General features: G+C 73.2%; 147 protein-coding genes and 3 pseudogenes. 90 read left to right on the forward strand and 60 right to left on the reverse strand.

The genetic code is table 11. From position 1 onward, the window contains the following. Positions 1 to 293: 293 nt before the first annotated feature. The gene (locus IE332_RS24360; protein ID WP_189920150.1) at positions 294 to 1103 is read right to left on the reverse strand and encodes an exodeoxyribonuclease III; all 810 of its coding nucleotides are present in this window, start codon (positions 1101 to 1103) and stop codon (positions 294 to 296) included. Positions 1104 to 1417: 314 nt separating this feature from the next. Here IE332_RS24360 and IE332_RS24365 point away from each other — a divergent pair, with 314 nt between their 5' ends. Further along, the gene (locus tag IE332_RS24365; protein WP_189920152.1) at positions 1418 to 2191 is read left to right on the forward strand and encodes a GntR family transcriptional regulator; all 774 of its coding nucleotides are present in this window, start codon (positions 1418 to 1420) and stop codon (positions 2189 to 2191) included. Positions 2192 to 2448: 257 nt separating this feature from the next. Here IE332_RS24365 and IE332_RS24370 read toward each other — a convergent pair whose 3' ends face one another. Together IE332_RS24370 and IE332_RS41955 are read right to left on the reverse strand one after the other, a co-directional pair. Then, complete coding sequence (locus IE332_RS24370; RefSeq protein WP_229928875.1) at positions 2449 to 3612, reverse strand: ROK family protein; 1164 nt, start codon at positions 3610 to 3612, stop codon at positions 2449 to 2451. Between the two features lie 482 nt (positions 3613 to 4094). Continuing rightward, a complete protein-coding gene (locus IE332_RS41955) occupies positions 4095 to 5642 on the reverse strand; it encodes a hypothetical protein (protein ID WP_189920156.1) in 1548 nt (515 codons plus the stop codon). 342 nt (positions 5643 to 5984) lie between these two features. On the opposite strand from IE332_RS41955, the gene paaK reads away from it, so the two are divergent. The 8 genes from paaK to IE332_RS24415 all read left to right on the forward strand — a co-directional run bounded on the left by paaK (position 5985) and on the right by IE332_RS24415 (position 14232). After that, on the forward strand, positions 5985 to 7319 hold the full coding sequence (paaK, locus tag IE332_RS24380) for a phenylacetate--CoA ligase PaaK (RefSeq protein WP_189920158.1): 1335 nt from the start codon (positions 5985 to 5987) through the stop codon (positions 7317 to 7319). Positions 7320 to 7584: 265 nt separating this feature from the next. Next, positions 7585 to 8712, forward strand: coding sequence for a sugar ABC transporter substrate-binding protein (locus IE332_RS24385; RefSeq protein WP_189920161.1), 1128 nt, complete (start codon positions 7585 to 7587; stop codon positions 8710 to 8712). A gap of 88 nt (positions 8713 to 8800) precedes the next feature. Further along, the gene (locus tag IE332_RS24390) at positions 8801 to 9580 is read left to right on the forward strand and encodes an ATP-binding cassette domain-containing protein (protein ID WP_373313820.1); all 780 of its coding nucleotides are present in this window, start codon (positions 8801 to 8803) and stop codon (positions 9578 to 9580) included. A gap of 83 nt (positions 9581 to 9663) precedes the next feature. Further along, on the forward strand, positions 9664 to 10932 hold the full coding sequence (locus IE332_RS24395; protein ID WP_189920439.1) for a sugar ABC transporter permease: 1269 nt from the start codon (positions 9664 to 9666) through the stop codon (positions 10930 to 10932). Positions 10933 to 10962: 30 nt separating this feature from the next. Beyond that, the gene (locus IE332_RS24400) at positions 10963 to 11634 is read left to right on the forward strand and encodes a class I SAM-dependent methyltransferase (protein ID WP_189920165.1); all 672 of its coding nucleotides are present in this window, start codon (positions 10963 to 10965) and stop codon (positions 11632 to 11634) included. Positions 11635 to 11763: 129 nt separating this feature from the next. Then, positions 11764 to 12048 (forward strand): hypothetical protein, encoded by a 285-nt coding sequence (locus tag IE332_RS24405; RefSeq protein WP_189920167.1) that lies wholly within the window; start codon positions 11764 to 11766, stop codon positions 12046 to 12048. Between the two features lie 159 nt (positions 12049 to 12207). Further along, a complete protein-coding gene (locus tag IE332_RS24410) occupies positions 12208 to 12660 on the forward strand; it encodes a GNAT family N-acetyltransferase (RefSeq protein ID WP_189920168.1) in 453 nt (150 codons plus the stop codon). Between the two features lie 168 nt (positions 12661 to 12828). Further along, positions 12829 to 14232: a pyridoxal phosphate-dependent aminotransferase gene (locus tag IE332_RS24415; RefSeq protein ID WP_189920170.1), complete on the forward strand. Its 1404-nt coding sequence runs from the start codon at positions 12829 to 12831 to the stop codon at positions 14230 to 14232. A 57-nt stretch (positions 14233 to 14289) separates the two neighbouring features. Here IE332_RS24415 and IE332_RS24420 read toward each other — a convergent pair whose 3' ends face one another. Further along, positions 14290 to 15726: an aminopeptidase P family protein gene (locus tag IE332_RS24420; RefSeq protein WP_189920172.1), complete on the reverse strand. Its 1437-nt coding sequence runs from the start codon at positions 15724 to 15726 to the stop codon at positions 14290 to 14292. 157 nt (positions 15727 to 15883) lie between these two features. On the opposite strand from IE332_RS24420, the gene IE332_RS24425 reads away from it, so the two are divergent. The 5 genes from IE332_RS24425 (at position 15884) to IE332_RS24445 (ending at position 23326) form a co-directional block, all read left to right on the forward strand. Continuing rightward, positions 15884 to 17137 carry an RNA-guided endonuclease InsQ/TnpB family protein gene (locus IE332_RS24425; protein WP_189920174.1) on the forward strand — a complete coding sequence of 418 codons (1254 nt, stop codon included), beginning with the start codon at positions 15884 to 15886 and terminating at the stop codon, positions 17135 to 17137. A 129-nt stretch (positions 17138 to 17266) separates the two neighbouring features. Beyond that, on the forward strand, positions 17267 to 18007 hold the full coding sequence (locus tag IE332_RS24430) for a helix-turn-helix domain-containing protein (protein ID WP_189920176.1): 741 nt from the start codon (positions 17267 to 17269) through the stop codon (positions 18005 to 18007). A 229-nt stretch (positions 18008 to 18236) separates the two neighbouring features. Then, positions 18237 to 19253, forward strand: coding sequence for an ArsR/SmtB family transcription factor (locus IE332_RS24435; protein ID WP_189920178.1), 1017 nt, complete (start codon positions 18237 to 18239; stop codon positions 19251 to 19253). Positions 19254 to 19417: 164 nt separating this feature from the next. Beyond that, positions 19418 to 22465: an NACHT domain-containing protein gene (locus tag IE332_RS24440; protein ID WP_189920180.1), complete on the forward strand. Its 3048-nt coding sequence runs from the start codon at positions 19418 to 19420 to the stop codon at positions 22463 to 22465. A 462-nt stretch (positions 22466 to 22927) separates the two neighbouring features. Continuing rightward, entirely contained in the window at positions 22928 to 23326 is a 399-nt protein-coding gene (locus tag IE332_RS24445) for a hypothetical protein (RefSeq protein ID WP_229928876.1), read from the forward strand. Positions 23327 to 23652: 326 nt separating this feature from the next. Here IE332_RS24445 and IE332_RS24450 read toward each other — a convergent pair whose 3' ends face one another. Both IE332_RS24450 and IE332_RS24455 read right to left on the reverse strand, forming a co-directional pair. After that, a complete protein-coding gene (locus IE332_RS24450; RefSeq protein WP_229928888.1) occupies positions 23653 to 26544 on the reverse strand; it encodes an AfsR/SARP family transcriptional regulator in 2892 nt (963 codons plus the stop codon). Between the two features lie 161 nt (positions 26545 to 26705). Further along, positions 26706 to 27527 (reverse strand): helix-turn-helix domain-containing protein, encoded by an 822-nt coding sequence (locus IE332_RS24455; protein ID WP_189920184.1) that lies wholly within the window; start codon positions 27525 to 27527, stop codon positions 26706 to 26708. A gap of 239 nt (positions 27528 to 27766) precedes the next feature. On the opposite strand from IE332_RS24455, the gene IE332_RS24460 reads away from it, so the two are divergent. The 3 genes from IE332_RS24460 to IE332_RS24470 are packed head-to-tail and all read left to right on the forward strand — an operon-like array spanning position 27767 to position 28400. After that, on the forward strand, positions 27767 to 27991 hold the full coding sequence (locus tag IE332_RS24460; RefSeq protein ID WP_189920186.1) for a hypothetical protein: 225 nt from the start codon (positions 27767 to 27769) through the stop codon (positions 27989 to 27991). An 8-nt stretch (positions 27992 to 27999) separates the two neighbouring features. Further along, on the forward strand, positions 28000 to 28227 hold the full coding sequence (locus IE332_RS24465; protein WP_189920188.1) for a hypothetical protein: 228 nt from the start codon (positions 28000 to 28002) through the stop codon (positions 28225 to 28227). Then, positions 28227 to 28400 carry a hypothetical protein gene (locus IE332_RS24470; protein WP_189920190.1) on the forward strand — a complete coding sequence of 58 codons (174 nt, stop codon included), beginning with the start codon at positions 28227 to 28229 and terminating at the stop codon, positions 28398 to 28400. Before IE332_RS24465 ends, IE332_RS24470 begins: the two co-directional genes overlap by 1 nt. 40 nt (positions 28401 to 28440) lie before the next feature. Here IE332_RS24470 and IE332_RS24475 read toward each other — a convergent pair whose 3' ends face one another. From IE332_RS24475 to IE332_RS24485, 3 genes are all read right to left on the reverse strand, one after another. Further along, entirely contained in the window at positions 28441 to 29055 is a 615-nt protein-coding gene (locus tag IE332_RS24475; RefSeq protein WP_189920192.1) for a DUF1707 SHOCT-like domain-containing protein, read from the reverse strand. A 154-nt stretch (positions 29056 to 29209) separates the two neighbouring features. After that, positions 29210 to 30514, reverse strand: a complete 1305-nt coding sequence (locus tag IE332_RS42430) for a serine/threonine-protein kinase (protein ID WP_373313821.1) — start codon at positions 30512 to 30514, stop codon at positions 29210 to 29212. A gap of 126 nt (positions 30515 to 30640) precedes the next feature. Further along, positions 30641 to 31192, reverse strand: coding sequence for a helix-turn-helix domain-containing protein (locus tag IE332_RS24485; RefSeq protein WP_189920194.1), 552 nt, complete (start codon positions 31190 to 31192; stop codon positions 30641 to 30643). Positions 31193 to 31263: 71 nt separating this feature from the next. On the opposite strand from IE332_RS24485, the gene IE332_RS24490 reads away from it, so the two are divergent. Continuing rightward, entirely contained in the window at positions 31264 to 32130 is an 867-nt protein-coding gene (locus tag IE332_RS24490; protein WP_189920197.1) for an alpha/beta fold hydrolase, read from the forward strand. Positions 32131 to 32555: 425 nt separating this feature from the next. Here IE332_RS24490 and IE332_RS24495 read toward each other — a convergent pair whose 3' ends face one another. The 4 genes from IE332_RS24495 to bioB form a co-directional block, all read right to left on the reverse strand. Then, the gene (locus IE332_RS24495) at positions 32556 to 33002 is read right to left on the reverse strand and encodes a hypothetical protein (RefSeq protein WP_189920199.1); all 447 of its coding nucleotides are present in this window, start codon (positions 33000 to 33002) and stop codon (positions 32556 to 32558) included. 78 nt (positions 33003 to 33080) lie between these two features. After that, on the reverse strand, positions 33081 to 33839 hold the full coding sequence (bioD, locus tag IE332_RS24500) for a dethiobiotin synthase (RefSeq protein WP_229928877.1): 759 nt from the start codon (positions 33837 to 33839) through the stop codon (positions 33081 to 33083). A 29-nt stretch (positions 33840 to 33868) separates the two neighbouring features. Continuing rightward, entirely contained in the window at positions 33869 to 35173 is a 1305-nt protein-coding gene (locus tag IE332_RS24505) for an adenosylmethionine--8-amino-7-oxononanoate transaminase (protein ID WP_189920203.1), read from the reverse strand. A 30-nt stretch (positions 35174 to 35203) separates the two neighbouring features. After that, on the reverse strand, positions 35204 to 36433 hold the full coding sequence (gene bioB / locus IE332_RS24510) for a biotin synthase BioB (protein WP_189920205.1): 1230 nt from the start codon (positions 36431 to 36433) through the stop codon (positions 35204 to 35206). A 259-nt stretch (positions 36434 to 36692) separates the two neighbouring features. Here bioB and IE332_RS24515 point away from each other — a divergent pair, with 259 nt between their 5' ends. Beyond that, complete coding sequence (locus IE332_RS24515; protein WP_189920207.1) at positions 36693 to 37610, forward strand: hypothetical protein; 918 nt, start codon at positions 36693 to 36695, stop codon at positions 37608 to 37610. Between the two features lie 84 nt (positions 37611 to 37694). Here the strand turns inward: IE332_RS24515 and IE332_RS24520 are convergent, their stop codons facing one another. Next, positions 37695 to 40187 carry a DEAD/DEAH box helicase gene (locus IE332_RS24520; RefSeq protein WP_373313827.1) on the reverse strand — a complete coding sequence of 831 codons (2493 nt, stop codon included), beginning with the start codon at positions 40185 to 40187 and terminating at the stop codon, positions 37695 to 37697. 171 nt (positions 40188 to 40358) lie between these two features. Here IE332_RS24520 and IE332_RS24525 point away from each other — a divergent pair, with 171 nt between their 5' ends. Continuing rightward, complete coding sequence (locus IE332_RS24525; protein WP_189920211.1) at positions 40359 to 41579, forward strand: 8-amino-7-oxononanoate synthase; 1221 nt, start codon at positions 40359 to 40361, stop codon at positions 41577 to 41579. A 116-nt stretch (positions 41580 to 41695) separates the two neighbouring features. Continuing rightward, positions 41696 to 42223, forward strand: a complete 528-nt coding sequence (locus tag IE332_RS24530; RefSeq protein ID WP_189920213.1) for an RICIN domain-containing protein — start codon at positions 41696 to 41698, stop codon at positions 42221 to 42223. A 25-nt stretch (positions 42224 to 42248) separates the two neighbouring features. On the opposite strand, the gene IE332_RS24535 is transcribed toward IE332_RS24530, so the two are convergent. Continuing rightward, the gene (locus tag IE332_RS24535; RefSeq protein WP_189920216.1) at positions 42249 to 42899 is read right to left on the reverse strand and encodes a GNAT family N-acetyltransferase; all 651 of its coding nucleotides are present in this window, start codon (positions 42897 to 42899) and stop codon (positions 42249 to 42251) included. Positions 42900 to 42963: 64 nt separating this feature from the next. Beyond that, positions 42964 to 43971 (reverse strand): non-homologous end-joining DNA ligase, encoded by a 1008-nt coding sequence (gene ligD, locus IE332_RS24540; protein ID WP_189920218.1) that lies wholly within the window; start codon positions 43969 to 43971, stop codon positions 42964 to 42966. 66 nt (positions 43972 to 44037) lie between these two features. Here ligD and IE332_RS24545 point away from each other — a divergent pair, with 66 nt between their 5' ends. Next, positions 44038 to 45099, forward strand: a complete 1062-nt coding sequence (locus IE332_RS24545) for an ATP-dependent DNA ligase (RefSeq protein ID WP_189920220.1) — start codon at positions 44038 to 44040, stop codon at positions 45097 to 45099. A 79-nt stretch (positions 45100 to 45178) separates the two neighbouring features. Here the strand turns inward: IE332_RS24545 and IE332_RS24550 are convergent, their stop codons facing one another. Beyond that, positions 45179 to 46558, reverse strand: coding sequence for a serine hydrolase domain-containing protein (locus IE332_RS24550; RefSeq protein ID WP_189920222.1), 1380 nt, complete (start codon positions 46556 to 46558; stop codon positions 45179 to 45181). Between the two features lie 523 nt (positions 46559 to 47081). On the opposite strand from IE332_RS24550, the gene tdh reads away from it, so the two are divergent. Further along, positions 47082 to 48110, forward strand: a complete 1029-nt coding sequence (gene tdh / locus IE332_RS24555; protein WP_189920224.1) for an L-threonine 3-dehydrogenase — start codon at positions 47082 to 47084, stop codon at positions 48108 to 48110. Between the two features lie 30 nt (positions 48111 to 48140). Continuing rightward, positions 48141 to 49334, forward strand: coding sequence for a glycine C-acetyltransferase (locus IE332_RS24560; protein WP_189920226.1), 1194 nt, complete (start codon positions 48141 to 48143; stop codon positions 49332 to 49334). Between the two features lie 301 nt (positions 49335 to 49635). On the opposite strand, the gene IE332_RS24565 is transcribed toward IE332_RS24560, so the two are convergent. Next, a complete protein-coding gene (locus IE332_RS24565) occupies positions 49636 to 51297 on the reverse strand; it encodes a TolB family protein (protein WP_189920228.1) in 1662 nt (553 codons plus the stop codon). Between the two features lie 171 nt (positions 51298 to 51468). Then, the gene (locus tag IE332_RS24570) at positions 51469 to 52854 is read right to left on the reverse strand and encodes a TolB-like translocation protein (protein WP_189920230.1); all 1386 of its coding nucleotides are present in this window, start codon (positions 52852 to 52854) and stop codon (positions 51469 to 51471) included. A gap of 241 nt (positions 52855 to 53095) precedes the next feature. Between IE332_RS24570 and IE332_RS24575 the strand changes: the two genes are divergently transcribed. Continuing rightward, entirely contained in the window at positions 53096 to 54007 is a 912-nt protein-coding gene (locus IE332_RS24575; protein WP_189920232.1) for a LysR family transcriptional regulator, read from the forward strand. A gap of 175 nt (positions 54008 to 54182) precedes the next feature. Here IE332_RS24575 and IE332_RS24580 read toward each other — a convergent pair whose 3' ends face one another. Next, positions 54183 to 54386 carry a hypothetical protein gene (locus IE332_RS24580; RefSeq protein ID WP_189920235.1) on the reverse strand — a complete coding sequence of 68 codons (204 nt, stop codon included), beginning with the start codon at positions 54384 to 54386 and terminating at the stop codon, positions 54183 to 54185. Between the two features lie 115 nt (positions 54387 to 54501). On the opposite strand from IE332_RS24580, the gene IE332_RS24585 reads away from it, so the two are divergent. Together IE332_RS24585 and IE332_RS24590 are read left to right on the forward strand one after the other, a co-directional pair. Further along, positions 54502 to 55044 carry a TetR/AcrR family transcriptional regulator gene (locus tag IE332_RS24585; protein WP_189920237.1) on the forward strand — a complete coding sequence of 181 codons (543 nt, stop codon included), beginning with the start codon at positions 54502 to 54504 and terminating at the stop codon, positions 55042 to 55044. Positions 55045 to 55093: 49 nt separating this feature from the next. Further along, positions 55094 to 55621: pseudogene (locus IE332_RS24590) on the forward strand (Gfo/Idh/MocA family protein); the annotation flags it as partial. A gap of 1312 nt (positions 55622 to 56933) precedes the next feature. On the opposite strand, the gene IE332_RS42435 reads toward IE332_RS24590, so the two are convergent. From IE332_RS42435 to IE332_RS24615, 4 genes are all read right to left on the reverse strand, one after another. Continuing rightward, a protein-coding gene (locus IE332_RS42435; RefSeq protein ID WP_373313823.1) for an IS5 family transposase occupies positions 56934 to 57739 on the reverse strand; the annotation gives its coding sequence in 2 pieces (ribosomal slippage) (positions 56934 to 57403 and positions 57403 to 57739; 807 coding nt in all). An 822-nt stretch (positions 57740 to 58561) separates the two neighbouring features. After that, positions 58562 to 59293 (reverse strand): hypothetical protein, encoded by a 732-nt coding sequence (locus IE332_RS24605; RefSeq protein WP_189920239.1) that lies wholly within the window; start codon positions 59291 to 59293, stop codon positions 58562 to 58564. Between the two features lie 237 nt (positions 59294 to 59530). Beyond that, on the reverse strand, positions 59531 to 60142 hold the full coding sequence (locus IE332_RS24610; RefSeq protein ID WP_189920241.1) for a hypothetical protein: 612 nt from the start codon (positions 60140 to 60142) through the stop codon (positions 59531 to 59533). 35 nt (positions 60143 to 60177) lie between these two features. Next, positions 60178 to 71712, reverse strand: a complete 11535-nt coding sequence (locus IE332_RS24615; protein WP_189920243.1) for a LamG-like jellyroll fold domain-containing protein — start codon at positions 71710 to 71712, stop codon at positions 60178 to 60180. Positions 71713 to 72123: 411 nt separating this feature from the next. Between IE332_RS24615 and IE332_RS24620 the strand changes: the two genes are divergently transcribed. Beyond that, entirely contained in the window at positions 72124 to 72663 is a 540-nt protein-coding gene (locus IE332_RS24620; protein ID WP_189920251.1) for a BMP family ABC transporter substrate-binding protein, read from the forward strand. Positions 72664 to 72780: 117 nt separating this feature from the next. On the opposite strand, the gene IE332_RS24625 is transcribed toward IE332_RS24620, so the two are convergent. Then, a complete protein-coding gene (locus IE332_RS24625; RefSeq protein WP_189920253.1) occupies positions 72781 to 73032 on the reverse strand; it encodes a hypothetical protein in 252 nt (83 codons plus the stop codon). A 183-nt stretch (positions 73033 to 73215) separates the two neighbouring features. Next, positions 73216 to 74934 (reverse strand): IS1634 family transposase, encoded by a 1719-nt coding sequence (locus tag IE332_RS24630; protein ID WP_189920255.1) that lies wholly within the window; start codon positions 74932 to 74934, stop codon positions 73216 to 73218. 502 nt (positions 74935 to 75436) lie between these two features. Here IE332_RS24630 and IE332_RS24635 point away from each other — a divergent pair. The 4 genes and pseudogenes from IE332_RS24635 (at position 75437) to IE332_RS24650 (ending at position 79578) form a co-directional block, all read left to right on the forward strand. Further along, positions 75437 to 76366, forward strand: coding sequence for a Gfo/Idh/MocA family protein (locus tag IE332_RS24635; RefSeq protein ID WP_189920257.1), 930 nt, complete (start codon positions 75437 to 75439; stop codon positions 76364 to 76366). Between the two features lie 93 nt (positions 76367 to 76459). Continuing rightward, positions 76460 to 76897: pseudogene (locus IE332_RS24640) on the forward strand (gfo/Idh/MocA family oxidoreductase); the annotation flags it as partial. 223 nt (positions 76898 to 77120) lie between these two features. Continuing rightward, positions 77121 to 78989 carry a DUF8508 domain-containing protein gene (locus tag IE332_RS24645; RefSeq protein WP_229928879.1) on the forward strand — a complete coding sequence of 623 codons (1869 nt, stop codon included), beginning with the start codon at positions 77121 to 77123 and terminating at the stop codon, positions 78987 to 78989. A gap of 76 nt (positions 78990 to 79065) precedes the next feature. Beyond that, positions 79066 to 79578: a GNAT family N-acetyltransferase gene (locus IE332_RS24650; protein WP_189920259.1), complete on the forward strand. Its 513-nt coding sequence runs from the start codon at positions 79066 to 79068 to the stop codon at positions 79576 to 79578. A 31-nt stretch (positions 79579 to 79609) separates the two neighbouring features. On the opposite strand, the gene IE332_RS24655 is transcribed toward IE332_RS24650, so the two are convergent. The 4 genes from IE332_RS24655 to IE332_RS24670 form a co-directional block, all read right to left on the reverse strand. Then, entirely contained in the window at positions 79610 to 82006 is a 2397-nt protein-coding gene (locus IE332_RS24655; protein WP_189920261.1) for an ATP-binding cassette domain-containing protein, read from the reverse strand. Positions 82007 to 82209: 203 nt separating this feature from the next. Further along, the gene (locus IE332_RS24660) at positions 82210 to 82623 is read right to left on the reverse strand and encodes a VOC family protein (RefSeq protein WP_189920263.1); all 414 of its coding nucleotides are present in this window, start codon (positions 82621 to 82623) and stop codon (positions 82210 to 82212) included. 84 nt (positions 82624 to 82707) lie between these two features. Further along, positions 82708 to 83931 (reverse strand): C40 family peptidase, encoded by a 1224-nt coding sequence (locus IE332_RS24665; RefSeq protein ID WP_189920265.1) that lies wholly within the window; start codon positions 83929 to 83931, stop codon positions 82708 to 82710. Between the two features lie 383 nt (positions 83932 to 84314). Beyond that, a complete protein-coding gene (locus IE332_RS24670) occupies positions 84315 to 85187 on the reverse strand; it encodes a helix-turn-helix transcriptional regulator (protein WP_189920267.1) in 873 nt (290 codons plus the stop codon). A 160-nt stretch (positions 85188 to 85347) separates the two neighbouring features. On the opposite strand from IE332_RS24670, the gene IE332_RS24675 reads away from it, so the two are divergent. The 6 genes from IE332_RS24675 to IE332_RS24700 all read left to right on the forward strand — a co-directional run bounded on the left by IE332_RS24675 (position 85348) and on the right by IE332_RS24700 (position 93187). After that, entirely contained in the window at positions 85348 to 86130 is a 783-nt protein-coding gene (locus tag IE332_RS24675; protein WP_189920269.1) for an SDR family oxidoreductase, read from the forward strand. A 97-nt stretch (positions 86131 to 86227) separates the two neighbouring features. Then, positions 86228 to 86464, forward strand: a complete 237-nt coding sequence (locus IE332_RS24680) for a tautomerase family protein (RefSeq protein ID WP_189920271.1) — start codon at positions 86228 to 86230, stop codon at positions 86462 to 86464. A 205-nt stretch (positions 86465 to 86669) separates the two neighbouring features. Then, positions 86670 to 88394, forward strand: coding sequence for an acyclic terpene utilization AtuA family protein (locus tag IE332_RS24685; RefSeq protein WP_268256604.1), 1725 nt, complete (start codon positions 86670 to 86672; stop codon positions 88392 to 88394). Beyond that, positions 88391 to 89989: an acyl-CoA carboxylase subunit beta gene (locus tag IE332_RS24690; RefSeq protein WP_189920273.1), complete on the forward strand. Its 1599-nt coding sequence runs from the start codon at positions 88391 to 88393 to the stop codon at positions 89987 to 89989. Before IE332_RS24685 ends, IE332_RS24690 begins: the two co-directional genes overlap by 4 nt. Positions 89990 to 90015: 26 nt before the next feature. After that, positions 90016 to 92001, forward strand: a complete 1986-nt coding sequence (locus IE332_RS24695) for an acetyl/propionyl/methylcrotonyl-CoA carboxylase subunit alpha (RefSeq protein WP_189920275.1) — start codon at positions 90016 to 90018, stop codon at positions 91999 to 92001. A 13-nt stretch (positions 92002 to 92014) separates the two neighbouring features. Next, positions 92015 to 93187, forward strand: coding sequence for an acyl-CoA dehydrogenase family protein (locus IE332_RS24700; RefSeq protein WP_189920278.1), 1173 nt, complete (start codon positions 92015 to 92017; stop codon positions 93185 to 93187). A 19-nt stretch (positions 93188 to 93206) separates the two neighbouring features. Here IE332_RS24700 and IE332_RS24705 read toward each other — a convergent pair whose 3' ends face one another. Next, entirely contained in the window at positions 93207 to 93920 is a 714-nt protein-coding gene (locus tag IE332_RS24705) for a class F sortase (RefSeq protein WP_229928880.1), read from the reverse strand. Continuing rightward, positions 93907 to 94632, reverse strand: a complete 726-nt coding sequence (locus tag IE332_RS24710; RefSeq protein WP_189920280.1) for a hypothetical protein — start codon at positions 94630 to 94632, stop codon at positions 93907 to 93909. Before IE332_RS24710 ends, IE332_RS24705 begins: the two co-directional genes overlap by 14 nt. A gap of 210 nt (positions 94633 to 94842) precedes the next feature. On the opposite strand from IE332_RS24710, the gene IE332_RS24715 reads away from it, so the two are divergent. The 3 genes from IE332_RS24715 to IE332_RS24725 all read left to right on the forward strand — a co-directional run bounded on the left by IE332_RS24715 (position 94843) and on the right by IE332_RS24725 (position 99876). Beyond that, positions 94843 to 96396, forward strand: coding sequence for an AMP-binding protein (locus IE332_RS24715; protein WP_189920291.1), 1554 nt, complete (start codon positions 94843 to 94845; stop codon positions 96394 to 96396). Positions 96397 to 96569: 173 nt separating this feature from the next. Then, positions 96570 to 97190, forward strand: coding sequence for a TetR/AcrR family transcriptional regulator (locus IE332_RS24720; protein WP_189920293.1), 621 nt, complete (start codon positions 96570 to 96572; stop codon positions 97188 to 97190). A 148-nt stretch (positions 97191 to 97338) separates the two neighbouring features. Further along, positions 97339 to 99876 (forward strand): SpoIIE family protein phosphatase, encoded by a 2538-nt coding sequence (locus IE332_RS24725; protein WP_189920295.1) that lies wholly within the window; start codon positions 97339 to 97341, stop codon positions 99874 to 99876. A 120-nt stretch (positions 99877 to 99996) separates the two neighbouring features. Here IE332_RS24725 and IE332_RS24730 read toward each other — a convergent pair whose 3' ends face one another. From IE332_RS24730 to IE332_RS24765, 8 genes are all read right to left on the reverse strand, one after another. Next, a complete protein-coding gene (locus tag IE332_RS24730; protein ID WP_189920297.1) occupies positions 99997 to 101610 on the reverse strand; it encodes an MFS transporter in 1614 nt (537 codons plus the stop codon). Continuing rightward, positions 101607 to 102260, reverse strand: coding sequence for a TetR/AcrR family transcriptional regulator (locus IE332_RS24735; protein WP_189920299.1), 654 nt, complete (start codon positions 102258 to 102260; stop codon positions 101607 to 101609). The genes IE332_RS24730 and IE332_RS24735 overlap by 4 nt, the downstream gene beginning before the upstream one ends. Before the next feature lie 160 nt (positions 102261 to 102420). Further along, a complete protein-coding gene (locus tag IE332_RS24740; protein WP_189920301.1) occupies positions 102421 to 102813 on the reverse strand; it encodes a cell division protein SepF in 393 nt (130 codons plus the stop codon). A gap of 283 nt (positions 102814 to 103096) precedes the next feature. Continuing rightward, positions 103097 to 103612, reverse strand: coding sequence for a DinB family protein (locus tag IE332_RS24745; RefSeq protein WP_189920303.1), 516 nt, complete (start codon positions 103610 to 103612; stop codon positions 103097 to 103099). A 104-nt stretch (positions 103613 to 103716) separates the two neighbouring features. Beyond that, positions 103717 to 104412, reverse strand: coding sequence for a TVP38/TMEM64 family protein (locus tag IE332_RS24750; RefSeq protein ID WP_189920305.1), 696 nt, complete (start codon positions 104410 to 104412; stop codon positions 103717 to 103719). A gap of 80 nt (positions 104413 to 104492) precedes the next feature. Further along, the gene (locus IE332_RS24755) at positions 104493 to 105038 is read right to left on the reverse strand and encodes an RICIN domain-containing protein (RefSeq protein ID WP_189920307.1); all 546 of its coding nucleotides are present in this window, start codon (positions 105036 to 105038) and stop codon (positions 104493 to 104495) included. A 104-nt stretch (positions 105039 to 105142) separates the two neighbouring features. Next, a complete protein-coding gene (locus tag IE332_RS24760) occupies positions 105143 to 105700 on the reverse strand; it encodes an RICIN domain-containing protein (RefSeq protein WP_189920309.1) in 558 nt (185 codons plus the stop codon). A 556-nt stretch (positions 105701 to 106256) separates the two neighbouring features. After that, positions 106257 to 107498 carry an MFS transporter gene (locus tag IE332_RS24765; RefSeq protein WP_189920311.1) on the reverse strand — a complete coding sequence of 414 codons (1242 nt, stop codon included), beginning with the start codon at positions 107496 to 107498 and terminating at the stop codon, positions 106257 to 106259. A gap of 197 nt (positions 107499 to 107695) precedes the next feature. Between IE332_RS24765 and IE332_RS24770 the strand changes: the two genes are divergently transcribed. The 6 genes from IE332_RS24770 (at position 107696) to IE332_RS24795 (ending at position 113033) form a co-directional block, all read left to right on the forward strand. Beyond that, positions 107696 to 108904 carry an ROK family transcriptional regulator gene (locus IE332_RS24770; protein ID WP_189920313.1) on the forward strand — a complete coding sequence of 403 codons (1209 nt, stop codon included), beginning with the start codon at positions 107696 to 107698 and terminating at the stop codon, positions 108902 to 108904. A gap of 167 nt (positions 108905 to 109071) precedes the next feature. Further along, a complete protein-coding gene (locus IE332_RS24775; RefSeq protein ID WP_189920315.1) occupies positions 109072 to 109488 on the forward strand; it encodes a TOBE domain-containing protein in 417 nt (138 codons plus the stop codon). 76 nt (positions 109489 to 109564) lie between these two features. After that, a complete protein-coding gene (locus IE332_RS24780; RefSeq protein WP_189920317.1) occupies positions 109565 to 110053 on the forward strand; it encodes a hypothetical protein in 489 nt (162 codons plus the stop codon). Then, positions 110050 to 110760: a glycerophosphodiester phosphodiesterase gene (locus tag IE332_RS24785; protein WP_189920319.1), complete on the forward strand. Its 711-nt coding sequence runs from the start codon at positions 110050 to 110052 to the stop codon at positions 110758 to 110760. Before IE332_RS24780 ends, IE332_RS24785 begins: the two co-directional genes overlap by 4 nt. Then, positions 110757 to 111854: a winged helix DNA-binding domain-containing protein gene (locus tag IE332_RS24790; RefSeq protein ID WP_189920321.1), complete on the forward strand. Its 1098-nt coding sequence runs from the start codon at positions 110757 to 110759 to the stop codon at positions 111852 to 111854. Before IE332_RS24785 ends, IE332_RS24790 begins: the two co-directional genes overlap by 4 nt. A 90-nt stretch (positions 111855 to 111944) precedes the next feature. Beyond that, positions 111945 to 113033 (forward strand): AI-2E family transporter, encoded by a 1089-nt coding sequence (locus tag IE332_RS24795; RefSeq protein ID WP_229928882.1) that lies wholly within the window; start codon positions 111945 to 111947, stop codon positions 113031 to 113033. Between the two features lie 18 nt (positions 113034 to 113051). Here the strand turns inward: IE332_RS24795 and IE332_RS41960 are convergent, their stop codons facing one another. Continuing rightward, on the reverse strand, positions 113052 to 113180 hold the full coding sequence (locus IE332_RS41960) for a hypothetical protein (RefSeq protein WP_268256606.1): 129 nt from the start codon (positions 113178 to 113180) through the stop codon (positions 113052 to 113054). A gap of 117 nt (positions 113181 to 113297) precedes the next feature. Here IE332_RS41960 and IE332_RS24800 point away from each other — a divergent pair, with 117 nt between their 5' ends. Continuing rightward, complete coding sequence (locus IE332_RS24800; RefSeq protein ID WP_189920323.1) at positions 113298 to 114194, forward strand: Vgb family protein; 897 nt, start codon at positions 113298 to 113300, stop codon at positions 114192 to 114194. Here the strand turns inward: IE332_RS24800 and IE332_RS24805 are convergent. The 3 genes from IE332_RS24805 to IE332_RS24815 are packed head-to-tail and all read right to left on the reverse strand — an operon-like array spanning position 114185 to position 118690. After that, complete coding sequence (locus tag IE332_RS24805; RefSeq protein WP_189920325.1) at positions 114185 to 114742, reverse strand: GAF domain-containing protein; 558 nt, start codon at positions 114740 to 114742, stop codon at positions 114185 to 114187. The two genes, IE332_RS24800 and IE332_RS24805, sit on opposite strands and share 10 nt — an antisense overlap. After that, positions 114726 to 115577: a S8 family peptidase gene (locus IE332_RS24810; protein WP_189920327.1), complete on the reverse strand. Its 852-nt coding sequence runs from the start codon at positions 115575 to 115577 to the stop codon at positions 114726 to 114728. The genes IE332_RS24805 and IE332_RS24810 overlap by 17 nt, the downstream gene beginning before the upstream one ends. Beyond that, positions 115574 to 118690, reverse strand: a complete 3117-nt coding sequence (locus tag IE332_RS24815; protein ID WP_189920329.1) for an adenylate/guanylate cyclase domain-containing protein — start codon at positions 118688 to 118690, stop codon at positions 115574 to 115576. The genes IE332_RS24810 and IE332_RS24815 overlap by 4 nt, the downstream gene beginning before the upstream one ends. A gap of 383 nt (positions 118691 to 119073) precedes the next feature. On the opposite strand from IE332_RS24815, the gene IE332_RS24820 reads away from it, so the two are divergent. From IE332_RS24820 to lanKC, 3 genes are all read left to right on the forward strand, one after another. After that, positions 119074 to 119256 (forward strand): hypothetical protein, encoded by a 183-nt coding sequence (locus tag IE332_RS24820; protein WP_189920331.1) that lies wholly within the window; start codon positions 119074 to 119076, stop codon positions 119254 to 119256. A gap of 166 nt (positions 119257 to 119422) precedes the next feature. Then, positions 119423 to 120643: an MFS transporter gene (locus tag IE332_RS24825; protein ID WP_189920332.1), complete on the forward strand. Its 1221-nt coding sequence runs from the start codon at positions 119423 to 119425 to the stop codon at positions 120641 to 120643. Between the two features lie 45 nt (positions 120644 to 120688). Then, positions 120689 to 123286 carry a class III lanthionine synthetase LanKC gene (gene lanKC / locus IE332_RS24830; protein ID WP_189920334.1) on the forward strand — a complete coding sequence of 866 codons (2598 nt, stop codon included), beginning with the start codon at positions 120689 to 120691 and terminating at the stop codon, positions 123284 to 123286. 4 nt (positions 123287 to 123290) lie between these two features. Here the strand turns inward: lanKC and IE332_RS24835 are convergent, their stop codons facing one another. After that, complete coding sequence (locus IE332_RS24835; protein WP_189920336.1) at positions 123291 to 125183, reverse strand: AfsR/SARP family transcriptional regulator; 1893 nt, start codon at positions 125181 to 125183, stop codon at positions 123291 to 123293. Positions 125184 to 125735: 552 nt separating this feature from the next. On the opposite strand from IE332_RS24835, the pseudogene ctaD reads away from it, so the two are divergent. The 14 genes and pseudogenes from ctaD to IE332_RS24905 all read left to right on the forward strand — a co-directional run. Then, positions 125736 to 127397, forward strand: a pseudogene (gene ctaD / locus IE332_RS24840) (aa3-type cytochrome oxidase subunit I); the annotation flags it as partial. 311 nt (positions 127398 to 127708) lie between these two features. Continuing rightward, entirely contained in the window at positions 127709 to 128428 is a 720-nt protein-coding gene (locus tag IE332_RS24845) for a hypothetical protein (RefSeq protein WP_189920340.1), read from the forward strand. 139 nt (positions 128429 to 128567) lie between these two features. After that, on the forward strand, positions 128568 to 129284 hold the full coding sequence (locus IE332_RS24850) for a response regulator (RefSeq protein ID WP_189920341.1): 717 nt from the start codon (positions 128568 to 128570) through the stop codon (positions 129282 to 129284). Between the two features lie 100 nt (positions 129285 to 129384). Next, on the forward strand, positions 129385 to 129792 hold the full coding sequence (locus tag IE332_RS42440; RefSeq protein ID WP_189920343.1) for a PNPOx family protein: 408 nt from the start codon (positions 129385 to 129387) through the stop codon (positions 129790 to 129792). A 160-nt stretch (positions 129793 to 129952) separates the two neighbouring features. Beyond that, a complete protein-coding gene (locus IE332_RS24860; protein ID WP_189920345.1) occupies positions 129953 to 130327 on the forward strand; it encodes a hypothetical protein in 375 nt (124 codons plus the stop codon). Positions 130328 to 130488: 161 nt separating this feature from the next. Continuing rightward, the gene (locus IE332_RS24865) at positions 130489 to 131184 is read left to right on the forward strand and encodes an ABC transporter ATP-binding protein (protein ID WP_189920347.1); all 696 of its coding nucleotides are present in this window, start codon (positions 130489 to 130491) and stop codon (positions 131182 to 131184) included. Continuing rightward, positions 131181 to 133421: a hypothetical protein gene (locus IE332_RS24870; protein WP_189920349.1), complete on the forward strand. Its 2241-nt coding sequence runs from the start codon at positions 131181 to 131183 to the stop codon at positions 133419 to 133421. The genes IE332_RS24865 and IE332_RS24870 overlap by 4 nt, the downstream gene beginning before the upstream one ends. A 487-nt stretch (positions 133422 to 133908) precedes the next feature. Next, on the forward strand, positions 133909 to 134655 hold the full coding sequence (locus IE332_RS24875) for a class I SAM-dependent methyltransferase (protein ID WP_189920351.1): 747 nt from the start codon (positions 133909 to 133911) through the stop codon (positions 134653 to 134655). Positions 134656 to 134759: 104 nt separating this feature from the next. Further along, positions 134760 to 135152: a nuclear transport factor 2 family protein gene (locus IE332_RS24880; protein ID WP_189920353.1), complete on the forward strand. Its 393-nt coding sequence runs from the start codon at positions 134760 to 134762 to the stop codon at positions 135150 to 135152. A 166-nt stretch (positions 135153 to 135318) separates the two neighbouring features. Further along, positions 135319 to 137319, forward strand: a complete 2001-nt coding sequence (locus tag IE332_RS24885) for an AAA family ATPase (RefSeq protein WP_189920355.1) — start codon at positions 135319 to 135321, stop codon at positions 137317 to 137319. Between the two features lie 150 nt (positions 137320 to 137469). Then, entirely contained in the window at positions 137470 to 137871 is a 402-nt protein-coding gene (locus tag IE332_RS24890; protein ID WP_189920357.1) for a hypothetical protein, read from the forward strand. Further along, the gene (locus tag IE332_RS24895; RefSeq protein WP_189920359.1) at positions 137871 to 139646 is read left to right on the forward strand and encodes an alpha/beta hydrolase; all 1776 of its coding nucleotides are present in this window, start codon (positions 137871 to 137873) and stop codon (positions 139644 to 139646) included. Before IE332_RS24890 ends, IE332_RS24895 begins: the two co-directional genes overlap by 1 nt. After that, on the forward strand, positions 139643 to 140320 hold the full coding sequence (locus tag IE332_RS24900; RefSeq protein WP_189920361.1) for a hypothetical protein: 678 nt from the start codon (positions 139643 to 139645) through the stop codon (positions 140318 to 140320). Before IE332_RS24895 ends, IE332_RS24900 begins: the two co-directional genes overlap by 4 nt. 41 nt (positions 140321 to 140361) lie before the next feature. Then, positions 140362 to 140841 (forward strand): hypothetical protein, encoded by a 480-nt coding sequence (locus IE332_RS24905; RefSeq protein ID WP_189920363.1) that lies wholly within the window; start codon positions 140362 to 140364, stop codon positions 140839 to 140841. A 45-nt stretch (positions 140842 to 140886) separates the two neighbouring features. Here the strand turns inward: IE332_RS24905 and IE332_RS24910 are convergent, their stop codons facing one another. Next, complete coding sequence (locus IE332_RS24910; RefSeq protein WP_189920365.1) at positions 140887 to 141465, reverse strand: suppressor of fused domain protein; 579 nt, start codon at positions 141463 to 141465, stop codon at positions 140887 to 140889. A 278-nt stretch (positions 141466 to 141743) separates the two neighbouring features. Between IE332_RS24910 and IE332_RS24915 the strand changes: the two genes are divergently transcribed. Next, on the forward strand, positions 141744 to 143288 hold the full coding sequence (locus tag IE332_RS24915; RefSeq protein ID WP_189920367.1) for an MFS transporter: 1545 nt from the start codon (positions 141744 to 141746) through the stop codon (positions 143286 to 143288). A 68-nt stretch (positions 143289 to 143356) separates the two neighbouring features. Next, a complete protein-coding gene (locus IE332_RS24920) occupies positions 143357 to 144721 on the forward strand; it encodes a carotenoid oxygenase family protein (RefSeq protein WP_189920369.1) in 1365 nt (454 codons plus the stop codon). 72 nt (positions 144722 to 144793) lie between these two features. On the opposite strand, the gene IE332_RS24925 is transcribed toward IE332_RS24920, so the two are convergent. Next, the gene (locus IE332_RS24925) at positions 144794 to 146491 is read right to left on the reverse strand and encodes a sensor histidine kinase (protein WP_189920455.1); all 1698 of its coding nucleotides are present in this window, start codon (positions 146489 to 146491) and stop codon (positions 144794 to 144796) included. A 322-nt stretch (positions 146492 to 146813) separates the two neighbouring features. Between IE332_RS24925 and IE332_RS24930 the strand changes: the two genes are divergently transcribed. The 4 genes from IE332_RS24930 (at position 146814) to IE332_RS24945 (ending at position 151413) form a co-directional block, all read left to right on the forward strand. After that, the gene (locus IE332_RS24930) at positions 146814 to 147698 is read left to right on the forward strand and encodes a universal stress protein (protein ID WP_229928883.1); all 885 of its coding nucleotides are present in this window, start codon (positions 146814 to 146816) and stop codon (positions 147696 to 147698) included. Positions 147699 to 147970: 272 nt separating this feature from the next. Continuing rightward, positions 147971 to 148405 (forward strand): WXG100 family type VII secretion target, encoded by a 435-nt coding sequence (locus IE332_RS24935; RefSeq protein WP_189920377.1) that lies wholly within the window; start codon positions 147971 to 147973, stop codon positions 148403 to 148405. 39 nt (positions 148406 to 148444) lie between these two features. Beyond that, the gene (locus IE332_RS24940; protein ID WP_444542945.1) at positions 148445 to 150724 is read left to right on the forward strand and encodes a hypothetical protein; all 2280 of its coding nucleotides are present in this window, start codon (positions 148445 to 148447) and stop codon (positions 150722 to 150724) included. 65 nt (positions 150725 to 150789) lie between these two features. Continuing rightward, positions 150790 to 151413: a hypothetical protein gene (locus IE332_RS24945; RefSeq protein ID WP_189920381.1), complete on the forward strand. Its 624-nt coding sequence runs from the start codon at positions 150790 to 150792 to the stop codon at positions 151411 to 151413. A 141-nt stretch (positions 151414 to 151554) separates the two neighbouring features. Here the strand turns inward: IE332_RS24945 and IE332_RS24950 are convergent, their stop codons facing one another. The 3 genes from IE332_RS24950 to IE332_RS24960 are packed head-to-tail and all read right to left on the reverse strand — an operon-like array spanning position 151555 to position 154489. Next, entirely contained in the window at positions 151555 to 152043 is a 489-nt protein-coding gene (locus IE332_RS24950; protein WP_189920383.1) for a copper chaperone PCu(A)C domain-containing protein, read from the reverse strand. After that, on the reverse strand, positions 152040 to 154301 hold the full coding sequence (locus IE332_RS24955; protein WP_189920385.1) for a heavy metal translocating P-type ATPase: 2262 nt from the start codon (positions 154299 to 154301) through the stop codon (positions 152040 to 152042). The genes IE332_RS24950 and IE332_RS24955 overlap by 4 nt, the downstream gene beginning before the upstream one ends. After that, positions 154298 to 154489 carry a hypothetical protein gene (locus IE332_RS24960; RefSeq protein ID WP_189920387.1) on the reverse strand — a complete coding sequence of 64 codons (192 nt, stop codon included), beginning with the start codon at positions 154487 to 154489 and terminating at the stop codon, positions 154298 to 154300. The genes IE332_RS24955 and IE332_RS24960 overlap by 4 nt, the downstream gene beginning before the upstream one ends. Positions 154490 to 154686: 197 nt before the next feature. Between IE332_RS24960 and IE332_RS24965 the strand changes: the two genes are divergently transcribed. Continuing rightward, the gene (locus IE332_RS24965) at positions 154687 to 155244 is read left to right on the forward strand and encodes a hypothetical protein (protein WP_189920389.1); all 558 of its coding nucleotides are present in this window, start codon (positions 154687 to 154689) and stop codon (positions 155242 to 155244) included. A gap of 45 nt (positions 155245 to 155289) precedes the next feature. Here IE332_RS24965 and IE332_RS24970 read toward each other — a convergent pair whose 3' ends face one another. From IE332_RS24970 to IE332_RS24980, 3 genes are all read right to left on the reverse strand, one after another. Continuing rightward, positions 155290 to 155697: a PIN domain-containing protein gene (locus IE332_RS24970; RefSeq protein ID WP_229928884.1), complete on the reverse strand. Its 408-nt coding sequence runs from the start codon at positions 155695 to 155697 to the stop codon at positions 155290 to 155292. A gap of 65 nt (positions 155698 to 155762) precedes the next feature. Next, on the reverse strand, positions 155763 to 156176 hold the full coding sequence (locus IE332_RS24975; RefSeq protein ID WP_189920393.1) for a PPOX class F420-dependent oxidoreductase: 414 nt from the start codon (positions 156174 to 156176) through the stop codon (positions 155763 to 155765). A gap of 10 nt (positions 156177 to 156186) precedes the next feature. Further along, the gene (locus tag IE332_RS24980) at positions 156187 to 157617 is read right to left on the reverse strand and encodes a D-alanyl-D-alanine carboxypeptidase family protein (protein ID WP_229928885.1); all 1431 of its coding nucleotides are present in this window, start codon (positions 157615 to 157617) and stop codon (positions 156187 to 156189) included. Positions 157618 to 157804: 187 nt separating this feature from the next. On the opposite strand from IE332_RS24980, the gene IE332_RS24985 reads away from it, so the two are divergent. Further along, positions 157805 to 158002, forward strand: coding sequence for a hypothetical protein (locus IE332_RS24985; protein ID WP_189920395.1), 198 nt, complete (start codon positions 157805 to 157807; stop codon positions 158000 to 158002). A gap of 36 nt (positions 158003 to 158038) precedes the next feature. Here the strand turns inward: IE332_RS24985 and IE332_RS24990 are convergent, their stop codons facing one another. Both IE332_RS24990 and IE332_RS24995 read right to left on the reverse strand, forming a co-directional pair. Then, a complete protein-coding gene (locus IE332_RS24990) occupies positions 158039 to 159790 on the reverse strand; it encodes a S8 family peptidase (RefSeq protein WP_189920461.1) in 1752 nt (583 codons plus the stop codon). Between the two features lie 241 nt (positions 159791 to 160031). Further along, positions 160032 to 160799: a TetR/AcrR family transcriptional regulator gene (locus IE332_RS24995; RefSeq protein ID WP_189920397.1), complete on the reverse strand. Its 768-nt coding sequence runs from the start codon at positions 160797 to 160799 to the stop codon at positions 160032 to 160034. Positions 160800 to 160880: 81 nt separating this feature from the next. Here IE332_RS24995 and IE332_RS25000 point away from each other — a divergent pair, with 81 nt between their 5' ends. From IE332_RS25000 to IE332_RS25020, 5 genes are all read left to right on the forward strand, one after another. After that, a complete protein-coding gene (locus IE332_RS25000; protein WP_189920399.1) occupies positions 160881 to 161732 on the forward strand; it encodes a siderophore-interacting protein in 852 nt (283 codons plus the stop codon). Positions 161733 to 162192: 460 nt separating this feature from the next. Beyond that, positions 162193 to 165645: a S8 family serine peptidase gene (locus IE332_RS25005; protein ID WP_229928887.1), complete on the forward strand. Its 3453-nt coding sequence runs from the start codon at positions 162193 to 162195 to the stop codon at positions 165643 to 165645. Positions 165646 to 165876: 231 nt separating this feature from the next. Beyond that, complete coding sequence (locus IE332_RS25010) at positions 165877 to 166842, forward strand: alpha/beta fold hydrolase (RefSeq protein WP_189920403.1); 966 nt, start codon at positions 165877 to 165879, stop codon at positions 166840 to 166842. 71 nt (positions 166843 to 166913) lie between these two features. Beyond that, positions 166914 to 167150 (forward strand): hypothetical protein, encoded by a 237-nt coding sequence (locus IE332_RS25015; protein ID WP_189920405.1) that lies wholly within the window; start codon positions 166914 to 166916, stop codon positions 167148 to 167150. A gap of 134 nt (positions 167151 to 167284) precedes the next feature. Next, positions 167285 to 167767, forward strand: a complete 483-nt coding sequence (locus IE332_RS25020) for a hypothetical protein (protein ID WP_189920407.1) — start codon at positions 167285 to 167287, stop codon at positions 167765 to 167767. A 76-nt stretch (positions 167768 to 167843) separates the two neighbouring features. On the opposite strand, the gene IE332_RS25025 is transcribed toward IE332_RS25020, so the two are convergent. From IE332_RS25025 to IE332_RS25035, 3 genes are all read right to left on the reverse strand, one after another. Then, positions 167844 to 169223, reverse strand: a complete 1380-nt coding sequence (locus IE332_RS25025; protein ID WP_229928892.1) for a vWA domain-containing protein — start codon at positions 169221 to 169223, stop codon at positions 167844 to 167846. 107 nt (positions 169224 to 169330) lie between these two features. Then, positions 169331 to 170218: an AAA family ATPase gene (locus tag IE332_RS25030; RefSeq protein WP_189920411.1), complete on the reverse strand. Its 888-nt coding sequence runs from the start codon at positions 170216 to 170218 to the stop codon at positions 169331 to 169333. Between the two features lie 303 nt (positions 170219 to 170521). Next, on the reverse strand, positions 170522 to 171190 hold the full coding sequence (locus tag IE332_RS25035) for a Tat pathway signal sequence domain protein (protein WP_189920414.1): 669 nt from the start codon (positions 171188 to 171190) through the stop codon (positions 170522 to 170524). A 481-nt stretch (positions 171191 to 171671) separates the two neighbouring features. Between IE332_RS25035 and IE332_RS25040 the strand changes: the two genes are divergently transcribed. The 3 genes from IE332_RS25040 (at position 171672) to IE332_RS25050 (ending at position 173781) form a co-directional block, all read left to right on the forward strand. Further along, positions 171672 to 172445 carry a TetR/AcrR family transcriptional regulator gene (locus IE332_RS25040; RefSeq protein WP_189920416.1) on the forward strand — a complete coding sequence of 258 codons (774 nt, stop codon included), beginning with the start codon at positions 171672 to 171674 and terminating at the stop codon, positions 172443 to 172445. A 140-nt stretch (positions 172446 to 172585) separates the two neighbouring features. Beyond that, positions 172586 to 173239 (forward strand): DUF6230 family protein, encoded by a 654-nt coding sequence (locus tag IE332_RS25045; RefSeq protein ID WP_189920418.1) that lies wholly within the window; start codon positions 172586 to 172588, stop codon positions 173237 to 173239. Positions 173240 to 173241: 2 nt separating this feature from the next. Then, a complete protein-coding gene (locus tag IE332_RS25050) occupies positions 173242 to 173781 on the forward strand; it encodes a DUF6114 domain-containing protein (protein ID WP_268256607.1) in 540 nt (179 codons plus the stop codon). A 155-nt stretch (positions 173782 to 173936) separates the two neighbouring features. Here the strand turns inward: IE332_RS25050 and IE332_RS25055 are convergent, their stop codons facing one another. Next, positions 173937 to 175016 (reverse strand): NAD(P)-dependent alcohol dehydrogenase, encoded by a 1080-nt coding sequence (locus IE332_RS25055; protein WP_189920420.1) that lies wholly within the window; start codon positions 175014 to 175016, stop codon positions 173937 to 173939. 157 nt (positions 175017 to 175173) lie between these two features. On the opposite strand from IE332_RS25055, the gene IE332_RS25060 reads away from it, so the two are divergent. After that, entirely contained in the window at positions 175174 to 176070 is an 897-nt protein-coding gene (locus IE332_RS25060) for a helix-turn-helix domain-containing protein (RefSeq protein WP_189920422.1), read from the forward strand. 131 nt (positions 176071 to 176201) lie between these two features. Then, positions 176202 to 176369 carry a ferredoxin reductase domain-containing protein gene (locus IE332_RS25065; RefSeq protein WP_189920424.1) on the forward strand — a complete coding sequence of 56 codons (168 nt, stop codon included), beginning with the start codon at positions 176202 to 176204 and terminating at the stop codon, positions 176367 to 176369. A 48-nt stretch (positions 176370 to 176417) separates the two neighbouring features. Here the strand turns inward: IE332_RS25065 and IE332_RS25070 are convergent, their stop codons facing one another. Then, the gene (locus IE332_RS25070; RefSeq protein ID WP_189920426.1) at positions 176418 to 177821 is read right to left on the reverse strand and encodes a selenium-binding protein SBP56-related protein; all 1404 of its coding nucleotides are present in this window, start codon (positions 177819 to 177821) and stop codon (positions 176418 to 176420) included. A 108-nt stretch (positions 177822 to 177929) separates the two neighbouring features. On the opposite strand from IE332_RS25070, the gene IE332_RS25075 reads away from it, so the two are divergent. From IE332_RS25075 to IE332_RS25105, 7 genes are all read left to right on the forward strand, one after another. After that, positions 177930 to 180674 carry a tetratricopeptide repeat protein gene (locus IE332_RS25075; RefSeq protein ID WP_189920428.1) on the forward strand — a complete coding sequence of 915 codons (2745 nt, stop codon included), beginning with the start codon at positions 177930 to 177932 and terminating at the stop codon, positions 180672 to 180674. Between the two features lie 108 nt (positions 180675 to 180782). Next, positions 180783 to 181754 (forward strand): alpha/beta hydrolase, encoded by a 972-nt coding sequence (locus IE332_RS25080; protein WP_189920429.1) that lies wholly within the window; start codon positions 180783 to 180785, stop codon positions 181752 to 181754. Positions 181755 to 181888: 134 nt separating this feature from the next. Then, positions 181889 to 182683: a spermidine synthase gene (locus IE332_RS25085; protein WP_189920465.1), complete on the forward strand. Its 795-nt coding sequence runs from the start codon at positions 181889 to 181891 to the stop codon at positions 182681 to 182683. A 204-nt stretch (positions 182684 to 182887) separates the two neighbouring features. Beyond that, on the forward strand, positions 182888 to 183727 hold the full coding sequence (locus IE332_RS25090) for a class I SAM-dependent methyltransferase (RefSeq protein ID WP_189920431.1): 840 nt from the start codon (positions 182888 to 182890) through the stop codon (positions 183725 to 183727). Positions 183728 to 183988: 261 nt separating this feature from the next. Then, positions 183989 to 184657, forward strand: a complete 669-nt coding sequence (locus IE332_RS25095) for a DedA family protein (RefSeq protein WP_189920433.1) — start codon at positions 183989 to 183991, stop codon at positions 184655 to 184657. A gap of 133 nt (positions 184658 to 184790) precedes the next feature. After that, the gene (locus IE332_RS25100) at positions 184791 to 185462 is read left to right on the forward strand and encodes an O-methyltransferase (RefSeq protein ID WP_189920435.1); all 672 of its coding nucleotides are present in this window, start codon (positions 184791 to 184793) and stop codon (positions 185460 to 185462) included. Positions 185463 to 185504: 42 nt separating this feature from the next. Next, on the forward strand, positions 185505 to 186404 hold the full coding sequence (locus IE332_RS25105) for a Gfo/Idh/MocA family protein (RefSeq protein ID WP_189920437.1): 900 nt from the start codon (positions 185505 to 185507) through the stop codon (positions 186402 to 186404). The last annotated feature ends 141 nt before the right edge of the window (positions 186405 to 186545 follow it).

Genomic DNA, 186545 nt, shown 5'->3' on the forward strand with positions numbered 1-186545 from the left:
GATCGGGGGAGGAGAGTTCGGGGCGCACCCGCAGGGTGTAGCGGGTGCCGGGGGCCAGCGCCCGCACGTGGACGGTGCCGCCCCGGCCGTCCTCGGCCTGTACGGCGACCGGTTCGGTGACCTCGAATCGAGTCGTTTCCCTTGTCGGTGTCCGGCCTGTCGGGTGTGAACTGTGCGACCTCCGCTGTGTGGTCTGCGGTGGGGTGACGGGCGGGCGAGCGCCCTGGTTCTGCACCGGTCGGATGTGGCTGTGACCGAGGGGCCTCACCAGGGCGCGTCATCTTCCGTCAGCGCTAATGGAGTTGGTCGAAGTCGAAGACTGCGGTGACGGGAGCGTGGTCGGACCAGCGCTCGGCATGGGAGGCTGCTCGTTCGACGTAGGCCTCGACGCATTTCTCAGCGAGGTTTCCAGTACAGACAACCAGGTCGATGCGCCAGCCGGAGTCGTTGTCGAAGGCGCGGCCGCGGTAGGACCACCAGGTGTAGGGGCCGGTGCGGTCGGGGTGGAGGGTGCGGACGACGTCGACGTAGCCGGCTTCGTCGTAGACGCGGGAGAGCCAGGCGCGTTCTTCGGGGAGGAAGCCCGCGGACTTCTGGTTGGCCTTCCAGTTCTTGAGGTCTTCGGGGCGGTGGGCGATGTTCCAGTCGCCGCAGACGACGACCTCGCGGCCGTCGGCGGCGGCGCGGGTGCGCAGGGCGGTGAGGTGGACGAGGAATTCCGCCATGAAGCGTTCCTTCTCGTCCTGGCGGTCGGTGCCGACTTCACCGGAGGGGAGGTAGAGGCTGGCGACGGTCAGGCCGGGGAGGTCGATTTCGACATACCTGCCCGAATTGTCGAATTCCTCCGAGCCGAATCCGATGACGGTGCGCTGTGGCTCCGTCCGGGAGAGGACGGCGACGCCGGCGCGGCCCTTGGCGACGGAGGGAGCCCAGACCGCGTGCCAGCCGTCGAGGTCGCGCAGTTCGACGGGCAGCTGCCCGGGCTCGGAGCGCACCTCCTGCAGGCAGATCACGTCCGCCTCGGTGCCGGCCAGCCATTCGACGAAGCCCTTCTTGGCCGCCGCCCGGATTCCGTTCACATTCACACTCGTCACCACGATCACCCGGGCAGCCTACCGACTGGCCGTACCCGACCCGAACCCCGGCGCGCGGTGGTGGGGCCGGTCGCGACGGATTCCGACAGCGACTGACAGGAGCTGTCGTGAACGCGGCATGAATATGTGCGACAGTCGCACCAAGCGACGCCATTGGTCTTGACCATCTTCGGATGGAGCCCCTAGGGTCACTTACTGCAAGGACCTTTAATAAAGAAGGACGGATAAAGGCTCGCTCTCCCACCTGCCGCAACAGCGGACAGCGGGCCCGGGATCCGCCCTCCTTGTCGTAGGGCGGACAGGACAGACAGGTGGAGGCCACGGTGGGGACGACAGGACAGCTTTCAGCGGTGCCGGAGCCGAAGTACTGGCACCTGCGCACCGTGCTGCTGCGAGCCATCGACTCGGAGTTCTCCACCGGTCAGGTGCTGCCCAACGAGCGTGAGCTCTCGGCCCGCTTCGGCGTGGCGCGGGCGACGCTGCGCCAGGCGCTCGACCAGCTGGAGCTGGAGGGCCGCCTGGTGCGACGCCGGGGTATCGGCACCCTGATCGCCGCCCCGCGGGTCGGCGTCCCGGTCAACCGGCAGGAGGAGGGCTGGCCCGGCGCCGCCCGCAGCCAGTCCTGGCGGACGATCGACTGCACCACCGCCCCCGCCACCGCGCAGCTGGCCAAGACCCTGGGCATCGCCGAGGGTGCCACCGTGCACACCGTCCGCCGGGTCCGCCTGGTGGAGGGCACCGCGGTGGCCGGCGAGTCGCTGCACGTCCCGGCCGCGGCGCTGCCGCACCTGCCGGGCTTCCGCGCGGAGAGCGACCGGGCCCGCTCGGTGCTGCGCCAGCTGGAGCGTCTGGAGGTCGACGGCGAGTCGCGCTCGGTCGAGCTCGGTGTCGCCGAGGCCGACGAGGCCGCCCTCCTGGAGCGCCCGCCGGGCACCCCGGTCCTGGTCATGACCACCCAGTACGCCTCGGTCGGCCGCCTGGTGGCGGTGGCCGTGGCCACCTACCGGGCGGACACCTGCAAGCTGACCTTCGGCGAGGCCGGACTGGTCGAGGTCACCCCGGTGGCCGCGAACGCCGAGGTGCGCACCGCTTCCTGAGGCACCGCCTCCTGAGGCAGGCACCGCCTCCTGAAACACCCCTGATCCATTTGCCGGAAACCCTCAGGCCGAGGCCCGGACGCCCGTCGGCGTCCGGGCCTTTGCCGTCTTGCCGTCGAGGGGTGGCGTACGGATGACCGCGGGCGAGGTCCGAGGCCTCGGAGCACGATGCCGCGTTCCGGGCGGACAGAACGGCGCGCGGCCGCGGCGTGGGGGACTGAGCCCCCGCCGCCCCGCCCGTCAGGTCCGGGGGCCCGTCAGGTCCGGGGCGGGTCCACCGCGAACAGCTGCTCCTCGACGTGGTCGAGGGCGACGCGCAGGGCGCCCATCGCCACGACCTCCGAGCCGAGGGCCGCCAGGGCGACCTCGGGGGAGCGCAGGGTGAACTGGGCGAGGCGTTCGCGCAGCGGGTCCAGGACGCCGTCGAGTCCGGCCGCCCAGCCGCCGATGACCACCAGTTGGGGGTCGATGGCCAGGACGAGCGCGGCGACGCCCTGGACGAGGCGGGTGAGGAAGCGGTCCATGGCGACCTTGGCGACCTCGTCGCCCTCCCGGGCCAGCCGCAGGACGCGGGCGACGGCGGCCTCGTCCAGCGGGTTGAGCGGCTTGCCGGTGGTGGACAGCAGGCGCTCGGGGGTGACTTCCTGGCCGAGCAGGTGCAGGGCGCCGATCTCGCCGGCCGCGCCGCCGAAGCCGCGGTGCAGCCGGCCGTTGATGAGGGAGCCGGCGCCCGGGCTGAGGCCGGCCATCACGAAGACCACGTCGTGGGCGCCGACCGCCGAGCCCTGCCAGTGTTCGGCGATGGCGGCGAGGTTGGCGTCGTTCTCGATCAGGACCGGGCAGCGGAAGGAGCGGCGCAGCCGGGCGCCGAGGTCGAGGCCGGTCCAGCCGGGCATCGCGGTGCCGAGCTGGACGGTGCCCTCGCGGTCGACGATGCCGGGGGTGCCGATGCCGACGGCCCAGAGGTTGTCCCGGGAGATGCCGGCCTTGCGCAGCACCTCGGCGACGGCGGTGCGGACGGCGGTGAGCCGCTCCTCGGCCTCCAGGGTCTCGTCGACCGGCTTGAAGTGACTGCCCACCACCTCGCCGGTGAGGTCGGCCAGGATGACCCGAATGTCGTGCACACCGATCTCGATGCCGAGGATGTGCCCGGCTTCGGCGCGGAACCGGAACCAGCGGGCCGGGCGGCCGCGGCGGCCGGTGCCCGGCTGGCCGTCCTCCCTCGGCTGTTCGACCTCGGCGACCAGCCCGGTCTCGACCAGGCCCTCGATCACGCCCTCGACCGTCGGGCGGGAGAGCCCGGTCTCGCCGACGAGCTGAGTGAGGGTCACGGAGTGGCCGTTCCGCAGCGCCCGGAGCGTGACCGCCGCGTTGATCCGCCGCAGCAGTGAGGAGTCTCCTCCGGTGAGCCGATCCGCCAATGCGATGCCCTTCGCCGTTCGCGCGACTGCCCTGGCGCGCGGTGTCGAGTGCGCGGTGCCCACCGAATGGCCCGCGGGGTGCGCCCCCGGATCGCGGCACGGCGGCAGGGGGCCGCCTGCGCGGGGGCCGGAGGACAAGCGGAGCCTACCCGGGGACCGGCCCGGGCGGCGAGGATCCTCGCAGCTCACCCAGGCTTCGGTATCGAAATGGTACGGATCGGGTGGCGGTGCGTGACCCGGGCTTCACCGCGCGGCCACGGACGGTCCTGGCCCGGGCCGCCGGGACGGTGCCGACCAGCGGGAACGCGGGGGCAGCAGCGAGCCGAGGCCGCGCCGGGAGCCGACCGACAGGGCGCCGAGCACGGAACGGACCGCCCCGGCTACGGAAGCGGAGGCGGTCATGGCCCTTGATCGTAGCCAGCCCGGCCGCGTACGTCCCGTCCCCGTCTCAGTCCACCCGGAGTCTCAGCCGACCCGGGGTCTCAGTCCACCCGGGCCGCGAACAGCCGGTGCCCCAGCAGCCCCATCGGGTGTCCGTCCTCCGGCAGGGTGTGGACGGCCTGGCAGCCCGCCGCGGTGAGGGCGGCCTGCCAGTGGTCCGCCGGGTGGGCGGGGAGGTGCTGCCGGGTGTGGCCGGTGATGAGCAGGTCGAGCTGTTCGGCGGTGGGGGCGAGGAGCAGCAGTCGGCCGCCGGGGGCGAGCAGTCGGACGAGCGCCTCGGCCTCCTCCTTCGGGGGCCGGGTCGCGGTGGCGACGACGAGGTCGTAGCGCCCGCGGTCGGGGGTGGCGTGGTGGTCGGCGCTGGGCCGGGGCCGGGCGGCGAGGGCCCGGGCGACGGTGGTGTCGACGCCGTCGGGGTCGAGTTCGAGGACGCGCAGCGGCGTGGGCCGGTCGTGGGCGTCGGCGGTGGCGCGTACCAGGGCGCCGAGGGCGGTGCCGAGGTAGCCGCGGGCGGCGGACCAGCGGACGGGGGCGGCGGCGGGGTGGGGTGCCGCTTCGCCGGTGATCAGCTTGGGCAGGGACAGGGCGCCGCGCCGCACCCGGTCGAGGGCGGCGGCGGGGCCGAGGCCGTCGGCCCAGGCCTCGGTGACCGGGCGCCAGGACTCGCGGACCTCGGCGGCGGCGAGTTCGGGGCCGCCGTGGAAGACCGGGCCCTGGGCTCCGCCGTCGTGTCGGGCTATCAGGCCGTGCCGGGCGAGCGCGTCGAGCCAGCGGGTGACCCGGGGGCGCTGGGCGGGGGTGACCATGGCGGTGGCGAGCAGTTCGGCCGCGGACCAGCCGCGTCCGGCGTCGGTGAGGACTCCCTGCTGCTGGAGGGCGAGCAGCAGGGAGGTGAGCACGGCGCGGTCGAGGCGGGCGCCGAAGTCGCGGAGCTGCGCGGTGGTGACGCCGATGCTGTGCTTCCAGGCGGCGGCCGTGGCGGCTTCGGTGTCGGCGCGCAGTCGGTGGTCGGCGGCTTCGGCGTCGCTGTCGGGGGCGCGGACGTGGGCGAGGACGGCGCCGAGCGCGTCGACGGCGGCGTAGACGTCCTCCTGACGGGGTTCGGGGCCGATGTGCAGGACGAGCCGCAGCGCGCCGAGGTCGTGGTCGGGGAGCCGGGGCTGTCGGCTGAGGTGCCAGAGCAGGGCGGAGGGCAGGCTGAGGTGGGTGATGCGGTCGGCGGCGACGGCGGCGAGCAGGTCGTCGGGCCGCTGCTCGGGGTCGCCGCAGTGGACGGTGCCGCCGGCGAGCAGGGTGGCGAGGGCGAGTTCGACGGCGAGGTCGTTGACGGGGTGGAGCACGGTGTGCCGGATCGGCGGCGGGCCGAGGATGCCGGCCCAGTACCGCAGCCGCTGCTCGGCGGCGCGGGCGGCGGTGGGGGTCAGCGCGGAGTGGCCGGCGACGCGTTCGGCGAGGGCCCGCGGCAGGCCGCCGGGCGGGGAGACGCCGAGCAGCAGTCCGATGCCGCTGATCGCGCGCCCGTCGGCGACGACGGCGGGTCGTTCGCCGAGTTCGCGCAGCGCGCTGACCAGGGCGGGAGTCGTGGGCACGGTGATCACTCCGGGGTGCGGGGGAAACCGCACCACTGAACCACGGGGCCGGGCCGGTGGATCACGCCTACGGGTCAAGCTTCCGTAATGATTTTCATATCGCCTAGCCAAGCGGTTGGGGCGAAGTCGGGGCGAAACCGTCGGAACTCTCCCATTGCGGAGCCCGGTGCGGGGTCGATGGCAGCCCGGTGTGATCCCTTGACACTCGGTTCGGGTACTGGATTACTGGCCCTGACTGCGCCTGACCGAACGATCGGTAGGCACTCTTCGGAGTTCAGGCAGGCCCCCGAAGCCGGGTGACCGCCCACGGCTCCGGAGCGGCCGACCAGCGAAGGAGCGACGATGACCGGCACCGCATCCGTCCCGCGCCGACACCTCGGAGAGCCGATCCCGCCCGGGCTCCTGGACGCCGGCGAGCGGATGGGCCTGGACGAGCTGCGCGCCCACCAGCTCACCCGGCTGCGGGCCACCCTGCGGCACGCGTACGACAACGTCGAGCTCTACCGGCGCAAGTTCGACGTGGCCGGCGTCCGCCCCGAGGACTGCCGCGCCCTGGCGGACCTCGCCCGCTTCCCCTTCACCACCAAGGCCGACCTGCGCGAGGGCTACCCCTTCGGCATGTTCGCCGTCCCGATGGAGCGGGTCCGTCGGATCCACGCCTCCAGCGGCACCACCGGCCTGCCGACCGTCGTCGGCTACACCGAGAACGACCTCTCCCTCTGGGCCGACGTGGTCGCCCGCTCGATTCGCGCGGCCGGCGGCAGACCCGGCCACAAGGTGCACATCGCGTACGGCTACGGGCTGTTCACCGGCGGGCTCGGCGCGCACTACGGCGCGGAGCGGGCCGGCTGCACGGTCATCCCGGCCTCCGGCGGCATGACGGCCCGGCAGGTGCAGTTGATCCGGGACTTCGAGCCCGAGATCATCATGGTCACGCCGTCGTACCTGCTCACCCTGCTCGACGAGTTCGAGAAGCAGGGCGTCGACCCGCGCGGCACCTCGCTCAAGGTGGGCATCTTCGGGGCCGAGCCCTGGACGGAGGAGATGCGGCGGGAGATCGAGGAGCGGATGGACCTGCACGCCGTCGACATCTACGGCCTCTCCGAGGTGATCGGCCCGGGTGTGGCGCAGGAGTGCGTGGAGACCAAGGACGGGCTGCACATCTGGGAGGACCACTTCTACCCGGAGGTCGTCGACCCGTTCACCGACGAGGTGCTGCCGGAGGGGGAGGGCGGGGAACTGCTGTTCACCTCGCTCACCAAGGAGGCGCTGCCGATCATCCGCTACCGCACCCGGGACCTCAGCCGCCTGCTGCCCGGCACGGCGCGGCCCGCCTTCCGGCGGATGGAGAAGGTGACCGGGCGCAGCGACGACATGATCATCCTGCGCGGGGTCAACGTCTTCCCGACCCAGATCGAGGCGATCCTGCTGCGCACCCCGGCGGTCGCGCCGCACTTCCAGCTGCGGCTCACCCGGGAGGGGCGGCTGGACCGGATGACCGTCCGGGTCGAGGCCCGGCCGGACGCGCCCGCCGAGCAGCGGGAGGCGGCGCGGGAGGCGATCGTCCGCGCGGTGAAGGACGGGGTCGGCGTCACCGTCGCGGTCGAGGTGGTGGAGCCGTACACCCTGGAGCGCTCGGTCGGGAAGATCAAGCGGGTGGTGGACGAGCGGGGCTGAGCGCCCGGGCGACACCCCGGAGGGAGACCGGCGACACGCCAAGGGCGAGGCCGGAGGGAGGCCGGAGGCGCACAGCTGTCCGGGGGGGTGATGCCGTGCGCCTCCGACGTCTACAGAAATGTAGACGAACAGCCTCCGGGTCGTCCAGCCCGATGGGGGCCCGGAGGTCCGGGTGCCCCCGTTCGGCGCAGCAAGGATCGTGCGGACGGGCGGAGCTGCGCAGACTCGGATGCGTGGGGGTGGACTCGACAGGAGAGGCATCCTCATGAGCATCCGGCTTCGCCGCGTCCTCGCGGTCACTGCAGTGGTCACCCTCGGCCTGGGCGCCGCGTCCTGCGGCAGCGCCAAGCAGTCCTCCAGCGGCGGATCCTCCGGTGGCGCCTCGGGCGGCGCGAGCGGCAGCGCCGCCGTGGGGGCCGTCCGGATCGGCCTGCTGCTGCCGGAGACCAAGACGACCCGCTACGAGCAGTTCGACCGCCCGCTGATCGAGGCGAAGATCAAGGAGCTGGCACCGCAGGCGCAGATCGACTACTACAACGCCAACCAGGACGCGACGACCCAGCAGACCCAGGTGGACACCGCCCTCACCAAGGGCGACAAGGTGCTGATCCTGGACGCGGTGGACTCCAAGTCGATCCAGTCCTCCGTGCAGAAGGCCCATGACGCGGGCGTCAAGGTGCTCGCCTACGACCGGCTCGCCCAGGGGCCGGTCGACGCGTACGTGTCCTTCGACAACCACAAGGTCGGCGAACTGCAGGGGAAGGCCCTGGTGGACGCGGTGGGCGACAAGGCGAACGCCGGCTCGATCATCATGATCAACGGCTCGCCGACCGACCCCAACGCGGCCGACTTCAAGGCCGGCGCGCACAGCGCGATCGACGGCAAGCTGAAGATCGGCAAGGAGTACGACACCCCGCAGTGGGACCCGAACCAGGCCAACCAGGAGGCCGCGGCGGCGATCACCGCGATCGGCGCGAGCAACGTGGTCGGCGTCTACTCCGCCAACGACGGCATGGCCGCCGGTATCGCCACCGCCCTCAAGGCGGCCGGCCTGAGCGTCCCGCTCACCGGCCAGGACGCCCAACTCGACGCCATCCAGCGGATCCTGGCCGGCACGCAGACCATGACGATCTACAAGCCGTTCAAGCCGGAGACCGACATCGCGGCCCAGATGGCCGTCGCGCTGGCCGCCGGCAAGACCCTCGACTCCACCCTCGCGCCGACGACGGTGACCAACGGCAGCGGCAACAAGGTGCCGGCCAACCTGATCACCCCGATCGTCGTCACCAAGGACAACGTCAAGGACACGGTGGTCAAGGACGGTCTCTACACCGTCGACCAGATCTGCACGCCGGACTACGCCGCCGCCTGCAAGTCCGCCGGCCTCCAGTAGCCGACGCCTTCCCGAAACCGCCGTCCCCCCCTCGAACCCGAACAGGCCCCGCCTCCACGACGGAGGCGGGGCAAGGGAGTTGGTCACTGTGGCAGGTGAGACCGTACTGGCCCTGCGCGGGGTCTCCAAACGGTTCGGCGCCGTCCAGGCGCTCACCGACATCGAACTGGAGGTGCACCGCGGCGAGGTGGTGGCCCTGGTCGGCGACAACGGCGCCGGGAAGTCCACCCTGGTCAAGGCGATCGCCGGGGTGCACCAGCCCGACGAGGGCGTCATCGAGTGGCAGGGCAAGGCGGTGAGCATCCACCGGCCGCAGGACGCCCAGCAGTTGGGCATCGCCACCGTCTACCAGGACCTCGCGCTCTGCGACAACCTCGACGTGGTCGGGAACCTCTTCCTCGGCCGCGAGATCCGCCGCTTCACCATCCTCGACGAGGTCGCGATGGAGAAGCGGTCCCGGCAGCTGCTGGACACCCTGTCCATCCGCATCCCCAGCGTGCGCATCCCGGTCGCCTCGCTCTCCGGCGGTCAGCGCCAGGTCGTCGCGATCGCCCGCGCGCTGATCGGCTCGCCCAAGGTCGTGATGCTGGACGAGCCGACCGCCGCCCTGGGCGTCGAGCAGACCGCCCAGGTGCTCGACCTGGTCGAGCGGCTGCGCGAGCAGGACCACGGCGTGATCCTCATCAGCCACAACATGGCGGACGTGATGGCCGTCGCGGACACCGTCGCGGTGCTGCGCCTCGGACGCAACAACGGCGTCTTCGACAAGCGCTACACCAACCAGGAAGAGATCATCTCGGCCATCACCGGCGCCACGGACAACGCCGTGACCCGCCGGAAGGCCCGCGGCCAGGAGGACTCCCAGTGAGCGAGAACAATCCGGGGGGCGCGCCCGGCGGCGGATCCGGCGGCGAACCCGAGCGCCGCCACGGCCCGCTGCCCGAGGACAGCATGCCCCTGGGCGGCGTCAACGCCCCCGTCCCGGTGGCCCCGGAGGCCACCCCCGCGGTCGACCCGCGGCTGATCGTCCGGCAGGAGGGCATCAAGGGCTACCTGGGCGAGTTCCGCCGCCGGATGAGCAGCGGCGAGCTGGGATCGCTGCCCGTGGTGCTCGCCCTGATCGTGATCTGGGCGGTGTTCGGCAGCCTGAACAGCAGCTTCCTGTCCGCCCAGAACCTCTCCAACCTGTCCCAGCAGATCGTCGGCACCGGCATGATCGCGATCGGCGTGGTCTTCGTGCTGCTGCTCGGCGAGATCGACCTGTCGGTGGGCTCGGTCAGCGGCCTGTGCGCGGCGATCTTCGCCGTCCTGAACGTCACCAACGGCGTCAACCAGTGGCTCGCGCTGATCACCGCCATCGTCGGCGGCGCGGTCGTCGGCGCGATCCACGGCATCTTCTTCGCCAAGGTCGGCGTGCCGGCCTTCGTGGTCACCCTGGCCGGCAACCTCGGCTGGAACGGCCTGATGCTGCAGGTCCTCGGCACCAACGGCACCGTCAACCTGTCCGGCAAGGACATCGTCTCCAGGCTCTACAGCACCATCTACGGCCAGCAGATCGCCGGGTACGGCGTGGCGGCGATCGGCGTCCTGCTGTTCCTGTTCGCCTCGCTGATCGACGCCCGCCGGCGCCAGGTCGCCGGTGTCCCGTCCCGGCCGCTCGCCGACATCGTGCTGCGCACCGTGCTGCTGGCCATCGTCGCCTTCCTGGCCGCCTACACGCTCAACCAGTACAAGGGGCTGCCGCTCGCGCTGCTGATCTTCCTGATCTTCATCGTGGTGCTGGACTTCGTGCTGCGCCGCACCGCGTACGGGCGACAGGTGTTCGCGCTCGGCGGGAACATCGAGGGCGCCCGGCGGGCCGGTATCAACGTGTCCTGGATCCGGATCAGCGTCTTCACCATCTGCTCCACCATGGCGGCCGTCGGCGGCCTGTTCCTGGCGGCGCAGATCCAGTCGGCCAGCCAGACCTCCGGCGGCGGGAACCTGCTGATGAACGCCATCGCGGCGGCCGTCATCGGCGGCACCAGCCTCTTCGGCGGGCGCGGCAAGACCTGGTCGGCGCTGCTCGGTGCGCTGGTGATCGCCTCGATCCAGTCCGGGATGAACATCGAGGGCCTCAGCAACGCCATCCAGTTCATGATCACCGGCGCGGTGCTGCTGGCCGCCGTCGTGGTCGACTCGCTGGCCCGCCGCACCCAGAAGGCCGCCGGGCGCGCCTGAGCACCCCCGACCGGCCCTATGCTGCGGAGCATGCCGAATGAGCTGCGCACTCTTCAACCGGCCGAGGACCTCGCCTTCATCCGGCGCGAGACCGAGCTGAAGTCCGTCCCCTTCGTGCCCGAGATCAGCCTGTACATGGCCGAGGACGCGATCGCCCTCTGGGAGACCACCGAGCGGGCCCGCGGGGAGGACGGACTGCCGCCGCCGTTCTGGGCCTTCGCCTGGGCGGGCGGGGTGGCCGTCAGCCGCTACGTGCTGGACCACCCCGAGCTGGTGGCGGGGCGGACGGTGCTGGACGTCGCGGCCGGGTCCGGGCTGGTCGGCGTCGCCGCCGCGCTGCGCGGGGCGTCCGCCGTGCGGGCGGCCGAGATCGACGGCTACGCGGTGGCCGCGATCGGCCTCAACGCCGAGGCCAACGGGGTGCGGGTGGACGGCGCCCTGGTGGACCTGGTGGACGGCGACGGCGCCCCGGCCGAGGTGGTGCTCGCGGGCGACGTCTTCTACGAGCGGGCCATGGCCGCCCGCTTCCTGCCGTTCCTGGAACGGGCCGCGGCGCGCGGGGCCACGGTCGTCGTGGGCGACCCGGGCCGCGCCTACCTGCCCCGGGAGCGGTTCACGGCGGTCGCGGCGTACCAGGTGCCGGTGGTCGCGGACCTGGAGGACACGGCGGTGAAGACCACCACGGTGTGGAGGCTCGGCTGACGGCGCCTCAGGGGCGGGGGATGGTCAAGGGGTGGTAAACGCTGACGCAAGATCATGCCATGATGGTTACTGACTGGTAATCCGATGATGTCCAGTCAGTGAACCGTGCACCACCGTAAGGAGTCACCCATGCGTCGACGCATCCCCGCCCTCGTCCTGACCGCCGCCCTGGCCGGCGGCGCCCTGGCGACGGTCGCGCAGGTCGCCACCGCCCAGCCGGCGGCCGCCGCCTCGATCACCGTTGACCTCAACCAGATGCGCCAGCAGGTCGCCGACCTGCGCGCCAAGGCCAACCGCCTGGACCGCGAGGGCGAGCGGGACGCCGCGCGCCGCGCCCGCGCCCAGGCCGACGCGCTGCAGCGCCGGATCGACCAGATCGAGAAGTCCGAGCGCGAGAGCGGCCGCCACTTCTGACGGCCGTCGCGCGATCAGGCGCCGCCCGCTTCGCCCCTCCGACGGAGGGCCGGGGCGGGCGGCGCCGTCGTTCCGGGACTCGCTCCCGCCCGAGGGCCGAGCCGTCCAGGGTGTGGAATTCCCGGTGCCGGAGCCGAACCGGCTGCTAGACAGGCCGGCATGACCGACCAGATCGCCCTGCGCCCCGCCACCCCCGACGAGATCCCCGCCCTGCTCGCCCTCTGGGCCCGGGCCGCCAAGGGCGCCAGCATCACGGACGACGAGGCGGGCGTGGCCGCGCTGCTCGCCCGCGACCCGCAGTGTCTGATCGTCGCCACCCCGGCCGACGACCCGGCCGCCCTGCTCGGCACCGTGATCGCCGGCTGGGACGGCTGGCGCTGCCACCTCTACCGCCTCGCCGTCGACCCCGCCCACCGCCGCCGGGGCATCGGCGCCGCCCTGCTGGCGGCCGCCGAGGAACGCTTCGCCGCGCTCGGCGGCCGCCGGGCCGACGCCATGGTGCTGGACGACAACGCGCTCGGCCACCGCACCTGGCAGGCCGCCGGGTACGCGCCGGAGCCGCAGTGGAGCCGCTGGGTCAAGCCGCTGGGCCAGCCGCGGGAGGAGCGCTGAACAGCCGGTGAAAGGCCGGTCGGGAACCGTCGGCCGGGTCCCCGTCCGGACGGCCGCCGAGGGCTGGCGGCCGGTTCCGGGGCGTGGTCCGCTGTGCCCGATGCGTGTGCGAACGGTCACGTTCCGTCACGCGCTCCGACCCGCCCACCCGACAGGGGACCACCCACCATGACCATGACCGAGAACGGCCTGAGGCTCGCCTCGCCCGAGGCCGCCGCCGACGTGTTCGCCGGCCTGAGCGACCTCGAACAGGCCCTCGCGTTCTACCACCAGCACCTGGCGTCGGACACCGCCGTCAACCTCTCCGTCGCGGAGAACGTCCTGCTCTACCACGACTCGATGAACGCGGACGTCTTCAAGAAGATCCAGCTGATCCCCGAACGGAACATCCAGTACATGGCCGCCGCCGGCATCCCGCAGCTGCGCCGGCAGGTGGCGGAGCTCCTCAGCCGGGCATACAAGCGGACCGTCTTGGAGGACGACGTCTTCGGCTGCGCCGGGGTCTCCTCCGCGCTGGAGTGCATCGCCTTCGGGCTGATGCGCAAGGGCGCGGGCACGCCGGCGCTCAAGCCGGGGGACGAGGTGCTGATCCCGGCGCCGTACTGGCAGGGCTTCAACTGGTCCTTCGAGGAACGGCCCAAGCTCAAGTGCGTCCCGGTGAACCTGCCCACCACCGGCGCCGGGCGGTACCGCCTCACCCTGGACCTGGTGATCAAGGCCTACGAGGCGCGGCAGAAGGCCGGCCACCGCCCGCGGCTGCTCGTCCTCACGAACCCGCACAACCCGCTGGGCGTCAACTACGACAGGGACCTGCTCGAAGGCATCTACGCCTGGGCGATGGCCTACACCGACATGCACGTCATCTCGGACGAGATCTACTGCCACTCCCAGCTCAAGGGCTCCAAGACGCCGTTCACCGGCGCGGTGACCCTGGGCGCGTACCAGGGGTTCGCCAACCGGATCCACGTGGTGTGGGGCTTCGCCAAGGACTTCGGGCTGTCCGGCTTCCGCACCGGCTTCGTCGTCTCGAAGAACCCAGCCGTGCACCGCGCCATGCTCGGCAACACGGACCCGGCCGAACGGACCCACCCGCTGCCCTGGTTCACCCCGTTCGACTCGCTGAAGACCTTCGTCATCGGGGAGCTGCTCAGCGCCACCAAGGACGGGCGGCTCTACACGACGTACGCCATGGAGAAGTACCCCGAACTGCTCGGCAAGAGCTTCACGGAGGTCAAGGCCGCGCTGGACAAGGCCGGGATCCGGTACGTCCACCGGGACGGGGACAACGCCGCCCAGTTCTTCTGGCTCGACCTCACCGAGTACCTCGGCAAGCGCGTGGAGCCCGACGGCGACATCGAACTGCCGGTCGTCGGGCCGAAGGGGCTCGACCCGGACGAGGAGTGGCTGTTCCGCTACCTCGCGGCCGCGCCCACCGAGGTGAGCCTGCTGCCCGGCGGCACCATGCACAACCCGGTACCGGGGTTCTACCGGCTCTGCTTCACCGCCCGCCGGCGCGAGGAGGTTGTGGCCGCGGTGAGCCGGGTGGGGAAGGCACTGGCCAAGCTGAGGTAGCCCCGCCGGTGCGGCACCCGGGGCGGCCCGCTCGGGCGCCCCGGGTGCCGTCGGCCGTCAGGCGCGCAGGGCGGCCAGCCAGGACTCGACCTCGTCGGCGTGGCGGGGGAGGGCCGCGGAGAGGTTCTCGTTGCCGTCCTCGGTGACCAGGATGTCGTCCTCGATCCGCACCCCGATGCCGCGGTACTCCGCCGGCACCGTCAGGTCGTTCTCCTGGAAGTAGATCCCCGGCTCGACGGTGAGCACCATGCCCGGCTTCAGCGGGCCGTCCACGTGGAGCTCGGTGAGCGAGTGGGCGCAGTCGTGCACGTCGATGCCCAGCATGTGGCCGGTGCCCGCCAGGGTGAAGCGGCGGTGCAGGCCCAGCTCGTACACCTTGTCGGCGGTCAGGTCCCCGAACAGGCCCCAGGAGGTGAGGTGTTCGGCGAGCTCGCGCTGGGCCGCGTGGTGGAAGTCGCGGAAGTCCGCGCCCGGCCGGACCGCCGCGATGCCCGCCTCCTGCGCGGCCAGCACGGCGTCGTACACCCTGCGCTGCACCTCGGTGAACCGGCCGCTGACCGGCAGGGTGCGGGTGACGTCCGCGGTGTAGAGCTCGTTGGTCTCCACGCCCGCGTCCAGCAGCAGCAGGTCGCCCGGCCGGGCCTGGCCGGTGTTGCGCACCCAGTGCAGGGTGGTGGCGTGCGGGCCGGCCGCGGCGATGGTGCTGTAGCCGACGTCGTTGCCCTCGATCCGGGCGCGGACGAAGAAGGTGCCCTCGATCAGCCGCTCCGGCGTCGCGGAGTCGGTGCCGAGGACGCGCACCACGTCCTCGAAGCCGCGGGCGGTGGCCTCGCACGCGAAGCGCAGCTCGGCGATCTCGAACTCGTCCTTCACCAGGCGCAGTCCGGACAGGAAGACCTCGAACTCCTCGTCCCGTCCGGCGTCCGCCCGGCCGTCGAGGGCCCGCTCCACGCCCGCGTCGTGGTGGCGCAGCACCCGCACCGGGCCGGTGGACGCCCGCAGGTCGTCGCGGACGGAGCGCACGTCCCGGCAGGGCAGGCCGAGCAGCCGCTCGCTCTCGGTCAGGCTGTTGCGGCGGCCGTCCCACAGCTCGCCGTGGTTGTCCAGCCAGAACTCGCCGTTGTCGATCTCCGAGCGGTTGCGCAGGTAGAGGACGGCGGTGTGCCCGCTGTCGCCGGTCGGCTCCAGCACCAGTACGGAGTCCTGGGACTGGTCACCGGTCAGGTAGACGTAGTCGGAGGACGGCCGGAACGGGTAGTCGGTGTCGTTGGCCCGCACCTTGGGGTTGCCGGACGGGACCACCAGCAGCTCGCCGGGGAAGGCCGCGGAGAGCTCGGCGCGGCGGCGGGCGGTGTGCGCGGCCTGCCGGATCGGCTCCAGGGCGGTGCGCTCGGTGTCGGCCCAGCCCCGCTTCATGCTCTCGGCGAGCTCGTCCGTGACGCCACGGGTGAGGCCGTTCTTCCGGTACTTGATGGTGTCGGCGGGCTCGGTCATCTGTGTTCTCCCAGGGTGTCCCGGCGTTCAGGCCGGAGAGGCGGGGCCCCTCCCGGAGGGCGGGGGAGGGCCCCTGAAGCGGAGCCGCGAAGCGGCGGAGCGGTCTTCGGACGTTCGGACGGAGGCCGTTGTCAGTGGCCCTCGGTAGGTTGATCCTGTGTATCTTCGGTACTCCTACCGCATCTATCCGACGTCAGGTCAGTGTGCGTCGCTGGCCAGGACGTTCGGGTGTGCGCGGGTGGTGTACAACGATGCCTTGGCGGCGCGGAAGGAGGCCCGGAAGGCTGGGCGGCCGTACCCGAAGAGCACCGATCTTCAGAAGCTGGTGATCACCGGGGCGAAGAAGACGGCGGAGCGGGCGTGGCTGGCCTCGGTTGGCGTGGACCCGCTGATCCAGTCCCTGCGGGATCTTGATACCGCGTACCGGAACTTCTTCGACTCTGTGTCCGGCAAGCGGGCCGGTCGTCCTGTCGGATTGCCCCGCTTCAAGTCGAAGCGGGACAATCATCAGAGCCTCCGCTTCACCCGCAACGGATTCCGCGTCCGGGGCAATGGGAAGCTGAATCTGGCGAAGATCGGCGATGTGCGCGTGAAGTGGTCCCGCGCTCTCCCGGCCGACCCGTCGTCGGTGACCATCGTGCTGGACCCGTCCGGCCGGTACCACGCGAGTTTCGTGGTGGACGTCGAACCGAGCCACTTGCCCGAGGTCGATGCCGAGGTCGGCATCGACCTCGGGCTGACCACATACGCCGTCCTCTCGGACGGCACGGTGATCGACAACCCGCGCTTCCTCCGCAAGGCGGAGAAGAAGCTCAAGGCCGCGCAGCGGGAGCTGTCCCGCAAGGCCAAGGGCTCGAAGAACCGGGCCAAGGCCCGCATCAAGGTCGCCAAGGCGCACGCCAAGGTGGCCGACACCCGCATGGACTGGCTGCACAAGCAGACCACCAAGTTGATCGGCGAAACCCAAGCCGTCTACCTGGAGGACCTGAACGTGCGCGGCCTCGCCCGAGGCCGACTCGCCAAGTCCGTCCACGACGCCGGATGGGCCACCTTCCGGCGCCTGCTCGAAGAGAAGGCCGCCCGCTACGGGCGCACCGTCGGTGTCGTGCATCGGGCGTTCCCGTCCTCCCAGCTCTGCTCGGCGTGTGGACACCGCGACGGGCCCAAGCCGCCCGCCGTCCGCGAGTGGGCCTGCGGCGCGTGTGGCGTGCTGCATGACCGTGACCTCAATGCTGCTCGAAACATCCTGGCCGCCGGGCAGGCGGACAGGCTAAACGCCCCTGGAGGGCCGGTCAGTCCCGGTGTGGCGATCCCACGCCGGGCACGGCCCGTCGAACGGGGAACCCGCCTCGGCGACCCGCCACGCACGGATGTCCGTGCCACGGGCGCGGGAGGAGTTCCCGTCCTTTAGGGCGGGGAGGATGTCAATACGGTCTCCTGGTGAGGGTCGTGGACGCGACGCGCTTCGCTACGCTGCTCCGTCCGTCGGCATGCGTCCCGTACGGTATATCGAACATTGCCGGGAGAGAAGAGGTCGAGGGTGAACGACGCCGAGGAGCCCGGTCCGCACCGGGCGGGTGAGCAGGGCACGGAGACCGTCCGGGGTGTCCTCGCCGCCAACCTGAAGCGGGTGCGGGCGCAGCGCGGGCTCTCGCTCTCCGAGCTGTCCCGGCGGGCCGGGATCGGCAAGGCGACGCTCTCCCAACTGGAGTCCGGGGCCGGCAACCCGACCCTGGAGACCGTGCTCGGACTCTCCCGGGTGCTCGGCGTGCCGATCTCCGACCTGGTGGAGGCACGGCCCGCCGACGAGGTGACGGTGGTGCGGGCGGCCGACGCCGAGGTGCTGAGCGGCCGGGGCGTGGACCTGCGCCCGCTGCGCCGGATCGAGTCCGGGGACGTGGTGTTCGAGATCTACGACCAGCAGGTGCGCACCGACGGCACCCAGATCTCCGCCGGCCACATCGGCACCGAGCACACCGTCGTCCAGGCCGGGCGGCTGCGGGTCCGGGCCGGGCGCCGGGAGGTCGAGCTCGGCCCGGGCGACTACGTCGGCTTCGACGCCTCGCTGCCGCACTCGTACACGGCGGTGGGCGGCGAGCCGGTGCGCTCGGTGCTCCTCCTGCAGTACCGGGCGGAGCAGCGGCTGCACCTCGCGGGCGAGGGGGCGGGGGAGGGGGCGGACGGGGCCGTCGGGCGGGCCGCCCTGGAACCCGCCGCGCAGCCTGCCCTGGGGCCGTCGCAGGGCCCGTTGCAGGGGCCGTCGCTGGGGACTGCGCACTGAGCCGGTGCGGTTCGCCAGGGGCGCCGGATGTTCGGTTTACCGAACAAGCGGCCGGGGATTTTGCTCCGGCCCCCACTCCCCTCGTGGTGGGGGCCGGAGCGGGCTTCCCCCGTGCCGACGGAGAGAGCATGCCAAGCGCGGCGGCCGGACGGCCATGCATTAGCCTCTGGGCCTAATAGTTGAGAACGCGCCAGGTCAGGGCGGCTGCGGGGGAGCGGGAGGACGATTCGTGATCGCATTGAAGTTCGGGGTCGCGGATCTCGCGAAGACCCGGTTCGTCATATCGCCGCTCGACCACCTGATGGCCGGCTCGGCCAGGCAGGGCGTGCACCAGGGCACCGGGTCGCGCAGCGAGCGCTGGTGGCGGGACGTCCGCCGCCATGTGCCCGACCGGGCCCGGCGCTTCCTCGACGTGGTCAACGCGAGCCCGATCGGCGTCCCCGACTTCATGGTGGCCGACCTCGACGCCGTCCGCCGGCAGCTGGACGACGAGCTCGACGCGCTCCTCGCCGTCCCGCAGCAGGTCGTCGAGGAGGGCGTCGCGCCGTTCGGCAGCGGGACCGGACTCCCGACCGCCCTCGCCCGGTTGTGCGACGACGGCACCCGGGGCCTGCGCGAGGTCAGCGACGGCGCCTGGGCACTCTTCCGCACCTGCCTCGCCCCGGACTGGCCCGAGATCCGCCGCGCCCTGGAAGCCGACATCGCCGTCCGGGCCCGCACCGCCGCCCGCTCCGGGATCGGCGCGATGCTCGACTCGCTCCACCCGAACGCGGTCTGGCGGGACGAGGGCGTCCTGGAGTGCACCCTCGGCGAACTGGAGGGCTCCTTCGACCTGGGCGGCCGGGGCCTGGAGCTGCGGCCCAACTTCTTCGTCCAGCAGAGCATCGGCCTCCTGGCCGGACCGGACCGCCAGAGCCTGCTGCTGCACCCCCTCGGCGCCCCGGCCGCCGAACCCCCGACCCGGCCGTCGACCGCCGACGGCCTCGCCGCCGTCCTCGGCCCCGCCCGGGCCCGCGTGCTGCGCGTGATCGCCGGCGGCGGCTGCTCCACCGCCGAACTCGCCCAGCGCCTCGGCGTCACCCCGCCCTCCGCCTCCGCCCACGCCGCCGCCCTGCGCGCGGCCGGGCTGATCGGCACCCGGCGCGAGGGCAGGCAGGTCCGCCACACCCTCACCGACGTCGGCCAGGACCTCCTCCTCGACAACCCGCAACCCCCGGCCCCGGCCCCGACCTCGGCCCCGGCCTGAGCGGAGGCCGGTCCGAGCGGAGGCCGGTCCGAGCCTGCCCGTTTTGCCGCTACGATGCCAGCCTGCATTGCGCACCCAGGCAATTGACACATGGTCAGTGAATCGGGAAGGGCCTTCGAATGGTCGGGCAGACACCGGACTCGGCTGTGGCCGTGCTCCGCAGGATGGAAGACGCCTACGCCCCTGCGGTAGCGGGGGAGGCCCGGAATGCCAGGGAAAGCGTCGCGGCTCTGGAGTTCCTGCTTCGGTTCACCTCGCTCCTCACCGTCTGCACTCTGAGGTCCGCAGGCGTGGATGAATCGGGGCCCGGCCGATCCCCGGGTTACCGCTTCTGGGAGGAGACCTTGGAGGCCTTGGGGCGTGACACCAGGGCGGTCGCGGTGAACGGTCCGACCGTGGCCCGCGTGCGGGCGGCGGTTGCGAGCCTGGTCAGTCTCCACAGCGAGGGCCCGGGAAGGGCCGTACCGTTCGAGAAGTTCAAACTGCTCCGAGACCACCTCAGTCACGCCGGTCCGGTCGGCTCGGACTGGGACAAACTGGTCGACGGACCGGTCCGGAAGCTCTGGGACATCGTGGCAGAGTGCCTGGCGGATGCTCGGATCGAGATCGAACCGGGAAGCCCCGAGGGCCGTCCGGTGCTGGTACACGGGAACGATCGGGTGAACCTGTTCCCGTTCTTCTACACTGCGAAGGACGGCACCTGGCAGGTCTTCTCCGGATACAGCAACAAGAAGCCTTCCTTCATGTCGTTCGGTACGTCACACAAGACGCTCACTGACGCGGTCTCCGCGGACACGGCCAGGCGGCTGGAGTCCCTCCTGAGGAAGCCGGGAACGCATGATGCAGCCCGGAACGCATTCAGCCGTCACGTCCTCAAGGATCTGACGTCCTTCAAGGAGAAGCATTCCCCTCTGGAGGTTGAGGACGCTCCGCCGAGTCTGGGTGGCTCTGGGTTCGTCGTGACATGGTCGCAGGCGGTGAGCAAGGGGACAGATGTTCGCAGTGACCACTTCAGGATCGGACCGGACAACCGCTGGGAGTGGTCCTCCGGGAACGACACGTGGGTGTCGTACAGCACCTTCCTCCGGACTATCGCGAACCTGCCTGTGGCGGCCCGCCGGCTGCAGTGGGTGATGGACGAGCTGGAGGAGCGCCTGCGGACGGAGGAGAAGGAGCAACTGGGCTGGGAGTCGGAGGTGGTTCTCCGTCCCGCCACCGTCGTCGTGAAGGATGCGATCGTACAGAAGAGCGGGCAGCAACCGCCTGAGGCGGAGGACTTCAACGCGCTCATCGCCGCTGTAGACGAGCAGAGCGGAGCCAAGCGGGAGCAGACGCTGCTCTACTTCATCAACGGTGAGGCCGGCATCGGCAAGACCCGGGCCATGCTCACCGCAGCGCGCGCTCGGGCCGCGGAGCTCGGTGCGTCGTCGGATGCCGGTGACATCGACAGGCCTCTTCTCCTGTACATCCAGTCGAGCGGTCGAGTTCTGAAGGGCCTGACCGAGGCGGTCAACAACGCCACCTCGGAGACTCGGAACCTTACCTCCGAGGTGGTGAAGACGCTCTGCCGGAACGGGGTGATCGCCCTCCTCGTTGATGGCTTCGACGAACTCCTGGGAGGTGCCGGCTTTGACGATGCGGTCGGCGACCTGCGGCCCTGGCTGAAGGACCTCGAGGGGCGGGGAGTCCTGGTTGTCTCGGCTCGCTCGTCCTACTACGAGAACCAGTTCCGCGAGAGTCTCCGGAAGGCCGATCAGGACCACGCGACGGTCCACCACCAGATCGCCGAGATGCAGAAGTGGCGGCGGGGGGAGATTCGATCGTTCCTCACCGAGAACGGAGTTCCCGCGTCCAGGCTGAGCGGAATCAGTTCGGAGGACTGGGAGCTACTCGGTCTCCCCTTCTTCGCCCGCTCGTTCGTCGAGCTTGTGCGCCAGGGCGGTGACCTGCCTGGAAGCTCGTCGGACCTCATGGGACATTTGGTGGAGAGCTATCTGGTTCGTGAGGAGAACAAGCTCAGGGACCCGTCGAACAGCAACGCACCCATGCTCTCCCGCAAGCAGATCGGCCAGGTCTTCGAGAACGTGGTCGACTTCATGGTCGGCAACAAGGAACGCGAGGTGGACCTGGACAGCCTCGAATGGTCCGCTGGCATCGTGCTGGGTGTGGATGATCCCGAAGAGCTGCAGAATGACTACGCGCACCTCAGGAAGCGGCTGTCGGTCCTGTGCGGCATGACAGCCGAGAACCTGGCCGGTGACGAGGCCGGTCGGCGATTCCGCTTCCAGCATGAGTTGTTCTTCGACTACTTCCTTGCGGGGCTGGTGATCGGGCACGTGCAGCGAGGCGAGACCGGGTCGTTCAACCGTCTCCTCCAGGCTGTGGAGTGGCGGTCGGCCATGACGAGGCGGGTGGCGTCCGAGATCGGGTCAGACGAGCTGTACCAGGCTCTGCGTGAGTGCGACCCCTCCCTCGCTGACCGAGGATCCGAGGTAGGTCGTGAGATGGCGGCGCGCAATCGTGGGTCGCTCTGGTTGGCGAGCATGCGTGCGACCGGGCGGGTAGCCGAGGTTGACATCAAGGATGCGACGTTTGCGGACCCAGTCGACCTGAGCCAGGCGACGGCCGTGCGAACAAGGTTTGCGGGGTGCTTCCTGCGCGCCCTGACGCTGCCCTCCGGGAGGAATTGGAACGTCTCTCTTGCGGATACCTCGATTCGTGTCCTGACCGTGCCCCAGGCGTGTACAGATCTGTCCGGCTTGCAGGGTGTTCGGCACCACGACATCAGGGAGCTCCATCTGGTCGGCCGGGCGAGCTACTACCGTCGCCCCGAAATTCTGGATGCGCTGCGGCGGTTCCACGCAGGAGTCACGGATGCCGGGGTCCAGGAATCGGTAACGCCGGTCGCGGTAGACGCCTCGGTCTACTTCCTCCGGTACATCGACTACAGCATGATCGGTCCGATGACTCTCCAGGCCGGGAACTACCACCCGGACGACCAGCGCCTCAAGTGGGTCCTGGAATACGAAGGCGAATGGAAGCCGTTCGTGGATGCCCTGCTCCAAGCGAGTCTGGCGACGGTCGAGAACCTCTCCGCCAGTGGAAACCGGAAGGTGCGGCTCAAGCTGAAGATCGGTGCCGCCAGGATCCTGGACAGGGATTCCGGGGACCCCAGGGTGCAGGAGTTCTGGGAGGGGCGCGAGACGGCGTAGCCGCCGCGTGGCAGGTTGCTGCGGGCTTCGAGGGGCCTCGAAGCCCGCGCTGAGGACCTGGGCGTCAACTGGCTGTTCCGGTGATCCGCCCCGGCGGTGCGAACGGTGTGGAAACGGGCCGTGAACTGTTCCCCCGTCGGGGTCCTCTCCGTGCCGCGCCGTCGACCGCGCGGTCCCGCCCGGGCGCGGTGGTGAACGGCGCCCGGCGGCCGGCCGTCCACGACGGGCCCGGGGCCGAAACGCCCAGGACACGGGCCACGAGCACCGCCTTTCACAGCGCATACCCCCGGGCGTCACCGGGGGTTGGCCCGCCGGTCGGTCATCCCCCGGAGGCTCGGGGCCGGGCCCGGCGATGATCGGCGAACCGCTGCCGTCCGCCACCGGTCCGGGCATCATGGGCCAGGACGGGTCGTCGCGGAGCGGGCGGAAGCGGGAACGCGGAAGCGGAACAGGAGTCGACCGATGAGAAGGCCGATGGTGGCGTTCGGCTGCGCGAAGTGTTACGGCGAGGACGCGCACGCGGTGTGGCGCGGCCAGCGGGAGGGGTTCGAGCACGAGACCGATGTGGTGGACGGCTCCCACTTCTCCGTGGACGTCCGCCGCTGCCGGGACTGCTCGCAGCGGTTCGTCTGGATCTTCACCGAGCTCGTCGACTGGATGGGCGGCGACGACGCCCAGTACGTGACGGTCATGCCGCTCACCCCCGCCGAGGCCACCGGCCTGATCACCGGCACGCTGCGCCCCCTCGACCTGGGCGCGCTCGGCCGGGACCGCCGACGGCTGAACCACGACTGGCCGACCGGCGGCCCGGCCGTACTGCACTGGAACTCCGGGCCGTTCCGGGTCACCGGAAGCCGCTGAGCCGCGGCGCGGGCGCCGTCGGCCGGGGCGCCTGGTCGGGCGGCCGCGGCCCGCGTGTTGATCGGCTGTCTACCGACCCCTGCGAGGGTTCTGACGCTTGATCACACGTGAGTAGGGAGCGTCAGCAGTGTTTCGAACGGTTGTGGTCCGCGCGGCGGTTGCCGGTGCGGCGGTCCTGGCGTCGGTGGTGGGCGCCGTCGCATGGGGTGCCGGGGATCCCGGACGGGGGCACGGCTCGCCGGCCGAGCCGCCGGCGAAGGCCTGCGGCGGGTCGCCCGACGTGCGGTGCCTGGCGAGCAAGGTCGCGTGGAACGGGACCGGCCTGATCATCGGCGATTCTCGCCGGGGGTGACGACGGCCCGGTCGCCCGCGGCGAGCGCGGTCAGCAGCAGCCCCGCGTCGGCGGACTCCGGTGCGCTCAGCCTGCCGAGCAGCAGCTGGGCCTCCGCCTCGTGAGTCCGTGCGGTGCCGTGGTCACCCCGAGCGGTCATCGCGTTGGCCAACACCAGGTGGGCGAGAGCGCGTTCGCGCTGCCGCCCGCCTTCCGTCGCCAGGACCAGGGCGCGTTCCGCCTGGTGCACCGCCTCGTCGACCCGCCCGAGCAGGCGCAGGACGTCGGCCAGCCGGCTCCGGGCGGCCGACTCCCGGTCCAGGTCGCGGGCGGGGTGCGCGCGGTCGATGCAGAGCCGCAGCTGCGCGGCGGCGTCGTCGAGCCGGCCCAGTACCTGGTAGGCGAGACCGAGGACGTAGTGCACGTACGCGGTCATCGCCGGATCGGCGGCCCCTCCGGCCGGCTCGTCGAGGAGCAGCCGGCAGGTCTCCGCCGCGATGGCCGCACGGCCGCTGCGGATCCGGGACAGCGCGGCGTTCGCCGCACTCGCCACCTCGCCCGAACGGTGACCGAGTCGCCGGGCGAGCAGCGCGGCCTCGTCGAAGGCGGCGATCGCCTCTCCGTGCCGGCCCTCGGCCTGGGCGATCAGGCCCAGGTCGTTGAGCGCCTGCCGCAGCACGGCCCGGTCGCCCGCCTCCTGGCAGGCCCGGGCGGCCTCGCGGGCCTGCGCGCCGGCCTCGTCGAGCCGGGCCCCGGCCAGCAGGATGGTGCCCAGCAGGAACCGGGAACGGCCCTCCGCGGCGCGGTCGCCGCAGGCCACGGCGGCGCCGATCAGCAGGCGGGACGCCTCCTCCGCCCGGCCGCCGACGGCGCCCAGGCCGAGCGGACTGAGGGCGATCAACAGGTCCACGGTGGGCCGCAGTTCGCCCGGTCCGGCGGTCGCGATCGCGGCGGCGAGGGCCACCGCGCTCGGCGTCTCGGCCCGCGCCCACCGGCGGGCGTCCGCCAGGTCCGCGAAGCCCGGGTGGGCGGCGGGGCGCGGCGCCGGGTCGCCGAGGACGTCGGCGATCGGCGCGCCGAAGACGTCGGCCACCGGGTCGCCGAAGACGTCGGCGACTGGGTCGCCGGGCACGGCGAGGGCGAAGGCCGTACGGGCGCGGGAGAGCAGCAGCGTCAGCAGCCGATGGTGAGCGGCGGTTCGTTCGTCGGGGTCCAGCCGCCGGGACGTCCGGCGGGCGAAGGCCCGTACCAGGTCGTGGTAGCGGTAGCGCCCGGCGCCGATCGATTCGAGGAGCGCCTGGTCCACCAGCGACTCGGCGAGGCGTTCCGCCTGCTCCTCGGGCAGGCCCAGGACGGCGGCCGCCGAGGCGAGGCCGATGTCCGGCTCGATCCAGGAGAGCAGGCGGAACGCCGACGCCAGCGGCGGGGGGAGCAAGCGGTAACTGAGGTCGAAGACCTGCTCGATGGCGACATCGCGGGTGCGGAGCGCGGTGATGCCCTCCCGGTCGTCGGTGAGGCGCCGGACGAGCGCGGCGATCGGCTGGTCCGGAGTCGCGGCGAGCCGGGCGGCGGCGATCCGTACGGCCAGCGGCAGCCGGCCGCAGGCCTCCACCAGCAGCTCGGCGTCGGCCTGTTGGGAGCAACGGCGGGCCCTGCCGATGACCGCGTCCAGCAGGCTCAGCGCTTCGCCCTCGCTGAACACGTCCAGTGCGACGTGCAGGACCGACGGCACGCTGTAGAGCACCGTGCGGCTGGTGACGATCACCGCGCAGTCCGGGGAGCCGGGCAGCAGCGGCTGGATCTGGGCATCGTCCCGCGCGTTGTCCAGGAGGATCAGCAACCGCTTGCCGGCGGTGGCGGTCCGGAACAGGGCGGACCGGCCGGGCAGGTCCTTGGGGACGGCCGCGGGTCGGATGCCCAGGGCGGTCAGGAACTCCGCCAGGATGTCGGACGCGCTGGCGGGCACCAGGTCGGCGCCGCGCAGGTCCGCGTAGAGGCGGCCGTCCGGGAAGTGCGGGCGGAGGGTGTGGGCGGCCCGCACGGCGAGGGCCGTCTTGCCGACGCCGGCCATGCCGGTGACGGTCGCCAGGCGCAGGCCGGGGCCGGTCCGGGAGGTGAGGGCGTGGCCGAGGCGGGCGACGTGGTCCCGGCGGCCGGTGAAGTGGGGGAGTGGTGAGGGGAGTTGGTCTGGGTCCAGTTCGTCGCGCAGGGCGGCGAGTTCGGGGCCCGGCTCGATGCCGAGGCGCTCCACGAGCCGTTCGTGGAGGGTGTCGTAGACCGTACGGGCCTCCGGCGTGCGGCCCTGGCGGTGCAGCGCGCGGATGAGCAGGGCCTGGAGGCGCTCGCGGAAAGGGTGGTCGGCGGTGAGGCTTTCCAGCTCGGGCAGGTAGTCGGCCGGGTCGGCGAGGGCGACGTCGAGGGCCAGGCGCTCTTCGAGGAGGGTGAGGTGAAGCTCGGAGAGGCGTTCGCGCTCGCGCTGCATGAGCGGCCCGGGGAGGTCGGCCAGTGGCTCGCCGTGCCAGAGTGAGAGCGCCTGCCGGAGGCGGGCCCTGGCCTGCTCCGGCTGTTCGGGGGAGCACCGGCCAGCCAGCTCGTGAAGCTGCTTGGCCCGCCAGAGGTCGACCTGGTCCGGATCGACCGCCAACCGGTACCCGCCCGCCTGGGAGAGGAGGACGGTGGGGGTCTCGCGGGCCGGCTCCAGCAGCTTGCGCAGCTGGGAGACGTAGGAACGGAGGGTGATCAGGGGCGAGCCGGGCGGCTGGTCGCCCCACAGGTCGTCGATCAGCTCATCGACCGTGACGACCGCGTCGGGCCGCAGGAGGAGCGAGACCAGCACCGACCGCTGCCGAGGAGCCCCCAAGGCGATGGCGGAACCGGAGCGCTGCACCTGCAACGGGCCGAGTAACGCGAAGCTGAGCGGATTCGGATCACCGGCTAACGGCAAGAGAGTTCCCCCATGGATGCAGGCCGGCCTCGGGGTGCCGACTGGCCTCACATCTTCGCTGGCATGGCACCCGTTCACAAACGCGCTATCGGCTCTCGGCCAGTTCATAGCGACCGTTTGGCCTGGATCGCGCTGAGGGTGTCGGTGAGAGAGAGCGCGCTGTTCCGGAGATGCCTCCAATCCCTCTCCCAGCGCCTGACTTCATCGGGGTCCTTTGAGAAGAGCGCTCCGAGTTTGGACTCCGAGTAGAGCATGGTTGAGTGGTCGGGGAGCGTGAGCATGATTGCCGACCATGCAAAGGGGCACTCCTCGCCACGCGTGAACGGGAAGACTTGCAGTGTGACATTCGGCAGCTTGGCGAGATCGTCAAGGCGCTGAAGTTGGGCGTTTGTTACGGCGTCGCCGCCGATCCGGGTGTGGACACAGCTTTCGTCCAGGATGAAGTGGAAGTGCGGGGCATCCGTTCTCGTGAGAAGGCGTCGGCGAGAGACGACGAAGGCGGTTCGTTCCTCGGCCTGACTTTGACTGATTTCGCCGCGATCCGCAGCGGCATTGTGAAGTGCTGCGGCATATTCCTGGGTCTGGAGCAGTCCAGGAACGAATCTCTCCTGGAAATGTCTGATCTCGATGGCCTTCGACTCGTATGAGGCGTACTTGAAGAATCCCTTGAGCATGGAGGTCTCTTGGAGGTCCCACCACAACGACTCCAGAGTGTCGTTGGCGTCCAGTGCGGCATCGGCGCGAGTGGCAAGAGGGAAGGGCGGTGGGCGATCCCCGAGTTCAACATAGGAGACGAACGCGCCAGAGTAGTTGATCAACTTTCCTAGCTGGGTCTGCGTGAGGCCCCGGGCCTGCCGGAGGCTTCGGAGCTTCCTTCCGAAGGCGACCCGCCGAGACTCGGGCGGTTCCGTTGCTTCGCTACTCATGATCACCTCGGTTCAACTGATTGGGTGTTGAGTTGAAACGTCTTCCGATCGTAGAGCCGCGCACCGATCCTTGGAGCGCGATCGCCGATTCCTTGCGGTCGCTCAGTGTGTAATGCGCCCATGGGTGAGACATCGAGGACAATATGACAAAGGGATATTCTGGCGAAAGCCTGATCCTTCGGCGGAACTTCCCGCCCTGCCGGTGTGCGCGGTGCGGCGAATCCGTCCCGGAGGCCCGCATGACCTCCGCCGCCATCGCCCCGGCGGCGCCGCCCGTGCGACGGGTGGCGCCGCCGTCCGTGCCCTACCGCCCCGCCTCCAGCGGGGAGCGGGTCTTCGACGTCCGCTCCGGGCGCTGGGGTGCCTTCATGGGTTGGGCGCACGGCCTCGCCTTCCTCCGGCCCCTCAACGGCGGCATCGAGTGGGACACCGAAGCGCGTTGGATCTCGAACATCGAACAGTGAGATGCCCCATGAGCAGCATGATCGACAAGATCACGGCCGAGGACCGTCGCACCGCAGCCGACATCCTCGACGACCTCCAGGCCGTCCTGAACGCCGCGAACGTGAGACTCCCGTCCCTCGGGATCGACTGGCGCTCGGCCAAGGCCACCGGCGTCATCCTGATCGACCTCGGGGCCGCCCGGCCGGACGTCATCGAGCAGCTGGTCGTCGTCCTCCGCAGAGGTATGCGGCCGTAGTGGCAGCCGGTGTCATCGTCGCCGGCTCCCTCGCGCTCGCGGCCGTCGCCGTCCTCCTGATCCCGGAGGACGGCGACTCTCCTGCGACCGCCCTGGTGTTCGCCCTCACCTTCCTCGCCTCCTCGACGGGCGGATTCGCGCTCGCCGCCGGGTGGTTGAGGGTGCGTACATAACAGCGCGGGCTTCGAGGAGCCTCGAAGCCCGCGCCGAAAGTCACCGGCCGGTCGTTCTCCGTGGCTGCCGCACAACCACACGACCGAACCTCTTCGTGCCGGTCAGCTCGACGCGCAGAGCGATCGGCGTATCGCGGTCCGGGGTCTGGCGGTTCTTCACCTTGCTGAACTCCAGGCACAGGCCGTCGGTATCGACCACGATGCCGGGGCCGACGATCAGCGTCAGGGTCTTGCCGCGCATGTCCAGGTCGATCTGCACGGTGTCCTGTGTGATCACCGCCTGCGTGAAGTCGAGTGTCACCTCGCAGAATTCCACCGCGAGTTCCAGCCGTCGCGGCACCACCCAGCGGCCCGCCCGCTTGACCGGACTGAACCGCTGCTCGATCCGGAGGACGTCCTTGGCCGCCGCCAGGACCCCGCCAGGGAAGACCGACGCCGGTGGCAGGTCGGCGGTGAGTTCGGTCAGCTCGCCGATCGTCCGTGCGGACAGGGCGGCTTCCAGTCGCTGGCCCAATTCCTCTGTGGTCAGCCGGCCTTCGCCCGCCGCGATGCTCAGCTGGTCGGCCACCTGATCCCGGTCCGCATGGGAGGCCCGAATCCCTGGCTGCGAGCCGTGGCCGGAAGGAATCCCAGCGGTCGAACGGTCTCCGGGCATGCTTCCCGTCCTGGGTTCGAAGAAGGTCCTCGCGCGACGCGGGCAGCAGCGCGGACAGGGATACACGATAGGTCGCGACAGGTGTTCCCGCCAGGCCAAGCCAGGCCGGGTCCGGCCGGAAGGAGCGAGGTGGCTCGCCGGTCGCCGGCGGAGGCTACCGGGTCGTCGACCGCGGGAAGCGGACGAGGCCCCAGACCAGCATCACGGAGGCGACGATGTAGCTGTACGCACCGCCACCGAGCTCGCCGAACTCCCGCCAGCGCAGGATCTTGACCAGGTAGAAGACGAGCAGCCCGGTGTTGACGACCGCGGCGAGCCCGTGCACGTACCGGGGCCACCGGGGAACGCGACCCGTACGGCCACGGCGTGCGAGGGACAGTGCCGCCGCGCAGGTGGCGAGGCCGATGGCGGCGGCCGCGACGACCGGCCAGGAGCCGTGGGCCATGCTCGTGATGGCGACTGTCGAACCGGGCACCGGGGGCAGGACCATGGCGAGCGCCAGTGCCGTGATCGCGGCCCAGAACGGGAAGAGGGGACGCTGCCGCTCGGTCGGGACCGTGGGCGCGGACGGGGCCACTGGTACGGGGTCGGCCTGCGGTACGGGCGTCGGCATCCACGCCGTGATCGGTGGGACGACCTCCGTGGGCAGCCCGCTGTCGACCGGGACCAGCGCGAGTTCCTGGATGAGCGCCGCCACCGAGGGCCGTTGCGCCGGGTCCTTGGCCAGGCAGCGTCCGATCACCTCCAGGCCCCGCGGCAGCAGCGAGAGGTCCGGTTCCTCGTACGCGATGCGGAAGTTGAGCGCCTGCGCCGAGCCGGTGCCGAAGGGGCCGGTGCCGGTGGCCGCGTAGGCCAGGACGGCGCCGAGGGCGAAGACGTCGGTGGCCGGTGTGACGGGCCGGCCGAGGAGCTGTTCGGGGGCCATGAAGCCGGGTGTGCCGACGATCATCCCGGTGCGGGTGAGCGCGGTGGCCTCGGCGGCCACGGAGATGCCGAAGTCGACCACCCGGGGGCCGTCGGGGGCGAGCAGGACGTTCGAGGGCTTGAGGTCCCGGTGCACCAACTCGGCGGCGTGGATGGCCTCCAGGGCCTCGGCCAGGCCCGCGCCCAGTGCCCGCACCCGGTCCACCGGCCAGGGGCCGCCGGTCGCGATCGCCAGGTCCAGGGGCGGGCCGGGGACGTAGGCGGTGGCGAGCCACGGGGTCGCGCTCCCGGGGTCGGCGTCGACCACGGCGGCCGTGAAGAACCCGTTGACCCTGCGGGCGGAGGCCACCTCGCGGGCGAACCGGCGCCGGAACTCGGGGTCCTGGGCGAGTTCCGGCCGCACCACCTTGACCGCGACCGACCGTCCGCTGGGCGACTGCCCGAGGTAGACCCGGCCCATGCCGCCGGCGCCGAGGACCCCGGTGATCCGGTACCGCCCCACCTGCCGCGGATCCGTCGTCTGCAGCTCGTCCACCAGCTCTCCCCTCCCGCCACCCCGGGTGCCCCGGTCCAGCGCGATTACACACCACGGGAGTTCAGGTGTGCAGCCTTACCGCAACTATCGACGGGCCGGACGGGGACGGCACCGTCGTCCTCGGCCTCAGGGCCGGGCCTCGTCGGCGGACGGCGGGCCGACCGGGAACTGGACGGGGCTGAGCAGGTAGGGCATGCGGCCCGGCGCCGGCCGGTTGGCCAGCCGAGGGGCCAGCACCGCGCGCAACTCGGCTGTCATCTCTGCGAGTTCGTCCGGGGTGAGCCAGAGCGTGCCCTGCCGGTAGGAGACCGCGTCGGCCACCGGGTCGGCGCCGTCGCGGTCGAGGTAGGCGTTGAACTCGGCGATGAGCACGGCCATGGCGGCGGCGAAGCCCCGGCGGTGGTCGTCCGGCGTCATCGCGGCGGCGGCGTCGGTGTCGACGACCGGGCGGTCCTGGCGCAGCCGGTAGTGCCGCTCGACGGCTCCGCGCACCCGCTGCTCCCCGGCCACGTCCAGGAAGCCCGCCTCGGCGAGCAGGGCGACGTGCCGGTACATGGTCACCTTCGGCACGTCGGGCATCCGCTCGCACAGCTGGGCGGTGGTCAGCGACCGGCCGCCGGCGAGCGCGTGCACCACGCGCAGGCGCACCGGGTGGAGGAGTACGTCGGTGGTGTCCATGGGCTTCACAATTCCATACTCGATACTATTATCGAAAGTGGAAACGGTGGACGGTGAGCCTTGGAGGGGGCATGCGACAGGCAACGGGGCGGGTGGTGCCGGTGAACGGCCGGACCGTCCACGTGGAGGAGACCGGCAGCGGGACGGACTGGGTGGTCTTCGAGGCGGGCGGCGGAATGGGACGCACCTGCTGGGACCCGGTGACCGCGCTGCTGGCGGACCGGACGAGACTGGTCGCCTACGACCGCGCCGGCTTCGGCCGCAGCGGCCGGACGACGGCCCGGCTGAGCATCGACGACCTGGCCGCGGACCTGGTCGCGCTGGTCGAGGCGGTCGTCCCCGGCGGCTTCGTGCTCGTCGCGCACAGCATGGGCGGGCTGGTCGCCCGCCGGGCCGTGGAGGGGCTGGGGCCGCGGCTGCGGGGGCTGCTGCTGCTCGACCCGGCGGCGGAGAGCGCGCCCGTCTACGACACCTTCGACCGGACCGCGGCGAAGGTCGACCGGTCCCTGGGCGTCACCCAGGCGCTGTTCCGCTCCCGCCGGCTGGCCCGCCTGGCCAGTCGTGACCTCCGGCGGCTCTTCCCGGTGGACACCTACGAGGCCATGCTCGCCGAGGACTTCGTCCCGGCGGGCATCGCGCAGACCCGGAAGGAGATCAAGGCCGTCGCCGAGGCCATCCCGCGCTTCCGCGCCGAGCCACCCGCCCCGCCGGCGTGCCCGACCGTCCTCCTCTCGGCCGCCCGCCCCCAGAAGGGCCGGGGCCGGCACCACACCGCCCTGGCCGAGCACCGGCGGCGCTGGGCCGAGTCACTGCCCGACGGCCGGTTCGAGACCGTGGACTCCGGCCATCTCATCCAGGCCGAGCAGCCGGGGATCGTCGCCGACCGCGTCGAACACCTCCTCGGCCGGACGGGCGGGACAAGCCCTCGGAGAGCTTGAAGGGCGCCGCGCCGCGCGGGGCTTCGTCGCCGAGCTTCCCCGCTTCGTTGCCATGATGCCGGTATGCGGATACCGGATGCTCTCCTCGCCCTTCATCTGTCGGCCTGTCGGGAACGGTGTGAGCTGGCCGAGTTCGTGCGGCTCCATGCTCCTGTCCGGGATTCGAGCGACAACGTTCAGGAGGAGGCCGCGAGGCGTCAGAGGTCGCTCGAAGAGCTGGAGCGTGCCTTGGTGCAGGCCGTGCGAGGACACGCGCGGACGGACGAGCAGGTGCCGGAGGTGCGACGCGCGCTGAGGCGGAGGGCAGGGGGTGTCGTGGCGGTGCCGGATTCGACCGGGCCGACGGCTCCCGCCGTGAGCGAGGGCCCGAGGTGAAAGCGCGGGCCCCCGTGGGGGTTCGGGGCCCGCGCCGGATCGGCCGTCGCTCAGGTGCCGTTGAGGGCGTAGCTGCGGAAGGTGGCGAGCAGGGGCAGGACCTCGGTCTTGCTGGGGTCCTCGGTGACGGCCCGCATCGCGTCGATGACGGTGTGGGCGATGATCTTGGTGACGGTGTGGTCGTCCGGGGCGGCGAGGGTGCCCCAGGTCTTCAGGGTCTGGGTGAGCAGGGCGCTCATCCGGGCGCCGATGTTGGAGCTGACCGCGTCGGAGATCTCGGCGAGTTCCTCGTCGCTCATGGTGGAGCGCAGCCCGAAGGCGAGCGCCATCAGCGTGTCCATCGCGTGCTCGCCGTACGCGGCGACCAGCGCCGGCAGCGGCTGTTCCTCGACGCTGCCCGCCGCCAGGGCGGACAGCGCCTCCTCGTCGTCCTTCCACGCCGCCTCCAGGGCGGCCAAGGCCCGCAGGGCCTCGTCCACGGTCAGCCCGTCTGTCATGGGAGGAACCGTATTCAGCCGGTAGCCGCCGCACCCACGGTTCGGGCGCGGAGATCACCCCTTCGAGCGAAGCCGGGCCTATTCCGCCCGGTGGGTGTCCGCGAAGTGCTCCGAGAACCGCTCCGCGAAGTGCTCCGCGTTCCAGGTCCCGCCCAGCTCGGGGGCGAGCGAGGCGAGCGCCAGGGCGGCGAAGTCCTCGGCGGTGCCCGCGCGTTCCGGCAGGGCGCCGAGCAGCGGGGCGCCGGCGGAGCGTGGCAGGTCGGCGAGGTTGCAGCGCTCGGCGAGGCCGGGGTCGGCCGGCCAGGAGCCGACGAGGACGCCGGTGAGGGGCAGTTCGCGGGCGGCCAGGGCTTCCGCGGTGAGGGAGACGATGTTCAGGGTCCCGAGTCCGGCGGAGGCGACGAGCAGCACCTCGGCGGGCAGCCCGGCGTCGAGGACGGCCCGGGCCTGGTCGGCGAGGGTGCGGCCCTCGTCGTCGTAGCGGACCAGCAGGCCGCCCGCGCCCTCGACGAGCACCAGGTCGTGGGCGGCGGCGAGGCCGGCGACCTCGGTGACCACCTCGGCGGGGGAGAGGTACGGCAGTCCGGACCGCCGGGCGGCGGTGTCGGGGGCCAGCGGCTCGGGGTAGCGGGCCAGCTCGCGGTAGGTCAGTTCGCCTGCCAGGCGCCGGACTTCGTGGGCGTCGCCGGGCTCGTCCGGGGTGACGCCGGTCTGCCCGGGCTTGAGCACGGCGACCTTCAGGCCGCCGCGCAGCGCCACCGCGGCGAGGGCCGCGGTGGCGACGGTCTTGCCGACGTCCGTGTTGGTGCCCGTGACGAAGAGGATCCGCGCGTTCACGGTGCCAGTGCCAGTGTCTGTGTCCGCGCTCATGCCGCCACCGCCGCGGCGGTCACGGCGGCCGCGATGCGTGCCACGTCCTCGTCCTCCGTCACATAGGGCGGCATGGTGTAGATCAGGTCCCGGAAGGGGCGCAGCCAGACGCCCTCCCGCGCGGCGGCCTCGGTCGCCGCCCGTACGTCCACCGGGTGGTCCAACTGCACGACGCCGATGGCGCCCTGGACCCGTACGTCGTGGACGCCCGGGACGTCCGCCGCGGCCGCGAGGCCGGCCCGCAGGCCGTCCTCGATGCGTTTGACCTCCACCGCCCAGTCCTGCCCGAGCAGCAGGTCCAGTGAGGCGTTGGCGGCCGCGCAGGCCAGCGGGTTGCCCATGAAGGTGGGGCCGTGGGCGAGCACCGGCATCTCGCCGCGGCTGATGCCGTCGGCGATCTCGCCGGTGCACAGTGCGGCGGCCAGGGTCAGGTAGCCGCCGGTGAGGGCCTTGCCGAGGCACATCACGTCCGGGGAGACGCCCGCGTGGTCGGCGGCGAACAGGGCGCCGCTGCGCCCGAATCCGGTGGCGATCTCGTCGAAGACCAGCAACACCCCGTACCGGTCGCAGAGTTCGCGCAGCATCCGCAGGTAGGCCGGGGAGTGGAACTGCATGCCGCCCGCGCCCTGGACGACCGGCTCGACGATGACGGCGGCCAGTTCGTCGGCGTGACGGGCCATCAACTCCTCGAAGCGTGCGGCGTATTCGGGGTCGAGCGGGGCGTCGAACCCGGCCGGCGGCTGCGGCGCGAAGAGCTGCCCGGGCAGCACCCCGCCCCACAGGTGGTGCATCCCGCCGTCCGGGTCGCAGACCGACATCGGGTGGAAGGTGTCACCGTGGTAGCCGCCGCGCCAGGTCAGCAGCCGGCGCTTGCCCGGCCGGCCGATGGACTGCCAGTACTGCAGGCACATCTTCATCGCGACCTCGACGGCCACCGAGCCCGAGTCGGCGAGGAAGACGTGCCGCAGCGGTTCCGGGGTGATCTCCACCAGCCTGGCGGCCAGCCGGACGGCGGGCTCGTGGGTGAGCCCGCCGAACATCACGTGGCTCATCCGCCCCAGCTGCTCGCGGACGGCCTCGTCCAGCACCGGGTGCCGGTAGCCGTGGATCGCCGCCCACCAGGAGGACATCCCGTCGACCAGCTCGCGCCGCCCGCCCGCGACCGGTTCGGCCAGGCGCAGCCGCACGCCGGAGGCCGACTCCACCACGTACGGGGCGACGGTTCCGGGCATCGGTCCGTACGGGTGCCAGACGTGGGCGCGGTCGAGGGTGAGCAGCGTGTCCGCGGACAGCTGGGGCATGATGGGCGACTCTCCAGAGCGGTGGGACGGTCAGGCGTTGGGCGCGAGTTCGGTGCCGGCGCCGCGGCGGCGGACCTTGACGAGGTCGCTGCGCAGCTCGTCGCCGTCCTCGGGGGTCTCCTCCGCCGGCTCGGCGGAAGCGGTCACTGCGGGCGCGTGGGAGTGCCCGCCGCACGGGCCGCAGCCGCCACCGCTGCCGCAGGCCGAGGCCGCGGTGCCGCAGCCGCCACCGGCCTGGGCGGCCTCGGCGACGTCGGCGCGGTGGCGGGGCAGGGTGGCCTCGCCGGCGCCCTCGACCTCGAAGCCGGCGTCCTTGATCATGTCGAGGTCGGCCTGGCCGGCCTGGCCCTCGCTGGTCAGGTAGTCGCCGAGGAAGATGGAGTTGGCGATGTGCAGGCCGAGCGGCTGCATGGTGCGCAGGTGCACCTCGCGCCCGCCGGCGATCCGGACCTCGGTGTCCGGGTTGACGAAGCGGACCATCGCGAGGATGCGCAGGCAGCGCTGCGGGGTGAGGTTCCACTCCTTGGCGAGCGGGGTGCCCTCGAAGGGGATGAGGAAGTTGACCGGCACGGAGTCCGAGCCGAGCTCGCGCAGCGCGAACACCACGTCGACGAGGTCCTCGTCGGTCTCGCCCATGCCGGCGATCAGGCCGGAGCAGGCGGACAGGCCCGCGCCGTGCGCCTTCTGCACGGTGTCCACGCGGTCCGCGTAGGTGTGGGTCTTGGTGATGGCCCCGTAGGTGTTCTCGGAGGTGTTGAGGTTGTGGTTGTAGGCGTCGGCGCCGGCCGCCTTGAGCCGCTCCGCCTGGTTGTCGGAGAGCAGGCCGAGGCAGACGCAGATCTCGACCTCGGGGTCGGCGTCCTTGATGGCGGCCATGGTGTCGGTGACCCGGTCGATGTCACGGTCCGTCGGGCCGCGGCCGCTGGCCACCAGGCAGACCCGCTTGGCGCCGCCGGCCACCCCGGCGCGGGCGGCGTCGGCGGCCTGGTCCGGCTTGAGCCAGGTGTACTTGAGGATCTCGGCCTTGGACCCGAGCCGCTGCGAACAGTACGAGCAGTCCTCCGGGCAGAGCCCGCTCTTGAGGTTCACCAGGTAGTTGAGCTTGACCCGGCGGCCGAACCAGCGGCGGCGCACCTTGCCGGCCGCGGCGACGACGTCGAGCAGCTCGTCGTCGGTGGTGGCGAGGACGGCCAGGGCCTCCTCGCGGGTCGGGACTTCGCCGCGCAGGCCCTTGGCGGTGAGGGTATCGAGCAGATCCATGGGGTGATCCTGCCTGCTGCCGATCGAGCGGCGCCAGAGCAAACCCGCCAGAAGATCGGTGTGAGGATGTGCCGATTGCCACAGTGTCGAAGCTCACGGCTCCGTCGCTGGTCACGGGCTTGACGCGGGGTCGGGGCGAAGATTACCGGCGGGTAGGGGTCGACCGGCGCCGACCGCACGGGACACGCCGCCCGGACGATGATCCACAACCCCCGACCCCGTGACCCAGGCCACGCCCGGGGTGCTTAGAATCTGCGCCATGACCACGCAGGGGGAGCGCACCCCGACTCCGGGAGACGGCCGGGAAGGCCAGGCAGGACAGCGGACCGGCGGGGGCGCCGACCCGAGGGGCGGCGACGCCGAGGGTACCGCCGACCGGACCGGCACCGGCGCCGCCGACCGGACCGGCGCCGGCGCGACGGCCGCCCGGCGACGCGGCCGGCGGCTGACCGGCCGTCGGGCCGCGGGCTGGATCGTCGTGGTCGGCGTCGTCGTGGCCGGCGGCTGGATCATCACCCGCCCGATGCCCGGCGACTACATACCCGGGCTCGGCCCGTCCACCAAGGACTCCGCCAAGACGCCGCCCGTGGTCGGATCCGCGCCGGCGCTCACCGACCCCGAGGCCCTCAACGTCGACAACATCTTCCCGGCCCAGCGGCCGGTCGAGGTCGGCGCCTACAAGGCCCGGCGCAACGGCGCCCGGCAGGGCGAGAACTGCGCCGAGGTGCTCCAGGACCGCGCCCAGGACCCGCTGAAGGACAGCGGCTGCCAGGCGTACCTGACCGTCAGCTTCACCGGCCAGGACCGCCCCGTGCTCAGCAGCGTCACCCTGCTGCGCTTCCCCGACCAGGCCGCCGCCACCAGGGCCGCCGACGCCCTGCGGGCCAAGCCCGGGTCGGTCGCCTTCATCCTCGAGAACGCCGTCACCGCCCCCGCTCCGCCCGCCGGCACCAAGCCGGGCGGTGAGCCGCGGGTCGAGGCCGTCGGGCACTACGTGACGGTCACCAGCTCGCGGGCCGGCGACGGCCGCCCGGCGTCCGCCACCCCGAGCGGTACGGGCTCGCCCGCCGCCCAGACCCCGACCCCCACCGGCACGGCGGCCGGCACCGAGCAGAACCTGGACGAGGCCACCCGCGCGATCTCCTACGCGGCGGGCCAGCCCTTCGTCTGGATGTAGAGCGGCCGGACGGAGAAGACCGGACGGAGAACGGCTGAGGGGGCCCGGCGAACGCCGGGCCCCCTCACGCCGTCCGACGGGCCGTCAGCCGCCGAGCCGGTCCACCGCGGTGACCCGCACGACCGCCCGGCCCTCCTCGTCCGAGCCGAACAGGTCCACCTCGGCGCTGATGCCCCAGTCGTGGTCGCCCTCCGGGTCGTCGAAGATCTGCCGGACCCGCCAGGCGGAGTCCTCCTCCTCGATGATCAGCATCTTCGGGCCGCGCGCGTTCGGACCGGTGCCGAGGTCGTCGTACTCGTCCCAGTACCCGTCCATGGCGTCCGCCCAGCGGTCCGCGTCCCAGCCGTACTCGCCGTCCAGCTCGCCGAGTGCGTCCCAGTGCTCCAGCGCGCACAGCTCGACCCGGCGGAACATCTCGTTGCGGACCAGCACCCGGAACGCGCGGGCGTTGGCCGTGACCGGCGCCGGCTTGTCGTCCAGCCGCACCTCGGCGATCTGCTCCTCGGTCGGGTTGGCCAGCTGCTCCCACTCGTCCAGCAGGCTGGAGTCGACCTGGCGGACCAGCTCGCCCAGCCAGGCGATGACGTCCTTGAGGTCGTCGGTCTTCACGTCCTCCGGGACGGTCTGCTCCAGCGCCTTGAACGCGCCCGCCAGGTAGCGCAGCACGATGCCCTCGGTGCGCGCCAGCTCGTAGAAGCCGACGTAGTCCGAGAAGGTCATCGCCCGCTCGTACAGGTCGCGGACCACCGACTTCGGCTGCAGCTGGTGGTCGCCGATCCACGGGTGCGCCCGGGCGTACACCTCGTAGGCGTGGGTGAGCAGCTCCTCCAGCGGCTTCGGGTAGGTGATCTCCTGGAGCCGCTCCATCCGCTCCTCGTACTCGATGCCGTCCCGCTTCATCTCGCCGATGGCCTCGCCGCGCGCCTTGTTCTGCTGGGCGGCGAGGATCTGGCGCGGGTCGTCGAGGGTCGCCTCGACGACGGAGATCACGTCCATCGCGAAGGAGGGCGAGGTCGGGTCGAGGAGCTCGAAGGCCGCCAGCGCGAAGGTGGACAGCGGCTGGTTGAGCGCGAAGTTCTCCTGCAGGTCCAGGGTGAGCCGTACGATCCGGCCCTCGGCGTCCGGCTCCGGCAGCCGCTCCACCACGCCGCCCTCCAGCAGCGAACGGTAGATGGCGATCGCGGTGCGGATGTGCCGGCGCTGCGCGGCCCGGTCCTCGTGGTTGTCGGTGAGCAGCTTGCGCATCGCCTCGAAGGCGTTGCCCGGGCGGCCGATGACCGACAGCAGCATCGCGTGGCTCACCTTGAACCGGGAGACCAGCGGCTCCGGGTCGGCGCCGATCAGCTTGTCGAAGGTCTCCTCGGTCCAGCCGACGAAGCCCTCCGGCGCCTTCTTGCGCACCACCTTGCGCTTCTTCTTCGGGTCGTCCCCGGCCTTGGCGATCGCCTTGTCGTTCTCGATCACGTGCTCCGGTGCCTGCGCCACCACCTGGCCGACGGTGTCGAAGCCGGCCCGGCCCGCCCGGCCCGCGATCTGGTGGAACTCGCGGGCGCGCAGGATGCGCACGCGCTGCCCGTCGTACTTCGACAGGGCGGTGAACAGCACCGTACGGATCGGCACGTTGACGCCCACGCCCAGCGTGTCCGTCCCGCAGATCACCTTCAACAGGCCCGCCTGGGCGAGGCGTTCGACCAGCCGGCGGTACTTCGGCAGCATGCCCGCGTGGTGCACGCCGATGCCGTGGCGCACGAAACGGGACAGGTTGCGGCCGAACTTGGTGGTGAAACGGAAGTTGCCGATCAGATCGGCGATGGCCTCCTTCTCCGCCTTCGAGCACATGTTGATGCTCATCAGCGACTGCGCCCGGTCGACCGCCTCCTTCTGGGTGAAGTGCACGACGTAGACCGGCGCCTGGCCGGTCTGCAGCAGCTCCTCCAGGGTGTCGTGCATCGTGGTGCGGCGGTACTCGTAGAACAGCGGCACCGGGCGGGTCGCGTTGCGGACCACCGTGGTCGGACGGCCCGTCCGGCGGGTCAGGTCCTCCTCGAAGCGGCGCACGTCGCCCAGCGTCGCCGACATCAGCAGGAACTGCGCCTGCGGCAGCTCCAGCAGCGGGACCTGCCAGGCCCAGCCGCGGTCCGGCTCGGCGTAGAAGTGGAACTCGTCCATGACCACCTGGCCGATGTCCGCCCGGGCGCCGTCGCGCAGCGCGATCTGCGCCAGCACCTCGGCGGTGCAGCAGATGATCGGCGCGGTCGGGTTCACGCTCGCGTCACCGGTCATCATGCCGACCTGCTCGGTGCCGAACATCTTCACCAGGTCGAAGAACTTCTCCGACACCAGCGCCTTGATCGGCGCCGTGTAGAACGTCCGCTGCCCCTCCGCCAGCGCCGCGAAGTGCGCGCCCGCCGCCACCAGGCTCTTGCCCGAGCCGGTCGGCGTCGCCAGGATCACGTTGTTCCCCGAGACCAGCTCGATCAGCGCCTCCTCCTGCGCCGGGTACAGCGTGATCCCGCGCTCCTCCGCCCAGGCTGCGAACGTCTCGTACAGCGCGTCGGGAGTGGCGGGCTTCGGCATCAGATCAAGGAGGGTCACCCGGCTATCTTGCCTGCTCGCCGCCACCCCCGGCAAAGCCCGGCGCCCAGGGGACGGGCCGGTCGACTTGTGGCGACCGGCCAGGCCCGCCCGCCGGTCATGTGCCGAGCCGCACATTGATCCCGCTTCGGGCGGCGTGCCAGAGTGCCGGGCATGAGCCAGCCCCTCGCGTACGAGCCGCGCCCCTCCGTCCTCGCCCCCGGGACCGTCTTCGACTGGCTCGACGAGGCCGCCGCCCTGCGCGCCGACGCCGGACTCACCCGGACCCTGCGCAGCCGGGCCGCCGACGACCCCGTCCTCGACCTCGCCGGCAACGACTACCTGGGGCTCACCCGGCACCCGGTCGTGACCCGGGCCGCCGCCGACGCGGCCCTGCGCTGGGGCGGCGGGGCCACCGGCTCGCGACTGGTCACCGGCACGACCGCGCTGCACACCGAACTGGAACAGGAACTCGCCGAGTTCCACGGCGCCGAAGCGGCCCTGGTGTTCTCCTCCGGGTACACCGCCAACCTGGCCGCGCTCACCGCGCTCACCGACCCCGACACCCTCATCGTGTCCGACGCCTACAACCACGCCTCGCTGATCGACGGCTGCCGGCTCTCCCGCGCCGACGTCCACCGCGCCCCGCACAGCGACCCGGCGGCCGTCGCCCAGGCCCTCGCCGCCCGGACCCAGCGCCGCGCCCTCGTCGTCACCGACTCGGTGTTCTCCGTCGACGGCGACGCCGCCCCGCTCGCCGCCCTCGCCGAGGCGGCCGGCGCCCACGGCGCCGCCCTGCTGGTCGACGACGCCCACGGACTCGGCGTCCTCGGCGCCGGCGGCACCGGCGCCCTCACCGCCGCCGGGCTCGCCGGCCGGCCCGACACCGTCGCCACCGTGACCCTCTCCAAGTCCCTCGGCTCCCAGGGCGGCGCCGTCCTCGGCCCGGCCCGGGTGATCCGCCACCTCACCGAGACCGCCCGCACCTTCATCTTCGACACCGGCCTCGCCCCCGCCGCCGCCGGCGCCGCCCTCGCCGCCCTGCGCCTGCTGCGCGCCGAACCCGCCCGCGCCGAACGCGCCCGCGAGGTCGCCCGCACCCTCGCCCGCCGGCTCACCGCCGCCGGCCTGCACACCTGCGAACCCGACGCCGCCGTCGTCTCCGTCCGCGCCCCCGGCCCCGAAGCCGCCCTCACCTGGGCCGCCGACTGCCGCCGCGCCGGCCTCGCCGTCGGCTGCTTCCGCCCCCCGTCCGTCCCCGACGGCATCTCCCGCCTCCGCCTGACCGCCCGCGCCGACCTGACCGACGGACAGATCGCCGACGCGGTACGGATCATCACCGACCTCGCCCCGGCGGGCGCCAAGCCGGTGGATCGTCCGGCGGCCAGGCACTAGGGTGCGGTTCGTTCGGGGGGAGACCGAAGGCCGTTGACGCGGATGCCGTGTCACGCCGTCGGCCGGGTCTGGCCTCGGACGGAGGCCTTCGGACCCGCTGATCGGAGAACGCCCTGATGAACCTGGTACGCCGCACGCTCGTCCCGGCCCTCGGCGCCGCGCTGCTGCTGGCCGTCGCCGCCCCGACCGCGAGCGCGGACTTCTACCCGCCGGGCTGGCCGCAGGGCCCGGTCCCCGAGATGGGGACGCTGGTCAACGCGAACAGCGGCAAGTGCCTGGAGGTCGCCGACTCCAGCACCGACAACGGCGCCGCCGTCCAGCAGTGGGACTGCGACGGCGGGGAGAACCAGCTCTGGGACTTCAACTCGGGGATCCCGGGGGCGATCGTCAACGTGCACAGCGGCAAGTGCCTGGACGCCACCGGCGGGGCGGGCGATCCCATCCAGCAATGGGACTGCGACGGCGGGGACAACCAGTACTGGACGTGGACCCGCGACCGGCCCTGGGAGTCCTACGCGCTCCATGACGGCCGGTACCACCTCGCGCTGGACGTCCGCGCCTGGAGCACCGAGAACGGGGCCGAAACGGAGCTGTTCTCCTGGAACGACGGGGACAACCAGTCCTGGCGGGTGGTCCGGCCCTGACCGACGACGCCCCCGGTGCGGGCCCCTACGGCCGGCCCGGTACCAGCAGGGCCTCCGCGCCGACCGGGCGGTAGCCGGCCGCCTGGAAGGCGCGGACGCTGGGGGCGTTGCCGGGGGCCTGCTGGGCCCAGACGGCCGTGCCCGCGGGGAGCAGGTGGCGGGCGGCGGTGGCCAGGGCGCGTCCGAGGCCGCGGCCCTGGGCGTGCGGGTCGACCTCGACGGCGCACTCCCAGCGGCCGGCCACGCCCCGGCCGAGGACCAGCACGCCGCCGTCGGCGGTGAACACCCGGACGTCCTCGCGGTAGCGCAGCGCCCGGACCACCCGGGGGTGCTCGCGGTGCCGTGCCTCCGCCAGTGCCAGCGGCGGCTCACCCGGCAGCCGGTCGGCGACCGACAGCAGGTCGATGTTGTTGACGGTTCGTCCGGTGCGCGCGGCGAAGGCGGTCAGGAAGGGCGGGCAGAGCGGCGCGGACAGCGGGTCCCCCGGATCGGCGGCGAGCGTGTCGCGCACCCAGGCCGGGTCCTCGTCGGTGAAGACGACCGCGTGCGCGGCGAAGGCCACCACCCCGGCCTCCCGGGCGGACGGCTGCGCCACCACGGTGACCGACCCGTCGGCCGGCGGGAACACCCCGTCCGCCGCGTCCGCCAGGATCTCCGCCAGCTCCCGCACGCCCATCACAGTCCCCTCCCGGTAGGTCTCCCCCCAGTTGATCACCGGCGGTCGCGGCGGGCCAGCCGTTTCACTTCTTCCGGGCCCGGCTGGGCTGCACCCTGGTGGGTTCGCCGGCGGCCTTGGGGTGGTCGGGCGGGTAGGGGAGTTCGCCGAGGCCCTCGTCGTGGAGCTGCTTGTCGTAGAGCTCCAGCAGGGCCTCCAGGCGGAAGGCCTGGCCGTCCATCCCGGCGTTGAGGTCGCCGAGTTCGGCGAAGCGGGCGGGGAGGGTGCGCAGGTCGAAGTCCTCGGGGGAGGCGTCGTCGAGTTCGTCCCAGCGCAGGGGGGCGGAGGCGGTGGCGCGGGGGCGGGCGCGCAGGGAGTAGGCGGAGGCGATGGTGCGGTCGCGGGCCATCTGGTTGTAGTCGACGAAGATCCGTTCGCCGCGCTCCTCCTTCCACCAGGCGGTGGTGACCTGGCCGGGCATCCGCTGTTCCAGCACCCGACCGAGGGCGATCACCGCGTGCCGGCCGTCGGTGAAGGTCCACTCGGGCACCAGCGGCACGTACACGTGCAGGCCGCGCCCGCCGGAGGACTTGGGCCAGCCGCGCAGCCCGTACTCCTCCAGCAGGGCGCGCAGTTCGTGGGCGGCGCGGACGGCGTCGTGGAAGTCGGTGCCGGGCTGCGGGTCGAGGTCGATCCGCAGCTCGTCGATGTGGTCGGTGTCGGAGCGGCGCACCGGCCAGGGGTGGAAGGTGAGGCAGCCCAGGTTGGCGGCCCAGAGCACGGCGGCCGGCTCGGTGGGGCAGATCTCGTCGGCGGAGCGGCCGCTGGGGAAGGCGATCCGGGCGGTGGGCAGCCAGTCGGGCAGGCCCTTGGGGGCGCGCTTCTGGTAGAAGAACTCGCCGTCCACGCCGTCGGGGAAGCGCTGCAGGGTGGTGGGGCGGTCGCGCAGGCCGCGCAGCACCCCGTCGGCGACGGCCAGGTAGTACTGGGCGACGTCCAGCTTGGTGAAGCCGCGCTCGGGGTAGTACACCTTGTCCGGGTTCGACAGCCGGACGGTGCGCCCGGCGACTTCCAGTTCCACGGCTGAGCCCATGTTTTTCACGCTAAGCGCCGGACGCCCGGCGCGCGCCCCGGGAGCATCGGGGCGAGGATCGGACGCATGGACCTGCCCGTGATGCCACCGGTGGCGCCGATGCTCGCCAAGTCGGTGGCCGAGATCCCGCCCGGGATGCAGTACGAGGCCAAGTGGGACGGCTTCCGCACCATCGTGTTCCGCGACGGGGACGAGGTGGAGCTGGGCAGCCGCACCGGCAAGCCGCTGACCAGGTACTTCCCCGAACTGGTGGAGGCGTTCCGGCGGGAGTTGCCGCCGCGCTGCGTGCTGGACGGCGAGGTGGTGATCGCCCGGGACGGGCGGCTGCGCTTCGAGGAGCTGCTGGAGCGGATCCACCCGGCGAAGAGCCGGGTGGCGCTGCTGGCCGAGCGGACCCCGGCGTCCTTCGTCGCCTTCGACCTGCTCGCCCTCGGTGACGACTCCCTGCTGGACGAGCCGCTGTCGGTGCGCCGTCCGGCCCTGGAGGCGGCGCTCGCCGGCGCCGCGGACCCGGTGTTCACCGCCCCGGCCGCCACCGACCGGGACCTCGCGCGGACCTGGTTCGCCGAGTTCGAGGGCGCCGGGCTGGACGGGGTGGTCGCCAAGCCGCTGGACCGGCCGTACCGGCCGGGGGAGCGGACCATGTTCAAGATCAAGCACGAGCGCACCGCCGACTGCGTGGTGGCCGGCTACCGCGAGCACAAGAGCGGCCCGGTGGTCGGCTCCCTCCTGCTGGGCATCAACGACGCCGACGGCAGGCTCCAGCACGTCGGCGTCTGCGCCGCCTTCTCGATGGCCCGCCGTCGCGAACTCGCCGAGGAACTGGCCCCGTTGCGGATGGACGACCTCGCCCGGCACCCCTGGGGAGGATGGGCGGACGAGGCCGCGCACGCCGAGGGCCGGCTGCCCGGCGCGGTGAGCCGCTGGACCGGCGGCAAGGACCTCTCCTGGATCGCGCTGCGCCCCGAGCGGGTGGTCGAGGTGGCGTACGACCACATGGAGGGCACCCGGTTCCGGCACACCGCGCAGTTCCGCCGCTGGCGGCCGGACCGCGCGCCGGAGAGCTGCACCTACGAGCAGCTGGAGGAGCCGGTCTCGTACGACCTCGGCAAGGTGCTGGGGATCTGACGGGCTGGCGGGGGCTGACGGCATGCGCGAGGCCCGACCCGGTGCGACCGGGTCGGGCCTGGCTGCCGCGTCCGTGCGATCACGTCTTCACGGTGCTGGGGTTGTTGCTCGCCGGGACCGACGACGCGCCGCTCCTGGAGGCGCCGGCCGAGGGGGAGCCGGACGCCGGGGCCGAGGGCGAGGCGGTGGTGCTCTCCGCCGGGAGCGCGTAGACGTTGTTCGGCGAGATGATCTTGGTGATCTCGTTGGCGAACAGCGTGGACGGCTCCTCGCCCTGGGAGATCACGTCGGTGTTGAGCAGCAGCACCATGGTGGCCTGGGCGTCCGGCATGTACACCGCCACGCTCTCGTAGCCCGGCATCGAGCCGTTGTGGCCGATCCAGCCGCTGTTGTTGAACACCCCGAAGCCGTAGGTGACGCCCGGGTCGGGGGTCGGCAGGAGCTTCATCCGCTCGGCCTGGGTGGCCGGGCTGATGATGGCGCCGGTGGCCATGGTCTTCGCCCAGCTCTCCAGGTCGGCGAGGGTGGTGACGACGGCCCCGGCGGTCCACGCCCAGGACGGGTTCCAGTTGGTGGCGTCCTCGACCGACCCGGTGGGCGTCTGGTTGGTGTAGCCGTGGGGGTGCGGGTCGGGGAGGGACGAGTCGGTGGCGAAGCTGGTCTTGCCCAGGGAGGCGGGGGTGAACACCTGGTCCTTGAGGACGTCGCCGGCCGACTGCCCGCCGACCTTCTCGATCAGCTTGCCCAGCAGGATGTAGTTGCTGTTGTTGTACTGGTACTTGGTGCCGGGCGGGAACACGGCGGGGTGCTTGTAGCCGTACGCGAGCAGCTGGTCCGGGGTGAACACGTGGTTCGGGTCGCCGATCAGCGTGTTCGCGAAGTCCTGGTCGGAGCTGTACGGGAACAGGCCGCTGCGCATCTCGCCGAGCTGGCGGACGGTGATCCCGTCGCCGCCGGGGACGCCGTCCACGTACGTGGAGATCGGGTCGTCCAGCTTGACCTTGCCCTGGTCCACCAGGCGCAGCACGGCGGTCGCGGTGTAGGTCTTGCTCTCGCTGCCGATGCGGGAGTACATCCCGGGGTCCATCGGCGCGTTGGTGGTCCTGTCGGCGACGCCGAAGGACTTCTGGTAGGTGCCGCTCGGGGTGATGATCCCGACCGAGATGCCGGGGACGCCGTTCTGGCTCAGCACCCGCTGGATCGCGGTATCCAGCTTGGCGGTGACGGCGGGGGTCAGGGACACCACCGCGTTCGAGTAGGCGCTGCCCGAGCCGCCGGGGCTCGCGGACGGGCTGAGCGCGGCCGGTACGGCGGTGACCGCAGGGTCGGCGGCCTGCCGGGCGGTCGAATCGCCGGAGCAGGCGGAGGTGGCCAGCAGGCCGGCCAGGGCGAGGGCGGCCGCTGCGGCCGGCCGGGCGGAGCGGGGTGCGGCCGGGCGGGGCCTTCGGGTGTCGGTCATGAAGTGGGACGCCTCTCTGCGGCGTAGCGGCGATGGGCCCGGGAGTGCTGCTCCACGGGGCCGCGGGGGAGCGTCGTCACCGTAAGCACCGGCCTCGAACGCCTGCGCGTCGGCCGCCGCCGGGCTGGCCCGAACGGATGCAAGCCCACCCGAGTGGCCGGTCCCGGCTGGCGACGCCCGTCGTCGGGGGCCCTCGTCTCGTCGGGGGCCCGTCCGCCGTCCACGGCCCGCATCCGCTGTCAAGTGCCCCCGTCCGGGCGCCGGTTGGTGTGACGGTGGCGGCCCCGCGCTCGGCCGAACGAGTGAGCACCGGCACGCCGCACCCGCCGCCGGGCGCTGCTCGGGCACGATCGTTTAGCCCAGCTGTGACCGCCCTTAAGAATTCCTCGATGGACCGCACCCGCCCTCACCAGGCAGATTTCTGCCTGCCCGGAGTGCGCCCGCCAGGAGCGGCCAGACCGGGCCGCCTCGGCCTGCCCGACCCTCGAAGGCCGTCCCACCCGCACGTCAGGAGCCGTCGCCCGTGAAGGCACTCGTCAAGCAGAAGGCCGAGCCCGGCCTCTGGATGATCGACGTCCCGAAGCCCGAGATCGGCCCGGGCGAGGTGCTGATCAAGGTGCTGCGCACCGGCATCTGCGGCACCGACCTGCACATCCGCAAGTGGGACGGCTGGGCGCAGCAGACCATCAAGACCCCGATGACGATCGGCCACGAGTTCGTCGGCGAGGTCGCCGAGCTCGGCGCCGGTGTCGCGGACATCGCGATCGGCGACCTGGTCAGCGGCGAGGGCCACCTGGTCTGCGGCAAGTGCCGCAACTGCCTGGCCGGCCGCCGCCACCTCTGCCGCAACACGATCGGCCTGGGCGTCAACCGCGACGGAGCCTTCGCCGAGTACGTGGCCCTGCCCGCCTCCAACGTCTGGGTGCACCGGGTGCCGGTCGACCTGGACGTGGCCGCGATCTTCGACCCCTTCGGCAACGCCGTGCACACCGCGCTGTCCTTCCCGCTGGTCGGCGAGGACGTGCTGGTCACCGGCGCCGGCCCGATCGGCATCATGGCCGCCGCCGTCGCCAAGCACGCCGGCGCCCGCAACGTGATGATCACCGACGTCTCCCCGTACCGCCTGGAGCTGGCCCGCGAGGTCGGTGTGACGCTGGCGCTCAACGTGGCCGAGCACACCATCGAGGAGGGCCAGCAGAAGCTCGGCCTGCGCGAGGGCTTCGACGTCGGCCTGGAGATGTCCGGCCGCCCCGAGGCGATGCAGTCGATGATCGCCAACATGACGCACGGCGGCAAGATCGCCATGCTCGGCCTGCCGGCCGACGACTTCGCCGTCGACTGGGCGCGGATCGTCACCTCGATGATCACCATCAAGGGCATCTACGGCCGCGAGATGTTCGAGACCTGGTACGCGATGTCCGTGCTGCTGGAGGGCGGCCTGGACCTCAGCCCGGTGATCACCGGCCGGTACGCCGCCGACGACTTCGAGGCCGCCTTCGACGCCGCCGCCGCGGGCAACTGCGGCAAGATCATCCTCGACTGGACCGCCTGAGCCACCCCGCCGACGCAAAAGGAGCCTGTTGTGTTCGACAACGTGCGCGCCGACATCGCCACCACCCTCGACGAGATCCGTGAGGCCGGCCTGTTCAAGCCCGAGCGGGTGATCGGGACCCCGCAGAGCGCCGCGGTCACCGTCACCGGCGGCGGCAAGCCCGGCGAGGTGCTGAACTTCTGCGCCAACAACTACCTCGGCCTGGCCGACCACCCCGAGGTGCTCGCCGCGGCCAAGGACGCCCTGGACCGCTGGGGCTACGGGATGGCCTCGGTCCGCTTCATCTGCGGCACCCAGGACGTCCACAAGGAGCTCGAGGAGCGCCTGTCGGCCTTCCTCGGCCAGGAGGACACGATCCTCTACTCCTCCTGCTTCGACGCCAACGGCGGCGTCTTCGAGACCGTGCTCGGCGCCGAGGACGCCGTCATCTCCGACGCGCTCAACCACGCGAGCATCATCGACGGCATCCGGCTCAGCAAGGCCCGCCGCCACCGCTACGCCAACCGCGACATGGCCGACCTGGAGAAGCAGCTCCAGGAGACCCAGGACGCCCGCCGCCGCCTGATCGTCACCGACGGTGTCTTCTCGATGGACGGCTACGTCGCCCCGCTGCGGGAGATCTGCGACCTGGCCGACCGCTACGACGCCATGGTCATGGTCGACGACTCGCACGCCGTCGGCTTCGTCGGCGCCGGCGGCCGCGGCACCCCCGAGCTGCACGGCGTGATGGACCGCGTGGACATCATCACCGGCACCCTCGGCAAGGCCCTCGGCGGCGCCTCGGGCGGCTACGTCGCCGCCCGCCGGGAGATCGTCGCCCTGCTGCGCCAGCGCTCCCGCCCGTACCTGTTCTCCAACTCGCTGGCCCCGGTGATCGCGGCCGCCTCGCTCAAGGTGCTCGACCTGGTCGAGCAGTCCAACGAGCTGCGCGAGCGGCTGGCGGCCAACACCGCGCTGTTCCGTACGAAGATGACCGAGGCCGGCTTCGAGATCCTGCCCGGGGACCACCCGATCGCCCCGGTGATGATCGGCGACGCGGCCGAGGCCGGCAAGCTCGCCGAACTGCTGCTGGAGCGCGGCGTGTACGTGATCGGGTTCTCCTACCCGGTGGTCCCGCACGGCCAGGCCCGGATCCGGGTCCAGCTGTCCGCGGCGCACTCCACCGAGGACGTCGAGCGCGCCGTCGCGGCCTTCGTGGACGCGCGCGCCGCGCTGGGGGAGTAACTCCCGCGGCCAGTGCGTCCCTCGGGCAGTGTGTCCATCGGGCACTGCGCCCGTCGGGCAGTGTGCCCATCGGGCCCGGCAGGGGCCCGCACGAACCGCCCGCGGGCCGGACCGCTCGGAACCGGTCCGGCCCGCGGGCTCATGAACCGCCGTGCGGCGGAGGCGCGTCGATGCCCCCCGCCGCACGGCCCCCAACCACCTGCCCCACCCTCCCGCCTCGGGGGCGGGAAGCCGGCCCCGCCGACGTCCCGCCCCCGTCGTGGTGTTCCGGGGTGCGCGGGTGCTGCTCGGGTTTCAGGCCTCAGCGGTCCTCGTCCTGGCCCTGGTCGTCGCCGTCGCCGTTCTCGTCGCCGTGGTGCCCGTCGGTCCTGGCGAAGACCTGGTAGCCCTCGCCCGCCGGGCCGGTGGTGCCGGCGACCAGGTTGCCGCTGGTCGAGCCGAAGACCACGGCGCGGCCGCGGGCGTCCACGGACGGGTCGATCGAGGAGCCGTTGCCGGACGAGCCGTCCGGCGCGGTGGCGACCCGCTCGGTGCGGCCGGTGCGCAGGTCCTGGCGGTAGACGTCCCAGCCCGGGTGCTGCGGGCCGGCCACCAGGTTGTCGGCGGCGGAGGAGAAGTAGATCCAGCGGTTGTCGGCGGTGATGCTGCCGTGGTCGGAGGTGCCGACCGAGGCGGTGCCGGGCAGGCCGCCGCTGACCTTGGTCACGGTGCCCTTCCTGAGGTCCCGGACGTACAGCACCAGGTGGTACCGGTGGCCGTTGGTGGAGCCGCCGGGCTCGGGCAGGGCGTAGACCGCGCGCCGCCCGTCCGGGCTGATCGTGGCGTCGAAGCCGGCGGCGCCGAGCTTTCCGTCGAGGTCGAGGCTGGCGGCGGAGATGCGGCCGGACGCCACGTCGTAGGTGTAGTAGGTGCCGGTGGTGGGCCGGGACAGGTTCGCCTTGGCGGCGCCCTCCCGGAGGCTGCGGGGCAGGGCCCGGTCGGCGCCCGGGGCCTGCTCGACGTCGGTGGCGGCCGGGATCGCGGCGGCTGGGTTCGTCGCGGCCGGGTTCGTGGCGGCCGGGTTCGTCGCGGCCCGGGCGGAGGCGGCGGCCTCGGCGGCCGGGGCGGTGAGGGCCGGGGTCTGTTCGGCCGGCACCAGGTTGTCCGCGAAGGACGTGAAGCCGATGGTGCGGCCGTCCGCGCTGATCGTCGGGTTGAGTGACATGCTGTCGCCGGGCTTGCCGTCCACGCCGAGGGAGACCAGGCGGGTCTTCCCGGTCCAGCGGTCGGTCAGGTAGACGTTGTAGTCCCAGGTGTAGGGCCGGGCGAGCGAGGGGCCGTCGCCCTGGGGGCCGGGGGCGAGGCCGGGGACGAGGTCCGTCCGGGCGGACACGAAGGCCACGTAGCGGCCGTTCGCGCTGATCGAGGGCGCGTACGAGGCGTGGAACTTGTCGCTGTCGGTGGCGGCGGGCGCGCCGCTGACGAGTTCGGTGCGGCCGGTCCTGCGGTCGCGGAGGTACACCTCGGTGCGGCCCGGGACGGGCAGGCCGGGGACCACGTTCTCGGCATCGCTCTCGAAGGCGACGTAGCGGCCGTCGGCGTTGATCGCGACGTAGTCGGTGAAGCCGTTCAGCGCGGAGCCGTCGTCGGCCAGGTTGACCCGCTCGGTGCGGCCGGTGCGCAGGTCCCGGACGTAGGCGTCGCGGGCGCTTCCCGCGGGCTGGGACACCAGGTTGGTGGCCCAGGAGGTGAACAGCGCGTAGTGGCCGTCGGCGCTGACGCCCTTGCTCCAGGACTGGTTGTCGGGCAGCGCGCCGTTCAGCCCGGTGCTGACCCGGACGGTGTCGCGCGGCAGCGGCGCGGCCTGGACGGGTGCGGCGGTCACGGCCAGCACGGCGGCGGCTGCGAGCACGCTGCCGCCGGCGGCCGGCCACCGGTCGCGGATGGTGCGGGTGGTGCGGGTGGTGCGGGTGGTGCGAGACATGGGCGTTGCCCTCCCCTGTGATCGCCCCTGCCGCCGGGCTCCCTCCCGGCGACGGGCTCCAGCAGAGCCAATCGCCGGGAGGTCGCGCCGGTCAACGGCGGCGGGTGATCTCGGGTGGAAAAGTACGTCAACGGACGTATTCCGTGCGGTTCTCCGTACGGAACCGGCGGCTCAGAGGCGGCGCCGGAACACGTCCGTGAAGGTGTTGGTGTCGCCCGGCACCAGGTTGCCGTCCTCGGCGTCGAAGACCACCGTGGCGCCGGTGGCGTCGATGGACGGCCGGTACGAGCCGGCGCTGCTCTGCGCGCCGTCCTCGGTGACGCTGACCCGCTCGATCAGCCCGGTCCACAGGTCGCGACGGAAGACGTCGGTCGTGTCGTTGGTGTCGCCGGGCACCAGGGTCTCGGCGTCGGAGGCGAAGTAGACCCAGCGGTCGTCGAAGGTCATGGTGCCGTCGAACGAGGACCGCTTGGTGGCGGTGCCCGGCAGGTCGGTGTTGACCTTGGTGATCCTGCCGGTGGCGAGCTCGTGGACGTACAGGTCCATGCGGATGTTGCGGGGTGGCGTCCCGCCGCCGTGCACCGGGAGGCTGTAGACGGCGTAGCGGCCGTCGGGGCTGATCCGGCCGTCGGAGCCGGTGCCGCGCAGGTCCCCGGCGGCCGGGTCCAGGCTGGCGCCGGTGATCTTGCCGGTGCCGGCCTTCCAGACGTAGTAGGGGTAGAAGCGCGGCCCGGTCAGCTCTGCGTCGGTGGCGGCGGTTGTGGTGGCGGGGTCGCTGGCCGGGTCGGACGGGAGCAGGTTGCCGGCCCGGGAGGTGAAGCCGACGGTGGTGCCGTCCGCACTGATCGTCGGACTGAAGGAGTTGTTGTCGGCGCCCGAGCCGTCCGCGCCGACGGTGACCAGCCGGGTGGTGCGGGTCCAGCGGTCGGTGACGTAGACGTTGAGCTTGCCGCGCTTCACGCCGGGGGCGAGGTCGGTGCGGTTGGAGGAGTAGGCGACGTACCGGCCGTCCCAGCTGAGGGTGGGGTTGTAGGCGTCGCGGATGGTCTGGTCGTCGCCCGCGCCGGAGCTGCCGTCGCCGGCGGAGACCAGTTCGGTGCGGCCGGTCCAGCGGTCGCGGACGAAGATGTCGGTGTTGTGCTCGGGCTGGCCGGGCACCGCGTTGGTGGCCGGGGTGCTGAACGCCACGTACCGGCCGTTGCCGCTGATCGAGGCGTCGGTGGTGGCGGCGTTCAGGGGGGAGCCGTCGTCGGCCACGCTGACCCGCTCGATGTGCCCGTTCCTCAGGTCCCGGACGTAGACCTCGTCCGTGTTGTGTGCGCCGGGCAGCAGGTTGGACGCCTCCGAGAGGAACAGTGCCGAGCGGCCGTCCGCGCTCAGCCCGAGTGTGGACGAGTACCCGTCGAGCTGCTCGTCCTTGAAGCCCTCGCTGACCCGGGCGGTGTCGCCCTTGGGCGGCCGGGCCTCGGCGGCGGGCACGGTGGCACCGGCCGCGGTGACGAGGGCGAGGACGCAGGCGGTCCTGGCCAGTCTGCGGCGGGTGTGTGCGGTGGTCATCGATCGTCCTCCCCGGATGCGGCGCCGGGCCCGCTCGACCCCCGCGGCCCGGTCGGTCACGAGCCAACCGCCGGGACGGCCCGGCGGTCAACGGAGGGCGGTGATCCCGGCCGGAAATACGTCACCGGTGGTACCGCCGTCCGCCGGCGATCACCTCCGCCCGACATCCCGGCCTCCCGGGAGTGGGCCTGGGCGTCCCGGCCCGTCCGGTCCGCTCCGCCGCGCTGGCAGAATTGGCCTTGTGATCGACGCACGACGGCTGCGGACCCTGCGGGCCGTGGCGGACCACCGCACCGTGACCGCCGCGGCGGCCGCCCTCTACCTGACCCCTTCCGCGGTCTCCCAGCAGATGGCCGCCCTGGAGCAGGAGACCGGGCACCACCTGCTCGCCCGCGAGGGCCGGGGCGTGCGGCTGACCGCCGCCGGGGAGATCCTGCTCGGCCACGCCGACGTCGTGCTCGCCCAGCTGGAGCGGGCCGAGGCCGACCTCGCCGCCTACAGCGCGGGCGTCTCCGGCGAGGTGACCGTCGCCTCCTTCGCCACCGGCATCGGGCTGGTGCTGGCCCCCGCCATCGGCCTGCTCGCCGAGCGCGCGCCGGGGGTGCGGCTGAAGGTGCTGGACGCCGAGGGTGACGCCAGCCTGCCGATGGTGCTGGAGGGCCGGGCGGACCTGGCGGTGGCCGTCGAGTACCGGGGCGCCCTGCGCGCCGACGACGCCCGGCTGACCAGGGTGCCGCTGTACGCCGAGCCCTTCGAGGCGGTCCTGCCGCTCGGCCACCGGCTGGCGGGGGAGGCGGGGCCGCTGGCCGTCGCCGCGCTGGCCGACGAGCCGTGGATCGGACCCTACCCGGGCAACCCCTGTCACGACGTGGTGCTGCTGGCCTGTGAGCACGCCGGGTTCCAGCCGCGGCTGCTGCACTCCTCGGACGACTTCCGGGCCGTCGTCGCGCTGGCCTCGGCGGGCGCCGGGGTGGCCCTGGTGCCGCGTTCGGCGCTGCGCGGGGTGGACCTCGGGCAGGTCGCGGTCCGTCCGGTGGACAGCGAGCTGGCCACCCGCCGGGTCTTCGCCGCCGTCCGGGCCGGGGCCGACGGGCACCCGTTGATCCGGCCGGTCCTGGACGCCCTGGTGGAGGCGGCGGCCGCGGGCGGGTAGCGCGGAGCCCGGCGGGGCGGGGTGTGGCCGGCTGGAGCGGGGTGCGGAAACGGTTTTGCGGCTGCCCGGCGTCCCGGGTCGGGCGGCCGCGCCGTGTGCAGGTGGCGTGGCGTCCCGGCCCGGGCGGCCGTGCAGCCGCTGGTCCGTGGGGGCGGTCGGGAGCCGACCGCCGGGGTCACCCGGTGATGAGGGTGATCAGGCGGACGGCGGGGGCGGAGACCACCTGCACCGTCTCGGTGCCGGGCAGCCGCAGCTTGACGAAGCCGCCCTGGAAGGCCGCCAGCGCCCGGGGCACCGAGGAGACCGGCTCGCCGTCGGCGTTCACCACCACGTAGCCGTCGACCAGTTCGACGGAGGCCTCGGCCCAGTCCTCGTTCATGCGTCCCCCCGCTGTACGACTGTCCCCGCTGAACGGTACCGATCGGTTCCGTTCTGACGTCGAAAACGGTACCGATCGGTGCCGTTTGGCGTCAAGGGCGGTTAGGATCGCTTCCATGGCAGTCAACGCACGGGCGCGCCTGCTGAGCACGGCAGAGTCCCTCTTCTACGCCAACGGGATCCACGCGGTCGGGGTGGAGCGCATCCTGTCCGAGTCCGGGGTGGGCCGCGCCTCCTTCTACCGGCACTTCACCGGCAAGGAGGCGCTGGTGACCGCCGTCCTGGAAGGCCGGGACCAGCGGTGGCGGGCCTGGCTCTCCGAACGCGTCGCGGCCCACGGCGGCCACCCGCTGAACATCTTCGACGCGCTGGCCGAACGGTTCGCGGCGCAGGACTACCGCGGCTGCGTCGCCATCAACACCATGACCGAGATCGCCGACCGCGCCAGCCCGGCCCGCGAGATGGCGGCGCTGCACAAACGGCGCGTCATCGAGCTGGTCGAACAGCTCATGCGGGACGCGGACATCCCCGAACCCGACTGCCGCGCACGGCAGTTCGCCCTCCTGATGGACGGCGCCATCGTCACCGCCCTGCGCGAGGGCACCCCGGACGCCGCCTGGCGGGCCCGCGCCATCGCGGAGTCCCTGCTCGCGGCTTAGGGCGCATAGGGTGGGCAGCGCCGACCGTCCGCACGCCCAGGAGAACGCCATGAGCGAGACCGCTGCCACCGACCACCGCCTCCCGGTCGGGGTGATCGGCCTCGGTGACATCGCGCAGAAGGCCTACCTGCCGGTGCTCACCGCGCTGCCCGGGCTCGACCTGCGGCTGATGACCCGGGACGCGGCCAAGCTCGACCGGATCGGCGACGCGCACCGGATCGCGCCCGAGCAGCGCTTCACCGATCTCGGGGAGCTGATCGCGAGCGGCATCCGGGCCGCCTTCGTGCACGCCGCCACCGACCAGCACGTCCCGATCGTCGAGCGGCTGCTCACCGCCGGGGTGGACGTCTACGTGGACAAGCCGCTCGACTACACCCTGGACGGCGCCCGCCGGCTGGTCGACCTGGCCGACCGCACCGGCCGCTCGCTGATGGTGGGCTTCAACCGCCGCCACGCGCCCGGCTACGTCCAGGCCAAGGAGCGCCCCCGCGACCTGATCGTGCTGCAGAAGAACCGGGAGGGCCTGCCCGAGGCCGCCCGCACCCTGGTCTACGACGACTTCATCCACGTGGCGGATGCGCGGTGTCTAATTCAGCGGGTCAATGAGGTCGGTCTCGCTGCTTGACGACGTTCGCTGCTGAGCATCGTGTACGCGTTGCCCGCTCTGCAGGGCTGACAGTCAGTACGACGTTGACATCACCCCTTCTTCCCGGCGCCTGACTCCGGTGCTTTGATCGCTGTGCGTGTTTGTCTGGTGCAACGCGAACCGGGCGAGGCGAGTGTCTTCCCGCCGTCGGCCCGTGGGTCGAGCACACGCACGGAGTCGACGGGGGTCGACCGGCACAGCATGCCGCTCTCCGGCACACTGACCGGCGGAAATCGCCACGATTTCACACAGCTGCTGTCGCTGCTGGACGACATCCCACCGATCCGCAGTCTGCGCGGCATGCTCCGCAGGCTGTTCGCCGGCTACGGATGCGACTGTGACAAGTACCGCCGCCTGCTGTGGAAGCGGGGTTGGTTGCCCGCCGTGGCATTGCTTACGGCTCCGGGCTGGGCAAGACTCGGTGGGTGGTCGAGTGGACTTTCGCCTGGCTCAGCCAGTTCAAGCGCCTGTGGATCCGCTACGAGATACGGCGCGCCGACCTCCACCTGGGTCTTCAGGTAGTGACCGGCCAGCCCACTCATCGATTTCCTGCCGTGCCCCCGGTCGGCTAGGCATCAGTCGCTGCGGCGGCCCCATGAGCAGCCGAAGAGAAACATCCATCTCGTCACCTTCCATACTTCTCAGAAGAGCAGACGCTCTTGTAGTCCTGAACGTTCAGAATGTAGCAGTCAACGTCAAGATCCCCGGTCCCAGTGACCTGTAAGTGGACTTCCGTTGGAATCCCTGTTGGGTTCGGGCCGTAGACGTCGCGCACCTAATAGTTGACTCGCCGCCTCCCCGACCGAACCTCGTCGGCAATCTTGTTCTCGATCTTGCTCATTTCCAGGTTGGCCTTGCCAAACAATGGAACGAGATTTCGGAGGTCCGTTCCGGGCCCACTGAACTGCCGGCCCATGTTGTGCCCTCGTGCACGGCATCCCTTACAGTCCGGCAGCGGTGACCATTTCGGGGAAGTCGCGTGAGTTCCAGGCAGTTGGCGTTCTGTCCTCCAAGTCCCGAGGTGAATCGAAGTGGCTATTGCCTCCCGTGGCACGGCCCCCTTCGGCCCCCGACCGGGAGCGCGCCCTCGGCAGGTAGGTGATGTTGCCGTGCACGTTGGTTCCGGCACTGTCGCCGCAAGACTCATCATCGTCCTCCGTCCGACCACCAGTACGACCGATCGGTAGAGGAAACGGAATCGGGAGGGGCTCGGTTTGCGGTGTCGGCGCGGGCCTTAGAGGTCCTAACAAAGGCGTTGGACGTGTCGGTGGGTGATCAGACAGGTGGCCAGGCCGAGAAAGGCCTCGTGGATGTCGTCGCGTCGCTCCCAGCGGACGCGAAGCCGGCGGAAGCCGTGGAGCCAGGCGATGGTGCACTCGACGACCCAGCGGTAGGCGCCCAGATTGGAGCCGTGGGCGACACCGCGGCGGGCGATCACCGGTTTGATGCCTTGCTTCCACACCAGGCGCCGGTACTTGTCGTGGTCGTAGCCCCGGTCGGCGAGCAGGACCTCTGGTCTGCGCCGTGGCCTGCCGACGAGGCCGGACACGGCGGGGACCTTCGCGAGCAGGGGCGGCAGCTGAGTGACGTCGTTGTGGTTGCCGCCGGTCAGTGACACCGCGAGCGGGATGCCCCGGCCCTCGACGAGGACGTGGTGCTTGCTGCCCGGCCGTGCGCGGTCGACCGGGCTCGGTCCGCTTTTGGGCCCCGTCGGGCGGCCCGGACATGGCTGGAGTCGATCACCGCCCTGGACCAGTCGAGCTGTCCGGCGGACCGCAGCTTTCGCAGCAGTACCAGGTGGAGCCGGTCCCACACGCCGGCCTCGTTCCAGGCCGCCAGGCGCCGCCAGCAGGTCATGCCCGAGCCGAAGCCGAGCTCCTGGGGCAGGTACTCCCATTGGATGCCGGTGTGCAGCACGAACAGGATCCCGCACAAGGCCTGCCGGTCCGGCACTCGAGGCCGCCCCGGCTTCACCTTCGGCGGCTCCGGCGGCAGTAACGGCTCGATCAGTCCCCACAGTTCGTCCGACACGATCCACGGACGAGACACCCTTTTCCCCACGCACCGACCAACGAGCACCACGGTCCGCAGTCACGCCCACAGCGACTTCTGTTAGGACCTTTCAGGGGATCACTGCCGAGATCGGCTATGGCATCGGTACCGGCGGCGACGGCGGAGGCGGTACAGACGACGGCCGGGACGCCATCGACGATCACGACGCCAACGACGGCGGTGCCGACGGTGACGATGGTGCCCGTGAGGAAGTCGATCGGGCTAGGGTCGGCGTGCGGGCGGTCGTGGTCGTTGAGCGGGCGGGCGTCTGTCGGGGGCTTGGGCCTGGCAGGGTCGGGCCGGGGAACGAGCGCGGTCCGGGGCGCTCGCGGGGTGGTGCCAGCTTGTGACCACCTCCGCCACCTGAGCCACCTCCGTCTCCGCCACGGCCAGGGATCGAGCCAAGGAGGTCAATCGGGGCGTGCGGCGGCACAGGGGTCGGGGTCGGGGGCGGGTGCAGGCCGGACGGCAGCGCTCCCGTTCCTTCTCGCGACGGGCCCGATCGACCGCGGCCTGCTCCGCATGCAGCAATTCGTCGCCGTCCACGTTGTCGAGCGCGTCGGTGAGGGTGTGCCAGCCGCGGCGGCCGAACCGGTGCCTCACCGACGCAGCAGCGGCAGGGTGATGGTCACCATCGGCAGGGCCCGGTGGTGACCACGGGCACGGACGCCGTCGCCGCCGTACACGGGTACGTACCAGGTGTCCTCGGGGGCGGCCTCGACTTCGGTCAGACAGCGCGCACGAGCCTACGGCGGTCGGCATTGGCTTTCCCTTCCCCACACCAACACCGCGACCGCCGCAGGCCGCTAACTGCTCCCACTACTCCACCGGCGAAACGTGAAGCCCCCCGCGAAGCGGCCCCGCCGCCACCATCGCCGTCGACTCCAGGTACAGCCGGGCCCGGAACACCGCGAACAGACTCGCCGTCACCGTCACGCCACCGCCGAGGCACAGCGCCGCGCCGCTCATTAGCAGCGTCCCAAGACTCCGGTCCGTCGCGGTGAGCCCCAGGATGAACACCACCGGAGACGGCAGGAACGTCACCATGGCAGGCATTGCCATCCGGCTCAAACCCTCCAGGCTCCTCCAACGGGCACGCCGGTACGCCTGACGGGAACCCCGCAGCGCGGTACGGACCCCCACGCCGTCGAGCACCATCGCCGGCAGCGTCAGATAGCTCGCCATCGACCACGCCATCCCGACCAGCAGCAGCGCCCCGATGAGCACCACGACACCGATCGGCGCCCACGCGGCGATCGCCCGCACCCGCCCGGCAGCCCGTGCACAGCTGGACCTGATCCCCACCTGCCGCCCCCGGAGGGCGTCGGCGGCAGCGATGAGCAGCACGGAGTTGAAGAAGGTGGCGAGGAACGACAGCACCAACACCCCAGCCACCCCCAGCACCAGGCTCCCCCCGACCTGGACCTCCGCCCAGATCAGCAACCCGGTCACGGCGCCCACGCCGGCCGCCGCTATTCCCGGCAGGAGCAGCAGCCTCTTCTGCCCCCAAACCACTCGCGCCAGCGCCCCGACCGAACCGGCCTCGCTCAACGCCCCTCCCCAGGTGTCATCTCGAAGAACGGCCAGGCTACGCCCAAGAGTCGATCCCCAGCTCCCATGCGGCTTCCTCGTCCTCGTCGTGCAGGGAAACGCGGGTTCGGGAACGTCCCGACGAATCGGTGGTCCCGTCTCCGCGGGATCGCTCAGCCGCTTCACCGACTCGTCTGCATATGCCCCCTCGGGGTGCGGAGTCACACTGACCTGGCCGTTGACCATCGCGTGGGCTCACTATCGAAGCTGCTTCGACCAGTCACCCCGAAAGCGATAAGCACGGCCATCACCGACCTGCTTCACCCCACCAGGAACAACGTCCCCATGGTACGGATACTGCTCCGTCACCGCCGCCAGCAGGAACTCCAGGAAGCCGCCCTCGAACAGGTCCCACTCCAGCAACGAGTCGAACTTGGCAGCGACCGGCCACCGGTCCGGGTCCGGGCCCCGCATCAGCCAGAAGAAATGGTCCGAGTTGTAGTTGTTGCCCCACTTCAGCAACCCTCCCTCGGCCGGAAACAGCGGATACGGACACTCGTCGTAGTCCCCGTCCCGGTAGGCCTGGGCCAGCATGGCACAGTATCTGTAGGGATCCGTCGTGTGGTACAGAAATCCCTCGAAACCGAGCGGCTGCTCGGTCTTGGAACTGGGCGCCGCCGACGGTGTGAAGATGTGCAATTCGTCGCTGATGCTGACCATCCCGTACCGGTCGGCGAACGCCCGGTAGTCCGCCGGCAGCTGGAAGCCAACCTCCTCGGGCCCGAGCTCCCACGGGACCGGGACCACTCCGTCCACGGGCGGCGGCCCGATCACCGCACCGAGCCGGTCCAGCATCTCCTCGATATCCACGTCCACTCCCATCAACCGCTTGTCCCCGCCCGAGGCTAGTTTCCCAGGTTCACATATCCATTGGAGCTGAACGCCCCATTGTCCACGACCGTCCAATCGGAGTCCGTGCGCAGCCCGGTATTGGCGTCCCAGCCGTAGAACCCCATCCCCCACCCGTTCGGGATGGTGCTCTTGTCGTTGTTGTACTGCGGAAGCACGTCGTACAGCACAGGGCCCTGGGGCATGGCTTTTCCGGCTCTGGTCTCGAACGTCCGCATGCTGTTGGTGATCACGCCGCCGTTCCTCTGGTTGATGTTGGCCCCGCGTTGGAAGCACGGCGTCAAGTTCCGCTCGTCCGTCGTTCCGCCGGCCATGCGCGGCACAGAGTGGCAACGGGCGACGTCAGAATCCTCAGGGAACCCAAGGGTGGCCGCCCGTTTCTTGGCGTCGTCCCAGCCCCGGATGTTGCCGGTCGCGGCCTGACCCCGGCTGGAACTGGGCTTCCCTTCGAGACAGGCGTTGACTCCCGTGTTACGACCCTGGGCGTCCGACGGCAGGTAATTGACCCATCCGCCGCCGCTCAGGGCTACGGCCCCCGACGGCTTCAGGTCCTCGCATGTGGGGACGCGCCGGTTGCCGTTCCCTCCGGGGCCCGGGTTGTCGGGCCCCGGGTCGGGCAGGGGGGCCGGGATCGGCCACGGGCGCGGCGCCGGTGCCGGCGCGGGGGCGGGCGCGGGGTTGCCGCCGCCGTTGATGAGGTTGTAGACGTCGTCGGCGAGGTCGATCACGGCGCCGGTGCCGGCGACAATGCCGGAGCCGACAGCGGTGGCGGCGCCGACGACGACCGGGGCGCCTTCGACGATCACGACGCCGACGACGGCGGTACCGACGGCGACGATCGTATCGGTGAAGAAGTCGATCGGGCTGGGGTCAGTGTGCGGGCGATCGTTGTCGTTGGTCGGGCGGGTGTCCGTCGGCGGGTTGGGCCTGGGCATGATGGGGCCGGGGGACGGCTTCGGCCCGGGGCGCTTGCGCGGGCCCGGCTTGTGGCGGCTACCACCTCCACCTCCGTGGCCCCCACCACCGGTCGGGCCAGGGATGAACACCGGTTCCCCGGGTGGCGCTGGCGCCGGGCCGGGCGAACGGGTGGGCTGCCAGCCGTCTCCGCCACACGACCTCACGAATGGGTGGCTCTCGCAGTACCGTGCGTTGTAGTCCGGCCCGTTGTCCCTTCTAGGCCGCGGGTCGACACCTGGCGCGTGGGCCGGCGGAGCCGTGGCAATCTCGATAGCCACGTCAACAACGATGTGGATCACAATGACCGCGCAGATCGGGCAGTGCCCCGACGGGTCGGTCGCATCGACCGGGTCGCCGTCCCCATACGTGAACCGGTTTCCCCGGATGGACGGGTTGGGGCCTAGCTGCCAGGAGTCGCGGGAGGCGAAGGTGCCGCTGCCCGGGCGGTACCAGCGGGCGGCCATGTTGACGTCGCCCGAGGCGGGGTCGGTCCAGCCGCTCTGGTAGCCGAGGGAGTTGGTGGCACCGGTGCTGGCCGTGGGCTTGCCGAAGGGGTCGTAGGCGGTGGAGCCTGCGACGCCCTTGGCGGCCGGGTCGATGGTGGCGACCACGTCGGTGTGCTGGTCGCTGATCACCAGGCGGGGGTTGGGCGTCGCGCCCGTGGTCGCGGTGCCGAGGAGCGTGGCACCGGGGGTGCGGGTGTAGGTGGTGGTGCCGTCCGAGACCAGGTTGTTGGAGCCGCCGTCGTAGGTGAACGTGGCGTTCCCGGTCTGGGCGACGCGGTCGAGCGAGTCGTAGGTGTACGTGGACGGCCCCTCCTTGACCATCCGGTCGAAGCCGTCGAACTGGACGTCCTTGGGCTGGGAGCCCCGAGCGGTGCTGCTGGTGAGGGTGCCGCGGGCCGAGTAGCCGTAGGCCGTGGAACCGTCGTCGAGCAGCTCGTTGCGCTCGTCGAAGGTCGAGGTGGTGCCACCGGCGGCGGTCCGATTGCCGGCCGCGTCCCAGGTGTACGCGGTGGCGGTGGTGCCGTTGTTCCAGGAGGTGAGGCGCCCGGCCAGGTCGTAGCCGTACTGGTTGGTGGCGGCGCCTGCGGTGCCGCCGGTGGTCTTGCTGGTGATCCGGCTGTTGAGGTCGTAGCCGTAGCCGATCGAGGCGACGGTCGTCCCAGCCGGGTTCTTGATGGTGTCGTCGCGCAGGCGGCCGAGGTTGTCGTAGCCGTAGCTGCGGCTGCCTCCGTTGGTGCCGTAGCGCTCGCTGGCGAGCCGGCCGGCCGCGTCGTAGCCGTAGCCGACGGCGGTGCCGGTCAACGGGTCAGTGGCGCTGGTAAGTTGTCCGGCCGTGTTGTAGCCGAAGGCGGTGGTGCCGGCCGTGTCGGTGCGGGCGGTCATCCGGCTGTCGCCGTTGTAGCTGTAGCTGCTGGCGCCGCCCGGGCCGGCGGTGGTGAGGAGCTGGCCGCGGTCGTTGTAGGTGTAGGTGTCGGGGGTGGTGCCGGGGGTGCCGACGGATATGAGGTGGCCGGCCGCGTCGTAGCCGAGGGTGCGGTTCGGGGTCGCTGCCTCGGCGCCGGCGGCGGTCTCCTGGGTCAGGTTGCCGGCGCCGTCGTAGCTGCGGCGGCGGACAACGTTTCCGGGTTCGGTGAGGGTGACGGCCCGGCCGGCGGCGTCGTAGCTGGTGGTGAACAGGCCTTCGGCCGGGGCCGGGTGGGCGGTGGTCGGCGGTTCGACGGTCGACTCGGGGAGCCCGAGGGAGTTGTAGGTGTAGTAGGTCGGGATGTTCTTCCCGTTGGTCCACCGGGTCTTGCGGCCTCCGCTGTCGTAGCCGAAGGAGGTGGTGATCGTCTGCCCGGCGGCGACCGGTTCGACCTGCTGGACCGGGAGGCCGGCCGGGTTGTAGGTGAACTGTCGTGCGTGCGCGGCGATGTCGGCGCTGCTCGCCACCTTGTCGGTGGCGGTGAGGACGTTGCCCTCCAGGTCGTACGTGGCGTACTGGGTGGACACGGCAGCACCTGTGGTGTCCAGACCGGTGGTGCTCAGTGTCCGCCCCAGTCCGTCGTAGCCGGTGGTGCTCGCGGTGCCGTCGGCCCTGGTCACCCGGCTGGTCCGGCCGAGCCCGTCATAAGCGGAGCGGACGGTGACGCCTGCCGGGTCGGTGGCGCTGAGCAGCTGGCCGACGGCGTTGTAGGTGGCCTTGCTCGTGGCGCCGCCGGGCGTCGTGGAGCTGAGCTGGTTGCCCGCGTCGTCCCAGGTGAAGGTGCTGGTGTAGGCGGCTGCGGCCGGGTAGCGCTCCAGCTGGGTGCTGGTGATGCGCCGCCCGAGGTCGTCGTAGGTGGCCTGGCTGACCGCGCCTGTCGGGCCGGTGGTGGAGAGCAGTTCGCCGTCGAGGTCGTAGGAGTTGGTGACGGTCGGTGCGGTGACACCGCCGGTCGGCGGCAGGGTGGTCTGCACCAGACGGCCGAACTGGTCGTACTGCATGGTGTGCGTCAGTTTGAGGCCGGTCGGGTCGACGACGCTCGTGACGGGCCGGCCGAGCACGTCGTACTCGACCGTGGAGGTCGGGGTGATCGTCGTGCCGGACTGCGGGTCGGTGTACGCGGCACCGGCGGCAGCGACCCGGTTGCCGTCGAGGTCGTAGGTGTAGGTGACGGTGTTGCCCAGCGGGTCGACCTGCGAGGTCAGCTGACCGAAGGTGTCGTATCCGGTGCGGCTGATCGGTCGGACCTGCTGCGGCTTGCTGCCGCGGCTGGTCGGGTCGTAGGTCTCCGCGCTGACCAGCGGGCCGGTGGTGACGGTGGGACGGCCGGCCTCGTCGTAGCCGACGCTGCTGGTGTACGGGACGGGGTCCGCGCCGGTCGCGTTGCCGTTCGGGCTGACGGTGGTGGTGCGCAGGCCGCGGCTGTTGTAGCCGTACGTCACCACGGAGTCGGTGGGCTGGTTGCGGGCGGTCTGCTTGAGCAGGGTCCCGGTGACGTCGTAGGTGTAGTCGGTTTCGGTGGAGTTCGCGTCCGCGCCGCCGGTGCTGATGACGGCCGTCGGGCGGTTGGCCACGTCGTAGGTGTAGGCGGTGGTGCGGTTGAGGCCGCCGGGGTCGGCGGTCGTGCGGCTGACGCGGCCGGCCGCGTCGTAGGCGGTGACGGTGGTGGTCTTGCCTCCGCCGGTCACCTGCTGGGCGAGGTGGCCTGCGTCGTCGTAGGTGTTCTGCTGGAGCACCACGTTGCGCAGGGAGCCGTCGGCGTTGTGGTAGCCGTCCAGGTCGATCTCGGCGATGGTGTTGTCGTCGTTGTAGTAGGTGTGGGTGGTGCGCCCCATCGCGTCGGTGTCGGTGGCGAGGCGGCCTGCAGGGTCGTAACCGCGTGAGCCGATGACCTGCCAGCGCGGTGCGGTCGGGGAGGCGCTGCTGCCGGTGTAGTTGCTGACCGCGGTCTGCTGCAGCTGTCCCATCGGCGAGTGGCTGAAGTTGTACGTGGTGCCGGCCGCGTCGGTCCGGGTGGCGACGTTGCCGTAGCGGTCGTAGGTGTACGAGGTTGCGTGACCGCCCGGGTCCTTGACCTGCTTGACCCGGCTGGTGTCGCTCTCGTAGGCCCACGTGGTGGTGCGCGGCTGGTCGCCGCCCGTGGTGTCGGCGACGGTCTGGCTGACCTGGTTGCCATCCACGTCGTAGGCGGTCGTGGTCCGCCGGGTGTGTTTGGTTCCGGTGACGGCGTCGGTGGTGTACGGGTCGGTGCGGGTGACCGGGTTGCCCTGGCCGTCCCAGGTGTAGTCGGTCTGGAGCACCCGGGGTGCGGCTGTGGTGCCGCCCGGACAGTCGTCGCAGCTGTACGACTGGCTGGTGGTGCGTCCCAGGTTGTCGTAGCCGTAGCTGACCTTGGGCCGCAGCGGCGAGAGGACGAAGGCGACGTCACCATTGCCCTGGTAGAAGTACTCCGTCTGCTTGTCCGCGGGGACGCTGAACGGGTCCGGGTTGGCCGCCGGGTCGAGCAGGACGGTCTGCGCCCGGACCAGCCCGATCGGGACCATTGAGCCGTCTGGCGCCGGGGTGAAGGCCTTGGTGCGCAGGATGTAGCTGACGCGTCCCTTGGGGAAGTCCGGTGTGGCCGGGAGGGTCGTGGAGGCCAGCTGGCCGTTGTTGTCGTAGGCGTAGCGGGTGGTGTAGGTGGTGTCGCCGGGGCCGGAGGAGCGGGCGTCGCTGGAGGTCAGGATCTTGTCGTTGGCGGTGTTGAGCGGATTTCCGATGTCCAGGTAGTACGTGGCGTAGCTGGTCTGGCAGCTTCCGGCGCCGCGGCAAGTGGTCCGGGAGACCGTGTTGCCGCGGGCGTCGTGCCCGGTGGTGATGGTGTGTCCGTTGGGGTCGCTGACGGCGTACAGGTAGCCGGCGGTGTCGTAGGTGTAGCGGGTGGTGTTGCCGTAGCCGTCGGTGCGGGAGATCAGCCGGGAGGAGCGGGTGTCGTACTGGTAGGTCAGCTTGTAGCCGCCCGGGTCGGTGACGGTGGCGGTGGTGACCGGGATGGGCTTCCCGCCGTCGCCCATGGCCTTGTAGTGCGCGGTCACGGTGTCGGCGTTGAGGCGCGAGGAGTAGTAGGAGGCCTCGGCGATGGTGCCCTTGAAGTGGTCACCGCCGGCGGCGGGCCAGCCGTTGGTGGATCCCGCTCCCAGGTAGACGTACGGCGTGCCGTTGAAGGTGATCTTGCGCCCGGTGGTGTCCGAGGCACTGGCTCGACCGTCGATGTAGATGGTCTGGCCGCTGTCGTCGCCGGTGAGTACCGCCTGGTGCCAGTTGCCGTCGTTGACCGTGCGGTCGGAGGTCATGGAGGCGTTGAGGCCCATCCAGAACTCGCCGTGCACCCGCCCGTCGGTGCCTACGTACAGGGCTGGGTTCCAGGCGGTTCCGCCCTGGGTGCCGACGGGGTAGTCCTGGTAGCCGTAGAGCGGGCCGCCGGTGGTGGTTTTGAACCACAGCTCGACGCTGGCCGCTCCCCTGATGGGCGCGGCGTCGGAGGGCAGCTGAACCTGGGAGGTGGAGCCGTTGAAGACCCCGGCGCGCTGGCTCTGGTCTCCGGAGGGCCCCGCGGCGTTCAGGTCGACGTCGGTGAGGTTGCCGGCCGTGGCGTCCGGGCGTGCGTCGCCCAGCTGGCTGGCGGCGTACGAGGAGCCGGAGGGGTCGTTGAGTCGCCAGTAGCCGACGGCGCCGTCCTGGACCGTCTTGGCGCGGTAGTTGCTCGCCGCGTCCAGGCCGCCGACCACGGCGGCGGAGGTCGCGCGGTTGTAGTGGCCGGAGACGGTGTCCTTGGTGAGGCGGTACCGGAAGATCGAGAAGTCGGCGATGGTGCCGTTGAAGTAGCTGACCTGATCCGACGGAGCGTTCGGCCACCCGCCGCCGGTCCAGCCGGCGCCGAGGGAGGCGTAGGCGGAACCGTTGTAGGTGATGGGGAGCGCCGTGGTGCTGGTGGCCGTGGGGGCACCGTCCAGGTAGAGGGTCTGGCCGGAGCCGTCGCCGGCCAGGGCCACGTGGTGCCAGGCGCCGTCGGCGACGGTGGTCGCCGAGACCAGGGCGTTGGTGGCGGAGCCGGTCCACAGGGTGCCGTAGAGCTTCTTGTCCGAGCCGATGTAGAGCGCCGGGTTCCAGCGGTCGGTGGAACCGTTCGGCTTCCCGTCGAGCGGGAAGGACTGGTAGCCGTACAGCACGCCGGGAGCGGTGGTCTTGAACCAGAGCTCGACGGTGGCCGCGCCCCAGTGCTTGGGCGAGGTGTTGGCGGGGAGCTGGACGTACGCGTTGGTGCCGTTGAAGCCGGTGGCGGTGGACGTGCCGGAGGCCCAGGGGCCCGCCTGGCAGCAGGTGGTGTTGTGGTAGCTGCCGCGGTTCTGGGCGAGTGCGGCCGAGGAGATCAGTTCGGTGGCCTGGTTGCCGGTGGTGTCGCCGAGGCGCCAGTAGCCGGTGGGCTTGCTGTCCACCACGGCGGCGTCGTACTGGGTGGCACCGGAGGTGGTGGCGAGCTGGTAGAGCGAGGAGATGGTGGCGGCGTTCAGTCCGTGCGGGTAGGCGGCCACGTCGGCGAGCTGGCCCTTGAAGTGGCCCGCCCGGTCGGCCGGCGGCTGCGGCCACCTGCCGGTCACGTTGCCCGCGCCGAGGAAGACGTGGTTGGTGCCGTTGGGGATGATCGTGCCGTTCAGCGGTCCCGCGACGGGTGCTCCGTCGAGGTAGAGGGTCTGACTGGTCTGGCTGTCGGCGGAGATCACTGCGAAGTGCCACTTGTTGTCGTTGACCGGGGCACCGCTGGCCAGGGTGGTGGAAGCGTCACCCGTCCACAACTGGGCGCGCAGCCTGCCGTTGCTGTCGACGTACAGGGCCGGGTTCCACTGGTCGGTGGTGCCGTTGGGGGTGCCGTTGACCGGGAACGACTGGTACGAGAGCAGCACGCCGGCGCGGTCGGTGCGGAACCACAGGGCGAGCGCACCCGGACCGTTCTGCGGGGCGTAGGCGGCGGGCAGTTCCGCCCAGGAGGTGCTTCCGTCGAAGGTCGCCGATCCGGGCGAACCGGACATCGGGCCGGGCGAACCGAGTTCGACGTTGGCGTAGTTGCCGTTGTTGGGTGTCGGCCGCGGTGTGTAGACCTGGTTCGCGGCCTGTACGCCGCCGCCGTCGGACAGCCGCCAGTATGCGTTGGGCCGCGATCCCATGACGCTGCCCCGGTACTCCTGGGAGGAGCCGGCCACGGTGGGCTGGCTCAGTGTCCAGGTGCCGCCGTTCTCGTCGGTCACCTTGGCAGCCCGGTCGTTGACCGCGTCGTAGCTGACGCCCAGGCGGGTCTTGCCCGAGGGAAGCTTGAGTCCGGTGAGTTGGGCGGACGGCTGGCTTCCGGCCTGCCAGAGGGACTTGACGGCCGGTTCGCCCAGGGCCCGGTTGTAGAAGGCGACGTCGCTGATGCTGCCGTTGAAGTAGTTGGCGTGTCCGGTGTTGTCGTACGGGTTGTCGGGCCAGCCCCCGCTGAGGAAGCCGCCGCCGACGGCTTCCGAGCGCTGCCCGGGCGCGATGACCGCCCCGGGCAGGGGGGCGCCCTGTGCCTCGCCGTCCAGGTAGAGGGTCTGGGTAGTGCCGGCCGCGGAGAGCAGGGCGTAGTGCCACTTGCCGTCGTTGACCGCCTTGGTGGAGTCGAGGGTGCGGGACGGTCCGTTCCAGAACTTGCCGTGCAGGTAGCCGGACTGGCCGACGTACAGCGCCGGGGTGTAGTTGGCCGGCGTGCTCCCGTTGCCGGGGAAGGGGTCAGCCTGGTAGCTGAAGAGCACGCCCCAGCTGGAGGTCTTGAACCAGAGGCCGACCGAGGTGTACGAGGAGGTGTCCAGGACGCTCTGCGGGAGTCCGACGAACCCGGAGGAGCCGTCGAAGGTCGCGGCGGTGGCGCCCGAGGCGGTCGGTCCGGGCGTGCCGAGGGTGACGCCGGTGCCGGAGTAGGTGGCGTTGTCGTTGCCCTGGTTCTCCGCCACCTCGCTGACGGCGGTGCCTCCGCTGCCTTCTCGGAGTCGCCAGTAGGAGACGGGAGCGGAGTCCAGGACCGCGGAGCGCAGATGCGAGCCGGCGGTGTAGGAGTAGCCGGTGCACGACCGGTCGGTGTTCCCCCCGGTCGGGGGTGCGCAGACCTGGTCGAGCTGGTCCGGGTTGCTGGGGTTGTACGTGTAGGTCCAGGTGAGGGCGGTGTTCGAGTCCGTCCCGCTGACCGGGTCGGTGGAGACCTTCGCGACGTGCCGGTTTCCGGTGGTCCATTCGAAGTGCAGGGTGCGGCCCGAGGAGGTGTCCTTCACCGTGGCCAGAACGCCGTTGCCGTAGCTGAGCTCCTGGGTGCGGCTGAACGCGTCGCGCACCAGGGACAGCGCGTAGCCGTTGCCCGAAGCGACGTGGAACTCGTAGCGGGTGCCGTCCTTGGCCATCAGGTCGAAACCTGCGGCGACCTTGCTGAGCGACTGGAACTCACCCGAGGGCGGCGTGTACAGGGCCCCCTTGTTCGGGTCGGCCCCGAAGCGGGCGGCCCGGCCGGCGGCGGTGGTGAGGACGACCGAGTCGCTGCCGTCGTTGTCCGGCTGGATCTTCATGTCGAAGTTGGAGGTCCAGCCGTTGCCGAACAGCGTCGACGTCCGCGGGTCCAGCGAGTTGTACGAGCGGCTGACGGCCAGAGCCGGACCGACGCTCTTGACGTCCGCGTCGGTGGCCGCCGTGGTGTAGTTGCCCACCTTGGCGTCGAAGGGGCGGCCGGCCCCGTCGCCGACCGCGCCGCCCAGGTGTGAGGTGATCACGGGCTGCTGGACCTGGGTGGAGAAGGAGACCGTGCCGGACAGTGGACTCTCACCGCCGTGGTCACCGACCTTGACGTTCCACAGGTAGCCGGTGTTCCAGGCGAGCTTTCCCGGTGGCACGGCCCACGAGGTGCTGGACTGCCAACCCGACTCCGCAACCAGCTCGGGATCTCCCGAGGCCGGGTTGGTGTAGACCCGGAAGTCGTAGTCGAGGCCGCTGCCCGGGAAGTTGTCCGGGTCGTGCCCGGTGGCGTAGAGCTGCGGGGTGAGGCTACCGATCACGGTGTTGTGCGGCGGAGCCAGGACGTCCAGCTGTGGTGCGGTGTTGGCGCCGTGGACGGTGGTGCAGTTGCCGAAGGGGATCCAGTAGTTGTCGTGCAGGGAGGACGTCCCCCCGACGTACCCGTCCCAGCAGAGGTAGTAGTCCTGCCCCAGCGGCAGCGGCGGTATGACTCCGTTGATGGTGACCGAGTCGTAGGTCCTGACCAGCCCGGGCACCCCGGTGAGGGGCGCGTTGAACCACTGCTCCTGCCAGTTGGTGTCGAACAGGCGGGCCTTGACCTGCATGCTCTGCGAGTTCCACCAGTTGGCCCCGGTGTTCGTCAGGGTGACCTGCTGGTAGCCGGGCGTGTTGTAGGTCGGCGGCATGTAGCTGCCGGCGGGCGCGTAGGTGGCGGCCCAGTCGCTGTAGGAGATCGACAGGTAGGGCGGGTAGGCGCTGTTGGCGCTGGCGAACTTCTTCCAGTGGTAGGAGTCGGTGGTGCTGGCCGTCAGCGCGAGACCGTAGTTGTCGGCGCCGCGGGCCCAGCTCTCGACCAGCTGGACCCCGGGGTCGGTGTGGCTGCGGCCCAGGTCGATCGACTCCCACATCGCGCCGCCACAGGTGTCACCGGCGGAGAAGCTGGCGGTGCCGAGCTGCTGGCCGATCGACACCCCGGGGTACCGGTTGATCGTCGCCGGGTCCCACGCGCTGGTGATCTGGTTGACGTAGACCGGGTGCGGCGAGCACTCGTAGGAGTGGGTGTTGTTCAGGTTGAGGGTGACCGCGTGCAGGTAGTTGTTCTGCAGGACACCTGCCACGTCGGGGAAGTACAGGTAGCTGTTGACCTTCGAGGCGCCGCCGTCGGACGTGCCGATGCGCAGCTGCGGGTCGGTGGAGAAGTTCGCCGTCTGGTCCGACCGTACGAAGGTCGACTTGCCGACCCCGATACTGGTGGTCGACGGGTCCACGGTGACCGGGAAGACGCGCTTGGCGTCGTGCAGCCAGACCTCGTCCAGGTCCATCCGCAGGGCGGGGGTGCCGTTGACGTCGACCAGGCGGTAGGTCACCCGGTCGCTGACCACGCCGTCCCCGGAGGCGGGGTCGATCTTGGAGTCCGTCATGAAGCCGTGCGGGATGGTCGCCTTCACCGCTCCGGAGGCGTCCTTGAACTGGACCTCGCCGTCGGGGCCGATCGCCGGGGTGAGCCCGGTGAGGTGCAGTGGGAAGACCCAGCTGGTCGGGGCGGTCGCGTCGTGCAGGGTCAGGGATTCCTTCACTCCCTGGGCGAGCCCGTTGTAGACCACGTCGCTCGCGGGGCGCGCCAGCGGGTAGGTGAGGGTGTCGCCCTGGACCACGCCGCGCACCTGTGCCGCGTCCTGCAGGCCGTAGGAGACCACCAGGCCCTGGCCCGGCGCCCAGCTCACCAGCGCGGGGTCATCGGTCTTGGCGGCAAAGGTGGCCTGCTGGCTGTTGGCCTGTTCGGTCCAGCGTCCGGCGCGGTCGAGCGCGAAGTTGGTGTTGATGTCGTCCCAGCTGCCGTCGGCCTTGCGGTAGTGCACGGGCCGCGGGTAGGCGCGCAGGGTCTTGGTGCCGTCCGGGTTCTGGAAGAGCGAGGTCGTGTCGGTGCGGGCGCCCGTGACCTCGACGCCCTCGGCCGGCAGACCGGGCATGCCGGTACCGGGGGTGGCGTCGTTGCGGGCCTGGAGGTCTTCACTTGCGGGCGGTGCCGAGTCTGCGGCGCCCTGCTTCGCGGCCTTTCCGTTCTTGCCCGTGTTCTGCGGTGCGGCGGGAGGCGGGGCGGCGTTGCCGCTCTGCGCACCGCCGGGGGACGCAGCGCCGGGTCGGCCTTCGCGGGGTGGCGGGGTGACGGTCCCGCCCTTGACCGGGGACCGGGGTATCGCATCACCAGAGGGGTGCATGGTGCCGTCGCCTGGCGCGGCCTTGGCCTTGGCCTCGGGCAGTTCGCCCTGGCCCGGCTGGTGCGCGGATTCCCCGGGAGCGCCGCCGTCCTTCCTGGTCTGCGAGGACGGCACGGTGTGAGTCCCCCGGCTCGGGTCACCGCTGACTTGCTGCGGGGTCTTCGGCGTGACCGTGGGCACCGGGGCCTTGATCGCCGTGAAAGCGCTCGCTTCTTGCGTGCCAAGGGCAAGCAGGAGCGTCAAGGAGGTGATGAGCGCAAGCGAGCGACGCACGGAAAGTCCTTCGGAGGGCAGGCGAAAACGACCGACTCTCCCCCTACGGCGATCGGTCCGTGTCCTTCCTATCGGTCGTCAGTGCGACGCGTACAGCCCGTAATTGACGAACCCGTGGTCGTTTTATGCAAAATAGGGATGCCATATGCTGAAATGATCTTAAGAGATTTTTAATCTTCTTTACTGAACAATGAAAACCTCCGGGTGAGACTTGACCGTGCCCGCCACATCACCCGCCAGGAGAAGCCCGACATGACGCTCCACCTCACCCGCCGTCACCGGTGGGTGCTCGGGCTGACCGCTGCCCTCGCTGTGACAGGTGTCGGGGTCGGGATACTGCTCGCAAACGGAAGTGACGGTGAGGCCGTCCCTGCAGCTGCAGTGAGCCCCTCCAACATCTCCGGGCTTCGAACGGCCTGCCTCACCGGCGATGCCGCGGAAGCGGCGAGCCGCACGGACACCAGCATCATCTGGGCGGCTCTTCAAGATGCCGCTCGGCAACGCCAGCTGAACGTGCAACAACTTCTCGTCCCGGCAGCCACCACCGACCAGGCCCTCCCCTACCTCGCTGGCCTCTCCGCACAGCACTGCGACCTCGTCGTCTCCATCGGACCGGCTTTCACCCAGGCGTCGAAGGCGGCCGCCGCAGACAACCCACGCACCCGGTTCATCGCGGTTGCGACAGACGGTCAGCCCGCGGTGGACGGAGTTGTCACAATCACAGGTAGCGACAACGAGAAGGCATCCGAGATCCGACGCCGCGCACTCGACCTGCCCGCTACCGGGAAATGACCTGCGAGACCCCGGCGTGCCCAGTACAGACGGTCCAATCGCGGCCTGGTCCGATTACCCACCGCCGTCCGGGCCGCGAAGGGACGGTCCAGGGTGGCAGGGTGTGTGCACGGCGGGTCAGCCCGCGACGGTCTCGGTGTGCCGGTGGAGGGTGCTCGGCTGGTCGGTCGGCTTGCCATCGGTGCGGTTCTTGTCCTGTCTCGCGCAGCCAGGTGCCGGGGCAGGACGTCGGTCCACCTCGCCATCGGAGCGGTTCGCCGGGCCGACCAGCGTTCCGCCGACGGCGAGGAAGGGGAGCAGGCGCCGGTACGAGCGGTTCCAGTCCGGCTCCAGCCGCCACAGCTCCTCCGTGGCGTCCAGGGCGTCCAACTTCGCGGTCTGGTCCTTAGATCGTGTGGCGATCGCCCTTCGGGTGGCCGAGGATCGCCCGAGTTCGACAGTGTGTGGGCACATAACTGGACTGGACTTCGGGGGTGACCTGCGGGTTCGGGCATGACCACCTGCCGGGGTCGTGTGCCCACGACCCCGGCAGGTGTTTGCCCACTTCAGGGGCTATCCGGTGAGCGTGAGCCCGCTCATCTTTGGTGGCATCTGCACGCCGCAGTCCCGGAAGATCCGGACCTGGGTGTCGGTGGTCTGCTGGAGGCGTCCGGCGGGACCGGCGAGTGTGACCTGGTGGAGACGCTGAAGTTCGGTTCTGATAGCCCGCCAGGTGATGTCGGTGCGGCGTTCGGCCACGCGGATCAGCAGCAGGGCCAGCCAGCACAGCAGCACGTGGGCGCGGATCCGGTCATCCAGACGGTGGTAGACCGGCCGCAGATACAAGGTCGACTTCATGGTGCGGAAGGCCCGTTCGGCTTCCAGGAGGTTCTTGTAGCCCAGGGCGACGTCTTCGGCGGTCAGGTCCGGGTCGGAGGTGGTAAGGAGGTACTTGCCGTCGAGGTTGGTTTCGGTCTTGACCTTGGCACGGTCGATGGAGAGCCGGCCGGCCGGGGACTGCTTGAGCCACCGGCCGAGCGAGGGATGGTCACGAAGCGCGCACTCGGCCTTTCGGTGCACGGTGTCCGGCGGCCGGACGGCGCGCTTGAGGCCGGCCTTGGCGGCCCTGTCCTTCGCCTTCTTCGCGTCCTGGGTGCGGGCGGTGGCGATGCGTGCCAGCTCTTCGGTGATCGCGGCGAGTTGCTCCTCACGCCGCTGGGCGTCGCGTTCGGCCTCGGCTGGGTTGTGGCAGATGATCCAGCGACGGCCCGGGTCGGAGTCCAGACGGACTTCCTTGACCCGAAGGTTGTCGCGGACCTGCTGGTAGCGGCCCTGGTGCGCGAGGGCCTCGGCGGCCTTCGTCGATCCCTCGCGCATCTTGGCGCCGGTGATGTAGTGGCCGCCGGCCTTCTTGAGGCAGGCGAGGTTGGATTCACCGGAGAAGCCGGAGTCGGTGACGGTCACCACCCGCCCCAGCCGCCAGGCCCGCAGGTCGGCCTTGACCTGGGCGATGACCGTCTGGTCGTTGGTGTTGCCGGGCCAGGTCCGGATCCGCACCGGGATGCCCTCACGGGTGACGGCCAACCCGATCACAATCTGCGGGAGGTCCTTGCGATGGTCCTTCGAGTGTCCGTAGCGGCGAAGCGCGTCGTCGCTGTCGTCGGCCTCGTCCCGTTCGAAGTAGGTGCTGGTGGTGTCGAAGAAGAGCAGGTCGACTTCGAGGTCGAGGAGGTTCGCGGCGGCGAAGAACACCGCTTCCTGCACGGCGGCTTGGGTGCCCTCGTCCACCAGCAAGTCCATGGCCCGATAGGCATGTTGCTCGGCGAGTTCACGGACGCCGGGCACTACCGCGTCCTTGCCGGCCCACTCGGCGGCGGCCCGCTTGGAACTCGGGGCGACGGCGCGGTTGGCGACCAGCGCGAACAGAGCCCGTTCCACATCGGTGCGGAACTGCCGCGCGTCCAGCACCTTCGCGAGCGCCTGGTCGATGCCCAGCGGCTTCCACCGGCCGTCCAGCAGCCACGCCGTCTCGATCGGCCGGGAGGACTCCACCGCCAGCGGTCCGCCTTCCAGACCCAACGGCGCGGCCACATCGGTGTCCCCGTCGCCGAGATGGCGGTTGAGAGAGTCGACCAGCCGCCGCAGGGAGTCCAGGTCGAGCTTGTCCTCCCGGCCCAGGTTGAGGAGCACGTCGGCCTGCGTCGTACCGCCAACGCGCCGGTTCGTCGCCAGCTGCACATACCGCACCACGCTGCCGTCCCGGTTCCGACGCTGTGTCTTCCGCACGTACATGCCCGCAGGATGCGACAAAGCCCCAGCTCACGGCAGCCAAATCAGCAAATCCGCATGTCCCTACCCCAGATCTGCTCCAGACCACTCAGATCACGCTGACCAGCGAAGACAACCGATCAGACCCGGTCGTGTGCCTGCAGACTGTCGAACCCGGGGATCGCAACTCGGACCCCAGGTGGCGATGCCAGATCAAGCACCAAGGCGGACTGTTGCGTTGCGCTGCGGGGCTGCCGCGGATCACAACGACGCGGACACCGTCTATACCAAGGGCGGCAACTTGGTGGCGGTCGCCCTTCGGGACGACCGAGGATCGCAACGCCGCTCTGAAGTGGGAGGCCAGACTCAACACCCGTGGCCGTCGTCATCCGGGGCAGCCGAGGATTGCACCGCAGTTCAAGGAGCGGTCAACCCATTGATCGCAGTCGGCGATGGTTTGGTGGGGCGCGGGAGCGAGTGAATAGGGTGGGGGTGATGGTGTCGGCGCCTGAGTGTGGAGACGTGGATGGGTTCGGCTGCTGTTCCTGATGTCCTGCTTCCGATTGGGGTCATTGGGCTTGGTGACATTGCGCAGAAGGCGTATCTGCCGGTTCTGGGTGGGTTGCCGGGGGTGGATCTGCGGTTGATGACGCGGGACGGGGCGAAGTTGGACCGGGTCGGTGACGCGTACCGGATCGCGGCGGGGAAGCGCTTCACCGATCTCGGGGGGTTGATCGGGAGCGGGATCCGGGCGGCGTTCGTGCATGCCGCGACCAGCCAGCACGTGCCGATCGTGGAGAAGTTGCTGACGGCTGGTGTGGATGTGTACGTGGACAAGCCGCTGGACTACATGGTGGACGGTGCCCGCCGGCTGGTCGATCTGGCCGACCGGGCGGGCCGCTCGCTGATGGTGGGCTTCAATCGGCGGTACGCGCCCGGCTATGTCCAGGCCAAGGAGCGTCCTCGGGATCTGATCGTGCTGCAGAAGAACCGCGAGGGTCTGCCCGAGGCTCCGCGGTCGATGATTTTCGACGATTTCATTCACGTGGTGGATGCGCTCCGGTTCCTGGTCCCGGGAGATATCGAGCACGTCGACGTCCGCTCGCGGGTGCGCGACGGACTGGTCGAGCACGTCGTGCTCACCCTGGCCGGCGAGGGGTTCACCGCGCTGGGCATCATGAACCGGCTGTCCGGCTCCACGGAGGAGGTCCTGGAGGTCTCCGGTGGCGACTCCAAGCGCGAGGTCCACAACCTCGCCGAGGTCATCGACCACCGAGGCCAGCCCACCATCCGCCGCCGCGGCGACTGGGTGTCCGTCGCCCGCCAGCGCGGCATCGAACAGGCCGTCCTCACCTTTCTCGACGCCGTCCGCACTGGCAAGACCCTCGACGCCCACGACGCACTGCGCACGCACGAGTTGTGCGAGCTGGTCGTGGAGCGCATCGAGGCGGTCTGACCGCCGCGCGTAATGGGTGCGATGGTCGTTTGCCGAGCAGGTTTCGGACGCGAACGCGGGGCAGGAGCTATCGTTGGGGGTGTCCAAACGTCCCACGTGGTGGACCTGCTCCGCTTCCTCGCCCCCGGCGAGATCGAGCACGTGGACGTCCGGGCCCGCACCAAGGACGGCCTGGTCGAGCACGTGGTGCTCACCCTCGGCGGGCGGGGCTTCACCGCGCTGGGGATCATGAACCGGCTGTCCGGCTCGACGGAGGAGGTGCTGGAGGTCTCCGGCGGCGACTCCAAGCGCGAGGTCCGCAACCTCGCCGAGGTGATCGACCACCGCGGCCAGCCCACCGTCCGCCGCCGCGGCGACTGGGTGCCGGTGGCCCGCCAGCGCGGCATCGAGCAGTGCGTGCTCTCCTTCCTGGACGCCGTCCGCGCCGGGCGCACCCTCGACGCCCACGACGCGCTGCGCACCCACGAGCTGTGCGAGCTGGTCGTGGAGCGGATCGAGGCTTCCTGGGAGTCCGCTGGGAGCGGTCTGTGAGCAGCCTGGGCTGACCGTGGGTCAAGTCACCCGGGGGGAACCGACAGTTCACCGTCGAGGTCTTGTCGGGGCTTTTTCTACGCGCGTATCTTGAGGGGCGCCGCGGGGGGCGGGTGTCCGTCCCCTGCTCCCTCTACGCGAGTAGCGCGCGCCTCGAAGCGCGCCTCCGCCCGGACCGCCGTGCCACGACCGTGCCGCACGACGGAGCTAGGAGTCCGCCCCGGTGACCACCGCCCCCGCCTCCCGCCCGCACAGAACCCTGCTGCGCGCCGCCCTGATCCCGGCCGCGCTGACCGCCTCGCTGGTGCTCGTCCCGCTCCCGGTGGCCAACGCCGCCGGCGCCGCCACCCCCGCCCCGACCGAGGCCGGCCCGCTGCGGATCCACGACATCCAGGGCACCACCCGGATATCCCCGCAGGCCGGCAAGCCGGTCACCGGGGTGCCCGGAATCGTCACCGGCGTGCGCGCGTACGGCAGCTCCAAGGGCTTCTGGATCCAGGACCCGAACCCGGACGCCGACCCGGCCACCAGCGAGGGCGTCTTCGTCTTCACCGGCGGCAACCCGACCGTCAAGGTCGGCGACTCGGTGCTGGTGAGCGGCAAGGTCACCGAGTACTACCCGAGCTACTCCGGCGGCTCGCAGTCCGTCACCGAGATCTCCGCCCCGGGCGTCACCGTCGTCTCCTCCGGCAACCCGCTGCCCGCCCCGGTGGTCGTCGACACCCGCGACATCCCCGGCACCTACGCCCCGGCGGCCGGCGCGGACGGCTCGATCGACGGCGTCGCGCTGAACCCGGAGAAGTACGCCCTGGACTTCTACGAGTCCCTGGAGGGCATGCTCGTCCAGGTCAAGGACGTCCGGGTGGTCCAGGCCACCGACAAGTACAACGAGCTGTGGGTCGCCGCCGACCGCCAGGACCAGCGCAGCAAGCGCGGCGGCGTGCTGTACGAGTCCTACCGCGAGCCCAACGTCGGCCGCCTGATGATCCAGCAGCAGGCCGCGGTCTCCCAGCAGCCCTTCCCGGTCGCCAACGTCGGCGACGAGCTGACCGGAGCCACCACCGGCCCGCTGGACTACAACAACTTCGGCGGCTACACCCTCGTCGCCGGCACCGTGGGCACCCTCAAGGACAACCACCTGCAGCGCGAGGTCACCGCGCAGCCGGCCGACCGCGAACTCACCCTCGCCACCTACAACGTGGAGAACCTGGCCCCGAACAACCCGGACGCCAAGTTCGCCGAGCTCGCCCACGGCGTCGTCACCAACCTGCGCTCGCCCGACATCGTCGCCCTGGAGGAGATCCAGGACGACAACGGCTCCAAGAGCGACGGCACGGTGGACGCCAGCCAGACCGTCGCCAAGTTCATCGCCGCGATCAAGGCGGCCGGCGGCCCCGCCTACGACTGGCGCTCCATCGACCCGCAGGACGGCAAGGACGGCGGCGAGCCCGGCGGCAACATCCGCCAGGTCTTCCTGTTCAACCCGCAGCGGGTCTCCTTCACCGACATCGCGGGCGGCGACGCCACCACCGCCGTCGGCGTGACCGGCACCGGCGCCGCCACCGCGCTGACCGCCTCGCCCGGCCGCATCGCGCCGAACGACGAGGCCTGGACCAACAGCCGCAAGCCGCTCGTCGGCCAGTTCGTCTTCCGCGGCCAGAAGGTCTTCGTCATCGCCAACCACTTCAACAGCAAGGGCGGCGACCAGGGCATCGACAGCCGCTTCCAGGCCCCGACCCGCGGCTCCGAGGTGCAGCGCGTCAAGCAGGCCACCGTCGAGCAGGCCTTCGTCGCCGGCCTGCTGGCCGCCGACAAGGAGGCCAAGGTCGTCTCCCTCGGCGACTTCAACGACTACCAGTTCTCGCCCGCGCTCGCCGCGCTCACCAAGGGCGGCGTGCTGCGCGACCTGGTGAACGAGCTGCCGGAGACCGAGCAGTACTCCTACGTCTACCAGGGCAACTCGCAGGTGCTGGACCACATCCTGGTCAGCCCCGAGGTCGGCTACGCCAAGTACGACGTGGTGCACATCAACTCCGAGTTCGCCCAGCAGGCGAGCGACCACGACCCGCAGGTGGTGCGCATCAAGCCGTAGCGTGAGCCGCGGCTATGCTGCCTCCGTCGCCGGTGCCCACCGGCGGCGGAGGCGTTTTCACGGGGGGTCGGCGAACGTGCGGTACCGGATCGAGCGGATCGGCCGCGAGGACTGGCAGCTTCTGCGCGAGGTGCGCCTCGCCCAACTCCTCGACACGCCCATGGCGTTCGGCGAGACCCACGAGTACGCCAGCCACCAGGGCGAGGGCAACTGGCGGGCCCGGACCAACTGGCTCAACGAGCCCGACAAGGTCGGCCTGGTCGCGGTGGACCCCGCGGGGGAGTGGGTCGGCACGATGATCTCCACCGCGAACAAGGACCACCCCGACACCGTCGACCTGATCGGCGTCTGGGTCGCCCCCGCGCACCGCGGCCGCGAACGCGGCGTCGCCGACGCGATGCTGGACACCGCCCTCGCCTGGGCCCGCGACCGCGGCGCCGGCCGGATGCTCCTCGGCGTGCACGAGGCCAACCCCCGCGCCGCCGCCTTCTACCTGCGGCGCGGGTTCGCGTACACCGGCGGCGGGACGCCGTACGTGCTGGACGCGTCGGCGCGGATCCTGGAGATGGCCCTTCCGCTGGAGCACTGACCGGCTCGCGGCGTCGGGCAGCTCGCGGGTGCTAACCGACGTACGCGGCCAGGGCCTCGCCGGTCGGCGTGGAGCGGGCGGCGACCAGCTCGGCCGGGGTGCCCTCGAAGACCACCCGTCCGCCGTCGTGACCGGCGCCCGGGCCCAGGTCGATGATCCAGTCGGCGTGCGCCATGACCGCCGGGTGGTGCTCGATCACGATCACCGACTTGCCGGACTCGACCAGCCGGTCCAGCAGCCCGAGCAGCTGCTCGACATCGGCCAGGTGCAGCCCGGTGGTCGGCTCGTCCAGGATGTAGACCCCGCCCTTGTCCCCCATGTGCGTGGCCAGCTTGAGCCGCTGCCGCTCGCCGCCGGAGAGCGTGGTGAGCGGCTGCCCGAGGCTCACGTAACCGAGCCCGACGTCCGCCAGCCGCTCCAGGATCCGGTGCGCGGCCGGCAGCTTGGCCTCGCCCGAGCCGAAGAACTCCTCGGCCTCGGTCACCGACATCGCCAGCACCTCGGCGATGTCCCGCCCGCCCAGCCGGTACTCCAGTACGGCGGGCTGGTAGCGCTTGCCCTCGCAGTCCTCGCAGGTGGTGGCCACCCCGGCCATCATCGCCAGGTCGGTGTAGACCACGCCCGCGCCGTTGCAGGTCGGGCAGGCGCCCTCGGAATTGGCGCTGAACAGGGCCGGCTTGACGCCGTTGGCCTTCGCGAAGGCCTTGCGGATCGGCTCCAGCAGCCCGGTGTAGGTGGCCGGGTTGCTCCGCCGCGAGCCCTTGATCGCGCCCTGGTCGACCGAGACCACGTCCTCGCCCGAAGCCCCCGACCGCCGGCCCAGCGAGCCGTGGATCAGCGAGCTCTTGCCGGAGCCGGCCACCCCCGTCACCACCGTGAGCACCCCGAGCGGCACGTCCACGTCCACGTCCCGCAGGTTGTGGGTGTTCGCGCCCCGGATCTCCAGCGTCCCGGTGGGCTTGCGCACGTCCTCGCGCAGCGGCGCCCGGTCGGCCAGGTGGCGGCCGGTGACCGTACCGCTGTCGCGCAGCCCGTCCACGCCGCCCTCGTAGCAGACCGTGCCGCCCGCCGTCCCGGCGCCCGGGCCGAGGTCGACCACGTGGTCGGCGATCGCGATGGTCTGCGGCTTGTGCTCCACCACCAGCACGGTGTTGCCCTTGTCCCGCAGGCGCAGCAGCAGCCTGTTCATCCGGTCGATGTCGTGCGGGTGCAGACCGGTGGTGGGCTCGTCGAAGACGTACGTGGTGTCGGTGAGCGAGGAGCCGAGGTGGCGGATCATCTTGACCCGCTGCGCCTCGCCGCCGGAGAGCGTGCCGGAGGGGCGGTCGAGGGAGAGGTAGCCGAGGCCGATCTCCACGAAGGAGTCGAGGGTCTGCCCAAGGGTGGTGAGCAGCGGCGTCACCGAGGGCTCGTCGAGCCCGCCGACCCAGGCGGCGAGGTCGCTGATCTGCATCGCGCAGGCGTCGGCGATGCTGACGCCCGCGATCCTGGACGAGCGGGCGGCCTCGCTGAGCCGGGTCCCCCCGCAGTCCGGGCAGGCGGTGAAGGTGACGGCCCGCTCCACGAAGGCGCGGATGTGCGGCTGCAGCGCGTCCTTGTCCTTGGACAGCATCGACTTCTGGATCTTGGGGATCAGGCCCTCGTAGGTGAGGTTGACGCCGTTGACCTTGACCTTGGTCGGCTCCCGGTACAGGAAGTCCTGCAACTCCTTCTCGGTGTACTCGCGGATCGGCTTGTCCGGGTCGAGGAAGCCGGAGTTGGCGTAGACGCCGACCGTCCACCAGCTGTCGGTCTTCCAGCCGGGGATGGTGATCGCGCCCTCGGAGATCGACTTGGCGTCGTCGTACAGCTGGGTGAGGTCGATGTCGGAGACGCTGCCGCGGCCCTCGCAGCGCGGGCACATGCCGCCGGTGATGCTGAAGCTGCGCCGCTCCTTCACGGTCTTGCCGGCCCGCTCGACGGTGACGGCGCCGGCCCCGCTGATCGAGGGGACGTTGAAGGAGAAGGCCTTGGGGGAGCCGATGTGCGGGGTGCCGAGCCGGCTGAAGAGGATGCGCAGCATCGCGTTGGCGTCGGTGGCGGTGCCGACGGTGGAGCGCGGATCGGCGCCCATCCGCTGCTGGTCGACGATGATCGCGGTGGTCAGGCCCTCCAGGACGTCCACCTCGGGGCGGGCCAGGGTGGGCATGAAGCCCTGGACGAACGCGCTGTAGGTCTCGTTGATCAGCCGCTGGGACTCGGCGGCGATGGTGTCGAACACCAGCGAGCTCTTGCCGGAGCCGGACACACCGGTGAACACCGTCAGCCGGCGCTTGGGGATGTCGACGCTGACGTCCTTGAGGTTGTTCTCGCGCGCGCCGTGGACGCGGATCAGGTCGTGGCTGTCGGCGGCGTGCGGCGCGGGGTTCGCGTCCGTCCTCTTGGGCATCGTCTGGTCTCTCCCTGTCGATCGGGCGGGCCCGTCCCCGCGGTCACCGGTGGATTCCTTCGATCCAACCAGAACCGGCGTGATCCGGTCGGTCCGTCGGTCGGTCGGTCGGTCGGTCCGGTGCCGCGGGCGGCGGGCCCGTCGGGTATCACGGCTACGGCTGTGGTGGCCTGCCGTCGTTCGTCCGGCGCGCCTCGCCGGGTTCAGCGCACCTCGTTGAAGCGGATCAGGTTGCCCGCCGGGTCGCGGAAGGCGCAGTCGCGCGCACCCCACTGCTGGTCGGCCGGCTCCTGCACCAGCTCGGCGCCGCCGGACTTCAGCCGGTCGAAGAGGCCGTCCAGGTCGGGGGTGCCGAGGACGAGCCGGGCGTAGGTGCCCTTGGCCATCATGTCGGTGATGGTCCTGCGCTCGTCCTCGGTGACACCCGGGTCGATCGCCGGCGGCTCCAGCACGAGGGAGACGCCGGGCTGGTCGGCGGGGCCGACGGTGATCCAGCGCATCGTGCCGCCGCCGACGTCGTTGCGGACCTCGAAGCCGAGCAGGTCGCGGTAGAAGGCGAGGGAGGCCTCGGGGTCGGTGTGCGGGAGGAAGGTCCAGTGAATGGTGATGTCGCTCATGACCGCAACGCTAGGCGTGGGCCCGGGCCGGGTGCTTCTCCAAAACTGATCGGTCCGCCCGGCCGGTTCCGTGCGCCCGGTTCCTCAGCAGTCGGGGATGGTGGCGCCGCCGTTGTCCTTGGCGGTGTCGTTGCCCCAGCGGGAGAGGTAGAACGCGGAGACCCACTGGCCGCCGGGGCCGGCGTCCGGGTCGGTCTTCAGCCACCAGTGGTTGTAGCTGCCGCCGCTGGAGACCTCGCGTCCCCAGGCCTTGCAGTAGACGTAGTTGGTGCCCTGGTTCAGCGTGCCGGTGGCGGTGGTGGAGTTCGGCGAGGCGTAGACGTTCGCGGTGGCGAAGGTGTCCACCCAGTACTTGCCGGTGGCGGGCGGGGTGCCGCCGCCCGGGCAGTCGGGGATGGTGGCGCCGCCGTTGTCCTTGGCGGTGTCGTTGCCCCAGCGGGAGAGGTAGAACGCGGAGACCCACTGGCCGCCGGGGCCGGCGTCCGGGTCGGTCTTCAGCCACCAGTGGTTGTAGCTGCCGCCGCTGGAGACCTCGCGTCCCCAGGCCTTGCAGTAGACGTAGTTGGTGCCCTGGTACAGGGTCCCCGTGCTGGTGGTGGAGGTCGGGGAGCCGTACACGGGCGCGTTGGCGAAGGTGTCCACCCAGTACTTGCCGCCGCCCGACGGGGTCGGGGTCGGCGTCGGGGTGGAGTCGCCGGGCCCGTACAGCCGGATCGCGCCGTAGTAGTCGCCGTGCGAGGAGAGCGCCGCCACCTGGACGTAGCCGCCGGAGTAGGGCGCCTCGACGATCCAGCCCTGCCCGAGGTACATCGCGACATGGTGGATGCCGGGGGCGGTGTCGCCGAAGAACACCAGGTCACCGGGGAGCAGCGGTGCGGTCCCGTCCGCCCGGTAGTAGCGGGCGACCGCCCGGGAGGACGGCCACTGGGTCCGGGTGGTGCCGTTGACGACGTCCTCGCCGACCGCCAGGTCGTAGGCGTAGCGGACCATGCCGGAGCAGTCCAGGCCGCGGACGTGGCAGTCGTCGGGGGCGCCGTTGGAGGCGTCGCAGAGGCCGTACGTCAGGCCGGGCTGCGCGCCGTGGCCGCCGCCCCAGGAGTACGGGGTGCCGATCAGCCCGCAGGCGGACCGGACGGCGGCGGTGGCCTGCGGAGCCGCCCCGGTGGACAGCACCCCGCAGGCGGGCGCCGCCTGGGCCTCCCCGGCCCCGGCGAAGAACACCCCGACCGACACCAGCAGCGACAGCAGGGCCGCCCACCGCAGCGGGGCCAGCAGCCACCGTGACAAAGGGTCTATGCGCGTCGTCATGACCGCGAATCCTCCCGGCGCCCCTGACGGCCGGTCAATGGCTCTGCCCCACATGCCGTCCGTGGCCCGGTCACCTGCCGGTCCGCCGCCCGCCCGCACGGCAACCGGCAACACGGGCCGGTCCGTTGCGCCAGACCACGTCAGACCACGTCAGACCACGCCCGGCATCGCCACAACGCGGACGGGGTCCGGTACCTGATCAGGTACCGGACCCCGTCCGATGCTGGAGCGCCAGGCCCGGGTCGCACGGACTCTTCCTACTGAAAGTAGGACGTGCTCTGGTAGCACCACTGACGCCTGACGAGGGATCATTCTCCCTCGCGACAAGAAGAATATTAGCAGCTCAGAACCGGTGCGCCGAACCGCTCCCGGGCGGGCGCGGGTCAGCTCGGCGCCACACCCTCCGTGACGCCCAGCTCCTGGGTCCCCACGACGGACAGCAGTTCCAACTGCTCGGCTCCCGGGCTGCCGGGCGGGGCCGTGAACCAGAGCAGGCGCTGCCGCCCGTCCTCGCTGAGGAGGTTGTGGCAGTCGAGCTCGATGACGCCGAGCAGGGGGTGGAGGATCCTCTTGCGGTCCATGCGGCGCACCGCGACGTCGTGGGTGTCCCAGAGGGCCGCGAACTCCTGGCTGCGCCGGCGCAGTACGGCGACCATCCTCGTGACCTCGGCGTCCCGGCCACGCCGGGCGGCCGCCGCCTGGAGGTCCGCCGCGAACACCCGGGAGTGGTGCGGGTGGTCCTCGGGCGGGTGGATCTCGCGCGCCCGCGGGTCGGTGAACCACCGGTACACGTAGCTCGCCGCCGGGCCGCGGTGCGCCGGGGACTTGCCGAGCAGCGCCCGGGCCAGGTCGTTCTCCACCAGGGTTTCGTGCAGGTCGGTGATGACACGCGCGGGGGTGTTGGACAGCCGGTCCAGGAGTCCGAGGAGCGCGGGCTGCACGTGTGCCGAGGGTCCGTGTTCCGACCGGGGGACCGGCCGTTCGGCCAGGTGGAACAGGTGGTCGCGCTCGTCGCCGTTCAGGCGCAGGGCTCGGGCGAGCGCGGCCAGGGTCTGGGTCGAGGGCTGCACGCCGTTCTTCGCGCTGCCGCGTTCCAGCTCGGTGTAGTAGTCGACCGACAGCCCCGCCAGCTGCGCGACCTCCTCGCGGCGCAGCCCGGGGACGCGCCGGCGCGGGCCTTGGGGGAGGCCGACCTCGCCGGGGCGGATGCGGTCGCGGCGTGTCCTGAGGAAGGCACCGAGCTCTGGAAGGTTCACCCCTCCATGGTCGCCGCTGCGCCGGAGCGCAGCCAGGGGGTGGCATCCCCTGGGTAGACGCAGCCCTGGCTGGGGGCGGGGGACCGGCCGATCGTGGAGGACGCAGCAGGGCCGCCGGCAAGGCCGCGGCCCGAACCCCTATCCACCGCAGGAGCCAGCTATGCCCATCCCCACCTCCCCGGCCGGGACGGCCGCCCCGGCCCGGTCCTCCGCCGCACCCCGCGTCGCGGTCGTCACCGGCGGCTCGCGCGGCATCGGCCGCCGGACCGTCGGCCGGCTGGCCGCCGACGGGTACGCCGTCGTGGTCGGCTACGCCGGCAACCGGGCCGAGGCCGAAGCCGCCGTGAAGGAGGCCGTCGCCGGCGGCGGCGGGGCGATCGCGGTGCGCGCGGACGTCGCCGACGAACACGCGGTCGTGGCTCTGTTCGACGCGGCCGAAGCGGAGTTCGGCGGCGTCGACGCCGTCGTGCACACGGCCGGGCGGATGCACCTGGGGCCGATCGCCGAGCTGGACCTGGCCGTCCTGGACGACCTGCACCGCACCAACATCCGCGGCACCTTCGCCGTCGTCCAGCAGGCCGCCCGTCGGGTGCGTCCCGGCGGCGCGATAGTGACGTTCTCCACCTCCGTGCTGGGGCTGGCCTTCCCGGGCTACGGCGCGTACGCCGCGAGCAAGGGCGCGGTCGAGGCGCTGACGCTGATCCTGGCGCGGGAGCTGCGGGGCCGGGACGTCACCGCCAACACCGTCGCACCCGGCCCCACGGCCACCGACATGTTCCTGGACGGCAAGAACGAGGAGACCGTCGCCCGCCTGGCCGCCCAACCCCCGCTGGAGCGCCTCGGCAGCACTGCCGACATCGCCGAGGTCGTCGCGTTCCTGGCCTCCCCGGCCGGCCACTGGATCAACGGACAGGTCATCCGCGCCAACGGCGGCATCGTCTGAACCGCCCCCAGCCACCCCGTCGGTCAACGGGACCGGACGGCCTGCTCACCCCGGGCAGTTCCCTGTAACACCCCACCGAGAGAAGGAACGACCCGTCATGCCTTTCGCGAACTTCAAGGTCCCCGAGAAGACCCTCACCCCGAAGCAGAAGGAGCAGATCGTCACCCGCACCACCGAGCTGTACGTCGAGATCTACGGTGAGCGCGCCCGCAACACCACCATGGTCCTGGTCGAGGAGGTCGCCGACGGCGGCTGGGGCATCTCCGGCGACGTGCTGACCCTCGCCATGCTCGGCGAGGCGCCGACCGAAACCGGCGACGCCGGCGAGGCCTGACGGCACCGCCGGCACGGAAGCGGTCCGCCGCAGGTCGCGGCGGCCCGCAGCCCCGGGCGGTTCCGTCGGCCCCGGCTCGGCGGGGCAGGTGGGTGTCGGGAAAACAAGCAGGCATGATTGCTTTTTTCTCCGGGCGGTGCCACGCTGCTGCCCGACGGCGCTCGTGCGGGGGCGTCGCCAACTCTTCGGCAGGGGAGGGGCATTGGTGGTCGAGCGGGTGGGGCTGCGGATCGGGAACGCCTCGGGGTTCTACGGGGACCGGTTCGCCGCGGTGCGGGAGATGCTGACCGGTGGGCCGTTGGACGTGCTGACCGGGGACTATCTGGCCGAGCTGACCATGCTCATCCTGGCGCGGGACCGGCTGAAGGACCCGTCGCGGGGGTACGCCCGGACCTTCCTGCGGCAGATGGAGGAGTGTCTCGGGCTGGCGCGCGAGCGCGGTGTGGCGATCGTGGTGAACGCGGGCGGCCTCAATCCGGCGCGACTGGCCGACGAGCTGCGCGAGTTGGCCCGGCGGCTGGGCGTGGAGACGGCCGTGGCGCACGTCGAGGGGGACGACCTGCTGCCGCGCAGGGCGGAACTCGGTTTACCGGAAGGGCTGTTGGCGGCCAACGCCTATCTCGGCGGGTTCGGCATCGCGGCCTGTCTGCGGGAGGGCGCCGAGCTGGTGGTCACCGGCCGGGTGACGGACGCGGCGCTGGTCGTCGGGCCGGGGATCGCGCACTTCGGGTGGGAGCCGACGGACCTGGACGCGCTGGCGGGCGCGGTGGTCGCCGGGCACGTGCTGGAGTGCGGCGCCCAGGCGACGGGCGGCAACTACGCGTTCTTCGGCGAGCACGACGTGACCAGGCCCGGCTTCCCGATCGCCGAACTGCACGCCGACGGCTCCAGTGTGATCACCAAGCACCCGGGGACCGGCGGCGCCGTCACCGTGGGCACCGTGACCGCCCAACTCCTCTACGAGACCGGCGGACCACACTACCTGGGCCCGGACGTGACCGCCCGGCTGGACACCGTCCGGCTCAGTGCGGAGGGCCAGGACCGGGTCCGGATCGACGGCGTCCGGGGCGAGGCCCCGCCGGCCACGCTGAAGGTCGGCCTCAACGCGCTCGGCGGCCACCACAACGAGGTGGTCTTCGTCCTCACCGGTCTGGACGTCGAGGCCAAGGCCGACCTGGTGCGACGGCAGTTCGCCGAGGCCCTGCCGCCCGGGGCCGGCCCGGCCGAACTGCGCTGGACGCTCGCCCGCACCGACCACCCGGACGCCCCGACCGGGGAGGCCGCCTCCGCCCTCCTCCGGCTGACCGCCCGCGACCCGGACCCGGCCAAGGTAGGACGTGAACTCGGCAAGGCCGCTGTGGAGTTGGGCCTGGCCGGCTACCCGGGCTTCCATCTCACCGCCCCGCCGGGGCCGGGTGCGCCGTACGGGGTGTTCACCGCCGCGTACGTCGACGCCAAGACGGTCGAACACACCGCGGTGCTGCCGGACGGCCGCCGGATCGCCGTACCGCCGGCGCCGGTCACCGGCGGATCCGCAGAGGTCGGGCACCGGCTGCCCGAGCCGCTGCCGCCCGGCCCCGCCCGGCGCGCGCCGCTCGGCCTGGTGGCCGGTGCCCGCAGCGGTGACAAGGGCGGCGACGCCAACCTGGGCGTCTGGGCCCGCACGGAGGACGGCTGGCGTTGGCTGGCGCACGTCCTCACGGTCGAGCGGATCAAGGAACTCCTGCCGGAGACGGAGGAGTTGACCGTCACCCGGCATCTCCTCCCGAACCTGTGGGCGGTCAACTTCACCGTCGCCGGGCTGCTCGGCGAGGGCGTCGCCGCCCGGCACCGCTTCGACCCGCAGGCCAAGGCCCTCGGGGAGTGGCTCCGTTCGCGCCACCTCGACATCCCGACCCAGCTCCTCGACAGTCCGGAGGCCGTGTCGTGACCGTCCTGCCCACCCGAATCGACCCGGCCGGGCCGGAGTACGCCGAGCACTGTGCCGCGATGCTCGCCAAGCTCGCCGAGCTGGACGCCGAGCACGCCAAGGCGCTGGCCGGCGGCGGCCCCAAGTACGTGGAGCGCCACCGCAAGCGCGGCAAGCTGACGGCCCGGGAGCGGATCGAGTTGCTGGTCGACCCGGATTCGCCGTTCCTGGAGCTGTCCCCGCTGGCGGCGTGGGGCAGCGAGTTCCCGGTCGGTGCCGCGCTGGTCACCGGCATCGGGGTGATCGAGGGCGTGGAGTGCGTGATCACCGCCAACGACCCGACCGTGCGCGGCGGGGCCAGCAACCCGTGGACGCTGCGCAAGGCGCTGCGGGCCAACGAGGTCGCGCTGGGCAACCGCCTCCCGCTGGTGAACCTGGTCGAGTCCGGCGGCGCGGACCTGCCCAGCCAGAAGGAGATCTTCATCCCCGGCGGCGCCCTGTTCCGCGACCTCACCCGGCTGTCCGCCGCCGGAATCCCCACCGTGGCCGTGGTGTTCGGCAATTCGACGGCCGGCGGCGCGTACGTTCCCGGCATGTCCGACCACACCGTGCTGGTCAAGGAGCGCGCCAAGGTGTTCCTCGGCGGTCCGCCGCTGGTCAAGATGGCCACCGGGGAGGAGGCCGACGACGAGTCGCTCGGCGGCGCGGAGATGCACGCCCGCACCTCCGGCCTCGCCGACCACTTCGCGGTGGACGAGGTGGACGCGGTGCGGCTGGCCCGGCGGATCGTCGCCCGGCTGGACCACCGCAAGCCGGGCCCCGGGCCGGACCGGTTCGCCGAGCCGCCGAAGTACGCCGAGGAGGAGCTGCTGGGCATCGTCCCGGGCGACCTCAAGGTGCCCTTCGACCCGCGCGAGGTGATCGCCCGGCTGGTCGACGGCTCCGACTTCGACGAGTTCAAGCCGCTCTACGGCTCCAGCCTGTGCACCGGCTGGGCCCGGCTGCACGGCTATCCGGTCGGGGTCCTGGCCAACGCGCAGGGCGTCCTGTTCAGCGCCGAGTCCCAGAAGGCCGCCCAGTTCATCCAGTTGGCGAACCAGCGGAACACCCCGCTGCTGTTCCTGCACAACACCACCGGCTACATGGTCGGCAAGGACTACGAGCAGGGCGGCATCATCAAGCACGGCGCGATGATGATCAACGCCGTCGCCAACTCCACCGTCCCCCACCTCTCCGTGCTGATGGGCGCCTCCTACGGGGCCGGCCACTACGGCATGTGCGGCCGGGCGTACGAGCCGCGCTTCCTGTTCTCCTGGCCGAGCGCCAAGTCGGCGGTGATGGGCCCGCAGCAGCTCGCCGGGGTGCTGTCGATCGTGGCCCGGCAGTCGGCGGCGGCGAAGGGGCAGCCCTACGACGAGGACGCGGACGCGGCGATCCGGGCGATGGTCGAGCAGCAGATCGAGGCCGAGTCGCTGCCGGTGTTCCTGTCCGGCCGCCTCTACGACGACGGCGTGATCGACCCGCGCGACACCCGTACCGTGCTCGGCCTGTGCCTGTCCGCGATCCACAACGCGCCGGTCGAGGGCGCACGCGGGTACGGCGTCTTCCGCCTGTGAGCGAGCCTCTGCCAACGGAGCCACCAATGACTTCCACGACGTCGATCGGCAACCTGCTGGTCGCCAACCGGGGCGAGATCGCCCGCCGGGTCTTCCGTACCTGCCGGGAGCTCGGCATCGCGACCACCGCCGTCCACTCCGACCCGGACGCCGACGCCCCGCACGTGCGCGAGGCCGACGCGGCCGTCCGGCTGCCAGGGGCCGCGCCCGCCGACACCTATCTGCGCGGCGACTCGATCGTCCGGGCCGCGCTCGCGGCCGGGGCCGACGCCGTCCACCCCGGGTACGGATTCCTGTCCGAGAGCGCCGAGTTCGCGCAGGCCGTGCTGGACGCGGGCCTGGTCTGGGTCGGCCCGCCGCCGGCCGCGATCGCCGCGATGGGCTCCAAGACCGCCGCCAAGCGCCTGATGGCCGCGGCCGGGGTGCCCGTCCTGGGCGCGCTGGCCGAACCGACCGAGGCGGACCTGCCGGTGCTGGTCAAGGCCGCGGCGGGCGGTGGCGGCCGGGGCATGCGCGTGGTCCACCGGCTGGCCGACCTGCCCGGCGAGTTGGCGGCCGCGGGCGTCGAGGCGGCGAAGGCCTTCGGCTCGGACGAGGTGTTCTGCGAGCGCTACCTGCCCACCGGCCGGCACGTCGAGGTCCAGCTGCTGGCCGACGCGCACGGCACGGTCTGGGCGGTCGGCGACCGCGACTGTTCGCTGCAACGGCGGCACCAGAAGGTGATCGAGGAGGCGCCGGCGCCCGGCCTCCCGGCGGAGGTCCGCGCCGAGCTGCACGCGGCCGCGGTCACGGCGGCCCGCACGATCGGCTACGTCGGCGCCGGCACCGCCGAGTTCCTGCTCGACGAGGACGGCCGGTTCTACTTCCTGGAGATGAACACCCGCCTCCAGGTCGAGCACCCGGTGACCGAGGCGCTCACCGGGCTGGACCTGGTGGCGCTCCAACTCGCCGTCGCCGAAGGGGAGGAGCTGCCGCCGCTGCCGCCGGCGAGCCGCGGTCACGCGATCGAGGCCCGGCTGTACGCGGAGGATCCGGCGAAGGACTGGCGGCCCGCCACCGGCACCCTGCACTGCCTCGAACTCACCGTTCCGCACCAGGAGTTCACCGGCGGTGGTGGCGGGCCGGAGGGATCCGGCGTACGGCTGGACTCCGGGGTGGCGGCGGGCAGCGAGGTCACCCCGCACTACGACGCGATGCTCGCGAAGGTGATCGCCTGGGCGCCGACCCGGGCGGCCGCGGCCCGCCGGCTGGCGGACGCGCTGGCCCGCGCGCGGATCCACGGGCCGTCGACCAACCGGGAGTCGCTGGTCCGGGCGCTGCGGCACCCGGCCTTCCTGGCCGGGCACCTGCACACCGGATTCCTGGCCGAGCACGCCGCGGAGCTCACCCCACCGGACGCCGGGGGCGCCGGCCGCGCGGCCCTGGCCGCCGCGCTGGCCGACGCCGCCGCCCGTCGCACCGCCCTCCCGTCCGGCTGGCGCAACCTGCCCTCCCAGCCGCAGCTCAAGCGCTACCGGGCGGACGACGGAACCGAGTCGGAGGTCCGCTACCGCCTCACCCGGGCGGGGCTGCGGGCTGAGGACCACCCGGACGTCGAACTCGTGAGCGCCGCACCGGAGTCGGTCGTCCTGAGCGAGGGCGGGGTCCGCCGCCGCTACCACGTCACCCGCTACGGCGACCGGGTGTACGTCGACACCCCCGCCGGCGGCACCGCGCTCACCGCCCTTCCGCGCTTCCCCGACCCCACCGTCCGCACCGAACCCGGAGCCCTGCTCGCCCCGATGCCCGGCACGGTGCTCCGCACCACCGCCGTCGCGGGCGACACCGTCACCGCGGGACAGCCGCTGCTCGTGCTGGAGGCGATGAAGATGGAGCACCGCGTCACCGCACCGGCCGACGGCGTCCTCGTCGAACTCCGCGCCACCCCGGGCCAGCAGGTCGAACCCGGCACCCTGCTCGCCGTCGTCAAGTCCCCCCAAGAGTCGCCGCAAGAGTCCCGCCAAGATGACTGAGGAAGGACCCCACATGTCCGCCATCGGCAGTCAGCTCCTGGAAACCCCCGAGCGCCGGGCCCTGCGCCAGGCCGTCGGCGATCTCGGCCGCCGCTACGGCTCCACCTACTACCTCGCCAAGGCCCGGGCCGGCGAGCCCGCCGACGAACTGTGGGCGGAGGCCGGCAAGGCCGGCTACCTCGGCGTCAACCTGCCCGCCGAGTACGGCGGCGGGGGCGGCGGCATCACCGACCTCGCCATCGTCCTGGAGGAACTCGGCACCGCCGGCTGCCCGTTGCTGCTGCTGATCGTCTCCCCGGCGATCTGCGGCACGGTGATCGCCCGCTACGGCACCGAGGAGCAGAAGCAGCGCTGGCTGCCCGGCCTGGCCGACGGCAGCCGCCGGATGGCCTTCGGCATCACCGAGCCGGACGCCGGTTCCAACGCGCACCGGATATCCACCGTGGCCCGCCGCGACGGCGAGGACTGGCTGCTCACCGGCCGCAAGGTGTTCGTCTCCGGCATCGACCACTGCGACGCGGTGCTGTTCGTGGCCCGCACCGAAGACGCCCGCACCGGCAGGCTCAAGCCCTGTCTGTTCGTCGTCCCGCGCGAGACCCCGGGGTTCGAGTTCCGGCCGATCCCGATGGAGCTGGTCGCCCCCGAGAAGCAGTTCCAGGTCTTCCTGGACGACGTCCGGCTGCCCGCCGACGCCCTGGTCGGCGACGAGGACGCGGGCCTGCTCCAGCTGTTCGCGGGCCTCAACCCGGAGCGCGTCCTGACCGCCGCGTTCTCGCTCGGCCTCGCCCGCCAGGCCCTCGGCAAGGCGGTCGAGTACGCGAAGACCCGTACGGTGTGGTCCACCCCGATCGGCGCCCACCAGGGCCTGGCCCACCCGCTGGCCCAGTGCGCGGTGGAGATCGAGCTGGCCCGGCTGATGACCCAGAAGGCCGGGCTGCTCTGCGACGCGGGCGAGGACCTCGCCGCCGGTGAGGCCGCCAACATGGCCAAGTACGCGGCCGGTGAGGCCGCCGCCCGCACCGTCGACCAGGCGGTGCAGACCCTCGGCGGCAACGGCCTCACCCAGGAGTACGGGCTGGGCGCGCTGCTGGCCGCCACCCGGGTCGGCCGGGTGGCCCCGGTGAGCCGGGAGATGGTGCTCAACTTCGTCGCCCAGCACACCCTCGGCCTGCCGAAGTCGTACTGAGTCGCCGGGTCGCGCTGAGTCACCGGGTGGAGGACAGGTGGGCGAACACCACGGTGTTGGCCTCGTACCCGGTCTTCCGGTCGAACTTGCCGCCGCAGGTGATCAGCCGCAGTTCGGCGCGGTCGGCGCTGCCGCCGCCGTACACCAGGGCGTCCGGGAAGTCCTTCTTCGGGAAGACCTGGACGGAGTCGACGGTGAACACGGCGGTGCGCCGGTCCTTGCGGGTCACCTCGACGGTGTCGCCGGGGCGCAGCAGTCCGAGCCGGTAGAAGACCGCCGGTCCGGTGCGGTTGTCGGCGTGCCCGACGACGAGCGCGTTCCCGGCGGCCCCGGGCGCGGCGCCGTCGCGGTACCAGCCGGTCAGGTTGCGCTGCTCCATCGGCGGGGTGGCCAGCTGGCGGGCGGTGGTGAGTCCGAGGCCGGTGACCGGGGCGTCGACCTTGATCGAGGGGATCCGGATCCTGGTCGGCGGCGAGGCCGGCAGCGGTGGCGCGGCGGGCACCGGTGGCGGGGTGGGCGCGGCGGCCGGTGCCGGGGTGGGCACGGTGGCCGGTGACGGTGCGGCGGCCGGTGAGGTGGCGGGGACGGGCGGCAGCGGCGGCCCGTTCCGGCCGGTGGTGCCGTCGTGGACCATCCAGAGGCCGCCCGCCGCTAGCACCAGCGCGGCGACCCCGGCCCGCCAGGGGCCGGAGCCGTCGCGCGGGGCGCGGTGCGGACGGTCAGGAACCGGCATTGTGTCCGGGACGGCGGCGCAGCGCGCGGACGCCGAGCCCGCCGGCGCCGACGACCAGGGCGACGCCGCCGATCACCTCGGCGGCGTTCGCCCCGGAGGTGCCGCCGCCGCCGGTGCCGACCCCGCCGTGCGGGCCGGGTGTGGGCGAGTGGCCGGGCGAGTGGCTGGGCGAGACGCCGGGGGAGGGGCTGGTGGAGGGTGAACCACTCGGCGAGGGCGAACCGCTGGGCGACGGGGAGCCGCTGGGCGAGGGGGAGCCGCTGGGCGAGGAGGAGGGCGAGGACGAGGGTGACGAGGTGGCGCAGGAGACGTCGAAGACCTTCTGCTTGGCGTTGCCGGTCTCGCCGACGAACGTCCATTCGAGCTTGTAGTGCCCGTCCGGAAGGCTGTACGTCTGGGTGGAGCCGGTGCCGTTGGTCAGCACGATCGAGCCGGCCAGCACCAGGGCGTTGCCGGTCGGCGGCTGCTGCGAGATGGTCCAGCTGACCAGCTGGAGGGTGTCGAAGTTGAAGGCGTCCAGGTAGAACCGGCAGACCTTGGGTTCGTCCCGGGTGTCGTCCACCGGAGTGGTCTCATTGTGGATCTTGACGTCACCGTTGTCGCCCGGCGCGGCCAGCGCGGCCGGGGCGGCGCCGAGGGTGAGCGCGAGGGCGGCGCCGGCTGCGGCGAGCAGCCGACGGGCCGGTGGGAGGGGATGGGAGGTGGTGCGCACGGGGCTGCTCCAGGGTTCTGGGCCGCACCCGGGGGCGGGCGGCCGTGGTCCAACACCGTCGGGGTGGGCGGCCCCGGGGGCAACCGCGCCACGCGGGCGCCGGCGCCGGTTCCCCACAATGGCCCAGCCTCCCCCCTGACTGTCCGTATGCTCCTGAGCGCGCCCTCGCAGGTTTTGTTGCAGCGTCAACTTCCTTACTGGAGGCATGCCTTGGTGTTCCGAAGCGAGTTCCCGGACGTCCCCGTGGTCGACCTGCCGATCCATGACGCGGTCCTCGGTGCCGCGGCCCGGTACGGGGACCGGCCGGCCCTGATCGACGGCCTCACCGGGGAGCGGGTCAGCTACGCGCAGCTCGCCGCCGCCGTCGAGCGGGTCGCCGCCGCCCTGGCCGGATCAGGCCTGACCCGGGGCGACGTGCTCGCCCTCTTCAGCCCCAACTCGACCGCGTACCCGATGGCCTACTACGGCGCAACCCGGGCCGGCGCCACCGTGACCACGGTGTCCTCGCTGGCCACGCCCGCCGAACTGGCCGGCCAGCTGCGCGACAGCGGCGCCCGCTGGCTGGTCACCGTCTCCCCGTTCCTGCCCACCGCCCGTACCGCCGCCGCCCTGCTCGCCGAGGAGGGCCGGCCGCTGACCGAGATCGTCGTGCTGGACGGCGCCGACGGACACCGCTCGCTCGCCGACCTGCTGGCCGTCTCCGGTCCCGCCCCCGAGGTGGCCATCGACCCGGGCGAGGACATCGCCGTGCTGCCGTACTCCAGCGGCACCACCGGCCTGCCCAAGGGCGTCATGCTCACCCACCGCTCGATCGCCACCAACCTCGCCCAGTGCGACGCCCTCTACCGCCCCGCCGAGGGCGAGCGGGTGCTGGCCGTCCTGCCCTTCTTCCACATCTACGGCCTCACGGCCCTGCTCAACCAGCCGCTGCGCTGCGGCGCCACCGTGGTCGTGCTGCCCCGCTTCGAGCTGGAGCAGTTCTGCCGCGCCGTCGAGGAGCACCGGGTGCAGGCCCTGGTGGTGGCGCCGCCGATCGCGCTCGCCCTGGCCAAGCACCCGGTCGTGGAGCGGTTCGACCTCTCCTCCGTCGAGTACCTGCTGTGCGCCGCCGCCCCGCTGGACCACGAGCTCGCCGCCGCCTGCGCCCGCCGCCTCGGCCTGACGCACCTGCTCCAGGGCTACGGCATGACCGAGCTGTCCCCGGTCACCCATGTGGTCTCCCCCCGGGAGAGCGAGCCCTCGCGCGGCTCGGTCGGCCGGATGGTCCCCTCCACCGAACTGCGGATCGCCGCCCTGGACGGCTCCGACGGCGACCTCGGCGCCGGGGAGCGCGGCGAGCTGCTGATCCGCGGCCCCCAGGTGATGAAGGGCTACCTCGGCCGTCCCTCCGAGACCGCCGCCGTGGTCGACGCCGAGGGCTGGCTGCACACCGGGGACGTCGGCTTCGTGGACGAGCGCGGCTACCTGCACATCGTCGACCGGGTCAAGGAGGCCGTGCTGCTCGGTCACCCGCAGATCGCCGACGCCGCCGTGATCGGTGTCCGGGACGCCGACGGCACCGAGTGCCCCAAGGCCTTCGTGGTCCGCGCCCCCGGCAGCGGCCTGACCGCCGAGGAGGTCACCGGGTACGTCGCCGGACAGGTCGCCCCGTACAAGAAGGTCCGCGCGGTGGAGTTCGTGGACGCCGTCCCCAAGTCCGCGGCCGGCAAGATCCTCCGCCGCGAACTGCGCGCCCGCGAGGCCGCGCGCGCCGCCGTCGGCTGAGCCCGCCGCCGACCGGCACCGGGCCCGCCGTTCGACCGGTACCGCGCCCGCCGTCCGACCGGCGCCGGGCCCGCCGCCGACCGGAGTGGACGGGCCCCGGCGGGCGCGGACCGGTGCCCGTCTGTGAGGATCGACCCGCCGCGCCCCCACCGGAACAGGAGCCGCCCGCAGCCATGACCAGCCACGCCACCGCCCGCACCCCCCAGCAGGACCGCAGCCGCGCCACCCGGGCCCGGCTGCTCGCGGCGGCCGTGGACTGCCTGGCCGAGCTCGGCTGGAACGGCTCCACCGTCAGCGTCGTCGCCGAGCGGGCCGGGGTCTCCCGGGGCGCCGCCCAGCACCACTTCCCGACCCGCGAGGACCTCTTCACCGCGGCCGTCGAGCACGTCACCGCCGAGCGGCTGGCCGCCGTCCGCGCCCACGCGGACGAGCTGCCGGCCGCCGGCCCCGACCGCACCCGCGCCGTGGTCGACATGATCGTCCGCCTCTACACCGGCCCGCTGTTCCGCGCCGCCCTGCACCTGTGGACCGCCGCCGCCACCGAGCAGGCCCTGCGCGAGCGGATCATCACGCTCGAGGGTCACGTCGGCCGGGAGGCCCACCGGGCCGCCGTGGAATTCCTGGACGCCGACGAGAGCAGGCCGGGCGTACGCGAATCGGTGCAGGCCACGCTGGACCTCGCGCGCGGGCTGGGACTGGCCAACCTGCTCACCGACGACAGCCTCCGACGATCCGGAGTGATCCGGCAGTGGGCGGGCGTTCTTGAGGGTACGCTGCGCCCGGTACGCCCATGACGCCCGTACACCGGGAGCGACCGGGAAACCCCTGACCAAGGGGTCGCCGGGCGGCCGATGTCCGTGCAGTCTGGAGAAGAATCCCGGCCGGAACGGACCGCGAGGCCCACCCGGCCGGGCACGAGCCGAACCGGGGTGCTGCCTGATCATGCACGGACACGAGTGGGACGCGACCGACGCCGCCGACCCTGCCCCGGGCCGCACTCCGGCCCGTCCCGGTCCCGTGGGCACGAGTCCCACAGGCACGAGTCCGGAAGGCACGAGCCCCGCAGTCACGACACGTTCCGAAGGTCACCGGCTCGTCCCGCTCGCCACGGCCCTGCTCCAGGGCGACGGCCTGATCCTGCACTGGAGCGAGGACGCCGAGGCGCTGCTCGGCTACACCTCCGAGGAGGCCGTCGGCAGTCACGCCGCCCAGCTGCTCACCACCGGCGGCGACCGCACCGAGGTGCTGGGCCTCTTCGAACGGATCATGGGCGGCACCGGCTGGTCCGGGGTCTTCCCGGTCCGTCACCGCGACGGCCACACCGTGGACCTGGAGTTCCGCACCCACCCCATCGCCGGCCCGGGCGGCACCCTGCTGCTCCTCGCCACCGCCTCCGACACCCGCGCCGTGCACGCCGTCGAGGCCGACCTCGCGGTGCTGGACGGCATCTTCGGCCGCTCCCCGATCGGCATGGCCGTCTACGACACCGACCTGCGCTACGTGCGGATCAACGAGGCGCTGGCCCGGATGAACGGCGTGCCGGTCGCCGCGCACCTCGGCCGCCGGATATCCGCCGTCCTGCCCGGCATCAACAGCGCCGAGATCGAGCAGACCATGCGGCAGGTGCTGAAGACCGGCAAGCCCGTGGTGGACGCCCGCTCGCACGGCCGCGTTCCCGGCGACCCCAAGCGGGACCGCGCCTGGTCCGCCTCCTACTTCCGCCTGGAGGACCCCAGCGGCCGGGTCTTCGGCGTCTGTTCCTCCATCATCGACGTCACCGAGCGCTCCCAGGCCGAGGCCCGCGCCGCCCGGGCCCAGGAGCGGCTCGCCACCATCGCCGAGGCCACCGCCCGGATCGGTACCACCCTCGACCTCCAGCGCACCGCCGAGGAGCTGATCGAGGCCGTCGTCCCCCGGTTCGCCGACTTCGCCACCGTCGACCTGCTGGAGCCGGTGCTGCGCGGCTCCGAGCCCACCGCGATCCCCGCCGACCGGACCGTCACCCTGCGCGCCGTCGCCGTCGGGGAGGAGTACGAGACCGGCCTCGCGCACGCCGTGGACGTCGTCGGCGAGACCTCCGAGTACGCCCCCGACCGCAGCTACACCCAGTGCCTGCGCAGCGGGAAGCCGCTGCTGCGGGCCCACGTGGACGAGGAGGTGCTGCGCGGGCTGGTCTCCAGCGAGGACCGGGTCGCCCCCGGGATGGCGGCGGGCATCCACTCGTACCTGATGGTGCCGATCACCGCCCGGGGCATGGTGCTCGGCGGCTCCGAGTTCATCCGGATGCGCAACCCCGAGCCGTTCACCGACGCCGACGTCGCCCTCGCCGAGGAACTGGTCGCCCGCACCGCGCTGGCGCTCGACAACGCCCGGCTCTACCGCCGCGAGCGGGAGACCGCCCTCACTCTGCAGCGCAGCCTGCTGCCGCAGGAGGTGCACCGCACCCTCGGACTGGAGATCGCCTACCGCTACCTGCCCAGCAGCGTGACCAGCGAGGTCGGCGGCGACTGGTTCGACGTGGTCCCGCTGTCCTGCGGGCGGGTCGCCCTGGTGGTCGGCGACGTGATGGGCCACGGCATCCGGGCCGCCGCCACGATGGGCCAGCTGCGCACCGTCGCCCGGACCCTCGCCACCCTCGACATGCCGCCCGAGCAGGTCCTCACCCGGCTGGACGAGACCGCCTCGGGAATCGGCGAGGGCCAGTTCGCCACCTGCATCTGCGCGGTCTACGACCCGCTGGAGCGCACCGTCCAGGTGGCCTCGGCCGGGCACCTGCCGCCGGTCCGGGTCGCCCCCGACGGCACCGCCGAGAAGGTCGAGGTGCCGCCCGGCGTGCCGCTGGGCGTGGGCGGGGTGGCCTTCGAGTCCATCGAGTTCGCCATCCCCGAGGGCGGCATGGTCGCGCTGTACACCGACGGCCTGGTCGAGCGGCGCGGCCAGGACCTGGACGACGGGATCGACCTGCTGGCCCGCACGCTCTCCGGGCCCGGCCGGACCCTGGAGGAGAACTGCGACGCCGTGCTGGCCGCTCTGGTCACCGACGGCACCGAGGACGACATCGCGATGATCATGGCGCGGGTGCTGCCGCTGCCCGCCGACCGGATCGCCACCCTCCCGCTCAGCGGCGGCGGCCGGCTGCCCGGGCGGGCCCGCCGCTTCACCCGGGCCACCCTGGAGGCCTGGAACCTGACCGCGCTCACCGACTACGCCGAGCTGCTGGTCAGCGAGCTGGTCACGAACGCCCTGCTGCACGCCGACGCCCCGCGCCGGCTGCGGCTCTTCCGCGACCGGGTGCTCACCGTCGAGGTCTCCGACGCCGGCGGCCAGACCCCGCAGCTGCGTCCCTTCGCCGAGCAGGACGAGGGCGGGCGGGGGATGTTCCTGGTCAGCGAGCTGGCGCAGCGCTGGGGCAGCCGGCTCACCCGGGACGGCAAGGTCGTCTGGGCCGAGCTGGAGCTGCCCTTCGGGGCGAGGCAGTAGCGGGCGGACCCGCCGGTTCAGCCGGACCGGTCGGACCCGGCGGAACAACCGGAACGGTCGGCCGGAAAACGGAAACGGCCGTTCTCGTCAGGAGAACGGCCGTTCCGTAGGGGGAGCGGGTCACGCGCGGACGGTCTCCGACGCCTCCGACTCCTCGGACGTCTTCGCGACCTCCGCGACCTCCGCGACCTCAGAGGCCCCCGAGGCCGCGACGGGCGTCCCCGCCGCCGCGCCCGGCCCGGACAGCCCGCGCAGCAGCCGCCAGGCCATCACGGCCGCGCCGACCAGCAGGGCCGCGGCCAGCAGCCCGGCGCTGTTCATGCCGCTGACGAAGACCTGCTTGGCGCTCGCCAGCAGCGGCTGCGCCAGCTCCGGCGAGAGCCCCTGCGCGGCCTCGACCGCCGAGCCCAGCGACTCGCCGGCCCGGGCGGCGACCGCCGGGTCCGTCCCGGCCGGGACGGCCAGCCCGTTCGCGTAGATCGAGCCGACCACCGAGCCGACCAGGGCGATGCCGAGCGCGGTGCCCAGCTCGTACGCCGTCTCGGAGACCGCCGAGGCGGCCCCGGCCTTGTCGGCGGGCGCGGCGCTCAGCACCAGGTCGGCGCCGAGCGTGTAGACCACGCCCTCGGCCGTCCCGACCAGCAGGAAGGAGGCGGCCAGCATCAGGTAGGTGGTGTCCTGCCCCAGCCAGCCGAGCACGCCGACGCCCAGACCCATCGCCAGCAGACAGGCCGTCAGCGCCCCGCGGGCGCCGAAGCGGCGGGCCACCCGGGCGGTCAGCAGACCGCCGACCACCGAGCCGGCGAAGGCCGGCAGCTCGGCCAGGCCGGCCTGCAGCGGCTGGTAGCCGCGGACCAGCTGCAGGTACTGCGAGACCACGAAGATCACACCGGAGAGCCCGACCAGGGAGATCGCCGAGGCCGAGACCGCCGCCGTGAACCGCCGGTCGCGGAACAGCCGGACGTCGAGCAGCGGGGTCTCCAGCCGCAGCTGGCGGCGGACGAAGACGGTCAGCGCGGCGGCGCCCAGCGCGAAGGTGACCGGGACGTCCCAGCGGCCGACGCCGTGCGCGGCGGCCTCCTTGACCGCGTAGACCACGCCGATCACCCCGGCCAGCGACAGGAGGACGCTCAGCACGTCCCAGCGGCCCGGCTTGGGGTCCTTGGACTCCGGCAGCAGCCAGAAGCCGAGGCCCAGCAGCAGGAGCAGCACCGGGATGTTCATCAGGAACACCGAACCCCACCAGAAGTGCTCCAGCAGCGCCCCGCCGACCACCGGCCCGAGCGCGGCGCCGGCGGTCGCGGCCGCGCCCCAGATGCCGATCGCGGTGGCCCGCTCCCGGTCGTCCGGGAAGAGGCCGCGGATCAGCGACAGGGTGGAGGGCATGATCGTCGCCCCGGCGACGCCGAGCAGGGCGCGGGCCACGATCAGCCAGCCCGCGCTGGGCGCGTAGGCGGCCAGCAGCGAGGCGGCGCCGAAGGCGGTGGCACCGGCCAGCAGCAGCTTCTTGCGGCCGATCCGGTCGCTCAGCGCGCCCATGCTGACCAGCAGGCCGGCCAGGACGAAGGAGTAGGAGTCGCCGATCCAGAGCAGCTGGGTGCCGCTGGGGCGCAGCGTCTCGCTGATCGACGGGATGGCGAGGGAGAGGACGGTCGCGTCCAGCGCGACCACGGTCACGGCCAGGACGAGGACGGCGAGGCCGGTCCAGCGCTGGCGGGCGGTCAGGGAACTCATGGCTTATCGGTGTCCGGTCTGCAGTCGGTGGTGCTGCGGTCCGAGGTGAGGGGGTCGGTGGTGCCGGGGTCGGCGGTGCTGTGGCCCGCGGTGGCGCCGGTGGCCTCCGGTCTGCGCAGGGCGCCGCCGAGGAAGAGCTCGGCGAGCGAGAAGGCGGCGTCGCGCGGGGCGAGCCGGCCGTCCTGGATGGCCCAGCCGACGCCGGCGACCAGGTCGAAGAAGGCCTCGCTCAGCCAGGCGGCGCTCAGCTCGATCCGGAACGCGCCCTGCTGCTGGCCGCGCAGGAAGAGCGCGTGCAGCCGGGCGATCTGGAGCTCCCAGAGGTCGTTGATCTCGTCGTTGTCGTAGAGCTGGTTCTCGCCGGCGAGGAAGGCGCAGAGCATGGCGTCCGGCACCGAGGCGTCGACCAGGCGGCGCAGCGCGGGCTCGGCGTCGCCCTCCTCGACCCCGGCGGTGTCCAGTGCGGCGGCGAACCGGCGCAGGCCGAGCAGGCCGACCTCGCGGATCAGCGCCTCACGGCCCGGGAAGAGCCGGTGCAGCGTGGCGCGGCTGATGCCGGCGGCGCGCGCGATCTCGTCCAGGTGGGCGGTCGGGCGGCGGGAGAGCACGCCGACGGCGGCTTCGAGGACGGTGTCGCGGTCGGTGGCCATGCGGCGAGTCTAGTTCATTTGAGACATTGATGTCTCAAAATTAAAAGGCGAGTCTCAGATGATCCGCTGAGCGGAGGGCGTCCGGGCAGCAAAAAACCGGGGGCGGCGGGTGCCGTCCCCGGTCGGGGTGCTGCTGACGCGTCGGTCGACGCCGGTCGGCTCAGCTCTGGTTGTAGAAGCCGGTCTCGTCCAGCGGGCGGTCGATCACCATGACCTCGACGTCGGCCGGAGTGAGCAGGAAGACCCTGCGGGCGATCCGCTCGATGCCGCCGCGGGTGCCGAAGATCAGCCCGGAGGCGAAGTCGACCATGCGCTTCGCCTCGGCCTCCGTCATCTCGGTGAGGTCCATGACCACCGGGGTGCTCGCCCGGATGTGCTCACCGACCGTGCGGGCCGCCTCGAAGCCCGTCGGCCGCAGGGAGACGATCTTCGTGGGTGAGGGGACGGCAGGCACCGTCTCCTGGTCCACCCACTCGTCGTCGTACACCGCGGCCGGGTAGTTCCCCGAGGGCATCAGCCACCCGTTGTGGTGCTCGTCGCGAAGTGCTCCCATGCCGCGCCTCCCTGCCTCGTCCCGTCTGGTCCCCCCGGTGGTGCGTGCCGTTCTTGACACGTCATCCACTCGTCGGAACTGTCCGAGTATCGCACTGTTCACCGGTCCCGTGCCCGCTCGCGACCCCCGTACGAGTCGTGCCGCGCCGGAAACCCGGGCGGACCCGGGCAAAGAGAGCAGACGCGGTGAGCCTCCGTACGGTTGCGCGCGTAGACCATATCGGTAGTGGCCGCCGGTTAATTGACCTTCTGTCAACAATGCGGAAACGATTTCGCGCGGCGGCTCACTCGCCGGTCGCGCCGTCGATCAATTCGCGCAGAAGATCGGCGTGGCCGTTGTGTCGCGCGTACTCCTCCACCATGTGCGCGAGGATCCAGCGGAGCGTCACTTCCTCGCCGCGGCGCGGCCGCCTGGCCACCGTGTCCAGCGGCAGGCCGGCCGCCGCGGCGCGGGCCGCCTCGACCTCGGAGCGCCAGGTGGCGAAGTCGGCCGCGACGTCGGCGGTGTCGACGTGGTCGAAGTCGCCGTCCGGATCGGCCTCGGTCCAGTAGATGCCGCTGGTGAGCTCCCCGCCGCCCAGGATGATCTGGAACCAGTAATGCTCCACCTCGGCCATGTGCCGGACCAGGCCGAGCAGCGAGAGGGAGGACGGCGGGACGGAGCGCAGGCGCAGCTGGTCGTCGGTCAGCCCCTCGCACTTGAGGGCCAGGGTGGCGCGGTGGTAGTCGAGGAAGGAGGTGAGGGTGGCGGCCTCGTCGGCGGCCATCGGCGGGTCCACCCGCGGGTTCGATTCGGTCATGCGGGCCATCCTGGCGTCCGGCGCCGAGGGGGCGCGACTCATTTGTTCGCCCGGTCTGCTTCGTCCGGCCGTGACGCCGGGCTGCCGCTGAGCCCGCCTGCCGCTCAGGCGGCCGTCGTCCGGCGGCGGGTCCTGGCCGCCCGCCAGAGCCCGGCCACGGTGCCCAGCCCCAGCAGCGCGATCACCCCCGCCGACAGCAGGAAGGCCGCGGACCCGGGCTCGCCCGAGCTGGCCGCCGCCGTCACGTAGACCGCCGTGGTCGGCACCGAGCCGACGGCGGTGCCGAGGACGAACGGCCGGAAGCGTGCCCCGGAGAAGGCGGCGCCGTAGTTGACCGCCTGGAACGGCATGCCGGGCAGCAGCCGCAGCACCAGCACGCTGCGGAACCCCTGCTCGGTGAAGCGCCGGTCCAGGGCGCCGAGCACCTTGCCCCGCAGGTACGGGCGGAGCGCGTCCCGCCCGAGCCCCCGGCCGAGGCCGAAGGCCAGGGCGGCGCCCAGCGTGGTGCCGAGCACGGCCAGGAGGACGCCCTGCTGGATGCCGAGGAGCAGCCCGGCCGCCGCGTTCAGCGCCGGCCGGGGCACGAAGGCCACCGTCGCCACCGCGTAGACCAGGGCGAACAGCGGCCCGAACCAGTACCAGGGCATCCGGTCCGCGAGCCCGCCGGACAGCAGCTCCGTCGGGCTCCACAGCAGCAGCGACCCGGCCGCCGCGCCGAGCAGGGCGATCAGCAGCGCCGGCCGCCACCAGGACGGACGCGGCGCGGCGGGGGGTGCGGGGGTGGGTTCGGGCGCTGGCACCGCCCGAGCCTAACCGGGGCCAGGGCCTACCAGGGCACCGGGCTGGACGGTGGTGTGTGACCGGGCCGGGCCGGGCGGGGTCAGCGCCACGGCGGGTCGTAGCGCCAGAGCTGGTTGACGGCGGACTCGGTGGGCTGCCACTGGATGACCGGGGTGCCGTCGTCGGCGCTGCCGCCGGAGACGTCCAGGAAGAGCCGGCTGGTGGAGTTCTGGAGGTAGAAGTAGGCCGAGCGCGGGGGGATGACCATCTGCCACCGCTGGTTGGTGCCGCCGTCGCAGGTCCACTGGTCGGCCTGGGTGCCCCAGACCGTGCTGTAGCCGGGTATCTCCAGGCACTTCCCGCTGTGGGCGTTGACGAGCCGGCCGTCCCCGCTCCAGATCCACTGCTGGTTGGCGCCGCCGGTGCAGGTCCACTGGCGGACGGGGGCGCCGTCGTCGGTGCGCCAGTCGGCGACCTCCAGGCACTTGGTGGTGGCCCCGTTCACGAACGTCCGGGGGACGCCCTCGGAGCCGGGTGTGATCACGTCGGCGCGGGCCGGGGCGGCGAGTGCGAGGGCGAGGGCGCCCGCGGCGGCGAGGGCGCCGGCGGCGGTTCGCAGGCGGTGGCGGTCGGGTGCTGCGGTCATGGGTTCCCCCCTGGGATGGTGGTCATGGAGCCGTTGACATCGAACGGGAGTTCGATGTGCAGGGCGGACGGTATCGCTGCTCGGCGGCCCGGGCGGCCGCGGGGTCAGCTGTAGGGGTCCTTCTCTGGGTTGTAGTGCCAGAACTGGTTGGCCCCGGCGGAGTACTCCCACTGGATCACCGGGGTGCCGTCGGCCAGTGCGCCGCCGGAGACGTCCAGGACGAGGCCGCTGTTGGCGTTCACGATCCGGCGTGGGGTGCCGGGGTGGCTGGCGGGCGGGTCGCTCCACTTCTGGTTGGTGCCGCCGTTGCAGGTCCACTGGCCTGCCTGGGTGCCCCAGGTGGTGCTGTAGGCCGGGATCTCCAGGCACTTGCCGCTGTACTGGTTGATCCAGCCGGTGGCCGTCTGGGTCCACTTCTGGTTGGCGCCACCGGTGCAGGTCCAGATCCGGACGGGGGCGCCGTTGTCGGTGCGCCAGTCGGCGACCTCCAGGCAGAGGTCGTTCGGTCCGGCGTACATCCCGGTGCGGATCTCGGCAGGGCCGAAGTCCGCGGCGGCGGGTGCCGCCGGGGTGGTGAGGGCCACCGCGGGGGCGGCGACGGCGGTGGCCACGGCGGTGGCGAGGACGGTGGTTGCGGCGGCGAGCCGCGAGCGGCGGAACATCGGTCGACCTCCGTTGGTGCGGTTCGGCGCGACCCGGCGAGGAATCCGGGCAGGAGTCGCCGGGAGTCCCGGGCCGCGACGGAGTGTTCGACGGCCGAGGGTTCGAAGAAGTTGTGCGGTGCACCCGGACAGGTGAAGAAATCGTGCGGGCGGCCCGCGTCGGTGAGGTCGGCGTCCAGCCTCTCCGGGGTGAGCGCGGGCAGGTGGGGCAGCCGGTTCGGCGGCTCGCCGAAGTCCGGTGGGCGGTTTTCCGGATCGGCCCCGGCGGTCCGCCGGTGGAACGCGGAAAAGGCCTTTGTTGTCCGGCAGGACGAGTACGCCGGCCCCGGCGGTGAATTCCGGGCAGGCCCGGAAAGCGCCGAATTCGGCGCCTTCCGCAGAGGTCAGGGAGAGCGGCGAGGCCTCCGCCAGTGGCTGTACGGCGGGGGAGAGGGCGGGTGGGGCGGCATCCGGGCCGTGGCACCCGGGGATTCCCCACCGGCACGCGAAAACCGCCGGGCGCGGCTGCACCCGGCGGTCGGCGATGCCGGCGGGGAAATCCCGTGGGAATTCACCGTCATATCGCGGAGAGGTCTTTTCCGGCAGGCCTTTCCACTTCCGACGCGGTCGCGTTCTCCCCGGTGGAATTCCGTTCGGCGAGGCGCAGCGCGCCGGCGCTCAGCAGCAGGGCGAAGGCGAGCGCGGTGACCAGCCCGAAGGAGACGGTCAGCGAGGTGGCCTGGGCGAGGGCGCCGATGACCGCCGGGGCGATCAGGCCGGAGGTGTAGGTGACGGTGGCGACGCCCGCGATGGCCTGGCTGGCGTTGGTGCCGATCCGGCCTGCGGCGGCGAAGGCGAGCGGGACGATGACGGCGATGCCGATGCCGATGAGCGCGAACCCGGGGATGGCCAGCGCCGGGCTGTCGGCCGCGACCACCAGCAGGCCGCCCGCGGTGGCGACGGCGCCGCCGAGGCGGGTGGTGCGGACGGCGCCGAGGCGGCGGATCGCGGTGTCCCCGGCGAGCCGGCTGACCGCCATGGTGAGGGAGAAGGCGGTGTACGAGGCGGCGGCGACGGTGGCCGAGGCGCCGGTGACGTCCCGCAGGTAGACGCCGCTCCAGTCCATCGAGGCGCCCTCGGCGAAGACCGCGCAGAAGCCGACCAGCCCGATCACCAGCGAGCTGCGCGGCGGCAGCGCGAACCGCGGCGGCTCCTCCGCGCCCTCCTGCGCCCGCAGGTCGGGCAGGCCGCGGCAGACCGGCTGGGCCAGGGCGAGCAGGACCAGCGCGGTGACGGCCAGCTGGAGCCGGGCGTCCAGGTCGAGGTGGGCGGCGAGGATGCCGAAGGCGGAGGCCAGCAGGCCGCCGGCGCTCCACATCCCGTGCAGGCCGGACATGATCGAGCGGCCGAGCCGCTCCTCGATCTCCACGCCCTGCGCGTTCATCGCGACGTCCGCCATGCCGGCCGTGGCCCCGTACACCAGCAGCACCGCGCAGAGCGCGGGCAGCGAGGGGGCGAGCGCGGGCAGGGCGAGGGCCAGGCACCAGACGGAGAGCAGCCCGCGCACCGCCGCCCGCCCGCCGTAGCGGTGGACGAAGCGGCCGGCCAGCGGCATCGCCAGGGAGGAGCCGACGGCGGGCATCACCAGGGCCAGGCCGAGCTGGCCGGCGGAGAGGTCCAGGCGGTCCTGGATCCACGGGATGCGGGTGACGAAGCTGCCGCTGACGGCGCCGTGCACGCCGAAGACCAGCGCGATGCTCGCGCGGGCCCGGCGCGGTTCGGTCAGTGGTTCCGGTGGTGGTGCGGTGGTGCGGTCCATCGGCGTTCCCTCCCGGTCGCGCGTGGGGGCGCGACAGTGCCCTGTGGGTGGCCTTGCTGACAGTGAAGCGCGGGTGCGCGCGGTCCGGCCCGGTCCGGTCCGTCCGGGCCATGCGGTGGAGACGGCCGTCCGGTCGACGGTTCGATAAACTATCAGGAAGGGACCCTGATAGAAACACTCTGGAAGGATGACCGGCCATGACCACCGCGCGTACGGCAACGCCGAGCACCGCCCGGGCGATCAACGACCGGCTGGCGCTCAACCTCCTGCTCGAACAGGGCCCCCTGACCGCGACCGAGCTCCGCGACCTCACCGGCCTGTCCCGGCCGACCGTCGCCGACCTGCTCGAACGCCTCCAGCGCACCGGCCTGGTGGCCGTCGTCGGGGAACGCGGCGAACAGCGGCGCGGCCCCAACGCCCGGGTCTACGCACTGGTCGCCTCCCGCGCCCACATCGCCGCCTTCGACGTCCGCGCCGGCGGCGTCAGCCTGGTCGTCGCCGACCTCGCCGGGCGCACCCTCGCCACCGCCGAGGTCCCGGTCGAGGGCGGCGGCGGGCCCGACACCGCCGCGGCGATCACCGCCACCCTGCTGGAGACCGCGCGCGGCGCCGGCGTCGAGCGGCTGCACACCGTCGCGGTCGGCGCCCCCGGGCTCGTCGACCCCGCCACCGGACGGCTGCAGAGCACCGGCAAGCTCCCCGCCTGGCACGCCGAACTCCTCGCCGCACTGGAGGAGCTGCCCGGCACCGAGGTGATCCTGGAGAACGAGGTCAACCTGGCCGGGCGGGCCGAGTACCGGGTCGGCGCGGCGCGCGACCGCGACACCTTCGTCCTGATGTGGCTCGGCCACAGCGTCGGCGCCGCCGTCATCCTGGACGGGCGGCTGCGCCGCGGCTTCTCCGGCGGCACCGGCGAGATCTGCTTCCTGCCCGTCCCCGGCACCGTCGGGCTGCCCAGCGCCGACAGCTGCGAGGGCGGCTTCCACGGGCTGGTCGGCAGCGCGGCGGTCTGCGCGCTGGCCCGGGCGCACGGACTGCCCGCCGACCCGGACGGGGACGCGGCCGCCGCCGAGGCCGTCGTCCGCGTGGCGGTGGCGGTGGCGGCATCGGCGGGCGAGGGGGAGTCCACGGCCGACGGGCGCTTCCTGGACGAGCTGGCCGAGCGGATCGCCATCGGCGCGGCCGGCGTCTGCGTCGTGCTCGACCCCGGCTGCGTGGTGCTAGGCGGTGAGGTCGGCCGGGCCGGCGGTGCCGAACTGGCCGGCCGGGTGGAAGAGCGGCTGGCCCGGCTCTCCCCGCTCAGCACCGAGGTCCGGGCCGGTACGGCGGGCGGCGGCGCGGTGCTCGCCGGGGCGGTGCTGACCGCCGGCGACGCGGTGCGGCGGGACCTCTTCGGCGAACCCTAGCGAAGCCGGGGCGGCGACCCCGGGGACGATCCCGCGCCGACCCCCGGGACACCCCCGGCACCCCCGGCCGCCCTCGCTTTCCCGTCGCCGTCCCCGGTACGGCAGGATGGCGGCGGAGGCGCACAGCGCCCACCCCCTGTTCCTCGAACCACCGTCAGGAGTCGCACATGGGCCAGCCCGGGGCGCCGGTCAACCCGTACCGCATCGGCGAGGCGGCGGCACTGCTCGGCGTCAGCGCCGACACCATGCGGCGCTGGGTCGACGCCGGGCGGCTCGCCGCCGCGCGGGACGAGCACGGGCACCGGATCATCCCCGGCGCCGAACTGGCGGCCTTCGCCCGGGAGCTGGCCCGGCCGGAGAACGCCGAGGCCGAGGGCCGGCCCTCCTCGGCCCGCAACCGCTTCCCGGGGATCGTCACCCATGTGGTGCTCGGGGACGTGGCCGCGCAGGTGGAGATCCAGGCCGGGCCGTTCCGGGTGGTGTCGCTGATCAGCCGGGAGTCGGCGGAGGAGCTCAACCTGGTCCCCGGCGCGCCCGCCACGGCGGTCATCAAGTCCACCAATGTGATGGTCGAACGGCGCTGACGCCCCGCGCCCCCACGCCCCGTGCCCTCACGAGCCCACGAGCCCACGAGTCCCGGAACCCGAGGAGCGGCCCCGGATGCCACCCCCGCACCTGCCGACCACCCAGAGCGCCGTCCTCGCGATCGAGGCCGTCGCGCACCGGCACGGCCGGACCGTCCGCGCCCAGCACGACATCGGCCACGACCGGACCTTCGCCGGCCTGGTCGGTCCCGGCGGTCCCGGCTCGGACCTCGACGTCACCGACGCCCTCCCGCACGAGGCGCTGCTGGAGTTCGACGGCCCCGACCAGGGCGACGGCCCCGACCAGGGCGGCCGCCCCGCCGTCACCGTCCGGCTGTTCACCCACGACGAGGTCACGGTGACCGTCGAGGGCATCGCCTTCGACGTCGACCGCGACCGCGTCCCCGGCTTCCTGAACGCGGTCTGGTCCGACCTCGTCCACGTCAGGACGCGCACCTTCCCGCCGTCCACCACGCTGATCGTCACCGTCCCCGGGGAGCCGAGCCACCGCGAGGGCATCGGCGTCCACAGCCTCACCCCCTGGCTCGCGGGGAGGATCCGATGAACACCCACCACAGCCCCCGGGTACTGGCCGTCGCCCACCGCGGCGACCCGTACCGCCACCGCGAGAACACCCTGCCCTCCGTCGAGTCCGCGCTCGCCGCCGGAGCCGACGCCGTCGAGGTCGACATCCAGCTCACCCGGGACAAGGTGCCCGTCCTCCTGCACGACCGCACCCTGGAACGGCTCTGGGGCGACCCCCGGTCCGTCGACCGGCTCACCGCCGAGCAGCTCGACGAACTGCGGCAGGGCCCGCTCGCCGTCCCCACCCTCGCCGAGGCCCTCAAGGCGGTCGCCGCCGTCGAGGGCCGCCGCCTGCTGATCGACCTCGACGAACCCGGGCCCGCCGCCGCCACCTGGTCCGTGGTCACCGGACTCGGCGCGGAACGGCAGGTCGCCTTCTGCGGGCCCGCCACCGCGATGCTCGCCGTGCGCGAGCTGACCCCCGACGCCGAGATCGCGCTCACCTGGAAGCAGCCGCGGATGCCCGTCCGCGCCCTCCTGGACGACCTGCGCCCGCGCTACCTCAACCCGCCGTTCGGCCTGGTCACCCCCGAGTTCACCGCCGCCGCGGCCGACGCCGGGCTCGCCGTCTCCACCTGGACCGCCGACCTGCGCCGCACCATGCGCCGACTGCGGGACACCGGTGTCGCCTCCATCACCACCAACCGGATCGGCGTGCTGCGCTCCGTCCTGGACGGCCGCCGGTGACGGAATCGGGACAGGTGCTCGGCACCCGGGCGCTCGGACGTGCCCTGCTGGCCCGTCAGCACCTGCTCGCCCGTACCGACCTGGCGCCCGCCGCGCTGATCCACCACCTCGGCGGCCTCCAGGCCCAGGCCGCGCCCCAGCCGCCCTACCTCGGACTGCTCGCCCGCCTCGACGGCTTCACGCCCGAACCGCTGAGCGCCCTCCTGGAAGAGCGGGCGGCGGTCCGGATCGCCCTCCAGCGCGGCACCATCCACCTGGTCACCGCCGAGGACTGCCTGACCCTGCGCCCCCTCCTCCAGCCCGTCCTCGACCAGGCACTGCGCACCACCTACGGCAAACGGCTCACCGGACTCGACCCGGACGCGCTCGCCGCCGAGGCCCGGGAGCTGGTCGAGGCGGAGCCGCGCACCTTCCAGCAGCTCGGCGCCCTGCTCGCCGCGAGCCGCCCGGACCGCGACCCGGCCGCGCTCGCCCAGGCCGCCCGCTGCCTGCTGCCGCTCGTCCAGGTGCCGCCGCGCGGCCTCTGGGGACGCGGCGGCCCCGCCGCGCACACCACCGCCGAATCCTGGCTCGGCCGGCCGCTCGACCCGGCGCCCCCGCTCGACGACCTGGTGCTGCGCTACCTCGCCGCCTTCGGGCCGGCCACCGCGGCCGACGTGACGAAGTGGTGCGGCCTCAGCGGGCTCACCCCGGTGCTGCGGCGGCTCGCGCCGCGCCTGCTGACCTTCCGGGACGAGCAGGGCCGGCTGCTGTACGACCTGCCGGACGCGCCCCGGCCGGACGAGTCCACCCCGGCGCCGGTCCGGCTGATCGCCCCCTTCGACAACCTGCTGCTCTCGCACGCGGACCGCACCCGGGTGCTGCCCGAGGAGTACCGGGGGCGGGTGATGACGCAGAACGGGATCGTGCTCGGCACGCTGCTGGTGGACGGGCTGGTCGCCGGGAGCTGGCGGCTGACGGGCGAGCAGGAGGTCGTCGTCCAGCCGTTCGCGCCACTGCGGCGGGCCGACCGGCAGGCGGCGGAGGCCGAGGCGGAGCGGGTGCTGGCCTTCGCGGGCGGGGACGGTGAGGTCCTGATCCAAGCCCCCGGATAGCGACACAACGGGCGGATCGTCAGATTCTCTGCTGAGATGGGTCGGTTCGGACTCAACGACGCTCGACGACGATCCCCGGCGGAGGTGGCCGTGCCCGAGGAGCGCCCGCCCGGCGAACGGCCCGACCACCGCAGGCCGTACCTGATGCTGCCACCCGCCCTGCGGCAGGCGGCGGCCTGGTCGGCGGCGGTGATCCTGCTGATCGCCGTCGCCTCGCTGGCCGTCTTCGCGCTCGTCGAGCTGCGGGCCGCGACCGTGCCGTTCATCCTGGCGCTGCTCGGCGCCTCACTGCTGTACCCGGTGGTGCCCTGGCTGGTGCGGCGCGGCGTCGGACGCGGCCTCGCCGCCGGGCTGACCTGCGTCGTGCTGGTCGTGGCGGTCGGCGGGGTGATCGCCCTGCTGGTCAACTCCCTGGTGCACAGCGCCCCGCAGATCGCCGAGGCCCTGCCCGCCGCCGGGCACCGGCTGGAGCAGTGGCTCGGCCCGCTCGGCGAGAAGATCCAGCACGCCCTGAACAACGCCAAGGGCGAGACCAACTCGCTGGTCTCGACCCTGACGAACGGCGTGCTCTCCGGGCTCGGCCTGCTCACCCAGCTGGTCACCGGCGCGGTGCTGGCCCTCGCCCTGGTCTTCTTCTTCCTCCGCGACGGTCACCGCACCGGCGACGCCATCCGCTCCTACCTGCCCGGACAGAGCGCCGAAACCGTCGTCGCCTGCGCCGACCGGGCCTTCGAGGCGATGGCAGGCTTCATGCGCGGCACCACCCTGATCGCCCTGATCGACGCCGGCTTCATCACCATCGGCCTGCTCGCCCTCGGCGTCCCCGGCGCGCCCGGCCTCGGCGCCCTCGTCTTCATGGGCGCCTACATCCCGTTCGTCGGCGCTTTCCTTTCCGGCACCGTGGCCGTCCTGGTCGCCCTCGCCGACGGCGGCCTCGGCACGGCGCTCTGGGCCCTCGGCGTGGTGCTGACAGTGCAGATGATCGAGGGCAACATCCTGCAACCGGTCATCCAGAGCCGGACGGTGGAGCTCCACCCGGCCACCATCATGGTCGCCGTGGTGGCCGGCTCCGGCATCGCCGGCATCATCGGCGCCCTCCTCGCCGTCCCGGTCTGCGCGGCGGCCACCGGCGTCGTCTCCGTCCTGCGGGGCGTCCCGGCGCGGGCGGCCGGGGAGTAGCGGCCCTGCGACCTCGGGTCAGGAGTTCAGGGTCTGGCCGCCGGCGCGCGCGAAATCGTCCAGTGCGCTCCAGAACACGATGATCGCCGGGCGGAAGTCCTCCACGTCCCCGGCTCCCGCGGCGATCGTCTTGAGGAGCCGGAACACCCGGGCGGCAATGTACGGGCCCGGGCCGGCCTGTGGTGGGGGAATCGGGTTGCCCGACGGTGATCGCCGTGGCAGCATCTCTAATGCGACGCAAGTCGCGATAGTGAAGGGGTGGGCATGGAACTGTTCCAGGTGGCCGACGCGGGGGCCGGGCCGTACGGGGTGGCGGTGGCGGCCGACGGGGGCGTCTGGTTCACCGCCGTGCACAGCGGGGAGGTCGGGCGGCTGGCGGCCGACGGGTCGGTGCGGCGGTTCGGGCTCGGGGCACCGGAGTGCGGGCCGGCGGTGATCACGGCCGGCCCCGACGGGGCGCTGTGGTTCACGCGGATGCGGGACCACCGGATCGGACGGATCGGCCCGGACGGCACGGCGAGCTCCTTCGCGCTGCCGACGCCGGACGCCGGGCCGTACGGGATCGCCGCCGGGCCCGACGGGGCGCTGTGGTTCACCGAGATGAACGCGAACGCGGTCGGGCGGATCACCGTGGACGGCGAGGTCACGGAGTACCCGCTGCCGGTCGCCGGGGCCTTCCCCTCGCTGATCACGGCCGGGCCGGACGGCGCCCTGTGGTGCGCGCTGAACCAGGCGGACGCGGTGGCGAGGATCGGCCCGGACGGGGAGGTGGCCGTCCACCCGCTGCCCACCGCGGGCACCGCGCCGGTCGGGATCACCGCCGGGGCGGACGGCGCGCTCTGGTACGTGGGCATCGGCGGCGGGCTGGTCGGGCGGATCACCGTGGCCGGCGAGGTGACGGAGCACCCGCTGGCCGACCGGGCGGCCAGGCCGCACGCGATCGCGGCCGGGCCGGACGGCCGGCTCTGGTTCACCGAGTGGGGCGCAGGCCGGATCGGGGTGCTCACCCCGGACGGGCGGCTCGACGGCCGGCCCGTCCCGGGCGAGGGCGCCGAGCCGCACGGCATCGCCGTCGCCCCGGACGGCACGGTGTACGCGGCGCTGGAGCGCGGCGAGATCGTCCGCCTGGCACCCTCGGAGCCCGCAGCGGATCAGGGCTGACGGCGCAGCAGTTCCTCCAGGTCGGCGAGGAGGCCGAGGGCGGCGGCCCGGTCGGGGACCGGCTCCGGGGCGGGGGTGCGTTCGGCGATCACCCGCAGGGCGGCGGCGGCCTGGCGGGCGAACATGGCGAGCAGGTCGAGCTCCGGCAGGCTGGCGCGGGCCTGCGGGGCCGGGTCCAGCACCTCCAGGACGCCGAGGACCCGGCTGCCGTGGGTGAGCGGCGCGGCCATCAGGGCGTTCGGGACGTACGCGGTGGACTCGGCGAAGTCCCGGTCGAAGGTGCGGTTGGCGTCCAGGTCGTCGACCACCATCGGCTCGCCGGAGGCGGCGACCCAGCCGGCGATGCCCTGGCCGGCCGGGAAGCGCCGGCCGACCAGCGACTCCTCGCCGCGGCCGGAGACGGCCTGGAAGACCAGCTCCCCGGCGGTCTCGTCGAGCAGGCACACCGAGCCGGCCTGGGCGCCGAAGATCGCCCGGGCGACGTCGACCACGGACTGCAGCAGCTCGCGGGCGAGCGGATCGACGGCGGGGTCAGTGCTGAGGGTCATCGGGCGCCTCCGGGGTGGGGGTGGTCGGGACCTGGACGTTGGCCGCGGTGAGGTACAGCGCGCTCTTCAGCTGGAACGTGGTCAGCCTCGGCCGCCGGGACAGGATGCGGGCGCAGAGCCCGGCCACGTACGGGGTGGCGAAGCTGTTGCCGGTGGTGCGGATGGTGGTGCCGCCGAGCCAGGGCACCCGGACGTTCTGGCCGGGGGCGAAGAACTCGACCGGCGGCTCCGGGTTGTAGAGGTGCAGGTCGGGGTCGTCCTCCTGGTGGCTGCCGACCGAGATGACCGAGGAGAACCGCCAGGGGAAGCTCTCCACCGGGGTGTTGTGGGCGGAGGCGACGATCGCGGTGCGGGCGAAGAAGGCGTCGTCGGCGATCGAGTGCAGCTCCTCCAGGAAGCGGGTCCGGGTGGTGGAGAGGCTGAGGTTGACGACGTCGAAGCCCTGCCGGACGGCCCAGCGCAGCCCGGCGATCAGCATGTCGCCGGTGCCGGTGAAGCGTTCGCCGAGGACCCGGACGCTGTAGAGCTCGCAGTCCGGGGCGGTGCGGCGGATGATGCCGGCGCAGGCGGTGCCGTGGCCGCAGGTGTCGCCGGCGGTGTCCGGGCGGACGGTCAGCTCCCGGGTGACCGGGTCCTTGACCACCGCCCAGGAGCCCTGCAGCGGGCCGACCAGCGGATGGTCCGGCTCGATGCCGGAGTCGACCACGCAGACCCGCACACCCTTGCCGGTGCCGTCGCTCCCCTCGCTCCCGTCGGTGAGGCGGTCGGCCAGGACCGGGAGGTCGGCGGGGCCGCGGTCGCGCAGGCTCCAGGTGAGGCCGGCCGGGCCGTTCACCGGGTGCCCCCGAGCCGCTCGGCCCGCCGCACGCCGGGCAGGTGGCCCTTGGTGGCGAAGAGGTCCCGGGCGGTGGCGGCGGCCGCGGCGGCCTCGGCCGGGCGGTCGAGCAGCAGCAGGGCGTGCGCGCGGTCGAGCGCGGTGAGCGCCTGCAGCAGCAGCGACTCGGTGGCCCCGGCGGCGCTCAGGGCGGCCGCGGTGAGGTCCAGCGCGGGCTGGGCCTCGCCCCGGGCGGCGGCGAGTCGGCCGCGCAGCGCGTCCAGCTCGATGGCGAGCACCGGGGGCAGCGCGGTGGTGGCGTCCGCGCCGTCCAGGTGGCGGGCGGCCTGGGCCGGGCGGTCGGTGTCCAGCAGGACGCGCGCGGTGGTGAGGGCGAGCCGCGGCAGCGGGGCGGCGGTGCCCTGGTGGCGGGCGATCTCGGCGGCGTCGGCCAGCAGGTCCAGGGCCTGGCCGGTCTGGCCGGTGGCGGCCGCGGCCTGGGCGGTCAGCGCGGGCAGCGCGACCATCGCCTCGGCCAGCGACAGCTCCCCGGCCAGGCCGTTGGCCTCGGCGAGCAGCAGCTCCGCCTCCTCGGGACGGTCCCGCAGGGCCAGCAGGACGGCCAGCGGGCCGTTCAGCGCGACCCGCACGGTGCGGCGCCCGGCGCCGTGCTCGGCGAGCAGGGCCCGCAGCCGGAAGGTGGCGTTCGGGACGGGCTCGGGGCCGGCCAGCAGCGCGGCGGCCAGCGCGCCGAGCACGGCGGCCCGGTCCAGCTCGGCATCGGTGCGGGAGACCCGGTCGAGCGCCTGGTCGAGCAGCTGCTCGGCCTCGGTGTGCCGGCCCGCCAGCAGGTGCTCCTCGCCCAGCCGCAGCAGGGCGCGGGCCCGGCCGAGCTCGTCCCCGGTGTCGGTGAACAGCGGCAGGACGGCGCGGGCGGTGGCGGCGGGCTGGTCCTGACCGGGCGGCAGGCCGCGGGCGGCCAGGGCGAGCCGGGCGTGCGCGGCGTCCAGCGGGTCGGCGGCCGCGTCGCGCACCTGGGCGAGGACGGGCAGGGCCTCGTCGGCGCGGCCGAGCGCGAGGCGGGCCTCGCCGAGGCGGCGCAGGGTCGGGCCGGCGGCGCGCTCGTTGGGGTAGTGCAGCCGGACGGCCCGCTCCAGCAGGTCGGTGGCGGCGGGCAGGTCGGCGCGGGCCAGGGCGGTGGCCCCGGCGGCGCCCAGGGCGGCGGCCGCGCGGGTGCGCAGGGTGTCGGTGCGGGCGTCCAGCAGGCCGAGTTCCAGCCGGTAGCGGTGGGCGCGCTCCAGATGGCCGCCCACGGCGGCGGCTCCGACGGTGCGGACGGCCGGCAGGTCGGCGGCGCGCTCGTGGCGCTCGGCGCGGGCCCGCTTGGACATCGACTGGTAGACCGACTCCTGGACCAGGCCGCTGCTGAACCGGTAGCCGCTGCCCGCCGGTTCGACCAGACGGCGCTCGGCCAGCCGGGCCAGCGCGGCGTGCAGCCGGGGCGGAGTGGTGTCGCCCGCGGTGGGCGGGCCGGCCGGCAGGCCGTCGATCGGGCCGGTGAAGACGTCGTCCTCGGGGTCGGCGAAGGCGTCCTGGTCGGTGCCGCCGTGGGCGAGTTCGGCCAGTTCGGCGGCGGTGAAGACGCGGCCGAGGACGGCGGCGAGGTCCAGGGTGGCGCGCTCGTCGCGCTCCAGCCCGTCGATCTGGGCGCTGAGCAACGCCCGCCCGGCAGGCGGGAGTTCGTCGGCCAGGGCGGGGCCGTCGGGCTCGGTGAGAGCGGCCAGCAGCTCCTCCAGGTGCAGCGGGTTGCCCTCGGCGCGCTCCAGCAGCCGAGTGGGGACCGAATCCTGGTGGGCGCTCAGCTCGGTCAACTGGGCTGCCAGCAGCGCGGATTCGTCCCAGGACAGGCCGCCGACCGGCAGTGCCGGCAGCTCCGGGCGGGCCGCCGGGAGCTCGGGGCGGGCCAGGCAGAGCAGCAGCACGGGCGCCGGGCCGAGCACCTCGGTCAGCCGCTCGGCGGCGTCCAGCAGGGCCGGACCTGCCCACTGGCAGTCGTCCAGCACGAGCACGGCGGGGCGCTCCACGGTGCGCCCGCGCAGGATCGCCGCCAGCAGCTCCAGCGACTGCCCGGCGCCGACACCCGGCGCGGTCGCCTCGTCCAGCCTGGCCAGCGCCTCGGCCGGGGCCGCGCCCTCGGGCTCGTCCAGCAGGGTACGGACGGCCTCGGCGATCGGCGCCAGGACGCCCTGCTCGCCGAAGCTGCGGCAGCGGGCGGTGCCGCAGCGCGCGGTGCGCCGGCCCACCCGCTCGCGCCACTCGCGCACCAGCCGGGTCTTGCCGATCCCGGCCTCGCCGGACACCAGCAGCAGCTCGGCGCCGGAGCCGCCCGCGACCCGGGCCAACGCGAAGTCCAGCTCCGCCAGTTCGCGTTCCCGGCCGACCAGCGGGACGTCGAAGCGGCGCAGCAGCTCCGGGTCGTCCTCGTCCAGGCCGACCAGGCGGTAGGCGGTGACCGGGTCGGCCTTGCCCTTCAGGTGCAGCGGCCCGACCTCGTCCACCTGGGCGGCCGGGCCGGCCGCGCGCAGCGTCTGCGGGCCGATCAGCACCTGGCCGGGGTCGGCCCGGGTCTGCAGCCGGGCGGCGATGTTGACGGTCTCGCCGGAGATCAGCGCCTGGCGCGCCGAGGCGTCCGAACCCGCCACCACCTGGCCGGTGTTGACGCCGATCCGGACGTCCAGCCGGACCCCGAGGGTCGCGTCCAGCTCGGTGTTGAGGTCCTCCAGGTCCTCCAGCATGGCGAGCGCGGCCGCCAGCGCCCGGTGGGCGTCGTCCTCGCGGATCACCGGGACGCCGAAGACGGCCATCACGGCGTCGCCGATGAACTTCTCCAGGGTGCCGCCGTGCGCCTCGATCTGGCGGTGCATCCGCTCGAAGTAGCGCAGGATCACCTCGCGCAGCGTCTCCGGGTCGAGCGCGCCGGACAGCGCGGTGGAGTCGACCAGGTCGCAGAAGACCACCGTGACCAGCTTGCGCTCCTCGGCGGCCAGGTCGAGGGCGGCGGACCGGGGGGTGCCGCAGGAGGGGCAGAACTGGTCGTTCGTGGCGACGAGTTGGGCGCAGAGTGGGCAGGGCATGGTGGCCGTCCTTCGGTCGTCCTCCGCTGTGCGGGGCGTACGGGGGCTGTGCGGGGCGCGGGCGGTGCGGGCGGGCGAGGGGTGTCCGGCCGCTCGGGTGGCCGGGCGTCCGGGTTTCCGGGCCAGGGTCGCGGGGGCGGCTTCGGGCCCGGTTGGGGAGCGCCTTGCGGGCGGTATGGCCGCAGCCGGGGCGGGGTGCCCGGGCGCCCGGCGGGCCCCGGGCGGGCCCGGTGGGCGGTGCCGGCACCACCGCGACCTGCGGCCATACCGCGGACCAACCGGCCCTGAAGCCGGGCGCAGCCGGCCCCTCCCACCATGGTCGGCACGGCGGGCGGCCCGCCCGTCGCCACCGCGACGTCCCACCTGTGGAAGGGAGTTCGACCATGGCTGAGAACATGGAGAACATGGACCAGAACCTCGGCGAGAACGGCGAGGAGACCCCGGAGGTCGAGGCGCACGCCGCGAACGTCCTGGACCTGCAGTCGATGAAGGTCCTCGCCGAGGCCTCGGACGGCAACTGCTTCAGCCTGATCAGCTACGTCGGCGGCGCCGAGACCTCCGCCTGACCGGCACCGGTCACCAGGCCGGACGCCCACCGGGCGCCAGGCCGTGCGCGGGGGCGGGCGCACCACCGCCCCCGGCCGCCGGCCGCCTGCAAGGCCCCCGGGGCGGTCCCGTCGTCACGGGGCCGCCCCGGCCCGACGTCATCACCCCACCCCGGAGGACGGTGCCATGGACTCCACCCCGCTCGCCCGCAACCGGGACTTCCGGCTGCTCTGGATCGGCGGCCTGCTGGCCTCGCTCGGCTCCCAACTCGCCTCGATCGCCCTGCCGCTGCTCGTCCTGCGGGAGACCGGCTCGGCCGCCCGGGCGGGCGCCATCGGCACCGTCTCGGTCGGCGCGCTGCTGCTCACCATGCTGCCCGGCGGCGTGCTCGCCGACCGGATCGAGCGGCGCCGGCTGATGCGGATCTGCGACGTCGCCAGCCTGCTCGCGGTCTGCGCCCTGGTCGTCGCCGTGCTGCGCGGGCACGCGCCGCTGCCGCTGGTCCTGCTGGTCGCCGCCGCCGGGGCGCTGATCTCCAGTGTCTACGGGCCCGCCGCAGGTGCCCTGTTGCGCACGGTGGTGCCGCGCGACCAGGCCCGGGAGGCCTCCGCCCGGATGCAGGCGCGCGGCGCCGCGGCCCGGCTGATCGGACCGCTCGGCGGCGGGGCGCTGTTCGCCTGGCACCCGGTGCTGCCGTTCCTCGCCGAAGGCGTCGGACTGCTGCTGTCCACGGTCTGCGTGGCCCTGATGCGGACCCGCTCGACACCCGCGGAGAAGAGCGGATCGCCGTTCAGCAAGCAGGAGTTGACCGCCGGGCTGGCCTTCATCTGGCGGCAGCCCTATCTGCGGACCCTGCTGCTGATCTTCGGCCTGGGGATGAACTTCGCGTTCAGCGCGCTGATGTTCGCCACCCTGGCCGTCGCCTCCGACGGCGGGCACTCCGGGGTGGGCGGTGGCACGGTGGTCTCCTGCACGGCCGCCGGTGCGCTGGCGGGTGCGCTGCTCGCTCCGAGGCTGGGGGCCAGAGCGCGCGACGGCAGTCTGGTGGCGCTCGCCTGCTGGGCGTCCGCGCTGACCGCCGGGGTGCTGACGGTGACCAGGGCGCCGCTGGTGATCGGGCTGCTCTGCGCGGCCTGCATGTGCCTGTCCACCGTCGCCAGCATCGGTTTCGTCGCCGGGATGCTGCTCGCCGCGCCGCCGGACCGGATCGGCCGGGTGCAGAGCGCGGCCGGCTTCCTGTCCACCCTGATCCAGCCGTTCGGCCCGCTGGTGGGCGGCACCCTGCTCGGCTCCCTCGGCGGCCCCCGGACCTTCGGCCTGCTGGCGCTCGCCATCGCGCTCTGCGCCGCCGTGGTCACCTGGGCGCCGCCGGTGCGCCGCGGACCGGTGCCGGTCCCCGCCGTCTGAGCGTCTGAGCCGTCCGACCCGATCCCGCTCCGGAAGGGAGGCGCCATGGCCGGCGCCCACGAGACGCAGCTGTACTGCCTCGCCGACCCGACGTACTACGACACCCCGGGACGGCTGCGCGACCGGGCGGCCCGCTACCCGCTGGGCCTCGGCGCGCCGCCCGACGGCTGGCGGCGCGAGCAGCGCGGGCTGTGGACGGCGCTGCGGCCCGAGGGGGTCCGACTGCCGGAGCAGGGCTGGAAGGTGCACGTGTCGGCGGTGGAGGAGGAGGCCGCGGGGACGCTGGCCGTCGTCGCGCGGATCTGTACGAGCCGCCGGGTGGCGTTCAAGTTCCTCCGCAGCCCGGCGGCGCTGCGGGTGGCCAACGGCAAGTTCACCGGGCGCGGCGGCAGCGGCAAGTTCATCACCGTCTACCCGGGCTCCGACGAGCAGTTCATCGAGCTGGCCGAGGAGTTGGCGCGGGAGCTGGACGGGCGCCACGGACCGTACGTGCTGACCGATCTGCGGATCGGCACCGCCCCCGTGTACGCGCGCTACGGCGCCTTCGTCGAACTGTGGTGCCAGGACGGGACCGGACGGGCGGTGCCCGCGCTGCGCGACCCCACCGGGGAGCTGGTGCCGGACTCGCGCGAGCCGGTGTTCCGGCTGCCCGGGTGGGTCGAGCCGCCCGAGGCGCTGCGCCCGCACCTGGCCGCGCGGGCGGCCGCCACCGGTGAACTGCCGTACCGGATCCTGGAGGTGCTGCAGTTCTCCGCCGCCGGCGGGATCTACCTGGCCGAGCGCCCGGACAGTGGCGGGCGGGTGGTGCTGCGCGAGGCGCGGCCGTACGCCGGGCTGGACGCCGCCGGGGCGGACGCCCTGACCCGGCTGCGGCGGGAGCAGTGGGCGCTGGAGCGGCTGGCCGGACTGGACTGCGTACCCCGGCTGCACGAGGTGCGGACGGTGTGGGAGCACACCTTCCTGGTGCAGGAGCACATCGAGGGCGTCCAGCTGTTCGCCGAGGCGGTCCGCCGCTACCCGCTGGTGCACCAGGACTGCACGGCCGAGCAGCGCGCGGCGTACGCGCGGTGGGTCGACGGGGTGGTCGCCGGGCTGGAGAAGGCGCTCGGCGCGCTGCACGAGCGGGGCGTGCGGTTCGGGGACCTGCACCCGGCCAACGTGGTGCTCCGGCCGGACGGTTCGGTGGTGCTGGTCGACTTCGAGTACGCGGCGGAGCTCACCGACCGGCGGGTGCCGACGGCCGGCGCGGCCGGGCTGCCCGTCCCGCCCGGGCTGGACGGCGCCGAGGCGGACCGGTACCAGCTCTGGGCGAGCTGGTTGATGCTGCTGATGCCGCTGCTCGAACTGGCCGACCGTGACCCGGGGAAGCTCCCGGCGCTGGAGCGGCGGGCACGGGAGTGGTTCGGACTGGGGCCGGAGGAGGGGCCGGTGCGCCCAGGGACACTGGCGGCCCGGACGGCGCTCAAGGCCCGGACGGCGCTCACGGAGTCGGCGAGCGAGCGGCGCGGCCGGGAACTGCTGGCCGGGCCCTCGTGGACCCCGGCGCGGAACGAACTGGTCGCCGGCATCCACGCGGGCGCCACCCCGGACCGCCCGGACCGGCTCTTCCCCGGCGACGTGGCCGGCTTCGCCGACGGTGGCACCGGCGTCGCGCACGGCGCCGCCGGGGTGCTGTACGCGCTGCACCGGTCGGGCGCCGACCCGCAGGCGTACGAGGAGTACACGGACTGGCTGCTCGCGGCCCTGCGCCGGCGCGGCGCCCGACCGGGCACGGGCGGACTGTACGACGGACCGCTCGGCATCGCCGTCGTGCTCGCCCGGCTGGGGCGCCCGGAGGCGGCCGAGGAACTGCTGGCCGCGGCGCGCGCGGCCCGGCCGGCCCGGCAGGTCGGCCTGTTCGGCGGCCGGGCGGGCGCCGCGCTCGGCCGGCTGCGGCTGGCCGACGCACTGGGCGGGCGGCGGGAGACCGCGGACGCGCTGGCCGACGCCTGCGAACTGGCGGCGGTGGTCCGCGGCGAGACGGTGGACGGGCTGGACGCGCCCGCGGCGGCCGGGCTGCTCTACGGGCTGGCCGGCATCGCGCTGCTGCAGCTGCGGCTGTACCGCCGCACCGGCGAGCGGTGGCTGCTGGACGCGGCCCGGACGGCCCTGGAGCGGGCCGTCGCGCAGTGCGTCCGGGTGCCGGACGGCTCGGTGCAGGTGCTGGAGGCCGGACGGCGGCTGGCGTACCTGGACCGGGGGAGCAGCGGGATCGCCCTGGTGGTGCGGGAGTTCCTGGAGAGCGCCGGACTGCCCGGCGGGGAGGAGTTCCTGGCGGACGTCCGGAAGGTGTGCGCGCCCGGGTTCATCCGGGAGCCGGGGCTGTTCCGCGGACGGGTCGGGCTCACGCTGGCGCTGGACCGGCTGGGCGCGGGCGAGGCGGGCGACGGACAGCAGGACGGGTGGGTGACCGGGCAGGTGGCCGAGCAGGTCGCGCGGCTGCAGTGGCACCTGGTGGCGCGGCCCGAGGGGCTGCTGGTGCCGGGGATGCGGCTGCGGCGCTTCTCGGCGGACCTGCACACCGGCGCGGCGGGCGTGCTGCTGGGGCTGTGGGGGCTGGAGGAGGAACGGGGGGACGTGCTGGACCTGCTGACGCTGGGGTGAGGCGTCAGCGGGCGGCGGCTGGGGAGGAGCTTGCGTCGACGGGGCGCGGGTGGAGAAGGGCCGGGCCGGGGGAGGCGGCGGCCGCGCACTCCCGGGCGTGCAGATGGGTCAGCCGGGGGAGCGCGTACAGGGCCGCGTGCGCCGTCACCTCCCCGGTGGGCGAGGTGACCGCCCCCGTGTCGGTGAGCGACTCCAGGGTGCGCAGCGCCAGCCGTTCGGGGCGGCCCAGGGCGGCGGCGGCCTCCGGGAGGGTGAAGAGCAGCGACAGCGGCAGCGCGGCGAGCCGGGCCAGCGCGAGCCGGCCCTGGTCGGTGAGGTCCCGCCAGCCGGAGTCGAGCCGGGCGCGCACGGCGACGTCCCCGGCGACCAGCTCGTCCAGCGCGCCCGCCGGGTCCTCCAGCCGGGCCGCGAACTCGGCCGGCGGCAGGTGGCGCAGCACGGCCAGCCGGGTGCCGGCGACCCGTACGGCGAGCGGCAGCAGCCCGCAGGCGTCCACGATCCGGGCGGCGGCCGCGCGGTCGGTGCCGATCCGGCCGGTGCCGACGATCCGGCCGAGCAGTTCCACCGCCTCGGTGGGGGCCAGCGGCGGGACGGTGATCCGGTGCACCGAGGCCAGGCCGGCGAGTTGGCTGCGGGAGGTGACCAGGACGGCGCTCGGGCCGTGGCCCGGCAGCAGCTCGCGGACCACGGCCTCGCCCGGGGCGTCGTCCAGGACCAGCAGCATCCGGCGCCCGGCCAGCGAGGCGCGCCACAGGGCGGCGGCCCGGCCGGGGTCGGCGGGGGCCGGACCGGCCGGGTCGGTGCCCGATCGGCCGGTGAGGGAGGCGAGTTCGGCCAGCACCTCGGGCAGCGGGCGCGGGACGCCGTCCTCGGTGCGCAGCCGGACGAGCAGCCGGCCGTCCGGGAAGCGGTCGGCGAGCAGATGGCCGGCGTGCACGGCGAGCGCGGTCTTGCCGCTGCCGGCCGGGCCGGAGAGCACCGCGACCCGCCCACTGCCCTCGCCCAACTGGTCTACCAGGTCCCGTAGTTCGGCCGTCCGTCCGGTGAAGTCGGCGGTGTCGGCGGGTAGCAGGACGCCGTCCGGGGCGGCAGTCCGGTCCGGACGGCCCGCGGCGGGCCCGGTGCGGCCGCGGGCGAGCAGCTCGCGGTAGCGGGTGGTCAGCGCGGCGCTCGGTTCCAGGCCCAACTCGCGGGCCAGCAGCTGACGGTGGGTGTCGTAGACGGCGAGCGCCTCGGCCTGCCGGCCGCAGAGGTGGAGCGCGTTCATCCGGGCGGCCTGGAGGCGCTCGCGCAGCGGGTGGCGCTCGGCGAGCTCGGCCAGCTCCTCGGCGACCGCGACGGCGTTGCCGAGCTCCAACTCGGTTTCCGCCCAGTCCTCGTGGACCCCCAGGCAGCGGGCCTCCAGCCGCTGCGCCTCGGCGTCGACGGCGGGCGAGGAGCGCAGGTCGGCGAGCGGCGGGCCCTGCCAGAGGTCGAGGGCCTGGCGCAGCAGCCGGGCGGCCGGGGCGAGCGCACCGCCGTCGGCGGCCGCCCGGCCGGCCCGGGCCAGGGCGCGGAACTGCAGCAGGTCGAGCTCGGGTTCGGCGACCCGCAGCAGGTAGCCGCCGGCCGAGTGGACCAGCCGGTCGGGGCCCTCCTCGCGGCCGAGCAGGGTGCGCAGGGTGCAGACGTACACCTGGAGGTTCTTGCGGGCGGTGCGCGGCGGCTCCTCGGGCCACACCGCGTCGGTGAGCAGGTCGACCGGGACGGCGGCGTTGGCGCGGCTCAGCAGGACGGCCAGCACCAGCCGCTGCTTCAGCGGACCGAGCGGCAGCGGGCGGGCGCCGGCCTCGCCGGTCAGCGGGCCGAGGACGGAGAAGCGCAACCGGGTGGCGGCTGCGGGCTGGGCCAGGGGCATCGGCGTACCTCCGGGGCGAGGGCGGGGCGGTGACCGTCCAGGGGTGCGGGGTGCGGGGCGGTGGTTCGAGGGGCGCTTCGGGGGTGGTTCGGCAGCGGTTCGAGGGCGCTTGGTCGGTGCGCGCAGGCTACTTGACCGTCGATCGGGGCTGAAGGGCACGCGATCGGACGGGTTCCGGCACGCCGCCTTCACGATCCGGGCCTTCGGGGGCCGGGTGCCGGGGGTGAGGCGTACTGGTGTGCGGGTGGGGTTCCGGCAGGTCGGGCGGGGTGCGGCGGGGCGGCTCGGGACGGTGGGCGGGCGGTGCGCGAAGACCCGGCGCAGGGGCGGACGGGAGGGGCGCGTTCCGGTGGTTCTCGACCGGGCCTCCGCAGCCGGGCGAGCGCGGCCCGAGCGGGCCCGGGGCGGGAGGTCCCGGTCGGGGCCCGGGAACTCGGGCCCAGCGGCCCCGGGCGGGCGGGCCCAAGGGCCCTGGGGCGGGGGGCGTGCCGGTTCGGATCATGGATCGCCATCATTCGCACGACGTTCCTAAGGAGTGGGTCCTTGACCGCCATCCAGGCACAGGGCGACCCCACGCGACCGCCAACGGCCGTACCGGCCACGGCGGTTCGGGCCAGGCGGCCCAGGTCGGCCCTGGTCGGGCTGCTGACCACCACCGACCACAAGACGATCGGCACCATGTACCTGGTGTCCTCGTTCGCGTTCTTCCTGATCGGCGGCATCCTCGCCCTGGTCATGCGCGCCGAACTCGCCCGGCCGGGGACCCAGATCCTCTCCAACGAGCAGTTCAACCAGGCGTTCACCATGCACGGTTCGGTGATGCTGCTGCTGTTCGCGATGCCGCTGTTCACCGGCTTCGCCAACTGGATCATGCCGCTGCAGCTCGGTGCCCCGGACGTCGCCTTCCCGCGGCTGAACATGCTGTCCTTCTGGCTGTTCATGTTCGGCTCGCTGATCGCCGCCGCCGGCTTCACGACCCCGCAGGGCGCCGCCGACTTCGGCTGGTTCCTCTACGCGCCGCTCTCCGACGCGATCCACTCGCCCGGTGTCGGCGCCGACATGTGGATCATGGGCGTGACGCTCTCCGGCTTCGGCAGCATCTTCGGCGCCGTCAACTTCATCACCACCATCATCTGCATGCGCGCCCCCGGGCTCACCATGTTCCGGATGTCCATCTTCTGCTGGAACGTGCTGCTCACCTCGGTGCTCGTCCTGCTGGTCTTCCCGGTGCTGGCCGCCGCCCTGCTGGCGCTGGAGTGCGACCGCAAGTTCGGCTCGCACGTCTTCGACCCGGCCAACGGCGGGGCGATGCTCTGGCAGCACCTGTTCTGGTTCTTCGGGCATCCCGAGGTGTACATCCTGGCGCTGCCGTTCTTCGGCATCGTCTCGGAGGTCATCCCGGTGTTCAGCCGCAAGCCGATGTTCGGCTACGCGGGCCTGATCGCCGCGACCGTGGCCATCGCCGGCCTGTCGGTGACGGTGTGGGCGCACCACATGTACGTCACCGGGCAGGTGCTGCTGCCGTTCTTCTCCTTCATGACCTTCCTGATCGCCGTTCCGACCGGGGTGAAGTTCTTCAACTGGGTCGGCACCATGTGGAAGGGCTCGCTGAGCTTCGAGACCCCGATGCTCTGGACGGTCGGCTTCCTGGTCACCTTCCTCTTCGGCGGACTCACCGGCGTGCTGCTCGCGGCGCCGCCGATCGACTTCCACGTCTCCGACTCGTACTTCGTCGTCGCCCACTTCCACTACACGCTGTTCGGCACCGTGGTCTACGCGATGTTCGCCGGCTTCCACTTCTGGTGGCCGAAGATGACCGGGAAGAAGCTGGACGAACGGCTCGGCAAGATCACCTTCTGGACGCTGACCGTCGGCTTCCACGCGACCTTCCTGGTGCAGCACTGGCTCGGCGCCGAGGGCATGCCCCGCCGCTACGCCGACTACCTGGCCTCGGACGGCTTCACCACCCTGAACACCGTCTCCACCATCGGCTCCTTCCTGCTGGGCCTGTCGATCCTGCCGTTCCTCTACAACGTCTGGAAGACCGCCAAGTACGGCGAGAAGGTCACCGAGGACGACCCGTGGGGCTGGGGCCGCTCGCTGGAGTGGGCCACCTCCTGCCCGCCGCCGCGGCACAACTTCGTGAAGCTACCCCGGATCCGCTCCGAATCCCCGGCCTTCGACCTCCACCACCCGGACATCGCGGCCCGGGACGTGCTGCACCACAGCGGCAAGCCCGCCACCCACCTGGGCGACGTGGAACCGGTCAAGTACGACCGGCCGCTGAGCCGGGCGGGCCGGGCGGACCGGGCGGACCGGGCGGACCGGGCTCGGGTGCCGTCCGCCATTCCCGCGGCGCCCTCCGCCGAGGCCCCGACCTCGGACGGCTGAGGCCGCCCCCCGAACGCCGTCCCCGCCCGCGTCGCTGCCCCCGGGCGGGCGGGGACGGCCCCCTCGCCCCTTGCCCCATCCGTCCCACCGCCCCATCCGCCCCATTGCCCCGTCGTGACCAGGAAGGCCCGGTCGTGAACCACACCGTGCTCGCCATCGGCACCGCCGCCCTCACCTCGGGCGGCTGTGTCTGGTACCTGCCCGCCATCGCCGACCTCCAGGCCGGTGCCGACCGCCCCCGCTCGACCCGCACCGCCGCGGCGGCGTGCGTGCTGTGGTGGGCGGCGCTCGCGCTGGCGGGCGGACTGCTGCTCGTCGTACCGGACTGGCGGCCCGCCGCGCAGATCGCGCTGGCCGGCCTGGTCGGCGGCGCCGCGCTGCGGGTGCGGGCGCTGTGGGACCGGCGGCGGGAGGTGCGGGACACCGCGGCCCGGTGGGCCGCACTGGACGCCGGGCCCATCCCGCGCACCGGCCGGCCGCTCGCCGTCGCCCTCGCGGGCTGGCTGGTGGTCGGCTCCGCCGTCGCCTCGCTCGGCGCGGTGGCGATCCTGCTCTCGGGCGGGGGGAGCGTCGGCCCCCGGGTGGTCCTCGCGGGGACCGGCGGCGCGGTGGTCGCGCTCGTCTTCCTGCTGCTGGGACTGGGGAGCGTCCGACGCCAGGGCCCGTCTTCAAACCCCCGCCTGCGGGCCGACGCTCCCCCAGCCTTCGGCCGGGAGGTACCCCCAGGGCACAAGCGCGCCTCGCGGCGTTGTCGTCGGTCGCCGATGCTCCGCATGGACTCCCTCCTCCGCCTTGCGATGCACGCACCCCAACGCCGCCCCGCCCGCCCTGGCGGGCGGACGACGGGGGTTTGAAGACGGGCCCCGGGGCCGCTGAGGGCGATGACAACAGCGTGAATGGGGCCGTTCGGCCCTGGGGTCCGGCGGTGCGGTGGGCGATGATGCCGTGGGCCCCGCCAGGAGTGTGCGGGGGTGACGAAGGTGGGGCCGCGCGATGGCGACCAAGACGGAGGGGGCCGGGGCACCGGCCCCGGTCCGGGTGTTCCTGCTGGACGACCACGAGGTGGTGCGCCGCGGCGTGCACGACCTGCTGGACGGCGAGCCTGACCTGGAGGTGGTCGGCGAGGCGGCCACCGCCGAGCAGGCCCTCGTCCGGGTGCCGGCGCTGCGGCCCGACGTCGCGGTGCTGGACGTCCGCCTCGGCGACGGGGACGGCGTCTCGGTCTGCCGGGAGCTGCGCTCGCGGATGCCCGGCCTCGCCTGTCTGATGCTCACCTCCTTCGACGACGAGGAAGCGCTGCTGGACGCCGTGATGGCGGGCGCCGCCGGGTACGTGCTGAAGCAGATCAGCGGCACCGACCTGGTCGCCGCCGTCCGTACCGTCGCCTCCGGCCGCTCGATGCTCGACCCCGGCGCGGCCACCCGCCTGCTCAACCGGCTGCGCAGCGACGCCGAACCCGCCCAGCCGGTCACCACCGGACCCGGGCTGACCGCGCGCGAGCAGGAGGTGCTCGCGCTGGTCGGCGAGGGCCTGACCAACCGGCAGATCGGCGAGCGGCTCTACCTCGCCGAGAAGACCGTCAAGAACCACGTCTCGCGGCTGCTCGCCAAGCTCGGCGTGGAGCGGCGGGTCCAGGCGGCTCTGATCGCCACCGAACTGCGTCAGACGTCCGCCGCGCCGTCCTCCCCGCTGCGCGGCTTCCGGGGCTGACCGGCCCCGGATTCGCGTCCCCGGCCCGGGGCCCTCGGCGGGCCCCCGCCGGGACCATCGGCCCTCGTGAGCGTCCCCCGGCCCGGGCGAGCGTCGCGGCATGAACCACGACCACGTCCCGCACCCCCGGCACCCCTCGTACGGCCTGCGCGAGCTGCCCGACCTGCCCGAACTCCGTGAACTCGACCGGAACCGGGCGCTGGAGCTGCCGGCCCGGGCCTCCGTCGGACGGGTCGTCCACACCGTCGACGCCCTCCCGGCGGTCCTGCCCGTGCCCTTCCGGCTGGTGCCCGGCGGCGTGCTGGTCTGCGCGCCCGCCGACTCCCGGCTGGTTCGCGCCGTCGACGGCGCGGTGATCGCCTTCGAGCCGACGAGGTGGACGGCCGCGACGGCTCCGGCTGGTTCGTCGCCGTCCTCGGCCACGCCCGGGTCGGCCGGAGCACGGCCGGCCGACACCGCCCGGATCCGCATCCGCCCGGCGCTGGTCATCGGCAGCTGCCCGATGTAGCCGTGCGTGATGGAGCGCGTCGCCTCCCGTGGTTCTTCTCCGAACTTCCGAATTTCCCTCCCGTGCCGTCACATTCGATCGTCGGCATCCGTCGGAGGTGTGCAGGGCGCGGTGGAACCGCCCTTGTGGAAGCACCGAACCGTCAATGGAGGAAAGAGCCATGAACTTCCGTCAGACCGCTTCCCGGATCGGCCTGCTGGCCGCCGGCCTCGCCGTCGTCGCCGGTGGCGCGGGCGTCGCCCACGCCGACATGGACCGCTACACCTCGGGCTCGCACTCGTGGCGGACCGGCAGTGGCGAGGGTGCCCCGAACGGGATGGCCGCGGTGATGGACACCAAGGCCGACGGCAACCCGGTCTACACCCGGTACAACCGCAACTACCCGAGCACCGAGCTCTACTCGCTGTGGAACAAGAACGGTGAGGGCACGAAGAGCTACAGCGGGGCGGGCGGCGTCATCTGGGACATGAAGACCTGCGTCTCGCTGCCCGCGGGCAGTGACGACTGCAGCAACTGGTGGTCCGACGACCACTGATCCCCGGGCCGTACCCCGGTGATGTCCCGGCGGGGCGGGTGGCGCCGCCCGCCCCGCCGGACTCCGGGTCCCCGTACAACCTGCATAACCACCCCCCCCGCCGAACAGGGCGGAATCCAACAGATCGTGCACATAGCCACCAGGAAAGGCCCGGACCGCACATGACTGACGAACCGCCGGTCGTCATCCGCAGGCTCAGCTACCGCATCGGCGACCGCCGACTCCTGGACGAGGCCGAACTGTCCGTCGCCGCCGGTGAATCGGTGGCGGTGATGGGACCGTCCGGTACGGGCAAGAGCACGCTGCTGGCCCTGCTGGTCGGCCTGGACAAGCCCTTCGCCGGTGAGATCAGGGTCGCGGGCCAGGACGTGCCGCGGCTGGGCGGCGCCCGCCTCGCGGCCTTCCGCCGGGACCGGGTCGGCATGGTGTTCCAGTTCGGCGAGCTGCTCCCGGAGTTGGAGCCGGTGGAGAACGTGGCCCTGGCCGGTCTGCTGGCCGGCCGGTCCCGGCGGGACGCCCTCGCCGAGGCCCGCGCGCTGCTGGCCGAGGTCGGCCTGCCCGTGCGCCCGGGCGTGACGACGGCGGCGCTGTCCGGCGGCGAACGCCAGCGGACGGCCATCGCCCGGGCCCTGATGGGCGCACCGCCCGTACTGCTCGCCGACGAGCCCACCGGCTCCCTCGACGGCCCGGCCCGCGACCGGATCACCCGACTGCTCTTCGACCTGCCCCGGAGCCGGGGGTGCGCCCTGGTCGTCGTCACGCACGACTCCGCGGTGGCGGCCGCCGCCGACCGGACCGTGCTGCTGCGCGCGGGGAAGCTGGTCGAGGAGCCCGCCCTGATCGGTGGTGCCCGGTGAACGGTGAGGGTGAGGGCGGTGCCCGCCGGTTCGGGCGGCCGTCCGGTTGGGCCGGGGAAGGCGCGTGGACCCGGTTCGTCGCCCTGCTCTGCGCCACGGCGGTGCTGGTCCTGACCGGCGGCGCGTTCGTGGCCACCACGGCCGCCTACTCCGGCCGGGAGAGCCGCTCGGACGCCCGGAACCCGGCGATAGCGGCCGAGGGCGACCACCCCACCGCCCTCTGGACCAGCCACTGGGACTCCTACCGGGGCCGCCAGTTCGCCGTCGTCCTGATCTCCCCGCTGACCGACGACGCGCCCCTGCCGCCCGGCGTCGCCCACTGGCCGGCCCCGGGCGAGGTGCTGCTCTCCCCGGCCCTGCGCGACGGGCCGCCCGAGGAGGACTTCGCCCACCGCTACGGCAGTGTCGCCGGAACCGTCGGTCCGCAGGGCCTGGCCTCGCCGGGGGAGCGGCTCGCCTACGTCCGGCCGACCGCCGAGCTGGCCTCGACCACCAAGCGCTGGGTCGGCATCACCGGCTACGGCGGCGGCTCCAAGGCGGCGTTCGGCGACATCAGGATCGTCCGACCGGCCGGCGAACTGCTGGCCGCGCTGGCCGTCCTGCTGGCCCTGCCCGCCCTGGTGCTGGCCGTGGTCGCCGCGCGGACGGGCGCCGTCCCGCAGGACCGCCGGCTCGCCCTGCTGACCGTCCTGGGCGCGCGCCGCCGCGACCGGGCGAGGGCCGTGCTCGCGGCGGCCGTCCGGCCGGTGGCGGCCGGGGTGGTGACGGGTGCCGCACTGCTCCTGCCGTTCCTGGTCCTCGACGTCGAACTCCCGTGGATCGACTACCGGTTGGACGCCGGGGACCTCCGGCGGGCCTGGCCCTGGCTCGGTGCGGCCACGGTGCTCGCCCTCGCGCTGATCGGCGCCGTCCTGCTCCTGGTCCGGCCGCGGAGCGCCACCGGAGCCGGACGCCCGACCCGGTCCGCCGGTGCCGGTGCTGGTGCCGGTTCCCGGGCGGCCGGGCCCGGTTCCGGTGTGGCCGGGCGGCTCCGGACGCCGGTCCTCGGGATGTGCGGCGGGTTCCTGCTGCTGGCCTGGTTCGCCGGCCCGCTCTTCGGCGGCGGCCGCTCCAGCGCCCAGGTGTTCATCGTGGCCACCACCGGACTGCTCGTCACCCTCCCCGCAGCCGTCTCCTGGGCCGTCTCCCGGACCGTCGGCCCGCTCGCCGCGGCCGCCGCCCGCCGCAGCCGCGGCCCGGCCCTGATCGCGGCCCGCACGGCGGCCGCCCACCCCGGCCTGGTGGCCGGGCTGACCAGCGCCCTGGTGCTCTGCGCCGGCCTGCTCGGCCAGGCCCGACTGCTCACCGACTACACCACCATGACCTCCGGTGGGCCTGCCCGGGTCGCCGCGGCCGGACAGGGCGCGGCGGCGATCGTCCAGGCCTCGGCAGCGGCCCGACCGGACCAGCGCTTCCTCGCCGCGCTCCCGCCCGGCGTGCACACCGTGTCCGTCGGCTCCGGCCCGGCCGGGCTCCCCCTCGTCCAGGCGCCCTGCGCGGAGCTCACCGCGCTCGCCCTGCCCTGCCCCACGGAGAACACGAGCGTCACCGTTCCGGCCGGAGGCCTCGACCGGCGGCTGCGCGAGGCCGTCCTGGACGACGGCGGGAGCGCCGGGCCCACCGGCGTCGCCGTCCGCACCGGGGCACTCACCGGTCTGCGGGACGACGGTTCGTACGGACTGGTCGTCGTCGCCGACGGCGGCCGGCTCGACGTCCCGGCGGTGAAGGCCGCCGTGTACCGCCACCTCGGCGCGACGGCCAACGTCGACGTCCCCGGTGAGCGCGGCCAGTCCGCCGCCAACGCCCACCAGGCCCGCTGGGTGACCTTCCTCGGCGGGGCCGGCGCCCTGGTGCTGCTGCTCGCGATCGGGTTCGGCGCCCTGGCGCAGGCCCTCCGCTTCGCCGCCGCGGTCGCACCGCTCGCGCCCCTCGGCGGCGACGGCCGACTGGTCAGGTCCGCCGCCCGCCACCTGCTCGGCCTGCCCGTCCTGACCGCCGTCGTCCTCGCGACCGCCCTGGACACGGTGCTGGCCCTGCCCCGCCTCCAGACCCCCGACATGCTCGCCACCCCAGCCCGCTCCCTCACCGACTACGGCGCCCTCCTCGCTGCGGCCCTCCTGCTCACCGCCACCCTCACCGCCACCGCCGGCACCGCCGCCACCCGCCTCGCCGGCCGCTGGACACCGGCGGGGGACTGAGGCCTGTCGTGCGGGTCTTCGCCGGGTCCGCGACGCCAAGGCACGCACTCGCCCAGCCTCCGGCGTGCGTTGCACGCACCCTGACGCCGCGGCCTGATCCGACAAGACCCACAAGACACGCCCTGGGGCCTGCCTTGGGTGACCGGCGACCGGCGGGCTCGGGAGGGCGAGTCCGGGCGTCGGGTCGGAGGATGTCGCCGGACCGCCAGGACACCGCCGTGCGGCACCCCGCGGCCGCCGCCACGGCTCGTCGGCGGGCCGTCGGGAATGCCGGATCGACGGGGCGATGGACGTGTGACCGCCGTTTCGGGAGCGCGGAGAGCCGGTACGGCGACCGGGCCGGGATCCGGGCGCGGGCGGGGGGCCGGGGCGTTCGCCAGGTCGAGGAGCCGGCCGTGCCCCAGGGCGTGTCCGGTGCCGCGTCGACGGCGAACACTTGCCCGGGCGGCCGTCGGTCCGCTTCACTACCGGGCGGAGGGGGTGGCGCATGCTCGACTACGACCGGGAGGCGCGGGAGTACGACGCCTCGCGCGGGGGCGAAGCCCGGGCGGAGGCCGCGGCGACGGCCGTCGAGCGGCTGCTCCCGGCCGACACCCGTACGGTGCTGGACGTCGCCTGCGGGACGGGAATCGTCACCGCCCGGCTGCTCCGGCCCGGCCGCACCGTGCTCGGGATCGACCGCTCGCCCGGGATGCTCCGGCTCGCCGAGCGCCGCCTCGCACGGCGGGGCCCCGCCGGCGCCGTGGCCCGCGCCGACGCCACCCGGCTGCCGGTCCGCACGGGCGGCGCGGACGCCGTGGTGCTGATCTGGCTGCTCCACCTGCTGCCGTCGGCCGGACCCGTCCTGGCGGAGGCCCGCCGGGTGCTGCGGCCCGGCGGCGCGCTGATCACCACCGTCGACAAGAACGCCGCCGCGTTCACCGAGCCGAGCGACCTCGCCGAACTGACGGCACCGCTGCGCCGACGGCACGCACCCCGGGCGACGGACGACGCCGACCGGCTCACCCGGCAGGCGGCCGCCCTCGGCCTGCACCCCGCGGGCGGGACGGCCTTCACCGGTGCCGGACAGGGCCGCAGCCCCCGCGCCTGGCGCGAGGCCGTCGAACGCGGCCGCATCCCCTGGTGCGCCGACCCGGCCGACGCGGCCGCCACCGTCCGGGCGCTCGCCGCCCTGCCCGAGCAGGACGCGCCGCGGCCGGACCCGCGCTACCGCCTGCTGGCCTTCCGGGCCTGACCAGGCGCCTGAACGGGCCCGGAGCAGCCCCGGCCGGCCCACGCAACGAACGGCGGGCCCCGGCACGTGAACCCCTGGACAGGACCCACCGGAGGAAGACCACGATGACCGCCACCGACATCGCCCGAGCCGTCAACGACCTGCTGTTCGATCCGGACCTCGACCTCGACGAGGCCCTCGACCGGCACTTCACGCCCGACTACCGCCAGCGCACCGACGGCGTCTGGAGCGACCGCGCCGGCTTCGCCCGGCACATGGCCAAGCTGCGCTCCCTGGTCCGCGGCGGGCACATCGAGGTGCACGACGAGCTGCGCGACGGGCTGAGCTATGCCGACCGGCACACCGTCACCGTCGTCAAGGAGGACGGCCGGACCTCCCGCATCGAGGTGTACCTCTTCGCCCGGCTCGCCCCGGACGGGCGGTTCCGGCGGGTCGAGGAGACCACCCGGCTCGTCGACGGCCACGAGGACGACCGGAACCTGGGTTCCGTCACGTGAGGGCGGCGCACCCGGCGGCGTACCTGTCGGCGCACCCGGCGGGGCGGCCCGGAGCCCGGCGCCCGTCACCGCGGGACCCGGCACCACGGCGCCCGTCACCGCAGAACTCGTCAAGGCCCGCCCCGCACCACGGGGCCGGCGCCGACACCCGGGGAGGGGAACCGTCATGGCGTCCGTCAGGGACAGGCTGAGCGACGCGCGGGGCCAGGCCTTCATCGGCCGGGAGGAGGAGGTCGACGGCTTCGCCCGGGCCCTGGCCGGTGACCCGCGGTCCCCGTTCGCCTTCTACCTGGTCGGCCCGGGCGGCATCGGCAAGTCGACCCTGCTGCGCCGCCTGGCCGACCGAGCCCGGGCGGCCGGACGGTCGCTCCTGGAGCTGGACGGCCGGTTCGTGAGCCGGGACCCGGCCGACTTCGAGCGGGCCGCCGCGCCGTTCCTGGACGTCCCCGGGACGGTCCTGCTCGTCGACTCCTTCGAGCACTGCCAGTGGCTGGAGGGCTGGCTGTGGCAGCGCTTCCTGCCCCGGGCCGCCGACGACGCCCTGGTGGTGCTGGCGGGCCGGCTGGCACCGCAGCCGCAGTGGACCGCCGACCCCGCCTGGGCCGGGCTGCTGGACGTCCGGGAGCTGCGGCCGTTCTCCGAGGACCAGGCCCGGGCCCTGCTGACCACGGCCCGGGTGCTGCCCGAGCTGCGGGAGCGGGTGCTGCGCTTCGCCGGGGGCAACCCGCTGGCCCTGTCGCTCGCGGCCGCGGCCAGGGCGTCGGACTGGAGCCGGGAGGACGTCTGGGCGCCCTCCGCCGACGTGCTGCGGACCCTGCTGTCCGGCCTGATCGGCGAGGTGCCGACCGCGGCCCACCGCCGCGCCCTGGAGGTGGCGGCGCAGGCCTACTCGACCTCGGAGGAACTGCTCGCCTCGGTGCTGCCCGACGAGGACGCCCACGCGCTGTTCGGCTGGCTCAGGGGCCTGCCCTTCATGGAGTCCACCCACCGGGGCCTGCACCCGCACGACGCCGCGCGCGAGACGCTCGCCGCCGACCTGCGCTGGCGCGCCCCCAACGGCTTCGTGGCGATGCGTCAACGGCTCGCCGAGGAGTACCTGCGGCAGCTGCGCGAGGCGCCCGAGGAGCGGGTGTGGACCGTCACCGACGAGCTCTTCCACGTCTTCCGGGAGGGGGAGATCGTGGCCCGCACGCGCACCTGGTCCCGGGAGGACGAGGTGCACGACCGGCCGCTGCGCCCGGACGACCTCGACGTCGTGCTGCGGATGGCCGAGGAGACCGAGGGCCCGGCCTCGGCGGAGCTGGTGCGCTACTGGGCGCGGCGCCAGCCGCAGGCGTTCAGCGTGTACCGGCTGGTCGGCACCGGCCGGGTGGTGGCGTTCACCGCCCGCCTGGCCCTGCCCGCCCCCGCCGACCCCGAGGACCTGGCCACCGATCCGGTGGTGGCCGCGGCCTGGGCGTACACCGAGGCCACCGCTCCGGTGAGCCCCGGCGAGCACATCGGCGTCAGCCGCTTCACGGTCTACCCCGAGCGGTACCAGGTCCCCTCCCGGGTGATCGACCTGAGCAGCTCCCGGGCCCAGGCGGAGTCCGCCCGCGCCCGCGGCCGCGCCTACGGCTTCGCGGTGTGGCGGGACGCCGAAGCGTGGGCCGCGCGGGTCAGGGGCAGCCTCACCGACACCGGCGCGCGGCCGCGGGTCGGCGACCACACCTACGGCGTGTTCGGCGTCGACTGGCGCCACGTGCCCGTCGAGACCTGGCTGCGGCACTTCATCGCGGCCACCGCCGTACCCGTGCGGGCCGGGCCGTCGGGGGTGTCGCGCAGCGGGTTCGACCAGGCCGTACGGGAGGCCCTGGGGCACTGGCGCGACCCCCGCGCCTTCGCCGCCTGCGCCCTGCTGCGCGCCCGGCTGGCGGCCGACCTCGCCGACCCCGTGGAGGAGTTGCGCACCCTGCTGCGGGAGGCCGTGGAGGACCTCGCCCGCGACCCGCGAAGCGCACGCGCCAAGGAGGCCCTCACCGCCGGATTCCTCTCCGGGGCGCCCACCCAGGAGGCCGCCGCCCGCCGGATGGGCCTGCCGTACGGGACCTACCGGCGGCACGTGCGGCAGGGGCTCGACCTGCTCTGCGAGGCGCTCTGGCACCGGGAGTTGCACGGCCCGGGGTAGGCGCGGCGGCCGCCCCGCACGCAGCCCGCCGGACCGGTCCGCGCGCACGGGTGATGATCGCGGTCTGCTACGTTCACCTGCACGTATGACTCGCTCGACCGGGCCGATCCGCGGGCGGGCGCAGGGTGGCTGACAGGGGGACCGGAATCCATGAACGCGTACGCAGGCTCGGACGGGCCGGGAGGGCCCTTCGTCGCCCCGTGGACGGGACCGTCGGCGGCGGCGCCGCTCGGGCCGACGTTCGGGGTCAACCCGGCTGACCTGGACCTGGCGGCGAAGGCCGCGAAGGAGAGCAGCGAGGCGATGCCGGGTGAGCTGAAGGCGATCCACCAGCCCTCCGACACGGCGGCCGCCGCGCTGTCGGGCTGGCAGGTCGGCGCCTCGCTGCACAACTGCACCGCGGCGTGGGAGGAGCTGCTGAACAAGCTCGCCTCCGAGGTCGACGGGGTCGCCCTGAAGCTGAGCCAGACCGCCACCGACTACCGCAACGCGGACAAGAACGGCGCCTCGGGTCTGAAGCCCTCCGGTCTGTTCCCGCAGGGGACGCGCTGATGGTCACTCTCGCCCAGCTGCGCGACGCCGACCTGTCCGGCCTGGCGCCGGCGGCCACCGCGTACGACACCCTGGCCACCAACTTCGGCAAGCACGTCCAGAACATGCAGCACGAGGTCCTCAAGCACGTCCTCAACGCGAACTGGGTCGGCAACGCCGCCGGCGCCGCCAACGCCTCGCTGCAGCGCACCAGCAATCGCCTGGACGCCGCGCACACCGAGATGTCGGCGGTCTCCGGGCTGCTGCGCGAGGCCTCCGACAGCTTCCTGCTGGCGCAGTCCAAGCTGCAGGCGGCGTTGCAGGAGGCCAAGGACCTGGGGCTGACGGTCGCCGACGACGGGACGGTGTCCTGGCCGGCGCCGTCCAAGGCCGACAGGAACGACCCGGACTACAACATCCCCCAGCGGGCGAAGGCGCTGGCGACCCGGATCTCCGGCGCCGTCACCGAGGCCGGGAACGCCGACCAGAAGATCTCGGCGCTCCTGAACTCCCTGACCGAGCGCGCCCGCAACGGCACGGGGCTGGAGACGGACAAGGCGGCCGCCGACCTGAAGGCCGTCACGCAGCAGGGCGTCGACCTGATGGCCGCCGGCTTCCCGCCCGCCGGCGCCTCGCCGACCGAGGTCAACTCCTGGTGGCGGGGCCTGACTTCGGCCGAGCAGCAGCGGCTCATCGAGGGGCACCCGGACCTGCTGGGCATGCGCGACGGCATCCCGGCCGTGGCCCGGGACCAGGCCAACCGGCTGAACCTGGCCAACCTCATCACCAAGTACCAGCAGCTGCCGAACCCGACGGACGACGACAAGCAGAAACTCAACGGGTTCCTCGCGATCAGCAAGCGCCTGGACACGGACAAGGACAAGCAGCCCCCGCGGCTCCTGATCGGGATCAGCGAGGAAGGGCAGGGCCGCGGCATCCTGGCCTTCGGCAACCCGGACACCGCGAAGAACGTCAGCGCGTACGTGCCGGGGCTGGGCACCAAGCTCAGCGACGTCGGCGGCAAGGACGGCGACCGCGCCCTGAACGTGCTGAACGCCGCGCAGAATGCCGACGCCGGCTCCACGTTCGCGTCGATGGTGTGGCTCGGCTACGACCCGCCGCCGGGCCTGGAGAAGCTCCAGGAGGGCGACATGCGTCCGCTGGACGTGATGGACACCGAGCGTGCCGCGAAGGGCGGCGCCGCCTACGACAAGTTCATGGCCGGCCTGCGCGCCACCCACGACGGTCCGCCCGCCCACCTCGTCGCCCTCGCCCACAGCTACGGCTCCACCACCGTCGGCCTGGGCGCCCAGATGAACGGCGGCACCGGCGCCGACGACATCATCCTCGTCGGTTCCCCCGGCACCGGCGCGCAGCGCGCCTCGCAGCTGCACATCGACCCCAGCCACGTCTGGGTCGGCGACGCGGAGAACGACCCGGTCAGCCACCTGCCGTCCAAGGGCCGGGTGTCCAACGACCTCCAGGGCGCGGTGCAGGGGGGCGTGATCGCCGGCCCGATCGGCAGCGTCGTCAGCGGCTACGTCTCCGACAAGGTGTACGACTGGTTCGGCCCCGAGAACCAGCTGTGGTTCGGCCAGGACCCGGGGAGCAAGGAGTTCGGCGCCAACCGCTTCGCCGTCCCGGACGGCCCGTCGATGTCCTTCGACTCGCACTCCCACTACATGGACGAGCCGAAGAAGGACCCCGCACCGGACGACACCGCGGTCTCGGTCAACAACATCGGCCAGATCCTGGCCGGGCAGTACGGCAACGTCACGAGGCAGGACCAGCGATGAGCACCCCCCACGGCCGCACCCCGCCCGTCAGCGCCGCGCTCTCGAACGACCCGCGACCCCGCAAGCCGCTGACGCGGCGCCTCGCCGCGGCCGCCGTGCCCCTCGCACTCGTGCTGACCCTGACGGCCTGCGGTGCCGTCACCGCCGCCGTCAAGGACGGCGCCCGCCCGGACCCGACGGCGACGGCACCGCTCATGCCGCCCGGGCAGGCCCTGCAGAAGCTCGACGCCCTGCTGGCCGAAGCGACCTCGAACGTGCAGCCGGCGCTGCGGTACTGGGATGCCTGGCCCGTAGCCAAGGAGCAGTACTCCTCCGGCCTGGACGAGCACTCCCTGGGCTACGCCAAGGCCTCCCGCACGCGCCACGTCATGACCAAGGTCGCCCCCGCCAAGTACGCCACCCTGCTGGACGCGGTGCGGAGCGTGTGGAAGGCCAAGGGCTACCGCATCGAAGAGGGCCCCACCGGGCAGGCCGTGTCCGCCACCACCGCAGAAGGTCTCAGCGTGGGAATCGGCATCGGCTCCGCCGGGGACATCGACATCCAGGCCACCGTCAGCCCGATCCCGGTGCCCGACGGCCGGGACCCGTTCGGCACCCCCACGCCGGACCCCGTCATGGCCAACGGCAACCCGGACGTCCTCCCGAAGTACGACGACCCGTACTGGTCGCTCTGACCGCCGCATCCCCACCTCCCCGTTCCGAAAGCCCCCACCCCATGACCCCCGAACAGGCCGTCCAGGCACTCGACGCCCTCCTCGACGAGGCGATGTCCGCCATCCGCCCCCCGCTGCGCTACCGGGACGGCTGGCCGTGGTCCACCGAGCGGACCGCGGGCCCGGACGACCACTCCCTGGGCTACGCCACCGCCACCCGCGACCGGTACGTCATGACCAAGGTCGCCCCGTCCAAGTACGGCGCGCTGCTGGGCATCACCGAACGCGGCTGGCGGGCCCGGGGCTACCGGATCACCGCCGTCAACCCCAGCCAGCCCGCCATGTTCGCCTCCACACCCGACGGGTACGGCGTGTGCCTGCTCGTCGGCGCCGCGGGCAACATCACCTTCCAGGCCGGCGTCGGCCCCATCCCGGTCATCCGCGACCGCGACCCCTTCGGCACCTACGTCCCCGAGCCGACCCTGCCCGACGGCCGCCCCGACATCCTCCCCCGGTACGAGGACCCGTTCTGGTCGCACTGAACCCGGCCCGGCAGGTGCGGCGGGTCAGACGACGGAGTGCGCCGGTCAGACGACGGAGGCCCGCCGGGGATCGACCGGGTCGATCGCGTGCTCGTCGAAGAGGCTCTCCAGGGCCTCCAGGCCGCCTTCCCGCCGGAAGTCCTTCTCGGCCGTGGTGATCGGCAGCAGCCAGAGGATCCGGGCGTGGGCCCCGCCGTCCCAGGTACAGACCTCGAACTCGGGCCCGAACGGATAGGGCAGGCTCACCAGGTAGTGGTCGCAGTCCGAGTCGTCCAGCCACGGGCGGCCGATCGGGACGGTGTGGCCGACGTCGAGCCGTTGGCGAACGGGCCCGCAGTGGTAGTACGCGTTCATGGTGACGCTCTCCAGATTGACCCACTCGTCACGCGGTGCGGCCAGGAAGAACTCCGTCCCGTGACCGTCGTGCTGCGTCGACTCCCAGCAGCCCGACGTCACGTACAGCCACCAGTCACCCGGGCGGGCGGGATGGATCCGGAAGATCCGGAACCCGGGCACGCGGTCCTCGATCGGCCCCTCCACCCCGGGGACCTCGTCGATCACACGACCGGGAAGGGTCCTGCGGAGGTGGTCGAGGAGAGCGGTGCGTGCTGCGGCGTTCGGCATCCGGTCATCATGCCCCCGGGCCGTCGGAGCCCGTCGACCGGGGTGCGCTCCCCGCCCGGTCAGTCGGCCCGCCCGGTCAGTCGGCCCGGCCACGGGAGAGGACCGTGCGGACGACGGCACCGGCGGGGGCGTTGCCGGCGGTGAAGGTGCCGCCGAGCTCTTCGGCCCGCTCGGCCATGGACCGCAGGCCGACCCCGGACAGCGGTGGACAGTGATGGACAGTCCCCGGGCCCGGCGGGCCTGGCAGGTGGACGGCGCCCGGCCCGAGGCTCTGCGGCATGAACCTCGTACGCACACCGAAGGGGCCGGGGGCCGGCCGTGCCCCACGGCCGGGAGCCGCGCTCGCCGCGCTCGCCGCGGCCCAGTTCACGGTCATGCTCGCGACCTCGATCGTGAACGTCGCACTGCCCCAGATCCGCGCCGGGACCGGACTCTCGGACGGTGCCGTCACCTGGGTGGTCAACGCGTACGGCCTGGCGTTCGGCGCGCTGCTGCCGGCCGGCGGACGGGCCGCGGACCTGCTGGGGCGCCGCCGGGTGCTGATCGCCGGGGCCGGGCTGTTCGCGGCCGCCTCGCTGACGGCGGGGCTGGCCGCCACCCCGGAGGTGCTGATCACCGCCCGGGCCCTCCAGGGCCTCGCCGCCGCGGCGATCGCCCCGGCCGCGCTCGCCCTCGCCCTGGTGCAGGACCCGTCCGGCCCCGGGCGCGGCCGGGCGCTGGGGGTGTGGGGCGCGGTCTCCGGCGCGGGCGGCGCGGGCGGCGTCCTGCTGGGCGGGGTGCTCACCGAGGCCTGGGGCTGGCCGTGGATCTTCCACGCGGTCGCCCTGGGGTCGGCGCTGGTCCTCGCCGCCGTGGCCGTCCTGGTGCCGACGGACGAAGGATCGGTGGTCGGCCGGGGGAGCGGCCGGGGGAGCGGGCGGTTCGACCTGGCCGGCACCCTCACCGTCACCCTCGCCCTGACCTGCCTGGTCTGGGGCCTGACCACCGCGCGCGGCGCCGGCTGGAGCGACGGCCGGGTGGTGGGCGCGCTGGCGGCCGCCGTCGTCCTGCTCGTGGCCTTCGCCGCGATCGAGCGCCGCCGGCCGAACGCCCTGGTGCCGCCGCGACTGCTCACCACCGGGCGGGTGGCCGCCGGCAACCTGCTGATGGTCCTGCTGGGTTCGGTCTGGATCGCGCTGTTCTTCTTCCTGCCGCTCTACCAGCAACAGGTCCTCGGGTCCGGGCCGCTGGCCACCGGAGCGGCTCAACTCCCGCTCGCCGCCGCCAACATGCTCGGTGCGGCGCTGGCGCCACGGATCGCCCGGCGGATCGGCGCCACCACGACCGCGGTCGCCGCGCTGCTCACCGAGGCCGCGGGCCTGCTGTGGCTGTCCCGGATCGCCGCCGACGGCGGGTACGCCACCGACGTCCTCGGCCCCACCCTGCTGATCGGCCTGGGCCTCGGCGCCGCCTTCGTCCAGCTCACCGCGCTGGCCGTGGAGGGCGTCCCGCCCCAGGACGCCGGACTGGCCGGCGGACTGGTCAACACCACCCGCCAGGTCGGCGGCGCGATCGGCCTCGCCGTGCTGACCACACTCGCCGGATCCGTCACCGCCGGGGCGGCCGGCCACCACTCCCACCCGGAGGCGCTCACCGCCGGCTACCGGGCCGCCTTCGCCGTCTCGGCCGCCGTCCTGACGGCCACCGCGCTGCTCGCCCCGCTGCTGCTCCGGTGCACCGGGCTGCGGCGTACCGGGCTGCGGCGTGCCGGCGGGACGGGCGCCGCGGCCGACGCACCGCCGGCGCCCGACCACCGCGAACCCCGGGTCGGACAGAGCGCCTGACCCCCCGGGCGGCGCCGCCGCGCCGAATCAACTGACCCATCGTCATATCCCAGTGAGAGGCAACCGTCATGACCGACCAGAAGCCCTACCTGACCGGCCACTACACCCCCGTCGTCGACGAGGTCACCGCCACCGGGCTGACCGTCGAGGGCGCCCTGCCCCCGGAGCTCAGCGGCCGGCTGGTCCGCAACAGCCACAACCCCAAGCCCGGCGTCACGCCCACCCACTGGTTCAAGGGCAGCGGCATGGTCCACGGCCTGCGGCTGCGTGACGGGCGCGCCGAGTGGTACCGCAACCGCTGGGTGCGCACCCCCGCCCTGGACGGCGCCCCCTACCTGACGGAGCACGGCCCCGACCTGACCGCCAGCGCGGCCGGCACCCACGTCATCGAGCACGGCGGGCGCCTGCTGGCCCTGTGCGAGGCCAACCTGCCCTTCGAGCTCACCCCCGAGCTGGAGACCGTCGGCGCCTACGACTTCGGCGGGACGCTGCGCACCGCGATGACCGCGCACCCCAAGGCGGACCCGGTCTCCGGCGAACTGCACTTCTTCGGCTCCTCGCCCGTCCCCCCGTTCCTCACCTACCACGTGGCCGACGCCAAGGGCCGGATCGTCCACAGCGCCGAGGTGCCCGGTGCGAGCGCCTCGCTCAAGCACGACTTCGCGATCACCCGCGGCCACGTGGTGTTCGTCGAGGGGTCCGTCACCTTCGACCCCGCCGAGCACTCCGGGATCCCGTACGGCTGGAAGGACGAGCAGGCGGCCCGGATCGGGGTGATGCCGCGCGGTGCGGACGGTGCCCGGGCGATCCGGTGGTTCTCCGTCGAACCGGGCAACATGCTGCATGTCTCCAACGCCTACGAGGACAGCCGGGGCCGGATCGTCCTGGAGGGCCCGACCGTCGACCGGGAGGGCTTCGCCCTGTCCTGGAACTGGTGGACCGGGAGGCCGGGGCGCGGCAGCGAGCCCGTCTCCCGTTCCTACACCCGCCGTTGGGTGGTCGACCCGGTGGCCGGTACCGTCGACGAGCGGATCGTCGACGACCTGCCGGTGGAGTTCCCGACCCTCAACGAGGAGTACCTGGGCGCCGACAACCGCTACCAGTACGCCGTCTCCTTCCCGGACGAGGCGGGCCACGGCGGCTACGGCGTCGTCAAGTACGACCGGGTCACCGGCGCCCGCCGCATCCGCCGGGTCGGCGACGCCCGGATGCCCAGCGAGGCCCTGTTCGTCCCGGCCGCCGACGCCGGCGCCGAGGACGACGGCTACCTGCTCACCGTCGTGACGGACCTCAAGCAGGACGCCTCCCAGCTGCTCGTCCTGGACGCCTCCGGCCTCGACCGGGTCGCCACCGTCCACCTGCCGCACCGGGTCAGCGCCGGCCTCCACGGGTCGTGGATCCCGGACGAGGGCCGGGGCATCGGCCGCGGCTGATGCGCCGCCCGCCCCTGCCGGACCCGGGTCCTCCGGGCCCGGCAGGGGCCCCGCATCGGGCCCGGCAGGGCCTCAGGACCCGATCGGGGCCTCCCAGGCCAGCCGGGTGCCGCCGTCCTCGGCGGGGGTGACGGCGAAGGAGCCGCCGACCCGCTCGGCGCGCTCGGCGAGGTTGCGCAGGCCGCTGCGCCGTCCGCCCTCGGGCACGCCCACGCCGTCGTCCGCGACGGTCAGCGCCACCCGGCCGGCGAGGGCGCGCAGCGTCACCTCGACCCGGGAGGCGCGGGCGTGCCGGGCGGCGTTGCTGAGCGCCTCGGCGAGGACGGCCACCACGTGCTCGGCCAGTTCCGGCGGCACGTCGGTGTCCAGCAGGCCCTCCATGCTCAGCCGGGGCGCGAAGCCGAGCGGGCCCTGGGCCTCGGTGACCACCCGGGTGGCCCGGGCGCGCAGGCCGCGGTCGGGTTCGCTGTGGGCGCGCAGACCGAAGATCGTCGAACGGATGATCTTGATGGTCTCGTCCAGGTCCGCCACCGCCCGGGCCACCCGGTCCGCGGCGGCCGGGCTCTCGATCAGCCGGCCGGCGCTCTGCAGCGTCATGCCCGTCGCGAACAGCCGCTGGATCGCCAGGTCGTGCAGGTCCCGGGCGATCCGGTCACGGTCCTCCAACAGGGTCAACTGCTCGGCGTCGCGCCGCCGTTCGGCCAGCTCCAGGGCGAGCGCCGCCTGGTCGGCGAAGCCCAGCAGCGGACCGGTCTCCTCCGGCCCGAAGGCCGGCTGCCCCTGCGCCCTGGCCAGCAGCAGCACGCCCCGCCCGTACCCGGGGCCGGTGCCCAGCGGCACCGCCACCGCCGCGCCCAGCCCGTCGAAGCGGCCCGCCGGACCGGCCGGGAAACGGGGATCGCAGGCCAGCTCGTCACTGGTGACCGGCGACCCGGAGGCGTACGCGGCACCGGACAGCGTGCCGTCCACCGGCACCGTCACCCCCAGCCGTGCCGACGGCGTACCGCCCAGCGCGACCTCCACCGCCAGTTCCTCGGCGCGCTCCTCCGGGCCCGCCAGCGCCACCGACACGTCCGCCAGTTCCGCGCCGGAGATCTCCCGGGCCCGCCGGGCGATCCGCTCGACCACCTCCAGGCGCGGCGCCCCCGACAGCAGGCTGCGGGTGATCTCGGTGCTCGCCCGCAGCCAGCGCTGGCGCAGCTGGGCCTCCTCGTACAGCCGGGCGTTGTCGATCGCCACCCCGGCCGCGACCGCCAGGGTGGCGATCACCGCCTCGTCGTCCTCGTCGAAGTCCAGCCCGCCGCGCTTGTCGGTCAGGTAGAGGTTGCCGAACACCTCGCCGTGCACCCGCACCGGCACCCCGAGGAAGGTGTGCATCGGCGGGTGGTTCGGCGGGAACCCGACCGAGGCCGGGTGGTCGGAGAGCACCGGGCAGCGCAGCGGCCGCGGTTCGCGGATCAGCTCGCCCAGGATGCCCCGGCCGGCCGGCGGCGGGCCGATCTCGGCCATCTCCTCGTCGGTCAGACCCACCGTCAGGAACTGCGACAGCGAGTGCCCGTCCGGCCCGATCACCCCGAGCGCGGCGTACCGGGCGTCCACCAGGTCCGCGGCCGCCTCGACGATCCGGTGCAGCGCCTGCGCCAGGTCCAGCTCACGGCCGACCGCGAGCACCGCCTCCAGCAGGCTGTGCACCCGGTTCTGCGTCCCGCGGGCCGCGTCGATCCGCCACTGGAGCTCCTCCAGCAGCTCGTCCAGGCGCAGCCGGGGCATCCGCGCGCCGCCACCCGCCGCGCTGCCGTCCGCTCCGCCCACCGCTGTCCTCCTCCTCGTGCCCTGCCGTGTCCCGTCTGGCCTTGTGGCCGTCCGATCGGCGGGATCGCCCCTGCTCACGGTAGTGCCAGGGTGTCGGCGGAGTGGAGGGCGGGGTCGGTCGTAGGCTCCCGAAGCGGGCCTTTCGTCCCGTGGCCGAGGGTCCTGCGGCCTCTGTCGCGGGGCCGTGGGCGGCTGCCAGGGTGGGGGAGGAGCGGACGGAGCGTCAGCGCGCCGCCGCCGGCTCCGAACCACCGAGTGCCGACACCGTGGAGGAACGCTCATGAGCGAGCGAAGCGAGCTGACGCCGACCGTGCTGGCCGGGATCGACGGCTCACCGCAGAGCACGGCCGCCGCCCACTGGGCCGCCGAGGAGGCGGTGCGCACCGGCGCCGCACTGCGGCTGGTGCACGCCTGGCCGTGGCTGACGGACGGCGTGTCGTCGTTCGCCGAGCCCGACGACCTCCCCGACGTCGTCCAGCGGACCCTGACCGAGGCGGCCGAGGACCTCCGCGGGCGGTACCCGGACCTGGCCGTACGGACCGACGCGGTGCTGGACGCGCCGGTCGACGGCCTGGTGGCCGCCGCCGGGGACGCGGAACTGCTGGTGCTCGGCTCGCGCGGCCTCGGCGGCTTCACCGGGCTGCTGCTCGGCTCGGTCAGCATGGCCGTGGCCGGGCGCAGCGAGGTGCCGGTGGTCGTGGTGCGCGAGGCCGGAGAGGCCCGGGAGGCCGCGGACGGCACGGCCGAGGTGGTGGTCGGCGTCGACGGGCACGCCCCGGAGGAGGAGGTGCTGGCCTTCGCCTTCCGCGAGGCCGCCCTGCGCGGGGTCAGGGTCCGGGCGGTGCACGGCTGGGACCTGCCACCGCTGTTCGGCTACGCGGGCGGGGCCGTCCCGGCGGCCGAGATCGCCCAGCTGGAGGCACTGGAGGCGAAGCTGCTCTCGCTCGCCCTGGCCGGCCCCCGCGAGCGGCACCCGGACGTCGCGGTGGTCGAGGACGTCCGGCTGGGTGCGGCCCGCGGCCTGGTCGAGGCCTCAACCGGAGCCGCGCTGGTCGTGGTCGGCCGACGCCACCGCCCGGTCGACTTCGGCCCCCGCCTCGGCCGGATCGCGCACGCGGTACTGCACCACGCGGAGGCACCGGTCGCGGTCGTCCCCCACGGGTGAGGCGACCAAGGCCCCGGCGCGCGACGGGCCGTAGGGCCCTGCCGCCCGCCGGGGCCGCCGCGCACATCCGGCAGAGGGCCCGGGCCACGTACAACTGGTGCTGCGAGCCGGATGCGCGCCCCGCCGCATGATCTCCTCCCCGAGGCCGGCGTACCTGTCCTTTCTCCTGTGAATTAAGGGAGTTGGCGTGCACCTGTGCGTGTGATGGGTACGATCGATCGGTCTGTCGTGAGGGGGCTGGCCTCGATCAGCCGTAGGGGGTGGAACGGACGATGTCCGATCGCGCGACCGAGTTCGACCGTTTGATGAACCCATGGGCGTACGACGCGGATGGCAACCTGACTGCCGAAGCCCAGCGCCGGGAAGCTGCTCGGACGCAGCTCAACTCGGCAGGCGCTTCGGCCGGTGGCGGCTTCTCGGTCGATCCGGGCGCGCTCGACGCCGCGGCCACGGACGCCGAGCAGATCAACGGCCGTCTCATGGGCGAATGCCGGAGTGCGGACGACGAGATGGCCGCGGTAGGGGGAGGGCTCGTCGGGTTCGGTCTCGGCGGGGCGTGCAAAGAGGCGTCGGCGACCTGGGACAAGCAGATCCTGGCGCTCTCGAAGGTGATCGGTGGACTTGCGCAGAATGTGCGGTCGACGGCCAAGAACTACCGCGATGCCAATGCCGCGGTCGCGGGCACGTTCAAAGCGGACGGGAGCTGATGCGTCGTGGTCGGCTTTCACGATCTGACCAACGCGAAGGTGGACTCGCTGGGGGCGGCCGCGGGGGCCTGGGACGAGGTGGCCGCGAAGCTCAAGGCGCTGGACGGCGAGTGGAACAGCGTGGTGGTCGCCAAGATCAACGGTTCCGGGTGGACCGGTCCGAGCGCCGAGTCGGCCAAACCGGCACTCCAGCGCGGCAATGACCAGCTCAACGCGGCGGCGACCGAAGCCGGAGCCCTCGCGTCGGTGTTACGGGAGGTGGCCACCGAGATCCAGGCCGCCAAGGACAAACTCGCTGCACTGGTCGCCGAGGCCACGGCTGATGGACTCACCGTCAGCCCCGACGGAACGGTCAGCTGGCCGGATCCCGACAAGGCCGTGAAGAACGACCCGCAGGCGGCGACCGCCCACCACGACCAGTACCGGGCCAAGGCCGGCGACATACGGGCCCGGGTCGACGGCGTTCTCCGTGACGCCACGGAGGCGGACCAGCGGGCCTGTTTCGCTCTGCGGACCGACGCCTCCAGCGACAAGGACGGTTCCTTCAACGGACAAGCCGTCGGTGGAGGCCCGGAAGCCGATGCCAGGCGAGCGGCTCAGCTGGTGTCCAGGGGGAACAAGCTCTCGGACGCGGAACTCGTAGAGCTCAACAGCCTACTGCGTTCCCACGCGACCGATCCGAAGTTCACGACCGGGTTCTACCAGGATGTCGGCCCCAAGGGCCTGCTGCTGTTCTGGAACAGCATGGTCGGGGACGACAACAGCGTCGCCGGAGCGAGCGAGGCACGCTGGAAGCAGTACCAGGAACTGCAGAAGAACCTGGGAACCGCGCTGGCCACCGCCACACGCACCACCAACGAGCCGCACCTGTCCGACCAGTGGGCGGCCGACCTGCGCAAGGCCGGCGCGGAGCCGTTGTGGGAGGCGCCCGAGACGACAGCGGGCAAGCCATGGGTCCCGCGGGGCTACCAGGTGCTGGCCGGCATCCTCCGCACGGGAAACTACGACCCCCACTTCCTGAACCCGATAGCCGAGCACGTCCTTCAACTCGACGCCAAGGACACGCACCCGACGATGCGGTTCTGGACTCCGGCACTGGTGAGCAGGAGTCCCGAGCGGCTGGGCTTCAACATCCTGGGCCAGGACGGCGGGGCCGGGTTCGAGCCCGTGTCGGGAATCCTGGAGGCGCTGGCCCACAGCCCGGAGGCGGCCACCAAGTTCTTCCACGACCAGCCCACCGCGTACAACACCGATGGAACGGTCAGCCCCAACGGCAACGCGAAGCCCGCGGACTACCTGCACTACCTGGCGCACGACAAGGAGTTCAGGGGGGACACCGTCTCCCAGGACAAGGACGTCGTGGCCGGCTCCCGGGCCAGCGGACCCGTCGCTCTCGGGCATGCGCTCGAGGCGGCGACCAGCGGTCACCCGTACGACGACATGCCCTCGGCCCCGGCGAAGCACCTCGCCGATCAGGCGGACGTGATGAACAAGGTGATGAAGGAGTTCGGACGGGACGAGGGAGGAAGCCTCGCGCGCATCACCGGGGGTGCCGACCCCGGTGCGCCGCTGGCGGCCCTGCGTCCGAGCCTCGGCAGGATGGCCGCCGACTACATGGGGGACGTCCAGCGTGCGATGTCGCCGTGGGACCACACGTTGCCGGTGAACGGCGAACCGGCCAGGCTCAGCACCTCCGACGTCCGGTCCGTGCTGAACGTGATCGGCCGGGACCCGGCTGCCTACGGAAGTGTCGTCAACGCCCAGCAGGCGTACACCACCGCTCTGATCCACGGCGCCTTCGCCGGCGGGGAGACCGACACCGCGAAGCTCGCCATTCCGGTGGAGAACGCTGCCAACGCGGGGGGATCAGTGGCCGGAGTGCTCAACGAAGCCCGGGCCGATGCCGTTTTCAAGCAGCACGCGGCCACGGACAAGGCGTTCAACGACGCGGTCCAGAACGGCTCGTTCTGGGCCAAGACGGCCTTCAGCACCACCATCGGCGGGATCACCGACGGTGTCGCCGGTGCGGCCGGTGCGTCAAAGGCATCGGACTTCATCGTCGACCAGATCCTGCAAGGCGTCACTGCGAGCGTGCAGCAGGACACGACGGCGGCCGCCCGGGACGAGGCGGGCCACGAGTCGGACAGCGGCCGCAACTCCAATGCGATCAGCGCGGCTCAGGCGGTGCGGGACGCGGCGAAGGGCTCGGCCCTCACCCAGGCCCAGATCGAGGACCTCGCCGCACGGGTCGGCGGGCAGGCTGCTCAGGGCGGTGCGGTGGGTGGCGGGGCGAACAGCACCGCGAACGGAAAGAAGTGACGGCCGCGCCCCGCGATGCCGCGGCCGAGGGGCCCGGGAGGTTGCCGAGGAGGGGGAACCAGCAGGTGAAGGTTGGTCGGTCATGGCTGGTCGCGGTCTCCTTGCTCGTACTGCTGGCCGGCGGCGGCCTGCTCCTGTGGGACCGCTCGCGGGATCCGGTGGCCGACCGGCGATCAGTGGCGCACCTTCCGCTCGGCGAATGCCGAGGCGTCCTCGACGACGTACGTTTCAGCGAGGCCCTGTCCTCGGCCTCGCCGGTCACGGTGCGCACGACGTTCACGCCGGCCACGGGGTCCGCACCCGCCTACCTGTCGTGCACGGCGAGCGGGGACGGCCGGCGCAGTCTGGTCGTCACCGCGATCGGTGCCGCCACCGAGGCGGAGCGCATCCACAACGAAGGGCAGCAGGTGGCGAAGGACTTCCTGCCGTTCCCGGACGGCGAAGCCGGCGAGCGCTCAGCCGTGGTCCGCTTCTCCTGTACGACCGGGGCGACGCCCGATGGTGCGGACCGTACCTGGTACTACACGGCTTCGGTCGAACTCCGGACTCCCGAGGGCTCGTCCACCCCGGCTCCCGGGCGGCAGAAGACGGCCGAACTGTCGGTGGCGTTCGCCCGCCAGGCGATCGACAAGGCGCTGGGGTGCACCAACACCGTCCAACTGCCCAGCGGCACTGTCACCTTCACCTGACCCGGCTGATGGCGGCGACTCGCAGGGCGCCGGGTCGCCGCCATCGATGCCTCTCGATCGGACACCCCGCCACCGGTCGTCGCCACCTACGGCGGGGCGATGACCGGCCGGGGCGGCGCAGGCCTGAGCGGGTGGGGCCGGTCAGCGGGGGCGGGTGGCTGGGGTGAGGACTTGGGCGGTGAGGTGGAGGTCGGGGCTGTGGCGGAAGGTGAGGGTGAACCGCACCTGCTGGCCGGGGTGGAGGGGTGGCGGGTCGGCGATCATCAGGTCGGCGTCCTCCGGGGTCATCGCGAGTTCGCCGCGGCCCGGGACGGGCAGGGCGGGGACCGGTTGCCAGCGGCCCGCGGCGCCCTGGTGGAGGTGCCGTTTCAGGGTGATCTGGCCGCCGAACTCCCAGCTGGCGCCGGTCAGTTCGTCGGGTATGTCGCCGGGGTTGCGGATCGTGAAGAAGGCCGCGGTGGCGGTGGCCGCGCCCGTCGTCGGCAGCAGTACCCAGCCGGGGCCGGCCTCCACCGGGCGGGAGCGGCCCGCCCCGCCGAACGCCGTCCAGCCGGACAGCAGGACCAGGGCCAGCGCCGCCGCGCCGACCGGCGGGCCGACGACCTTCAGCCGTTCGAAGGGGCCGTTCACCGCCGGGCCCCCTTCCCGCGGGCCGAACCGCCCCGGCCCGGTTGCCAGGTGCGCAGCCGCAGGCTGTTGCCCACCACGAGCAGTGAGCTGAGGGACATCGCGATGGCCGCCAGCATCGGGTTGAGCAGTCCGACCGCCGCCAGCGGGATCAGCACCAGGTTGTAGCCGAAGGCCCACAGCAGGTTGGCCCGGATGGTGGCGAGGGTCTGCCGGGCCAGCCGGACGGCGTCCACCACGGCCTCGATGTCGCCGCGTACCAGGGTCAGCCCGGCCGCGCCGATCGCGGCGTCGCTGCCCGAGGCCAGCGCCACGCCCAGGTCGGCGGAGGCCAGGGCGACCGCGTCGTTGACGCCGTCGCCGACCACGGCCACCGTCCGTCCGGCGGCGCGCAGTTCGGCCACCACCTCGGCCTTGCGCTCGGGCGAGGCCGAGGCGTGCGCCCGCTCGATGCCCAGCTCGGCCGCCACGGCTCGGGCGGCGCCCTGGCCGTCCCCGGTCAGCAGGACGGTCTCCAGCCCCATTCCGCGCAGCCGGTGCAGCGCCCGCCAGCTGCCCGAGCGCAGGGTGTCGCCGACCGCGAGGACGGCCGCCGGGCGCCCGTCCAGTTCGACCAGGACGGCCGTCCGGCCCGCGTCGCCGGCCGCCTCGACGGCCTCGGCCAGCGCCGGGGGCAGCGGGGTGCCGTCCGGGCGGACCACCCGGACCGCCCGGCCCTCGACCGTGCCGGACACCCCGAGCCCGGTGGTGGCGGCGAAGCCGTCCACGGGCGGCAGGGCGCCGCAGCGTTCCCGTGCCGCCGCCGCGACGGCCCGGCCGATCGGGTGCTCGGAGCGGTGCTCGACCGCGCCGGCCAGCCGCAGCACGCGCTCCTCCGGGCCGTCGGTGTCGCCGTCGGCCGTGGTGACCGCCGTCAGCTCCATCCGGCCGGTGGTCAGCGTCCCGGTCTTGTCCATCACCACGGTGTCCACGCGGCGCAGGCTCTCCAGCACCTCCGGGCCGCGCACCAGCACGCCCAGCTCCGCGCCCCGCCCGGTCGCCGCCAGCAGCGCCGTCGGCGTGGCCAGGCCCAGCGCGCACGGGCAGGCCACCACCAGCACCGCGACGGCCGCCGTGACCGCCGCCTGCGGGGCCGCGCCCGCGCCCAGCCAGAAGCCCAGCACGGAGGCCGCGACCGTCAGCACGCAGGGCACGAACACCCCGGCCACCGCGTCCGCCAGCCGCTGCGCCCGCGCCTTGCCGGCCTGGGCGTCCGCGACCAGGGCGGTGATCCGGGCCAGTTGGGTGTCCGCGCCGACGGCCGTGGCCCGGACCACCAGTGCGCCGCCGACGTTCACCGTCGCACCCGCCACCCGGTCCCCGGGGCCCACCTCGACCGGCACGCTCTCACCGGTGAGCAGGCTCAGGTCGAGCGCCGAACCGCCCTCGACCACCACCCCGTCGGTGGCCACCCGTTCGCCCGGCCGGACCACGAACTCCTGCCCGGGCAGCAGCAGTTCGATCGGTACGAGGCGTTCCTCGCCGTCCGCCCCGCGCAGGCAGACCCGCTTGGCGCCCAGCTCGGCCAGCGCCCGCAGCGCGGACCCGCTGCGCCGGCGCACCCGGCCCTCCAGCAGCCGTCCGGCCAGCACGAACAGCGGCACCCCGACCGCCGCCTCCAGGTAGACGTGGGCCGCGCCGCCGCCGTCGGCGGTCAGCGAGAACGGCATCCGCATGCCCGGATCCCCGGCCCCGCCGAACACCAGCGCGTACGCCGACCAGCCGAAGGAGGCCAGGACCCCCAGGCTGACCAGGGTGTCCATGGTGGCCGCGGCGTGCCGCAGCCCCTGCCAGGCCCGCCGGTGGAAGGCGGCCGAACCCCAGGTCACCACCGGGACGGCCAGCGCGAAGCAGACCCACTGCCACGCGGTGAACTGCAGCGAGGGCACCATGGAGAGCACCAGCACCGGGACGGCCAGCAGGGCGGTGACCAGCAGCCGCCACCGCTCGTCCGGCTCCTCCTCCGCCGCCCCGACCGGCACCCCCTCGGGCGCCAACTCGGCGGTGTAGCCCGCCCGTTCGACGGCCGCCACGAGGTCGGCGACCGGCACCCCGGCCGGGTGCAGCACCCGGGCCCGGCCGGTCGCCAGGTTCACCCCGGCCGTCACCCCGTCGATCCTGCCCAGCCGCTTCTCCACCCGGCCCACGCAGGCCGCACAGGTCATCCCGCCGACCGCCAGGTCGGTGGAGAGCAGGGCCTCGGCCCCCGCGACGGCGCTCATCGCATCCCGCCCATGCCGTGCCCGTCCATCCCGGGTGACGCCCCGCCCCCGTCGGCCGGCCGCAGCCCGGGCGCCACCGGCCCCACCTGCCGGCCCACCCCGTAGGCCACCACGAACACCACCACCAGCAGCAGGGCGAACCCCGCCAGCACACTCGACGGCCGGACACCCGGCGATTTCGCACTCACCCCCCACCAGTCGGACGGGCACCCGGATCGGTTCCCGTACGGTCGGAAATCGGTGGGAGGACGCGGCGGACGAGGCCGGCCGGCGGATCGGGCCCGTGCGGCGCGATGACGGTCCACGGTCTCCCGCTGCCCGGGCAGGGAAGCGCCGCGGGCCGACGTCCTACCGGTTGGTATGTTGACCTCCGCAACGAGGCAGGGTGGGGGATCTGGTGGTACGAGGAAACGGGCGCCGCGGTGCCGGGGTGCTGTGGGCACGGGCTGCGGCCGGCCTGGCGGTCCTGGGCGGAGCCGGCTGGCTGCTGGCACGGGCGGTGGCCCCGTCCGACGGGTCCGCGGAGGCGTGGACGGGGCGGGGGGCCGGAAGTCTCGCCGCTTCGGTGCTGGGCGCGGTCGCGGTCGGGGCCTGGATGGCCGCGGCCGGTGCGCTCGGGATCGCGCTGGTCATCGGGGCGGTGGACACGCTGCGGGGCTGGTGGCGGGCCGGCCGCCGGTCGGGCATGAGTGCCGGGTCCCTGCTGGCGGTGGGCGTGGCCGGCGTGGCGGTCCTGGCGTGGGTGCACACGCTGCTGACGGACACCGTCCCGGAAGGCTCCGTCGAGCTGCGGTCCCACCCGGGCGCCGCGGGGTTCATGTCGTTCTCGTACGGGCCGGACCTGCTCCTGATCGCGCTGACGGTCGCGGCGGTGGGTCTCGCCCGGGGCTGCCGCCGTGCCGGCCGCCGGCCGAGGAACCGGGAGCCGGACGCCCGCGCGTGAACCGGCGCGCGGTGAGGGCCACGGCCGTCCACCCCGCGGGCGCGGCTACGGCCGTACGCTCCGGGGACCGGTCACCGCGGCGCCCAACTCGCCGACGCGGGAGCGCAGTTCACGGTCGGCGGTGACCACCAGGCAGCTCCGGCCGGGGTGTTCGGCGCGGGCGGCCCGGACCAGCTCCACGATCCGGTCGTCCCCGCTGCCGCTCGCCTCGACCACCCGCACCTCGGGCAGCCCGGTGACGCCCCGGGCCGCGCCCTCCACCACCAGGACCACCTCCAGCGGTCCGGGGTGCTCGGGCAGGCCGCGCCCGGCGACGGCGACCAGCGCGTCCCGCAGCCGCTCGGCGGCGCCGCGCCGGTCCCGCCACCAGCCGTCGGGCACCGACCCGACCACGTTCGCGCCGTCCACGACCAGCAGGGTCGGGGTGTCCTCGTTCTCTTCCACGGTCGCCAAGCCTGCCACCATCCTGGCCGTGCCTGTCACCGAGGGCTGAACCGCGGTCGGTCCGCCGGCGTGAGTCAGTCCGCCAGCGTGATCCGGATGCCGACGGTGCCGCGCTCGCCGCGCCGCAGCCGGCTGCCGAGCAGGGTGAGCACACCGACCAGGCCGTACTTCTGGCGCAGCAGCGTCCGGTAGGCGGCGGTGCGCTCGGGGCCGAGGACCTCGGCGGTCGCCGGGTACTGCTCGCCGGCCGGCCGGCCCTTGACGTCGCACGGGCCGACCAGCACGTCGGCGCGGTTGCGGATCCGCTTGACCTTCCAGGAGTCCGCGACGGTCCAGACGCCGAGCGCCTCCCCGTCACGGACCACCCACACCGGGGTCGGCACCGTCGTGCCGTCCTTCTTGTAGGTGGTGACGAGCAGGTAGCTGCCGGAGGAGAGCCGGACGATCCTGGCGAGACGGTCGGCGGCGGCGGGGTCGGGCGTGGTCATGGCCGGAATTCTAGAGGGGACCGGAGGCGGCTCGGGACCGGCGGGTGCGGGCGGAGCGCAGGGCCGCGCGGGCGCGGCGGGCCAGGTGGCGCCGGCCGCGGCCGCCTACCGCGGTGGCGCCGCCCAGGGCGGTCGCGCCGCCGCGGTAGGCGGCAGCACCGCGTCCGGCCGGGGATCCGGCGACGGCCGGAGCGGGTACGGGGGCGGTGCGGCGCCGGGCCACCGTACGGGCGGCGGCCAGGGCGGTGAGGGCGCTGCCGAGGACGGCGGCCGTCCAGACGGCGGGGGCGAGGCCCGAGCCGCCACCGCTGAGGACGGGCGGGCGGGACCACGGCGGCAGCTGGGAGTCGGCCGCGGCCTCGGCGGCCGTGGCGGCCTGCCCGGTGGCCGCGCCGGTGGCGGGCCCGGCGGCGGGTCCGGTGGCCGCGCCGGCGGCCGGGGCGGCGGTGTCCGCGACCAGTTGCCCGACCGGCTGGACCTTCCCGGCGGCCGCGAAGCCCCAGTCGAGCAGGCTCGCCGCCTCGTCGTACACCTTGCCCTGCGCCTCCGGGTGCATCACCGTGACCAGCAGGGTGCGGCCGCCCCGCTCGGCGGCGCCGGTGAAGGTGGCGCCGGCGTTGGTGGTGTAGCCGTTCTTGACGCCGATCAGGCCCGGGTACTTGCCGAGCAGCCGGTCGGTGTTGGCGATGTCGAAGCTGGTGCGCTGGCCGGTCAGCTTGTCCAGCCCGCCCGGGAAGTGCGCGGTACGGGTGGCGCAGTAGGAGCGGAAGTCGGCGTTGCGCAGGCCGGCGCGGGCGAACAGGGTGAGGTCGTAGGCGGAGGAGACCTGACCGTCCATGTCGTAGCCGTCGGGGGAGAGCACCCGGGTGTCGTTCGCCTGCAGGGTCCGGGCGCGGGCCTGCATCTCGGTGACGGTCTGCTGGAGGCCGCCGTTCATGTGGGCGAGGACGTGCACGGCGTCGTTGCCGGAGCTGAGGAAGACGCCCCGCCACAGGTCCTCGACCCGGTACGGCAGGTTCTCCTTGACACCGACCAGGCTGCTGCCGGCGCCGAGGTTGGCGAGCTCGGCCGGGGTGACCTGGTGCTCCTGCGCGCGGTCGAACTTGGGCAGCACCGTGTCGGCGAACAGCATCTTGAGCGTGCTGGCGGGCGGCATCGGCTGGTGGGCGTTGCGGGCGGCCAGCACCTCGCCGGTCGCGGCGTCGGCGACCAGCCAGGAACGCCCGGTCAGTTCGGGCGGCAGGGCGGGCGCCCCGCTCAGCGGCGCGACCTGGACGTCCGGGCGGCCGAGCCGCTCCCCGCCGACGACCCCGGCGGCGTCCTGCGCGAGGGCGGCGAGGGCCGTCGAGGCGCCGACGGCGAGCACCAGCGCGGAGGCGGCGGCACCGGCCGCGGCCCTGGTCACGTACGGCGACTTCTGGGATATGCGCGTGGGAGGCACACGGCGAACGTAACCCGGGTCACCGCCGCGCCGCCGTGCCTGCTGCTCCGTCCGGAGCCCACGAGGGCCGGGCGCGGCGGACAGGGCGGCGCGGCGGGCGGGGTTCGACGGGTGCACGACTTTGGTGGTGCCCGGCCGCGCCGAAAGTCGGATGACCGGCCGGTGACGGGTTCCTAGGCTCACGGGTATGAAGACCTTGCTCGGCTACCTCGGTTTCACGCTGATCCTCGGCGGCGCCTCCGGCCTGCTGTCCGGTTGGCTCGGGGGATTCCGGCTGTTCGGCTTCGTCCGCTTCCTGGTGCCGGAGGGTCACGAGACGGCCGGGTACGCCGCGCTGCTGGTGCTGGGCGTCCTGCTGGCGATCCCCGCCGCCCGCCGGGGGTAGCCCGGCGGGCGACGGGGAGGAGCAGGGCTGGAAGGCTCAGAAGGTGAGGTTCCAGGAGTCGATGGTGCCGGTGTCACCCGAGGCGCCGTCCTTCACCCGGAGCTTCCAGGTGCCGTTCGCCGCGCTGGCGGCGGCGTTGACGGTGTACGTCTTGGCGACGTCGTCGGCGCTGTCGTTGTCGGCGAAGTCCTCCAGGAGGTAGACCGTGCCGTCGGGGGCGACGAGGGAGAGGACCAGGTCACCGCGGTAGGTGTGCTTGATGTCCACACCGACCTTGAGCGTGGCGGGCGCGTTGCCGGTGACTCCGGTGACGGTGAGCGCGCTCTCCACCGTGGTGTTGTCGGGGATCGCCACGTCGGCGGTGTTCTCGAAGTACTTCCCGGCGGGCGGGGTGCTGCCGCCGACGGCCTTCAGCGCGTCGACCTGGCCCTCGCCGAAGAAGCCGTTGTTGGCGGTGGTGCCGGTGCAGCGGCTGTCGGAGGCGGGGCAGGCCAGGTCGTTGGCCTGGCTCGCCAGCCGGGCCCGGATGTCGGCCGGGGTGAGCGACGGGTCGGCGCTCGCGATCAGCGCGGCCACCCCGGTGACGTGCGGGGAGGCCATCGAGGTGCCGCTCTTGGTGCCGTACTTGCCGCCGGGCAGGGTCGAGTAGACGCCGGTGGCGCCGTCCCCGCCGGGCGCCGCCACGTCGATGACGCCCCGGCCGAAGTTGGAGTAGGAGGCCTTGCCGCTGCCGCTGCCCGTGGCGGCGACGGTCACCACTCCGGGGAGTTCGGTGGGGATGTCGAGGCAGGCGTTGCTGATGGTCCGGGTGACCTTGGTGGAGTCGTTCGGACTCTCGCTGTCGGTGGTCTTGTTCGCCAGGTCATAATTCGAGTTGCCGGCCGCCGCGACCTGCAGCGAGCCCTTGCCCTCGGCGTACTCCTGGGCGCGCTTGACGCCCTCGATGATGGCCGCCTGGTCGAGGTCGTTCGGGCAGTTGAACTGCCAGGGGTCGGTGTAGTAGCTGTTGTTGGTGACCTTGAAGCCGTGGTCGCCGGCCCAGACGAAGCCGCAGACGGTGTTCTCGGCGTAGAACAGGGTGCTCGTCGGCTCGGCGATCCGGACCGAGGCGATCTTCACGCCCGGGGCGACGCCGATGACGCCCTTGCCGTTCTTGGCGGCCGCGATGGTGCCGGCCACGTGGGTGCCGTGGGTGTCCACGTCCCGCCAGGCGCCGCTGCGGGTGTCGGCCTTGCCGTACGCGCAGGAGGCCGAGTCGGCGGCGTCGAAGTTGGGCGCGAGGTCCTGGTGCTGGTCGTCCACGCCGGTGTCGAGCACGCCGACCTTGACGGACGGGGAGCCGGTGGTGACGTTCCAGGCCTGGTCGGCCTTGATCTGGGTCATGTCCCAGCGGTTGGACTCGGTGAGCGTGGTGGCCGACTGGGCCGGGTTGGCGGGCAGCGCCGGGTTGTAGGCGTCGGCCGGCACGTCCGAGGTGCGGGTCGCGCCGACCTGCTGGATGCCGGCGACGGTCCGCAGCGCGGCGGCGAAGCCGGCGGCGGTCGAGTGGGCGACGATGACGCCGATCGGGTCGTAACTCGCGAAGACCGTACCGCCCTTGGCCGCGACGGCGGTCTTGGCGGCGGCGACGTCGGCGGGTGCGCTGATCACCAGGTAGGCGCGGGTGCCGGCGGCCCAGCCGGCCGCGGTGCCCGCGACGGCGGGGGCCTGGACGGCGGCGGGCGCCGCGACGGCGCCGGGGACGGCCGGGGTGGTGGCCGCGAACGCGGCGGGGGTGGCGAGCGCCATGGCCGAGAGCACGGCGAGGGCTGCGGCCGGGCGGCCGAGCCGCCGGGATATCAGGGGTGACACGTGTCCTCCGATTCGGCCCGCGCGTGAGGGGGATCGCACGGGAATTGAAGGAAACATGCCAGATGGGGGAGGTCTTGGGGAAGACTTTACGCCTGATGACTTTTCACGGAAACGTTACGTTTTCATGTCGCGGGCACCGCGACCCCGGTCGGACGGCCCGTCTGTCGCCGGGGGAGGGTCAGCGGGCCGCCGCGATGCCGTCGAGCAGGATGGCGAGGCCGGTGCGGAAGGCTTCTCGGTGGCTGTCCTCGGGGGCGGAGCCGGGGGTGTCGGCGGGGGCGCTCTGCAGGCCGGTGAGGAGGGGGAAGCGGTCGGTGAAGTCCGGTGCCAGTTCGGCGAGTCGGGTGGACCGGGCGATCCACCAGTCCTCGTCGGTGACCCCGGTGACGGCGGCCGCGGCGCGGGTCTCGGCGGTGGCGGCGGCGAGGCCGCGGACGAACTGCCAGAGGGCGGCGACCGCCCCGCGCAGCCGCCGCGGCGGCAGGCCGGCGGGCTGAAGGGCGCGCAGCAGGGTTTCCATCGCGGCGAGTTCGGCGGGGCCGAGGACCGGGCGGGCCTGGGAGACCTGGAGCACCCAGGGGTGGCGCAGGTAGCAGGCGTGCAGTTCCTCGGCCCAGACCGTGACGGCCTCCCGCCAGTCGTCCGCCGTCGGGGGGCCGGCCGGGAGCTCGGCGAGGGCCCGGTCGTGCATCAGGTCGAGGAGTTCGGCCTTTCCGGGCACGTACGTGTAGAGCGCCATCGCGGTGCGGCCGAGTCGTTCGCCCACGGCGCGCATGGAGAGCGCGGCCATGCCCTCGGCGTCGGCCACCGCGATTCCGGCGGACACGATCGCGTCCACACTCAGGCCCGGTTTGGGGCCGCTGCGTCCGGTGCGCGGTTCCTCGGGCGCGCCCCACAGCAGGGCGAGCGAGCGGTGGGCGTCGCCCTGCCCGGCGTAGACGGTCATCCAGCATCTCCTTATGGCGTAAAGTATCGCCTCCGCGGCAACTCTTTATGCCGTAAGGTTACCAACCGAAGGGGTTTCGCGATGACATTGCCCGTCACCTTCGTCGAAGTCGTCGAGGTCCGCCGGATCACGCCGCGCACCGCCCGGATCACCTTCGCGGCCGAGGAACTCGCCGACACCGTCGGCACCACCCCCGACCAGCAGCTCAAGCTCTGCTTCCCCCGCCCCGGGCAGGCCGAGCCGGTACTGCCCGCGCCGCAGGACGACCCGATGGGCTGGTACCGGGCCTACCTGGCGATCCCGGAGGCCGACCGCCCCCTGATGCGCAGCTTCACGCTGCGCCGCAGGCGCCCCGGCGCCCGGCTGGTCGAGATCGACTTCGTGCTGCACGGCGACACCGGACCGGCCGCCGCCTGGGCGCTGCGCGCGGCGCCGGGGCAGCGGCTCGGCATGGTCGGCCCGTCCGCGCTGTACGCCCCGCCGGTCCCGTTCGCCGAGGCCGCGGCGGCCGCCGACTGGGTGCTGCTGGCCGGGGACGAGACCGCGCTGCCCGCGCTCGCGACGCTGGTCGGGGCGCTGCCCGCCGGGGTCCGGGCGCTCGCGTACGTCGAGGTCGAGGACGCGGCCGAGCGGCATCCGCTGGAGAGCCGCGCCGACCTCGCCGTGCATTGGCTGCACCGGGACGGTGCCGCCCCGGGAGCCGTACTGGCCGGGGCCGTCCGGGCCGCCGAGCTGCCGGCCGGCACGCCGTACGCCTGGCTGGCGGGGGAGGCGGGCGCGGTCCGGGCGCTGCGCCGCCACCTGGTGGAGGAGCGCGGGGTGCCGAAGCCGTCCGTCGACTTCACCGGGTACTGGCGCCACCGGCTGACCCAGGACGACGCGCCCACCGCCGAGGACCTGGCGGACGCTCAGGAGCGGCTGGCCGGGTCCTGATTCCTCGCGGCGGCCGGCGCGCGCCGGGCCGGCCGCCGCGCCCCGGTGTCCGCGCGCCGGTTTCCGATGCCGGTTTCCCGCGTCGGTTCCCGCGCCGGTTTCCCCGCGGCGCGGCGGGGAAGGGATTGTCGGCAGGGGCAGGGAATGTCGCGGTGTCGACAAGTGGTCACCCGGTGGCGAGGGTTCGCCACTGTCCAGAGTCCGCCACCGGAATCCCCGGTACGGGGGTGTTCGGGGCCGCGCAGGGCCGATCGGCTGAAAGATGTGGATTCGGCCCGATTTCCGCCGTGAATTTTACTGAACGATGGTCAACTTTACTTTCTGATGGGGATTTACCCCCTTGTCGTGATCGTGTCCAGCTGCGTTGGATTGCGTCATCCATTCATCTGACGAAAGGATGTCCATGATCGGCTGGCGGAAAGCCCAGCTCACCGTTGGCGTCACAGTCACCGCCGCGTCCATGATCCTGAGCCTCGGGACCATCGCCGACGCGGCACCGGCCCCGGACCCGCAGAACGCCCCGACGGCGTCCGCGGACGGGACCCCGGTGCCCGTGATCGTGATCCTGAAGGACCAGATAGCGGACGCCCCGGCTGACCACGGTCACCTGGGAGCCCGCCAGCAGAAGGCCGCCAGCTCGCAGGCGCCGCTGCTGAACCGGGTGAAGGCCAACGGCGGTACGAACGTCAAGTCCTTCGTGGTCGGCAACGCCTTCTCGGCCACGGTCAGCCCCGCCCTGCGCGCCCAGCTGCAGGCGGACCCGGCCGTCTCCTCCGTGGTGGCGGACACCCAGGTCCAGGTCGCCCCGGCGGCCGCCGGCGCGGCGAAGAAGGCCGCCAAGGACGCCGCCGCCGCGGACGCGGCCGGTGCGAAGGCGCCCAAGGCCGCCGCGGCACCGCAGGCCGTTACGGGCAGCAACGGTCAGGGCGCCGAGGAGAACGCGACCAACACGGTCTGCCCCTCCGACCCGAGCAAGCCGCTGCTGGAGCCCGAGGGCCTCTACTCGACCCGGGCCTACACCGGCAACGGCAAGCCCGGCGTGGAGAACCTGGCCACCGGCAAGGGCGTCAAGGTCGCCTACATCGCGGACGGCCTCGACCCGAACAACCCGGACTTCATCCGGGCCGACGGCTCGCACGCCGTGGTCGACTACCAGGACTTCGCGGGTGACGGCTGGGACGCTCCGACCGGCGCGGCGGAGGCCTTCGGCGACGCCTCGGCGGTCATCGCCCAGGGCCGCCAGGTCTACGACGTCTCGCAGTTCGTCAACGCCTCGCACCCGCTGCCGGCCGGCTGCAACATCCGCATCCGCGGCCTCGCCCCGGACGCCGACCTGGTCGCCCTGAAGGCCGGCGGCGAGCTGATGTCCAACTCGTCGATCCTGCAGTCGATCGACTACGCGGTGCGGGTCGCCCACGTGGACGTGCTCAACGAGTCCTTCGGCGGCAACGTCACCCCGGACAGCGGCGCGCACGACACCATCTCGCTCTTCAACGAGCAGGCCGTCAAGGCCGGTGTCACCGTCGCCGTCTCCTCCGGCGACGCCGGCATCAGCGGCACCGTGGGCACGCCGTCCACCGATCCGTCCGTGATCTCGGTCGGTGCCTCCACCGACAACCAGAACTACCAGCAGACCGGTTACGCGGCCGCCCAGTTCTCCAACAAGACCTGGAGCAACAGCCGGATCTCCGCGCTCTCCTCCGGCGGCTTCACCCAGGCCGGCCGTACGGTCGACCTGGTCGCCCCGGGCGAGTCGGACTGGGCGCTCTGCACCCCCGACACCGCCAAGTACCAGGACTGCACGGGCTTCAACGGCAAGCCCTCGCCGATCCAGCCCTTCGGCGGCACCAGCCAGTCGGCCCCGTTCGTCACCGGCGCCGCGGCCCTGGTCATCCAGGCCTACCGCGACACCCACGGCGGCGACTCGCCCAAGCCGGCGCTGGTGAAGAAGTTCCTCACCGGCACCGCCACCGACCTCGGCATCCCGGCCGAGGAGCAGGGCGCCGGCCTGCTGAACGTCCGCGCCGCCGTCGAGGCCGCCCGCGGCTACGACGACGGGGACGGCACCCCGGGCGCCAACACCGTGGTGGTCAACACCGGCCAGGTCGACATCGCCGGCGCCCCCGGCTCGACCCACACCACCGACGTGTCCGTCACCAACACCAGTGACGAGCCCCAGACGGTGAGCGCCGCGACCCGCGGCTTCGTCCCGCAGGCGAGCAACCGGCAGACCGTCCAGCTGGACTCCTCCTCGACGGACACCTTCAAGTACGCCACCAACGGCACGGACTGGGTGCAGAAGCAGGTCAAGTTCACCGTCCCGGCCGGTGCCGACCGCCTCGCGGCCTCGATCGCCTGGCACGGCGCGCCGAACCCGGTCACCAACGGCCCGGTGGTCCGCATGACGCTGCTCGACCCGTCGGGCCGCTTCGAGACCAACACCCGTCCGCAGGGCGGCGCCACCCCGGCCGACTTCGGCCTGGTGGACGTCCCGCACCCGGTGGCCGGCGAGTGGACCGCGATCCTCTACACCCCGGCGGGCAAGAACGGTTTCACCGGCCCGGTCCAGCTCGGCACCGCCACCCAGCGGGCCGTTCCGGCCGGCGGCGTGAGCCCGAGCACCACCGAGCTGAAGCCCGGTCAGACCAAGACCCTCAAGGTCCAGCTGACCACCCCGGCGACCAGCGGTGACTCCAGCGAGGCGATCACCGTCTCCAGCTCCAACGGCAACACCACCAGTGTCCCGGTCACGCTGCGCAGCCTCGTCCCGGTCAACCAGGGCAAGGGCACCTTCACCGGCACCATCACCGGTGGCAACGGCCGCAGCGCCTCGCCGACGCAGAGCTTCACCTACGGCTTCGACGTCCCGAAGGGCCAGAAGGACCTGCGGGTCGGCGTCACCGTCGGCAAGGACTCCAACCTGCTCATGCAGGGCGCGCTGATCAGCCCGAACGGCACCCCGATCGACATCGAGGGCAACGGGCAGTTCGACGCCCAGGGCACCCTGACCGGCACCGCGCCCGGCGTCTCGGCCACCACCGTCAACCCGGCCGCCGGCCACTGGCGGTTCGTCCTGAACGTGCTCGGCCCGGTCAGCGGCGAGCAGCTCGCCCAGGACTTCGCCGGCACCGTCGCGTTCAACCAGAACCAGGCCACCGCGGCCGGGCTGCCGAACGACGCGCGCACCAAGCTGGCGGCCGGCAAGCCGGTCACCGTCCAGGTGAACTACACCAACAACACCGTCGCCGCCCAGAAGATCTCGGCCGACGGCCGGCTGGACCGCCGGGTGGACCTGCCGCTGGTGCCGCAGGGCGCCTCGGCCTCCGTCAACCTGCCGCTGAGCCTCAGCTCCACGGTGCCGTCCTTCCTGGTGCCGCCGGGCACCGACCAGCTCAAGGCCGTGGCGGCGTCCAGCACGCCGGCGCAGATCGAGCTGAGCGCCACCACCGGCTCGCCGGACCTGTTCGGCGACCTGAAGAAGGCCCAGAACGGCTCGACCATCTCGGTCGTCACCGACAACGGCACCGCCGAGCAGCCGGTCGTCCCGGGCAACTGGAGCACCTTCGTGCAGCAGATCGGCCCGTTCGGCAACGGCGGCGCCCCGACCGGCACCTCCACCATCACGGCCACCGCGCACACCCAGGCCTTCGACCCGGCGCTGACCTCCAGCACCGGTGACCCGTACGCCGCCGCGGTGAACGCCTCGGCCCAGGCCGCCGGTCCGGTGACCGTCGCGCCGGGCGCCACCGGCTCGCTGCAGGTCACGCTGACCCCGACCGGCCCGAAGGGCAGCACGGTCAAGGGCGTGCTGTACCTGGTGTCCGGCCCGACCGGGGTGGCCACCGCCAACAACGCCCTGAACACCACCGGTGCGGTGCTCGCGGCGATCCCCTACAGCTACACGGTGAACTGACGCCACGTCGGATCAGCTCCCAAGGCCGAGGCCGTCCCGGATTCCGGGGCGGCCTCGGCTGCTTGTCCAGCTGTCCAGCTGTCCAGCTGTCCAGTTCTCCAGGGCCGCGGGGTGCCGGCCCAGCCTTGCCAGGTGCATGGCGATGGGTGTATTCCGAAACTGCCGGGATTCCCGGCGGCCCGGCCCGGGCAGGGGTCGGGCAGGAGCTACGAAGCGATCAGGGAGCCGGAGTTGAACGACGCCGTCAAGCACAGCGAGATCGAGGTGAACGGGGTGCGGTTGCACCTCGCGGAGCAGGGCGAGGGGCCGCTGGTCCTGCTGCTGCACGGGTTCCCGGAGAGCTGGTACTCCTGGCGGCACCAGTTCGGGCCGCTCGCCGAGGCCGGCTACCGGGTGGTGGCACCCGACCAGCGCGGGTACGCCCGCAGCGAGCAGCCCGAGTCCGTGGACGCGTACAGCCTGCTGCACCTGGTCGGCGACGTGACGGCGCTGATCGGCGCGCTCGGCGCGGAGCGGGCCGTGGTGATCGGCCACGACTGGGGCGCCCCCGTCGCCTGGGCCACCGCGGCACTGCGGCCCGACCTGGTCCGCGGGGTCGCCGGCCTGAGCGTGCCGCCGCTCCCGTCCGGGCCGACGCCGCTGGCGCAGTCCAGGGAGAAGTTCGGCGAGGGCTTCTACCAGATCTACTTCCAGGAGCCGGGCCGGGCCGACGCCGAACTCGCGGCCGACCCCAAGTCCACGTTCCGGCGCATCCTCGGCGGCACCCACCCCGACGGGGAGCCGCGGGCATGGGTCGTCCCCGAGGGCATGAAGCTGCTGGACACCATCCCCGAGCCGGCGCGGCTGCCCGCCTGGCTCACCGAGGCCGACGTCGACGCCTTCGCGGCCGACTACGCCCGGCACGGCGAACGCGCCTTCACCGGGGGCCTCAACTGGTACCGCAACATCGACCGCAACAACGAGCTGATGGCCGCGTTCGCCGGCCGCCGGATCGAGGCGCCCGCACTGTACGTGGCCGGCGAGCAGGACCTGGTCAACGCGATGGTCCCGCGCGACGTGATGACCTACCTGCTGCAGCAGGTGACGCCCCGGCTGCACCGCCACCTCCGGCTCCCGGAGACCGGCCACTGGACACAGCAGGAGCGGCCGGCGGAGGTCAACGAGGCGCTCCTGGACTTCCTGCGCTCGCTGGACTGACGCCGGGCCCGGCCCCGGCGGCCGGACCTCCGGCCGCCCGGGCCGGTGGTGGTCAGCCGGTGGAGAGGGTGGTGCCGGGGACGGTGGCCCATCCGGTCCGCCGGCGAGGGCGCGGGGTACCCGGACCAGGCGACTACCGGTTCGACCTGAAGAAGGAATACAACTTCGACACGGACAAGCCGCCGATCGACGTGTGGGGCATCCCGGCCGACGTGAAGATGCTGGCCCTGGCCCCGAGCCAGGGGTACGCCCGTGACTTCACCGTCCAGGGGAGCACCAACGGGCACATCGACTCCACCACCGGTTGATCACCGGAACCGGACCGGGGTACCGTCCCGCGGGGCCTCCCCGCGGGACGGTACCCGCCCGTGAAAGGACAGTGATGCGAGTACGGAACGCAGCGCGACCGCACGGCCGTGGCGGATCGCGGCGCGCGGTCGCGGTGGCCGCGAACGTGGCCGTCGCCGTCGCCCTGGCGGCCGGCTGCTCGGCGGCGGACCCGGACCCGAGGGCGTACCCCGGTTCCCCGAAGGGGCAGACCCTCGAGGCGGTCACCAAGGCGTTCGGGCTGGACCTGCCCGCCTGCGAACTCAAGGGCGTCGGGTTCTCCGGGAGCTCCAAGTACCCCGAGGAGCGCCTCAGCCTGAGCTTCCGCGCGTCCAAGGAGTGCGTGGACGGCTACCTCTCCACCCACCAGGCCGACCCGGCCGATCCCCTCCACTGGACTCCGGGACAGGGGAACAGGATCGGGTTCGACACACCCGAGACGCAGCGCTTCGGCTGGTCCTTCGACCGGGCCGTGACCTACGACCTCTTCGTGGACTTCACGACGTCCACCGGCAGCCGCTTCAGCGTGGTCGCCGATCCGGGGCAGACGGAGCGGACGGTGTACCTGGAGTCCCACTTCCTCGGCGGATCCTCCTGACCCGGTTCCGTACGTACGGCCGGTGCCTCCTGACCGTTCTCCGGTCGGGAGGCACCGGCCTTTCGGGTGCGGGGCCTCAGACCGGCAGCAGGCGGGTGATCAGTTCGCCGAGGCGGCGGGCGTTGCGGCAGGGGTGCATCTCGACGACGGCCGCGTAGGCGAGGGCGGCGGAGTCGCCGGTGGTCCAGAGCGAGGGCTGCTCGGGGTTGAGCCAGAAGACCCGGCGGGCCCGGCCGGCGATCCGGCGCAGGGCGTCGACGTTGGGGTCGCGGTGGTTGTTGCGGGCGTCGCCGAGGACCAGGACGCAGGTGCGGGGGCCGACGGCGTCGAGGTGGTGGTCGGCGAAGCCGCCGAGCGCGGACCCGTAGTCGCTGTTGCCGTGGTAGCCGGTGACCTTGGCCCCGGTGAGGATCCGGGCGGCCAGCCGGGCCGGGTCGTCGCCGGAGCGGAGCAGGTCGGTGACCTCGGCGGTGCGGTTGACGAAGGCGAACACCCGGACCTTGCTGAACTGTTCGCTCATCGCCTGGACCAGCAGCATGGTGAAGTCGGCGAAGCCCGCGACCGAGCCGGAGACGTCGCACAGCAGGACGAGTTCCGGCCGGGCCGGGCGGCGCAGCCGGTAGGCGGGGCGCAGCGGTACGCCGCCGGTGGTGAGGGAGCGGCGCAGGGTGCGGCGCAGGTCGATGTGGCCGCGGGCGGCGCGGCGGCGGCGGGCGGCCAGCCGGGTGGCCAGCTTGCGGGCCAACGGGTGGACGGTGCGGCGCAGTTCGGCGAGCTGGTCGCGGCCGGCGTAGAGGAAGTCGATCCGGTCGGCGGTCGGGGCGACGGCGCGTTCGGCGATCCGCTCGGGGCCGCGGAGTTCGGCGACCCGGCGGCGGGCCTCGGTGGTGACCAGGGCGCGGAAGTCCCGGATGCGGCGGCGGACCTCGTCGGCGAGGACGAGGTCGGAGAGGTCGGTCGGGGCGCCGGGCCGGCGCAGGGCAGTGAGGATCCGGGCGAGCAGGGTCTCGGGGGAGAGCCGGCCGAGCGCCTGCTGGGCGGACCAGCCGTCGGAGCCGGGGGTGCCGCCGGCGCCGTACCGGCCGAAGGCCTCCATGACCTCGCCGGCCAGCCGCGCCTGGGCGGCGCGGTCGTCGGCGGCGAGGGCGGCGGCGAGCCGGTCGCGCAGGTCGTCGCGGAGCGGGTCGGGGCGGCCGAAGCGCGGGGGTTCGGGGTCCTCGGGGACGGGCGGCGGGTCGGCGCGGACGGCCTCGGGGGTGCCGACGCCGAGCGGGAAGAACAGGTCGAAGGTGGCGTCGAAGACGGCCCGCTGCCCGTCGGAGCGCAGCAGGGCGGCGGCCAGGCCGGCCCGGATCCGCTCGCGGTCGGTGAAGCCGAGGACGTCCAGGACGGCGGCGGCGTCGACGGTCTCGGCGGGGCCGATCCGCAGGCCGTGGCCGCGCAGGGCGCGGACCAGGCCGGTGAGGCGGGCCGCGGTGTCGGCGGTGACCGGCTCGCCGGCGGGGACCGCCTCGCCGACGGGGACCGGTGCGCCGGCCGCTCCGGTGTGCCGCGGTGCGGTGGTCACGCGGGGGTGAGCTTCTGGGCGGCCTTGCGGATGTCGTCCTGGTGCTTGAGCACGACCCCCAGGGTGTCCCGGACGACCGCCTCGTCGAGGGTGTCCGCGCCGAGGGCCAGCAGGGTGCGGGCCCAGTCGATGGTCTCGGCGACGGACGGCGCCTTGCGCAGCTCCATGGCGCGCAGGGCGCCGACGATCCGGACCAGCGACTCGGCCAGGGTGTCGTCCAGCCCCGGCACCTTGAGGCGGACGATCCGGCGCTCCAACTCGGCGTCCGGGTAGTCGAGGTGGAGGAAGAGGCAGCGGCGGCGCAGGGCCTCGGAGAGCTCCCGGGTGGCGTTGGAGGTGAGCAGGACGAAGGGGCGGCGGGTGGCGGTGATGGTGCCGAGCTCGGGGACGGTGACCTGGAAGTCGCTGAGCACCTCCAGGAGCAGCGCCTCCACCTCGACGTCGGCCTTGTCCATCTCGTCGATCAGCAGCACGGTCGGCTCCTCGCCCCGGATGGCGGTGAGCAGCGGCCGGGTGAGCAGGAACTCCTCGCCGAAGATGTCGCCGCGGGCCTCCTCCCAGCCCTCGTCGCGGCCGGCGGTGATCCGCAGCAGCTGCTTGGCGTGGTTCCACTCGTAGAGGGCGCGGGCCTCGTCGATGCCCTCGTAGCACTGCAGCCGTACCAGCCGGGCCTGCCCGAGGGCGGCCAGGGCCTTGGCGAGCTCGGTCTTGCCGACCCCGGCCGGGCCTTCGACCAGCAGTGGCTTGCCGAGCCGGTCGGCGAGGAAGACGGTGGTGGCGACGGCGGTGGAGGCCAGGTATCCGGTGGCGGCGAGCCGGTCGGCGGCGTCCGTGACGGAGTCGAAGAAGCCCGTGCCGTTCGCCGTGGTGCCGTCGCTGCCCATGTGCCCCGCCCCGTTCCGGTTCGCCGTCTCCGTGCGGCGCCACCCTACCGGCCGGTCACTTCGGTGTCTCGGGGCTCCTGATGTCCTGTTGTCCCGCTGCCCCGCGCGGGCACGACGGGGCACGGCCGGGTACGACCGGGCACGACCGGGTACGACCGGGTACGACCGGGCACGGCCGGGCGGCGTACGGCGTGGTGCCGGTGCCGTACGCCGCCGTGGTCGGGGTGGTGCTGCTCGTCGGCCGGCGGTGCTCACCGTCGGCCGACGAGGGCGGGGGCCGTCAGTCGACGGCGGTGCCGGCCGTCAGTTGACGAAGAGGACCGGGCTGCCGGCGACCGAGGTGTCGGTCACCGGGCCGTAGGTGGCGCTGAAGTAGCCCGTCGAGAAGCACAGGCCGGGGCCGGAGGCCAGGGCGAACGGCTGCCCGGAGAAGCCGATGGTGTTGCCGGTGTTCGAGGTGGTGCCGTTGATCCCGGTGGAGTTCTGGTAGTTGCAGGTGACGCTGCCCAGGATGGTGCTGAGCACCACGGTGGTGCCCATCACGCCGGCCGCGCCGGGGGTGAGCTTGACCGGGTTGCCGGGGGCGTCGCTGACCGTGTTGGTGAACGGCAGGCTGGTGACGGTGACGCTCTTGACCCCGGTGACGCCGAGGACGTTGGAGGTGCAGGAGCCGAAGGTCTGGGTGTTGAGCTGCTCGACGGCGCTGCCCGGTGCGGCCGGGTTGGCGGTGACGGTCGCCGAGAAGGAGGAGGCGGCGCACTTGATGCCGCTCGTCCCGGTGGCGCTGTTGTAGAAGGTCGCGTAGGTGCCGGAGACCAGGTTGGCGGCCAGGACGTCGCCGACGGCGACGGCGGGGCCGGACGGGCTGCCGGTGGTGAGTACGGCGGTGGCGGCCTCGGCGGGTGCCACGGCCGCGCCGGTGAGGGCGAGCGCGGTGAGGGCGGCGGTGGCGAGGGTGCGGCGGATGCGCATGAGGGTACCTCTCTCCGTCCGGGGGACGGGTGGGGGGATTCCCGGCGTGCGGGTGTGGTGGTGTGCACGGCGGGGGAGGTGCATGGCGTACCGGGGGCTCCGGCGGGGCCGCGGTGCGGGCGGGCCCGGCGCCACGGGCCCGCTCGTGCGGTACGGCGGTGTGCGGACGTACGCGAGGGGACGTCCGGTGGTGCGGACGTGCGAGGGCGGACGTCCGGTTGGTGCGAGGTGCGGGTGGTGCGGCCTCGCGTACGTACGGCGGTGCGCGGCACAACGGCACTGGACAGTGGGGGTGCACGTCGGCGGCTGCCACCGCCGCGGGCCCGCGCCCGCCGAGGTCCCGTGGTCCGGGCGGTTCGCCCGGGCCGTGGCGCCCCTGGAGGTCCGTCCGGTGGGGTTCCGTTCGCCCACCGGTTGGAAACCTGTCAGTGTTGTAAACCCGGTGTTCCGTCAATGTCAATACAGGACACAGGAGTTGGTGATGGATCGGAACCACCGCCGGAGTGCCGACGTGGTCCTGCTGCCCGGTGCGCGGACCGGCCGCGATCCCGCCCGGTCGATCAAGCCCGGCCCGCGCCGGCAGCCCGCGGGCGTGGTCGCCGCGACCCAGCGCGAGCGGCTGCTGGACGGGCTGGTCCAGACCGTCGCCGAACGCGGCTACCAGCACGCGACGGTGAGCGACATCTGCCGGGCGGCGGGCGTGACCAGGCCGGTCTTCTACGAGCTGTTCAGCGGGAAGGAGGACGCCTTCCTGGCCGCGCACCGCTACGGCACCGGGGTGGTGATCCGGCGGATGGCGGCGGCCTTCGCGGCCGAATCCGACTGGTGTCACGGGATCCGGGGCTCGCTCGGCGCGATGCTCCAACTGCTGGCGGGGACACCCGCGTTCGCCACCATGGCGGTGATCGAGATCGAGGCGGTCGGCCCGGCCGGGCGGCGGGAGCGCGACCAACTCCTCACCAGGTTCCGGGTGTTCTTCGCCGAGGTGCCCCAACTGCCGGGCGGTGTAGCGGTGCAGGAGATGGTGGACGCCGTGGTGGGCGGCGTCTACAGCGCGGTCTACCGCCGGGTCGACTCCGGTCGGACCGAACAACTGCCGGATCTGCTGCCGGTGTTGAGCATGTTCTGCCTGGCGCCGTTCCTCGGGCCGGACGGGGCCTCGGCCCGGCTGCGCGAGGTGCCTGACCGGCCCCGGGCCGGGATCGGTGAAGATCCTTCGTGCACCCGTATTGACCCGGCCAATACCGAGCAGTAGCTTCCCAGTTACTCACCGCGCTCCGACCCGACCCGCCCCGCTGCCGAGGGGCGGGCCGGTCCGGTCGGTGCGCGGAACGCTGTCCGCGCCAGGACAACGTGCCAGTGCCTGCACACCCATTCCACCCACAGGGAGCACACATGGCCATGTCCGAGGACGCCGCCGCCGCGGCCGGGACCCCACAGCCGGCCGGGCCGAGAAGAGGCCGGGTCCGGTTGAAGCGCACCGCCCTGATGGCCGTGCCCGCCATCGCGGCCGGGGGCGTCCTGATGGCGCTCACCGCCCAGGGCGTGCTCGCCGCGCAGTTCTCCATCTCCGGTATGCCGTTCACCATCACCGCCGACAAACTGGACGGCAAGGGCTTCGCGCAGTTCGGCTCGCTGGACTCGATGATCCCCGACAGCCCCAACGCGGGCGACACCGGCGGCCAGGTGCTGGTCGCGGTGTCGGCGATCAAGAGCGCCGAGATCACCAACCTCTGCCAGAGCGTCGACCTCGGCGGCATCAACCTGGTGATCCACGCGGGCGACAACGGCACCCCCGTCAGCGCCACCAACCTCACCACCGACTCCGATCTGCTGTCCGGTGACGCGGAGTTCACCAACATCGAGATCGGCGGCGACGCCAGCACCTACACCAAGGCCGGACCGGTCGGCAAGGGCAACCCGGGCGTCTTCGGCCAGCAGGCCGACACCGTCCAGATAACCCACCTGAAGCAGCACAACTACGCGAGCACCGCCGTCGGGTTCAAACTGCCCAACCTGCGGCTGAGCTTCAGCTCCCAGGGCTGCTGAGCATGGCGGAGTCCGTACCGGAGCCGGCCGGCACCGGCGAGGGCACCGCGGCACGGGCCGAGGAGGTGGCGGCCGAGGGGACGGCGGCCGCACCCGGCACCGGCGCCGAGGCCGCCGCCGGGCCGCCCGCCCACCCGGTCAAGCGGGACTGGCGGGGCAGGCGACCGTTCTGGGGCGGGCTGCTGGTGCTGCTCGGCGGCGCCGAGATCCTGTTCACCCTGCGGGCCCCGCTGCCCGTCGTCCTGCACATCGGGATGCAGGGGCTGGCCGGGTACCTGGTCCCGGCGGTGATGGTGCTGTGCGGTCTGCTGATCCTGTTCAACCCGGCGCAGCGGCTGTTCTACTCCGTCCTCGCCGTGCTGGCCTCGCTGGCCAGCTGGATCACCTCCAACCTGGGCGGCTTCCTGATCGGGATGCTGCTCGGGGTGGCGGGCGCCTGCCTCACCTTCGGCTGGCTGCCCGACCAGCCGCTGCGCCGCGGCAGGCAGCGGCGGCTGGACCGGCGCGAGGAGCGACGGGCGGCCAGGACCGCCTCGGTGTGACACGGACGCCCGCGCCCCGGTGACAGGAGAGCACCGGGGCGCGGGCGTCGTGATCGTGCGGGCGGTTCGCCCGTCGGCCGGACGGCTGCGGCGACGATCAGATCGTCCAGATCGTCCAGATCGTCGAGGCGACGATCAGACCGCCGCGGCGAGGGTCAGATGGTCGAGGCGTCGATCACGAAGCGGAACCGGACGTCGCCGGCCAGCACCCGCCGGTAGGCCTCGTTGATCTCGTCGGCCCGGATCAGCTCGATCTCCGAGGTGATGCCGTGCTCCCCGCAGAAGTCCAGCATCTCCTGGGTCTCCGGCAGCCCGCCGATCATCGACCCGGACAGTGAGCGGCGCCCGAGGGCCATCGGGTACGGGTGCACCGTGACCGGCTTCTCGGGCATGCCGACCTGCACCAGGGTGCCGTCGGTGCGCAGCAGTCCCAGGTAGGCGCTGAGGTCCAGGTCGGCGGAGACGGTGTTGACGATCAGGTCGAAGCTGCCCGCCAGCTCGCTGAAGGTCGCCGGGTCGGAGGTGGCCCGGTAGTGGTCGGCGCCGAGCTTCAGGCCGTCCTCGCGCTTGCGCAGCGACTGGCTGAGCACGGTGACCTCCGCACCCATCGCGTGGGCGAACTTCACGCCCATGTGGCCGAGGCCGCCGAGGCCCACGATCGCGACCTTCTTGCCCGGGCCGGCGCCCCAGTGGGCGAGCGGCGAGTAGAGGGTGATGCCCGCGCACAGCAGCGGCGCGGCGGCGTCCAGCGGCAGGCTGTCGGGGATGCTCAGCGCGTACGCCTCGTCGATCACCAGCTCCGAGGAGTAGCCGCCGTACGTCGGCAGGCCGTCCCTGCCGGTGCCGTTGTAGGTGAAGACGAGGCCGTCCTCACCGGTGCAGTACTGCTGCAGCCCGGCGCGGCAGTTGTCGCACTCGCGGCAGGAGTCCACGAAGCAGCCGACGCCGACCCGGTCGCCGGCCTTCCAGCGGGTCACGCCGGGGCCGACCTCGCTCACCACGCCGGCGATCTCGTGGCCCGGGACCATCGGGAAGATGCCGGTGCCCCAGTCCTCGCCGACCTGGTGGATGTCGGAGTGGCAGATGCCGGAGAACTTGATGTCGATCACGATGTCGTGCTCGCCCACGGCCCGGCGGGTGACGGTGGTCTTCGCCAGCGGGGCGTCGGGGTGCTGTGCCGCGTAGGCGGCGACGGTGCGGGTGGTGCTCGTGGTGTCCGTCGTTCCGTTCGTCATGCCCTCAAGACTGCGGCGCGACGATCGGACCAACCAGACCAGAGGTCTTCGTACGAACGCCCTGCGTACGGACGCCGGACGTACGTCCGCGGAAGGTACGCACGGCAGTATCACCCTCGTCCGCCCCCGGGCCCCGGATCGCCCGCATACTGCAGACATGGACCAGCGCACCGAACTCAGCGAGTTCCTCCGATCCCGCCGTGCCCGGCTGCGGCCCGAGGACGTGGGGCTGCCGGACACCACCACCCGGCGCCGGGTCCCCGGGCTGCGGCGCGAGGAGCTGGCCCAGCTCGCCGGAGTCAGCACCGCCTACTACACCCGGCTCGAACAGGGCCACGGCGAGAGCGTCTCCACCTCCGTGCTGGACGCCATCGCCCGGGTGCTGCGGCTCAGCCCCGCCGAGCGCGACCACCTCAACCGGCTCACCAAGCCGCCCCGCCGCCGCACCGGGCGGGCCGCCGCCAGGGTGCAGCGGGTGCGGCCCGCGCTGCAACAGCTGCTGGACGCGATGGAGGGCGTGCCCGCGTACGTGCTCGGGCGGCGGCTGGACGTCATCGCCTGGAACCGGCTCGGCGCCGCCCTGCTCGGCGACCTCGCCGCGATGCCGCCCGAACACCGCAACATGGCCTGGCAGGTCTTCCTCGACCCGGCCGCGCGCGAGCTCTACCAGGACTGGGAGGGCAAGGCGAACGACGTGGTCGGCATCCTGCGGCTGGACGCCGGACGCGACCCGGACGACCCCCACCTGGCCTCGCTGATCGGCGAACTCTCGGTCAAGAGCGAGGACTTCCGCCGGCTGTGGGCCACCCACAACATCCAGGACAAGGGCCACGGCACGAAGCACCTGCACCACCCGGTGGTCGGCGGGCTCAGCCTCCAGTACGAGACGCTGCGCCCGGCCGGGGACGCCGACCAGGTACTGGTCACCTACCACGCCGAACCGGGCTCGGCCTCGGCCGAGTCGCTGCGGCTGCTGGCGAGTTGGGCGGCCACCGAGCTCCAGGCGGGCCCGGTCGAGCGGACCGGCGGCGCGCAGGCGGAACAGCACCGGTAGGCGGACCCGGCCGGCACAGCGCTTCGCAAGGGGTCGATGGTCCGGGGTTCGCCCGGGACCGCTCGGACCTCTACGACTGGCAGGCACTCGCCGAACTCGGCCTGCGCAAGCCATGGTTGACCCTCACCCCGGTGACGGCCGGCCGCCTCGCCGACGCCGTCGCGGCGGCGGGCGACTGGCGCGAGCACCTGGCCTGCGTCAGCGGACCGGTCGGCATGGTCGCCTCCGTCCGCCGCGAACTCCTCGCGGCGGGACTGCCGTCGGGCCGGGTCCGGTACGACCAGGCGCTACCGCGGTAGCGGGCCTCAACGGGGTGTCAGCGGGACTCAACGGGTGTCAGCGGGGCGTCAGCGGAAGCAGTACGAGTCCGAGGAGGCGTCCCCGCCCGCGAGGTGGGTCTGGTGCACCCGCAGGCCCCGGAAGTCCGCGCCGTGCGGGAAGAAGCGCTCGTCGACGCTCAGCCCGCCCGCCTCCGGGTCGGCGTCCAGCTTGACGATCCACGGCTCGATGCCGTCCGGGTAGATCTGGTCGTCCCAGGCGCCGTAGAGGGAGTTGGTGACGTACAGCCGCCGGCCGTCCCGGCTGACCTCCACCATCTGCGGCGCCCCGCTCAGCGGCCGCCCCGGCTCGGCCGGGTGCGGGGTGCGGGCGACCACCCCGCCCAGCCGGACCGAGGAGGTCTGCCGGGGGTGGAACGGGTCCGAGACGTCGAACTGGAACAACTCGCCGGTGCCCCACGCGGACACGTACAGCCAGCGGTCGTCCACCGACAGGTTGATGTCGGTGACCAGCGGCGGCACCGCGCCGAACGGCTGCAGCGCCGGCGGCAGGTCCTCGGCCTTGGCCGGCTCGGCCGGGATCTCGATCACCTTGCGCGCGGTGAAGGCCGGCCCGTCCCGGTACCAGAGCCAGATCGAGGAGGAGAGGTCCTCCACGTTCGCCACCACCCCGACGAAGCCCCACTCCGCCTGCGGATCGTGCGCCGGACGCAGCTCCAGCACCATCTGGTACTGGTCGCCGAGGTCGACCCGCTGCAGGTGCCGCCCCGAGTCCAGCTCCCAGAAGTGCAGCGCGTGCCCGTACTTGCGGCCCAGCAGCAGCTCCGGCACCACCCCGTCCTCGACCATCCACGGGGTGCCCCACTCGCTGGTGACGCCCACGTTGGTGCCCAGGTGCCACCAGACGTCGTACGCGAAGTGCTGCGGCCCGCGCTCGGTCTCCCAGGCGCGCAGCACGTCGAAGGTGGTGTGGTCGAGGATGGCCACCCCGCCCGGCCCGTCCGAGCCGTCACCGGCGCCCAGGCAGGAGAGGAACACCCCGTCGGGGCCGCAGTGCAGGGTGTGCGGGCGCGAGTAGCCCGCCTTCGCCGCCAGCTCCTTCGCCTCGACGGTCTTCACCAGCCGCGGGCGCACCGGATCCGGCCGGGTGTCCATCACGTGCAGCCGGGAGGACCGCAGCCCGGGCAGCAGCAGGAACCGCCGCTCCGGGTTCTCGTGGCAGGCGTGCGCCAGCGCGCTGGAGCAGGCGTTCCACCCGAAGTGGTGCAACTCGTCCCCGAGGGTGGGCATTTCGGCGAAGTTCAGCACCGTGCCGTAGGTCGCCGACGCCGGATCGGTGTCGACCGTGAGCAGCGCGTCCGGCCGCTCCCCGGCCCGGTCGAACCCCGCCACGTACGCGAGTTTCTCCGGCGGCGCGGCGACGGCCTCGGCGGCCGACCGGTAGAGCGACGGATCGGTGTGCCCGTGCTGCATGCAAACTCCCCAACTCGCCTGGTCTGTGCGGGAAGCGTTCCACATGGGAACCGGCGCACAGCAGGCGCACGAGGAGTGCTGCGGAGGCGCGGAGAGTACCCTGTGCCGGTGCACAACAGCATTCGCGGGGGAACCTTCCACGGCCAGGTCGTCCAGGCCGGCACGGCCCATGTGACGGTCGGGGCACGGCCGCCGACGATCGGCGGGCTGCCGCCGCTGTCGTCCGTCTTCACCGGCCGGGAGCAGGACCTCGCGGACCTCCGGACCCTCCTCACCCCCGACGGCCCGCCGATCGTCGCGGTCACCGGCCTCGGCGGCATCGGCAAGACCACCCTGGCCATCGCCGCCGGCCACGCGCTCGTCGCCGCCGGCCGCGTCTCGCTCGCCCTCTTCGTGAACCTCCGCGGCTACGACGAGACCCCGGTCGAAGCCGGCCAGGCCCTCGACACCCTGCTGCGCGCCCTCGGCGTCCCGGCGGAACACATACCCCCCGACCCGGAGACCCGGGCCACGCTCTACCGCGACCAGCTGGCGAAGCACGACCGAGGCGTCCTCGTCATCGCCGACAACGCCTCCACCGCCGAACAGGTCCGGCTGCTGCGGCCCCCGTCCGCCCGCCACCGCCTCCTGGTCACCACCCGCGAGACACTGCCCAGCCTCGGAGCCCACCTCCACCGCCTCGGCGTCCTCGCACCCGAGGCGGCGACCGAACTCCTCGACTCGGCCGTCCGCGCCGCCCGGTCGGACGACGACCGCATCGCTGCGGACCCGGAAACCGCCCGCCGCATGGCCGAGTTGTGCGGCCGCCTCCCGCTGGCGCTGCGCCTCGCCGCCGCCCAGCTCGTCCTCGACCCGCACCTGCGGCCGGAGGAACTCGCCGACGACCTGGCCGACGGCGCCGACCGCCTCGACCTCCTGCATGTCGACGAGATCGGCATCCGGCTCACCCTGGAACGCTCCTACCGCCGCCTCACCCCCGACCTGGCGGAACTCTTCCGCCTGCTGGCCCTCAACCCCGGCCCCGACATCTCCACCGAGGCGGCCGCCGCCCTCATCGACCGCAAGCCCCGCGAAGCCCGCTCCCTCCTCGCCCGCCTGGCCGGCACCGCCCTCATCGAGCAGGGCGCGGAGGGCGGCCGGTGGTACCTGTACGACCTGGTGCGGGACTACGCGGTCGAACGGGGGCAGCAGACCCCGGAGAGCGATGCCGCCGTTCGCCGGCTGCTGGAGTACTACGCGAGCACCGCCGTCGCCGCGGAGGCGTGGGTCGACGCGCCGGCCGGGACGGCGGACCCCGACAGCTTCCGCGACCGTGCCGCGGCCCTCTCCTGGCTCGACCAGGAGCACGCCAACCTGGTCGCCGGGGTCCACGGCGCGGCTGCGACCGGTCATCCCGACCTCGCGGTGGTCCTGTCCGCGGCGGTGGCCCCCTACCTCTCCGCCCGGTGGCTCCGGAGGGACGAGGCCCTGGCCGTCACGACCGCCGGCCTCCGAGCGGCCCGGGCCGTCGGCAGTCCCGTGGTGGAGGCGTCCGCGTGGAGCAACCACGGCCTGGCACTGGACCAGGCCCGGCGGTACGGGGAGGCGGTGGAAGCCTTCCACCGTGCCGCGGACCTCTCCGGCTCGATCGGCGACCGCTCGGGGGAGGCCACCGCGTACGGGGGCCTCGGGAACACCCTCCGGAAACTGGACCGGTTCGAGGAGGCGGTCTCGGCGCTCCGGCACGCCCTGGCGATCCAGCGTGAGGAGGGTGACCCGCGCGGAGAAGCCATGATGTCGGTCAACCTCGGCAGCCTGCTGAGCGAGATCCGGCGGTTCGACGAGGCCCTCGCGCTGCTGCGGCGGGCCGGCGACCTCTGCCGGAGCCTCGGTGAGCGACACGGTGAGGCGCTGGCGTGGGTCAACACCGGGGCGGTCATGCGCTCGCTGGGACGGCACCCGGAGTCGGTCGAGGCCCTCGACCGTGCCCGTGACCTCTTCCACGGCCTGGGCGACCGCTTCCGGACGGCGACGACAACCGAAGGACTCGGGCTCACCCTCCTGAGCATGGGCCGGTACGAGGACGCGATCACCCTGTTCGAGGACGCCCGGGCCGTCTTCGAGGAACTCGGAGACCGGGACGGCGAAGGCGTGGCATGGCGGGACCTCGGCTCGGCGCTCCGGTGCCTGGGGCGGTTCGACGAGGCTCTGGCCGCACAGCGGAAGGCCCTGGCCGCCGGTCGCGAGCTGGGCGACCGGGAGCGGGAAGCCGGTGCCTGGAGCGAGATCGCCGAGCTGATGGAGGAGGAGGGCCGGTCCGAGGAGGCCTTCGCCGCGCACCAGGAGGCGATCCGTGCCGCCGCGGCCGCCACGGCGCGCGGCGGCGAGGGCCAGGCGTTGAGCCGGTTCGGTGCCTTCCTCAGCCGGAACGGCCGCCCCGAGGAGGCGGCGAGCGCCGCCGAGAAGGCGCTCGACATCGTTCGTGGGCTCGGCGATCCGCACCTCGAGGCCCGGGCGCTGAACGAACTCGCCGAGATCTACGACGAGTTGGGAAGGCAACTGGAGGGGATCCGGGCCCTGGGGCGCGCCCGGACCCTCTTCCAGGAGTGTGGGGACCCCGGTGGCGAGGTCATGACCCTGAGCAACCTCGGGAGCGCGCTCACCAGCCTCGACCGGTTCCGGGAGGCGGCGGACGTCTGCCGCGAGGCGATCGGCCTGCTCCAGGCGGCGGGTGACCGTGAGGGCGAGGCCCTGATGCGGGCCGCGCTGGGCTCCTCGCTGCGCGCCGCGGGGGCCGCCGCCGAGGCGGAGGAGGCCGGGGCACGGGAGCGGGCGATCCGTGCCGCGGTGGCGGCGGACACCCCCGGCACCTGACCCGACGCCGCCGCGCGCCCGGTAGCTACCGGCCGGTATCGTCGTGGCTCGAAACGGGTGGTCGCCTGCCGGTCCGGCAGGCAGAGGCAGAGGACGGGTACGGCGCAGATGGAGTTTCGGGAAGACATCCTGGGTGCCCCCTACGAGGCGGCGGAGCTGGACCTCCGCCCCGACGCCGAAGGGGCGGTGTGCGCGACGCTCGTCCGGCGGCTCGTCCCCGGGTCGGAGCGCGCCGTGCTCTACATCCACGGCTACAACGACTACTTCTTCCAGACCAACCTGGCCGACCACTACACCGCGCTCGGCTTCTCCTTCTACGCGCTCGACCTGCGCAAGTACGGCCGCTCGCTGCGCCCGCACCAGTCGCCGAACTTCGTCCAGAGCCTCGCCGAGTACGACGAGGAGATCGACGAGGCGGTGCGGATCATCCGCGAGGTGGACGGGCACCGGCAGCTGCTGCTGAACGGGCACTCGACCGGTGGGCTGGTGGCCGTCCTGTGGGCGGGGCGCCGGACCGGGCGGGGGCTGGTGGACGGGCTGTTCCTCAACTCGCCGTTCCTGTCGATGCCGACCTCGCAGGCCGTGCGGACCTTCGGCGGCCCGGCCGTGACGGCGATCGGGCGGCTGGCGCCGACCCGGGTGCTGCCGTCCTCGCTGAACCCGCACTACACCCACAGCCTGCACAAGGACCACAAGGGTGAGTGGGACTTCGACCTCACCCTCAAGCCGGCCGAGGGCTTCCCGCTGTTCGCCGGCTGGCTGTCGGCGATCCACCAGGGCCACCGGCGGCTGCGGCACGGGCTGGGCATCGACGTGCCGGTACTGCTGATGGCCTCCACCAGGTCCGTCGCCACCACCAAGTGGCAGAACGCCCTGCACCACGCCGACGCGGTGCTGCGCGCCGACGACATCGCCGCGCTGGGGCCGAAGCTCGGCGGCCACGTGACGATCGTGCGGATCGAGGGCGGCATGCACGACCTGGTGCTGTCCGGCGAGAAGGCCCGCACCCGGACCTTCGCCGAGCTGGACCGCTGGCTGGCCGCGTACCTGGACGTGCGTCCGGTCGGGGAGCACGCGTGACCTCCGCGCCGGAGGAGTCGGACGACCGGGGTGAGCACGACGCGCCGGAGCAGCACGACGAGCACGACGCGCTGGAGGAGCACGACGAGCCGGTGCCGGTCGGCCGGCAGACCGACCTCGGCTTCGCCAAGCTCATGCCGGACATCGACCGCGACGGCGGCTGGCTGCTCACCCTGGACGGCACCCCGCAGTCGTACGTCGACCTGGCCGACCCGACGCACCTGGAGTTCGAGTACACCCGGCGCCTCGGCCACCTCGCCGACGCGCTGGCCCCCGCCGGGCGGCCGCTGGACGTGCTGCACCTCGGCGGCGGCGCGCTGACCCTGCCCCGCTACCTGGCCGCGACCCGTCCGGGTTCGCGCCAGCGGGTGGTGGAGGTGGACGGCCCGCTGCTGGCGCTGGTCGAGGAGCACCTGCCCTGGCGGGGCCCGGGCGCGGACGTCTCCGCGACCGTGGGGGACGCCCGGGCGGCCCTCGCCGCGATCCCGGCGGGCTCGCAGGACCTGGTGATCGCCGACGTCTTCCACGGCTCGCGGACCCCGGCGCACCTCACCTCGGTGGAGTTCCTGCGGCTGGCGGCGTCCGCGCTGCGCCCGGGCGGCTGTTACGCGGCCAATCTGGCGGACGGCCCGCCGCTGGCCTTCGCCAGGGCGCAGGCGGCGACGGTGCGGGCGGTGTTCCCGTACGTCTGCCTGGTGGCGGAGGCGTCGGTGCTGCGCGGCCGGCGGTACGGCAACGTGCTGCTGGCCGGGTCCACGGCGCCGCTGCCGGAGGCGGAGCTGGCCCGGCTGTTCGCGGGCGACATCTTCCCGGCCCGGCTGGTGGCGGGGGAGGACCTGGCATCCCTGGTCGGCCGCACCGCCCCGGTGGCGGACGCCGAGGCCACGGACTCCCCGCCCCCGCCGGACGGCGCCTTCAGCGTCGGCTGAGCGGCCGGGCGGCCGCCGGGGGTTCCGCGCACGGGAAGTCGGCCCGGCCGACTTCCCGTACGGCGGCTGGTGCGGCGGCCCGGGCAGCCCGTGCGGCAGTCCTGGCGGCGCGTCGGCCGGTCGACCGGTACGGCCCGGGTGTCAGAATCGGCGGGTCCGTGCCCGAGCGCGGAACGCGGGTGGAGCACGTCGAAGGAGCGAGCGATGACTGGCGGCGCGGAGCGGCCCGAGCTGGGGGCGGTGCCGGAGACGGCGCTGTGGACGCTGTGGCACCGGGCGGTGGAGGCCCGGCGGCCGGACACCGTGCTCCCGGACCCGAAGGCCGTCGAGCTGGTGGAGCGGATCGACTTCCCCTTCGCCGAGCGGTTCGGGCAGGACGCCCTGGTCAGCCAGCTCCAGGCGCTGCGCGCGGGCTGCTTCGACCGTGAGGTGGCGGACTTCCTGATCCGCTGCCCGCGCGGCACCGTGGTCGGGCTCGGGGACGGCCTGGAGACGCAGGCCTGGCGGGTCGACAACGGCCGGGCCGACTGGCTGTCGGTGGACCTGCCGGAGACGGCCGCGCTGCGCGAGCGGCTGCTGCCGCCCGACGAGCGGCACCGGATCCTCGCCGGCTCGGCCACCGACCCGAGCTGGATGGACGAGGTGGACCCGGCCAACGGGGTGCTGATCAGCGCGGCGGGCCTGCTGATGTACCTGCGGCCGACCGAGGTCCGGGCGCTGATCGCGGCCTGCGCCGAGCGCTTCCCCGGCGGGTCGCTGGTCCTCGACACCGTGCCGCGCTGGTTCAGCAAGCGGGCCGTCGAGGGGAAGCTGAAAGACCGCCACTACCAGGCGCCGCCGATGCCGTTCGGCATGGACGCCGACGAGCGCGACAAGCTGGCCACCGCCCACCCGGCGGTCACCGATCTGCGCGAGGTGTACCCGGAGGGCGGGCGCGAACCGCTGCGCACCCTGCTGCCGCTCGCGCGCCGGGTGCGGCGGCGGCCGTCCGTGATCGCGATGCGGTTCGCCGCCACCCGAGGGGCGGGCTCCGGCGCCGGGTGAGGTGCGGGTTCGCCGTCCGAGGGGCTCCGCCCGAGGTCAGAGGCACTTTGCCGAATCTTGAAGAAATGCCGGTCGGCCTGGAACCATGGTGTGCGGCCGCACGTCGTAACCACGAGGGACAGGCCGGGGGGACAGGCCGCCCGGCACGTTACGCTGCCTTGAGGGGGAGCGGCGTCGTGCCGCCATCGGACAACCGCCGGGACCGGCCCGCGGCTCCACGCGGAGCCCGGCCGGTCCCGACCTGCCACGGAGGTACTGGCCTTGCACATCGACGCCTGGATCGAGGGCATTCCACCGACCGCGGTGTACGCCGTGGTCGGTCTGATCATCGGGATCGAGTCGCTGGGCATCCCGCTGCCCGGCGAGATCGCCCTGGTCACGGCGGCCCTGATGTCGGTCAAGGGCGTGGTGAGCCCCTGGGGCGTCGCGGGCGTCGCGATCGCGGGCGCGATCATCGGCGACTCGATCGGCTACTCGATCGGCCGCAAGGGGGGCAAGCCGCTCTTCGAGAAGCTGGGACGCAAGTTCCCCAAGCACTTCGGGCCCTCGCACCTGGCCACGGCGGAGCGCTCCTTCCAGAAGTGGGGCATGTGGGCGGTCTTCTTCGGCCGGTTCATCGCCCTGCTGCGCATCTTCGCCGGCCCGCTGGCGGGCGCCCTGAAGATGCCGTACTGGAAGTTCCTGATCGCCAACGTGCTGGGCGGCGTGGTCTGGGCCGGCGGTACGACGCTGCTGGTCTACAAGGTCGGCAAGAGCATCGAGCCGTGGCTGGCCCGCTTCTCCTGGGCCGGCCTGGCCGCGGCGGTCGTGATCGGCGGGCTCTCGGCCTGGCTCATGAAGCGCAAGGCCGCCAAGACCCACGCCAGGATCGAGGCGGAGCAGGCGGCCGAGGCCGCCGCGGCCTCGGCCAAGGCGCCGGTCGCGGAGTGACGCGGCACTGAGACGCGGCACTGAGACGCGGCACTGATCAGGCACAGCACCCGCTCCGGACTGTCCCGGAGCCGTCGGGCCCTCGGAGTAGCATCGGCGGAGTACCTGCCGATCTTGCACTCCGGAGGGCCCGATGACGTTGCAGCCGACCTGGGACGCGGTGGACGCGTACTTCTCAGAACAGCTGGTCGGACACGATCCGGTGCTGGAGGCGGCGTCGGCCGCCGCCGACGCCGCCGGACTGCCGAAGATCGCGGTGGCCCCCAACCAGGGCAAGCTGCTGCACCTGCTGGCGCTGACCCAGGGCGCGAAGCGGATCCTGGAGGTCGGCACGCTCGGCGGCTACAGCGCGATCTGGCTGGCCCGGGCGCTGCCGGCCGACGGCAGCCTGCTCACCCTGGAGATCGACCCCCGGCACGCCGAGGTGGCGCGGGGCAACCTGGCCGCCGCGGGGCTGGGGGAGGTCGCCGAGGTGCGCCTCGGCCGGGCCGCGGACTCGCTGGCGGCGCTGGTCGAGCAGGGCGTGGAACCCTTCGACCTGGTCTTCATCGACGCGGACAAGCCGAGCAACCCCGAGTACTTCCGCCGGGCGCTGCAGCTGACCCGGCCGGGCTCGCTGATCATCGTCGACAACGTGGTCCGGGCTGGCGCGGTCGCCGACGCCGACAGCGCCGACCCGGCGGTGGTCGGCACCCGCGCCCTGCACGACCTGATCGCGGCCGAGCCGAGGGTCAGCGCGACCTCGGTGCAGACGGTCGGCAGCAAGGGCTACGACGGCTTCACCCTCGCCCGCGTGCAGAGCTGAGCCCCCGCAGGACACCGAGTAATCGAACGGAACGGAGACATCGTGCGGATCGGACTGCTGGGCACCGGCCCCTGGGCGCAGCGGGTGCACGCGCCCGTGCTGGCGGAGCACCCCGGGCTGGAGTTCACCGGCGTCTGGGGCCGCCGCCCGGAGGCGGCCGAGGAACTGGGCGCGGCGCACGGCGTGCCCGGCTACGCGGACCTGGACCGGCTGCTGGCCGATGTGGACGCCGTCTCCATCGCGCTGCCCCCGGCGGTGCAGCCCGGTCTCGCGGTGCGCGCCGCCGAGGCCGGCTGCCACGTGCTGATGGACAAGCCGGTCGCGCTGACCGTGGCCGACGCGAAGGCCGTGGCTGAGGCCGTCCGCGAGCAGAAGGTCGCCTCGGTGGTGTTCTTCACGGTGCGCTTCGGCGGCCCCCAGATCCCGTGGCTGGAGGAGCAGGCGGCGCTCGGCGGCTGGTACACCGGCCGCTCGGACTGGCTCGGCTCGGTGTTCGCGCCGGGCAGCTCCAGCCCGTACGCGGCCTCGCCGTGGCGGGTGGAGAAGGGGGCGCTGTGGGACGTCGGCCCGCACGCGCTGTCCGTCCTGCTGCCGGTGCTCGGCGACGCCACGCAGGTCACGGCGGTGGCCGGTCCGCTGGACGCCGTGCACCTGGTGCTGCGGCACGCCGGCGGCGCGTCCAGCACGCTGGCGCTCAGCCTGACCGCGCCGGTCGCGGCCGGCGGTACGGGCATGGAACTGCGCGGCGAGCACGGCGTGGTGCAGCTGCCGGAGCGCGGCGAGGGCCCGCTGGCCGCGATGCACCGGGCCCTGGACGCCCTGCTGGCCTCGGCGGCCACCGGTGAGCCGCACCCGTGCGGGGCGGACTTCGGGCTGCGGGTGGTGGAGATCCTCGCCGCCGCGGAGCGCTCGCTGGCCGCCGGCGGCCCGGTGGAGGTCTGAGCCCGGCGGAGGTCCGAGGCCGGTAGAGGGATGACGCGGGGGCGGGGCGCCGAGGTGCCCCGCCCCCGCCTGTCGCCTGCTAGGCCGTGTTTTAGAAGGCGTCGAAGGTGCGTCTGGTTGGCCGTCCGGGGAAGCTGCGGG

This window comes from Kitasatospora xanthocidica (assembly GCF_014656195.1).
In the GTDB taxonomy this organism is placed as follows: Bacteria; Actinomycetota; Actinomycetes; order Streptomycetales; family Streptomycetaceae; genus Kitasatospora; species Kitasatospora xanthocidica.

Coding starts and splice junctions, on each gene's coding strand:
- IE332_RS24925 (WP_189920455.1), bottom strand. CDS start 146,491: ATGCCCCGGCTGCGCCTGGACGAGCTGCTGGAGGAGCTCCAGTGGCGG.
- IE332_RS24545 (WP_189920220.1), top strand. CDS start 44,038: ATGGACCTGCCCGTGATGCCACCGGTGGCGCCGATGCTCGCCAAGTCG.
- IE332_RS24875 (WP_189920351.1), top strand. CDS start 133,909: ATGCTCGACTACGACCGGGAGGCGCGGGAGTACGACGCCTCGCGCGGG.
- IE332_RS24455 (WP_189920184.1), bottom strand. CDS start 27,527: ATGAGTAGCGAAGCAACGGAACCGCCCGAGTCTCGGCGGGTCGCCTTC.
- IE332_RS24490 (WP_189920197.1), top strand. CDS start 31,264: ATGCGACAGGCAACGGGGCGGGTGGTGCCGGTGAACGGCCGGACCGTC.
- IE332_RS24665 (WP_189920265.1), bottom strand. CDS start 83,931: ATGACGACGCGCATAGACCCTTTGTCACGGTGGCTGCTGGCCCCGCTG.
- IE332_RS24890 (WP_189920357.1), top strand. CDS start 137,470: ATGAACGCGTACGCAGGCTCGGACGGGCCGGGAGGGCCCTTCGTCGCC.
- IE332_RS24835 (WP_189920336.1), bottom strand. CDS start 125,183: ATGCCCCTGGCCCAGCCCGCAGCCGCCACCCGGTTGCGCTTCTCCGTC.
- IE332_RS24725 (WP_189920295.1), top strand. CDS start 97,339: ATGCACGGACACGAGTGGGACGCGACCGACGCCGCCGACCCTGCCCCG.
- IE332_RS24655 (WP_189920261.1), bottom strand. CDS start 82,006: ATGCCCAAGAGGACGGACGCGAACCCCGCGCCGCACGCCGCCGACAGC.
- IE332_RS25085 (WP_189920465.1), top strand. CDS start 181,889: ATGCCGGACATCGACCGCGACGGCGGCTGGCTGCTCACCCTGGACGGC.
- IE332_RS24520 (WP_373313827.1), bottom strand. CDS start 40,187: ATGCCGAAGCCCGCCACTCCCGACGCGCTGTACGAGACGTTCGCAGCC.
- IE332_RS24460 (WP_189920186.1), top strand. CDS start 27,767: ATGACCTCCGCCGCCATCGCCCCGGCGGCGCCGCCCGTGCGACGGGTG.
- IE332_RS24860 (WP_189920345.1), top strand. CDS start 129,953: ATGAACTTCCGTCAGACCGCTTCCCGGATCGGCCTGCTGGCCGCCGGC.
- IE332_RS25080 (WP_189920429.1), top strand. CDS start 180,783: ATGGAGTTTCGGGAAGACATCCTGGGTGCCCCCTACGAGGCGGCGGAG.
- IE332_RS24530 (WP_189920213.1), top strand. CDS start 41,696: ATGAACCTGGTACGCCGCACGCTCGTCCCGGCCCTCGGCGCCGCGCTG.
- paaK (WP_189920158.1), top strand. CDS start 5,985: ATGACCGGCACCGCATCCGTCCCGCGCCGACACCTCGGAGAGCCGATC.
- IE332_RS24440 (WP_189920180.1), top strand. CDS start 19,418: ATGGAAGACGCCTACGCCCCTGCGGTAGCGGGGGAGGCCCGGAATGCC.
- IE332_RS24780 (WP_189920317.1), top strand. CDS start 109,565: ATGCCACCCCCGCACCTGCCGACCACCCAGAGCGCCGTCCTCGCGATC.
- IE332_RS24415 (WP_189920170.1), top strand. CDS start 12,829: ATGACCATGACCGAGAACGGCCTGAGGCTCGCCTCGCCCGAGGCCGCC.
- IE332_RS24930 (WP_229928883.1), top strand. CDS start 146,814: ATGAGCGAGCGAAGCGAGCTGACGCCGACCGTGCTGGCCGGGATCGAC.
- IE332_RS24720 (WP_189920293.1), top strand. CDS start 96,570: ATGACCAGCCACGCCACCGCCCGCACCCCCCAGCAGGACCGCAGCCGC.
- IE332_RS24485 (WP_189920194.1), bottom strand. CDS start 31,192: ATGGACACCACCGACGTACTCCTCCACCCGGTGCGCCTGCGCGTGGTG.
- IE332_RS24525 (WP_189920211.1), top strand. CDS start 40,359: ATGAGCCAGCCCCTCGCGTACGAGCCGCGCCCCTCCGTCCTCGCCCCC.
- IE332_RS24935 (WP_189920377.1), top strand. CDS start 147,971: ATGTCCGATCGCGCGACCGAGTTCGACCGTTTGATGAACCCATGGGCG.
- IE332_RS24985 (WP_189920395.1), top strand. CDS start 157,805: ATGAAGACCTTGCTCGGCTACCTCGGTTTCACGCTGATCCTCGGCGGC.
- IE332_RS24815 (WP_189920329.1), bottom strand. CDS start 118,690: ATGCCCTGCCCACTCTGCGCCCAACTCGTCGCCACGAACGACCAGTTC.
- IE332_RS24740 (WP_189920301.1), bottom strand. CDS start 102,813: ATGGGAGCACTTCGCGACGAGCACCACAACGGGTGGCTGATGCCCTCG.
- IE332_RS24570 (WP_189920230.1), bottom strand. CDS start 52,854: ATGACCACCGCACACACCCGCCGCAGACTGGCCAGGACCGCCTGCGTC.
- IE332_RS24535 (WP_189920216.1), bottom strand. CDS start 42,899: ATGGGCGTGCGGGAGCTGGCGGAGATCCTGGCGGACGCGGCGGACGGG.
- IE332_RS24825 (WP_189920332.1), top strand. CDS start 119,423: ATGGACTCCACCCCGCTCGCCCGCAACCGGGACTTCCGGCTGCTCTGG.
- IE332_RS24395 (WP_189920439.1), top strand. CDS start 9,664: ATGCCCCTGGGCGGCGTCAACGCCCCCGTCCCGGTGGCCCCGGAGGCC.
- IE332_RS24770 (WP_189920313.1), top strand. CDS start 107,696: ATGACCACCGCGCGTACGGCAACGCCGAGCACCGCCCGGGCGATCAAC.
- IE332_RS24990 (WP_189920461.1), bottom strand. CDS start 159,790: ATGGCGCTCGCCACCCCCGCCGCGTTCGCGGCCACCACCCCGGCCGTC.
- IE332_RS24630 (WP_189920255.1), bottom strand. CDS start 74,934: ATGTACGTGCGGAAGACACAGCGTCGGAACCGGGACGGCAGCGTGGTG.
- IE332_RS24695 (WP_189920275.1), top strand. CDS start 90,016: ATGACTTCCACGACGTCGATCGGCAACCTGCTGGTCGCCAACCGGGGC.
- IE332_RS24565 (WP_189920228.1), bottom strand. CDS start 51,297: ATGTCTCGCACCACCCGCACCACCCGCACCACCCGCACCATCCGCGAC.
- IE332_RS25000 (WP_189920399.1), top strand. CDS start 160,881: ATGACATTGCCCGTCACCTTCGTCGAAGTCGTCGAGGTCCGCCGGATC.
- IE332_RS24885 (WP_189920355.1), top strand. CDS start 135,319: ATGGCGTCCGTCAGGGACAGGCTGAGCGACGCGCGGGGCCAGGCCTTC.
- ligD (WP_189920218.1), bottom strand. CDS start 43,971: ATGGGCTCAGCCGTGGAACTGGAAGTCGCCGGGCGCACCGTCCGGCTG.
- IE332_RS25055 (WP_189920420.1), bottom strand. CDS start 175,016: ATGACGAACGGAACGACGGACACCACGAGCACCACCCGCACCGTCGCC.
- IE332_RS25060 (WP_189920422.1), top strand. CDS start 175,174: ATGGACCAGCGCACCGAACTCAGCGAGTTCCTCCGATCCCGCCGTGCC.
- IE332_RS24955 (WP_189920385.1), bottom strand. CDS start 154,301: ATGAGCGCCGTCGCGGGGGCCGAGGCCCTGCTCTCCACCGACCTGGCG.
- IE332_RS24905 (WP_189920363.1), top strand. CDS start 140,362: ATGACCCCCGAACAGGCCGTCCAGGCACTCGACGCCCTCCTCGACGAG.
- IE332_RS24915 (WP_189920367.1), top strand. CDS start 141,744: ATGAACCTCGTACGCACACCGAAGGGGCCGGGGGCCGGCCGTGCCCCA.
- IE332_RS24620 (WP_189920251.1), top strand. CDS start 72,124: ATGACGCTCCACCTCACCCGCCGTCACCGGTGGGTGCTCGGGCTGACC.
- IE332_RS24745 (WP_189920303.1), bottom strand. CDS start 103,612: ATGACCGAATCGAACCCGCGGGTGGACCCGCCGATGGCCGCCGACGAG.
- IE332_RS24515 (WP_189920207.1), top strand. CDS start 36,693: ATGACCACGCAGGGGGAGCGCACCCCGACTCCGGGAGACGGCCGGGAA.
- IE332_RS24880 (WP_189920353.1), top strand. CDS start 134,760: ATGACCGCCACCGACATCGCCCGAGCCGTCAACGACCTGCTGTTCGAT.
- IE332_RS24895 (WP_189920359.1), top strand. CDS start 137,871: ATGGTCACTCTCGCCCAGCTGCGCGACGCCGACCTGTCCGGCCTGGCG.
- IE332_RS24420 (WP_189920172.1), bottom strand. CDS start 15,726: ATGACCGAGCCCGCCGACACCATCAAGTACCGGAAGAACGGCCTCACC.
- IE332_RS24800 (WP_189920323.1), top strand. CDS start 113,298: ATGGAACTGTTCCAGGTGGCCGACGCGGGGGCCGGGCCGTACGGGGTG.
- IE332_RS24550 (WP_189920222.1), bottom strand. CDS start 46,558: ATGACCGACACCCGAAGGCCCCGCCCGGCCGCACCCCGCTCCGCCCGG.
- IE332_RS24735 (WP_189920299.1), bottom strand. CDS start 102,260: ATGGCCACCGACCGCGACACCGTCCTCGAAGCCGCCGTCGGCGTGCTC.
- IE332_RS24760 (WP_189920309.1), bottom strand. CDS start 105,700: ATGTTCCGCCGCTCGCGGCTCGCCGCCGCAACCACCGTCCTCGCCACC.
- IE332_RS25090 (WP_189920431.1), top strand. CDS start 182,888: ATGACTGGCGGCGCGGAGCGGCCCGAGCTGGGGGCGGTGCCGGAGACG.
- IE332_RS25070 (WP_189920426.1), bottom strand. CDS start 177,821: ATGCAGCACGGGCACACCGATCCGTCGCTCTACCGGTCGGCCGCCGAG.
- IE332_RS25045 (WP_189920418.1), top strand. CDS start 172,586: ATGGCCATGTCCGAGGACGCCGCCGCCGCGGCCGGGACCCCACAGCCG.
- IE332_RS24660 (WP_189920263.1), bottom strand. CDS start 82,623: ATGAGCGACATCACCATTCACTGGACCTTCCTCCCGCACACCGACCCC.
- IE332_RS24920 (WP_189920369.1), top strand. CDS start 143,357: ATGACCGACCAGAAGCCCTACCTGACCGGCCACTACACCCCCGTCGTC.
- IE332_RS24700 (WP_189920278.1), top strand. CDS start 92,015: ATGTCCGCCATCGGCAGTCAGCTCCTGGAAACCCCCGAGCGCCGGGCC.
- IE332_RS24865 (WP_189920347.1), top strand. CDS start 130,489: ATGACTGACGAACCGCCGGTCGTCATCCGCAGGCTCAGCTACCGCATC.
- IE332_RS25035 (WP_189920414.1), bottom strand. CDS start 171,190: ATGCGCATCCGCCGCACCCTCGCCACCGCCGCCCTCACCGCGCTCGCC.
- IE332_RS24765 (WP_189920311.1), bottom strand. CDS start 107,498: ATGGACCGCACCACCGCACCACCACCGGAACCACTGACCGAACCGCGC.
- IE332_RS24580 (WP_189920235.1), bottom strand. CDS start 54,386: ATGAACGAGGACTGGGCCGAGGCCTCCGTCGAACTGGTCGACGGCTAC.
- IE332_RS24755 (WP_189920307.1), bottom strand. CDS start 105,038: ATGACCGCAGCACCCGACCGCCACCGCCTGCGAACCGCCGCCGGCGCC.
- IE332_RS25030 (WP_189920411.1), bottom strand. CDS start 170,218: ATGGGCAGCGACGGCACCACGGCGAACGGCACGGGCTTCTTCGACTCC.
- IE332_RS24385 (WP_189920161.1), top strand. CDS start 7,585: ATGAGCATCCGGCTTCGCCGCGTCCTCGCGGTCACTGCAGTGGTCACC.
- IE332_RS24910 (WP_189920365.1), bottom strand. CDS start 141,465: ATGCCGAACGCCGCAGCACGCACCGCTCTCCTCGACCACCTCCGCAGG.
- IE332_RS24475 (WP_189920192.1), bottom strand. CDS start 29,055: ATGCCCGGAGACCGTTCGACCGCTGGGATTCCTTCCGGCCACGGCTCG.
- bioB (WP_189920205.1), bottom strand. CDS start 36,433: ATGGATCTGCTCGATACCCTCACCGCCAAGGGCCTGCGCGGCGAAGTC.
- IE332_RS24995 (WP_189920397.1), bottom strand. CDS start 160,799: ATGACCGTCTACGCCGGGCAGGGCGACGCCCACCGCTCGCTCGCCCTG.
- IE332_RS24495 (WP_189920199.1), bottom strand. CDS start 33,002: ATGACAGACGGGCTGACCGTGGACGAGGCCCTGCGGGCCTTGGCCGCC.
- IE332_RS25040 (WP_189920416.1), top strand. CDS start 171,672: ATGGATCGGAACCACCGCCGGAGTGCCGACGTGGTCCTGCTGCCCGGT.
- IE332_RS24675 (WP_189920269.1), top strand. CDS start 85,348: ATGCCCATCCCCACCTCCCCGGCCGGGACGGCCGCCCCGGCCCGGTCC.
- IE332_RS24730 (WP_189920297.1), bottom strand. CDS start 101,610: ATGAGTTCCCTGACCGCCCGCCAGCGCTGGACCGGCCTCGCCGTCCTC.
- IE332_RS24410 (WP_189920168.1), top strand. CDS start 12,208: ATGACCGACCAGATCGCCCTGCGCCCCGCCACCCCCGACGAGATCCCC.
- IE332_RS24505 (WP_189920203.1), bottom strand. CDS start 35,173: ATGCCCCAGCTGTCCGCGGACACGCTGCTCACCCTCGACCGCGCCCAC.
- IE332_RS24445 (WP_229928876.1), top strand. CDS start 22,928: ATGAGAAGGCCGATGGTGGCGTTCGGCTGCGCGAAGTGTTACGGCGAG.
- IE332_RS24775 (WP_189920315.1), top strand. CDS start 109,072: ATGGGCCAGCCCGGGGCGCCGGTCAACCCGTACCGCATCGGCGAGGCG.
- IE332_RS24850 (WP_189920341.1), top strand. CDS start 128,568: ATGGCGACCAAGACGGAGGGGGCCGGGGCACCGGCCCCGGTCCGGGTG.
- IE332_RS24785 (WP_189920319.1), top strand. CDS start 110,050: ATGAACACCCACCACAGCCCCCGGGTACTGGCCGTCGCCCACCGCGGC.
- IE332_RS24680 (WP_189920271.1), top strand. CDS start 86,228: ATGCCTTTCGCGAACTTCAAGGTCCCCGAGAAGACCCTCACCCCGAAG.
- IE332_RS24585 (WP_189920237.1), top strand. CDS start 54,502: ATGGCAGTCAACGCACGGGCGCGCCTGCTGAGCACGGCAGAGTCCCTC.
- IE332_RS24975 (WP_189920393.1), bottom strand. CDS start 156,176: ATGACCACGCCCGACCCCGCCGCCGCCGACCGTCTCGCCAGGATCGTC.
- IE332_RS25005 (WP_229928887.1), top strand. CDS start 162,193: ATGATCCTGAGCCTCGGGACCATCGCCGACGCGGCACCGGCCCCGGAC.
- IE332_RS24820 (WP_189920331.1), top strand. CDS start 119,074: ATGGCTGAGAACATGGAGAACATGGACCAGAACCTCGGCGAGAACGGC.
- IE332_RS24705 (WP_229928880.1), bottom strand. CDS start 93,920: ATGCCGGTTCCTGACCGTCCGCACCGCGCCCCGCGCGACGGCTCCGGC.
- IE332_RS24635 (WP_189920257.1), top strand. CDS start 75,437: ATGGGTTCGGCTGCTGTTCCTGATGTCCTGCTTCCGATTGGGGTCATT.
- IE332_RS25100 (WP_189920435.1), top strand. CDS start 184,791: ATGACGTTGCAGCCGACCTGGGACGCGGTGGACGCGTACTTCTCAGAA.
- IE332_RS25050 (WP_268256607.1), top strand. CDS start 173,242: ATGGCGGAGTCCGTACCGGAGCCGGCCGGCACCGGCGAGGGCACCGCG.
- IE332_RS24400 (WP_189920165.1), top strand. CDS start 10,963: ATGCCGAATGAGCTGCGCACTCTTCAACCGGCCGAGGACCTCGCCTTC.
- IE332_RS24405 (WP_189920167.1), top strand. CDS start 11,764: ATGCGTCGACGCATCCCCGCCCTCGTCCTGACCGCCGCCCTGGCCGGC.
- IE332_RS24900 (WP_189920361.1), top strand. CDS start 139,643: ATGAGCACCCCCCACGGCCGCACCCCGCCCGTCAGCGCCGCGCTCTCG.
- IE332_RS42440 (WP_189920343.1), top strand. CDS start 129,385: ATGAACCACGACCACGTCCCGCACCCCCGGCACCCCTCGTACGGCCTG.
- IE332_RS24805 (WP_189920325.1), bottom strand. CDS start 114,742: ATGACCCTCAGCACTGACCCCGCCGTCGATCCGCTCGCCCGCGAGCTG.
- IE332_RS24465 (WP_189920188.1), top strand. CDS start 28,000: ATGAGCAGCATGATCGACAAGATCACGGCCGAGGACCGTCGCACCGCA.
- lanKC (WP_189920334.1), top strand. CDS start 120,689: ATGGCCGGCGCCCACGAGACGCAGCTGTACTGCCTCGCCGACCCGACG.